Source organism: Polyangium sp. 6x1, from assembly GCF_029946515.1.
In the GTDB taxonomy this organism is placed as follows: Bacteria; Myxococcota_A; Polyangia; order Polyangiales; family Polyangiaceae; genus Polyangium.
The window spans coordinates 57,672-238,707 of sequence record NZ_JARZHH010000007.1; the positions used below are offsets into that span (position 1 = coordinate 57,672).

The 181,036-nt window shown below is 69.1% G+C and carries 154 protein-coding genes, 1 tRNA gene and 1 pseudogene (1 of these 156 running past the window's edge); 65 read left to right on the forward strand and 91 right to left on the reverse strand.

Annotated elements, in window-relative coordinates; genetic code table 11:
- Positions 1-786 carry the 5' portion of an alkaline phosphatase family protein gene (locus QHF85_RS09805; RefSeq protein WP_281326842.1) on the reverse strand. 624 nt of this gene lie to the left of the window's left edge, so the window shows 786 of its 1,410 coding nt (coding positions 1-786); it begins with the start codon at positions 784-786; the stop codon falls past the left edge of the window.
- Positions 787-934: 148 nt separating this feature from the next.
- Here QHF85_RS09805 and QHF85_RS09810 point away from each other — a divergent pair, with 148 nt between their 5' ends.
- The gene (locus tag QHF85_RS09810) at positions 935-1,936 is read left to right on the forward strand and encodes an alpha/beta hydrolase (protein WP_281326843.1); all 1,002 of its coding nucleotides are present in this window, start codon (positions 935-937) and stop codon (positions 1,934-1,936) included.
- A gap of 194 nt (positions 1,937-2,130) precedes the next feature.
- Positions 2,131-2,547 (forward strand): VOC family protein, encoded by a 417-nt coding sequence (locus QHF85_RS09815; RefSeq protein WP_281326844.1) that lies wholly within the window; start codon positions 2,131-2,133, stop codon positions 2,545-2,547.
- Positions 2,548-2,568: 21 nt separating this feature from the next.
- On the opposite strand, the gene QHF85_RS09820 is transcribed toward QHF85_RS09815, so the two are convergent.
- The 4 genes and pseudogenes from QHF85_RS09820 to QHF85_RS09835 all read right to left on the reverse strand — a co-directional run bounded on the left by QHF85_RS09820 (position 2,569) and on the right by QHF85_RS09835 (position 7,013).
- Positions 2,569-3,453 (reverse strand): hypothetical protein, encoded by an 885-nt coding sequence (locus tag QHF85_RS09820; protein WP_281326845.1) that lies wholly within the window; start codon positions 3,451-3,453, stop codon positions 2,569-2,571.
- Positions 3,454-3,659: 206 nt separating this feature from the next.
- Positions 3,660-5,702: a serine hydrolase gene (locus QHF85_RS09825; RefSeq protein WP_281326846.1), complete on the reverse strand. Its 2,043-nt coding sequence runs from the start codon at positions 5,700-5,702 to the stop codon at positions 3,660-3,662.
- Between the two features lie 81 nt (positions 5,703-5,783).
- Positions 5,784-5,906: pseudogene (locus QHF85_RS49765) on the reverse strand (zinc-binding dehydrogenase); the annotation flags it as partial.
- A 222-nt stretch (positions 5,907-6,128) separates the two neighbouring features.
- The gene (locus QHF85_RS09835) at positions 6,129-7,013 is read right to left on the reverse strand and encodes an NAD(P)-binding domain-containing protein (protein WP_281326848.1); all 885 of its coding nucleotides are present in this window, start codon (positions 7,011-7,013) and stop codon (positions 6,129-6,131) included.
- Positions 7,014-7,378: 365 nt separating this feature from the next.
- Between QHF85_RS09835 and QHF85_RS09840 the strand changes: the two genes are divergently transcribed.
- From QHF85_RS09840 to QHF85_RS09855, 4 genes are all read left to right on the forward strand, one after another.
- The gene (locus QHF85_RS09840) at positions 7,379-7,951 is read left to right on the forward strand and encodes a hypothetical protein (RefSeq protein WP_281326849.1); all 573 of its coding nucleotides are present in this window, start codon (positions 7,379-7,381) and stop codon (positions 7,949-7,951) included.
- Positions 7,952-8,250: 299 nt separating this feature from the next.
- Positions 8,251-8,988 carry an AraC family transcriptional regulator gene (locus QHF85_RS09845; protein ID WP_281326850.1) on the forward strand — a complete coding sequence of 246 codons (738 nt, stop codon included), beginning with the start codon at positions 8,251-8,253 and terminating at the stop codon, positions 8,986-8,988.
- A 129-nt stretch (positions 8,989-9,117) separates the two neighbouring features.
- On the forward strand, positions 9,118-10,233 hold the full coding sequence (locus QHF85_RS09850) for a serine hydrolase (protein WP_281326851.1): 1,116 nt from the start codon (positions 9,118-9,120) through the stop codon (positions 10,231-10,233).
- Between the two features lie 93 nt (positions 10,234-10,326).
- The gene (locus tag QHF85_RS09855; RefSeq protein ID WP_281326852.1) at positions 10,327-11,382 is read left to right on the forward strand and encodes a hypothetical protein; all 1,056 of its coding nucleotides are present in this window, start codon (positions 10,327-10,329) and stop codon (positions 11,380-11,382) included.
- 160 nt (positions 11,383-11,542) lie between these two features.
- Here QHF85_RS09855 and QHF85_RS09860 read toward each other — a convergent pair whose 3' ends face one another.
- The 3 genes from QHF85_RS09860 to QHF85_RS09870 all read right to left on the reverse strand — a co-directional run bounded on the left by QHF85_RS09860 (position 11,543) and on the right by QHF85_RS09870 (position 13,467).
- Positions 11,543-11,980 (reverse strand): hypothetical protein, encoded by a 438-nt coding sequence (locus QHF85_RS09860; protein WP_281326853.1) that lies wholly within the window; start codon positions 11,978-11,980, stop codon positions 11,543-11,545.
- A 206-nt stretch (positions 11,981-12,186) separates the two neighbouring features.
- On the reverse strand, positions 12,187-12,717 hold the full coding sequence (locus tag QHF85_RS09865; protein ID WP_281326854.1) for a tyrosine-protein phosphatase: 531 nt from the start codon (positions 12,715-12,717) through the stop codon (positions 12,187-12,189).
- A 12-nt stretch (positions 12,718-12,729) separates the two neighbouring features.
- Positions 12,730-13,467 (reverse strand): DUF4336 domain-containing protein, encoded by a 738-nt coding sequence (locus QHF85_RS09870; protein ID WP_281326855.1) that lies wholly within the window; start codon positions 13,465-13,467, stop codon positions 12,730-12,732.
- A gap of 17 nt (positions 13,468-13,484) precedes the next feature.
- Here QHF85_RS09870 and QHF85_RS09875 point away from each other — a divergent pair, with 17 nt between their 5' ends.
- The 3 genes from QHF85_RS09875 to QHF85_RS09885 are packed head-to-tail and all read left to right on the forward strand — an operon-like array spanning position 13,485 to position 16,350.
- Positions 13,485-14,231: a hypothetical protein gene (locus QHF85_RS09875; RefSeq protein ID WP_281326856.1), complete on the forward strand. Its 747-nt coding sequence runs from the start codon at positions 13,485-13,487 to the stop codon at positions 14,229-14,231.
- A 21-nt stretch (positions 14,232-14,252) separates the two neighbouring features.
- Positions 14,253-15,218: a hypothetical protein gene (locus QHF85_RS09880; RefSeq protein WP_281326857.1), complete on the forward strand. Its 966-nt coding sequence runs from the start codon at positions 14,253-14,255 to the stop codon at positions 15,216-15,218.
- Positions 15,219-15,222: 4 nt separating this feature from the next.
- Positions 15,223-16,350 (forward strand): radical SAM/SPASM domain-containing protein, encoded by a 1,128-nt coding sequence (locus QHF85_RS09885; protein WP_281326858.1) that lies wholly within the window; start codon positions 15,223-15,225, stop codon positions 16,348-16,350.
- A gap of 59 nt (positions 16,351-16,409) precedes the next feature.
- Here QHF85_RS09885 and QHF85_RS09890 read toward each other — a convergent pair whose 3' ends face one another.
- Complete coding sequence (locus QHF85_RS09890; protein ID WP_281326859.1) at positions 16,410-16,772, reverse strand: hypothetical protein; 363 nt, start codon at positions 16,770-16,772, stop codon at positions 16,410-16,412.
- Between the two features lie 766 nt (positions 16,773-17,538).
- Between QHF85_RS09890 and QHF85_RS09895 the strand changes: the two genes are divergently transcribed.
- Both QHF85_RS09895 and QHF85_RS09900 read left to right on the forward strand, forming a co-directional pair.
- On the forward strand, positions 17,539-18,087 hold the full coding sequence (locus tag QHF85_RS09895) for a hypothetical protein (protein WP_281326860.1): 549 nt from the start codon (positions 17,539-17,541) through the stop codon (positions 18,085-18,087).
- A gap of 14 nt (positions 18,088-18,101) precedes the next feature.
- Positions 18,102-18,248, forward strand: coding sequence for a hypothetical protein (locus tag QHF85_RS09900; protein ID WP_281326861.1), 147 nt, complete (start codon positions 18,102-18,104; stop codon positions 18,246-18,248).
- Positions 18,249-18,347: 99 nt separating this feature from the next.
- Here QHF85_RS09900 and QHF85_RS09905 read toward each other — a convergent pair whose 3' ends face one another.
- Entirely contained in the window at positions 18,348-19,427 is a 1,080-nt protein-coding gene (locus tag QHF85_RS09905; RefSeq protein WP_281326862.1) for a heparin lyase I family protein, read from the reverse strand.
- A 369-nt stretch (positions 19,428-19,796) separates the two neighbouring features.
- On the opposite strand from QHF85_RS09905, the gene QHF85_RS09910 reads away from it, so the two are divergent.
- Positions 19,797-21,137 (forward strand): hypothetical protein, encoded by a 1,341-nt coding sequence (locus QHF85_RS09910; protein ID WP_281326863.1) that lies wholly within the window; start codon positions 19,797-19,799, stop codon positions 21,135-21,137.
- Positions 21,138-21,251: 114 nt separating this feature from the next.
- Here the strand turns inward: QHF85_RS09910 and QHF85_RS09915 are convergent, their stop codons facing one another.
- Positions 21,252-21,974, reverse strand: coding sequence for a hypothetical protein (locus tag QHF85_RS09915; protein ID WP_281326864.1), 723 nt, complete (start codon positions 21,972-21,974; stop codon positions 21,252-21,254).
- Between the two features lie 299 nt (positions 21,975-22,273).
- Here QHF85_RS09915 and QHF85_RS09920 point away from each other — a divergent pair, with 299 nt between their 5' ends.
- Positions 22,274-22,582, forward strand: coding sequence for a hypothetical protein (locus tag QHF85_RS09920; protein ID WP_281326865.1), 309 nt, complete (start codon positions 22,274-22,276; stop codon positions 22,580-22,582).
- Between the two features lie 161 nt (positions 22,583-22,743).
- On the opposite strand, the gene QHF85_RS09925 is transcribed toward QHF85_RS09920, so the two are convergent.
- Entirely contained in the window at positions 22,744-23,202 is a 459-nt protein-coding gene (locus QHF85_RS09925) for a carboxymuconolactone decarboxylase family protein (protein WP_281326866.1), read from the reverse strand.
- Positions 23,203-23,282: 80 nt separating this feature from the next.
- On the opposite strand from QHF85_RS09925, the gene QHF85_RS09930 reads away from it, so the two are divergent.
- A complete protein-coding gene (locus QHF85_RS09930) occupies positions 23,283-24,143 on the forward strand; it encodes a sigma-70 family RNA polymerase sigma factor (protein ID WP_281326867.1) in 861 nt (286 codons plus the stop codon).
- A gap of 26 nt (positions 24,144-24,169) precedes the next feature.
- On the opposite strand, the gene QHF85_RS09935 is transcribed toward QHF85_RS09930, so the two are convergent.
- The 3 genes from QHF85_RS09935 to QHF85_RS09945 all read right to left on the reverse strand — a co-directional run bounded on the left by QHF85_RS09935 (position 24,170) and on the right by QHF85_RS09945 (position 26,018).
- On the reverse strand, positions 24,170-25,375 hold the full coding sequence (locus QHF85_RS09935; RefSeq protein WP_281326868.1) for a hypothetical protein: 1,206 nt from the start codon (positions 25,373-25,375) through the stop codon (positions 24,170-24,172).
- Positions 25,376-25,691: 316 nt separating this feature from the next.
- On the reverse strand, positions 25,692-25,889 hold the full coding sequence (locus tag QHF85_RS09940) for a hypothetical protein (protein WP_281326869.1): 198 nt from the start codon (positions 25,887-25,889) through the stop codon (positions 25,692-25,694).
- A 46-nt stretch (positions 25,890-25,935) separates the two neighbouring features.
- Positions 25,936-26,018 (reverse strand) — tRNA-Leu (locus QHF85_RS09945).
- Positions 26,019-26,119: 101 nt separating this feature from the next.
- Here QHF85_RS09945 and QHF85_RS09950 point away from each other — a divergent pair.
- The 3 genes from QHF85_RS09950 to QHF85_RS09960 all read left to right on the forward strand — a co-directional run bounded on the left by QHF85_RS09950 (position 26,120) and on the right by QHF85_RS09960 (position 29,046).
- Complete coding sequence (locus tag QHF85_RS09950; protein ID WP_281326870.1) at positions 26,120-27,535, forward strand: NFACT RNA binding domain-containing protein; 1,416 nt, start codon at positions 26,120-26,122, stop codon at positions 27,533-27,535.
- A 59-nt stretch (positions 27,536-27,594) separates the two neighbouring features.
- Positions 27,595-28,785 (forward strand): hypothetical protein, encoded by a 1,191-nt coding sequence (locus tag QHF85_RS09955; protein ID WP_281326871.1) that lies wholly within the window; start codon positions 27,595-27,597, stop codon positions 28,783-28,785.
- Positions 28,786-28,863: 78 nt separating this feature from the next.
- Positions 28,864-29,046, forward strand: coding sequence for a hypothetical protein (locus QHF85_RS09960; protein ID WP_281326872.1), 183 nt, complete (start codon positions 28,864-28,866; stop codon positions 29,044-29,046).
- Positions 29,047-29,083: 37 nt separating this feature from the next.
- On the opposite strand, the gene QHF85_RS09965 is transcribed toward QHF85_RS09960, so the two are convergent.
- Positions 29,084-31,195, reverse strand: a complete 2,112-nt coding sequence (locus QHF85_RS09965) for a hypothetical protein (RefSeq protein ID WP_281326873.1) — start codon at positions 31,193-31,195, stop codon at positions 29,084-29,086.
- A 76-nt stretch (positions 31,196-31,271) separates the two neighbouring features.
- Between QHF85_RS09965 and QHF85_RS09970 the strand changes: the two genes are divergently transcribed.
- Together QHF85_RS09970 and QHF85_RS09975 are read left to right on the forward strand one after the other, a co-directional pair.
- Positions 31,272-31,481 carry a hypothetical protein gene (locus tag QHF85_RS09970; RefSeq protein WP_281326874.1) on the forward strand — a complete coding sequence of 70 codons (210 nt, stop codon included), beginning with the start codon at positions 31,272-31,274 and terminating at the stop codon, positions 31,479-31,481.
- An 18-nt stretch (positions 31,482-31,499) separates the two neighbouring features.
- Positions 31,500-31,829: a hypothetical protein gene (locus QHF85_RS09975; protein ID WP_281326875.1), complete on the forward strand. Its 330-nt coding sequence runs from the start codon at positions 31,500-31,502 to the stop codon at positions 31,827-31,829.
- Here QHF85_RS09975 and QHF85_RS09980 read toward each other — a convergent pair.
- Positions 31,826-32,236 carry a nuclear transport factor 2 family protein gene (locus tag QHF85_RS09980; protein WP_281326876.1) on the reverse strand — a complete coding sequence of 137 codons (411 nt, stop codon included), beginning with the start codon at positions 32,234-32,236 and terminating at the stop codon, positions 31,826-31,828. The two genes, QHF85_RS09975 and QHF85_RS09980, sit on opposite strands and share 4 nt — an antisense overlap.
- Before the next feature lie 174 nt (positions 32,237-32,410).
- On the opposite strand from QHF85_RS09980, the gene QHF85_RS09985 reads away from it, so the two are divergent.
- Positions 32,411-33,607, forward strand: a complete 1,197-nt coding sequence (locus tag QHF85_RS09985; RefSeq protein WP_281326877.1) for a metallophosphoesterase — start codon at positions 32,411-32,413, stop codon at positions 33,605-33,607.
- 168 nt (positions 33,608-33,775) lie between these two features.
- Here QHF85_RS09985 and recO read toward each other — a convergent pair whose 3' ends face one another.
- From recO to tsaB, 5 genes are all read right to left on the reverse strand, one after another.
- Complete coding sequence (gene recO, locus QHF85_RS09990) at positions 33,776-34,525, reverse strand: DNA repair protein RecO (protein WP_281326878.1); 750 nt, start codon at positions 34,523-34,525, stop codon at positions 33,776-33,778.
- 72 nt (positions 34,526-34,597) lie between these two features.
- Complete coding sequence (locus tag QHF85_RS09995) at positions 34,598-35,035, reverse strand: helix-turn-helix domain-containing protein (RefSeq protein ID WP_281326879.1); 438 nt, start codon at positions 35,033-35,035, stop codon at positions 34,598-34,600.
- A gap of 77 nt (positions 35,036-35,112) precedes the next feature.
- Entirely contained in the window at positions 35,113-35,967 is an 855-nt protein-coding gene (locus QHF85_RS10000) for a tetratricopeptide repeat protein (RefSeq protein WP_281326880.1), read from the reverse strand.
- 284 nt (positions 35,968-36,251) lie between these two features.
- Complete coding sequence (locus QHF85_RS10005) at positions 36,252-36,935, reverse strand: Crp/Fnr family transcriptional regulator (protein WP_281326881.1); 684 nt, start codon at positions 36,933-36,935, stop codon at positions 36,252-36,254.
- 16 nt (positions 36,936-36,951) lie between these two features.
- On the reverse strand, positions 36,952-37,662 hold the full coding sequence (gene tsaB / locus QHF85_RS10010) for a tRNA (adenosine(37)-N6)-threonylcarbamoyltransferase complex dimerization subunit type 1 TsaB (RefSeq protein ID WP_281326882.1): 711 nt from the start codon (positions 37,660-37,662) through the stop codon (positions 36,952-36,954).
- 148 nt (positions 37,663-37,810) lie between these two features.
- On the opposite strand from tsaB, the gene QHF85_RS10015 reads away from it, so the two are divergent.
- A complete protein-coding gene (locus tag QHF85_RS10015) occupies positions 37,811-38,911 on the forward strand; it encodes a hypothetical protein (RefSeq protein WP_281326883.1) in 1,101 nt (366 codons plus the stop codon).
- Between the two features lie 367 nt (positions 38,912-39,278).
- The gene (locus QHF85_RS10020) at positions 39,279-40,661 is read left to right on the forward strand and encodes a trypsin-like peptidase domain-containing protein (RefSeq protein WP_281326884.1); all 1,383 of its coding nucleotides are present in this window, start codon (positions 39,279-39,281) and stop codon (positions 40,659-40,661) included.
- A gap of 3 nt (positions 40,662-40,664) precedes the next feature.
- Here the strand turns inward: QHF85_RS10020 and QHF85_RS10025 are convergent, their stop codons facing one another.
- Positions 40,665-42,452 (reverse strand): hypothetical protein, encoded by a 1,788-nt coding sequence (locus QHF85_RS10025; RefSeq protein WP_281326885.1) that lies wholly within the window; start codon positions 42,450-42,452, stop codon positions 40,665-40,667.
- Between the two features lie 52 nt (positions 42,453-42,504).
- On the opposite strand from QHF85_RS10025, the gene yacG reads away from it, so the two are divergent.
- From yacG to QHF85_RS10040, 3 genes are read left to right on the forward strand one after another with little or no spacing between them, the layout of a single operon-like run.
- Entirely contained in the window at positions 42,505-42,738 is a 234-nt protein-coding gene (yacG, locus tag QHF85_RS10030) for a DNA gyrase inhibitor YacG (RefSeq protein ID WP_281326886.1), read from the forward strand.
- Positions 42,735-43,556: a hypothetical protein gene (locus tag QHF85_RS10035; RefSeq protein ID WP_281326887.1), complete on the forward strand. Its 822-nt coding sequence runs from the start codon at positions 42,735-42,737 to the stop codon at positions 43,554-43,556. Before yacG ends, QHF85_RS10035 begins: the two co-directional genes overlap by 4 nt.
- Before the next feature lie 4 nt (positions 43,557-43,560).
- The gene (locus QHF85_RS10040; protein ID WP_281326888.1) at positions 43,561-44,745 is read left to right on the forward strand and encodes a protease PrsW; all 1,185 of its coding nucleotides are present in this window, start codon (positions 43,561-43,563) and stop codon (positions 44,743-44,745) included.
- A gap of 53 nt (positions 44,746-44,798) precedes the next feature.
- Here the strand turns inward: QHF85_RS10040 and dnaJ are convergent, their stop codons facing one another.
- The 17 genes from dnaJ to QHF85_RS10125 form a co-directional block, all read right to left on the reverse strand.
- Positions 44,799-45,893 (reverse strand): molecular chaperone DnaJ, encoded by a 1,095-nt coding sequence (gene dnaJ, locus QHF85_RS10045; protein WP_281326889.1) that lies wholly within the window; start codon positions 45,891-45,893, stop codon positions 44,799-44,801.
- A gap of 257 nt (positions 45,894-46,150) precedes the next feature.
- On the reverse strand, positions 46,151-47,476 hold the full coding sequence (ftsZ, locus tag QHF85_RS10050; RefSeq protein WP_281326890.1) for a cell division protein FtsZ: 1,326 nt from the start codon (positions 47,474-47,476) through the stop codon (positions 46,151-46,153).
- Between the two features lie 162 nt (positions 47,477-47,638).
- Positions 47,639-48,961: a cell division protein FtsA gene (gene ftsA, locus QHF85_RS10055; protein WP_281326891.1), complete on the reverse strand. Its 1,323-nt coding sequence runs from the start codon at positions 48,959-48,961 to the stop codon at positions 47,639-47,641.
- Positions 48,962-49,061: 100 nt separating this feature from the next.
- Positions 49,062-49,988, reverse strand: coding sequence for an FtsQ-type POTRA domain-containing protein (locus QHF85_RS10060; RefSeq protein ID WP_281326892.1), 927 nt, complete (start codon positions 49,986-49,988; stop codon positions 49,062-49,064).
- On the reverse strand, positions 49,985-51,406 hold the full coding sequence (gene murC / locus QHF85_RS10065; RefSeq protein ID WP_348652726.1) for a UDP-N-acetylmuramate--L-alanine ligase: 1,422 nt from the start codon (positions 51,404-51,406) through the stop codon (positions 49,985-49,987). The genes QHF85_RS10060 and murC overlap by 4 nt, the downstream gene beginning before the upstream one ends.
- Positions 51,406-52,530: an undecaprenyldiphospho-muramoylpentapeptide beta-N-acetylglucosaminyltransferase gene (gene murG, locus QHF85_RS10070; RefSeq protein WP_281326894.1), complete on the reverse strand. Its 1,125-nt coding sequence runs from the start codon at positions 52,528-52,530 to the stop codon at positions 51,406-51,408. The genes murC and murG overlap by 1 nt, the downstream gene beginning before the upstream one ends.
- Positions 52,527-53,921, reverse strand: coding sequence for a putative lipid II flippase FtsW (gene ftsW / locus QHF85_RS10075; RefSeq protein WP_281326895.1), 1,395 nt, complete (start codon positions 53,919-53,921; stop codon positions 52,527-52,529). Before ftsW ends, murG begins: the two co-directional genes overlap by 4 nt.
- A complete protein-coding gene (gene murD, locus QHF85_RS10080) occupies positions 53,918-55,279 on the reverse strand; it encodes a UDP-N-acetylmuramoyl-L-alanine--D-glutamate ligase (protein WP_281326896.1) in 1,362 nt (453 codons plus the stop codon). Before murD ends, ftsW begins: the two co-directional genes overlap by 4 nt.
- Before the next feature lie 5 nt (positions 55,280-55,284).
- Positions 55,285-56,415, reverse strand: a complete 1,131-nt coding sequence (gene mraY / locus QHF85_RS10085) for a phospho-N-acetylmuramoyl-pentapeptide-transferase (protein ID WP_281326897.1) — start codon at positions 56,413-56,415, stop codon at positions 55,285-55,287.
- Entirely contained in the window at positions 56,412-57,872 is a 1,461-nt protein-coding gene (murF, locus tag QHF85_RS10090) for a UDP-N-acetylmuramoyl-tripeptide--D-alanyl-D-alanine ligase (RefSeq protein ID WP_281326898.1), read from the reverse strand. The genes mraY and murF overlap by 4 nt, the downstream gene beginning before the upstream one ends.
- A 1-nt stretch (position 57,873) precedes the next feature.
- A complete protein-coding gene (locus QHF85_RS10095) occupies positions 57,874-59,481 on the reverse strand; it encodes a UDP-N-acetylmuramoyl-L-alanyl-D-glutamate--2,6-diaminopimelate ligase (protein ID WP_281326899.1) in 1,608 nt (535 codons plus the stop codon).
- Positions 59,478-61,568 carry a penicillin-binding protein gene (locus QHF85_RS10100; RefSeq protein ID WP_281326900.1) on the reverse strand — a complete coding sequence of 697 codons (2,091 nt, stop codon included), beginning with the start codon at positions 61,566-61,568 and terminating at the stop codon, positions 59,478-59,480. The genes QHF85_RS10095 and QHF85_RS10100 overlap by 4 nt, the downstream gene beginning before the upstream one ends.
- Entirely contained in the window at positions 61,565-61,954 is a 390-nt protein-coding gene (locus tag QHF85_RS10105; RefSeq protein ID WP_281326901.1) for a cell division protein FtsL, read from the reverse strand. Before QHF85_RS10105 ends, QHF85_RS10100 begins: the two co-directional genes overlap by 4 nt.
- Positions 61,951-62,910: a 16S rRNA (cytosine(1402)-N(4))-methyltransferase RsmH gene (gene rsmH, locus QHF85_RS10110; protein WP_281326902.1), complete on the reverse strand. Its 960-nt coding sequence runs from the start codon at positions 62,908-62,910 to the stop codon at positions 61,951-61,953. Before rsmH ends, QHF85_RS10105 begins: the two co-directional genes overlap by 4 nt.
- Entirely contained in the window at positions 62,907-63,410 is a 504-nt protein-coding gene (mraZ, locus tag QHF85_RS10115) for a division/cell wall cluster transcriptional repressor MraZ (protein WP_281326995.1), read from the reverse strand. The genes rsmH and mraZ overlap by 4 nt, the downstream gene beginning before the upstream one ends.
- 563 nt (positions 63,411-63,973) lie before the next feature.
- Complete coding sequence (locus tag QHF85_RS10120; RefSeq protein ID WP_281326903.1) at positions 63,974-64,372, reverse strand: cobalamin B12-binding domain-containing protein; 399 nt, start codon at positions 64,370-64,372, stop codon at positions 63,974-63,976.
- 109 nt (positions 64,373-64,481) lie between these two features.
- Positions 64,482-65,945 carry an AgmX/PglI C-terminal domain-containing protein gene (locus tag QHF85_RS10125; RefSeq protein WP_281326904.1) on the reverse strand — a complete coding sequence of 488 codons (1,464 nt, stop codon included), beginning with the start codon at positions 65,943-65,945 and terminating at the stop codon, positions 64,482-64,484.
- Between the two features lie 146 nt (positions 65,946-66,091).
- Here QHF85_RS10125 and QHF85_RS10130 point away from each other — a divergent pair, with 146 nt between their 5' ends.
- Positions 66,092-66,511, forward strand: a complete 420-nt coding sequence (locus QHF85_RS10130) for a hypothetical protein (protein WP_281326905.1) — start codon at positions 66,092-66,094, stop codon at positions 66,509-66,511.
- A gap of 9 nt (positions 66,512-66,520) precedes the next feature.
- Positions 66,521-66,943, forward strand: a complete 423-nt coding sequence (locus QHF85_RS10135; RefSeq protein WP_281326906.1) for a hypothetical protein — start codon at positions 66,521-66,523, stop codon at positions 66,941-66,943.
- On the opposite strand, the gene QHF85_RS10140 is transcribed toward QHF85_RS10135, so the two are convergent.
- Positions 66,940-68,550: a response regulator gene (locus QHF85_RS10140; RefSeq protein ID WP_281326907.1), complete on the reverse strand. Its 1,611-nt coding sequence runs from the start codon at positions 68,548-68,550 to the stop codon at positions 66,940-66,942. The two genes, QHF85_RS10135 and QHF85_RS10140, sit on opposite strands and share 4 nt — an antisense overlap.
- Positions 68,551-68,660: 110 nt before the next feature.
- Here QHF85_RS10140 and gspC point away from each other — a divergent pair, with 110 nt between their 5' ends.
- Entirely contained in the window at positions 68,661-69,644 is a 984-nt protein-coding gene (gene gspC / locus QHF85_RS10145; protein ID WP_281326908.1) for a type II secretion system protein GspC, read from the forward strand.
- Here the strand turns inward: gspC and tgt are convergent.
- The 6 genes from tgt to QHF85_RS10175 all read right to left on the reverse strand — a co-directional run bounded on the left by tgt (position 69,637) and on the right by QHF85_RS10175 (position 75,774).
- Positions 69,637-70,791 (reverse strand): tRNA guanosine(34) transglycosylase Tgt, encoded by a 1,155-nt coding sequence (gene tgt, locus QHF85_RS10150; protein WP_281326909.1) that lies wholly within the window; start codon positions 70,789-70,791, stop codon positions 69,637-69,639. The two genes, gspC and tgt, sit on opposite strands and share 8 nt — an antisense overlap.
- The gene (gene queA, locus QHF85_RS10155; RefSeq protein WP_281326910.1) at positions 70,788-71,879 is read right to left on the reverse strand and encodes a tRNA preQ1(34) S-adenosylmethionine ribosyltransferase-isomerase QueA; all 1,092 of its coding nucleotides are present in this window, start codon (positions 71,877-71,879) and stop codon (positions 70,788-70,790) included. The genes tgt and queA overlap by 4 nt, the downstream gene beginning before the upstream one ends.
- Before the next feature lie 9 nt (positions 71,880-71,888).
- On the reverse strand, positions 71,889-72,266 hold the full coding sequence (locus QHF85_RS10160) for a response regulator (RefSeq protein WP_281326911.1): 378 nt from the start codon (positions 72,264-72,266) through the stop codon (positions 71,889-71,891).
- Between the two features lie 242 nt (positions 72,267-72,508).
- Positions 72,509-73,867: a sigma-54 dependent transcriptional regulator gene (locus QHF85_RS10165; RefSeq protein WP_281326912.1), complete on the reverse strand. Its 1,359-nt coding sequence runs from the start codon at positions 73,865-73,867 to the stop codon at positions 72,509-72,511.
- A gap of 108 nt (positions 73,868-73,975) precedes the next feature.
- Positions 73,976-74,455 carry a bacterioferritin gene (bfr, locus tag QHF85_RS10170; protein ID WP_281326913.1) on the reverse strand — a complete coding sequence of 160 codons (480 nt, stop codon included), beginning with the start codon at positions 74,453-74,455 and terminating at the stop codon, positions 73,976-73,978.
- Positions 74,456-75,009: 554 nt separating this feature from the next.
- Positions 75,010-75,774, reverse strand: a complete 765-nt coding sequence (locus QHF85_RS10175; protein ID WP_281326914.1) for an SDR family NAD(P)-dependent oxidoreductase — start codon at positions 75,772-75,774, stop codon at positions 75,010-75,012.
- 116 nt (positions 75,775-75,890) lie between these two features.
- Between QHF85_RS10175 and QHF85_RS10180 the strand changes: the two genes are divergently transcribed.
- Positions 75,891-76,301, forward strand: coding sequence for a hypothetical protein (locus QHF85_RS10180; protein WP_281326915.1), 411 nt, complete (start codon positions 75,891-75,893; stop codon positions 76,299-76,301).
- A 1-nt stretch (position 76,302) separates the two neighbouring features.
- Here the strand turns inward: QHF85_RS10180 and QHF85_RS10185 are convergent, their stop codons facing one another.
- From QHF85_RS10185 to QHF85_RS10195, 3 genes are all read right to left on the reverse strand, one after another.
- Complete coding sequence (locus QHF85_RS10185; protein WP_281326916.1) at positions 76,303-76,968, reverse strand: sigma-70 family RNA polymerase sigma factor; 666 nt, start codon at positions 76,966-76,968, stop codon at positions 76,303-76,305.
- Positions 76,965-77,249: a hypothetical protein gene (locus QHF85_RS10190; RefSeq protein ID WP_281326917.1), complete on the reverse strand. Its 285-nt coding sequence runs from the start codon at positions 77,247-77,249 to the stop codon at positions 76,965-76,967. The genes QHF85_RS10185 and QHF85_RS10190 overlap by 4 nt, the downstream gene beginning before the upstream one ends.
- A 244-nt stretch (positions 77,250-77,493) precedes the next feature.
- Complete coding sequence (locus QHF85_RS10195) at positions 77,494-78,024, reverse strand: hypothetical protein (RefSeq protein ID WP_281326918.1); 531 nt, start codon at positions 78,022-78,024, stop codon at positions 77,494-77,496.
- Between the two features lie 135 nt (positions 78,025-78,159).
- Between QHF85_RS10195 and ftsH the strand changes: the two genes are divergently transcribed.
- Entirely contained in the window at positions 78,160-80,046 is a 1,887-nt protein-coding gene (gene ftsH / locus QHF85_RS10200; RefSeq protein ID WP_281326919.1) for an ATP-dependent zinc metalloprotease FtsH, read from the forward strand.
- A gap of 51 nt (positions 80,047-80,097) precedes the next feature.
- Here the strand turns inward: ftsH and lepB are convergent, their stop codons facing one another.
- Entirely contained in the window at positions 80,098-80,862 is a 765-nt protein-coding gene (lepB, locus tag QHF85_RS10205) for a signal peptidase I (RefSeq protein ID WP_281326920.1), read from the reverse strand.
- Here lepB and QHF85_RS10210 point away from each other — a divergent pair.
- The 6 genes from QHF85_RS10210 (at position 80,828) to QHF85_RS10235 (ending at position 89,891) form a co-directional block, all read left to right on the forward strand.
- Positions 80,828-81,661: a shikimate dehydrogenase gene (locus tag QHF85_RS10210; RefSeq protein WP_281326921.1), complete on the forward strand. Its 834-nt coding sequence runs from the start codon at positions 80,828-80,830 to the stop codon at positions 81,659-81,661. The two genes, lepB and QHF85_RS10210, sit on opposite strands and share 35 nt — an antisense overlap.
- Positions 81,662-81,720: 59 nt before the next feature.
- Positions 81,721-82,947: an SUMF1/EgtB/PvdO family nonheme iron enzyme gene (locus QHF85_RS10215; RefSeq protein WP_281326922.1), complete on the forward strand. Its 1,227-nt coding sequence runs from the start codon at positions 81,721-81,723 to the stop codon at positions 82,945-82,947.
- A gap of 155 nt (positions 82,948-83,102) precedes the next feature.
- On the forward strand, positions 83,103-84,131 hold the full coding sequence (locus QHF85_RS10220; protein WP_281326923.1) for an arginine N-succinyltransferase: 1,029 nt from the start codon (positions 83,103-83,105) through the stop codon (positions 84,129-84,131).
- 156 nt (positions 84,132-84,287) lie between these two features.
- A complete protein-coding gene (locus QHF85_RS10225) occupies positions 84,288-86,312 on the forward strand; it encodes a GMC family oxidoreductase (protein ID WP_281326924.1) in 2,025 nt (674 codons plus the stop codon).
- 295 nt (positions 86,313-86,607) lie between these two features.
- Positions 86,608-88,899: an MXAN_6577-like cysteine-rich protein gene (locus QHF85_RS10230; protein ID WP_281326925.1), complete on the forward strand. Its 2,292-nt coding sequence runs from the start codon at positions 86,608-86,610 to the stop codon at positions 88,897-88,899.
- 89 nt (positions 88,900-88,988) lie between these two features.
- A complete protein-coding gene (locus QHF85_RS10235; protein ID WP_281326926.1) occupies positions 88,989-89,891 on the forward strand; it encodes a hypothetical protein in 903 nt (300 codons plus the stop codon).
- A 366-nt stretch (positions 89,892-90,257) separates the two neighbouring features.
- Here the strand turns inward: QHF85_RS10235 and QHF85_RS10240 are convergent, their stop codons facing one another.
- The 5 genes from QHF85_RS10240 to QHF85_RS10260 form a co-directional block, all read right to left on the reverse strand.
- On the reverse strand, positions 90,258-91,007 hold the full coding sequence (locus QHF85_RS10240) for an ABC transporter ATP-binding protein (RefSeq protein WP_281326927.1): 750 nt from the start codon (positions 91,005-91,007) through the stop codon (positions 90,258-90,260).
- 4 nt (positions 91,008-91,011) lie between these two features.
- Positions 91,012-92,706, reverse strand: coding sequence for an ABC transporter permease (locus QHF85_RS10245; protein ID WP_281326928.1), 1,695 nt, complete (start codon positions 92,704-92,706; stop codon positions 91,012-91,014).
- Positions 92,703-94,370, reverse strand: coding sequence for a lysine--tRNA ligase (gene lysS / locus QHF85_RS10250; protein WP_281326929.1), 1,668 nt, complete (start codon positions 94,368-94,370; stop codon positions 92,703-92,705). Before lysS ends, QHF85_RS10245 begins: the two co-directional genes overlap by 4 nt.
- A protein-coding gene (gene prfB, locus QHF85_RS10255; protein WP_281326930.1) for a peptide chain release factor 2 occupies positions 94,367-95,513 on the reverse strand; the annotation gives its coding sequence in 2 pieces (ribosomal slippage) (positions 94,367-95,443 and positions 95,445-95,513; 1,146 coding nt in all). Before prfB ends, lysS begins: the two co-directional genes overlap by 4 nt.
- A 51-nt stretch (positions 95,514-95,564) precedes the next feature.
- The gene (locus tag QHF85_RS10260) at positions 95,565-96,692 is read right to left on the reverse strand and encodes a cytochrome-c peroxidase (protein WP_281326931.1); all 1,128 of its coding nucleotides are present in this window, start codon (positions 96,690-96,692) and stop codon (positions 95,565-95,567) included.
- A 245-nt stretch (positions 96,693-96,937) separates the two neighbouring features.
- On the opposite strand from QHF85_RS10260, the gene QHF85_RS10265 reads away from it, so the two are divergent.
- Positions 96,938-99,022 carry a M48 family metalloprotease gene (locus QHF85_RS10265; protein ID WP_281326932.1) on the forward strand — a complete coding sequence of 695 codons (2,085 nt, stop codon included), beginning with the start codon at positions 96,938-96,940 and terminating at the stop codon, positions 99,020-99,022.
- Between the two features lie 46 nt (positions 99,023-99,068).
- On the opposite strand, the gene QHF85_RS10270 is transcribed toward QHF85_RS10265, so the two are convergent.
- The 6 genes from QHF85_RS10270 to QHF85_RS10295 all read right to left on the reverse strand — a co-directional run bounded on the left by QHF85_RS10270 (position 99,069) and on the right by QHF85_RS10295 (position 105,845).
- Positions 99,069-100,529, reverse strand: coding sequence for a dihydrolipoamide acetyltransferase family protein (locus tag QHF85_RS10270; RefSeq protein WP_281326933.1), 1,461 nt, complete (start codon positions 100,527-100,529; stop codon positions 99,069-99,071).
- A gap of 1 nt (position 100,530) precedes the next feature.
- A complete protein-coding gene (locus tag QHF85_RS10275; RefSeq protein ID WP_281326934.1) occupies positions 100,531-101,505 on the reverse strand; it encodes an alpha-ketoacid dehydrogenase subunit beta in 975 nt (324 codons plus the stop codon).
- A 50-nt stretch (positions 101,506-101,555) separates the two neighbouring features.
- Positions 101,556-102,749, reverse strand: coding sequence for a thiamine pyrophosphate-dependent dehydrogenase E1 component subunit alpha (locus QHF85_RS10280; RefSeq protein ID WP_281326935.1), 1,194 nt, complete (start codon positions 102,747-102,749; stop codon positions 101,556-101,558).
- A gap of 216 nt (positions 102,750-102,965) precedes the next feature.
- Positions 102,966-103,535: a hypothetical protein gene (locus QHF85_RS10285; protein ID WP_281326936.1), complete on the reverse strand. Its 570-nt coding sequence runs from the start codon at positions 103,533-103,535 to the stop codon at positions 102,966-102,968.
- Between the two features lie 70 nt (positions 103,536-103,605).
- Complete coding sequence (lipA, locus tag QHF85_RS10290; RefSeq protein WP_281326937.1) at positions 103,606-104,682, reverse strand: lipoyl synthase; 1,077 nt, start codon at positions 104,680-104,682, stop codon at positions 103,606-103,608.
- Positions 104,683-104,747: 65 nt separating this feature from the next.
- Positions 104,748-105,845, reverse strand: coding sequence for an Rpn family recombination-promoting nuclease/putative transposase (locus tag QHF85_RS10295; protein WP_281326938.1), 1,098 nt, complete (start codon positions 105,843-105,845; stop codon positions 104,748-104,750).
- A 550-nt stretch (positions 105,846-106,395) separates the two neighbouring features.
- On the opposite strand from QHF85_RS10295, the gene QHF85_RS10300 reads away from it, so the two are divergent.
- The gene (locus QHF85_RS10300) at positions 106,396-107,169 is read left to right on the forward strand and encodes a hypothetical protein (RefSeq protein ID WP_281326939.1); all 774 of its coding nucleotides are present in this window, start codon (positions 106,396-106,398) and stop codon (positions 107,167-107,169) included.
- Positions 107,170-107,174: 5 nt separating this feature from the next.
- Here the strand turns inward: QHF85_RS10300 and mtnA are convergent, their stop codons facing one another.
- From mtnA to QHF85_RS10325, 5 genes are all read right to left on the reverse strand, one after another.
- On the reverse strand, positions 107,175-108,278 hold the full coding sequence (gene mtnA / locus QHF85_RS10305; protein ID WP_281326940.1) for an S-methyl-5-thioribose-1-phosphate isomerase: 1,104 nt from the start codon (positions 108,276-108,278) through the stop codon (positions 107,175-107,177).
- A complete protein-coding gene (locus QHF85_RS10310; protein ID WP_281326941.1) occupies positions 108,275-108,595 on the reverse strand; it encodes a hypothetical protein in 321 nt (106 codons plus the stop codon). Before QHF85_RS10310 ends, mtnA begins: the two co-directional genes overlap by 4 nt.
- Positions 108,596-108,599: 4 nt before the next feature.
- Positions 108,600-109,448 carry an SDR family oxidoreductase gene (locus QHF85_RS10315; protein ID WP_272424932.1) on the reverse strand — a complete coding sequence of 283 codons (849 nt, stop codon included), beginning with the start codon at positions 109,446-109,448 and terminating at the stop codon, positions 108,600-108,602.
- A 66-nt stretch (positions 109,449-109,514) separates the two neighbouring features.
- A complete protein-coding gene (locus tag QHF85_RS10320) occupies positions 109,515-110,351 on the reverse strand; it encodes a hypothetical protein (RefSeq protein ID WP_281326942.1) in 837 nt (278 codons plus the stop codon).
- Between the two features lie 3 nt (positions 110,352-110,354).
- Positions 110,355-112,010 carry a hypothetical protein gene (locus QHF85_RS10325; RefSeq protein ID WP_281326943.1) on the reverse strand — a complete coding sequence of 552 codons (1,656 nt, stop codon included), beginning with the start codon at positions 112,008-112,010 and terminating at the stop codon, positions 110,355-110,357.
- A gap of 175 nt (positions 112,011-112,185) precedes the next feature.
- Between QHF85_RS10325 and rlmN the strand changes: the two genes are divergently transcribed.
- A complete protein-coding gene (gene rlmN, locus QHF85_RS10330; RefSeq protein WP_281326944.1) occupies positions 112,186-113,337 on the forward strand; it encodes a 23S rRNA (adenine(2503)-C(2))-methyltransferase RlmN in 1,152 nt (383 codons plus the stop codon).
- A 134-nt stretch (positions 113,338-113,471) separates the two neighbouring features.
- A complete protein-coding gene (locus QHF85_RS10335; protein ID WP_281326945.1) occupies positions 113,472-114,890 on the forward strand; it encodes a protein kinase in 1,419 nt (472 codons plus the stop codon).
- Here the strand turns inward: QHF85_RS10335 and QHF85_RS10340 are convergent, their stop codons facing one another.
- The 4 genes from QHF85_RS10340 to QHF85_RS10355 all read right to left on the reverse strand — a co-directional run bounded on the left by QHF85_RS10340 (position 114,891) and on the right by QHF85_RS10355 (position 118,179).
- Positions 114,891-115,244 carry an Hpt domain-containing protein gene (locus QHF85_RS10340; protein WP_281326946.1) on the reverse strand — a complete coding sequence of 118 codons (354 nt, stop codon included), beginning with the start codon at positions 115,242-115,244 and terminating at the stop codon, positions 114,891-114,893.
- Positions 115,245-115,317: 73 nt separating this feature from the next.
- Positions 115,318-116,583, reverse strand: coding sequence for an ATP-binding protein (locus QHF85_RS10345; protein ID WP_281326947.1), 1,266 nt, complete (start codon positions 116,581-116,583; stop codon positions 115,318-115,320).
- A gap of 39 nt (positions 116,584-116,622) precedes the next feature.
- Positions 116,623-117,015, reverse strand: a complete 393-nt coding sequence (locus QHF85_RS10350; RefSeq protein WP_281326948.1) for a response regulator — start codon at positions 117,013-117,015, stop codon at positions 116,623-116,625.
- A gap of 84 nt (positions 117,016-117,099) precedes the next feature.
- Positions 117,100-118,179, reverse strand: coding sequence for a VWA domain-containing protein (locus QHF85_RS10355; protein WP_281326949.1), 1,080 nt, complete (start codon positions 118,177-118,179; stop codon positions 117,100-117,102).
- Between the two features lie 255 nt (positions 118,180-118,434).
- Here QHF85_RS10355 and QHF85_RS10360 point away from each other — a divergent pair, with 255 nt between their 5' ends.
- The 11 genes from QHF85_RS10360 to QHF85_RS10410 all read left to right on the forward strand — a co-directional run bounded on the left by QHF85_RS10360 (position 118,435) and on the right by QHF85_RS10410 (position 134,848).
- A complete protein-coding gene (locus tag QHF85_RS10360) occupies positions 118,435-118,878 on the forward strand; it encodes a response regulator (protein ID WP_281326950.1) in 444 nt (147 codons plus the stop codon).
- Entirely contained in the window at positions 118,875-121,259 is a 2,385-nt protein-coding gene (locus QHF85_RS10365) for a chemotaxis protein CheA (protein WP_281326951.1), read from the forward strand. The genes QHF85_RS10360 and QHF85_RS10365 overlap by 4 nt, the downstream gene beginning before the upstream one ends.
- On the forward strand, positions 121,249-121,827 hold the full coding sequence (locus tag QHF85_RS10370; RefSeq protein WP_281326952.1) for a chemotaxis protein CheW: 579 nt from the start codon (positions 121,249-121,251) through the stop codon (positions 121,825-121,827). The genes QHF85_RS10365 and QHF85_RS10370 overlap by 11 nt, the downstream gene beginning before the upstream one ends.
- A 33-nt stretch (positions 121,828-121,860) precedes the next feature.
- Positions 121,861-122,355, forward strand: coding sequence for a chemotaxis protein CheW (locus QHF85_RS10375; RefSeq protein ID WP_281326953.1), 495 nt, complete (start codon positions 121,861-121,863; stop codon positions 122,353-122,355).
- Between the two features lie 10 nt (positions 122,356-122,365).
- Positions 122,366-124,576, forward strand: a complete 2,211-nt coding sequence (locus QHF85_RS10380) for a HEAT repeat domain-containing protein (RefSeq protein ID WP_281326954.1) — start codon at positions 122,366-122,368, stop codon at positions 124,574-124,576.
- Positions 124,576-125,478 carry a protein-glutamate O-methyltransferase CheR gene (locus QHF85_RS10385; protein ID WP_281326955.1) on the forward strand — a complete coding sequence of 301 codons (903 nt, stop codon included), beginning with the start codon at positions 124,576-124,578 and terminating at the stop codon, positions 125,476-125,478. Before QHF85_RS10380 ends, QHF85_RS10385 begins: the two co-directional genes overlap by 1 nt.
- A gap of 37 nt (positions 125,479-125,515) precedes the next feature.
- Positions 125,516-126,625, forward strand: a complete 1,110-nt coding sequence (cheB, locus tag QHF85_RS10390; RefSeq protein ID WP_348652727.1) for a chemotaxis-specific protein-glutamate methyltransferase CheB — start codon at positions 125,516-125,518, stop codon at positions 126,623-126,625.
- A gap of 146 nt (positions 126,626-126,771) precedes the next feature.
- Positions 126,772-129,075: a transglycosylase SLT domain-containing protein gene (locus QHF85_RS10395; protein ID WP_281326957.1), complete on the forward strand. Its 2,304-nt coding sequence runs from the start codon at positions 126,772-126,774 to the stop codon at positions 129,073-129,075.
- A gap of 45 nt (positions 129,076-129,120) precedes the next feature.
- Complete coding sequence (locus QHF85_RS10400) at positions 129,121-130,554, forward strand: alkaline phosphatase family protein (RefSeq protein ID WP_281326958.1); 1,434 nt, start codon at positions 129,121-129,123, stop codon at positions 130,552-130,554.
- Complete coding sequence (locus tag QHF85_RS10405; protein ID WP_281326959.1) at positions 130,526-132,403, forward strand: cytochrome c peroxidase; 1,878 nt, start codon at positions 130,526-130,528, stop codon at positions 132,401-132,403. Before QHF85_RS10400 ends, QHF85_RS10405 begins: the two co-directional genes overlap by 29 nt.
- Before the next feature lie 339 nt (positions 132,404-132,742).
- Complete coding sequence (locus tag QHF85_RS10410) at positions 132,743-134,848, forward strand: HYR domain-containing protein (protein ID WP_281326960.1); 2,106 nt, start codon at positions 132,743-132,745, stop codon at positions 134,846-134,848.
- 28 nt (positions 134,849-134,876) lie between these two features.
- On the opposite strand, the gene QHF85_RS10415 is transcribed toward QHF85_RS10410, so the two are convergent.
- Complete coding sequence (locus tag QHF85_RS10415; RefSeq protein ID WP_281326961.1) at positions 134,877-136,259, reverse strand: PAS domain-containing sensor histidine kinase; 1,383 nt, start codon at positions 136,257-136,259, stop codon at positions 134,877-134,879.
- 192 nt (positions 136,260-136,451) lie between these two features.
- On the opposite strand from QHF85_RS10415, the gene QHF85_RS10420 reads away from it, so the two are divergent.
- Positions 136,452-136,946, forward strand: coding sequence for a hypothetical protein (locus QHF85_RS10420; protein ID WP_281326962.1), 495 nt, complete (start codon positions 136,452-136,454; stop codon positions 136,944-136,946).
- Positions 136,947-136,949: 3 nt separating this feature from the next.
- Here QHF85_RS10420 and QHF85_RS10425 read toward each other — a convergent pair whose 3' ends face one another.
- Positions 136,950-137,594, reverse strand: coding sequence for a hypothetical protein (locus QHF85_RS10425; RefSeq protein WP_281326963.1), 645 nt, complete (start codon positions 137,592-137,594; stop codon positions 136,950-136,952).
- A 162-nt stretch (positions 137,595-137,756) separates the two neighbouring features.
- Between QHF85_RS10425 and QHF85_RS10430 the strand changes: the two genes are divergently transcribed.
- Both QHF85_RS10430 and QHF85_RS10435 read left to right on the forward strand, forming a co-directional pair.
- Positions 137,757-139,127: a hypothetical protein gene (locus tag QHF85_RS10430; protein ID WP_281326964.1), complete on the forward strand. Its 1,371-nt coding sequence runs from the start codon at positions 137,757-137,759 to the stop codon at positions 139,125-139,127.
- Positions 139,128-139,172: 45 nt separating this feature from the next.
- Entirely contained in the window at positions 139,173-144,743 is a 5,571-nt protein-coding gene (locus tag QHF85_RS10435; protein WP_281326965.1) for an Ig-like domain-containing alpha-2-macroglobulin family protein, read from the forward strand.
- Positions 144,744-144,749: 6 nt separating this feature from the next.
- On the opposite strand, the gene QHF85_RS10440 is transcribed toward QHF85_RS10435, so the two are convergent.
- Positions 144,750-145,118, reverse strand: coding sequence for a DUF4180 domain-containing protein (locus tag QHF85_RS10440; RefSeq protein WP_281326966.1), 369 nt, complete (start codon positions 145,116-145,118; stop codon positions 144,750-144,752).
- 54 nt (positions 145,119-145,172) lie between these two features.
- Positions 145,173-145,688 (reverse strand): hypothetical protein, encoded by a 516-nt coding sequence (locus tag QHF85_RS10445; RefSeq protein WP_281326967.1) that lies wholly within the window; start codon positions 145,686-145,688, stop codon positions 145,173-145,175.
- A gap of 389 nt (positions 145,689-146,077) precedes the next feature.
- On the opposite strand from QHF85_RS10445, the gene QHF85_RS10450 reads away from it, so the two are divergent.
- Complete coding sequence (locus QHF85_RS10450) at positions 146,078-146,830, forward strand: alpha/beta fold hydrolase (protein ID WP_281326968.1); 753 nt, start codon at positions 146,078-146,080, stop codon at positions 146,828-146,830.
- A 4-nt stretch (positions 146,831-146,834) separates the two neighbouring features.
- Here the strand turns inward: QHF85_RS10450 and QHF85_RS10455 are convergent, their stop codons facing one another.
- Entirely contained in the window at positions 146,835-148,943 is a 2,109-nt protein-coding gene (locus QHF85_RS10455; RefSeq protein ID WP_281326969.1) for an ATP-binding protein, read from the reverse strand.
- A 205-nt stretch (positions 148,944-149,148) separates the two neighbouring features.
- Positions 149,149-149,829, reverse strand: coding sequence for a TetR/AcrR family transcriptional regulator (locus QHF85_RS10460; RefSeq protein ID WP_281326970.1), 681 nt, complete (start codon positions 149,827-149,829; stop codon positions 149,149-149,151).
- Positions 149,830-149,931: 102 nt separating this feature from the next.
- Here QHF85_RS10460 and QHF85_RS10465 point away from each other — a divergent pair, with 102 nt between their 5' ends.
- A complete protein-coding gene (locus tag QHF85_RS10465) occupies positions 149,932-150,276 on the forward strand; it encodes an FHA domain-containing protein (protein ID WP_281326971.1) in 345 nt (114 codons plus the stop codon).
- Between the two features lie 33 nt (positions 150,277-150,309).
- On the opposite strand, the gene QHF85_RS10470 is transcribed toward QHF85_RS10465, so the two are convergent.
- On the reverse strand, positions 150,310-150,891 hold the full coding sequence (locus QHF85_RS10470) for a hypothetical protein (RefSeq protein ID WP_281326972.1): 582 nt from the start codon (positions 150,889-150,891) through the stop codon (positions 150,310-150,312).
- Positions 150,892-151,067: 176 nt separating this feature from the next.
- Between QHF85_RS10470 and QHF85_RS10475 the strand changes: the two genes are divergently transcribed.
- Entirely contained in the window at positions 151,068-153,053 is a 1,986-nt protein-coding gene (locus QHF85_RS10475) for a hypothetical protein (RefSeq protein ID WP_281326973.1), read from the forward strand.
- A 10-nt stretch (positions 153,054-153,063) separates the two neighbouring features.
- On the opposite strand, the gene QHF85_RS10480 is transcribed toward QHF85_RS10475, so the two are convergent.
- Entirely contained in the window at positions 153,064-153,978 is a 915-nt protein-coding gene (locus QHF85_RS10480) for a dienelactone hydrolase family protein (RefSeq protein WP_281326974.1), read from the reverse strand.
- Between the two features lie 180 nt (positions 153,979-154,158).
- Here QHF85_RS10480 and QHF85_RS10485 point away from each other — a divergent pair, with 180 nt between their 5' ends.
- On the forward strand, positions 154,159-155,493 hold the full coding sequence (locus QHF85_RS10485) for an IS701 family transposase (RefSeq protein WP_281326975.1): 1,335 nt from the start codon (positions 154,159-154,161) through the stop codon (positions 155,491-155,493).
- 112 nt (positions 155,494-155,605) lie between these two features.
- Positions 155,606-157,072: a hypothetical protein gene (locus tag QHF85_RS10490; protein ID WP_281326976.1), complete on the forward strand. Its 1,467-nt coding sequence runs from the start codon at positions 155,606-155,608 to the stop codon at positions 157,070-157,072.
- On the opposite strand, the gene QHF85_RS10495 is transcribed toward QHF85_RS10490, so the two are convergent.
- Positions 157,069-158,436 carry a right-handed parallel beta-helix repeat-containing protein gene (locus QHF85_RS10495; RefSeq protein ID WP_281326977.1) on the reverse strand — a complete coding sequence of 456 codons (1,368 nt, stop codon included), beginning with the start codon at positions 158,434-158,436 and terminating at the stop codon, positions 157,069-157,071. The genes QHF85_RS10490 and QHF85_RS10495 overlap by 4 nt on opposite strands.
- Before the next feature lie 383 nt (positions 158,437-158,819).
- Between QHF85_RS10495 and QHF85_RS10500 the strand changes: the two genes are divergently transcribed.
- Together QHF85_RS10500 and QHF85_RS10505 are read left to right on the forward strand one after the other, a co-directional pair.
- On the forward strand, positions 158,820-159,848 hold the full coding sequence (locus QHF85_RS10500) for a hypothetical protein (RefSeq protein ID WP_281326978.1): 1,029 nt from the start codon (positions 158,820-158,822) through the stop codon (positions 159,846-159,848).
- Between the two features lie 209 nt (positions 159,849-160,057).
- On the forward strand, positions 160,058-160,441 hold the full coding sequence (locus QHF85_RS10505; RefSeq protein WP_281326979.1) for a hypothetical protein: 384 nt from the start codon (positions 160,058-160,060) through the stop codon (positions 160,439-160,441).
- Positions 160,442-160,454: 13 nt separating this feature from the next.
- Here QHF85_RS10505 and QHF85_RS10510 read toward each other — a convergent pair whose 3' ends face one another.
- From QHF85_RS10510 to QHF85_RS10525, 4 genes are all read right to left on the reverse strand, one after another.
- Positions 160,455-161,738: a hypothetical protein gene (locus QHF85_RS10510; protein WP_281326980.1), complete on the reverse strand. Its 1,284-nt coding sequence runs from the start codon at positions 161,736-161,738 to the stop codon at positions 160,455-160,457.
- 100 nt (positions 161,739-161,838) lie between these two features.
- Positions 161,839-162,912, reverse strand: a complete 1,074-nt coding sequence (locus QHF85_RS10515; protein ID WP_281326981.1) for a hypothetical protein — start codon at positions 162,910-162,912, stop codon at positions 161,839-161,841.
- A 210-nt stretch (positions 162,913-163,122) separates the two neighbouring features.
- Complete coding sequence (locus QHF85_RS10520) at positions 163,123-164,706, reverse strand: hypothetical protein (RefSeq protein ID WP_281326982.1); 1,584 nt, start codon at positions 164,704-164,706, stop codon at positions 163,123-163,125.
- Between the two features lie 74 nt (positions 164,707-164,780).
- A complete protein-coding gene (locus QHF85_RS10525) occupies positions 164,781-165,326 on the reverse strand; it encodes a GNAT family N-acetyltransferase (RefSeq protein ID WP_281326983.1) in 546 nt (181 codons plus the stop codon).
- A 108-nt stretch (positions 165,327-165,434) separates the two neighbouring features.
- Between QHF85_RS10525 and QHF85_RS10530 the strand changes: the two genes are divergently transcribed.
- On the forward strand, positions 165,435-169,196 hold the full coding sequence (locus QHF85_RS10530; RefSeq protein WP_281326984.1) for a serine/threonine-protein kinase: 3,762 nt from the start codon (positions 165,435-165,437) through the stop codon (positions 169,194-169,196).
- 154 nt (positions 169,197-169,350) lie between these two features.
- On the opposite strand, the gene QHF85_RS10535 is transcribed toward QHF85_RS10530, so the two are convergent.
- The 3 genes from QHF85_RS10535 to QHF85_RS10545 form a co-directional block, all read right to left on the reverse strand.
- Positions 169,351-169,566: a hypothetical protein gene (locus QHF85_RS10535; RefSeq protein WP_281326985.1), complete on the reverse strand. Its 216-nt coding sequence runs from the start codon at positions 169,564-169,566 to the stop codon at positions 169,351-169,353.
- A gap of 47 nt (positions 169,567-169,613) precedes the next feature.
- A complete protein-coding gene (locus QHF85_RS10540; protein ID WP_281326986.1) occupies positions 169,614-170,471 on the reverse strand; it encodes a DUF6748 domain-containing protein in 858 nt (285 codons plus the stop codon).
- Positions 170,472-170,539: 68 nt separating this feature from the next.
- Complete coding sequence (locus tag QHF85_RS10545; RefSeq protein WP_281326987.1) at positions 170,540-173,245, reverse strand: M1 family metallopeptidase; 2,706 nt, start codon at positions 173,243-173,245, stop codon at positions 170,540-170,542.
- A gap of 222 nt (positions 173,246-173,467) precedes the next feature.
- On the opposite strand from QHF85_RS10545, the gene QHF85_RS10550 reads away from it, so the two are divergent.
- Complete coding sequence (locus QHF85_RS10550; RefSeq protein ID WP_281326988.1) at positions 173,468-173,863, forward strand: RidA family protein; 396 nt, start codon at positions 173,468-173,470, stop codon at positions 173,861-173,863.
- Positions 173,864-173,885: 22 nt separating this feature from the next.
- Here QHF85_RS10550 and QHF85_RS10555 read toward each other — a convergent pair whose 3' ends face one another.
- Complete coding sequence (locus QHF85_RS10555) at positions 173,886-175,265, reverse strand: YncE family protein (RefSeq protein WP_281326989.1); 1,380 nt, start codon at positions 175,263-175,265, stop codon at positions 173,886-173,888.
- Positions 175,262-176,737 (reverse strand): hypothetical protein, encoded by a 1,476-nt coding sequence (locus QHF85_RS10560; protein ID WP_281326990.1) that lies wholly within the window; start codon positions 176,735-176,737, stop codon positions 175,262-175,264. The genes QHF85_RS10555 and QHF85_RS10560 overlap by 4 nt, the downstream gene beginning before the upstream one ends.
- Before the next feature lie 82 nt (positions 176,738-176,819).
- Here QHF85_RS10560 and QHF85_RS10565 point away from each other — a divergent pair, with 82 nt between their 5' ends.
- Positions 176,820-177,692 (forward strand): thioredoxin domain-containing protein, encoded by an 873-nt coding sequence (locus QHF85_RS10565; RefSeq protein WP_281326991.1) that lies wholly within the window; start codon positions 176,820-176,822, stop codon positions 177,690-177,692.
- On the opposite strand, the gene QHF85_RS10570 is transcribed toward QHF85_RS10565, so the two are convergent.
- Together QHF85_RS10570 and QHF85_RS10575 are read right to left on the reverse strand one after the other, a co-directional pair.
- Positions 177,689-178,777 (reverse strand): type VI secretion system protein, encoded by a 1,089-nt coding sequence (locus QHF85_RS10570; RefSeq protein WP_281326992.1) that lies wholly within the window; start codon positions 178,775-178,777, stop codon positions 177,689-177,691. The two genes, QHF85_RS10565 and QHF85_RS10570, sit on opposite strands and share 4 nt — an antisense overlap.
- Positions 178,777-179,412 (reverse strand): DotU family type IV/VI secretion system protein, encoded by a 636-nt coding sequence (locus QHF85_RS10575; protein ID WP_281326993.1) that lies wholly within the window; start codon positions 179,410-179,412, stop codon positions 178,777-178,779. The genes QHF85_RS10570 and QHF85_RS10575 overlap by 1 nt, the downstream gene beginning before the upstream one ends.
- 121 nt (positions 179,413-179,533) lie before the next feature.
- Here QHF85_RS10575 and eno point away from each other — a divergent pair, with 121 nt between their 5' ends.
- A complete protein-coding gene (gene eno / locus QHF85_RS10580) occupies positions 179,534-180,808 on the forward strand; it encodes a phosphopyruvate hydratase (protein WP_281326994.1) in 1,275 nt (424 codons plus the stop codon).
- Positions 180,809-181,036 lie beyond the last annotated feature (228 nt).

Consider the following 181,036-nt stretch of genomic DNA (forward strand, 5'->3'; position numbering starts at 1 on the left):
CATCGCAAAGGTGGGCGTGTTTTCGTAATAGAAGCGCCACGAGATCTGCCGCTTGTTCAGGTAATCGATCAGCGTCGCCTCCACGCCGTCCGGGAAGTCGTTCGACTTCAGCCCGAACGAGGTCGCGGCATGCATGAACATACGATTGGGCCAGGTCGCGGTGGGGGCCGACGCGAAGTACCGATCGCCGATCGCGAAGTTCTTCGCGAGCCAGTACACGAGGGGCAGACCGGCCTCGGTGTAATACCCCATCGCGCGTTTTCCGAGGAGCATGTTGAGATCGCCGTTCATGGGCAGCTCGTGCGCGCCCTCGTTCGAGGTGACGAAGCCGCTCATCGCGCCGCCGGCGATCTGCTGCTGGATGGCGCTCCAGCTGTGCGCGGTGTCGACGAAGCAGTGCTGCTCGATCGGGAACGGCGCGATGGGGTTGCCTTCCGGGTCGAGGTTGGTGAAGCCGTCGGGCGCGACGTCGGCGTCGATCCCCACGTCGCGGATCTTCTGGAGGTAGTGATCGAAGGAGCGGTTTTCCATCATCGCGACGACGATGTGATCGATCGGGATCTCCGCGCCGACAGGGTGGCTCTCCCCCTGCGTCTCGGCCGGCAGCGCGCCCGCGCGGTAAGCGCAGCTCTCGCGCGCGGTCGCGGCTTCCTGGTCCGCGGGCTCGATGACGTCGCGATTCCACTCCGCCGGGCCCGGCAGCTCCGGGGCAGCCGGCGTCGGGGGCGAAGACGGAGAGGTGCAAGATGCGAGCGCCAAGGCGAAGAGCGGGAGGGAGACGCGCATGAGAGGGAGTATCGCCGATTCGCGAGGATGGGTCCATCGTGCGGCAGCGGGATAGCCGATGGCGGATGCGCGCCGGAGGGGCCCCGGGTTCCGTCGATTCTGGCCACGGGCTCTCTTATCCGCTACAACTGGACGCAAAGGAGACGTCATGAAGCGCCCTCTCGCGAATCCCCCGTTCGACCCCCAGATCGCGCCGCTGCTCCCGGCCCTGGAGGGGTATGTGCCGGTCGGCATGACGCCCGACCGCCTCGGGCATTTCCGGGCATTGAAGATGCCCACCATCGAGGAGATCATCGGCGACCTGCCCGTCCAGTGTGTCGACCACACGATTGCCGGCCACGAAGGTGCCGAGATCGTCGTCTCGGTGATCTCCCGCAAGGACCACCAAAAGCCCGGCCCCGGGATCTACAACATCCACGGGGGCGGCATGGTCATGTGCAATCGCTTCGCAGCGGTCCATCCGCTCGTGGACTGGGCCATGAAGCACGACGCGGTGGGCGTCACGGTCGAATACCGGCTGGCGCCCGAGCACCCGGCCCCGATCCCCGTCGAGGATTGTTATGCCGGCCTCGTATGGATGGCGGAACATGCCGAGGAATTGCGGTTCGACCCCGAATGCCTGGTCATCTTCGGCGGCAGCGGCGGCGGCGGGCTCGCAGCGGGCACCACGCTCCTTTCGCGCGACCGGAAGGGACCGAAGCTCTGCGGACAATTGCTCCAGTGTCCGATGATCGACGACCGTAACGAGACGGTCTCCTCCCACCAGTACCAGGGCACCGGCATCTGGGATCGCACGAGCAACCTGACGGCCTGGACGGCCGTGCTCGGCGACAGGCGGGGCACCGAAAACGTGTCTCCCTACTCCGCGCCGGCGCGCGCCACCGATTTGAGTGGCCTGCCGCCGACGTTCATCGACGTCGGCGCCGCCGAGGTATTCCGTGACGAGGACGTGGCTTACGCCAGCGCCATCTGGGCTGCCGGCGGCCATTGCGAGCTGCACGTCTGGGGCGGCGCCTTCCACGGGTTTTACGACATCGCACCCGCGTCGGAGATCGCCCAGGCGTGCCTCGCCGCGCGCGAGGCCTGGCTCGCCAGGCTGCTGGCCCGCTGGCGGGCGAAGCGAGCGCACGAAAGCGACGATCGTCGCTGATCCCCTCCCCGATTCTGCGTCGATTCGAGCGCGCTTGCATCCGGGCGGCCCGCATGTTATGGCTCGTCCTGTCGAAAAACGGCGGACCGGTCCGGTGAGCCCCGGTCACTCCCAGGTCGGGAGCCCTTGTCCCTCCAGCACGGAGTGAGACCCACGGCACGATGACGCACGTGTGCGTCCACGTGGAGGCTCTCATGAAACTCAATCACCTCGACCTGCAGGTTCCCGACGTTCGCGCCGCTGTCGAGTTCTTCGAGCGATACTTCGACTTCGAGCTCTGCAGCAACCGGAACTCCCCCGCGATCGCGATTCTGTCGGACCGCCACGGGTTCACGCTGGTCCTCCAGCGAACGAAGGACGCGCAAGCGTCGTACCCGGAGGAGTTCCACATCGGCTTCCACATCGACGACGAAGACGAGGTGCGCCAGCATCACGCTCGCTTCGTCGCGGATGGGATCAACCCCATGACCGACGTGATCGAGAACAACCGCGGGGTGATGTTCTATTGCAGGGGGCCGGGATCGGTCGCGATCGAGGTCGGCTGCATGCGGCGCGGGCGAGTTGCTCCTGCTGATCCGGGGCGACCGGGGGATAGCATGCGCTCGGCGTGACGGAGACCGCTGGGTGTTCGCTCAGCAGGGCCCGCCCATCGCGAGACGCACGGGCTTCGCCGCCGAGCCCGCGTCGAAGTGGCGCGTTTCCACGGTGGGCTGGTCGCACTCGACCAGGATGACCTGGTGAACGAGTGCTCCGCCCGCGGGCCGCGTGACGACGGTATCGAGTCGCGTGGCACGCAATGCGACCCACGCCTCGCGCCCGTCGTCGCACCGCACGGGCGCGTAGTTCCTTTGGTACTTGAAGAGCTTCGATTGATCGGTGGCGAAGACCCGTCCTTGCGTGAGCGAGCAGCGGGGCTTGATGCCGGCGAGCGCGCGGTCGCGTCTCGCCTTCTGTTCAGGGAGCTTGACCCATTTCTTCGCGAGCTCTTCGTCGAGCGTGGCTTCGACGACGTCGATGTCCTCCGGCGCCCATGCAAGGGTGTCCTCCGCGATCTCGACAGACGCCGTGCGCTTCCCCGTGAAATCGACGTCCTCCCGTGACGCAAGCTCGACGATCTCCGTTCCGGGCGGGAGATGGCTCGCGTATGCTTCTGCCTGGCCTCTCTCCGCGAACAAGCCGGCCACCACCGCAATGCCCCGTTGCTTCGATTTTTTGGTCGGCATGTCGTCGAACGTCACCGCGAAGGGGTATCCCGCCGCGAGCCTGAGCGTCCGACCTTTGCGCAGCGCGATCTCGGCCGCCTCCGCGTCCCCGGAGCTCGGGAGCAGCAGCGCGTAATGCGCCGTCGGAGAGCCTTCGCACGGCTCGCTCAAGTACGGGTCGAATGCGCAGCGCCCCGCGGGGAGCAGCTCCGGCACGTCGGCGACGGCATGGGACAGCGGTTGGTCTGCGCTGATCGTCGCCGTGGGCGCGGGCGCAGGGACCTGAATGGAAGGGTCGACAGCCCTCGAGGCCATGGCCGGAGGCGGGCCCTCGGGCGAGCACGCGGCCCCGAATCCCATCATGAGCCACGCAATGACAACCGAGGGTGTGGGGCGAGCGGCCATGAGCGGCCATACCACGTGGTCGCCCCTACCGTCAACGTCGTCACCCTGCCCGGAAGCACGCCCCGCGCCCCGTACGATCCCACGGGTCACGGATCCGGGGGAGGCTCGAGCTCTCGTCAGTCGCTCTCAGTGAACACGTACTCGTGCTGCGCATCGCGAATTTTCAGGGTTCTACGCCCTGCCTGGGCGGAGGCGACGAACTCGGGCGACCAGCTCGCCGCCGTCGCGACGAACGTGATCGTCCCGTCGGGGTTCTTGCGCGATGCAATCGGCGCCTTCCACGTGCCGAAATCGAACGTCGCGCCTTCGCCCGTCTTGGTCACCCGGATCTCGCCGAGCACATCGCTCCGGTAACGCGACGCGAGCTTTTCGACCTCGCCCTGATCCGGCGGGATGCTCAGGAGCTTGCGCGAGGCTGCGATCCATTCCTGCGACGCCTTCGCGGAGACGGTGACCGTGTCGTCTGCCTGGGGCCTGCCATCAAACAGCACCTCGAGCAGCTTGCGCGGGAATGCGTCCATCAGCACATTGCCGGAATCTGCGTTGGTGAGGATCACCGCCCCGACCCCGTGCTCCGGTAGCCATACCATGTTGCTGCGGTAGCCGCGCATCCGGCCGCCATGGAACACCATCGGCGTTCCCGACGAGGTATCGACGTCGAGCCCCATTCCGTACCACGAGTCCTTGCCGGTCTTGACCTGCGGAGCCTGCCGCGCGGCCAGGATCGCCTCGGAGACGTAGCGCTTGCCGCCGGGCAGCGCGCCCTTGGCGAGCTCCATTTGCACGTATTTCAGGAGGTCCCGGACGGTGCTCCACGCACCACCGGCCGGACGCACCGCGCGGATCGGGGTGTTCAGCGCCATTGCGACGGGCGCGATCTTGCCGTCGACGTCGAACGCGTACGGCCGCGCGTAGTTGTCGCGCATCGCGCGCGCGAAGTCGAATGTCGTCCGCGTCATTCCGAGCGGCCCGAATACGCGCGTCGCCATCACCTGATCGTAGGCCGCGCCGAGCTCGAGCCCGGGAAAGGCCACGTGGCCACCGACCAGCCCCGCCGCCGCGGCAATGGGGTTCGAATACTGGTACATCTCGCCAAACTTGCTCGTCGGCTGCATCCTGCCGAGAATCGTGAGCGCGAGCGCCGGCGTCGCGCCCGCGGGCCCGAGCAACCACTCGAGATCGTGGCGCGGCAGCCCAGTACATGCGCACAAGAGGTGCTTGACCTGGACCTTGCTCGTGGTGTCGGGGTCGCCGAGCTTGAACTCCGGCAAGAGCGTGGTGACCGGGGTCTCCCAGCTCAGCTTGCCCTCGTCGACCAGCTTCCCCAGCATCAGCGTGGTGAGCGACTTGGTGTTCGACGCGATGAGGTACGTCGTGTCCGCGTCGACCAACGCCTGCTTGCCGAGCTCGCGGACGCCAAACCCGCCGGCGAACACGACCTCGCCATCTTGCACCACGCCGATCGAAATGCCGGGGACGGAGAGCGTCTGCTGGGCCCGGGTGATGAAGGCCTCGAGCTCGGCGACCCGCGCTGCATCGAGCTTATGCGCTTTGCGCCCCGCGAAGGTTTCGCGCACGTAGCCTTTCGGCAAGAGCTGGTCGAACACGAGCGCGAGCTGGGCCTCGCGTTTCCCGGCGACCGCATTCGCCATATCGGAGATCCGCACGGTCCACCGATCGCCATGCCGCATCGTCCGCGCGGTGACCGTACGAAGCTCGTTCGGCGAGGTCTGGTAGGTGTACGTGCGCTGGTCCTGCCAGCCGTCTTTGTTCGGCGTGGGCCAGGTCGACCGAAGCGGCCATTCCGCGTCCGGCCGATACGCTGCCCACGCCTCGGCGAGCGCGGCCTCCGCGTCCTTCGCCTGGGCGTCGACCAGCGCAATCCACGAACCGCCCTCGGGGGCTTCAAGGATCACCGCATTGCCATTTTCGCGCAGCGACCAGCCCGCTGGCGCGATGAAGGTATGGCCGGCGGCCGTCTTGCTCGGCGTATCCGCGGAGAGCGTTTGCGCGGAGGCCGGTTGCACCGCGGCCGGTTGCACCGCGGCCGGTTGTACCGCGACCGGCGCGGGTTGCTTCGCCACAGGAGCCTTCGGCGAAAGGTCCGGCGAGGTACAGCCGATGGCAGCGAGGAGGACTGTGACAAAGAGGGATCGCACGGGCGCCGAGCATAGCACCGACGTTCCGAGATTGCAGAGGGCGAAATGCTGCTGCTCGAGTCGAGGTCGCGTCTCCCTGACCTACGCCACGTGCCCCACCGTGATGACCACATTCCCCCGCTTGCGGCCTTTGTCCACATACCGGTGGGCCTCGACGATCTCCTCCAAGGGATGAGAGCAATCGATCACCGGCCTGATCTCCCCCCGGCGCGGAGGTTCGCTCTTCTCATGAGAACCTCCGGCGGACCATACTTGGTGCAGACAACGGCTCTCACCTTCAGCCCCTTTTTGCTCGGATTTCTGCCTCGGCGCGTAGCATGCTTCCCCTGCGGCGGCCCCAATTACGTATGGACCGCATCCGAGCACTGCCGCCGTGACATCTCCCGACGGAACCGGGGACCGCTGGCCAGGGGCTACCAGGTTGGCTCAGCCGCGAGGGCGATTCTGGATGGCATTGAACACGGCGGCCATTTCATCGGTACCGTGTCCGAGCTCCAGCGCCCGTTTGAAGTAGGACAGGATGAGCTCCGGGATGCGCCGGTCAACGTTGTTCTCCTGGCTGACGCGGACGATGTGCTGGAGGCACCCCGTGTGGACGTCCAGCGTGGCGTCGGTCCCCTTGAAGTCGCCGGTGGCCAGCATTTTCGTGCACATGTCGGCGGTGATCGCGATGACCGGCAAAATCGCCTGGAAGCCGGCGCGGTAGGCGTCGAGGGGGAACTTTTCCGACGCGCAGATCGCCGCCCCGTGCAAGAACGACAGGGTAGCGCCGTAGAAGCACTCCAGGACTGCGCAATCGAGCGTGGCCGCGGCCCCGATGGGCTCGCCGACGTGGGCACTGGCCCCGCCGAGCACGCGCAGCGTCGACGCGTGGCGCTCGTAGAGACCCTTGGAACCGGAGTACAACACCGCCGTCTCCTCGCGACCGATGTAGCTGGGGTAAACGAGGATGCACCCATCCAGGTAGTTGATCCCATGCTCCGACGCCCACGCCGCCCCGCTGCGGGCGTCATTGGGCGTACCGCTGGTGAGTTGCACCAACGTCCGGCCCTTCGCGGCCTGGGCCACGAGGGGTGTATGGAGGACCTGATCGCTGGCTTCGTAGTTCGACACCACGACGATCGTCAGATCGCTCTCGCTGCACGCCTGCGCGGGCGTCTCCGCCACCTTCGCCTGGCCTTGAAATGGCTCGGCCTTGCTTGGAGTCCGGTTCCAAACGGTCACCCGATGACCGGCGTTGATGTAGGCGCGCGCCAGCGCCGAGCCCATTTGACCCAAACCAACAATCGATACGGTCTCCTTGTGTGACATAGATTACCTCCAACAAAACCGGTAGATGCCTGAAACCTTGGAGCAGCCCTGGTCAAGCATACCAGACCCGGTTCCCGAAGGGATGGTTGGAAAGGTGCCGTAGGGTCGATCCCCTCACCGATGAGCTCGCAGCGTGCGCCGAGGCTCTCCGCGCGGATTCGATCTCGAAAGAGAAAAATTGAACCAGGCATTTCTGCTGCTGCTTGGTTTCTCAAGGAGATTCGCGAATGGTTACGAGTGCCTCGATGATTTCACAGCGTCTGCGTAGCTCTTGCCGCGGACGCCGCGGTAGCCCGCCGCGAGCGCGATCGTGGTCGGGCGCGCTTCCCCACGGGCGCGAGATGATTTACGTTCGAACCATCCGCATGAACTCGAACCAAAACACGCTTTCTTTGACCGCCCTCGCCCTCGCCGTCTCCTTCGCCGCCGCCTGTTCGTCCGAGGTCGGCGGCTCTTCCACGTCGTCGTCGTCTTCGTCGTCGTCTTCGTCCGGAGGCGGCGTGATGCACAACGACCTCTTCGCGTGCGGCGTGATGCCCGATTGCGAGCAGATCAGCATTCACATCTCCCCGGAACCTGAGTGGGCCCTCGTCTGCTCCGCGAAGCTCATCGTCTCCCAGCAGCCGGGTGTGCTGAGCGCGCTCGAAAACCCTGGTCCCGTCATCTCGCAGACCGAACGGATCATCATCGTGCAGGGCGACGGCAAGGCCCTCGTGCAATCGCGCCACCGGGAGTGCGGCACGGATAGCTGCTGGGAGCCCTCCTCGGCGCATCAAATCTGCGACCTCGTCCTCGGTAACAATGTCGCGGCCGGCTGCGCGGCCATGGACGACATGACGTGCCGGTGGTCGCCCTGGGGCCCCGGAGGGCTCGAGAACTGCATGGACGTCGACGACTGGAGCTGCGACGACGTCGCGGCGGTCCTCCAGCCGAAGTAGCGGGGCACGTCAGCTGTGCGACCTCTCCTTCTCAGGCACCCACATGCGTATCACGGCTCGCACCTCGTAGCGTGCGTTATGCAACCTGGCAACGTAGCGCCCGATCTCCAGCCCCGCCTTCGTGCTCTCAGGGAAATCAGAACCTTTTCGGGCCAGCCTGGTGTGGTACCACTGCGCTCCCGACGCCTATGGCCTCCCATCCAGGGTTCCCGCTCCGCTTTGCTCCAGGGCAGTTCTTCGGACGATTCGAAGGGCGCCGCGAGGCGGGCGAGTTCCGGCTGGCGCACTTGGCGCCCACCGTGCCCGAGCGCGAAGTGGAGACCCACACGCATGATGACGGGCATTTCGTCCTTCTGCTCGAGGGGCTCTACATATCCTCGGCGTCCGGCGCCCCTGCGGTGTGCGCTGCGCCAAGCCTGATTTACAACCCGCAGGGCACCACCCATCGCGACCGCTTCAAGGGTGACCACGGGCGCTTCTTCACCATCTCGCTGTCCGAAACCGCGCTGCGCCACGTCTCCGACCTGCTGGTCCTACCGCCTGCTGCGCGCTTCCTGGGCGCAGGAGCAACACGCATTGCACGGCGCCTCGCCATGGAGTGTGCGTTCTGGGACGGGGTCTCGCCGCTGTCCGCGGAGTGGCTTTGCCTGGAATTGCTTGGTCAGACGGCTTGCGCGCAGAAGCCCGAGAGTCGGGGCGTACCTGGATGGCTGGCTGCCGTGCGGGACCTCATCCACGATCGTTGCACCGACGATCTCGGCGTGGGAGCGCTCGCGGAGGCGGCCGGCGTTCATCCTGTCTATCTGGCGCGGCAGTTTCGCCGGCATTTTCATTGCTCCCCGGGAGAGTACCTGCGTGGTTGCAGGCTCGAGCGCGCCGCTTTGTTGCTCCGCTACAGCCGGCTTCCCCTTGCGGAGGTGGCGCTCCGCACCGGCTTCGCGGACCAGAGCCATTTCACCAAGGCGTTCGGCCGCGCCTACCGTCTGCCGCCGCGTGGCTACCGCGCCGCGCACGGTCGCTTCCCGCTGGCGCGCTAGCGGGAGGCGAACGCCCGCGGACCGTGGTTGCATTTTGACAAGAACGGCCCCGGCGAGGGCGCTACCGTCCCCCCCACGCCACCTCGGCCTGGAAGGAGTGAAGGGATGGTAAAACGTCTACGTCGGAGCATGCTGCTGGCCATGGGCATGGTGATGCCGTTCATGCTGGGTGCTGCCGCCACCGATTGCGCGGCGCCTCAGGTACGGGAGGATGGCTTTCGCGCCGGCACGACGGCGGACGCGGGCCTGGCCCCAGATCGCCTGCAGGCCATGGAGGCCGCCATTCGCAAGGGCGAGTTCCAGTCCATCACCAGCGTGCTGATCGCCCGCCACGACAAGCTGGTGTACGAGCAGTATTTCGATGAAGACGGCGTGGAGGGCATGCGCAACACGCGCTCCGCCACCAAGACCGTCGCCAGCATGCTCGCGGGCATCGCCATCGCGCAGGCCAAATTGCCCGATGTGCAGGCGCCCATTCTGCCGTTTCTCGCGGACAAGCAGCCCGTGGAGAACCCGGATCCGCGCAAGCAGAAAATCACCGTCGAAGACCTGCTCACCATGAGCTCGTTGCTGGAGTGCAACGACTGGTCCGAGTATTCGCGGGGCAACGAGGAGCGCATGTACCTCATCGAGGATTGGGTGAAGTTCTTCCTCGATTTACCCATCCGCGGATTTCCCGCCTGGGTGCCCAAACCGGAGAGCTCGCCCTACGGCCGGAGCTTCAGCTACTGCACGGCGGGCGTCACGACCTTGGGTGCCGTGCTCCAGAAGGCTGCGGGGAAACCGCTGCAGGATCTCGCCCGGGATGCGCTGTTCCAGCCGCTCGGCATCACCAAGGTCGAATGGCAATTCTCACCGCTCGGGCTGGCGCAGGCGGGCGGCGGCCTGTCCTTGCGTAGCCGCGATCTGCTGAAGCTCGGCCAGCTCTACTTGAATGGTGGCGTCTGGAACAAGCAGCGCATCGTGCCCGCCGAGTGGGTGAAGGCTTCCACCCAGCCACATGCGCAAATCGACGAGAGCACCCGCTACGGTTACCTGTGGTGGTTGCACGATTTGCCTACCAGCCGTGGGACTCACCATTCGTTCGCCATGAACGGCACGGGCGGCAATACGGTGCAGGTCTTCCCGGAGCAGGACATGGTGGTGGTCATCACGACTGTCAATTATGGCGTGCGCAATGCCCCCCGCATCACCATGCGCCTGCTGACGGACTACATCCTGCCGGCAACGGAGGCTGGCCGCTGAACCTGGCGCGAGAAGGCGGGCAGGTGTCGCCAGGCGCCCGGCGCTCGTACCGAAGGCAATTCAGGCTATACTGGCCGCTCGCAGGAGGTGGCGATGCAGGACGAACGCGTGGGCAAGGTGCAGACGGTTCTGGGGTTGATCGAGCCGGAGCAGATGGGGACGACCCTGATGCACGAGCACTTGCTCATCGACATGCAGTGCCGCTATTTGCCGCCCGAGGGCGATCCCTCGCTCGGCGAGCTGCCTTATGCCATCGAGCGGCGCATGGATGTCCTCTCGGATCCCGCTGGCAACCGCGACAACGTCATGCTTCTCGACGAGCAGGAGGCCATCGCGGAGATCCTCGAGTTCAAAAAGGCGGGCGGAGGAACGGTCGTCGACACAACCACCCTCGGGATCGGCCGCGATCCGCGGGCGCTCGCGCGCATCGCCGAGACCACGGGGCTGCATGTCACCATGGGCGCAGGTTACTACGCCGCGGTCTCCCACCCGGCCGACATGGATGCGTTGAGCGAGGACGAGATCTACGAGCAGATCATGCGCGAGGTGAACGAAGGGGTCGACGGCACGGGCATCAAGTGCGGTCACATCGGCGAGATCGGCGTCGACGCGATGACCCCCAATGAAATGAAGGTGGTGCGCGCCGCCGCCCGCGCCCAGGGCGCCACGGGCGCCATGTTGAACATCCACCAGATCTACATGGTCCTCAGGCGCCAGGGGCACGCCATTGCGGACGCCATCGAGGCCGCGGGAGGCGATCTGAGCCGTACGGTCTTCAGTCACATGGACGGGAGCGAGGAGGATCTCGAATATCAGACCAGCCTGATCCGGCGCGGCGTCACCATTGAATACGACGTGTTCGGCATGGAGTCCTACTGGGCGCGCTTCGACATGCAAATGCCGCAGGACGACACGCGGATCCGGGCGGTCAAGCACCTCTTCGACGCGGGCCACGGCGACCAAGTGCTCGTCGCCCAGGACATCTGCATGAAGATGATGCTCGAGGGCCGCGGCGGCTGGGGCTATGGTCACATCCTCAAGCGGGTCGTGCCGCGCTTCCGCAAGGTGGGCTTGAGTGACGCCGAGCTGCGCAAGCTGCTCATCGACAACCCCCGCCGCTTGCTGCCCTTCACGAAGCCAAAGGCGTGAAGACGGCCGTGATAGGGCCTTCTCTTGATGACGAGGTTTCTCGTTCCCGTTTCCAGAAACAAGCTGCGACGCGCACCGCAAAACCGGGCCGGCGTCGGGCGAAGTGGGTGGATGGGAAGCTACGCGGCGCCGGTCGGAAAGGGCGGGCCGTTTGCCCTGCTCACTGTCCCGCTTTCCATTCCCCTGCAGGCACACCCTCTTTGCACGCCTTGGCCGCCGCATCCGCCGCCATGGGGAGCGGGCCGTCGTTGTAGTAGATCTTCGTTCCCTCCGGGGTCGCGCAGGATCCGACGCGCTTGTCTGCCGGACACGCCTCCATCTTGAATTCGCCGGTGCACATGTTCTTGAGGAAGTCCGCGCCTGCCGCCGAGATGTTCGCATCGCCGAACTGCCGGCAGATGCTTTCGGCCTTGATGACGTTGCAGGAGGCGACCTTGGCGGGCTCTGCTTTCTTTTCGGCCTTCTGCTCGGCCTTGCCTTCCGGCTTCGCCTCTCCGGGCTTGGCGCCCTCCGCCGCGGGCTTGTTATCGCAGCCCGCACCAAACATTCCAAAAATCACAATGGCGACAAGGGTAAGGGACGTCCGCGTGCTGATCATGAGATACGCCTTTCTTTTCCTGCGTTCGGGGCGTGCGAATACTCCCGATGTCAGGCGTGGTCAAGGGGAATGATTGCATGGCGGTTCTCCTCGGCAAACCGAGGACGAAGCGACGAACCCCTCAACGTTATAAACCGCAGTGCCCTGCCATCCAATCGCGCACACGTCCTTGATTTCGTGCCGACGGGGCGCACCTTCAGAATGATTCAGGCTCCCCGTAGACTCGTCCGCAACCGCTGCACCTCGACACGCGCCAGGTAACGCCGAACATCTCCGATCCCATCGAGCGCCCGCTCGATCCATGCCTGCTCCACCTCACCATCGCTGAGCAGATACTCCTCGACGATGATCTCCCGCGGCACATCGAGAGCGGTGAGCAGCAAAGCGACCGCTACGCCCGTCCTGTCCTTCCCGGATGTGCAATGGAGCATCACTGGAAATGCAGGCGCGTCGCAGACGGCCTGAGCTACCGCGTTGAGCCATCGGCGTACGGTGGGATCCGTCGTATCGTACTTCTCATACGAGTTCGGAATGGAAACGTGGCGATACTCGGCCCCGAATGTCTGCCGATCCGGCCCCTGCCGAAGGTTCACGATCGTTCCAGGATTGGAGATCTCGGCAGCCTCTTGGACGGCGTCCAGCTTTCCGCCACGAAGCAGCCGGCCTGCGGGGAGCAGATCTCCCCTTCCAAGGAGAGTGATCCACTCGCCGACGTCGCGGAAATTCACGCACGACATACACGACACATCCTACACCTCCACGCCCTCCAGTCGCCAGGCTTGTGCGAGGCGGTCGCGGCAACCTTCTTCGATGACGTCGGCATGCGCTACCATGAGACGTTGGGCCGGTCGCTCCAGCATGGCGTGGATGGAGCGCGCGGCCGCGTTCTTATCCGGAATCTTCTTTTTGACGTCGGGAGGTACGCGCAGCCGCTCGTAGCAGCCGAGCATGCGCGCGGCATAACGCCAGGTCCAGTGGTCCTTGGCGCCAGCACAAAGGACGATGTCTGCGCCCAGCAGGGTTTGCGTTGGCCGATGGTAGAGCACGGTCTCGTCGAGAAACGGCACACCCAGAAGTGGCAAGACATCAAATTCGGCAACCTGCTCGCCGAATTGGGCGCCGTGGATATCCACGTGGATTCTCAAAGCCTTGTTCTTGTTTCGCGCGGACGCCGGTCCCACCACCTGCGCCTCAGGGAAATGGGCCGCCGCCTCGGGTGTACCAAGATGATGAAAGCAGTTGGGGACCAAAAGCCAGCGCACTGGGCCCAGGGCTCGTAGCTGCTCTGCCAACGCATCGGTGGGAGGGGCCGGACTGTGGAGGAGCAAACTGCCGTCGTCGAGGCGTACGACCGTGGTGCGAGCGCGCAGCCGTACCCCGCTGAACCACACGGGGCGGTCGAGGCTCCAGATCCTGTCATCGACAACGTTGGTGAGAGCGCTCATAGGCATGCGGACGGTCGACTCCTTGGCGGCGAAGGCTTTCAAACGGCCCGTTGGCACCGATGGCGAGAACCTATTGGTATCAGTCGCCCTCGCCGAGCGCCAGCTCCGTCGATCGGGCGCCCGCCATCAGGCGCATGGTGGCCCGGGCCGGCAATTTCGTCCCCGATGGGCTGTTCGCCTATGACTTCGACGCCGACAAGATCCTCGGGAGCATGCCCGTGACGGAGGCGCCCGACCACATCTCGACGAGCCCAAAGGGGAATTACTGCGTGCCCTCCTGGGGGCTTCCCCTGGGGACGCGCGCCGACAAGACCGACTGTTCGAGCTACACGCAGCTCCACGACAACACGCAGCACAGCGATCTCGCGATCACGAAGAACGGCGACGAGGTGCTCGTCTACACCGCCTATGGGGAGAATTCGGGTAACGTGGTCATGGTCGAGCTCGCAGGCGGTCGCCAACGCGGACCTGACGAAGGTATTGTTCGCCTCGACCTGGGAGAGCACGACGGAGAACGACGTCGCGAGTTACCTGATCCAGGTGCCCGCCTGCGCCCTTCCCTGACACGACTCTGCCATCTCCACCCACAGCTTCGCGATGCTCCTCTGCTTCCGGGCCGCTGGCCGCGCTGCCGGACGATCAGGCGACGACGTATCAGGTCTTTGCGACCCGGCGCGCGGCGCCCGGTTTCCGGATGGCTGTGGCGCCCGTGTCGTGGACTGTGCGCCGAGCACCACGCCTGTGCCGTGGCGACGACAGCGAAACAGCACCGTTCTCCGCTCCATAACGACGATTCGCTGGCATGACGCGTGCTCCTGCAGCTCGCCATGGCAAGGCGGCAGGGGCATTCCCTCCGGTGGGTCGCGCGCGGCCTCTTCGCGGCGCTCGCCTTGACGGCGATGGTCCTCCTCGTGCGTCGCGCCGGCGCGGGAAGCTTCCTCGACGCGTTCCACGCAGGGCTGCCGTGGTTGCCGTTGCTCCTCCTTCTCGAGGCGCTGCGTATCGCCGCCGATCTGGTCGCCTTGTGGTTGCTCTGCGGGCCCGACGCCAGAAGGCTCCCCCTCGCGGCGTGGATCCGCCTGCACCTCGTCACGAACACGGCGCTCGTCGTAATGCCCGGTGGGCGCATGATCTCGGAGGGAATGAAAATCGCGCGCCTCGGGCCCGTGCTCGGCGCGGGCCGGGCGACCGCCGTGGTGGCGGTTCATCATGCGCTCACGCTGGTGGGCGTCGCGCTGACCTGCGCCGTCGCGGGGCTCGTCGCGTGGCGCGTGACCGGCGCCTCGCTGCTGACGGCGGCGCTCGCGGCCCACGCGGCAAGCTGCCTGATCCTGGCCACGACCCTCCGGATCACGCTCCATCGCGCGTCGATTCCGCGGCCCTTCGCACGTCATTCGGCGGCTGCGGCGCCGCTCCTCGACGATCTCCGTGCAGCGTCGCGCGTGCTCCCACTGCTCCCGCCGGGGGCGCTCGCGGCCAAACTCGTCAATCGCGTCGCGCAGATTGCCCAGCTCGTGGTCCTGCTCCATGCGGTGGGCGGCGCCTCCGGCCTGGCGCGCGCATGGCTCGCTGGTGGTGTCAGTCTGCTCGGCGGCGCGATTGGGGAGGTATCAATCGCGCAGCTCGGCTGCACCGAAGGCGCCTTCGTCCTCAGCGCCTCCGCGCTCTCCCTGGGGGTGGGTGGCGCGGTCGCAATCACGTCTCTCGTGCGCGCCGTCCAGCTCTTCTGGAGCGCGGTCGGCGCTGTGGCGTCGGCTTTCGAGCCCCTTGACCGAAACCCTTCCGCGAGGTGATTCCATGTACTCCACGCATAACAACCAGAACCAGCTCTCCGGCATCGATCCCGTGCGCACCGCGCTGGGCATGCTTTCGAGCCGGATCCTCGGACGGCACAAGCCGCTCTTCGTCAATATCGAACCCACGCACGTGTGCAACCTGAGCTGCACCTTCTGCGACAAACACGAGGGGCCGCAGATGTCGACGGAGGACGGCGTACGCCTCCTCCACGAGCTTGCCGCCATGGGCACGGTCTCGGTCTGCTTCGACGGCGGCGAGCCGCTCGCGCACCCCGGTATCGGAGAGCTCGTGCAGACCGGTCGGCGGCTGGGGCTCGCCATTTCCATCAGCACCAACGGAATCCTGATCCCACGCCGCATCGATCGTATTGCCGAGGCCAACGTCGTCAAGATCAGCATCGACGGCCCGGAAGAGATCCACGATCGCGGCCGCGGCTCGGGCAATTTCCGCCGCGCGCTCGAGGGCGCGCGGGTGGCGCAGGCGCGCGGGATCTGGGTCGCGTTACGCATGACCCTCGCCGAGCACAACGTCCGCGCGCACCGCGCGGTCCTGCGAATCGCGGAGGAGCTCGGCGTGCAAGCGCTCTTCCAGCCGGCCATCGGCTCCCTCTTCGACGCGAGCAAGCACCAGGCATCCCACTCGCCGCACGTCACCGCATACCGCGAGACCATCGACGACCTCATCGAGCTGAAAAAACGCGGCGCGCCCGTCGCCAACGAGCTGGTCGCGCTCCGCCACCTGCGGAAATGGCCCGAGCCGAACCCCGTCCCCTTCTGCGGCGGCGGGCGCGTCATGGCAGCCATCGGCCCGGAGGGCGGCATTTACCCGTGCGGTCGGGTCGGCCGCGGGCAGCCCGCGCCCAATGCCATCGACGCAGGCGTCGCTCGCGCCTTCGAGGACGTCCTGCGCCCGACCGACTGCGCAAGCTGCTGGTGCACGCTCACGCTCTCGAATTGTTACGCATACCGACTCGACCCGCGCTTGCTGGAGGGCCGCCTCCTCAGCCCCTTCCTATCGACCGATTGGGACGCGACCCTCGCCGCAGAAGCGGACCCGAAAGCGGAGACGGACGCAGCCGGGCTCGTGCAGCTCCGCCGCAAGCGTCCCTCGGGCGAGACCGTGCCCTGAGCATTGGTTTTGCCTGGCGGCGTGGCCACCGCGGCGTCGTTCCTCGGTGAACGATAGCCTCAGAATCGTCCAACCAACGACAAACCATATCGATCGACGTCGACGACGGGCAAGAGCGCGAGCGATGCCGGGACAACGCCTCGCTCGACCTTCGCTTCGGCGCTCCCTGCGTTCACGTCCTCCGTCGAGAGGACCGTGGTATCGACGATGGTCGCGGCAACCGCGCCGGAAGCAGCGCCGATGATGAGGCCCCCGACCGCTCCCCACGCGAAATCGGACCCGTCATGCGAGCCGCGCTGGACGGCGCTACCGACACCCAAGCCGAGCAGGCCGCTCAAGAGCGGGCCCCCGATGTTCATGCCGAGGCTCGCAAACCCCTTGCCTGCATGTCCATGGGACCAGTGCACAATCGGCCCAGTCACGACATGCCCTATGACACCGATGACACGGGTCGCCGTTCGGAGATCGCGGTAGGTGCCGTCCATGCCAAGCCCGACGAGGAACAACACGTCCGACCCAATGACGCCGATGAGCGTCTGCCAGCCGTACCATCGCGTCGCCTTCCTCGGGCTGTAGCCCCAGTCCGCTCGTCCCGTGGAAAAGGGTTCGGGTTGTGGAGCGTGCGCCAAGAAAAGAGCCCCTTCGTTTCGAACCTGTGGCGCTTCGGCCTTCGCATGCGCCTCCTCGGCGCCGGCGTACGTGGAAAGGGCGAGCATACCGAGGACGAACGTGGGAGCCACGAATCGATGTGGGTTCATGACATCGATGGTGTAGCAACGCGCATGCCACTTGTCGTTCCAATCCACTCTACCACTGAATGGATATCTCGGCGCTCGACGTGCACCTCATCGAGGCAGACGGTGCGGGGAGCTCGCGTTGGACGTGGCAGCCACGCGGCGCCCTCCGAAATTCGGACAGGGCGATGGTCGCGGCGGCATCATCACGTCGGTCGAGCAGATAACTACGTCTCGGCGCGTTTCAACACGAAGAGAAGAATTCGCTGTGAACATGAGGCACCCACGGTCTCCTATCATCTGTGGATGAAACTTGTTGTGGATTGGACATTCCGATCGACGTGGGCTAAGGTGAGGCACTCTTATCGTCGGTGAAGGGACACCAATGGTGCTCGTCGCACCGACGACATCGCATACGATGCGAAAATTCAGCGCTGTTCGCGGTGGAGCAGACATGGCACGCGCAAACACCGAGCATTTCTCACGCGAGGAACTGGCGCCGCTCGACGAGGTCCTCGCCTACAGGAATCGTGACGTCGTCCAGCGCTTCCTCGATTCGTATCCCATCGATCCCGCGGACGCCGAAGAAATCTTCATCGAGGTGAAGCGTTGGCTCTGGCTGGCCGCGCATCAAACCATGCGCCGCAGCCGCAGGCAGCTCGTCGTGACCCTGCCGATGGCCGCGCTCGACGAGATGTGGCACTGCTTCGTCCTGTTCACGCAGGATTACGCGGAGTTCTGCTCTCGCTTCTTCGGGCAGTTCATCCACCATCACCCCGTGACCCTGGCCGAGAAGGCACGAACACGGAGGCGCAAGCAGAGGGATCCGGAGGGATTCGCCCGCGCCTTCGCTCGGCAAATGGAGTGGCAGTACAAGCTCATCGCGGAGCACCTCGGGGAGGAGACGCTCCGCAAGTGGTACGTCGAGCTTCCCTCGAAATATCCTATGGAAACGTTACAGCGGCTGAATGCGCAGTCCGCTGTGGCGGGTCGGCACGGTTGAAAGGAGAGACGATCATGAAGACCAAGAGCAAGGTGGCCACGAAAAAGGCCGGCAAGAAGGCGAAGGTGAACAAGGCGCTCATCGAGTCGCTCGTGAAGAGAGACCTCGAGAGCCTCGCATCCGGCAGCCCTGCCCTGTGCGGCCTCGCCTGCTGTTGGTGAACCAGGCATGAGAATCGAGGGGGCCCCCGGTCATCCGGGGGCCCCTCCCCCGATGGGCCGAAAGCGCATTCGGGCTCGGTTTCGGCCCAAGAGCGCGGCTCAGGGCGTGGGGCCCGTCGGGCGTGGCCCCCGAGGCGCGACGCAATCGTACCCGATCGCTCCGACGTGCGAGCCCTCCGGGTTGCGGAGGAAGCGGACGGCGCCGATGTACATCTCGAGCTCCGTGACGCCCGCTGCTTCCGAAGCGTCGACCGCAGGCGCGTCGTGCCACGGCCACTTGTACCAGCCGAGCTTCGGCGTGCCGCCGTAGGGCAGCATGTCGTCGCCGTCGTCGGTGCCCGCCGAATACGTGTTCCCGCCCGTCGCGGAGTAGAGCTGCACGCCGTCGATCCAGATCTCGGTCTTCCCGCGGGTGCCGCCCTCGACGTCCCAGACGACGTGCACGACGAAGTCGTACCAACGGCCCGCCTCGAACGAGACCGGCATCGTCTGTCGATCGAAGGTGTCGGTGTCCCAGCCGCCCCAACGACGAATGACGTGCAATTGCGTGCCGTATGCGCCGCTGAAGTCCGCCGGGACCCAATGCGCGATCTCGATCGGCGGATGGTGACGGCCCGCGTGCAATTGGAAAACGGTCGCGCGGCTCGATGGGTCCTGCACGTAGGTAGGCGGCAGGTAATACGAGAACCCGAACCAGAGCTCGGTGCCGAGCGGCACCACTTCGTGCCACGGGCGGCGCGCGACCTCTGCGCGGAAGTTCGCGTCGTAGTCGGAGCCCGGTGGGATCGGTATGCGCGGCGCAATGTGCGCGCGAAGGCTCGCCGTGCCGGGCTCGCGCGCGTGCGCGGCGTCGGAGCGAACCGAGGCGCCCGGGCTGTAGTGCAGGTCCGCCGCCCACTCCGCAGGCACGATCGTCGTCGACGCGCCCGACGCGGACGAGTCGTAGCTCAGCCCCCCCCAGGTGAATTCGCGGAGCCCCGGACAGTCGAGAGGCGGCCCCGCATCCACCGGCGTGCTCGCGTCGTCGGAGCTGCCGCCGTCCGCGGCACCACCGTCGTCGCCGACTTCGGCGTCTCGGCCGGCGTCAGGCTCAGTGGATTCGGTCGAGGTCGGCGCCGTGTCGCATGCCACCACCAGCAACGCGGCGAAAATGACGAAGGACGCTCGCTGTCGCGACATGCATAGGCAATCTCACAAGTCCCTATCCAGAGTCAACCGGCGACCTGCCGAGCGTTTCCAAATGACGCCCCCCACGTGGGTCTCGCTCGGAACGTCGCGCTCGTCATAGAATTTTCTTGGATTGCGAGCACACGTGAGCATCGGCGCCAGCAAACAGCGACGCGTGCGAGATGGCCAGGCCTCGAGCTCCTCGCTATCGTGGGAGGCATGATGCCGAAGCGTCGACCCCTCGCACTCTGGACCGCACTCACCATCGGTCTCGTCGTCAACGCCTGCAGCTCGAACAACGGCGCAGGCAGCGCAAGCGAAGGGCCGGGGAACGGTGGCCCGGGTGGAGGAGGGGGGAATGGCGGCTCGGGTGGCGGTGGGATGAACGACGATGCCGGTGTACCCTTCGACGAAGGCCAAAACCCTTGTTCATCGCAGGACAACCCGGCCGGCCAGGTAAAGGAGCTCGCCTGGCCGGCAGCGTCGAACACCGGGCACACGATCGAGCCGGGTCAGACGCTGCGCTTCAAATGGAGCGGCACGCACAGCGTCGTCCAGGTCGCCGACTGGGACGGCACGCCGATCGATGCGAGCCTCGGTCGCGGGATCGACAGCGGCGCGCCGACGAACAACGGGACCTTCGATTGGAACGTGGGAGGATTCGCTTGTGGCTATCGCCCTGGCCTCTACTATTTCAAGGACGGTGCGGGGAGCGGTGGCGTCACGGCGGTGTCCCTCACCGACCCCGAGTTCGGACAGAACCACTTCGATCCAAAGCCTTGCAGCACGCTTTCCGACGTCACTGCCTACGGTGGGCGGTACGCCTCGTACGCGGGCCGCGAGGACTGCACCGTTTACGAGGTCAACAACTTCCAGACCGAGACGCACTACGACTGGGTCGATCCGACCTTCGCGGCGCGACAAGGCGATCTCGTCCTCTTCCGCTGGACCGGATACCACAGCGTCGTCCAGGTTCACGACGTCACGCAGGACACCCTTTTCGGTCCGGGCGGTATCACGAGCGGAGCGAAGCGCAATTGCACCGGAGGTCCGAACTATCTGTGCTCGAACGGCTCGTCCTCGCTCGGCGAGCACATGATCGACACGGCCTCCTTTCGCCCCGGCATGATCCACATCTCGGACGAGTGCGCGTACAACCATTCCGACTGCCCGAGCAAGACCGGAAACCCGAGCCCCACCGGGGTCAACATGCAGTTCTTGCTCCGCGCGCAAAGCTCGCCGGTCGTCGGCGAGAAGGGGAGTTGCTGCGCGATCGACAAGAGCAAAGGCCAGGCATGCCGCGTCGTCGACTTCTACAATGACCGCGACGGTTTCCAGTACGAATACAACGTCGGGGTCAACCGAGGTGACATCGTTCGCCTTCGCTGGTCCGGCAAGGTGCGCATGGTCCAGGTTCAGGCCGCGCCCGGGAGCGACGATCCCAGCACGACGCCGCTTTCGGGCGGACTGTCGGCGCCCGAATACGACTGCGTACCGGGGCCGCAGGGCTCGTGCATCGGCGGCGACGCCAGCAAGGCGGAGCTCATCCTCGACGTCGACGCGGCCATCAAGAGCGGGAACGTGCACAACGGAGGCGGCGAGACGTTTTTTCTTTTCCACGCCTTCGGCGAGAACATGGACGGGTATTCGTCGGCCGACGCAAACGTCCGCCTCTATCTCGCGGAGGAGACGCCCTACGCGGACAACGACGCGTGTCCTTGAGCGCGTCGGGCGTTGCGCCTGGTAGGCAGCTCGCACGGCAAGCTCGAGCTGCTCCGCACGGAATGGGCCGTCGCGCTGCCCCGACCTCCGATGACGACGACCTTGATAGCCCAATCACCATCCGCGCCGCGAGATCCAGTCGTAGGCGATGTGGTACTGGTCGCCGGTGGCGTTCTTCACCTCGATCTTGATCTTGCGCCGGATCAAATCTCCCCAGTGCTTGTCAAAGGTGTAGGGCAACGCGGCGTCCGGCAGGATCTGGCGCTCGAGGACTTGATACCAACCATTCTCTCTCCGGCGGATGCTGAGGAGGACCGAGCCGCGGACGGCGTAGATGTACCCCTTGATCCCCTTGGCGAACTCCTCGTCGCGCAGGTCGGTCGAGCGGCTGACCCAGCAGAACGACAGGCTGCCGCAGAATCGGCGCTGAAAGTCCGCAGCGCCGATCGGCACCGCGACGAGCGTCGCGTCCGCCTCGCCCACCGGCTCGAGCTCGCCCGTCTCTCCTGTCCCTTCTGACAATGCAACACGCGCCTCCGCGGCCACGAGCGCCTCCGGCGCCGGCTCGCCAGCGATTGCCTCGTACATCCCGGTCGCGCGGAGATCGGCGAGGTCGGGGCGGGCGAGGGGATCCTCGCCGCCGGCGGCAGGCGTGCTTTCGATGTTGATCTCACCGGGGGCCGATTCGAAGAAACGGACCTCCGCCCCGTCGGCGGTCCTGACGAGCGCGAGCTCGGTGTCCGTGGTCGCGGCGACCTCCTCGGGCGTGGCAGTCCCGCACGCGCTCGAGGCGACTGCGCAACCAAACAACGACGCGACTGTCAGCTTATTTTTCATGATCCGTGACCTCCTCGATTCCCTGGTGCGTCCCCGAGTGCACACGGAATCTCTGGGGCGGAGGCGCTGGTCATGACATCGGGGAAACGCTCGATGGGGTGACGTTTCATTCGACGCACGATCCAGCCTCGCCATTTCCGCAGAACGGCGCCAGGTATCCACCAAGAAGGAGGGACGAAGCCATGAATCACGCCGCGTGGACACGAAACCTCGGGCCTCTCGTTCTCGCCGTCGCCGGCTGCGCCGCTGCTCCACCGGACGAGGATGTCGGGCCATCGATAGCCCCGGAGGAGGCGTCGGTGGATGACGAGCTTCTCTCGTCCGAGGCGCTCGCGCTGGAAACTCTCGATAGCCAGATCTTGGGTACGAAGTGCACCATCAAGCCATCGAGGCTGCGCACGACCGAGGGGCGCTCCCCCTGCATGACCAACAGGACGGAGCTCAGCTGCCTCATCCCCTGGCTGACCGGGGTGGACTGTAAAAAAGCCGCCATCGCCGATTGCAGGACCGCGAACGCACTCGAGTATGGGCACCGGGCTTCGCCGCCCGGCTCGTGTTACGACGAGTGCGAGCGTCGCGTCCTGTGTATCCCCTTCGCCCCGCTTTGACGGGTGAGGTGATGCGACGGCCGATGGTAACACCTCGCGCTGTCGGCCTCGCTGACGACCTGACCGAGGAGTCCCCAGCCGTGAGGTTGATCAGGCAGGCACAGGAGGAGGAGGTGAGGGTGGCAAAGGGCGAAGGGCGACCGTAAAGAAAGTCCCTACCTTCACCAGCTCTGAGCGCCCGCGACCTGCCGTGTCGTGACATTCACGCGGTTGAACATGTTGATGAGCCCGATGTAGAGGACGAGCTGGGCCAACGCTTGTTCGTCGAAGTGGCGTGCGGCCTCGTTCCAGACGTCGTCGGGGACGGCGTCGGCGCGGTCGGCGAGGCGTGTCTCGGCTTCGGCAAGCGCGAGTGCCGCGCGCTCGGCTTCCGTGAAAGAGGGGACATCCCGCCAGCCGGCGAGCACGAGCAGGCGTTCGTCCAGCTCGCCCGCCTTCTTCTCCTGACGAACATGCAGGTCGAGGCACACGCCGCAGCCGTTGATCTGGCTGATGCGCGCGTGGAGCAGCCCGAGCGTTCGCGGCGGGATCTTGCCGTTCTGCAGGCTCTTCACGAGCGTCAGGATGGGCTGCATCGCCTCCGGAACGAGCGTCGCCGGGTTCTTCAGTCGTGCTTGCATGATAGATCTCTCCTCACTGGTCACATCCGGGCACGCTCGCCCGTCACGGATGTGACGAATCGCAGAACGAGGACGTGACGGTGACGAACGAAAAAAATCTCATCGGCCTTTTCGAGGAGAGCCGGCCGCATCTCTGCGCGGTGGCGTATCGCATGCTGGGATCGCGCAGTGAGGCCGATGACGCGGTTCAGGAGACATGGCTTCGGCTGTCGCGAGCAGAGACGGGCGAGGTCGAAAACCTTCGCGGTTGGCTCACGACGGTCGTCGCGCGGGTGTGTCTCGACATGTTGCGTTCGCGGAAGGCCCGGGCGGAAGATGGCGACGTCGTGCCGGAGGAGGCGACCTCGAATGCGGAGGATGAGGCCGTGCTGGCCGATTCGGTCAGCATCGCCTTGCTCGTGGTCCTCGAGACGCTCGAGCCCGTGGAGCGGCTCGCGTTCGTGCTTCACGATTTGTTCGGCGTGTCGTTCGATGAGATCGCGCCGATCGTCGGACGTTCGGAGGTCGCCGCGAGGCAGCTCGCGAGCCGGGCGCGGCGGCGCGTGCGTGGCGCGCCCGAACGCGATGAGGCCGAGCTTGCGCGACAGCACGATATCGTCAAGGCGCTTCTTGGCGCGCTTCGAGCGGGCGACGTCGAGGCCGTCGTCGCCGTTCTCGATCCGAACATCGTCGTCCACGGGGGCGGTGCGGGCGGTCGGGCGCGCGAGATCCGAAGCGTGCGAAACCTGGCCAAGTCGGCTATCGGGTTCGCGAGGACGGCGCATGGATTCGACACCGCCGAACCCGCGCTCGTCGACGGCACCGTCGGCGTCATCTACGCGCCCGGCGGCCGGCTCTCACGCGCCCTTCGGTTGACGTTCGGCGAGGGGGTCATCACGCGCATCGACGTCGTCGACGACGACGCCGGGCTGAAAACGCTCGAGGTCGCGGCACTCGGCTAATCCACGAGAGCGACCCGGGTCAAGCTTCAGCGCCCGCAAGAAGCCTCGACGTCCTCGAAGGTGGTGCGAGCGACGTTGTCCTGCTCGCTCAGGTTGAGGAGGATCCGCAAGACCTCGCATTGCCACTCGTCGTTGGCGATACGTCGAACCGTGACGGGGCATGGAAGGAGGTCGTAGACAGGGTCGATGATCTCCATGAGAACGTACATGCCTTGATCCCCGATAAAACCCATTTTCGTGAAGTCCATCGAGACCGACACCAAGGGTTGTTGGAGGAGGACACGCGGAAATCGCTCGATGAACCTGTGGAGATAGCTACGCGGGTGAAGGGCCACAAGTTTGCCCTCGAACGTCAGCACGAGGCGATCCTCGCCATCCAGGCTCGCGATGACGTTGAACACGCTCTGCCCGCCGTCCCAAACTTCGCCGCACGCAAGGAACCTCATCGCGCGGTTTCCGGGGGCACGCGGGGGTGCAGCAACGGGCGGCGCGGTCGGCGGCGCATGCGGTGTCTCCGCGGGCGCTGCTGTCCGCGCTCGGGCAACAGCGAGCGGGAGAAGGGGGATGGCCCCGCGCCTCTTCCTTTCGCGCGTCTGTCGCTCCCCCTCCTGCCATTGCAGAAGTGCTGCCTCGACGAGCCTTCCGGGCTCCTGGTGCGCGCGCGCGAGGTCTTCGATCACCGTGACCAGCTCGCGGTGTATCTCCGGGCCGAGCTTGCCGCTCACGTAGTAGCCGATCAAGTAGTCACACACGAGCACGCAATCCCCATCGAGCAACGGGTGCTCCACCAGGAAAGGCGCAGCAGGCTTACGCTCGAGGCTCGGACTGCGTACGATTTCACCGTGTACGGCGCCGTCACGCACGAGGATTGGAACGTAGCGTCCGAACCCGCCCGCACGGAGGCGGCCCGGCGAGAGCTCGACAACCGTCAGCTCCGCGTGAGGACCACCGATCAAACTGTAGTCATCGTCGTCAGGATAAGGCTCGGCAGCGATCAAGAATGCCGACCGTGCTGTGTCGAACAGCGATTCCAGCGAGGTGGTCGGATCCAGCAAGAGCGCGCGCTCGATGCTGTCGAGCACAGGGCAGCTGATCTGCCGGTCTTCCGTGCCGCCGTAGTGGCCATTGGCCATTGCGACGATCAGACGCTCCGGCAGCCGGACGAGACGCGCAAACGGGTCGACCTCATCTCGGTTCACGCCATAGGCAACATCTCCGCGGTCGACGATCATGTGAGGAGCAAAGCATACTCCCGTAGGCCCCTGCAAGGCGGCGCCGGAGGGCCTGCTGGGTACGCGCTGACCGACAGAGCGCCGAGGGGCTCGGCGTGTCGAGGAGCGGCCTCCACGGGAGACGAAAGGGCGTGTGCGGGGTGCTGCGCGGGGGGCGATCTCCGCCGGGTCGGAATGTGGTTATGGGGAGAGGACGTCGACCAGCACGTCCCGCCGCTTCAATCGCGGAACCTCGGGCCACGCAAAAAGGCGGCCGTACCCGCCGAGAAACTCGACGGGCAGGCCGCCCCCGCCTGAAACCCAGGCTCGGACGCCTTTACTTGGCAGGCGGATTGTTCCCCCGGCCGGACCCCGACGGCCTGCCCGTCTTGCTGGGCCAGTTGCCGCCCGGGCTGCTGCCGCCTGCCTTGCCTCCCCCGCCTCCGCCTTTGGGCGCGCTCCCCCCGCCGCCCCCTCGGCTGCCCGCTCCGCCGCTACTCTTGCCGCCTCCGCTACCGCCGCTCTTGGCCGCCATGACGACCTCCTTCGACGACAACGTACGCCACGGATTCCTCTCTCAGTAGCCCCGCCCGGACTCGAACCGGGACGCCCTTTCGGGCTGAAGATTTTAAATCTCCTGCGTCTGCCATTTCGCCACGAGGCCCAATCTACCGCACCTTCGCTGCCTTCTCGTCCTTCCTCCCTTCGCTCCCGCCTCGGCTCCCGTTTGCCTCGACCTGCCTGTATACACCTTCTCCCCCGGTCATGACCACCCCCACCTCGGACCCGCCTCCCTCTCCTCCCCTCGCCCCCCTCCTCCACGCCCGCCTCGAGACGGCCCACCTCTGCCCCGAAACCGGCCTCCTCGTCCTCACCTTCTACATCGGCCGCAAGCTCCTCCTCGGCGCGGGCCTCGGCCCTCACGTCACTGGCCTCGGCTTCCTCCCGCGCCTCCCGCGGGCGCGCGCCTCCTCCGCCCATCCCCTCGTCGCGGCCATGCGCGCGCACCTCGTCGATCACCGCGTTCGCTCGATCCTCCTCCAGGACGGCGCCCTGCACCTCACCTTCGACCCCCCCGACGACGCCCTCCCCGGCGCTCGCCTCTCCCTCCGCGTCGGACGACGGGGCCAGGCTGCCGTTGCGTCTCCCTCCGGCGCCACCGTCGTCTGGCCGCTCGACCTCGAGGGCGCGGTTCCGCGGGACGGCGTCGATCCCTCCCGCTGGACCGGCTCCGCCGAGGACCTCGAACGCCACGGCCTCGCCATGGTCGAGGCCTCCGATGCGCGCGCCCTCGACCTCCTTCGCACAGGCCTCCTCCGCGCGGCCAAGGCTCAGCTCAAAGCCCTCGAACGGCGCGCCGAGGCCGTACGCCAGGATCTCGCGCGCCTTCAGGATGCGCCGCGCCTCCAGAAGATCGGGCGCCTCCTCGTCGCCCAGGGAAACAAGATCCCCAAGGGCGCGACCAAGGCCACGCTCGACGACTGGGAAGAAGGCGGCACGATCGAGGTCACGCTCGCGCCGGACAAACCCGCGAAGATCCAGGCAGAGACCTTCTTTCAAAAGGCAAGGCGCCTTCAGCGCGGCGCCGCCGTCATGGAGAAGCGCCTCGCGGAGACCGAACGCGCGTGGGAGACCGTCTTTCCGCTCGTCGATGCGATCGCCGCGGCCCCGGCCGATTCCGCGGCCCTCGACGCGCTCGCCGAGCAGGCCAAGCGCGCCGGGGTCTCGGCCTCCGAGGTCGACGCCGCCTCGCGCGGGAAGGCCCTCCGCCAGCAGGACAGGGAGCGCAGGCCGTATCACGCGTTCCGCGATGCGCTCGGACGAACCATCCTCGTCGGCCGCGGCGGCAAGGACAACGACGAGCTCATCACGCGGCACGCACGTCCCCACGATCTCTGGCTGCACGCCAAGAACATCCACGGCGCCCACGTCATCGTGCCCCTCGACAAGGGGCAGAGCTGCCCCGCGGAGCTGCTCGTCGACGCCGCGACGCTCGCCGCTCATTTCAGCGACGCCCGCGGCGAGAACGCCTGCGAGGTGAGCTACGTCGAGCGCCGGCATGTCCGAAAGCCCAGGAAAAGCGCGCCGGGCGCCGTCACGTTCGATCGCGAGAAGATCCTCGCCGTGCGCGTCGAGCCGGAGCGGCTCGCGCGCCTCCTCGCCACGAAGCAGGAGGGGTGAGCGACACGATCTTGCTAGCGGACGACGCAGAGCGGTAAAGATCGCCTAGCATGCTCGCAATGCGCACGGTCGCCTCGCTCTTCGTCCCGTTCGGCCTCGGCCTCTCCCTCGCCCTCGCCGGCTGCGGCGGCGGAGAGACGCCGGATCCGAAAGACCCTACGTCCGAGGGATCCTCGGACAAACCTCAGACCCCCCAGGCCGATCCTGGACCCGACGCCGCGTTGCTCGGCGAAGTCGGACAGCTCAACCAGCTCCTCTCGACGATCGACAAGTCCGATCCGGGGCGGCCCAAGGCGCTCGCTCGGCTGGGCGAGCTGCTCGCGGATCTGTCGAAGAACAACCGCGACCGCGCCCTCGCCGCCGATCCGAACGTCGCCTCCCTGCCCCCGCCGGCCGAGCCGAAGGCAGCCGAAGGAGAGATCGACGCCACCGCGAAGGCCGGCCCCGTCCTCCCCCCGCGCAACGCCGCCGCCGTCAAGCGCCTCAAGCCCGAGGCGCAGAAGCTCGTCCAGAAGGCGGACATGTACGCCGCCGAGGCGATCAAGGCGCACAGGAAGCTCATCGCCGATCACCCGGACTACAAGGACATGGACAAGGTCCTCTTCCGGCTCGGCGGGCTCTACGTGGCCTACGGCCAGGGCGCCGCGGCGCGGCCCATCTACTTCACGCTCATCGAGAAGCACCCGAAGAGCCCCCTCGTGCCCGAGGCGTACTGGAACTTCGCCGAGTTCTTCTTCACCGCCGAGGACTACGAGAACGCCTACAAGCTCTACGCCCGCATCGTCGAGTACACGCCGAGCGAACGCACGAGCGTCGCGGGCTACCGGCTCGCGCTCTCGCTGCACAAGCTGAGCCGCCTCGACGAGTCGTGGAAGGCGCTCGAAGGCGCCGCGAGCGCCGCCCGCATCCACGGGCCCGCGGGCACGGTCGACGAGATCTACCGCGACGCGCCCAAGCTCGCCGCGACGCGCAAGCCGCTCAGCGCGAAGGACGCCGCCGCCTTCTTCGTGCGGCTCGCCGAGAGCAACGAGGACGTCATCAAGCAGGAGCTCAACCGGCTCTCGCAGATCCTCGAAGACGAGGGTCGGCCGCTCGAGGCGACCGAGGTCCTTCACGTGATGATCGACCGCTACAAGGCCGAGAAATGCGCGATCCAGGCGCGCGCCATCGAGATCGCCACCCGCAGCGGCAACAACGCGATCCGCGCCGATGAGGTCAACCGGAGCCTCCGGCTCGGTTGCAAGCCGTAACGCAAATCCACCCTTGCGCCTCCTGCCGCGGCGCGGCGATGATGCGTTTCGGACGAACCGCGCGGGAGACGTGTTTCCATGGATGGCAAGCGTGACATGGTGGTCGGAGGGCTCTGGTGTGTGGGCGGCATCGTGATAACGGCCGCCACGTACTCGGCCGCCTCGGAGGGCGGTGGGAAGTACGTGATGGCGTGGGGCGCGATCATCTTCGGCGGGATCCAGTTCATCCGCGGGCTCATCCGGTCCATGAGCCGGGGCTAGATCGGGCGCGGGGGGCGGCTGCCCCCCGCCCGCCACGTCACTTCGGCTGCGATTGCGCGCAGAACCCGCCGATGCACTGGTTCTGGGGCGTGCCGCAGCAATCGGCGCCGGTCGTGCATTTCTCGCCGATCTCGGAGCATTTGCCCGCGGGGGGCGGGACGCAGGCGTAGTTGCCGCCGCCGTCGGGCTGGCAGAAGCCCGTGCAGCACTCGAAGCCCTGCGCGCAGGAGTTGCCCTCGCCTTTGCACGCTTCGAGCGACCAGTAGCCGCTCATGTTGATGGTCGAGAGGTCCTGGCCGCGGAGCAGGAACGCCGGGTGGCTCGGGTCCTTGCCGGGCGTCGGGTTCACGTCGATCGCCGCGACCCAGAGCTGCTTGCGATTCTCGTAGGTCGGGTTCGACGCCGAGACCATACGATTGCCGTAATCGCGCGGGCTGACGAAGACGACCCACATGTAGCCGCCGACCGCGATGGGGTTCACCGTCGGCTGGTAATTGATGCGGCGGTTCTTCTCGTCGAGGTAACCGACGCCGTTCGCCGCGTCGAGCGGGAGCTCGCCGAGCGCCTTGGCCACGTCGGCCATGTAGAGATCGTTCAGGCCGACCTGGTTCGCGCCGTACTTCGCGCGGCTGTAATCGCCCTTCTGGTAGAGGATCCATTGCGAGTCGGGCGAGAAGCTCGGGAACGCGATGGCGAGGTTGCCGGCGGCGACGATCTGGCGGCGGTTCGCGAGCGCGTTCGTCCCCGCGTCGAAATCGAAGACGTCGAGGTCCGCGCGCGAGAACTCGACGGGATAGCTGCCGGTGACGTTGCTGGAGAAGGCGAGGAGCTTCCCGTCCGGGGAGAACGCCGGGTCCGCGGTCTTGTCGCCGATCGCGTCGAGCTCGCTCGCGATGGGCGCGCCCGTGGTGGCGTCCTTCATGCGCATGCGGAGGTCGACGTCGTTTTGCACGGCGATCTTGCCGTCCGGCGTGAGCGCGACGAAGAGCGTCTGCGAATTGTACGACGAGACCTGGATGACCTGCGGCTCCGTCTGCGTGAGGTCGATCGTGCCCCAGGGGCTCGGCGCCTGGCCTTTGCGCTCGAAGACGGCGGCGAGGCGGCTGCCGTCCTTGCTGACCACGTGGCAGGCGACGCAGCGCTTGTTGTTCACGCCCTGCGACCAGGGAGGCTGGTACTGATCGTAATCGGGCGGCGGCGGCGTGCCGAGCTGATCGTACGAGCCCGAATCGAAGACGACCGACGGGTTCGCCGATCCAGGCGAGATCTTCATGAGCTGGCCGGTGTTGACGGCCCAGTAATAAATGGATCCGCGCAGGCTGCCCTGGGCGATCGACCAGGTCTGGCTCGCGGGCGCGTACGCCTTGCCGCCCGAGAGGCGCGAGACGGAGACCTGCACGGGCTCGCCCGCATTCGAGGCCGCGAGCTTGCCCCAGAAATCCTCCGCCATGAGGAAGCCCGACGGCGGATCGGCCTTCACGTAAAACTTCGCATCGACGTACGATTGCTGGAGATGGACGAGCCACGCGTCGCCCGCCGCGCCGCCATTCCACATGATCTCGGGCGCGAGGATGCCCCGCGCGAAGACGGTCTTGTCGTAGGGATACACGATCGCGCCCGAGGGGCCCGGATCCGGCGCGTCGAAGGCCGCCTGTTCCTCGGGCGTGAGCCCGCCCGCGTTGTCCACGAACGCCAGCTTGACCGTGACGTCCGCCGACGCCGTGAGCCCATTCGAGCTCGCCGTCACCTTGCCCATGCCGCCCACCGTGCCCGTCGGCGAGAGCTTGCCCGTGTCGAGGCCGACGAGCGCGACGTCCGGCCGATCGAAGGTCCAATCGGCCGACACGATGGCGGTCGTCTGGTCCTGGAACGTGGCAATGGCCTTGAAGTCGACGGGCGTCGCGACACCATTCTGCACGACGATCACGCTCGAAGGCGGATCCACCGTGAGCGAGACGACCGGGCCATGATCGACGAACAGGCCGTCTTCCCCGGCGTCGGGCGCGCCTCCGCCCGCGCCGCCGGGCCCCGCGGCGCCCGTGCCGCCGCCGCCCGCGCCCGTCGGGGTTTCCCCGCCTCCTCCGCACGCGTACGCGGTGATCGCCGCGAACATCACGAGCCAACCCAATCCAAGCGAGCGACGCCTCATCTCCAAAGACCTCCGTTCTCGACGCTATCATGCGCCGAGGACGGCCGGGCGGCTCGTCTCGCGCTACAGTGGCGGAATGCGCCGTCGAAACGTCCTCGTCCTCGCGCTCGTCACGCCCGCGCTCGCCGCGATCGGCTGCGATAAGAAAAACACCTCCGGCGAAGCTGCGGCCGCCCTCGCCGACTTTCCCGACAAAAAGCCGTCCGCGTGGATCCACGGCGCGCCCGCGCCGCTCGAAGAGGCCCGCGGCAAGGTGGTGCTCGTCGAGGCCTGGCACCCGACCTGAAGCGCGTGCCGAGCGTCCGTGCCCGCGGTCCTCGCGCTGCACGGACGTTTCGGGGCCCGCGGTCTGCGGGTCATCGGCGTGGCGAGCTTCGATCCGGACGACGCGGAGGCCGAGCGCAAGGCCGCCGAGGAGGCCGCGCGCGAAGAAAAAATGGACGCCCCCACCTACCTCGACGCGCGCGGCGAATGGTCGAAGACGGCCGGGGTCGTCGATATCCCGGCCTTCCTCGTCCTCGGCCCTGACGGCCGCGTCCTCCACCGCCGCCGCGGCAAGCTCACGCAGGGCACCGAGGAATTCGCCGAAATGGAACGCGCGATCGAGCGAGCGCTCTCGGCCGGCTCCCCCTAATCCGAGTCGCGCGCCACGACCAGCCGATCGTGCTGGATACGACCGTTCCGTTTGTGCGCCAGGTGCTGCGTGACCACCTTGTCGCCGGCCGCGTAGGTGCGCACCTCCGTGAAGGCGACGGCTTCGTCCGTCTCCATCTCGTCGATGATGTCCGTGCTCTTCACCTCGCGATGCCACCCGCCGACCGGGTCCCGCAGGAACTCGTCGCGGAGCTGCTTCAAGATGGCCTCGCGGCCGTGCACGACGATGGGGTGCGCGGGCGGGTTCAGGCTCGAGACCTCCTCGAGGATCGCGTCCTCGGCATAAAGGTTCGCGAGCGCCTCCACGTCCCGCATCTCCAGGGCGTGGCGAATCTGCTCCATGAGGGGCTGCTCATTGACCTCTCGGCGACGGATCGAGCTCTCCATGAATGGCTCCCTGGTGCGTGCCTTCTGGTTTGTCGATGGGGCTCTGGGGGGTATGGGGGCGGCAGCTCGGCTTGTCGAGCGAGAGCCCCCATCCCTTGCACTTGACCGCCGGGTGTTCAGTGACCAAAAACATCACTTTGCTCGCCCAGGCTGGACGCGTCATAAGAAGTGACCATGGTGCAATCGCCCTCCACGGTCGTGCTCGGTGACGTTCACCTGACCCGCTCGGTGCCGCGGGCCGTGTCCGAGGACCTCGCCCGCCTGGTCGACGCACACCCGGGCGCGCGAATCGTGTGCGCGGGCGACCTCTTCGATCTCTCGGCCGATCTGCCCCGCCTGCCTTTGCCGCGCGCCGTGGAGGCGGTGTTCGAGGCGCATCCGGCCGCCAAAGCCGCGTTCGGCCGTCACCTCGCGCGAGGGGGCGAGCTCTGGCTCGTGAGCGGCAACCATGACGCGGCCCTCGGGCTGGACGATTTCCGCAGCGCCCTCGTGACGGCGCTCGATCCGCCCGCCGAGGCGCTTGCGCGGCTGCGCACGACCCCCTGGTTCTTTCGCGAGGGCGACCTCCACATCGAACACGGCCACCTCTACGACCCCGACAACGCCCCGGCTCACCCGCTCGTCGTGGGCGAGGCGAGCCTCGGCGTCCATTTCGTGGAGCAATTCATCGCGCCGACCGGGGCCTTTCGCTACCTCAACATGAACGACGAGACGCCCCTGAGGCTCTTCCTCTCGGCGTTCTCGTTCTACGGCCCGCGCGCGCCGTACGTGATCTATCGTTATTTCCACGCCGCGATTCACGCGATCCTGCGCAGCGGGCGGACGTATCAGCGGCGCGCGGAGGACGAGGCGCCGCTCGGCGAGGAGGAGGCCGCTCGTTTCATCGCGGAGCTCGGCATTCCGCCCGAGCTCGTGGGCGCGATGCTGCCGCTCGGCGCGCGGCCGACGATGGCCAGCTTGAGCCGGACGTTCTCGCGTCTCTATTTCGATCGGGTGCTGTCCACGCTGGCGATGAGCGCGGGGCTCTCGGCGGCCGCGCTCGGCAAGAAGCGGGCGGGTGGAGCGGCGTTCTCGATCGGCGCGCTGGCGATGACGCTGAGCTGGGCGCGCGGGCACAACCGTTATGCCGGATCGGTGGCCGAGCAGCTCGCCGAGGGCGCGACGCGGATCGCGGATGCGACGGGCGCGCGGCTCGTGGTCTTTGGCCACACGCACCGCGAGGCGCTCACGGAGCGATATGCGAATACCGCGAGCTTCGCGTTCCCGCGGAATGCGCCCGGGAGGCCGTACCTGGAGATCGAGCAGACGTACGGGGTGCCGCGCGCGGTGCGGCGGTATTTGCCGACGCAGCCGAACGAGGCCCGCGCCTAGAACATCGATCGGTTCAAGAACCGCTCGATGTTCTAGGCTTCTTTCGTCCCGAGGGGGACGCCTCGCGTCCCCCTCTCGGCCAGGCAAAGCCCGGCCGATTCACCCCCCGAGGCGAGCTCGCTTCGCGATCTCGCAGAGCATCGAACTGTTCGATGCTCTAGCTCGCGCCTACTTCGCCGGACCGGCGTGCGCCTGGATCACGGCCTCGACGAGATCCACGACGATCCGCGTGTCCTCCTCGCGGAGCGCCTCGTCATCGCCCGCGCACGCGGCCTCGACGCGCGCCCGGAGGTCCGCCCGCAGCACGAGCCGCGCCCCGCCGCAAGCGCGGCAGACGAGCCCGCCGGCGAGCGCATCCAGGCATGCGGGCGCCTCCGCCGGGCAGACGCGGTCGCAACGCACGCATCGATCGAGCACCAGGCCAAAGCCCACATCCGCGAGCAAACGCAGCCCCGACGTCGCGAGCTCTGCCTCGGGCGAGCGCGCGGCCGCGGGCGTGTCGAGCGCGTCGAGCAGCTCGTTCACCGTGGCGAAGAGCCCTGGCTCGCGCGTGCCGGGCGGCGCCACCGAGCGAACCCAGCGAAGCGCCCTTCCTGCGGCTTCCAGACGATCGAGCGCGGCGACGATGTGCATGCGCGGATGCGCGATCGCGGCCTCGCCGAGCACGGCCAGATCTTTTTGCTCGCGCTCTTCGAGGGTCACGCGGAGCAGGTGCATCGGCTCCAGCGCGACGAGCCGCTTGTTCGTTCGGCGCGCCGATCGCGCGACGGCCGAAACGATCCCCCGCGCCTCGGTGAAAAGCGTGACGATGAGATCGGCCTCGCCCACGGGGACCCGCCGGACGAGCAGCGCTTCGGTGCGCAGGATCTTTTTGAGGAGGGCGCTTCGGCCCCGGGGGCGCCTGCTTGGCTCGGTCACGCTCCCAGCATAACGCGTTCCACGAGCGCACCCAGGGGGGTTTGGGGGGCGTCTCGGCGCCCCCCATCGTGACTAAACCAGGGGGGTTTGGGGGGCGTCTCGGCGCCCCCCATCGTGAGAAAGCTCCGGGGGCATATCATGCCCGCGCGGCCGCATCACGATGCTGAGCGCAAGCGTGAACAGGATCAGCAGAAGCACGAAGGCCATCGCCACGCCAAAGCGTTTGCCCTGCGAACCTCCGGCCGGGGAGGCAATGGGCATTGGAGTGACCACGGCGACGCGGCGGCTCGCGGTATAACGGGCGAGCACCTCTTCCACGGGGAGGTAAACGGCCCGCGCGTAGGCGCGGAGGAATCCCCGGACGAACACTTCACCTGGCAAATCGTCGAAGTGATCCGCCTCGATTCGCTCGATCGAGGGAACGGGAATGCGGGTGGCGCGGGAGACTTCCTCCACGCTCATTGCCCTCGTCTCACGGGCATGTCTCAGGTAGCGGCCTATCGACTCCATCCCTACTTCACCCGTTCATTCAATCAATCGATTGGATTGACTCCCTTTTGCACGTTTCAAACAAGCCGCGCAAAGACTCATTGCATCGATCCGAGTTCCGCCGCGCAACGTTTGCCGGCCACTGTCGCCGGGGCCACGTCGCGGCATCGTTCGAGATCTTCCCGGGCGAGATCTTGCTCCCCGAGCTTCTCCGCCACGCGAGCGCGGGCGGCGAACCCCTCCTGGAGGTTCCGACACTGAGGTTTATCCGTCTCGAGCGCTTTCGTAAAGGCCTCTCGCGCAAGCGCAAGCTCGCCTTTTTTCTCGTACGCCAGCCCGAGCCGGTAGTTCCCTACACAAAACATGGGCTGCGCCGCGAGAGAACGCCGAAGCGCATCGATCGCCTCGTCGACGCTCCCACGCGAAAGATATGCCCAACCAAGATTTCCCCAGGCTTGTTCCGGGGAAGCATAAAGAATGTCCTCGGCCAGCGGCTTGAGGACGGCGACGGCTTCGTCGTACTTTTTCCGATGTACGAGAATCACGCCGAGCGCGTTCTTCGCGTCACGCAGCTCGGGCGCGGACTCGAGCGCGGCGCGCGCGTGGCGCTCCGCCTCCTCGAAACGACAGTCGGTCGACGTCTCGTCCGCCGCGCAGAATGCCAAGAGAATGACGGTGGCGAGGTAGTGCGCGTCGGGGTTCGTTTCGTCGATCCGGATCGAGGCCTGCGCATGGCCGAGCGCCTCGCGCAGCCGCCCGCCCTCGAACGCTTCCCGCCCGAGGTCGTACTCGGCCCGCGCCTTCGCGTCGACGCCGTCCACGCGCTCCTGCGCGCCGCTGCACGCGGGCCCGAACGTGAGCAGGACCGGGAGCAAGATCGAGCAAGCGAGCGCGGCGGGGCCGCGCATACGCGACCAGACGCCTCTCTTCTTGCCCGTTTGCCCCTGGATCATGCGTCCTCACTGATCGAGATGCCCTTGTTTCGTAGGAGAAGGGCTCTCCCGATCCGCCCCCGGGCTCTGCCCGAGGCCCAAATCCGGGCTTGGCGCCCGGGAAAACTTGGGTAACCCAGGCTGGAAGAAGCGTCAACCCGCAAAAGACGCCCGGGAGGGGGGATCGGGACAAAGAAACACGCCCGCACAAGGAAGAAGTGGGCAAAAGGCCCACCGCGTGTTATGCGCGACGTTTTTTTTCGTTCTTTTGAGGAGAAACGTTCGGCTTGGAGCGCCGTTTCGGCTCACGCCTCGCTCGAGACTTCGTCCTTTTGTCCGAGCAGCCCGTAGAGCTTGCGCAGGCCCTCGATGTCCGGGACCTCGAGCCGCTCGTCGGCGACGCGGATGTACTGGCCCTCCCGGAGCTTCTGCACGCTGCGCTTGACCGTGTCGACGTCGAGGCCCACGCGCGTCGCGAGCTCCATCGGCGAGACCGAGAAGACCGCGTTGTTGCCCCCGTGCTCGCGCGTCTGCTGCGCGAGCTTGAGGAGCGCGCTCACGATCTTCGACTGCACGTCCGTGAGCATGATGAGCTCGATCTGATCCTCGGCGTCCCGCAGCCGGCGCACGAGCTGCTTGACCATGCGCGAGGCGATGCCGGCGTTGTGCTCGAGCAAGTTCTGCAGCGTCGCCTGGTCGATCGCGAGCGCGAGGCCCGCCGAGAGCGCGACGGCCGTCGAGGAGCGCTCGGCGCCGGGCAAGAGGGCCGACTCGCCGAAGAGGTCGCCAGGCTTGAGCACCATCAAGCTGCGCTCGGCGCCGCGCACCTTCTTGATGAGGCGCACGCGGCCCTCCTCGAGCAGGTACGCCTCCGTGCCGGGCTCGCCCTCCCGGTAGATCACCTCGCCGGGCTGGAAGCTCTTGCCAAAGCGCGCGATGAGCACACGCGCCGCCTCGGTGGCCTCGGGATCTTCGTCGGGTAGGTCCATCCGGACGCGAGTCTACCTAGCCGGGCCCGCCCGATGCCATCGGCTTCGCGTCGGGTGGACGGACGTAAAGCGGCTCGACGATCTCCGGGTCGAAATCGCCGCCCGCGAGGACCCGGCCGAGCGCGACCCGCCCCACGGCCGCCGCGTCAGGCAAGTCGGTCCCGGGGGATCGGAGCACGAAGGCGGCGAGCGCGGGATCCTCGGCCGCGACCTCGCCGACGACACGGAGGAGCCCGCCGGATGGGAGGGACGCGCCCGGACCCGCGAGCACGAGCGCGGCCACGTCGGCGCGAGGGACGTGCCGCGGCGCCCAGCAGACGGCGCCGCTCGCGTCGAAGGCGGCAAGGAAGAGCTCCTGCTTCTTCGCGTCGAGGGCCGCGACGACGACGTCGTGGGGTCCTGCCCTGCCGCTCGCGAAGGCGTCCGCGGCCATCGCTTCGAGCGATCCGATGCCGACGAGCGGCGCGCCGAGGCCGATCGCCATGCCCTTCATCGCGGCGACCCCGACCCGCACGCCCGTGAACGAGCCGGGACCGATGTCGCAAGCGAAGGCCTCGATCGACGCTGCCGAGACGGAGGCCGCGGCGAGGGCGTCCGCGGCGGCGAGGAAGATGCGCTCGGCGTGGCCTTCGAGGTCCGTGTAGACGGACGCGCCGATGAGCTTGCCACCGTCGAAGACGGCCGCGCTGCCGCGAGGCGTGGAGGTGGAGATGGCGAGGAGCCTCATGGTAAGCTGGATCCGCGGGGGTTTGGGGGCGTAGCTCGGCTTGTCCGAGCGCAGCCCCCAAGCGAGAACTGGGAACCGGGAACGTGGGCGCGCGGGCGTTGTCCTGCAAGGCGGACACTACGAGCGCAAAGGCGCGAGGACAACCGGGATGGCACGCGACGGATCCAGCACGACGTGGGTGATGCAAGGAGCGGTCATCGTGTCGATCCTGGCGCACGCGTCGCTGATCGCCGCCGCCGGGCTGCGAAAAGAGCGCGCGCCGGAAGACTTCGCCCCGCCCGTGGATACGTGGGCCGGCACGACGTCCGCGCCGATCGGAGGCGAGCTTCACGAGGTGGACGTGACCGGCAGCGAGGTCGGCGGCACGCCGAGCCCGCCCGAAGCCCCCGCGCCCGCCCCCGCCGCCCCGAGCGAGCCACCCGCAGCCGCCCCGAGCGAGCCCGCCGAGCCGCCTCCGCCGCCCGCGCCGCCCAAGGTCGATCCGCCGAAGCCGAAGGCCGATCCGCCCAAGCCCAAGGTCGACCCGCCGAAGCCGAAGGAGCCGAAGGAGCCCAAGGAGCCGAAAACGGATCCGGAGGAGCAGATCCCCCCCTCCGACGAGTCGATCCCCCCCTCCGGCGAGTCGATCCCCCCCTCCGACAAGTCGATCCCCCCCTCCGACAAGCGATCCCCCGTATCCAAAAACACATTCCCCCGCACCAAAACGACGCCCCCCGTGTCGAAAAACACATCCCCCAGCTCCGGCGACACCTCCCCCCCGGGGGAATCGTCTCCGGGAGGCGGGGGCTCGTTCGGCGCGGAGGGGGTGCCCTCGGTCCGTGACCTGGGGCGCGCCTTCACCCGCGCGCTACCCCCAGCCTGCGACGCGGACAAGACGTGGGCGAAGCTCCCGGTCGGCAGCGGCGGGTCGATCGAGGTCGCCGTGGTCATCAGCGAGGAAGGCAAGATCACAGGCGTCGAGCCGCTCGCGCCGAACCCGCCCGCGCACCTGCTCAAGGCCGCGAAGAACACCGTGACCCTGCTCCGCGGCGGGACCTTCGCGCTGCAAGGAAGCTCGGTGACCGCCGGCAAGCAGATCCTGCGTCTCTCGGTCGAGCTCAGCGACACGACCCCGCCCGAAGATTCGAGCGGCGCCGGCGCGTTCGGCCTGGCCTCACGCTGGGAGGGCAAGCGCGGCGTCGCCTCGTTCACCCAGACAAGCGGGCGTCACGTCGAGATCACCGTCGAGTTCCTGCGCGTCGTGCTGTGATGACGCCTCGCTGGGGCTTTGCCCCAGGCCCCACCAGGAGCTGTCCGCTCCTGGACCTGGACCAGCGCAAGCGCTGGACTCGGGGTCGATGAACTGCGCTCCGCGCAGTTCATCGAACAGGCCAGGTCAAGACCGCAACCGACCCTGCTTACCAAGACAGCAGCGCTGACGGCTCAACGGGCAACGCTCTACCAACGGCCTGTTGGAAGAACTGCGCGCAGCGCAGTTCTTCCACGAAAGGTCCAGGGCTGGCCCTGGTTCGGGTCGAGGGGCGAACAGCCCCCGCGGGGCTCGGGGCAGAGCCCCGGCGCGGCGGCTTCGGCGGAGACTCGCTTGCGACCCAAGGGGACGGCTTTACGTGCCGTCCATGACGTCCTCCGCGCTGGCCCTCGCGCTCGGCTTGGCCCTCGTCCAAGGGGTCCCGGCTTGCAGCAACCGCGCCGATGCGACCACGCATGACGGTGCTTTCGCGCCGGTGGCTGTGGCGGCGTTGCCGCCGGCTCCGCCGGGGGAGGCGGGCGTTGCGCTCGACATCTCGGCGCTCGTCGAGCAGGTGCGACCGACCGTGGTGAGCATCGCGGCCACGCGCGGGGCTGAGGAGCGCGGCGACCCGCAGCGCGTGCGCGCGGGCGGGACTTCGCGCTCGATCGAGCGGTCGCTTGGCTCGGGCTTCATCGTGAGCCCTGATGGGCTCGTCGTGACGAACTCCCACGTGGTGCACGGCGCCGAGCGGGTGCGCGTTCAGCTCTCGGATGGGCGCGAGCTCGAAGCCTCGCTCCTCGGTGAGGACGAGAAGCTCGACGTGGCGCTGCTTGCGCTGCGTGGTGCGACGGGCCTTGCCGTGGCGCAGTTCGGGACGAGCGAGGCGCTCCGCGTGGGCGACTACCTCGTGGCCATTGGCAGCCCGTTCGGGCTCCGACACACGGTGACGCTCGGGATCGTGAGCGCGAAGGAGCGCGTGCTTGGGGTCGGGCCCTTCGACCACCTCATCCAGACGGACGCGAGCATCAATCCTGGCTCGAGCGGCGGCCCGATCTTCGATGGGCGCGGGCGTGTCGTCGGCGTGAGCACGGTCATCCATGCGCGCGGACAAGGCATCGGCTTTGCGATCCCGATCGACGACGTGCGCGCGGTGATCCCGGAGCTGCGCGACGTGGGGCACGTCTCGCGCGGCGTGCTTGGCGTCGCGTTCCAGGGGATCACGTATGAGCTCGCGCGCGCGCTCTCGTTGCCCGGGCCGACGGGCGCGCTCGTGACGGATGTGGAGGCGGACGGGCCGGCGTCGAAGGTGGGGATCGAGCCGGGCGACGTGATCCTGTCGGCGGACGACCAGCCGATCGCGCAGGCGGCGGAGCTCGCGCGGATGCTCGGGCATCGCAAGCCTGGCGAGTCGATGCGACTGTTGATCCGGCACGGCACGGACGAGCGGGTCAAGCGTGTGGTGCTGGCGAAGCCCGACGCCGAGGAGACGCAGGCGCCGAAGCCGGAGGACGTCGGCCCGCGCAAGACGATCGGCGTGTCGGTGAGTGACGCGCTCGGCGGCGGGGCGCGCATCGACGGGCTCGATCCGCGTGGCGCGGCGGCGGGCGAGCTCGAGGTGGGTGACGTCGTCGTGGAGGTGAACGGCAAGCCGATCGAGCACGGCGCGGACTTCTTGCACGTGGTCGACAAGGCGAAGCGGCCGGGGACCTTGCTCGTGCGGCTGCGCCGCGACGGCGAGGCGCTCTACGCGGCGGTGCGGGTGGAGTGAGGCTCAGCCGCCGGGCGCTTCGAGCCTCCGGCGGATCGAGCGGAGCAGCGCGTCGACGGCCGGCTTGTAGCCGAAGGTCGGCTGCACCGGTGAGCTCACTTTGTCGGCGCAGATCGAGGCGACGACGGCCTGCGTGCCGAGCTCCTTCATGACGGCGAGCGGGCGCGTGGCGGGCGCGGCGCGGCCGAAGCGCTGCGTCGCGCCGTAGCTGCCGTCGGGCGCCTGGCAGATGGGGTTCGTCGCGGCGTCCACGCCCGCGCACTCGCAGTCGGGCTGGCCCGTGCACTCCTTGGGCACGCGCAGCGGGAAGATGCACGCGTACTGGAGGTCGTCGCGGGACTCGATCGTGCGCTCGTGACCGTTCATCGGGTTCTCGAGCACGCCCGCCGAGGGCGGCGCGAGCGGGACGCCCGTGAGCGGGTGGAGGCCTTGCCGCGGCTCGATCGAGGGGATCATCAGCGGATCGGCGGGCGGCTCGCCGGCCTCGGGATCGCCGAGGACGAGCGACCAATCGATCTCCGTCGCGGGCAAGACGCCCGTCGCGAGCGCCTTGGGATCGACCGCGACGTCCTGCCACGGCACGCCGAGGATGCCTGCGAAGAAGACGAACTCACGCGGGCGGCCGCTTTCGAAGAGCGGGTTCTTCACGACCTCGCCGGCGTCGTTCGAGACGACGTCGCTCTGGAAGCCGTCGACGTACCGCGAGGTCGGGTAGAGGAAGTCGATGCCGAAGCGACGCTTCTGATCGAAGCAGCGGAGGTTCAGAGGATCCTCGATCGCCGTGAACTGTGTGGTGCACGCGGGATCGAGCTCCGTGTCGAGGCAACCGACCGGAATGGGCTGCGCGCACGAGAGGCAGCAGGGATCGTTCGGGTTCGACGCGCATGCGCTGCGGGCGCGCGGCATGCGGAAGGGTTTGCCATCGGTGCCCGTGCCCTGGTTGACGGCGAAGTACTGGCCGCCGTCGCGCGTCGAGCAGTCGTCCTCGTCCGTGAGGAGCAGGACGGCGACGACCGAGTCGGGGCGGAGAAAGTCTTTGCGTTGCTGGAGCAGGACGTCGTCGACGCCGCTCGGAACGGCCTTGTTTCCTTCGAGCGTGATGTCGAGGTACGGGTCGGGGTCGACGAGGAAGCGGTAGATGCTCTCGAGCTGCGCCTCGAAGCCGCAGCCCTTCGTGCTGACGCCGCCCACGATCTCGGCGAGCTTCGCGCCGAGCGCGCCGAGATCCGCGTCGCCCGGCGGACTCTGCGCCTGGCCGGGATCCCACGCGAGGAAGCCCTTGTTCTCCCACGTGGGCACGGCGCCGCCGCTCGCCGCGCGGGTGAGCAGCCGCGCGCGATCGTTGGCCGACGGGTCGAAACTCGTGCTCGCCGGGCTGCAGATGTCCGCGCCGTGGCCGCCGATGCTCGTGGAGATCACGCCGATGTGGATGTCCGTGACAGGCGCGAAGTCCCGCACGCCGATGGGACACGGGTCCTCGGGGCTCGCCGTCTCGGCGACGATGGTGCCGAAGCCGTTCACGCACGCGGGGCGCGTGAGCCTGTCGAGCAGGTAAGGCAACGTCTCGACGAGCAAGCCCTGCGCGGCGTCGAGGTTGCGCGAGTTGTCCACGACGAGCAGGAGATCGAGCTTCTTCGCGCGCGCGGCCGCGGGGGGCGGACCCGTGTCGATCGGCGGGACGGAAACCTCGCCTTCGTCTTCGAGGGTGAGGTCGAGGGCCGCGCGACCCGCACATCCGAGAGGGAGGGCCGCGGCGAGCACGAACGCCGCGGCTCGGTTCCACGAGCGCATGATGCCCCTGAGGCTACATGCTCGCCCGGGAGGCTGCTACGTTAGCGCCATCATGGGAGCATCCTCCCGACCCACTTGCCCTCAGTGCGGCCGCGAGGCCGTACTCGGGCCCGAGAACCCGGCGCGGCCCTTCTGCTCGGCCCGGTGCAAGGTGCTCGACCTGGAGCGCTGGCTCACGGGTGCCTACCGTGTACCAGGCCCACCCGTCGACACGAGCATGCTGGAGGGCGAGGGGACGCGCAGGGAAGACGACACCGACGAACCGAAGGGAGACGAAGAAACGTGACGACGAAACGCACGACCCGGCTCGCCGGGCTCACGGTCGCCTCCGCGGTCTTGCTCGTATCCTTGGCTTACGGAAGGACCGCAGACGCACAGGACATGTCGGCCGGAGGCCTCGCGCCCCCGCCGCCGATGGCGCCCGCAGCCAGCCAGGCGCCGGCGTCGGAGACCTCGCAAGACCTCGACGACGCGAAGAAGGGTGACTCGGGCCGCGGCCTCGAGTGGTTTTACCTGGAGGCCGAAGGCGGCTTCCAGCACCTCGGCCTCCGGACGTTCAACGTCGACGAGGAGAGCTTCAGCGCAGGGTTCATCGAGACGCAGGCGAGCGGCCCGGTGATCGGCGCGGGGCTCGGCTTGCGGCTCGTGTTCATCACGATCGGCGCGCGCGGCCGCGTCGGGTTCTTCAACACGTACGACGTCTTCAGCGTCGGCGGCGAGGTCGGCCTGCACCTGCCGCTCGGCAACCTGGAGCCGCACTTCGAGCTCGGCGGCGGCTACACGGCGCTCGGCAGCTTCAAGAGCGCGCTTCAGAACGGCGCGGCGGCGACGGCCCTGGAGAACACGCAGATCCACGGGTTTTACGTGCGCGGCCAGGCCGGGCTCGACTACTACGTGACGCCCATCTTCTCCATCGGCGTGAGCGCGAGCGCCGAGGTCCTCGGCCTCACGCGCCCGGGCCTCGATCCCTCGAAGGTCACGGAGATCCAGAGCGACCCGAACCTCACGTCCCTCCAGCAAGCCCGCGCGGAGGTGCTCAAGGCCGAGGGGTCGAGCTACGGTGCCGCGGTCACCGGCACCGCCGTGCTGGGGCTCCACTTCTAGAACGTTGCTCGCCCTCCAGATCCTCATCGGCCTGCTCGCGCTCGCGGCGCCCGTGGCGCTCTACGTGGGGTTCGCCTCCCGCGGCGAGCGCCGCCCGTCGAGCCCGCGCTCGGTCGTCGCGACGTTCGCGCTCGGCATGCTCGCGTGCGTCCCGGCAGAGCTCTGCGAGCGCGCGCTCACGGGCCTGCTCGGGCCGCGCAAGCTCGGCGTGGGGATCGATCTCGCGGCGCTCGTGTACGCCTACCTCGTGGCCGCGCCGCTCGAAGAGGGGCTCAAGGTCGCCGCGGCGACGCCGGCGTTTCGGCTGCGCGTGGGGCAACATCGGCCGTTCGACGCGATCGCGTACGCGACGGCCGCGGCGCTCGGGTTCATGACGCTGAAGAGCGCGGTGTTCCTGATCGGCCACCCGTTCTCGCTGCTCGCGCCGGCGCGCACGACGCTGACGACGATCACGGCGACGTGCCTCGCGACGTGGTGGGGCTTCGCGCTCGGCCGCGACGGGCAAGGCCGCATGGGCGGCGGCTGGTTCAACGGGGCCTGGGTCCTCGCCGCGGCAGGCAACGCGATCGCGCATCACGTCGCGTTTGCCCGAGGGCCGGCGTCGGTGCTCGCGACGATCCCGATCCTCGTGGTCGCCAGCGTCATCGCGTGGCTCGCCCTGCGCGACGTGCTGCAGCGAAGCACGGAGAAGCCGAAGGTCGAGCCCCGCGAGCGCGAGCAAGAGCCGAAGAAATCGCGCCGCCTGGCGCTCGCGCCGCCCTCGCTCCGCGCGATGCGCGAGGCGCTCCGTCGCTCGGATCGGGGCATCTCGTTCTTCTGGATCGGCCTCGGCATGCTCGTCACGACGGGCGTGATCACGGCGATGCTCGTGGGCGCGGTGGTGCTCGGGCGAAGGTTCGGCTTCGAGTTCGCGGCCATCGATCGCGACGCGTCGAACGCCATCGCGCCGCTGCTCCTCCTGGCGAGCGCGGCGCTGCTCTCGTTCCTGTTCGCAGGGTGGATCGTGGCGCGCGCGTCGGCGGCGCGGAGCGTGCTCGAGCCGGCGATCAGCGCGCTTTTGGCGATCATCGGGACGATCGTGCTGCTCGGGCTCGCGGCGCCGGTGGCCGTGGTGATCGCCCTGGCGTGCGCGCCGCTCGCGTTCGGGCTCGCTTGCCTCGGGGCTTGGCTCGGGCTGTCGGACGCTTAGACCGAGCAGAGCGCCGAAGGGTTCGGCGCTCTAGAACATCGTCGCCCCCGCGGTCACGCGGTGGCGGTCTCGTTTTCGTGGCCGAGCTCGGTTTGAAGCTCCTTCAAGAGCTCCTGCGCGCGGGCCGAGATCTGCTTCGGCACCTTCACCTGCACGACGATCTGGAGCGAGCCGCGGCCGCGTCCATCGACGCGCGGCATGCCCTTGCCGCGCACGGTGATCACCTCGCCGGGCTGCGTGCCGGCGGGGATCTCGACGCTGACCTTGCTCTCGTCGGGCAGCTCGATCTCCGACGTGCCGCCGAGCGTCGCGCTGGCGAAGGACACGACCGCGCGCGTCACGAGGTCGGCGCCGTCGCGCTCGAAGCGCTCGTCGGGCTGGAGGTCGACGTCGACGTAGAGGTCGCCGGAAGGGCCGCCGAGCGCGCCGGGCATGCCTTGTCCAGGCACGCGGAGGCGCTGGCCGGCGTCGATGCCGGCCGGGAAGTTCACCACGACCTTGCGCGACTTCTCGACCGCGCCGGCGCCGTTGCACGAGGGACACGGCGTCTTCACGACGGTGCCTTCGCCGCGGCACTCGGGGCAGGTCTGCGTGAACATGACGAACCCGCGCGCGGTGGACACCTGGCCGGCGCCCTCGCACGTGCCGCACGTCTTGCGCTTCGTGCCGGGTTTGGCGCCGCTGCCCTGGCACTCCTCGCAGGCGACGGGCGTCCGCAGCACGACCTCGCGCTTCGTGCCCGTCATCGCCTCGCGCAGCGTGAGGCGTTGCTCGACGCGGAGGTCTTGCCCGCGCGCCGGGCCGCGCTGACGACGTTGCCCGCCGCCGGCGAACCCGCCGCCGCCGAAGCCGCCGAACAGCTCGGAGAAGATGTCCTGGAAGTGCGTGAAGATGTCCTGGCCGCCCATGTCGGGCATGCCCTCGACGCCGGCGTGACCGAAGCGGTCGTACCGAGCGCGCTTCTGGTCGTCGGACAGGACTTGATAGGCCTCGGTGGCTTCCTTGAAGCGCGCCTCGGCCTCCTTGTCGCCCGGGTTCCGGTCCGGGTGGTTCTTGAGGGCAGCCGCCCTGTACGCTTTGCGGATCTCGTCGGCCGAAGCTTCCTTCGACAGTCCGAGGACCTCGTAATAATCCCGTTTTTGACTCATGATCGCGGGCGACAGGGACGCCCCGCACAGGTCGCAGGGCCGTGAGACGATAAGTCGCCCCTAGGGGCTGTCAACCAAGCGAGCGCGGTCGCTTGCCCAACGTGAGGGGCTCCGGTCGGCCCTGAGCCGATTCTCCGCTGCGCGGAAAATCGTCGGGCCTTCCTCTGCCCCCCACACCCCCCGCCCGCTCGCCTCCACTTCGCGGAGCTCCGTTGCGGCTCGCGCTCGAACTGGGAGGGCAGTCACCGTTCCTGGGATTACTGGCCCCGACGCTGGAAGGCGGGCGTGTCCCAGTCCGCGTCGAGCGGCGGGACGAACGTCGCGCGCTCGCGCGAGGGCGTGCCCGAGGCGCCCGACGAGAGCGACGCCGGAGCCTGCTGCGGGGCCGGCGCGCCGCGACCGCCGCGCACCGTGTAGGCCGGCTCCTCGCGCTGCGGCTGCGGCGCGCTGCGCTGCGGCATCGAGAGCGGCGGCGGGGTCGAGCGCGAGGGCCCGCCCGTGAGAGCGCCCGAGAGCGCGCTCGAGAGCGACGGCGCCGTCGAGATCGGCATCGCCTGCGGCGTCCGCGCGCCCGTCATCATCGCGCCCGAGGCATGCTGCGCGGCGTCGGCGCCGATGAGGTCGAAGCCCGTCGCGATGACGGTCACCTTGATCATGTCGCCCATCGTCTCGTCGATGGTCGCGCCGAAGATGATGTTCGCGTCCTCGTGCGCCTGCTCCTGCACGAGCGTCGCGGCCTCTTCGATCTCGCGCATGCGCATGTCGGGGCCGCCGACCACGTTGATGAGCACGCCCATCGCGCCCTCGACGGAGATGTCGTCGAGCAGCGGCGAGGTGATGGCCATCTCGGCGGCGAGGCGCGCACGGCCTTGGCCCTTCGCGCAGCCCGTGCCCATGAGCGCGCGGCCCATGTTGCTCATGACCGTCTTCACGTCGGCGAAGTCCACGTTGACGATGCCGTTCTGCGTGATGAGATCGCTGATGCCCTTGATCGCCTGGTAGAGCACCTCGTCGGCCTTGCGGAAGGCGTCCACGAACGAGAGCTCCTCGTCGCCGAGCGTCAGGAGCTTCTGGTTCGGGATCGTGATCAGCGTGTCGACGTGCTCGGAGAGCATGGCGAGGCCCTGCTCGGCACGACGCGCGCGCTGCTTGCCCTCGAAGAAGAAGGGCTTCGTCACGACGCCGACGGTGAGGCAACCTTCCTCGCGGGCGAGCTGCGCGATCACCGGCGCTGCGCCCGTGCCCGTGCCGCCGCCCATGCCCGCGGTCACGAAGACCATGTCGGCGCCCTGGATCAGCTCCTTCAGGCGCTGCACGTCCTCGAGCGCCGCCTTGCGGCCCTTCTCGGGATCGGCGCCCGCGCCGAGGCCACGGGTGACGTTCGAGCCGATGTGCACCTTGATCGGCGCGATGCTCGCCGACAGCGCCTGGGCGTCGGTGTTCACGACCTGGAACTCGACCCCTTCGAGGCCGAAGTTGATCATCGTGTTGACGGCATTGCCGCCCGACCCGCCACAGCCGATCACCTTGATCCGGGCGTCGTAACCCGCGTGCTCGTCGGCAAACTCGATGGAGAAACTCATGAAACGCCTCCCGGGATTTCTTTCCGGCCGCTCGGGGCCAAGGGAGCCTCGCCTGCTCCCAGGGCGACTCCATGGGGTGCCTCTCCCCCATGAAACCGCCTATCAATCACTCACGCTTCGTATCGCGACTTCGTTTTACGAAATTTACCCTCGTGCGTCAGCTCAGAAAGCTGCGCGCAACCAATTCCAGAACCGACCACCTTGACGTTTTTCGATGGACGGCTCCTCCACAAGCTCTCTTCGATCCGGCCGCGAAGGCGCCGTCACGCGCGGCGCAGTCTGTCGCGGCGGCGGGGGCGACGACTCCACGACGACGCGCGGTTCGCGCGCCTCACGGAGCTGGTTCGCCCCGTAGTGGAGAAGCCCCACGCCCGTAGCATATTGCGGGCCCGCGACGAGCTGCGTGATTCCACGCATCCCGACCGGTACGCCGAGACGAACCGGCATACCCAGGATCTCCTCGGCGAATTCGCTCATGCCTTCCATCAGCACCGCGCCGCCCGTGAGAACCGCGCCCGCCGCGAGCTGATCGAGCAGCCCCGCGTCCTCGATGCGCTTGCGGATCACCGCGAAGATCTCCTCGATCCGCGGCTCGATGATGTCCGAAAGCACCCGGCGGGGCACCTTGCGCGGCGGATGCCCGCCGACGCCCGGCACCTCGACCTCTTCGTCGTCCGCCACCATCCGCCCGAGCGCGCAGCCGAAATTGCGCTTCAGCCGCTCCGCCTCGGCCATCGGCGTGCGCAGGCCCGCCGCGAGATCCGCCGTCACGTTGTTTCCGCCGGCCGGAATGACGCTCGCGTGCGCGATTCCGCCGTCCACGTAAATCAGCAAATCCGTCGTACCGCCGCCGATATCGATCACGGCGACGCCGATCTCTTTCTCGTCCTCGGAAAGAACGGCCTCCGCGCTCGCGAGCGGCTCGAGGACCACGTCCGCCACCGTCAATCCGCAGCGCTCCGCGCAACGGACCACGTTTTGCACGCAGGACGTCGCGGCCGTGATGAGGTTCACCTTCACGCCGAGACGAACGCCGCTCATTCCGACGGGATCACGAATACCGTCCTGGTTGTCGACCGTGAACTCGCGCGGCAAGGCATGCAGGATCTGCCGATCGGCGTCGATCGGAATGGCGCGCGCGCCTTCGAGGACACGCCCCACGTCGACGTCCGTCACCTCGCCGCCGCCCACCGCGACCACGCCGTCCGAAGACTGGCCGCGGATGTGGTTGCCGGCGACGCCCGCATACACCGTGCGAATCTCGACGCCGGCCATCGTCTGCGCGGCCTCGATGGCCTCCGCGATCGACCGGACCGTCCAGTCGATGTTCGCCACGATGCCTTTGCGCAGCCCGCGGCACGGGACGTTGCCCACGCCGAGGATGGTGATCCCATCGGCGTCGACCTCGCCGACGACGGCAGACACCTTCGTCGTCCCGATGTCGAGACCAACGACAATCTCGCTCTGCTCCATCCTGCTCTTCATTCGCATCCACCCGATACGGAGGCCGTGCGCCTCGCGAAGCAGGGCGACGCTGACATGGCGAGCGGAAGCTGGCCAAATTTCGAGAACGAGACGCGTCGGTTCATCGCATCCTCACGACGACGCGCTCGGGGTGCGCCTCGTTGTCCAGGAAGATCACCGACGGGTTCGCCTTGCGCTTTCCGAGCTCCATCAGAACGCGCGCGGCCTGCTCGATCTTCTCGCGAAACCGCGTCTGGCCGAGGTAAAGCGAGATCGCGTCCTTGCCGATCGTCATGACGATCGTGCCATCGCGCTCGAGGTGGACCTCCTGGATCGGGTATCGCTTGCTGATCCCGGCGCGATCCATGTCCTCGACCACGTCGAGCGCGCGACGCAGCGCAGAAACCACGCCGGGCCGGTCCGCGGCGACCTTCTCGGGCGTGATACCGGTCACGACGGGCAGATCGAAGGGATCACCGTCGGCGACGCGCTTGAACGGGTCGCCGTCGCGCGTGACGAGGTAAAGCTCGCCGCCGATCGTGGCCACGGCCCAGGCCTCGCGCTCGACGACCGTGATGCGCACGGTCGACGGGAGCGTGCGGGTCACCTGGGCTTTTTCGACCCAGGGCTCGTTGGTGATGGTGGCGCTCGCCGTCTCCAGGTCGAGCTCGAAGATGTTGCGGCCGACCGTGACGCCGCCCGCGCCGGCGACCTGCTCGGCCGGCAAGCGGCGGTTTCCGTCGACGAGCACCGTGCGGATCGCGAAGCGCGGGCTCGTCATGATGTACCTGCGCGCGCCCCAGGCGACCGCGATGGACGCCGAGAGGACGATCATCACGCCGAGGAAAAGCGACAGCGCGCGCGGGAGCTTCGGCCGCGGCAACGTGAGGCGCGGCTTCGCCTTGGGCTTCGGCGGGCGGATCGTGCTCGTCGTGGCCCCGGGCGGCGGCGGCGAGTCGTGCTCGGGCTCGGGATCCTTTGGAGCAGCAACGACCGGCGGCGTCGAAGGCTTCTTCAGCCGGCGGTTCGTGGGCAGGGCGTCGCTCATGGACCACCCTCCCGGCTCGCCGGCGGCGGCTCGGTCACGCCTTCGAGCCGCGCACGCAGACCCTTCAGCATGTTGTTGATGTCGCCCGCGCCGAGGGCGATGACGACGTCACCGGGGCGCACGACCTTCGCGAGGACCTCGGGCAAATCGGCCTTGTTCGGCACGTACGTGGCGTCGTGATGGCCGTGCTCGCGGATCGACTGGACGAGCCGCTCGGCGTTCACGCCGGGCAGCGGCGCCTCGCCCGCGGGGTAGATGTCCGTGACGAAGAGGACGTCCGCGAGGTTGAACGCGCGGGTAAAGTCTTCGAAGAGATCCTTCGTGCGCGTGTAGCGGTGCGGCTGGAAGGCGACGACGATGCGGTGCGCGTCGTCGGGGTAGGCGCGGCGCGCGGCCTCGATCGTCGCGCGGATCTCGGCCGGGTGATGGCCGTAGTCGTCGACGAGCGTGACGCCTTGATGCACGCCGACGACCGTGAAGCGACGCGCGACGCCGCCGAACGTGGCGAGGGCTTGCTTCGTGACGTCGAGCGGGACTTCGAGCTCGTCGGCGACGGCGATCGTCGCGAGGCAGTTCAGCACGTTGTGCGCGCCGGGCATCTTCACGGTGAAGCCGCCGAGGGGCTGACCGCGGCGATACGCGTTGAAGCTCGTCTCGAGGCCGCGGAACTGGATGCCGCGCGCGCAGTAGTCCGCGTGCGGCGACACGCCGTAGGTGACGTGGCGGCGCGGGATGCGCGGCAGGATGTCCTGCACGTGGGGGTGATCGAGGCAGAGCACGGCGAGGCCGTAGAAGGGCACGCGCGCGGCGAACTCGATGAACGCGTCCTTGATCTTCTCGTGGGTGCCGTAGTGATCGAGGTGCTCGGGGTCGATGTTCGTGACCACGGCGATCGTCGGCGTCAGGCGCAAGAACGAGCCGTCGCTCTCGTCGGCCTCGGCGACGAGCAGATCGCCGGCGCCGAGCCGCGCGTTCGAGCCGAGCGCGGCCATCTTGCCACCGACGACGACCGTCGGATCGAGGCCTGCGTGCCGGAGGACCGTGGCGACGAGCGAGGTCGTCGTGGTTTTTCCGTGCGAGCCCGCGATGGCGACGCCGTACTTCACGCGCATCAGCTCGGCGAGCATCTCGGCGCGGCCGATGACGGGGATGCCGAGCGCGCGGGCCTCGACGAGCTCGGGGTTGTCCGCGCGGATCGCGCTCGAATACACGACGACGTCGACGCCGCGCACGTTCTCGGCGCGGTGGCCGATGTCGATGCGCACGCCGAGCGAGGCGAGACGCTGCGTCGTGGAGCCGCTCTTCACGTCGGAGCCGGAGACGTCGAACTCGAGCGAGCGGAGGATCTCCGCGAGGCCGCTCATGCCGACGCCGCCAATGCCCACGAAGTGGATGTGCCGGACGCGCCCGCGGAACATCATGCCGTCCTTCCCCGGGACTTCTCCCGGTGTTTCGATTCCCGCACACGCGCGAGCTCGAGCAGATCCGCCGCCACGGCCTTCGCCGCGTCGGGCGCTCCGATCTCGGCCGCGGCGCGCGCCATGGAAGCGCGTCGCTCGGGCGAACCCGCGAGCCTCTGGATCTCGTCCGCGACCCGATCGGCCGTGGCCTCGGCCTGCGGCAGCGCCACGGCCGCGCCGCGCTTCTCCAGCGAACGCGCGTTCTTGAGCTGATGATCGTCGGCCGCGAAGGGATACGGGACGAGGATCGCGGGGCGACCGACCGCGCAGAGCTCGGCGAGCGTGGAGGCGCCGGCGCGCGCGATGACGAGGTCGGCCGAGGCGAGCGCGCGGGCCATGTCGTCGATGAACGGGACGACCTCGGCGGTCCCGGACAAACCGAGCGAATCGTAGAGCGCGCGCGCCTCGGCCTCGCGCTCGCGGCCCGTCTGGTGGACGACGCGCAGGCCCGGGATCCGGCTCCCGACCTGGGAAATCGCGCGCGGCACGGTCTCGTTCAGCGCCTTCGCGCCCTGGCTGCCGCCGAGGACGAGGATCGAGAGTTTGTCCTTCTGGACCTCGTACGGCGCGGGGGCGAAGGCCTTGCGGAGGGGCACGCCGAGGCGGCGCACGATGCTCGGGCGGAAGAAGCGATCGACCTCGGGGAACGTGGTGTAGGCGCGGACGGCGAACGGCGCGAGCAGGCGGTTCGACAGGCCCATCACGCTGTTCGGCTCGAGCACCGTGACGGCGACGCCGAGCGTGCGCGCTGCGAAGCAGACCGGCCCGCCCGCGTACCCGCCGACGGAGAGGACGGCCGAAGGCCCGAGGCGGCGGACGAGATCCCGCGCCGCGGGGATCGAGGCCGCGGCGTGCTGCGCGCCCTTCAGGAACCCGGACAAACCACCGCCGCGCAGGGGCAAGATGTCGAGCAGCTCGAGCTCGCCGCCTTGCTCGGGCACGACGCGCGCTTCGAGGCCGCGGGCGGTGCCGACGTAGACGACGCGCGCGGAAGGATCGGCGGCGCGGACCGCTTCGCCCACCGCGAGCATCGGGAAGACGTGGCCGCCCGTGCCGCCGCCTGCGAGAAGAAGGGTCGTCACGCGCTCGCTCCCTCCGCGGCCGCGGCGCCTTCCTGGGCCTCCGTCGCGATGAGGACCGACGCGCTCGGCGCGCCTTCGCTCGTGCGCACGGGCGCGGGTTTGTCTTGCGGAACCTCGTTCGTCCGCGGACGGCTGACGCTGAGCAGGATGCCCGCGCCGGCCGCGTTCACGAGCAGCGACGAGCCGCCGTAGCTCATGAACGGCAGCGTGAGGCCCTTCGTCGGCAGGATGGCCATGGCGACGGCGAGGTTCACGAGCGCCTGCACGCCGAAGAGCGTGGCGATGCCGAACGCGAGGAAGCTGCCGTAGTCGTCGTGCGCTTCGAGCGCGATCTTCACGCCGCGCGAGACGATGACGAGGTACGCCGTGACGAGCCCGAGGATCCCGAGGAAGCCGAGCTCCTCGCCGATGATCGCGCTGATGAAGTCCGTGTGCGCCTCGGGCAGGTAGAGCACCTGCAGGCCCTTGCCGAGGCCGAGCCCGGTCCAGCCGCCCGAGCCGAAGCTCATGACGGACTGGAAGGGCTGATAGGCGAGGTCCTGGCGGTGGTTGTCCATGTCGATGAACGCCAGGTAACGCCGGTAGCGGTAGTCGCTGAACGCCACGAGCGCCGCGGCGCCCATGCCGAGCAGCGCCGTGAACGCCGCGATGTACGGGAGGCGCGCGCCTGCCACGAAGAGCAGCGTGAACGTGAGGAACAAGAGCACGACGGCGCTGCCGAAGTCGGGCTGCTTCAAGAGCAGCATGATGAGCGCGCCGACGACGATGAGGTGCGGCAAGAAGCCGACCGAGAAGCTCTTGATCTTCTCGGCCTTCTTCGAGAGCGAGTACGCCAGCCAGAGCACGATGCCGAGCTTCGCCGTCTCCGCCGGCTGGATGTGCACGGGGCCGATCGCGATCCAGCGGTAGGCGTTGCCCGCCCTGTGGCCGAGGCCGAGGATCGTCAGGCCCAGCATGAGCGTGACCCCGACGAGGATCGGGTACGTGAAGGGCTTGAGCTTGCGGTAGTCGAAGCGGCTCACGAGCCACATCGTGAAGAGCGCGACGAGCGCGTAGACGCCCTGGCGCTTCAGGAAGAACTGCGCGTCGTGGTACTTCACGGTCGCTTCGATCGCGCTCGCGCTGTAGACCATGACGACGCCGAAGCCGACGAGCGCGATGACCACGGCCGCGAGCACCGAGTCCACGGGGCCGGCCTTGCTCGACCGCAGGAGCGCGGTGACGCCGTTGCCGGCGCCGTTGCTCTCCTTGCGCGGCGCGCGGGCCTCGTTCTTCGGCGGCGCAGGCGGCGGATCGCTCGGCGGAAGGAGCCGGTTCTTCGGCGGCGGCGCGCTCGAATGGCGGCGCTCGCCGATCGCATGGTTGCCCGGGAGGACGACGCTGCTGCTCACGAGCGTACCTCCAGCATGGACTGGACCGCCTGGGCAAATTGGTCGCCGCGATCCTTGTAATCGCGGAACATGTCGAAGCTCGAACAGGCGGGGCTGAGCAGGACGGCGTCGCCGGGCTTGGCGAACCGGCGCGCGAGGTGGACCGCCTCGACCATCGATGAGGCACGCGCGATCGCGATCGCGCCCCGGGCGGCAGCCTCGATGCGATCGGCCGCCTCGCCGATGAGCACGAGGGCGCGGCCCTTCTGGCGGAGCGCGTCGACGAGCGGCTCGTACGCGCCGAGCTTGTCCTTGCCGCCCGCGATGAGGACGGCCTTGTCCTCGGCGAGGCCTCGCAGCGCGGCGACCGAGGCCCCGACGTTCGTGCCCTTCGAGTCGTCGTAGTAACGGACGCCATCGATCTCGCCGACGAGCACGGTCCGATGGCCGAGGCCGCGGAAGTCGCGGACGGCGCGCGCGAGCCAGGAATCGGGACCGTCGTCGAAAGGGACGCCGAAGGCAGCCACGACGCCGAGCGCCGCGCAGGCGTTCTCGATGTTGTGTTTGCCCGCGATCTGCAGCGCATCGAGCGGGAAGGCGTGCCACGCGTCACGATGCACGATGTTGCCGCCCACGGGGCGGACCGTGGCGGCCTCGTCGGTCGCGCTGAACGTGACGACGCGCGCGCCGCCGCGCGCGGCCTGCTTCGCGCAGAGCGCATCGCCGTGCGGAATCACGGCCGTGTCCTCGGGGCCCATCGTGACGAAGGGATTTCCCTTGGCGTCGGCGTAGGCCTCGAAGCTCGGGTACCGATCGAGGTGATCGTCGGTGATGTTCAGGAGCGCATGGGCGCGCGCGTGCAGCGTCGGCACGCGCTCGGCCTGGAAGCTCGAGATCTCCAGGACGATCGCGTCGAACGATTGCCCCACGACCTCGGCGAGCGGCGTGCCGAAGTTGCCGCCGATGAACGCCTTCTTCCCCGCCGCTTCGAGCATCGCGTGCACGAGCGCGGTCGTCGTGCTCTTGCCGTTCGTCCCGCCGATCAGCGCGATGGGCGTGCCCACGAAGAACCGCGCCGCGAGCTCGAGCTCGCCGATCACCTCGCCGCCCGCCTTCTCGAACGCTTCGAGCGCGGGGAACGAGGGCACGCCGGGCGAGATCACGACGAGGTCGATCCCGTCGAAGATCGAGGCCGGGTGCCCACCCGCGGCGAGCGTCGCGCCCGCGGCTTCGAGGGCGAGCGCCTCCTTGGACAAACGCTCGCGCGGGGCCGCGTCGGTCGCCGTGACCCGCGCGCCCTTGTCGAGGCAGAGCCGCACCGCGGCCACGCCGCTGCGGCCGAGCCCGATCACGAGGACGTTGCGACCCGCGAGTTCCATCGGCCTCACCGGAGCTTCATGGACGCCAGCGAGACCAGCGCCAGGAGGATGGAGATGATCCAGAAGCGGACGATGATCTTCGGCTCCGCCCACCCCTTCTTCTCGTAGTGGTGGTGGATCGGCGCCATCAGGAAGACGCGCTTGCCCGTGAGCTTGAACGAGGTCACCTGCGCGATGACGCTGATCGTCTCGACGAAAAAGACGCCGCCGAGCAGGACGCTCAAGAGCTCGTTTTTCGTGAAGATCGCCAGCATGCCGAGGCCCCCGCCGAGGGCCAGCGATCCCACGTCACCCATGAAGACCTGGGCTGGGTAGGTGTTGTACCAAAGGAACCCGATGCCCGCGCCGATGACCGAGCCGCAGTAGACGGCGAGCTCGCCGGCGGAGGCGATCTTCGGGATGTCGAGGTAGTTCGCGAGCGAGAAGTTCGCGATCGTCGCGCCCGCGACGTACGCCCAGATGAGGTACGTGCCGGCGTTGATCATCACGGGGCCGATCGCGAGGCCGTCGAGGCCGTCCGTGAGGTTGACGGCGTTCGACCAGGCGACGACGACGAAGAGCGCAAAGGGGATGTAGAACCAGATCGGCAGGTCGATCGAGTGCTTGGAGAACGCCGCGAAGGGCAGCGCGAGCTTCGTCTTGATCTCGATCCAGTCGGCCGGAAGCTTGGAGGTGAAAAGAAACGTGTAGGTGAGCGCCGACCCGCCGATGAGCACCTGGCCGATCAGCTTGTAACGGCCCGGGAGCCCGCCCGTGTTCTTGCGCTTGATCTTGAGGTAGTCGTCCAGGTAACCGATGACGCCGTAACCCGCCGTGACCGCGGTCGTCGCGAGGACGAAGGGGTTGCGCAGGTCGGCCCAGAGCGCCGTCGGCAAGAGGAGCGAGAGCAGGATCAGCGCCCCGCCCATGGTCGGCGTGCCCGCCTTGACCTTGTGCGTCTCGGGGCCCTCGCTGCGAACGACCTGCCCGATCTGCTTGCGCCGCAGCTCGCGGATGAACCACGGCGCGAGCACGAAGCTCAGCAGCATGGCGGTGATCGTCGCCATGATGGTCCGGAACGGGATGTACCGGAGGACGTTGAGCCAGGAGAGGGAGCTGTAGTGGAACTTGAGCGGGTAGAAGAGCTCGTAGATCACGAGGCCACCTCCGCGAGGGCACGCACGATTCGCTCGGTTCCGACGCCGCGCGAACCCTTCACGAGGACCAGATCCCCAGGCTGAACGGCGCGCGCGACGGCCGGGGCCGCGTCCACGCTCGTCTCGAAGAACTGCGCAGGAATGCCAGCTTCCGACGCACGATCGGCGATCCGACGCGCGTCGCCGTTGACGGCGATCACGAGCGCCGCGCCGCTCGCCGCCGCGACGCGGCCGACGTCGTCGTGCCCGCGCGGCGACTCGTGGCCGAGCTCGTACATCGCGCCGAGCACGAGCACGAGCCTGCGGCCCGCGTCACGCGCGAGCTCGGCCGCCGTGCGGATCGACGCGGAGGACGAAGCGGGGTTCGCGTTGTAGCTGTCGTCGATCACGATGACGTCGCGAGCGAGGAGGCGCGGGACGAGGCGACCACCGCCGCCGCCCACGTCCGCGAGGGAGAACGCTTCCTCGGCGATCGCCGACGTCACGTGCTCCCCCGTGAGGGCCTCCGCAGCCGCCACGGCCGCGGCGCACGCGTACGCGCCGGCTTCGCCGATGAGCGGGGTGCGGAACCAGAACGACGAGCCGTCCGGGCGCGCGAGGGTGACGCGCGACGAGGAAAAACCGTCCGGGCGACGCTCGACGATCCGCAACTCGGCCCCGTCCCCCGTGCCGTAACGGACGCGGCGCGCCGCGGGCGAACCTGCCATCTCCGCCACGACGCGCGCGTCATCGCCGTTGCCGACCGCGACGCCGCCCTCCGAGAGCGCGCGAAAGAGCGCACCTTTCTCGTGTGCGACGCCCTCGATCGAGCCGCACCCCTCGACGTGCGCCGCCGCGACGAGCGTCACGATGGCGACGTCCGGCTGGGCCATCGCCGCGAGGGACGCGATCTCGCCGGGCTTGTTCATGCCCATCTCGACGACCGCGTACTTGTGCTGCCGGTCGAGCCCGAAGAGCACCATCGGCACGCCGACCTGGTTGTTCAAGTTGCCCCGCGTCGCGTGCACGGCCTCCGGGAAGAGGCGTTCGAGGAGCGCGGCCGTCGCCGAGCGCGTCGTGGTTTTGCCCGCCGAACCCGTGATCGCGACGATCTTGCGGTCGCCCTTCCCGCGCGCGCGCCACGTGTCGACGTGGGCCCGCGCGAGCGCGCCGAGCGCGTCGACCGTCGAGCGAACCCGCATCATCGTGAGCCCCGGGACGTCGTCGACGGGCCGCTCCACGAGCGCCGCGCGTGCGCCTTTTTCCTCGGCCTGCGCGAGGTAGTCGTGCCCATCGAAGCTCTCGCCCTTGAGGGCCACGAAGAGCCCGCCGGGCGTGATCGTACGCGTGTCGGTCGAGACGCCTTCCACCGCGCCGAGCATGAAGAGGCTGCGGCCGTAGAGGACCTCGGCTTGGGCGATCTGGATCAGATCGATGGCCTGGAAACGGGCGTGATTCGTGGGGATCGGCGTGCCCATCTCAGGCCCCTCCCCTGCGCAGGCGGAGCGCGCGCTCGGCCTCGACGCGATCGTCGAACGGCAGCGTGACCGCGCCGATGATCTGGTACGGCTCGTGGCCCTTGCCCGCGACGAGCACGACGTCGCCCGGCGCCGCGTCGAGCACCGCGCGCTCGATGGCCTTCGCGCGATCGAGCTCGACGTGCACCGTCGCCCGGCCGCCCGCGAGACCCGGCAGGATCGCCTCCGCGATGGCGCGCGGATCCTCGCTGCGCGGATTGTCGTTCGTGACGAACGCGACGTCCGCGCCGCGCGCCACGGCTTCGCCCATGAGCGGGCGCTTCTTCGGATCGCGATCGCCGCCGCAGCCGAAGACGCAGTGCACGCGGCCTTGCCCGAACGCGCGCACGCTCTGCAAGACCCGCTCGAGCGCGTCCGGCGTGTGCGCGTAGTCGACGAGCACGATGACGTCGTCCCGCGCCGGATCATCACAACGCTCGAGCCGCCCCGGCACCCGGATCGACCCCGAGAGAGCGCGCGCCGCCGCGTGGAGATCGATCTCCAGGAGCCAGCAGATGGCCACAGTCGCGAGCAGGTTCTGCACGTTGTGCGCGCCCACGAGCGGCGAGCGGATCGAGAGCTGCCCCGCGGGCGTCCGCGCCACGAGCGAGATGCCGGACGCCGTGTGCTCGACCGACACGGGCGCGATGTCGGCCTCGTCGGTCGAGACGCCGATCCGCGTCGAGAACCGCGCGATCGTCGCGGATGACGGACCTCCGAGGCCACGCGGCGCGAGCCTCTGGACGAGCGCGGGGCCAAACGGATCGTCGACGTTGATCGCCGCCGACCCAGGGCCGAGGTCGACGAAGAGGCGCGCCTTCGCCTCGGCGTACGCCTCCATCGTGCCGTGGTAGTCGAGGTGATCCTGCGTGAGGTTGAGGAACGCCGCGACGCGGAAGCGCACGGCTTCGACGCGGCGCGCCGCGAGCGCGATGCTCGACACTTCCATCACGAGGTGCGTCGCGCCGCGCAGGTGCATCGCCGCGGCGATCCGCGCGAGCTCGTCGGCCTCGGGGCTCGTGTGCGTCGAGGGCAGGTCGAGATCGCCAAACCGATACCCGAGCGTGCCCACGATCCCCGGCCGCTGCCCCGCCGCTGCGAGGCACGCCTGCACGAGGTGCGTCGTCGTCGTCTTGCCGTTCGTCCCGGTGACGCCGACGACGTCGAGCGCGAACGTCGGATGCCCGTAGACGGCCGCCGACGCGTACGCGAGCGCGCTCGGCACGTCCGCGACCTCGATCCGCGACAGGCCGTTCGTCTCGACGCTCGCGCCCTCTGCCGTGAGCACCGCGCTCGCGCCTTGCCCGATCGCATCCGCCACGAAGCGCTCGCCGCTCGTGCGCGCCCCCGGCCGCGCGACGAAGAGGTCGCCCGGGGAGACGCGCCGCGAGTCGTGGTGCACACCCGTGACGAAGACGGTCGGATCCCCCGAGGCGAGCTTCGCGCCCGGGATCTCGTTCACGAGATCGCCGAGCCTCCGGCCGAGCTTCGCGTGCTTGCACGACGGCGGCGCGCCTTCGCTCGTCTCCCGCGGGCGGAGGAGCTCTTCGTTCGTCCGTTCGTTCGTCATGACGAGGGCTCGAAGAAAAGCTTCACCGCCGCACCTTTGGGCAGCACCGTCCCCGCCGGCGGCTCGACCCGCGCGAGGCGTCCCGTGCCGAACGCCGTGGGCATGAGGCCCGCCGCCGTCGCCGCGCGGATCGCCTCGCGCACGGGTTGTCCGGTCAGATCCGGGACGCGCGTCTCGCCGCTCTTCATCGGCGCCGACGGCGTCACGACGCCCGCCGTGATCGGAGCCACGGCAGCGCGCGCCTCCGTGAGGACCTGGTACGTACTCGTCGCCGGATCCCCGACCTTCGCTCGATCCGAAACCTCGCTGAGCTTCATGGGCACACTGCCGCGAGGTGTGACACCGAGGTAACGCAGCGCCATCTCGCCGATGCGACGGAACACCGGCGCGGCGACCGAGCCGCCGCCGTAGGTGCCGCCGAGCGGCTCGTCGAGCACGACCGCGATGACGAGCCGCGGCTTCTCCGCCGGGACAAACCCGACGAACGAGGCGACGTAGTGCGTGTCCGTATATCTCCCCGTCGCCGGGTCGATCTTCTGCGCGGTCCCGGTCTTCCCGGCGACGCGAAAGCCTGGAATCGCAGCCTCGACGCCCGTGCCTTCGCCCTCGGTGACGGCGACGAGCATCTCCGACATGAGCTTCGCGACCGACGCCGACACGGCCTCGCGCCGCACGCGCGGCTGCGTCTCCGTGAGCATCGTGCCCCCGCCGTCCGTCACGCGCTTGATCAGCACGGGCTCGAGCAGCTTGCCGCCGTTCGCGATCGCGGCCATCGCCATCGTGAGCTGCAGCGTCGTCACGCTGATGCCCTGACCGAACGAGGCCGCCGCCGTCTCGACCGAGACCCAGGGCCTCCCGCGCGGGCGCAAGACGCCCATGCTCTCGCCGGGGAACGGGATGCCCGTCGTGTCGCCGAAGCCGAACCGACGGACGCCCTCGTAGAGCCGCTGCTCGCCGAGACCGAGCGCGATCTTGGCGGTCCCGATGTTGGAGCTCAAACTGAGGATCTGCGTGACCGTCAGATACTTCGCGGGGTGCGTGTCGTGGATGACGACGTTGTCGATCGCCATGTTCCCCTCCTCGCAGTAGATCGAGGCGGTGGGGTTCACGCTGCGCGCGGCGAGCGCCGTGCCGATCGAGAAGACCTTCATCGTCGAGCCGGGCTCGAAGCGATCGACGACGCAACGGTTCCTGCGGGCGTCGGGGTCGGCGGCCGAGTAGTCGTTCGGGTTGTAGCCAGGCGCGCTCGCCATCGCGAGGATCTCGCCGCTCGACGGATCCGCCACGACGACCGCGCCGCCCGTGGCCTCGTACGTCTTCATCGCGGCCTCGAGCTCGCGCTCGGCCGTGAACTGGATCCCCTTGTCGATCGTGAGGAAGACGTTGTGGCCCGCGAGCGCGGCCTCGTCCTCGATCCCCTCGGAGAAGATCAGGCGGCCCGAGCGATCACGCAGGCCGCGCACCTCGGAGCTCTTGCCTCGCAGCTCGTGATCGAGCGCGAGCTCGAGGCCCTCGCGCCCCTCGCCGTCCGGCGAGACGAACCCGATGAGCGGGCCGCCGAGCTCGCGGTTCGGGTAAAACCGGTGGCCCTCGCCCTCGATCTGGAGCCCGCGCAGCGGGTAACGCTGGTTCTTCTCGCCGAGCCCGCGCACGGCCGCGACCTCGGCCTCCGAGACGCGGCGCTTCAGCCACACGAAGCGGCGGCGACGGCTGATCTTCTCGACGACCTCCTCCTGCGGGAGGTTCAAGGCCTGCGCGATGCGCTCGCCGTACTGCTGGATCCGCATCGGCAGGTAGCGATCCTCGATGCCGCGCAGGAGCTCGACCGCGTCGAGCGAGACGCTCGGCACCTCGACGCTCTCCGCGAGCGGCGCGCCGTTGCGGTCGTAGATCGTGCCGCGCTTCGGCGTCACGTGCAGGCGCCGCTGCCTTTGCCGCTCGGCGAGGTCGTACCAGTCCGACCCGTCCTCGACCTGGATGCGGTGCGCGCCCGACACGATCACGCCGAGCCCGAGGCCCATCATCCCGCAGAGGATCCCCATGCGGATGCGGATCCAGCGCGCGCGCTTGGGATCGAGGTTTTTCAAGGAGAACCTCCGGGCGCGGGCGCCGCCGATGCGGCGGAATCCGCGGCGGGCGCCGCCGGATCGGCCGCAGGAGCCTCCTGCTCGTCCTGGATCTTCACGACCCAGCGCACCGGGACCACGCGCTCGGGCGGCGGCGGCGTCATCCCGAGCAGCGTCCGCGCGACCATCTCGACGCGCTGCGGGGTCTCGTAGCTCGCCGCTTCGAGCGAGAGCACGCGCTTCACCTCGCGCAGGCGCCCTTGCTCGGCGCGCGCGCGTCCGAGCTTGTAGCCGAGGTCCACGATCCTCCCGCGAAGGCCGAGGTGCACGACGAACGCCGCCACGCTCGCGACGACCGCGAGCGACCAGAGCGCGAGGAACGGCCGCTGCTTCATGCGCTCGTTCATGCGAACACCTCGTCCCCCGCCAGCGCGACGCGCCGCGCCGCCCGGAGCTTCGCGCTCCTCGCGCGCGGGTTCTCCGCGACCTCCTCGTCCGACGCGACGAGCGGCTTCTTCCAGAGCTGCTCCCACACGGCCGCCTCGCGCAGCGCGTGCTTGACGATCCGATCCTCCAGCGAGTGGAACGAGATCACCGCCACGATGCCGCCGACCTTCAAGACACGCGTGGCCGCGCGGATCAGCGATTCGAGCTCGTCGAGCTCGCCGTTCACCGCGACGCGCAAGGCCTGGAACGTCCGCGTCGCCGGATCGACCCCGCCCACGCGCGACGGACCCACGGCACGCACCACGGCCCGACGCAGATCGAGCGTCGTCTTGAGCTCCCCGTTCGCGAGCGCTTGCTTGATGCAGCGCGCCACCCGGCGGGACCTTCGCTCCTCGCCGTAGTGGTAGATCACGTTCGCCAGCTCGTCGTCGTCGAGCCGCTCGATCAGCTCGAGCGCCGTCTCGCCCGTCGACGGATCCATCCGCATGTCGAGCGGCCCTTCGGCGCGGAAGCTCATGCCACGCGTCGCGTCATCGATCTGCATCGACGACACGCCCACGTCGGCGACGAGCCCGTCCACCGGCCCCACGCCGAGCTTCGCGAGGTGCTCCTCGACGTCCGAGAACCGCCCATGCACGAGCGTCACCCGATCGCCGAACGGCGCGAGGCGCGCCTTCGCGAGCGCGAGGGCCGTCTCGTCGCGATCGAGCCCGATCAGCCGGCAGCCCGGGGCTTCTTCGAGGATCGCCTCGGCGTGACCGCCTGCGCCGAGGGTCGCGTCCACGTAGACGCCGCCGGCTTGGGGCGCGAGCGCTTGCACCACCTCGCGGCGGAGGACCGTCACGTGGGGCGCCTTTTGCGGTTCGGGGGGCGGGGGAGCCTTGTCTCGCATGGGCACGACGTTCACCACGTTCATAGGCGGAACTGCTCCGCGATCGCGGCCTTGAAGCTCGCGAGCTCGGCTTCGCTCATCGTCTGGGCGGCCTTCCACCGCTCCTTCGACCAGAGCTCGGCCGTCGCGCCCATCCCGGCCCACAGGACTTCCTTGTGCAGATCGGCGTGCTCGCGAAGCGAGGGCGGCACGAGGATCCGGCCTTGTTTGTCGAGCTCGCACTCGACGGCGGCCGACAGGTACTTCCGGCGGAAGGCGACGACGTTCGGCTCGAACTGGGGGAGCGCCGCGATCTTGGCTTCGAGCTCCTCCCAGGCGCGCAGGGGGTAGCAGTGCAGGCAGGGGTCGAAGAGAGCGGGCGTCAGGATCAGACAGATGTTCGACGCTTGGGGCTCCGGGTCGCCTGACGGCGCCCTGCGCCCCAAACCCCCGTCCGCGGCCGCATCGAGCACGTCGCGAAAGCGCGCGGGCAGGCTGGTCCGCCCTTTCGCGTCGATCGCGTGCTCGAAATGACCGCGAAACATGGTTGCCACCGAGTCGGCTCCGCTCGTGCCTGCCAGCCAGGCGCTTTCCCCGCGCCGGAGGGACCCGGCAGGTCATGGGCATCTTTGCCACTTTTCCCCACGGGGCACCGCCACGCTACGGAGAGGGCCCTTGGGTGTCAACAGTTTGCATTTTTTGTGGAGTTTGGCGGATCCCAAGGAAGGTGGGAATCCTCCCCTCTCCCACCTTTCCAGACCAACCCCGACGGGACGAACGGGGCTGCCGGAGGCGCGATCCAGGCTGTGGTGGGAAGAGGTGGCGGGCTCTGGATCGACCACGGGGTGGTGGTTGGGCGATCCGGAACCGATGCACCTCTGCACGAGTGCGCAGGTAGACCGATAAAGATGGAAATGGCCAAAAAAGCGGCGCCGTTTGGCACGGTCGACCGCCGGACCTCACTCCCGGAGGAGGAAGAGGCCCTCTTCTCCCTCCCTCTTCGCAGAGCGGAGAGGGAGGGGCGGGGTGGGTGAGGTCTGGTGGGGAGGAGTGGGGGAGCGGGTAAGGAGTGGGGGACCGGGGGCCCGTCAGGCCGCGTCAGCCCGCGTCAGGCCGCCACGTTGTCGTGCACCCAGTCGATGATGCTCTTCAGCGGGGTCCCAGGGGTGAACACCCCCTTCACGCCCGCCTCCTTGAGCCGCGTGATGTCGTCATCCGGGATGATCCCGCCCCCGAACACCACGATGTCGTCCGCGCCGCGCGCCCGGAGCGCCTGGATCACCGCGGGGAACAGGGTGTTGTGGGCGCCGGACATGATCGACAGGCCCACCGCGTCCACGTCCTCCTGGACGGCCGCGCTGGCGATCATGTCGGGCGTCTGGTGCAGGCCCGTGTAGATGACCTCGAACCCCGCGTCTCGCAGCGCGCGCGCGACGACCTTGGCGCCGCGGTCGTGCCCATCGAGGCCGGGCTTGGCGACGAGGATGCGGATCTTTCGTTCGGTCATGGCGATTCGATACCGTCCTCTCCTCAGGAAATCAAAGGGGTTTCGGGGGTTCGGGGGCGTAGCTCGGTGTTTCCGAGCGTAGCCCCCGAGCGTTACCAGGTGCCTGGCGCTACTGCGCGGCAAAAACGAACGGGATGTTCACCGGGGTCGAGCCCCCGGACGCCGGGAATTTCCACCCCTTGATGCGGCTCGCGATGCAGCTCGACAAGCCCGGATAGTCCTTCTCCGCCCCGCCCGCGCTCACCGTTTGCACGGCCCCCGACGGCGCGATCACGATCGACGCCGAGACGCGCGCCGACGAGCCGCCCATGCCCTTCGTCGCGTCGAGCGCAGGCTGCCAGCAGCGCCGCTTCACGAGAGGCCGGTTCGCCTCGACGACGGCGCTGATCTCGCCCGCGGAGAGCTGTCCCGCGCCGGCGGTCTGGGCGCCTGTCGAAGGGCCGGCCGTCGGACCGGCGACGCCCGGGCCCTGGAAGCCCGACATGTCGATGGAGGCGGCCGGCGTCCCCGTCTTGGCGGTGCTCGGCCAGGGGCCGCCGAGGGGCCGGTTCGAGGCGCCGGCCTTGGGGGCCTCGGCGGGGCCGTCGGCGGCGACGGAGGCCTCGGTCGTGGGCCCGGCCGAGGGTGGAGGCGCAGCCGCGGCGCTGGCAGAGGCGGTGACGTAGACGATCTGCGGCGCGGGCGGGGCCGGGCGCAGCAAGAGGAAGGCCGCGACCCCCCCGAAGACCGCGCCCGCGGCGATGAGCGCGAGGGCGGCGGGGTGGAGGGAGCCTTTTTTGCGACGACCGAGGAGGGCATCCTCGTCGATGTCGTCGATGTCGGGGGCGACGGTGCCGAGCGAGGTGGCCGGGGCGCGCGGGGCCGGGGCGGGCTCCGGGACGGGCGCGGGGGCCGGGCGGACGAGGGTCGCGGCCGCGTCGCTCGTCGTCGCCGGGCCAGGTGAGGCCTGCGGCGTGGGCGCGAAGGGGTCGCGCAGGGCGAAGGGGTCTTCGAGGACGTCGAGCGCGTCGGGGGCGGGCGCGGAAGCAGCGGCGGGCGCGGCCGCGGGAGCGTCATTTCCCGTGGGAAACGTCTTCGCGGGCGCCGCGGACCCGATTTTCTGGTGGAGAACGTCTTCGGGCGCGGCGAGAGCAGATTCCGCCGTGGGAAACGCGTCCGCGGGCGCCGCGAAGGCGTTTTCTACCTGCACGGGCGCCTCGTCGGCCGCCGCGAACGCGTTTTCTGTCGGCAAAACGGGTTCGGGCGCGCCGGGAACCGTTTCCTTCTGAAAAATCGGCTCTGCGGGCGCCGCGAAGGCGTTCCCCACCGGCAAAGGCGCCTTCGCGGTCGCCGCGGACGCGATTCCCACGCGCGGCGGCGCGATCGGGCGCGGCGCGACAGCGGGCTTCGGCGCGGAGGGACCGACAGCCGAGGCGCCGATCCCGGTGGGCCGGGGCGGGAGGCCCGCGGCGGGGCGCGGCGGGAGGCCCGCGGCCGGGCGCACGTCGTTCACGTGCCCGCAGGACGCGCACGTCACCCGGCCGGTCGCGCCGGTGCCGAGGGGGAATTTGCACTTGAGGCAGGTGGGGATCATCGCGACGCCGGACGCGGGAGTTTCGGAGTTTACTCGACTCGGTCGCGGGACGAAACTTCCGGGCGCTGCGTAGTCTCGCAAGTCGCGACGAAGCCAGGGCCCGCGCCCGGATCGACGAGTTGCGGCGCAAAGGCTAGAAATTCACGATGACCCCGCAGAGCAATGGCTGGGAGCACATCGGTCCCCATCCGATCCGGTTCGAGGCCCCGGACATCGTCTTTTGCCGGCCCATCGGACGGCTCTCGGCCGCCGACGTGCGCGGCGTGCTGGACTTCAACACGACGATCGCCAAGCGGCTCGGGCGCGGCACGTTCTATCTGGGGGATTCCTCGCGGATCACGGGGTACTCGATCGCCTCGTCGCTCCAGCTCTTTCAGGCGACCCCGGCGGAGTCCCTGCGGGGCACGGCCATCTTCGGCGAGAGCTTCCACCAGCGCGTGCAGAACAGCGCGGTCCTGCGAGGCATCCGGCTGCTCGCGCACCCGCTCAGCCGCCTCCCGATCGAGACGTTCCCCAGCGAAGCCGAAGCGCGCGCCTGGATCGACGAGCAGCGACGAAAAGGCTAGAAATTCACGATGGATATCCCTCGCGATGGTTGGGAGCACATCGGCCCGCATCCCATCCGGTTCGAGCCCCCGGACATCGTCCTCTGCCAGCCCACCGGCGTCGTCACGGTCGAGGACCTGCGCGAGGGGGCGGCGTATCTCGAGAAGATCTCGAAGCAGCTCGGGCACGGCGTGTTCTACATGGCCGACCTGTCGAAGCTCACGCGGTATGCGCCCCAGATGGTGGTGCACAGCTTCAAGACGTTCCCCGTGAGCGTCCTGCGCGGCTCGGTGATGTTCGGCGCGAACCTCTACCATCGCGCGGTCGTCGACATGATCCTGCGCGCCGTGCGGCTGCTCCGGCTCGAGATCGGCCGCATCCCGATCGCGTCGCTCGCCGACGAAGCCGAAGCGCGCGCCTGGGTCGAGGAGCTGCGAAGCCGCGAGGGCTAGAGCAGGCCGACGAGGATCTCCTTGATGGACTGGCGCGTCGGTTCGTCCGGCGCGACCCGCAGCGCGCGCTCCCAGATCTCGACCGCTTTGTTGCGGAAGCCCGCCTTCTGGTAGAGGACCGCGAGGTTCTTCAAGGCCGGGAAATGCCGGTCGTTGATGCGCAGCGCCGTCTCGAGCTCGCTGATCGCGTCGTAGATCTGGCCCCGCTTGCCGAGCAAGAGCCCAAGGTGGAAGTGCAGGCGATACGCGAGCGGATCGATCTTCGTCCCCTCGCGGAGAAACTCGATCGCCTCGTCGAACTTGCCCGCCTGGTAGGCCGCGATCCCCGCCGAGAGCTTCTTCTCCGCCTCCGCCGAGATGCGCTCCGGATCCGCAGGCGTCGCCTTGCCCTGCCCCGCCTCGATCGCGCGCTCGAGCGCCTCGATCACGTCCGACACGCGGAACGGTTTTTCGACGTACGCGTCGACCTTGTAGCTCGCCTTGAGGTCCTCCGCGAAACGCCAGCCCCGGTACACCGCCGAGACGATCACGATCGGGATGTGCCCGTATCGCTCGGAGCCCTTGAGCTGACGCGCGATGTCGAACCCGTGCAGCTCCCCCGGGAGCATCGCGTCGAGGACGATCGCGTCCGGCACGTCCTCCTTGAGGATGCGAAGCGCCGCCTCACCGCGATCGGCTTCGAGGACGCGGTAGCTGCGCTGCTCGAGGACCATGCGCAGGATGTTGCGGATCTCGATCTCGTCGTCGACGACGAGCACCGTGCGTTTGCCCGGCTGGCGCGGCGGCCTGAGCGCGCCCGGGCCCGCGATGACCGAGAGATCCCGAGGCGCCTTGCCGAAGTCGGCGTCAGAGACGTCGGCGCCCGCGGCCGCGCGTTGCATGGCGTCGTCGACGATCGCGCCGATCTGGTTGCGCGTCGTGACGCGCTTCGGCGGCGGGATCGCGGCCTGCGAGCCATCCACCGCCGTCGGCGCAGGCCCGACGATGCTGCCCTCGAACGGAGCTTGGGCGTCGCTCGGACCCGACGATCGCGTGGGCAGCGGGACGCCCGCCTTGCGGCGGACCTCCGGCGGGCAGTTCGGGCCGACGTAGTGCGACTCGCCCCGCTCCCTCGCGTCGTACGCGGCCGGAATGACCTTCACGAGCTGGCCTTCGAGCGCGACGTACGGGAAGACGCGTTTGCCGGTGGTGAACTCGATCTCGTCGATGACCTTGCGGTTTGTCGGCGCCGCCATCGCGAGGTGGAGCTTGTCGTCCCTCACGACGACGGGGAGCAGCTTGTGCTGCATCGCCACGTAACGCGGCACGATCGCGAGGTCCGTGAGCTTCAAGCAGATCTGCTTGAGGTCGACGCCCGGCACGCCGTTCTGCTCGCTGAGCCCCTTCAACGCGGCGAGCTCGCTGATCGTGCCGGCTTCAGCCAAACGCGACGCGAGAGGGACGGCCGAGCCCTTGCCCGCTTCGAGCGCCCGTTCGAGCTGCTCTTCGGAGAGCGCGCGTTGCTGGACCAAGATCTTGCCGATCGGCTTTTTCGTAGGAATTTCCACGCCGTCCCGCGCCTCGGCCTCCACGGTATCCGAGGGGGAAATTCCGGGCAAGATGCGCACGGGCGCCTCGGGAACGAGCAAGAGGGTGCCGCGGAGAGGCCCACGATTTCCGCGTTTCCAGGCCGAGGGGGGCCACGAGCGCTGGTACGGCGCTCGCTCGGATGCGAGGGGTGCGACTCGATGCGCTGCTCAAGCGGTACTTTGCGGTCGTCGTAGGCCTGCTCCTCCTGGGATCGGCCTATTTCCAGGCAAAGGGGCTCTCCCACCTCGTGGGGGCGACGATGATCGCCGATGCCCCGGTGACGAAGCGGCCCGGGCCGAAGGTCGCCAAGCACCACGAAGAAGAGCCGGCCCGGCCGAGCGGAGACGTGATCCTCCAGCGGAACCCGTTCGACTCGTTCACGGGCCCGCTCGTCCCGGATCCGTCGCAGCCCCCGCCGCCGACGGATCCGCTCGACGATCCGCCGTGCGAGATGGGCATGGTGACGATGATCGTGTGGTCGGAGGAGGATCCCGACTGGTCGTTCGCGGCCGTCGCGGGGCCGGAGGGCGTCGTGCTGCGCCGCCGGGGCGACGAGCTCGGCGGCTTCCAGGTGGCGCAGATCGGGCCCGACCGGATCTGGCTCTCGCGCGAGGGGCGGTTCTGCCAGATCGAGGTGCACGACATCCTGCGGCGCAAGGTGATGCAGGGCATGCAGCAGCCGCCGATGAACGGGCCGCCGATGAACGGGCCGATGAACGGAGGGCCGCAAGGCGCGCCGCCCGCGCAGCAGGGGAAGCGGCCGAAAGGACAGCTGCCGCCGCACATCGCCGAGCGGATCCGGCAGACGGGGCCGAACCAGTACGACATCGATCGCACGGTGGTGGACGAGATCCTGACGAACCAGGCGGAGTACCTGCAGAAGGTGCGCGTGGTGCCGGCGAAGCAGGGCGATCAGACGACGGGCATGAAGCTCATGGGCGTGCGCAAAGGCACGGCGCTCGACGCGATCGGGCTGAAGCACGGCGACCAGCTCCAGCGCATCAACGGGTTCGAGATGACGAACCCGCAGAGCGCGCTCGAGGCCTACGCGCGGCTGATGTCGGCAAACCAGATCCGCGTGGAGGTGATCCGAAACGGTCAGCCGACGATGCTGGAGCTGAACATCAAGTAGCGGGCGTGGGCGCGTCCTCGGCCGCGCCCGCTTCGAGCCCCGCGAGCCACTCCCGCTCGAACGCGTCGTAGCGGCCCGCCAGGATCGCCTCCCGCGCCTCGCGCACGAGCGTGCCGTAGAGGTGCAGGTTGTGCGCGGTGATCAGCCTCAGCACGAGGATCTCGCCCGCGATGAAGAGGTGCCGGAGGTAGGCGCGCGAGTAGCCCGCGGCGCAGGTCGGGCAGGTGCAGGTGGGATCGAGCGGCGTGGAGTCGGTCTTGTAGCGCGCCTGCTTGATGACGACCTTGCCCGTGCGCGTGAGGGCCTGGCCGTTGCGCGCGTTGCGGGTCGGCAGGACGCAGTCGAACATGTCGACGCCCGCGCCGATGGCTCGTACGAGATCGTAAGGCGTGCCGACGCCCATGAGGTAGCGCGGTCGCTCGGGATCGAGCGTGTGCGCGACTTCGAGGAGGACCTCGTGCATGCGGGCGATGGGCTCGCCGACGGAGAAGCCGCCGAGCGCGAGGCCGTCGAAGGGCATCGCCGCGAGGTCCTCGGCGTGCGCGCGGCGCAGCGCCGGATCGGTGCCGCCCTGCACGATGCCGAAGACGGCTTGATCGGGGCGCTTGGCCGCGAGGCAGCGCTTCGCCCAGCGCGTGGTGCGCGCGCACGCGGCCTCGAAGTCGGCGCGCGAGGCGTCGCCGGGCGGGCAGATGTCGAGCTGCATCGCGATGTCAGCGCCGATCTTGCCCTGCACCTGCATCGCGACCTCGGGCGTGAGGACCTTCTTCGCGCCGTCGAGGTGCGAGCGGAAGACGAACCCGTCCTCGCTCGTCTGCCGCCGGTCGGCAAGCGAGAAGGCCTGAAAGCCGCCCGAGTCCGTGAGCATCGCGTGCGGCCACTTCGTGAAGCCGTGCAGGCCCCCGAGCTCGGCGACGATCTCGGGGCCGGGCCGCAGCCAGAGGTGGTAGGTGTTGCCGAGGACGATGCGCGCGCCCGTGGCCGCGACCTCGTCCGGGCTCATCGTCTTCACGCTGCCCTGCGTGCCGACGGGCATGAACGTCGGCGTGGGGACGTCGCCGTGCGGCGTCGTCAGGACGCCTGCGCGCGCCATGCCGCTCGTGGCGAGGGTGCGGAAGGCATATCCGGGCGTGCTCGGCCCGCTCATCGTTGTCTCCTCAAAAGCATCGCGTCGCCGTACGAATAAAACCGGTACCTCTCCTCGATCGCGACGCGATAACTCTCGAGGACGCGCGGCAGCCCCGCGAAGGCAGAGACGAGCGCGAGCAACGTCGACTCCGGCAGGTGAAAATTCGTCAGCAGCCGATCGACCACGCGGAAGCGATAGCCCGGCTGGATCAAGAGGCGCGTCTCCCCTTCCCGCGCGACGACGTGCCCCTCGCGCTCGGGGTCCGCGGCGCTCTCCAGGGCGCGCACGCTCGTGGTCCCGATCGCCACGATCTCCCGTCCTTTCAGGCGCGCGCGCGCCACGGCCTCGGCCGTCTCGGGCGGCACGCGGTAGGCCTCGGCGTGCATCGGATGATCATCGAGATCGGACACTGTCACCGGCTGAAACGTGCCGAGACCGACGTGCAACGTGACCCGCGCAAGCTCCATCCCCCGCGCGGAAAGCCGCTCGATCAGAGGCTCGGTCAGGTGCAGTCCCGCGGTCGGCGCGGCGACGGCGCCGGGCTCGCGGGCGTAGACGGTCTGGTAGCGCGCGCGGTCGGCGGCGTCGTCGTCGCGGCGGATGTACGGCGGAAGCGGGACGTGGCCCGCGGCCTCGACCGCGTCGGGGACGGAGCGGCCCTCGGGCGAAAAGAGGACGACGTCGACGAGGCCTTCGGGGTCGCGGCCTTCGATCCGAACGACGAGCGAGGCGGGACCGTCGACGATGATCTCGGCGCCTTCGCGGAGAGGCTTCGACGAACGGCCGAGGGCGCGCCATCGCTCCGCGGGGAGGCGCTCGCCGCCGCGATCGACGTGGGTCTCGGCGACCTTGCGGACGAGGAAGATCTCGACCTTGCCGCCGCTCGACGCCTTGTGGCCGAGGAGGCGCGCGGGCAGGACGCGGGTGTCGTTGACGACGACGAGCGCGCCTTCGGGCAAACGATCGGGCAGGTCGCGGATGAAGGCGTGTTCGAGGCGGCCGGGCTCGTCGTCGACGACGAGCAGGCGCGCGCTCTCACGATCCGGGGACGGATGCGCGGCGACGAGCTCGGGCGGTAGATCGTAGGCGAGGAGATCGCGGCGCACGCGCGCCTGTTAGCACGCGACTTGCGCAGGCGCCGGGGTCTTGGCTTGCAGGATGCCGCTGAGCTCGGAGAGGGCGTAGGGCTTGGGGATGAAGCCCGCGGCGCCGCAGTCGGCGCGCTCCATCTGGCGCGCGGAGAGGTGGTAGGCGCTCGCGAGGTAGACGCGCACGTTCGGGAACATGCGGCGGATCTGACGCACGAGGTCCAGACCACTCATGCCTGGAAGCATCAGGTCGACCATCGCGACGTCGACGGGCTTCTCGGCGAGCAAGCGCAGCGCCTCTTCCCCGGAGGCCGCGCCCACGACCTCGAACCCCTCGAGCCGGAGCCCGATGGAGAGCGTCTTGCGTTGATTTTCCTCGTCGTCGACGATCAACACGCGCGGCATGGGAAGGACCCCTTCGGAGACGACGCCGACACGAAAGCGCTCGGGTTCGTCTTTGCCGTTTTTCGAAGCAACGCGCGTTCCATCAGCGGATCCCGGGGAAAACCCTCGGTGTTCGACGCCGCAACGCATCATCCAGGGCAGACGCCTTACGCCGCGGGCATTGCAGGTCGGAAAGGTGCTCCGCGGAACACATTGCAAATGTGCAATGTCCCCGGGGCGGACCCCGGGGGCGCGGACGGGGTTCAGGCGGGGGGATACGTGATCGCGAGCCGTGTCATCTTGCGCCAGAGCGTGGTGGCGCTGATGCCGAGCACGTCGGCGGCGCGCTCGCGGCTGCCGTCGCACTCGCGCAGGGCGGCCTCGATGGCCTGGCGCTCGGCGGAGTCGACGACGTCGGAGAGGGCGCGGCCGCCGCTCGTCGGGGCCGTCTTCTGCGAGGGGCCGGGCGCGAGGCCGAGCTCGTCGATCGTGATGAGGCCGCCGCCCGAGAGCGCGACGGCCTGCTCGACGAGGTTCTCGAGCTCGCGGATGTTGCCCGGGAACTCGTAGCTCGACACCGCCTCGAGCACGCCGTCGGCGACGCGCGCCTTCGCGCCCATCTTGCGGTTGTACTTGTCGAGGAAGAACTCGAAGAGGACCGGGATGTCCTCGCGGCGCTCGCGCAAGGGCGGCAGGATGAAGCGCGCCACGTTGAGGCGGTAGTAGAGGTCCTGCCGGAAGCGACGCTCGGCGACGGAGGTCAGGAGGTCCTGGTTCGTCGCGGCGATGATGCGCACGTCGACGCGGATCGGCTTGTTCTCGCCGACGCGGCGGATCTCGTTCTCCTGGATCGCGCGGAGCAACTTCGCCTGGAAGGTCAGCGGCGTCTCGGCGATCTCGTCGAAGAAAAACGTGCCGCCGTCGGCCTCCTCGAAGAGGCCCTTGCGCGCCGAGACCGCGCCCGTGAACGAGCCGCGCGCGTGTCCGAAGAGCTCGCTCTCGAGCAGCGTCTCGCTGATCGCGGCGCAGTTGACGGGGACGAACGGGCGATCGGCGCGCTTCGAGTTCGCGTGGATGGCCTTGGCCACGAGCTCCTTGCCCGTGCCGCTCTCGCCCGTGATGAGCACCGTCGCGTCCGTCGGCGCGACGCGCACGATGCGCGCGAGCACCTCGCGGACGGCGTGCGAGCGTCCGATGATGTTCTCGAACTTGTAGCGCTCGCGGAACTCGGTCGCGAAGAGCGAGACCTGGCCCGTGAGCCTGCGGTTCGCGATCGCGCGCTCGACCTTCACGAGGAGCTCCTGCTCGGTGAAGGGCTTCTGGATGTAGTCGAAGGCGCCGAGGCGCATGGCCTCGACGGCGCTCTCGATCGTGCCGTACGCGGTCATCACGATGACCTCGGTCATCGCGTGCGTCTCCTTGACCGAGCGCAGGACACCGATGCCGTCGTTGCCGCCCATGCGCAGGTCGGTCAGCACGAGGTCGTAAGCGCCCTTCGAGCCGCGATCCGCGCCTTCTTTTCCGTCGCTCGCCTCGTCGACTTCGTAGCCCGCGCTTCGCAGCATCATCGCGAGCGTCGTGCGCATGTTGCGCTGATCATCGACGACGAGAATCTTCGCCATGGGTTCCCCCGGCCTCCGTCTGGGGGCCTTTGCACGTGCAGCGTGTCGCGCGGCTCGGCAGAAGCCTGATGCCGCGCGACCTTATCATCGCCGCGATTGCCTCGCGCGTCAGCTCTTGTGGTGCGAGAGCTTCTGCGAAAGGTAGAGCGGTTCGCCGAGCTTCTGAAGCAGATCGAGCTGGGTTTCCAGCCAATCGATGTGCTCCTCCTCGCCGTCAAGGATCTCACGCAGCAAGTGTTCGCTCTGGTGGTCACCCTTCTCACGGCAGAGAGCGATCGAGCTGTTCAAGCGCGCCACGGCCGCGTACTCGAGCTCGAGATCGCTCTTGAACTGCTCCGGCACGTTCTGGCCGACGTTCAGCTTGTCGAGGCGCTGCAGGTTCGGCAGGCCTTCGAGGAAGAGGATCCGCTTCATGATCGCCTCGGCGTGCCGCATCTCGTCGATCGACTCGTCGCGGCTGTGCTCGGCGAGCGCGAGGTACCCCCAGTTCTCGCACATCTTGGCGTGCATGAAATACTGGTTGATGGCCACGAGCTCGGCGGCGAGAACCTCGTTCAGCGCGTGGATGACGTCTCTGTCGCCCTTCATGGAAGACCTCTAGCCTGCAAGGGTTACGGCTCCGGCGATACGGTCGCCGCGATGTCCGCCTAGCACGCTATCGGAAAAATGGGCAGGCTCGTGAGGGCTCTCGACACAAAACAACTCCGTCACGCGACAAACGCTGCCGCATGCACGTAACGTTGGAGTTGTCGAAAACCGTTATCGAAAACAGAGCGAGCCGAGCCGAACCGTCAGGCCGCCGATGAGGCGGTTCGAAGCATGCGGAGCCGACGAACCCCGCAACTCGGGGCGGAATCGGCGCCTTCCGTGGAGACCGGCGCGTCGCCCTCGACGAGGGCCTTCACGGTCGCCCGACACGAGCCGCAACGAGTGCCAGCCCGCGTCTTTTCCATGACTTCATGGGCCGTCGAGGCACCAGCGCCCACGAGGTCCAGGATGTCCTTCTCCGAAACCGCCTCACAGATGCAGACGTACATAGTGCTTCCGACCGTCCGGCGTCCTGTTGATGTTGAGAATAGCTTTCAACATCAACGCGGTCAATACCGTTGGCGTGGATCGGCCGTCTGTTCGAGGCGGAGCGGTCACATGGCGAGGCCGCCGTCGACGTCGATGGTGCGGCCGTTGAAATACTCGCACTCGATGACGAAACGGACGGCGAGCCAGAGGTCCTCGGGCACGCCGATGCGGCCGACGGGGATCGCGGCGACGAGCGCGTCCTTGGCCTTCTGGTTCATGCCCTGGGTCATGGGCGTCTCGACCATGCCCGGCGCCACGCAGCCGACGCGGATGCCGAACGGCGCGAACTCGAGGGCCCAGGTCTTCGTGTTCGTTGCGAGCGCGGCCTTCGCGGCGCTGTAGTTCGACTGGCCGCGGTTTCCATGGCGCGCGATCGAGCTGATGTTGACGATGACGCCCTTCTCGCCGCTCGACGCCATCTTCGCGACGACGTCGCGGACCATGTACGTCGCGCCCGTGAGGTTCACGTCGATGACCGCCTGCCACTGCTGCGCCGAGAGCTTCGTGATGGCGCCGGTCGTGCGGTCCTTCTTCACGAGCAGGCCGTCGCGCAGGATGCCGGCGTTGTTGATGAGGCCGTTCAGGCCGCCCATGGCCTCGTGCGCGAAGTCGACGTACGCGGAGACCTCGGCCTCGCTGCCGACGTCGAGGCGCTTCGGGTGGATCTTGCCGCGGAGGCCCTTGGCCTCCTCCGCGAGCGAGGCGAGCAGGGCCTCGTTCACGTCGCCCGCGACCACCTGTCCGCCGGCCTCTGCGAGGCGAAGGGCGTAATGACGGCCGAGGCCCGAGGCAGCGCCGGTGACGATGAACTTGGTGTCTTCGAGTCGCATGGTCTCCTCCAGGAAGCGAGGGCCGAAGAGCCCTCGGCAGCGGGGTGATACACGCGCGGATGGAGATCGGGAAGGCCACGCTTGCGCCGGGTAGCCCCGGTGATATTTCCCGAGCCATGATCCGCCGCGCGCTGCTCGTTCTGTGCATGGCCCTCGGCTCCGTGGCCGCATGCAAACGTGACGTGCCCGTCCCGGCCGCGTCCGATCCCAACGGGAAGGATCTGGTGGACGGCGCGGTCGTCGCGGCCGTCGAGTCGAGCGGAGGCGTCCGGCTCTACAAGATCGTCCACGTCGACGACTACCCGGAGCCCGCAGGCCCCGAGTACCACATGATCGCCTACAACCCGAAGGTGCCGACGTTCCAGGACGCGGCGAACCTGTGGAAACACAAGCGGGGCGAGGTGACGGTCGCGATCGACCACATGTTCGTGCGGCTCGTGAGCTTCGGCAAACGCGACCATCGCGTGCTGTTCGTCGAGCCAGTGACCGACGAGGAGAAGGCGCCGTACCTGAAGGCGCGGCGCTGACTCAGCGGGTCCGCGCGGCGATCGCGGTGGCGAGCAACTGAATCGCCTGCGTGTGCAGGCGGCTCGCCCAGCTCTTGCTGATGCCGAGATCCGCGGCGATCTCGTCGAAGTCCTCGCCCTGGAAGTAGTGCCGCTCGACGAGCTTGCGCTCACGCTCGGGGAGCGCGTCGACGGCGTGACGAAGGGCGTGGGCCATCTCGGCGCGTGAGGTGTGCTCCTCGGGCGAGCTCGCGCCGGAGACGAGGCCGAGCGCGAGGGCCGCCGCATGCGCTTCGAGGAGGCGATCGAGCTTGGAGACGTGGTCGTCCTCGGAGAAACCCGGGTCATCCGGGGCGGAGGCGAGGTCGAGGGAGAGGCGCTCGGCGCAGAGAAGGCCCCTGGCGCGGGCGAGGGCCCGGCGGGCTCGACGCTCGTGCTTGATGCCGTCGAGGATGGCCCAGCGGACCTTGCGAGCGACGTACGTGGGGAGCGACGCGCGGGTCGGATCGAACGTGCGCGCGGCGTCGAGCAGGCCCGCCTGCGCAAAGGCGCGCATGTCCTCGAACGGGACCACGTTCCCGAGCCTGCGCCCCATCCACCGGAGGACGTGCTCCAGCACGGGCTTGCCCTCGTCGTAGTAGCGCTCGATCGCGGGGTCTTCGCCGAACGAAGCGACGCGCAGGCTCACTCGCCGGCCCCGGAACGCCGCGAACGAATGCCGCTGGCCCGGCGAACCTCGGGCGCCTCGTCCGCTTCCAGGTTCGCCCCGACGAACGCCTCACCACTCTCCTCGACATGCCTCGGCGCGGCCCGGCGGAGGACGCGCGCGGCGTGCTCGTCGGTCGCGAGCCCCTCGGCGAGCTCATCCCGCAGGAAATCGAGGTCCTCGCTGGGGAGGAGGCCGCGGTACGGCGCGACGGCTGCGTCGATGCGCGCCGCGACCCAAGGGTTGGCAAGGAGAGGGTGCATCGGTAGGGACAAACCTAGCACCCGGAGAAGCGGCGAAACAAGGGGAAAAAGAGGCCGTCCGGTTCGGTGGGACGAACTTGGTTTTTCCGCGGGGTTTTTCCGGGGGCCCGAGGCGAACGGCGCGTCGTCCTGAGGGGGACGCCTCGCGTCCCCCTCTCATCCGGGCAGAGCCCGGACGATTCACCCCCCGAGGCGAGCTCGCTTCGCGATCTCGCAGAGCGCCGAACCGTTCGGCGCTCGAAGCTCACTTCGGCGGGTTCTCCCCGTTGAGACACTCGTCGAACGCCTTCACGCTCTTCGCGGCCATCGCGCACTCGAGCCGCTTCCTCTCGGCCACCTTGCCGACGAGGCTCTCGATGCAGCCGTTCGCCCACGGCTCGCCCATCTTCCCGACCACCGCGTCGATGCTCTGCGTGGCCTGCTCGCGCTGCTTCTCCGTGAGCCGCTTGTCGAGCGCGGCGATCTGGTCTCCGCGTTGCACCGCGACGTACTGCCGGCCGAGCTCGATGCAGTCCTTCTCCGTCAGGATGTAGTCGTTCGCGGCGCCGTCGTCGGTCGTCTTCTTCGCGCCGTGCGAGAGCGGCCTCGGCTCGGGCTCCGTCGTGTCGGCCGTGGCCTCGCGCGGCTCGCTCGCTCCGTCGTCCGGGGCAGAGCCGCTCTGGCTCGTGGCGTCGTCGGGCGGCGGGGTGGATGCACCGCAGCCGAAGGCCCCGAGCGAGAGCAGCGTGGCGAGGACGGTCGCGGCGAGCGTGGAGAGCAGGGAACGGCCGTTCATGGACGGACAAGCGTACGCCCGCTCCTTTTGCCCTGTCCATCCTCGCCGGTACGTCGGTGCACGGACCGAGGCCGCTCCCCGGGTCGATCGTGGTTGGCAGAGCGCGTGCAGGCAGATCGCACGGGGCGGAGACCAATGCGATCGTTCTGGGTTTACATCCTACTCGTCGTGGGCGCGGTGCTCCTGCTCGGCTCGCTCGAAGGGAGCGAAGAGCGAATTCCTTACGCTCGGTTCCGGGACATGGCCGAGCAAGGTGTGCTCACCGAGGTCCAGATCAAGGGAGACACGTACATCGGGCGCACGGCGCCGAACGCGCCCGTCGGCACGTCGCAGACGTTCCGGACCGGGCGCATCGAGGGAGCCGAGACCGCTCTGCTCGCGACGCTCGACAAGAAGGACGTCCCGTACACGCGGGTCTCCGACGGCGGGCCGTCGCTCTCGATGATGCTGCTCTGGGCGCTGCCGCTCGTGGGCGTGCTCCTGCTCGTGGGCTCGATGTCGCGCAAGGCGCCGACGCCGAACATCACGAATCCCGCGCTGAACTTCGGCAAACACAAGGCGCGGCTCTACGTGGACAAGGGCGCGCCGATCACGTTCCGCGACGTGGCCGGCAGCCACGAGGCGAAGGCCGAGCTCACCGAGATCGTCGAGTTCCTGAAGGCGCCGGAGCGCTATCGCAGGCTCGGCGGGCGCATCCCGAAGGGGTGTTTGCTCGTGGGGCCGCCCGGAACGGGCAAGACGCTGCTCGCGCGGGCCGTGGCCGGCGAGGCGAACGTGCCGTTCTTCAGCATCTGCGGCTCGGAGTTCGTGGAGATGTTCGTCGGCGTGGGCGCGGCGCGCGTGCGCGATCTGTTCGCCCAGGCGCGCGAGAAGCCGGCCGCGATCCTGTTCGTCGACGAGCTCGACGCGGTCGGAAAGGCCCGCGGCGCAGCCGGTCCGATCGGCGGCAACGACGAGCGCGAGCAGACGCTGAACCAGCTCCTCACGGAGATGGACGGCTTCGACGGCGCGACGGGGCTCGTGGTGATCGCCGCGACGAACCGGCCCGAGATCCTCGATCCAGCGCTCACGCGCGCGGGGCGCTTCGATCGGCGCGTGTACGTCGACCGGCCGGACCTCCGCGAGCGGCGCGAGATCCTGGAGGTGCACGCGCGCCGGGTGCTGCTCGGCCCGGACGTGAACCTCGACGACATGGCCGCGCAGACGACGGGGCTCGTGGGCGCGGATCTCGCGAACCTGCTGAACGAGGCGGCCCTGCTCGCGGCGCGCAGGCACGCGACCGCGGTGAGCAAGATGGATCTCGAAGAGGCGATCGAGCGCGTCATCGCGGGGCTCGAGCGCAAGAGCCGGCGGCTCGGGGCGCACGAGCGCACGGTCGTGGCGTACCACGAGGCAGGACACGCGATCGCGGCGGAGCTCTTGCCGACGCAGGATCCGGTGCGGAAGGTGTCGATCGTTCCGCGCGGGATCGGCGCGCTCGGCTACACGCTGCAGAAGCCGCGCGAGGACCGGTACCTGATGAGCCGGCAGGAGATCCTCGATCGGCTCGTGGTGCTGCTCGGCGGGCGGGTGGCCGAACAGCGGACGTTCGGCGACGCGTCGACGGGCGCGCAGGACGATCTCGTGAACGCGACGGACATCGCGCGGCGCATGGTGCGCGAGCTCGGGATGGGCGGCGCGTCGATGGGGCTCGCGTCGTTCGATCCGCGGCGAAGCGTGACGTTCGAGCGCGGCGGTTACGACTACAGCGAGGAGACGGCGCGGGCCGTGGACGCCGAGGTGGGGCGTCTGCTCGCGGAGGCCGAGTCGCGGACGAAGGCGCTCATCAACGAGCATCACGAGGCGCTCGAGCGGATCGCGCGGCGGCTGCTCGAGGTGGAGACGCTGTCCGGCGAGGAGGTGCGCTCGCTCTTGCAGGCGCCGTCGGCGGAGAAGCCGAAGGGCGCGGAGACGGAGAACGTCGACGTGGCGGTCGACGACGTGCCGACGAGCGAGGCGCGGCCGCGGGCGGCTTGTCGGTAGAAGCGTCGATCAGGGCGCGGGCGCGGAAGATCGGCCCCCGCGCCCCGCCCCTCACCAGATCCGCCGGAACAACCGCTCGAAATCGAGCCCTTCTCCCCGGAACATCACCCCGAGCACCTGCCCTCGCACGAGCGCGTTCGGCACCGTGCCCATCACCCGGCTGTCGAGCGACGCGGGCCGGTTGTCGCCCATCACGAAGAGGTGATCGGGCGGCACCACCGCGGGGCCGAAGTCCTCGAAGTCTCGACCTCCCGACTCGTGCGCGAGGCCGCCGAGGTGCTCCAGGAACCGCCCGTCCGGCAGCCTCTCGATGCGCTGCGGACGACCGTCGATGTAGAGGATCCCCCGCTTCACGGCGACCGTTTGTCCCTCCGTGGCGACCACGCGCTTGACCAGCGGGATCGCGCCTCCGCGCGGATCCGCGAAGACCACGATTTCCCCGGGGCGCGGGCTCTTGTGGTGGAAGAGCCACGCGTCGGTGAACGGCACGCGCAGGCCGTACGCGGCTTTCGCCACGAAGATGCGATCGCCGGGCTCGATCGTCGGCCACATCGAGCCCGTGGGCACGTGGTACTGGTCGGCGAGCGAGGCGCGCGCCGCCGTCAGCACGAGGACGAGCGCGACGAACTTGAGCGCCCTCTTGAAGAGGGCCAGGAGGAGGCGCTTGCGTCGCGATGCGACGGGCGGCGTTGCCTCTTCGGAGAGCGTGAGGGAAGGCTCGAACGAGGCCATCGCGTGGTGGTCGGTAGCATCACGGCCGAGGCCGATCCAGCCTGCGGGCATGACGAACGCCCACGCCTCCGCGGCGAAGCTCACGTTGTGTGGATCGATCTCGCTTTATCCCGTTTCGCTCGGCGCGGCGATGCACCTCGCGGGCTACCACGCGCTCGGCTTGCCGTTCACGTACGTACCGTTCCGCGTGACCGATCTCGGCGGCGCGATCACGGGCATGCGCGCGCTCGGGATCCGCGGGCTCGGCGTGTCGATGCCGTACAAGCAAGAGATCCTGCCGCTGCTCGACGCGATCGATCCGCTCGCGGCGAAGATCGGCGCGGTGAACACGGTCGTGCAGGAGGACGGGCGGCTCCTCGGGCACAACACCGACTGCGTGGGCGCGGTGCGCGCGCTCGAGGAGATCGCGCCCGTGAAAGGCGCGCGCGCGCTCGTGCTCGGCGCGGGCGGGGCCGGGCGCGCCGTGGCGCACGGGCTCGCGGACGCAGGCGCGAAGGTTGTCGTGACGAACCGCAGCCTCGACAAGGCCGAGGCGCTCGCGGCCGAGATCGGCGGGCGCGCGGCGGGGGTGGAGGAGGCGCGAAACGCGGGGGATTATGACGTCGTCGTGAACGCGACGTCCGTGGGCATGGGCGAGATCGCGTCGGAAAGCCCCGTGCCGGAGGAGGCGATCGCCGCGGGGCAACTCGTGATGGACATCGTGTACAAGCCGATCGAGACGGCGCTCGTCCGCGCGGCGAGGCGGCGAGGCGCGCGCGTCATCCACGGCGGGCGCATGCTCTTGCACCAGGCGGCGCGACAGTTCGAGCTCTACACGGGCGAGCGGGCTCCGCTCGACGCCATGGATGCCGCGCTGCGGGAGCAGATCGCCATGCTCGGTTGAGCTGGGACACGCCCCCTTTTGTTTGCAGCGCGTCGTCGTCTGCCGGCATGCTCCGCGCCGTGGATCGCCGGGCCCTGCTCCTTCCGCTGCTCTCCGCCGTGGCCCTCGGATGCAGCGTCGAGGCTTCGCCCGCGCCCGCGCCGACGAACGTCGCCGCAGCCGCTCCCGCTCCCGCTTCCGCTTCCGCTTCCGCTCCCGCTCCCGCTTCCGCTTCCGCCGCCGCTCCCGCTCCCGCCCCCGAGCCTCCGCCCGAGGGCATGATCGCGCTCCCGCCGGCCATCTACCTCATGGGCTCGCGCGCACTCGAAGGGCTGCCCGAGGAGAAGCCGATGCACGAGGTCGTCCTCGCCGGCTTCTACCTCGACCGCACCGAGGTCACCGTCCGCGCCTACCGCGCCTGCGTCGCCGCCGGCGCTTGCACCCCCTCGCACACCGGCGAGGCCTTCTGCCCCGGAGACGCCGAAGGCAAAGCCGATCACCCGATCAGCTGCATCGACTTCCCCCAGGCCGAGGCCTACTGCGCCTTCGCCAAGAAGCGCCTGCCCACCGAGCGCGAGTGGGAGTACGCCGCCCGCGCGGGCAACGAGCACCGCAAGTTCTCCTGGGGCGACGACCCGCCCGACGAGAAACACGCCTGCTACGACCACCCCGGCACCTGCCCCGTCGCCTCCTTCCCCGCAGGCGCCTTCGGCCTCTACGACATGTCGGGCAATGTGTGGGAATGGACGTCCACCGTCTACGGCCCCTACCCGGACGAGGCCCGCGCCGGCACGCATCGCGTCTACCGCGGCGGGAGCTGGAGCCGCCGTTTTCCCAAGTGGCTCCGCACGGCCCTGCGCAATCGCTACGAGCCGCACAAGTGGAGCGCTTCGCTCGGCGTGCGTTGCGCAAAGTCGCAGACCCCCCTCACCTGCCCTCCCGACACCGAGGCCCGCGGCGAGACCTGCGTCCGTGTGAAGGGCGATCCCTCGTGTGAGCCCGGCCTCTCCTGGAACGGCAAAGCCTGCTCCCTCGGCGGCGTCGCCCTGCCCGTCAGCGCCGAGGCCGCCGCGAACCCGACCGCCACCGCCGCCGCCTCCTCGTCTCCCGCGGCCGAGCCCGCCCCCGTGCGTCGCACCCGCACGCCGCGATTCGATGACGATTGCAAGGCGCATTACGCGGGACGCCCTGCGGCTTATCGTTACGAGGGAGGCACGTTTTACAGCCGGAACCCGGTCATCGCGGGCGACGGCTGCACGAAGCGGGACATGGGCGAGACCTGGACGAGCGCCTGCTGTTCGGGCTAACGCATACCTCGATGGAGCGGTCTCCGCGGGGTCTCGGGCGTTCGTTGCCTTCCCAGGTGGCCCAAGGCCGCTCGCCCATCTAGGCTGTCGCGCCTCGGGGGATCTCGCTGCGCTCGGACGAGCCGAGCCACCGCGCCCCCCGACCTCTGTTTCCCATGCTGCCCTTCGAGATTCGCGCCGCCATCCTCGGTGATGAAGAGCAAATGCTCACCGTCGCGCGACACCTCAACTCGGTCAACCTGCCGCACGATCGGGACGCGATTCACGAGATCGTGAGCCTCTCCCACAAGAGCTTCACCGGCGAGATCAAGGATCCGCGGCTCCGGCAGTACGTCTTCGTGCTCATCGACCGCGTGAAGCAGCACATCATCGGCACCTCGATGATCATCGCGCAGCTCGGCCGGCGCGGCGCGCCCTACATCTACTTCGACGTGCTCGACGAGGAGCGGTACTCGGCCACGATCGACCGGCACTTCCACCACACGCTCCTGCGCATCGGCTACTCGTACGACGGCCCGACCGAGATCGGCGGCCTCGTGATCATGCCCGAGTACCGCCGCACCGACCGGCTCGGCACGTTCATCTCGTACGTCCGGTTCCTCTACCTCGCCGCCCACCGCGAGCTCTTCCAGCAGGAGGTGCTCGCCGAGCTCATGCCCCCGCTCGAGCCCGACGGCACGAGCCACCTCTGGGAGGCCCTCGGCCGGCGCTTCACGGACATGACGTACGCCGAGGCCGACCGGCTCTCGAAGAAGAACAAGGAGTTCATCAAGGGCCTCTTCCCCGAGGGCCCGATCCACGCGTCGCTCCTGCCCGAGGACGCGCAGAAGGTCATCGGCAAGACGGGCCTGCAGACCCGCGGCGTCGAAAAACTCCTCCGCCGCATCGGCTTCCGGTACGCCCACCGCGTCGACCCCTTCGACGGCGGCCCGCACTACACGGCGCGGATGGACGAGATCAGCCTCATCGCCGACGGCAAGCGCACCCGCGCCGATCGCCCCTACTCGCCCGTCGCGGGCGAGCGCAAAGGCATCCTGGCCGTCGAGATGAACGAGCCTCCCTTCTTCCGCGCGGTCCTCGGCAACCTGCGCGAGGGCCCCCGCGGCGTCGCCATCGATGACGAGGCCTGGGAGACGCTCAACCTGCACCACTCGAGCCCGCTGATGGTGCTCCCGATCGAATGACGCTCGGGGGCTCCGCTCGGCAAGCCGAGCTCTGCCCCCAAACCCCCGGACAGTTTGAAGCCACGCTCTGGCTGCGCCGCGGCACCGTCGTGCTCGCCCCCTTGTATTCTGTGCGTTCTTTCGCTACAGAATTTTTAGTACACAAGGGAGCCACGCATGGTTGCTCACCCGGACCCTCTGCTCTCCGTCCCCACCGAACCCGAGCGCCTCGCGCGTGGCCAGGAGAACAAGGCACCGGCGCCTGCGCGCCCCGACCCGGAGACGTGGCTCTCCGCGCGTGAGCTCGACATCCTGACGGCGGTCGCCGAGGTCGCTCTGCCCCCGGGCAGCTTCCTCGAAGGCGCAGGCCGAACGACCGCCGAGGCCACGGTCCGCTACCTGTCCGACATCCCCCGCGAGGCGATCCGCGTCTTTCAGGCCGCCCTCTGGGCCGTCGAGCTCTCCACGCTGCCCACGAAGCGCCGCCCCTTCTCCGAGCTGCCGCGCGAGGCGCGCCTCGCGGCCCTCGAGCGCTTCGAGCAGTCCCGATGGCTTCCGATCCGCGAGGTCGTTCGGGTCCTGCTCACGCCGCTCAAGGCGATGCATTTCGACCGGCCCGAGATGTTCCGCCACGTCGGCTGCCGCTACGAGCTCGAGACAGTGCGCGACGAAACCCCCCGCTGGCTCGCGCGGGTGACCGACGGGCGCGAGGTATCCGAGGATCTCGACCTCGAATGCGAGGTCGTCGTGGTCGGCACGGGCGCGGGCGGCGCGGCCGCGGCCTACGAGCTCGCCTCGCGCGGGCGGGCCGTGCTCATGCTGGAGGAGGGCCATTACCACCGGCGATCGAGCTTCAACGGCCGTCCCTCCCGCGCCTATCGCGAGCTGTATCGCGACAAGGGAATGACCGTCGCGCTCGGCAACGTGAACATCCCCATCTGGGCCGGCCGCGCCGTCGGCGGCAGCACCGTCATCAACTCGGGCACCTGCTATCGCGCCCCCGCGCGTACCTTCGCCTACTGGCGCGATCACCACAGGCTGCCGAACGATTTCTCACCCGAGGGCCTCGGCCCCTATTACGAGCGCGTCGAGGCCATGCTCGGCGTCGCGCCCGCGAGCCCGCTCCACCTCGGCAAGATCGCCGGCATCATCGCGCGCGGCGCCGAGCACCTCGGCCTCCGCCACAAGACGCTCACACGCAACGCCCCCGATTGCGACGGCCAGGGAATCTGCTGCTTCGGCTGCCCCACGGGCGCAAAACGATCGACCGACGTGAGCTACGTGCCCGCCGCGCTCGCCCGCGGCGCCGAGCTCGTGACGGCCGCGCGCGTCGATTTCGTCGACATCGTGGCCGGGCGCGCCCGCGGCGTGACGGCGACGCTCGGCGCCGAGCGGACGAACGGCCGCGCCCCGCGCCTCCGGGTCCGCGCCGACGCCGTGATCGTGGCCGGCGGCACGCTCATGACGCCGCTGCTCCTCCGCAGGAGCGGCGCGTGCCTCTCCTCGGGGATGCTCGGGAAAAACCTCTCGATCCACCCTGCCTCGAAGGTGATGGCGCTCTTCGACGACCGCGTCGATCAATGGAACGGGATCCCGCAAGGGTATTCGATCGACCATTTCGCCGACGAAGGCCTCCTCTTCGAGGGCGGCTCGCTCCCGTTCGACGTCGCCGCGCTCGGCGTGCCCTGGTCGGGGCCGCGTTTCGTCGAGCTGATGGAAAAATACCCATACCTCGCGACGTTCGGCTTCATGATCCAGGACCATAGCCGCGGCGAAGTCCGCGCGGGCCCTGGCGGAAGGCCGCTCTTGCTCTACCGCCTGAACGAGCGCGATGCGCGCCTCCTCCAGCGCGGCGTCGAGATCCTCTGCGAGGTCTTTCAAGCGGCCGGCGCGCGCCGCGTCTTGCCTTTCGTCGCGGGCCACGACGAGGTGAACACGAAGGACGCCCTCGCCCGCCTCCGCTCGAGCCGCATCCAGCCCGGCGACATCGAGGTCACGGCATATCACCCCCTCGGGACGTGCCGTATCGGAACGAATCCGGCCCGCTCCTGCCTCGGCCCCGACCACGAGGCCCACGACGTCGCCGGCCTCTATGTATGCGATGGCAGCGCCATCCCCTCCTCGCTCGGCGTGAACCCTCAGATGACCATCATGGCCATGGCTTTGCGCGCCGCTGAAATTATCCATCAACGGCTCGGCTAGACGAATTGCCGCTTTAGCAGACGTCTCCCCGTGGTCTTCGGACATTCCACGTCCGCCCGGGAATCGACCAACGCTTCCACGTCCGTCCAAGCGGTGGTAAGGTCGTTCGCCCGAGGGACGGTCCCCGGGGCGATTCCAGCGGATCACTTCCTTCCCAGAACTGCGGTACGGCCGCCTCGGAAAAAAAACGTACGTGCGGCTGAAGCGCAGACGATCGCGCGAGACCGTGTGGCGGGGGACGAACGTGGAGCGCTCGAATCGTGGATGTTCGTGCTGACAGGAAGGTTTCACAACGATGAGCAACAAAGCTCAGTCCCCCCGTGGGGGGTGGCGATGGGCGCTCACGGCGGCTTTCATGAGCCTCGCCGTGGCTTCGTGGACGGGGTGTAGCGACGGCGGATCGAACACCACCGGCGGCGACGGCGGCTCCGGCGCGACGGGCGGCTCCGGCGGCCCCGGCGGCGCGGGCGGCGCGGGCGGCGGCGACGCGTGTCCGTCCGGACAAACCGACTGCAACGGCACCTGCACGCTCACCAATATCGATCCGGCGAACTGCGGCGCGTGCGGCAAGGCCTGCGCCGAGGGCGAGGTCTGCGCCGCGGGCGAGTGCGGCCTGACGTGCTCCGGTGGCACGACGAACTGCGCAGGCAAGTGCGTCGACACGACCATCGACCCGGAAAACTGCGGCATGTGCGGCACGGCCTGCGCCGAGGGCGAGGTGTGCTCGGGCGGCAAGTGCGGCACGCAATGCGTGGGCGGCACGACGAACTGCGATGGCCAGTGCGTCGATACGACCCTCGATCCGGCGAACTGCGGCATGTGCGGCACGGCCTGCGCGGCCGGTGAGGTCTGCGCGAACGGGCAATGCGGCCTCGCCTGCGTCGGCGGCACGACGAACTGCAATGGCAAGTGCGTCGACATCACGATCGACGCGCTGAACTGCGGCATGTGCGGCACGGCGTGCCCCGCCGGCCAGGCGTGCTCGAACGGGCAATGCGCCACGCAATGCGTGGGCGGCACGACGAACTGCAATGGCAAGTGCGTCGACACGACCATCGACCCGCTGAACTGCGGCATGTGCGGCACGACCTGCGCGGCCGGCCAGGTCTGCGCGAACGGCTCGTGCGGCCTCGCCTGCGTCGGCGGCACGACGAACTGCAATGGCAAGTGCGTCGACACGACGCTCGACCCGCTGAACTGCGGCATGTGCGGCACGGCGTGCGCGAACGGCCAGGTCTGCTCGAACGGGATGTGCCAGCTCGCCTGCGTCGGCGGCACGGCGAACTGCAATGGCAAGTGCATCGACCTGTCGCTCGACCCGCTGAACTGCGGCGCGTGCGGCGCGGCGTGCGCCTTCGGCGAGGTCTGCACGGCCGGCAAGTGCCAGCTCAACTGCGTCGGTCAAACGACGAAGTGCGGCGCGCTCTGCGTCGACGTCAAGACGGACACGGCGAACTGCGGCATGTGCGGCAAGGCCTGCGCCGCCGGTCAGGTCTGCTCGAACGGCACCTGCCAGCTCACCTGCGTCGGCGGCTCGACGAAGTGCGGCAATGAATGCGTCGACACGGAGACCGACCCGACGAACTGCGGCATGTGCGGCAAGAACTGCGCGGCCGGCCAGGTCTGCGCGGCCGGTCAATGCAACCTGAACTGCGTCGGCGGCACGGTGAAGTGCGCGAATACCTGCGTCGACACGAAGAGCGATCCGGGCAACTGCGGCGCCTGCGGCAACGTCTGCGGCGCCGGCCAGGTCTGCACGAACGGCCAGTGCGCCGCGCAATGCGGCCCCGGCACGACGAAGTGCGGCAACGTCTGCGTCGACACGAAGCTCGACCCGAGCAACTGCGGCGCCTGCGGCAATGCCTGCGCCGCCGGCCAGGTCTGCTCGAACGGCACGTGCGGCAATACCTGCGCGGCCGGGACGACGAAGTGCGGCACCGAGTGCGTCGATCTGCAGACGGACGAGGCGAACTGCGGCATGTGCGACACCGCCTGCCTGGCCAGCATCGCCTGTTATGCCGGCGTCTGCCAGCCGCCCGGTGGCTGCGACACGCTCGGCGATTGCGGCACCTGCCAGCAATGCTCGTTCGACGGTATCTGCTCCGACGAGCTCGCGACGTGCGCGAACGACCCGACCTGCGTCACGCTCTTCAACTGCCTGAACCCGGCGAGCGGCGTGTGCGACGCGAACTGCCAGAACATGTGCGTGCAGCAAACGACGCAGATGGCCATCGACGAGTACAACAACATCATCGAGTGCCTCTTCTGCCAGGAGTGCGGGACGAGCTGCGGCGTGGACCCGGTGGCGAATGGCTGCCCGGCGAGCTGCGATAACAACGCCCAGGGCTGCAGCGGCTGCTACGCCTGCGCCGCGGGCATGGGCGGCAACTGCGAGGACGACCTCGCAATCTGCCTCGCCAACCCCGAATGCATCGCGCTCGACGACTGCCTCGTCGCGTGCCCGCCCGGCGATCAGCAGTGCCAGATCAACTGCGAGCAGGCGCACGTGTTCGGCATCGCCGACTACAACGCGATCGTTCTCTGCGGCTTCTACCAGGAATGCCCGAACGACTGCCTCGGGCCGTGAAGCCCTGAGCGTTCGTCCGGATCCCGGGAAAACCGGGATCCGGACAAACGCGGTACCCGGCCCAACGGCGGTGGAGTAAACTCCCCCGCATGCAGGCGCCCCCTCCCGCCAAGCGCGGCCCCGGCCCGAAGAAGCCGTCCGGCGTCGAGCTACCGCCCTCCTCGCGATTCGCTCCCCTCGCGATCGGCCTCGGCATCGGCATGATGCTGCTGATCACCGTGACAGCGCTGCGAAGGCGGCCCACGCCGACGACCGCCCCCTCCGCAGACCCCGCGACCGAATCCCCCGAACAACGAACCGAGCGGCTCGCCCGCGCCTGCGAAGCCGCGCGCGCGATGCTCTGGACCGGCGCCCCCTGGGGCGCGATGCCACTCGAAGGATTCACGGTGCGCCTGTGGCTCGGCCCGAGCAACGGGAAGATGGTCACGCACCCGGTGATCGAATCCGCGAGCCAGAAGAGCAAGCTCGGCGAGGACGCAGACGCCGTCCTCGCGAAGGTGAACGACGGATCCGTGTCCGTCGTGCGATACGAGCCGCGGGGCGAGGTGGAAATCGCATTCTCGGGGGGATACGCGCGGGCCTTCTTCGAGCTCGAAGGCCGCAATCGATTCCTCGGTCTCAGCGAGCGCATCGCCCGCGAGACAGGCGCCGACGAGGCCGCGCTGTACGCCGGCTGCAGTCACCTCGACACGCGCGACGTCGGCGCGTGGTTCCACGGCAAGGACACGAAAAAAGCCGCCGCCGCCCTGGTCTACGTGATGGGCCTGCCCGGCGGCGTGAGGACCCCGAAGCACGTGCCCGCCGCAAAGGACCTGGCCACGATCAACGCCGCCACGGCCCCACTCGACGACGCAGCCATCCTCGAAATCGTGCGCGACGACGGCGCGCGCGTGGTGACGACCGACGGCGTATCGATCTCGTTCCCCTACGCAAACCCCGTGCGCGCAGCGCAATCGAGCGCAAAGCTCGCGGAGAAGCTCGCGCTCCACTGAGGAACGCAGAATGGAGCGGGGGGACAAACGCTCCTGTTGAAGCGTTTCGCTGGGGCTTTGCCCCAGGCCCCACCCGGGGCTGTCCGCCCCGGGACCCGGACCAGCGCAAGCGCTGGACTCGGGGTCGATGAACTGCGCGATGCGCAGTTCATCGAACAGACCGGGTCAAGACCACGAGCGACCCTGCCAACCAAGACAGCAGCGCGGACGGTTCAACCGGCGACGTGGTAGCAACGGCCTGTGGGAAGAACTGCGCATCGCGCAGTTCTTCCCCCTGAGGTCCAGGGCTGGCCCTGGTCCGGGTCGAGGGGCGGATAGCCCCCGCGGGGACCGGGGCAGCGCCCCGGCGCGGCGGCACCCTGGACGCTAGGCCTCGGCCATCGCCGCCTGCGCCGCCTTCGCTTTTTCGTTCTCGAAGGGGGAATTGCCGCGACGAATGTCGCTCTCGATTCGCCCGTCGGTCACGGTCACCATCCGCGGCATCGACTCGGCGAAGCTCGGGTTGTGCGTGACGACCACGATTGTCGTGCCGTGCTTGCGGTTGATCTCGAAGAAGAGCTCGTGCATTGCCTTCGAGGTGCTCGAGTCGAGGTTGCCTGTCGGCTCGTCGGCGAGAAGCAGCTTTGGCGAGAGCACGAGCGCGCGGGCCAGCGCCACGCGTTGCTGCTCGCCGCCTGACAGCTCGCCGGGCCGGTGCGTCACGCGGTGCGCGAGACCCACCTCTGTGAGGAGCGCCGTTGCGGGCGCCTCCATGTCCCTGCGTGATTTACCCTGGATGAGCCCGGGCATCATCACGTTCTCCAGCGCATTGAATTCGGGCAGCAGGTGGTGGAACTGGAACACGAAGCCAATCGTGCGGTTCCGGATTGCTGCCAGGCGCGCGCTCGGCAGGCCCACGAGGTGCTCGCCTGCGAGCTTGATCTTTCCGCTCGTCGGCAGATCCAGCGTGCCGATGCAATGCAGGAGCGTGCTCTTGCCTGCGCCCGAGGGGCCGACGATGGCCACGACCTCGCCTTGATCGATGACGAGGTCGATCCCGCGGAGCACGTCGAGCTTTCGCCCCATGTGGACGAAGGACTTTTGCAGATTCTCGATGACGATGAGCGGCTCGCTCATGGGCTCACTCGTAACGGAGCCCGTCGACGGGCGAAAGCCTCGACGCCGCGCGGGCTGGATAAAGGGTGGCGATCGTGCAGATGATGAGCGCGGCGACCGCGACCATCGCGTAGTCGCTCCCGTTCACGTTCACCGGCAATCGGTCGATGTAATACACCTCGGGATCCAGCCGGACGCCGAAGCGCGCGAGGCCCGAGCACGCGGCGAACGCGGTGCCCACGCCGAACACGGTGCCGATGCCGCCGATGATGACGCCTTCGAGCATGAAGATGCGCATGATCGCGCCGTCCGAGGCGCCGAGCGCCTTCAGGATGGCGATCTCCTTGCCCTTCTCCGTCACCATGAGGAGCAGCGTGCAGACGATGCAGAAGCTCGCGACTGCGATGGCGATCGAGAGGATGATGAACGTCGCGATCTTCTCCAGCTTGAGGGCGCTGAAGAGGTTCTTGTTCATCTCCACCCAGTCGCGCACGCGGAGCGGCTCCTTGCCCTCTCCCATGTCGAACTTTGCGGCGGCGGCCTCCACGAGCGGCGTCACCTCCGCGACCCGCTCGGGATCCGGCACGCGCACGTCGATCTGGCTGATGTTGTCGCCCATGCTGAAGAAGCTCTGGGCCACGTCGAGTTTCACGTACGCGTGCGTCGCGTCGTACTCGTACATCCCGCTGTAGAAGATCGCCGCGACGCGGAACCTGCGGGTCCGCGGCATCACGCCCATCGGGCCGAGCTCGCCCATCGGCGAGAGCAACGTGATCTCGTCGCCCACGAGCACGTGCAGGCTCTTCGCGAGCTCCTTGCCGATGATCACGCCTGGCAGGACCTTCACGTCCTTCCGCAGCGCTGCCTTCACCGCAGGATCGAGGTCCGCCGAGGCGCGCAGGTCCGGCCCCTTGAAGTACGGCTCGCCTCCGGCGCCTCGGCCGATGATCGTGTCCGGCGGCAGATCTGCGAGTTTGTCTGGGTCGTCGAGCCAGTCGAAGTTGCCGACCTCGATGTTCTGCTTGAGGTCGATCACCTGCGCGATCGTGTTCGTGTCGATGCCGCGCACGAGCGCGCCCGCGGTGTTCGACGCCGATGAGCCCATCGCGTCGCCCGCCACGACCGGCGTCGCCGCTCCGCCCTTCGGCGCGACCGCGAGCCGGATGCCGTCGAGCTTGTCCTCCCAGTCGGGGAAGCCGCCGGGCTGCGTCACGTCGACGACGATGTGCGCGTTGTTGCCCAGGATCTTGCGCTTCAGGTCGGCGCCGAAGCCGCCCATGATGCTCGTCACGGAGCAGAGCGCGCACGAGCTCACGGCGACGCCCGCCATGCTGAGCACGCTGATCACCGTGAGGAATCCGCTCTTCGTGGCGCGCACGTGCCGCGCGCCCACGTACGAGCTGAAGCCGCGGCGCTCGAGGACGTCGAGGATCACCGGCAAGAGCGCCGCGAGCACCGCGAGCAGGAAGATCACGCCCGTGAAGAGCGCCGAGAAGCCGACGATCTCGTCTCGCAGCTTGAACGGCGCGAACCGCTCGCGCGGCGTCTTCTCCGCGAAGTACGAGAGCACGGTGAAGGCGAAGCCGAAGAGCGATCCGAAGAGCCAGCCGACGCCCCGCGCCGAGCCTGCTCGCAGGCGCTGGAAGCCGAGCACCGCGAGCCAAACCGCCGCGAGGACGGAGAGGATGCGCAGGACGAGGAAGGGAAGCGCTGCGATCAACTGCCGCTCGCCTCGGGCCGGAGGAGGGGGAACAGGATGACGTCGCGGATCGACGCGGCGCCCGTGAGCAGCATCGTGAGCCTGTCGACGCCCATGCCGAAGCCCGCGGTCGGGGGCATCCCGTATTCGAGCGCGCGCACGTAATCGGCGTCGTAGTCCATCGTCTCCTCGGCGCCCTTGGCCTTCTTCTCGACCTGCGCCCGGAAGCGCGCGTCCTGATCCTCGGGATCGTTCAGCTCGCTGAAGGCGTTGCAGAGCTCGCGACCATCGACGAAGAGCTCGAACCTGTCGACGAGCGATCCATTCCCGTCCTTCTTCCGCGCGAGCGGCGAGACCTCGAACGGGTAGTCGATGATGAACACGGGCAGGCTCTTCGCGCCGTCATCCGTGCGGTAATCCGCGGTGAGAAAGGGCTCGGCGAGGTACTCGTACGCGCAGAAGACGCGCTCGCCGTCCGAGTCGCACTTCTTCATGCCCGAGCGGAAGTTCGCCCAGTCGATCTCGCGCTTCTTCTCCTTGGCGGCCTTCGCCCAGGCCTTGATCGGCGCGTCATCGTCGGCGACCCGCGTCGCGACCTCCGGGGGCAGACCCGAGCGGGCGAGGGCGTTCTCGATGGCCTGCGCCATCGGGACCCGGACGAACCGCTCGAAGGACCAGGTGCGCGTCTTCGCCCAGGCCGCGTGATCCTCCGGCAGCGCCGCGGCGAGCGCCTCGTCGACGGCGCGCAGCATGGCCTCGGTCTGGTCCATGAGCGTCTCGTACGTGGCGTAGGCCTGGTAGTACTCGAGCATCGTGAACTCGGGGTTGTGCCGCGTGGAGAGCCCCTCGTTCCGGTAACAGCGCGCGATCTCGTAGACGCGCTCGAAGCCGCCCACGACGAGCCGCTTCAGATAGAGCTCCGGCGCGATGCGCATGAAGAGCTCCATGTCGAGCGTGTTGTGGTGCGTCTTGAAGGGCCGGGCCGCGGCGCCGCCGATGATCGTGTGCATCGTGGGCGTCTCGACCTCGAGGAACCCCTTGCCGTCGAAGAAGCGGCGCAGCGCCGAGATGAGGAACGTACGCGCCCGGAAGACCGTGGCGACCTCGCGGTTCGCCACGAGGTCGACGTAGCGCATGCGGTAACGCGCCTCGACGTCCTTGAAGCTCGTCTTCGTGGGCAGCGGGCGATAGGCCTTCGTGAGCAGGCGGAAGCTCGTCGCCTTGACGCTGAGCTCCCCCTTCTGCGTGGCCATCGCCGTGCCGGTCGCCTCGATGATGTCGCCGAGGTCGACCTCCTCGTGCAGGCGCGCGTAGGCCTCGCCGAGTACGGCCTCGTCGCAGTAGAGCTGCAGCTCGCCCGTGCGATCGCGGAGCCGCACGAACGAGACGCCGCCCATCTGGCGCAGGAAGAGGACCCGGCCCGCGATCCGCAACGGCTCGGGCGCGACCATCGAAGCGTCGTACCGGCCCGCGGCGTTCTTCGCGCCGTCGAACTGCGCCCGCGCAGACGCGAGATCCACGAGCGGCTCGCCCGACGTGACGTCGTTGGCGAAGGGGTTGTCCCCGCGCCCGCGGATCTTCGTCGCCTTCTCCTTGCGAACGGCGATGAGGGTCTCCTCGGCGTGCTGCGTCGCCGCTGCCGAGGAGGCTCCTTTTGCGGTCTTTTCCTGCTTGTCGTCGCTCACGCGTCGTCCTCTGCGACCACTTGGCCGCCCTTCTTCAGCGTGCCGCCCGCCGCGGCCATGAGGTACGCCTCGATGAACGAGTCGAGATCCCCGTCGAGCACCGCGTCCACGTTGCCCGTCTCGCTCGCGGTCCGCACGTCCTTCACGAGACGGTAGGGCGCGAGCACGTAGTTGCGGATCTGGCTGCCGAAGTTGATCGCGGTCTTCGAGGCCTGGTACGCGGCGTTCTCGGCGTCGCGCCGCGCGAGCTCGCGCTCGTAGAGCTTCGCCTTCAGCATCTTGAGCGCCATCGCCCGGTTCTGATGCTGGCTGCGCTCGGCGCGGCAGACGATGTTGATCGTCGGATCGGGAAGGTACCGGAGCCGGACGGCCGTCTCGACCTTGTTCACGTTCTGCCCGCCCTTGCCGCCGGCGCGCATCGTCGTGATCTCGATGTCCTTCTCGTTGACCTCGATCTGGATGTCGTCACCGACATCCGGCGTGATCTCGACCGCGGCGAACGCGGTTTGTCGCGTATGATCCGCGTTGAACGGGCTCATGCGCACGAGCCGATGCACGCCCGTCTCCGAGCGCAGATAGCCGTACGCGCCCGGGCCCGTGACGGTGAACGAGACGGCGTCGATGCCGGCCTCGTCGCCGTCCTGGTAGTCGATGATCTCCGTCTTGTAGCCGCGCCTCTCGCAGAAGCGCAGGTACATGCGGAGCAGCATCGAGGCCCAGTCCTTGGCGTCGGTGCCGCCGGCGCCCGGGTGAATGCTGACGATCGCGTTCGACTGATCCGCGGGCCCGCTCAGCATCCGTTCGAGCTCGACCTTGCGCAGGCGCGCGTCGAGATCGGCGACCTGCTTCTCGCAGTCGGCCATCGCGGCGTCGTCGTTCTCCGCGGCCGCGAGTTCCAGGTACTCAGCGGTGTCGTCGATCGAGCGGCCGAGCGTCTGCGCGACCTCGAGCTTCTGCTCGACGTCCGCGCGCTTGCGCAGCGTGGCCTGCGCCTTCGTTTGATCGTTCCAGAAACCAGGCTCGAGCGACTTTTGCGTCAGCTCGGCGAGCATGCGGGACAGCTTGGGGACGTCAAAGATGCCCCCTTAGCGCCGCATAGCGCCTTTTAAGGTCTTCGATTTTCTCGCGGGTCTCGGACAGCATGGGCGGCGGTTTATTCGATTTCCGCCGCCCACGCTAGGGGGGACGAGCTGATCACGTGGGATCGGGGCCGGGCGTCTTCTCGCCGTTCGCGGGCAGCTCCGGCTTCTTGATGTACTCCTGCGGAATCTCGCCCGTCAGCGATTTCAGGAAGGCCACGATGTCCGCGACGTCCGCCTCGGGCAGCTCCTTGCCGAGCTGGTGGTAGGCCATCGCCTGCACCGTCGTCTCCAGCCGATCGAAGGCGCCGTCGTGGAACCACGGGCCCGTCTGCGCCACGTTGCGCAGCGTCGGCACGCGGAAGACCATCTTGTCCTCTTCCTTCTTCGTGACCTCGTAGCGGCCGAGATCCTTCTGGTTCGGGTACGCCTTGATCAGGCCGAGCTTCTGGAAGGTCGAGCCGCCGAGCGCGCTGCCGCTGTGGCACGAGGTGCAGCCGCTCTGGATGAACTTCGTCAGGCCCGCGCGCTCCTGATCCGTGAGCGCCGTCTTGTCGCCGGCCATGTACTTGTCGAAGCGCGAGGGCGTCACGAGCTGCCGCTCGAACGCGCCGATCGCCTTCGCGAGGTTGTCGTACGAGATCGGCTCCTTGTCGTCCGGGAAGGCCTTCTTGAAGCCTTCCTCGTAGCCCGGGATCGACTCGAGCACCGCGACGACGCTCGCCTCGTCCTTCATGGCCATCTCGATCGGGTTCAGGATCGGGCCCTTGGCCTGGTCTTCGAGCGTGCCCGCGCGGCCGTCCCAGAACTGCGCGACGAACCCGCCGGCGTTGTACACGGTGGGCGCGTTGCGGCCGCCGAGCTGGCCTTTGTGGCCCTTCGAGACCTTCGTGCCGTCGACGCCGAACTTGTCGAGCATGTGGCACGAGTTGCACGAGAGGTCCTGGTTCTTCGAGAGCCGCGTGTCGTAGTAGAGCTGGCGGCCGAGAGAGACCTTCTCGGGCGTGATCGGGTTCGTGTCGGTCTCGCCGCTCTTCGCCTCGTACTTGGCGGGCAGCGTGCCGAAGTTGTTCTTCATGTCCGCGAGGTCGAGCTCCGCGACCTTCGCGGCCTCGGCCGAGGCGTTCGCCCCCTTCTTCTTCTGCTGGAACGGGAGCGGCGTGGCCTCACGCTCGCCGCAGCCGGCGCCTGCGAACGCCGCGGCGGAGATCAGGAGCAGTGGCAGGAACAGGCGGAAGCGCATCGGTGACGTGTCTCCTCGCAACACCGAGCCCGAGGTGCGTAAGTGGGGCTCTAGGCGCTTCTCTTAGGTGACAACGCCGGGCGGCGTCAACGATCGGCTGCCCAAAGGACGCGACGGAACCAAAGGTTCCCCAACGGCACGGTAGCCCCGATGCGCCGTCGGGCTCGTCTGCCGCAGCGCCCCCATCCCGATCGCAACGCGGCGGTTCGGTCGGGTAGGATGCGGGAGAACGGGGAGGAGGCGCCGTGGAAGGGTTTCGGAACACGTGGAGGGGCCGTGCATCGCGGTTCGGCGGGGCGTTGCTCCTCGCGTTCGCCGGCGTGCTCGCGTCCGCGGAGGGCAAGGCCGCTGACGATGCGGCCTACGAGAGGGAGCTCGCCGAGCAGATCCAGAAGCTCGATCCCGAAGCGGCAAAGCTGTTCGCAGAGGCAAACGCGGCCCGCGAGCGGAACGATCTCGCAGGCGCCGCGGAGCTCTACGAGAAGGTGCGCGCGCGCGTGCCGACGTTCTCGGCGGCGACGCGAAGGCTCTGCACGGTCAAGCTCCACCAAGGGGCGCGAGACGAGGCCGTCGCGCTCTGCCGCAAGGCGCTCGTGACCGAGGACGCGGCCGAGAACAAGGCCGCCCTGGCGCAGGCGCTCCTGCTCCGGCCGAAGGGCGCGCCCCCGAACACGTCGGAGCAGCGGGAAGCGTTCGAGCTCGCGAGCTCCGCCGCCGCGCGAAAACCCGACGACAAGTTCGCCCAGCTCCTGCTCTGCGAGTCCGCGCTCCAGTACGGCCGCTTCGATCAGCTCCGCACGTGCTCGCGCGCGCTCCAGCGCGTCGCGCCGGACTTCGCCCCGACGTACCTCTATGCGTCGATGGTCAGCGCGTCCGAGGGCCACCTGGACCAGGCGCTCGAAACCCTCGAACGCGCGAAGACGCTGGGGATCGACGAGCCCACGTACACATCGCTCAAGGCTCAGTACGAGGAGGCGATGCCACTCCACGAGCGGTACGGCATGACGATGCTCTACGGCGTCCTCGGGTGGCTCGCGGGCCTCGCCGTGCTGCTCGGGATCGGGGGGCTCTTGAGCAAGCTCACGCTGCGCGCGGCGACGGCCGTCCCGAAGGCGGCGGACGAGAACGCGACGGGCACGGACAAGTGGCTGCGGCGCGTCTACGGCGTCGTTCTCTGGGCCTGCTGCGCCTACTATTACGTCAGCCTGCCGATCGTGATGGCGATCGTGCTGATCGCCGGCGGCGGCATCATTTACGGCTTCCTCGCGCTCGGGCAGATCCCGATCAAGCTCGTGGCGATCGTCGCGATCTTCACGCTCGTGTCGCTGTGGGCGATGCTGAAGAGCATCTTCCTCCGGCGGAAGGACGGCGATCCGGGCGACAAGCTCGATCTCGCCGAACACCCGAAGCTCCGCGCCGTGCTGGAAGAGGTGGCCGGGCGCATCGGCACGAGGCCCGTCGACAACGTGTACATGACGCCGTCGACGGAGGTCGGCGTCTTCGAGCGTGGCGGCCTCTTGCGGCAGCTCACAGGCCGCACGGAGCGCTGTCTCGTGCTCGGCGCGGGCGTGATCGACGGCTTCCCGATCGGCGCGTTCAAGGCCGTCCTGGCGCACGAGTACGGGCATTTCCACAACGAGGACACAGCCGGCGGCGGCTTCGCGCTGGCCGTGCGGCGCAGCGTGCTCACGATGGCGCTCTCGCTCGCGCGGGGCGGAGCCGCGGCCTGGTACAACCCGGCGTGGCTCTTCGTGAGCGGCTTCTACAAGGTTTTCCTGCGGATCTCGCAGGGCGCCTCGCGCTTGCAGGAGGTGCTCGCGGACCGATGGGCCGCCTTCGCGTACGGCGCGGAGGCGTTCGCGCAAGGCCTCACGCACGTGATCGAGCGGTCGATCCGCTTCGACATGCACGCGCAGGCGGCGCTCTCCGAGGTGATCCAGGAGAAGCGCGCGCTCGCGAACCTCTACCGCTACCGCGTCCGTGGAGAGCCCCCGAAGGAGGCCGAGATCGAGAAGGCGCTCGACGAGGCGATCCACGCCGAGCCGTCGCCTTACGACAGCCACCCCTCGCCGAAGGACCGGTTCGCCTGGGTAAACGCGCTGCCGAAACGCGCCATCGAGGCCGCGCCGGACGACGCGCTGGAGGTCTGGGCGCTGTTCGGAGACCGCGCGAAGCTGGAAAAGCAGATGACGCGGAAGATCCGCGAGGCCGTGGCGATGGACCACGGCGTCGTGATCCCCGCGGGCAAACCCAAGGCGAAGGCGAAGAAGGACGCAGCGGAAGAGGAGACGGACGAGGCGGAGGAGCAGGCTCCGGAGGCGGCCGTTTGACCTCACCCCCCCCCTCTCCACGCGTGGAGAGGGAGGGAGGAGAACCTCACGCCATCTCGAGGAAGAGCCGATCCGGGTTCTCGAGGAACCCGATGATCTCGTAGGCGAACGCCGCCCCGATGTGGCCGTCGATGATGCGGTGGTCGAAGGACAAACTCACCAGCATCACGTCGCCGATCACGATCTGGCCGTCGCGCACCACCGGCTTCTGCTTCATCTGGTGGATGCCGAGGATCGCGACCTCGGGGAAGTTCAGGATCGGCGTCGCGAAGAGGCCGCCCTGCGCTCCGAGCGAGGTGATCGTGAACGTCGAGCCGCCGAGATCCTCCGCTCGGACCTTGCCGGCCTTCGTGTCGTCGCCGAGGCGCTGGATGTCCTTGGCGATGTCGAGGATGCTCTTCCGATCGGCGCGACGCACGACGGGCACCATGAGGCCCGCCTCGGTGGCGGACGCGATGCCGATGTCGTAGTAGCGGCGCTGCACGATCTCCTGCGTGGTCTCGTCGAAGGCGCTGTTCAGCGAGGGGTGCTTCTTCAGCGCGGCGACGACGGCCTTCACGAAGAACGGCAAGAACGTGAGTTTTACGTTTGCCTTGTCCGCCGCAGGCTTCAGGCGCGCGCGGAGCTCCTTCAGCGCCGTGACGTCGCACTCCTCGACGAACGTGAAGTGCGCCGCGGTGTGCTTCGAGCGAGCCATCTGGTCGAAGATCCGCTTGCGCACGCCGCGCAGCGGGGTCCGCTCCTCCAGCGATTCCTCGCCGGCCGGAGGCGGCGGGACACGCACGGGCGCGGGGGCCTTCGCCGTGATCGGCGCAGCCGCGGGATGCGGCTCGCCGGCCGCGATGGGCTTCGGCACGGGCGTCGTCGGGAGCGACTCCGGCACGTGCGAGGCCGCCGCCGTGTGCATCGCGAGAGGCGCCGTCGTGGGCGCCGCGCTCGCGCCGCGGACGTCGTCCTTCGTGACACGACCGCTCGCACCCGTCGGCGTGACGCGCCGAAGATCCACGCCGAGATCCCGCGCGAGCTTGCGCGTGGCCGGCGTGGCGAGAGGTTTGTCGTTGTAGTACGCCGCCACGGGCGCCGCCGTGATGCCGTTCGTCGTGTGCGAGGCGCCGAGCGGCATGAGATTCATGCCGGGCAGGTCCTCCTTGATGTCACCAACCGCGGTCGCGGCCGGTCCTTCGCTCTTCACGGCAGCCTTCGGCGTGCTCGCCGCCGTCGGCTCGGCCGCCACGGCGGGCGCGAGCGCGACCTGGGGCTTGTCGCCGTCGAGATCGAAGACGACGAGCACCGAGTGCACGGCGACGATCTGGCCCTCCTTGGCGCGCGTCTCCACGATCTTGCCGGACTTCGGCGCGGTGATCGTGACGGTCGCCTTGTCCGTCATCACCTCGACCATCGGCTGGTCTTCCTTGACGACGTCCCCGGGCGCGACGAGCCACTTGACGATCTCGCCTTCGGTGACGCCCTCGCCGATGTCGGGCAGCTTGAACTCGAAGCTTGCCATCTCAGTACCTCGCGGTCTCGATGATCGCCGGCAGGATGCGGTGGGAGAGCGGCAGGTACTCCATCTCGAGCGTGTACGGGAACGGCGTGTCGAACCCGGTCACGCGCTTCGGCGGCGCCTCGAGGTGGAGGAAGGCCTTCTCGTTGATGAGCGCGACGATCTCGCCGCCGAGCCCGCAGCTCTTCGGCGCCTCGTGCACCACGACCACGCGGCCCGTCTTCTTCACGGACGTGATGATCGTCTCGATGTCGAGCGGCCAGAGCGTGCGCAGGTCGATGATCTCGCAGTCGATGCCCTGCGCCGCAGCCTGGTTCGCCGCGTCGAGCGCCTCGTAGAGCATCGCGCCCCAGACGACGATCGTGACGTGCTGCCCCTTGCGCACGACGCTGGCCTTGCCGATCGGGACCGTGTGATCGCCCTCGGGGACCTCGCCCTTCGCCGCGCGGTAGATGCGCTTCGGCTCGAAGAAGAGGACCGGATCCGGGTCGCGGATCGACGCGAGGAGCAGGCCCTTCGCGTCCGCCGGGTTCGACGGACAAACCACCTTGAGGCCCGCGACGTGGATGAACTGCGCCTCGGGCGACTGCGAGTGGTAGTGGCCGCCGCGGATGCCGCCGCCGGTCGGCGTGCGGATCACGAGCTTGGCCGGATACTCGCCGCCCGAGCGATACCGGTACTTCGCCAGCTCGGAGACGATCTGGTCGTACGCGGGGAAGATGAAGTCGGAGAACTGGATCTCGGGGACGGGGACCAGGCCGTAGAGGGCCATGCCGATCGCCGTGCCGATGATGCCACCCTCGGACAGCGGGGTGTCGATCACGCGGTCGTCGCCGAACTCGTCGAAGAGCCCCTGCGTGACGCGGAAGACGCCGCCGACCTTCCCGACGTCCTCGCCGAGGACGACGACGCGGCTGTCGCGCCGCATCTCGTGGCGGAGGGCGTCGTTGATGGCCTGGACCATGTTCATCTGAGGCATCGTGCTATCTCTCCGTGACCTTCTCGAAAGGAGGCGGGTTTCCCCGAGGATCAGTGGCCATGCCCCTTGGCGCGGGGTCCACGCAGAAGCTCGTCCCGCTGCTCCTGGAGGTGCCAGGGCAGCTCGCCGAAGACGTCCTCGAACATCGACTCGAGCGCGGGCGGCGCCGTCTTCTCGGCGACCGCGATCGCAGCCTGGAGCTCGGCGTCGAGCTCGGTCTCGAGCTCCTTGTCCTGCGCGTCGGTCCAGCCCGTCGTGCGCTCGATGTACCGGCGCAGGCGCGGGATCGGATCGAGGCGACGCCAGGAATCGAGGCCGGCCTCGGGCCGGTACGCCTTGGGATCGTCGCTCGTCGAGTGGCCTTCGAGCCGGTAGGTCAGCGCCTCGATGATCGTCGGGCCTTCGCCCCGCGCGGCGCGTGCGACGGCGTCGCGTGTCACCTTGACGACGGCGAAGAGGTCGTTGCCGTCGCAACGAACGCCGGGGACGCCGTACGCGACGCCCTTCTGCGCGAACGTCTCGCTCGCGGTCTGGCGCTCGGTGGGCACGCTGATCGCCCAGCCGTTGTTGCGGCAGAAGAAGACCGTCGGCGCCTTGAAGACGCCCGCGAAGTTCATGCCGTTGTGGAACTCGTTCGAGCTCGTGGCGCCGTCGCCGAAGTACACGAGGACCGCCGCGTCCTCCTTGCGGATCTTCGCGGCCCAGGCGAACCCGACGGCCTGCGTGATCTGGGTGCCGATGGGCGAGCTGACCGAGCCGAACTTGCCGCTCTTCCACGTGTAGTGGTCCGGCATCTGGCGGCCCTTCACGGGGTCGTTCGTGTTGCCGAACATGTTGTCGACGTACCGCTGGAGCGGCATCCCGCGCCAGAGCGCCGCGGCGAACTCGCGGTAGCACGGGAAGATCCAGTCGTTCTGCCGCATGGCGAAGGCGCTGCCGAGGATGCTCGCCTCTTCGCCCTTGCAGCCGATGTGGAAGCCGATGCGCCCTTGCCGCTGGAGGCGAACGAGGCGCTCGTCGAGCAAGCGCGCGCGGACCATCGCGCGGTACAGGGTGAGCACCTCGTCGCTTCGAAGACCAGGATCGTTCGTTGGATCGAGGGTGCCGTCGTCGCGGAGAACACGCACGACGTCGGGCGCATGCGTGTCGAGCGGATGCCGCGCGACCGGGTGGGCGGAGCCTTCCATGCTGCCCCCCGAGGCAGTGGAGGCGAGGCTCGATGCGGGTTGGGTGGCAGTGCTCATGATGGCGCCCGGACCCTAGTCAAAGGGCGACAGAATGGCCAGGGGCCAAGCGCAGATCACGCCATTTTACAACACGCCGCGTCGTGAGCGTTGCATCTGCGAAAAGCCCGCAGAACGGCCGGCAATCATTGCGCGATTTCGTGCTGCACATGCAGCATGACGAGCACGCATGGGAAGAGGCGTGCGCGTCCACGCACAGTCCCCATGCGCCAAGCGTCAGACGGTCCCGAGGGACTCGCTGGCCTCGGCGATCGCAGCGTCGACCGCCGCCGAGCCGAGCGTGAAGCGCTGCGCAAGCCGCTCGAGCAAAGCGCGCTCACCGGCCCGCACGCCGCCCGACGCGCGCGCCATGATCGCCGCGATGCGCAGCACCTCGTGCTGGTGATCACGATGCGTGATCATCTGGGCGATGTGCGCGACGCGCTCCTCTTCACTCTCGCGCTGCTGCGTGGAGACGAGCTCGCCGAAGAGGGCCTCGATCTGCTCGGGCGAGACCTTGCCATCACAGCCGATGCCCACGATGACGCGCAGCACGGCGTCCTCGGTCGAGGTGAGCGGGCCGTCCGAGGCGGCCACGAGGTACGCGCTCTCGACCGTGCCCTCGAAGAGCGCAGCCGCCGCAGGATCGAAACCGGAAGGGGCCGTGGCCTCGTCCCCGAGGGGACGGCTCTGCGCGAGACGCGCGGCTTGCGCCAGGATCGAGTGCTGCACGCCGCGCGGGGCGTTCGGCCCGGGCCGTGCGATGCACTGCGTGACGCGATCGATGAACTTCTCGTCGGGGCTCATGCCGGGATCCCTTCTTCCCTCGACGCCCCTTTTCACACACTCCGGGCGAAACGCCAAGTGCGCTCGAAGGTCACCGCCGCACGAGCGACGCGGCAGGGACGAGGCCCGCAGACTCGGCCCGTGTCCCCAGCGGCACCTCGACACTCGAAGGAGCGCCGAGCTCGAGAGCGACGCGCCGAGCTTCCCGACGCGCGACGTCGAGCCGCGCATCGAGCTCGGCCTGCACGTCGCCGCCCTCGCCGCCCTTGCCCCGCAGGAGGCTGCGCAGGAAGACCTCGGCAGCGCGGTAGCTCGACCGGACGAGCGGGCCGGACGCGGCGTAGAGGAAGCCCATCGCGAGGGCTTCTTCCTCGTAGCGCGCGAACGTCTCCGGCGGGACGAACCGCAGGACCTCGTGATGCTTGGGCGTGGGCCGGAGGTACTGGCCGATCGTGACGACGTCGACGCCCACGCCGCGCAGATCCCGCAGGGTCTCGATGACCTCGTCGTCCGTCTCGCCGACGCCGACCATGATCGAGCTCTTCGTGAGTTGACCCTCGATCCCCTGCGCCCGCGCGCGCGCCTTGGCGCGCTCGAGCACGGCGAGGGACTGGTCGTAGCTCGAACGGACATCGCGCACGGTGCGCGTGAGGCGACGGATGGTCTCGACGTTGTGCGCGAAGACGTCGGGCCGGGCGTCGACGACGGTGTCGACGGCGGAGAGATGTCCGCTGAAATCGCCGACGAGCGTCTCGACGAGGATGTCGGGGCGGAGCGACTTCAAGCGCTGAACGGTGCGGCCGACGTGTTCGGCGCCGCCGTCGAGGAGGTCGTCGCGGTTGACCATGGTCATGACGACGTACTGGAGATCGAGCCGGGCGATCGCGCGCGCGACGTGCTCGGGCTCGCGGGTGTCGACGGCGCCGCGCGGGTTGCCGGTGGTGACGGCGCAGAAGCGGCAGCCGCGGGTGCAGACGTCGCCGAGGAGCATCACCGTCGCCGTGCCCTCACGCCAGCACTCACCGACGTTCGGGCAACGCGCCTCCTCGCAGACGGTGTGGAGGTCGAGCTCGCGGAAGGTCTGCTTGAGGTGATGGTACGTGTCGCCGCCAGGCGCGCGGACTTTCAACCAGGGAGGCTTGGGGGCGAAGCGGGAAGCGGCGGTCATGGTTTCCGTTCTGGAGCCGGCGGGAGGTGGGGGCAAGGGACGCGCGCGAGAGCGCGAGCGTGCAGTCATGCGGGGCTGCGTCGAACGCGGACGCGGCTCTTCGCAGCGCGCGGGGAGAGCGGAGCACGGGGAGCCTCGCCGAACACGTCGTCCAGGGTCTCTGCCGTGAGCAGCCGGACGCCCCAGCGGCTGAGCGTGGCCTCGTCGGCCTTGGCGATCCGCGCGCGAGCAGAAGCCGGCAGGGCGCCGAACCGCACGGTGAGCAGCCTCCGAAGCAGCCGCGCCTGCCCCTCCATGCGGCCCTCGACGCGGCCTTCGAGGCGCCCTTCCACACGGCCTTCCACGCGCCCCCGCTCTTCGATCTCGTCCAGCCAGGTCATGATCACCTCTCGCGCCTTCGACCCCGTCGCACTCTCCAGGATCTCTCCGACCTTCTCCGCGCTGATACGCTCGTGTGTGGCTGCAAGATACCGCAGCAACACGCCGAGTGCAGCAAAGCCGTCCCTTGCCAGAAGCACCTCGTCGAGCGCCTCGCCGATCCGCTCGATCTCCCGCTCGAACCGAGCATCGTCACCCGCCACGGACAGACACCAGAGGACGACCTGTCCGAGCGCCGTGAGCGCCTGCTCCACGAGATCCCCCGCGCGTCCACCGCCGAGGTCGATCAGCCGAAGCTCGAACCGCGGGACGAACGGCATGAGGACGGGACGAACCGCCTCGTCCATCACCACGAGATCCTGGAACGCGGTGGCCGCCGTCCAGCCCGCCTCGCTGTGATGGACGACGATGGGGATGATGGGCGGGAGCTCCTTCAGAGCCGGGTCGTCGCGGACGAGCTGCTCCCAGAGCCGAAACATGTAGACGCCCATGCGAAACACCATGAGCGGCTCGACGGCGCGCTGCTGCTCGACGAGGGCGTGGAAGTAGACGGTTTTCCCGCGGATGCGCGCGGAGAACACGAGATCGCCGTGGCGATGGCGGAGCGCGCGGTCGACGAAGCTGCCCTGTTCGAGGCGCAGGCTGCTCCAGTCGATCGCGGCCGAGAGCGCCTTCGGCAGCGCAGCGCGCAGCAAGCCGACGGCGTGCTCGCGCTGGGAAAACGCCCACTTGAAGAGCGCGTCGTGCGGCTGAGGAAGAGGAACCCGACGGCGCGGCTTGGGCATGGCCGGGACGTTTGTCCAGGGAGCCCGGGAAGAACAAGTTTTACGCGAGGGCTGTCATGGGGAAGGGGCCCGCGCTTTTCGGGAGACCGCGCGGCGCATTCATTGATCAAATGAACGCTGTTGCACTACAGGCGATTGAACTCATTGGGGACCTCCCAGCTGGCACGCGCGAATCCATCGTCATGCCCTACCTGCGAGTCCAATATGCCTGTTGGATCCTGGGGTGGGGATGGCTTGTGTGCGGAACTCCGTAGATCGCGAGTCGCTCGAGGGACCGGCATCCACGCACGCCGACGCTACCCACCCAACCGAAGCCTACTCCACTCCACACGTTCAGGTTATCGACGTACGTACCCCCTCCGTACCCGTCCCTCCCCGCCACGCCCCCGCCACGCTCCCCCACCGTCGCGCCTCCTCCCCCCAACGCCCCCGCCACGCTCCCCCACCGTCCCCCCTCCCCCGTCAGAACGCTGCTCCCACGGACAGCCACCGTGAATCTTTCCTCCCCCGCGGCGTTCTTCTCGCACCCCTGCACCAAGGAGGCACGTCGATGGGAAACCTCAAGGACATCTCCACCGCCCGGATGGTTCGTATCACCGAGGCATGGCTCGACCCCGCGCGTGATCGCCCCGCGATCGAAGCGCTCCCCTCGGGCACCACCCTCATCGGCAAGATCGAAGCCGCCCACGCGGGCCTGCTCTCCACCCAGAAGAAGGACCTCTCCACCTCGAAAGAGCTCTCCGCGCTCTCCGACAAACAAGCCGCCGCCGACAAGCGACACGACCGCAAGATCCGCGCGTCGTGGTTCGTGCTCACCGGCTTCGCCGAGGCCGCCGACGATCCCAAGGACGCCGAGGCCATCCTCGCGGCGCGCGACGAGCTCCTCCCGAGCGGCCTCAGCGCGACGAAGGAGAGTTATCACGACGAAGCCGGCGCCGTGGAGCTCACCGAGGCGCGTATCTCCGAAAAGACGCGTGCCCTCCTGAAGAGTTTGCCCGTGCCCGGCGGCAAGTTGTGGAACGTCGCCGAAGCCTGGTTCGAAGCAGGTCGCGAGCTCGGGCTCATGGAGGATCAGAAGGAAAAACTCACCGTCGCTGCCGGCGCCGCCGGCCCATCGAAGATGGACGCGCTCAAGGCGCGCAACTTCTGGATCAAGGTCGCGCGCCACGTCGAGACGACGCTCGAACTCGAGGGCGCGGACGAGGAGAGCGTGAGCACCATCCTGGGCCCCCTCCACGCAGCAGAGAAGGAGACCACGCGACGCGCGCCGTCAAGTGAGCTCTCTGGAAACGATGCGCCGGCGCAGCCAGCTGCGCCGGCGTAAAACCCCTACCCGCTCACCCCGCCCGCCTCCCCCGCCCGCGCAATCTCCCCCGCGGCAAACTCGCCCCGCTCCGTGAAGATCGCCGTGATCAGCTCGGCCGGCGTCACGTCGAACGCCGGATGCCGCGCGGGCACGCCTTCCGGCACGAGCACCGCGCCGCCCACCCGCACCACCTCGTCCCGGCTGCGCTCTTCCAGCGGGATGTGGTCGCCGTCCGGCGTCGCGAGGTCGACCGTGCTCCACGGCGCGGCCACGTAAAACGGGACGCCGTGATGCTTCGCCATGCAGGCGAGCCCGTACGTGCCGATCTTGTTCGCGATGTCCCCGTTCCGCGCGATGCGGTCCGCGCCCACCACGATCGCCGTGACCTCGCCGCGCCGCAGGAAATAACCCGCCATCGAGTCCGTGATCACCTCGACCGGGATGCCGTCCTGCGACAGCTCCCACGCCGTCAGCCGCGCGCCTTGCAGGTACGGCCGCGTCTCGTCCGCCAGCACCCGCACGCGCTTGCCCGACTCCGCCACCGCGCGGACCACGCCGAGCGCCGTGCCATACCCGCCCGTCGCCAGCGCGCCCGCGTTGCAGTGCGTGAGGATCGTCGCGCCGTCCGGGATCCGCGCCGCGCCGACCCGGCCCATCCGCCGGCACGCTTCGAGGTCCTCCACGTGGATGCGCCGCGCGAGCGCCGCGAGCTCCGCGACGCGCGTTTCGGCCGGGTCGTTCGCGTGCGCCTCCGCCGACACGAGCATGCGCGAGACCGCCCACGAGAGGTTCACCGCCGTCGGCCGCGCCGCCACCAGCATGCTCGCCGAGGCGCGCAGGCCGGCCACGTAGCGCTCGGCGACCGCCGGACGCAGCGCGCGCGCGGCGAGGACCATGCCGTACGCCGCCGCGATCCCGATCGCCGGCGCGCCGCGCACGACCATCGCGCGGATCGCCTCCGCGACCTCCTCGGCCGAGCGCAACGTCACGTAGACCTCGCGCGCCGGCAGATCCCGCTGGTCGAGCAGGAACACGCGATCGCAGCTCTCCGCGAGCTCGGCCGCCGAGTAGCCCGCGCCCGAGAGCGCCGGGGCTGGATACCAGGGCGGTGGCGCCACCGTGGTCATGAGTGCCCCCCCTGCCCGTTCTTGGGGCCCTCCGCGGCGCGGGCGAGCTCGAGCCGGCCTCGGATCTCTTCCGCCACCATGGCGAAATCCTCGGCGGCCTCGGCCTTCTTCCCCTCCAGGTAGGCCCGGAGGCCCTCGATGGCCGTGAGCGCGATGCTCGCGTTCACGCCCTTCTGCGAGAGGGCCTCGATCACGTCGCCGTTCTTCAGGAGATCCTCGAGATCGTCGAACACGCTCGCGATCTCCCGGCTCGGATCCACCCTGAAGGAGGAGCCCGCTCCGATCGTTCGGTCGTCGTCGTCGTCGCTCGAAGCCATGGCTTCACTTCTTCTTGTCGACGGTCTCGGTCGTCGTCGGGAGCGCCGAGAACGGGAAATGCGGCGGCTCATGGCCAGGCGCGCACTGGTACTTGGAGAAATCCGTGACGCCTTCGCTGCGCAAGAGCTCCTCGTCGATCCAGGCCTTGCCCGGGCGCGCCGAGGGCTCCTTCGTGATCAGCGCGAGCGTCGCGTCCGCGAGGATGTCGGACTTGCGCCAGAACTCCGGGCCGCCGAGGCCGAAGTTGATGGTCGCGTAGCTCTCGATCGCCGTCGCCGGCCAGAGCGCGTTCGCCGTGACGTTGTGCGCCTTCGCCTCCTCCGCGATCCCGAGCGCGATCATCGTCATGCCGAACTTCGAAACCGCGTAGGCCCCATGGTGCGCGATGCCGTTCACGTCCACCGGCGGCGACATCATCACGATGTGCCCCCACTTGCGCTCGATCATGTGCGGCAAGGCCGCGCGCGCGAGCGTGAACGAGGCGCGCACGTTGATGCCCATCACGAGGTCGAACTTCTTCACCGGCGTCCCGAGCACGTCCGCCCACCAGAGCGCGCCCGCGTTGTTCACGAGCACGTCGAGCCGGCCGAAATGCGCCGCGGCCTGCGCGACCGCCGCCTCGCACGCGTCCGCGTCACGCACGTCGAGCTTGATCGGCAGGGCACGGCGGCCGAGCGCCTCGACCTCCTTGGCCACGCTGTGGATCGTCCCCGGGAGCCGGGGATTCGCCTCGACCTCCGACTTCGCCGCGATGACGACGTCCGCGCCCTCCCGCGCACAAGCGAGCGCGACCGCCCGACCAATGCCCCGTGAGGCGCCCGTGATGAAGACAACCCTGTTCTCGAGCCGCATGGCGGGTTCCATACTGCACGCAGCCACCCTCCGCGACGGATTTCGTCGCCCGAAGGGAGCGCGCCGTCAGCGCCGCCCTTTGCTCCGCTTTCGCGTCCCTTGAACGATTCGAGCCGCGTCGCGGGCCGGTTTCTTGCTCGCCTCCAAGAGCCCCGCGATCCGCGCGGCCTCCGCGTTTTTCAGCCCTCCCCGGCGCAGCGCCGTGATGGCCTGCGATACGACCTCGCGCGTCTCCGGGCGCTTCGAGGCAGTCTTCGCTTCGACCCACGCGACGACCTCGGGGAAGCGCGCCGCGAACACCGCGACCTCGGTCGGCATCGCCTCGCGCAACGTGCGCAGGCCCTGCGATCGCTCCGCCGCGCGGGGCGATACGTCGGCGAGCGCGAACGCCTCGTCGAGCCGCGCGATCACCTCCTCCGGCCCGCGCAGCCGATCGAGGACCTCACGATCCGCGAGCGCTTCGAGCACCACGTGCGCGTGAAAGTAGCCGTCGGTCCACGTCGCGAGCTCGGGCAGCGTCTCCTCGCCCTTCGCGAGCAGCACCTCGCGCAGCGCGGAGACGATGCCCATGCGGACGAGGTGCCGCGGCTCGTCGGCGAGGTCGTGCAGCGTGCTCATGGCCCCGCGCGGATCGAGCCCGACGATGGCTCGCTGGGCGAGCGCGTGCGCCCCGACGATCACCGGATACTCGCCGGGAGATCCGAGCAGCGCGCGGACGAGCGCGTCCGCCTTGCCGCGACGCGACGCGATCGCGATGCCCACGGTGCGGGCGAAATCGAGGTTCGGGCGCGTGCCGGGCAGGTTCGAGTGTCGATCGAGCACGTCGATCAGGCCGCGCAGGGGTCCCCCCGCGAGGACCTGATCGAGGGCCGCGTCGAGCTTGCTGGGTTGTACTTCGGCCATTCTTCAGAATCCGATCGTGGCGCCCACCTCGGGCGTCAGCACGAACGTGACCACGGGCAACGTCACGTTCGCGCGCAGGCCGACGCTGATCGCGACCCGCTCGAGCGGCGCATACTGCAACCCGCCGCCGAGCGCGAGGAATCCCTGCCCCGCTTGCTTGTAGGCCTTGAGCGTCTGGACCCGCTGCTCGACGCGCGTGCCCTCGTACACCGGGTTGCCCGGCTTCGTGCAAGCGCTGTTCTGGTCGGCCGGGTTCTGCGCGCCGCAGGCCACGCCGTCCTCGAGCACCTGCACGCTGACAGGCGTGTCGATCTGCGCAAGCCCCGCCGCTGCGAAGACGAACGGGCGCGCGCCGAGGCCGGCGAACGGGGTCTTGCCGATGAAGTAGCTGCCGCGCAGCTCCGCGTGCACCGGCAAGAAGCTCGCGTCCTCGGCGCTCGACGTGCGGAACGCGAAGCCGATGCGGACGCCCGCCAGGATGTTGTCGAGGAACAACCGATCGTAGCCGGCCATGACGCGGATCGTGGAGAGCGCGAGGCCCGCGGACACGTCGTTCGCGACGCCCGGCGTGGGCGCGCCGAGGTAGCGGCTGCCGTCCTCGCGCACGCACACGAAGTGATCCCGCTCCTGCACGTCGACCGCGCAGACGTCCTTGCCCGAGAAAATCGAGATGTCCGGCCCGATCGTGAGCGAGACCCAGTTCTTCCGCGGGCCCGTGTCCTTCGGCTCCTCCTCGAAGGCGTCCGGCTTCTTCGCGCACTCGCCGGAGACGCACGAATACCCCGCGTTGCACTGGTTGTCGTCGAGGCACTGCTTCGGCCCCGACTCGACCTTCACGCAGAGCTCGGGCGGCGCGAAGCCGGGCCAGCTCGGCGGATCGCCCTCGATGCGCGCCTTGATCGCCGTGCTCAAAGGCTGCGCGCGCGAGCCCGCGCCCGTCACGATCGCGCCCTCCGCGTCGGTGACCGTGATGTAATAGTCGAGCTTGCCTTGCTTCGTGACGTCGGTGCACGGCACGTTGATGCCGAAGCCGAACTCGCCGACCTTCTTCATCACGAGCGTCTTCCAGTCGCTCGCGCCCGGGGCGAGGTAGGTGACCGTGACCTTCTTCGCGTCCTTTTGCAGCTCCGGCGCGAGCCGCACATAGAGCGGGAGCGGCGTGTCGACGCGCTGCTCGGTCGGCGCCGCGTGCGTCATGCCCTGCCCCGAAGGCGCGGGCTGTCCCCCCGCCGAAGGCCCGGGCGCGCCGTCGAGCTTGAGCTGCTTGCGCGCCTGCTCGTAGGCGTACTTCACCTCGCCCGAGCTCATGTCCTCGTCGGGCTTCGCCGCCTTGTCGAGGGTCAGCGCCTCGACGAACACCTCACGCGCGTCCTCGAGCTGCTTCTTGCCGCCCGCGAGCACGACGCCGAGCGCCACGAGGGCCCGCGCCTTCACGCTCGGCGTGCATTTGTCCGCGCCGCACGCATCGATCGCGGTCCGGAGTCGCTTTTCAGCCTGGTCGAACTTCGTCTCCAGGTAGTCGACATCCATCGCCTGCGTGATGGCCTTCTCGGCCTGCGCGTCCTTCGGCGCCGCCGCATGCGCGGGCAAGGCGCAAAAGAGCGGAGAGCCGAACGCGAGCGCAAGCAAAGCGCGGTGTACGAGACCCAAAGGACGCATCGGGCGAACTCTACCTTAACGGCGCGGGGAGCCGGAAGAACTCGGACCCCACTGCACCACAGGTTGTCCACAGGGCTGTGGAAAAGGTGAGGATGAAGGCTCGGACAGCCGGGTCGCTCGGGCGGATCTCCCGCGCGACTGCCGCGCCGGCCGTCGCCGTAGTAACAGGAGGGGCGTGGACGTTCTCGACAAGCGCGGGGGGATCCCGCTGGTCTCGCGCGCCGCCCGCGGCGATACGCTCCTCGGCTCGCACGACGCAGGCTCGCTCGCCGAGCGCCTCGTCGCCGCCGGCGGAGCGCCCTCGGCCGCGCGCTCGGCCGCCGCCCGGATCGTCCGGCACGCGTTCTTCCGCGACGTCGCGGAGGTGCCCTGGGGCCCCGCGGTCTTCGCAGGCCTCGGCATCGGCGCCTGGGCCCACGAGGCGCTCGCCGCGCTCGATCCCGCGCCCGCGCTCGCGCTGCACGAGCGCGCGCCGGCCGAGGACGGCACGATCCGGCTTCTCTTTCGCGCCCGGGACGGCGCCCTCGTCGAGTCCGTTCTCATCCCCGGCCCCGGTCGCACCACGCTCTGCATCTCGAGCCAGGTCGGCTGCGCGCGCGCCTGCGCCTTCTGCGAGACGGGGCGGCTCGGGCTCGAACGGCAGCTCGCCGCGGGCGAGATCATCGATCAGGTCCGGCTCGCCCGCGCGCTCTGGAACGAGGCCGGCGGCGCGCCACCGCTCTCGAACCTCGTGTTCATGGGCATGGGCGAGCCCTTCGACAACCTGCCCGAGGTGCTGCGCGCCCTGCGCCTGCTCACCGACGATCGCGCGTTCGCCTTCGCGCCCTCGCGCGTCACGGTGAGCACCGTCGGCGTCGCCGACAAACTACCCGCGTTCTTCGCGGGCAGCCGCGCCGAGCTCGCCGTGAGCCTCAACGCGCCGGACGACGAGCGCCGCCGCGCGATCATGCCCATCAACGCGCGCTTCCCGCTCGCGGCGCTGCGCGACGCGATCCTCGCCGCGCTCCCGCACGGCCGCCGCGTGCTCTTCGAGTACGTGCTCTTCGACCGATGGAACGACGCGCCCGAGGACGCCGATCTGCTCGCGGCCTACGTCCGCGGGATCCGCTGCCGCGTGAACGTGATCCCGTGCAACCCGGGCCCCGATCCGGCGCTCCGACCGCCCGCGCCCGAGCGGCTCGACGCCTTCGTCGCGCGGCTGTCGTCGCACGGCGTGACGACGCTCGTCCGCAGGCCCCGCGGTCGCGACGTGGGCGGCGCGTGTGGCCAGCTCGCGGGCGCGCGTCGCGCCGAGCGCGAACGAAGCGGCGTGACCGAAGGCGCCTGACGCGCGAAGCACCGGCACGGAGGAATCCTCATCACACGCCCCTGCGAGCGCGTTTTTTTCACTCGCGACGCCCGAGCAGCCGGCCTACAAGGGAAAGGGGCCGGCATATGTTCATGCCGGGCGGGCAGCGCTTCATGAGCACACCTTCGTCGCCTGACAGATCCGGCGAAGCCCTCAGCGACACGTCATCGATCGACGAGCTCGGCCACGTCGTCGACGTGACCCTCACGCGCGTCGTGAGCACGCCCGAGCCAGGCTTCTTGGTGGGCGACACCTACCGCGTCGAGCGAGAGCTCGGCCGCGGTGGCATGGGCGTCGTCTATCGCGCGCGCGATATCTGGCTCGATCGCACGGTCGCCCTGAAGCTCATCGCGCCGACGTGGGGCGACGCGCTCGCGGAGCAGAAGCTCCAGCAGGAAGCGAAGGCGCTCGCGACGCTGCGCGATCAGCACGTCGTGCAGGTGTACGCGTTCGGCCGCCACGGCAGCTCGTACTTCTTCGCGATGGAGTACGTCGAGGGCCGCTCGCTCCAAGCGATCCTCGACGACTACCGGGAGCGCCAGAGCCTCCTGCCGCAGCACCGCGCGCTCACCATCCTGAGCCGCATCGCCGACGGGCTCGACGCCGCGCACGCCCGGGGCATCGTCCATCGCGACGTCAAGCCCGGCAACATCGTCATCGAGGAGGACACCGGCAGGCCCGTGCTCATCGATTTCGGGATCGCGCAGCAGTCGTCGGATCCCGATCCCGAGACGATCGAGGGCACGCCGATCTACATGGCGCCCGAGCAAGCAGGGCTCGGCGCGGACGGGATCCCGGGAGGCCCGTGGAGCGACATTTACGCGCTCGGCTGCGTGGCGTTCGAGCTGCTCACGGGGCGCGCGCCGTACCTCGAGCGCGACGTCGTGCGGCTGCTCTACGCCCACCGCAGCGCGCCCGTGCCCCTCGCCTCGTCGGTGCGCCCCGAGCTCGCTCCCTTCGACGCCGTGCTCTCGCGCGTGCTCGCCAAGAACCCCGCCGATCGGTACCCGAGCTGCGTGACGTTCGCGCGCGACCTCGTCCGCGCCGGCTCGCCCAAGGCCGCCCCGACGCCGTCGAGCGAGCTTCCGCCGCCGAGCACCCGGATGCCCGGCGAGAACCCCGTGAGGCCGCTCCGCGTGCTCGCGGTCGACGACGATCCGGCCTTCGCCAAGTTCGCCGCCAAGGCCGCCGAGCTCGCCTTGAAGGGCCGCTCGGTGCGCATCCACGTCGCGCGCTCGGGCCAGGCCGCGCTCGACGCCGCGCGCGACGAGCCGCCCGATCTCGTGCTGCTCGACCTCGACATGCCCGACCTCGACGGCGTGGACACGCTCTCGCACCTGCGCGCCTTGCCCCGCGGCGACCACGCGCGCGTCGTCGTCCTCAGCGGCCGCGTCGGCCCGCAGGAGCGCTGGAAGTTCGCGGTCCTCGGCGTGCGCGAGTTCGTGGCGAAGCCGATCGATCTGCGCCGCCTCGTCGACACGATCGACGGCATCGTCGAGCGCGCCGGCTGGGGCGCCGCGCCTCCCCCGTGACTACGCCCCGAGCTCGGCGACCGCGCGATCACACGCCGCGCGGGCGCCCGCGAGCGCGCGCTCGATCTCGGGCCATGCTTGCTCCGCGGGGAGCCACTCGCCCTGGATGCCGAGCAACGCATCCTCGATGAGGCCGGCGGCGTCGCTGATCTCCTGAAACCGGTACGAACCCGCGGTCCCGCGCAGCGCGTGCGCCCTCGACACCGCGGCGCGCATCGCGTCTTTCCGGCTCTCCTGCTTCGCCGCGGACACGACGTCGGCGAGCTGCTGCAAGAGGTCCGGCAGCTCCGTCAGGTACTCCCTGCGTAACTCCAGGAGCGCCGCTCGGATCTCGTCGTCCTTCGTATGCGCCATCGGGTGCGTCGATGATAGGCGGAGCGCGCGGGGCAAGCCCCGAGATTTCGACGCGCTCGCGCTCGTTCCTCCGTCACGCGCCTTCGTGCAGCAGCTCGAACCAGAACGTGCTGCCTTGCCCGAGCTTCGACGCGACGCCGATCGTGCCGCCGTGCTGCTCGACGATCGCCTTCGAGATCGCGAGCCCGAGGCCCGTGCCGCCCATCTTGCGCCGGCGATCGCCGTCGAGCTGCTCGAACCGGTTGAAGAGCCGCGCGAGGTCCGCCTCCGCGATCCCGGGTCCACGGTCGCGCACCTCGAAGCGCACGCGTCCGGCCGACGTCGCCTCCACGCAGAGCTCGATCCGCTCCTCGGGCGGCGAGAATTTGAGGGCATTCGACATCAGGTTCGTGAGCACCTGAGCGATCCGGTCCTCATCCACCACGAGGCCCACCTCGCCTCGCACGTCCGCCCAGAGCTCGACCTTCGCCTCGGCTGCCACGGGCGCGAGGCTGTCGACGAGGCTCGACACCAGCCGCCGCACGTCGACGTGCTTCGGAGAGAGATCGAGCTTGCCCGCTTCGATCTTCTCCAGGTCGAGGATGTCGTTGATGATCCGCATGAGCCGATCGGTGTTGGTGCGGGCGATGGTCACGACCTCCATCGCCTCGGCGGGCAGCTCGCCGAGCACGCCGCCTTCGAGGAGCCCGAGCGCCCCGCGGATCGAGGTGAGCGGCGTCCGCAGCTCGTGCGAGACCGTCGAGACGAACTCGTCCTTGAGGCGCTCGATGGCCTTGCGTTGCTCGATGACCGCGTGGGCCTCGCGCGCCCGCGCCACGAGCTCGCCGTTGAGATTCGCCAGCCGCCCGTTCGCGCGGCGGAGATCGATCTGCGCGGCCACCTGGCGCGCGAGCGCCGAGAGCGCGCTTCGTTGCGCCTCGTCGAGCTGACGTGGGCCGTGATCGATGACGCAGAGCGTCCCGAGGTTGTGTCCGTCCGCGGTCGCGAGCGGCGCGCCCGCGTAAAACCGCACGTGCGGCCCGCCGGTCACGAGCGGGTTGTCGACGAACCTCTCGTCTTCGAATGCGTCCGGAACGAGGAAGAGCTCCTGGCCGAGGATCGCGTGCGCGCAGAAGGCCACCTCGCGCGGCGTCTCGCTCGCGTCGAGCCCGACCTTCGCCTTGAACCACTGGCGCTCGCGATCGACGAGCGAGACGAGCGCGATCGGCGTACGGCAGATCGAGGCCGCGAGGCGCGTGAGATCGTCAAACGCGGGTTCGGGGGGCGTGTCGAGGATCGCCGCGTCGCTGAGCGCCGCGAGCCGCTCGATCTCGTTGCTCGGGAGAGGTGCTGCTTTCATGAAGATGCTCCCCACCCCCTTGCACGCAGCGGGCCACGATCAAGGTCGCAGCGCCGCGTACGAAGCGAGGATATCGAGGATCTGTCCGGGGAGGGCCATCGGATCGAAGGGCTTCGGGATGACGCCCGCGGCCCCGAGCGCCCGGTACCGATCGACCTCGTGCTTCTGCACCTTCGCGGTCATGAAGATGATCGGGATCGCGGCCGTGGCTTCGCGCGCGCGGAGCTCGAGGAGCGTCTCCTGGCCGTCCATACCGGGCATCATGACGTCGAGCAGGATGACGTCGGGCGACTCACGCGCCGCGATGTCGAGCGCTTCGAGTCCCGAGGACGCGAGCACGACCTTCCATTTGCCGACGCCCTTCAAGCTCAGCTCACCAATTCGTCGGATGTGCGGCTCGTCGTCGACCAGCAGCACCTTCGAAACGGGCATGCGCGGATCCCCTCGAAAGAAACGAGGCCCGCACGCATACCGCGATGCGCGCGGGCCTTGTCGTGTCGATGCTTCGGCGGCGAACTACTTGGCGGCGGGTTCGGCCGCCTTCGGCGCCGGCTCCTTCAGATCGAAGGCCGGAGGCGTCTTCGGATCGCAGTCGGGCGGAGGCCCGAAGCCGTCGGCGTTGAACTTGTACTCGACGTCGCCGGAGCCCTCGGGATCCTGCTTGCTGATCGCCTCGATCTTGACCTCGTGGTCGCCCTTGCGCGCGGGCGTGCAGTACGAGAGCAGGTAGAAGCGCTTCATGTGCGACTCGATGCGCGCGGCCATCTTGTCGAAGGCTTCCTTGACCTTCGCCTGATCCGTCGCGAGCTCGGTCCCGTCGCGCCCGATCTCGTCGAGCTTCGCCTTGCCGATCTCGGCGCCGACGCCGATCGCGTAGATCTGGTAGTTCTCGTACTCGTCCTTGTCCATCTCGTCCTTCATCTGGTCGCGGGTCACGCGCGCGGCGCGATCCGTGCCGTCCGAGAAGACGACGAGCGAGCCGAACTTGAGCGGGCGCTTGTCCTTGTCGAGCTCCTTCTTGAGCGTCGCGAGACCATCGACGACGGCGCCGTGCAGGTTCGTCGACGGGTCCTTCGGCTTGTAGCTGCGCAGCCCTTCGAGGCCGCCCTCGACCGAGCCTTGCGCCTCGGTGAAGGGCACGACCGAGTGGATCTTCTCCGAGCCGTCGAACGCGTACACGCCGACCTTCTGCGTCTTGCCGACGCGCTCGGCGAAAGCCTTGGCGGCGTCGACGAGCGCGTCCGCCTGCCCGGACTCGGTCACGCTGCCGCTCATGTCCACGAGCAGCATCGTGTACATGACGGCCGCGACCTCCGGGTTCTGGATCATCTGCTTGCTCTCGAACGTCGAGACGAGCTCGCCGTCCTCGTAGATCTTGAAGTCTTCGGCCTTGAGGCCACCGACGGGCTTGTCCTTGCCCGCGTCGACCGTGAAGAAGACCCAGACGTTGTTGGGCTTCTTCTGCGCCGAGTTGATGAGCCGGACGTTCAAGCCACCCCCGCACGCGGCGACCAAGAGCGCCAGCAGCGAGAAGAGCGTCACCCAGGCGTAGGAAGTGGTACCCGCGCCGCGCGCGGCCTTGTTTCTGTCGTTCACGGATCGCATTAGGGCAGCACCTCCGCGGCCCTGTCAATTCGCGGTCGTCTGGACAGCTACGTGACCACGAACCCCACCCCGGCCCCCACGGGACGCAAGATCTGCACGTTCGCGCAGAAGGTGCCCCGGCGAGGGCGCCTCTCCGGGCAAGAAATCCGCGGGCTCCGCGGGGCAGGTCACGGGAGCGGGGGCCGCAGCCGGCGACGCTCCCCCAAAAACCTCCTGATCGTGAGGCGTTTCCGCTAACCTCACGACATGGCTCGTATCCTGGTCGTCGAGGACTCCTCTGCGTTCCGGGCGTTCATCCGCGCGGCGCTCGAGGATGCGCCGGGGCTCTTCGCCGCGAGCCCGGACGACGCGCTCGGCGAGGTGGAGATCGTCGAGGCTGCCAGCGGATTCGACGCGCTGCGCCTCCTGCCGCGCGGGCACTACGACCTCGTGATCACCGACATCAACATGCCGGACATCAACGGGCTCGAGCTCCTCCGGTTCATGCGCGACAGCGAGCGACACCGCAAGGTCGCCACGATCGTCATCTCGACGCAGTCCTCCGAGAAGGACCGGGCGCGCGGCCTCGCGCTCGGCGCCGACGCGTTCCTCGCGAAGCCCTTCACGGTGGAGGCGCTGCAGCGCGCCATCACGACGATCCTGCAAGCGCGCAGTTCCCTTCCGGCCGAGAGCAGCGAGGGATCGCGTTGACGAGCGAGAGCGAACGCGCGCGCGAGGAGTTCTTCTCCGAGGCGCAGGAGATCGTCGAAGGGCTCGGGCGGGATCTGCTCGCGCTCGACGAGGCGCAGAAGTCCGGCCACGTCGACCCGGATCTGATCAACGACGTCTTCCGCGCGGTGCACACGCTGAAGGGCCTGGCGGGCCTGTTCGGCGCGACGCGGATGTCGAGCCTCTCGCACAAGCTCGAGGAGCTGCTCGACGATCTGCGCCTCGGCAAGGTCGACGTCACGGCCCCCGTGCTCGACCTGCTCTTCGCCTCCGTGCAGCTCTACGGCAAGCTGCTCCAGGCCGAGAAAGAGGGCCGCGACCAGCCGATGCCGGAGCTCGAGAAGCTCCTCGCGCAGCTCGATCGTGGGGCGGGCGCGGGCGGCGCGACGGGCGGCGGCGGGCCGATCATCGACCCGAACCTGCTCGCGGTGCTCACCGAGTTCGAGGAGCACAAGCTCAAGACGAACATCGCGCAGGGCAACACGCTCTACCGGCTGCGCGTGCGCTTCCAGCTCGCGACGATCGATCAAGGGCTCGACGAGCTCAAGGCGACCGCGAAGCCGCACGGCGACATCATCACGTACCTGCCCGCCAGCGACGGCGACGACATCGACTCGATCACGCTGGAGATCCTGATGGGCTCGCGCGCCTCGGCGGCCACGCTGCACAGCGCGCTGAACCACCTCGGCGTGGAGGTCGAGCCGCTTCCGCGGCAGGGCGACGGGCCCGGGCCTGCGCCTGCGCCCCCGCCGGCCGTCTCCGCCGCCCAGGCGCATCACATCCCCACGCCCACGCCTTCGCCGCCGCCGGTCGCGCCGAGCCACGCGCCGAGCGCGATGCCGCCGATGGGCCACGTGCCGCTCGACATGACGGCGCCGCACCCCTTCCCGGCGCCGCGCCTCGACGCGGGCGCGAGCATCCCGCCGAAGGCGCAGGAGCTCGGCACGATCAAGAGCGTCGCGCAGACGGTGCGCGTCGACATCCAGAAGCTCGACGTCTTGATGAACATCGTCGGCGAGCTGTCGATCGTGCGCACGGAGCTCGAGCGCCTGCTCGAGAAGATGCGCGACGCGCACACGAACCGCGAGCTCCGGATCAACCTGCACCGGCTGCAGCGCGACTTCGAGCGCAACGTCATCAGCCTGCGCCGCGGGATCCTCGAGGTCCGCATGGTCCCGCTCGGCCAGGTCTTCGACAAGCTCGCGCGCGTGGCCCGGCAGATCAGCCGCGAGGCTGGCAAGCAGGTGAACCTCGTCATCACGGGCGCCGAGACCGAGGTCGACAAGCTCATCGTCGAGGAGCTCAGCGATCCGCTCATGCACATGATGCGGAACGCGATCGATCACGGCATCGAGGAGCGCGAGATGCGCGAGGCCGTGAACAAGCCCGCCGTCGGCACGATCGCGCTGAACGCGTTCCAGAAGGGCAACCACGTCGTCATCGAGATCGAGGACGACGGCAAGGGCATCGACACGGAGCGCCTCCTGGAGAAGGCGATCCGGATGGGCGTCGTGCAGGCGGACGAGGCGCGCACGATGAGCCGCCGCGAGGTCCTGAACCTCATCTTCGTGCCCGGCCTCTCGACGAAGAGCTCCGTCAGCGAGATCAGCGGCCGCGGCGTCGGCATGGACGTCGTCAAGACGAACATCTCGAAGCTCGGCGGCGTGATCGACGTGCAGAGCGAGCCTGGCATCGGCACGAAGTTCACGGTGACCCTGCCGATCACGCTGGCGATCATCAGCGCCCTCATCGTGAAGGTGAGCGACCAGCAGTTCGCCATCCCGCTGGCGAACGTGCAGGAGGCCGTCTGGCTCGACACCGAGGCGGTGCGCGTGATCGACGGCCGCGAGGCCGTGACCCTGCGCGGCAGCACGCTGCAGCTCTGCTACCTGGGTCGCCTCTTCGGCCTCGCCGACACGCCGGACTCGAGCGGCACCGGCCCCTTCGGCTCGGGGTTCGACGTGCCTCCGATGGGCCATGCCGGCGGCGTGCCGCCGCGCGGCTCGTTGCGCAGCGAGAGCATCCGCCAGGACTACGCGGCCGCGGCCTTCCCGTATCGCCCGGCGGGAAGCTCTTCGCCTTCCGCGCGGACCGCGCTCGCGCCGCGGCAGAAGCGCAGGTTCATCGTCGTCACCGCGGTCGGCACGCGCCGCCTCGGCCTCGTCGTCGACTCGCTCGTGGGCGAGCAGGACGTCGTCATCAAGGGCCTCGGCCCGAGCCTCAAGAACGTCGCGGGCTTCGCGGGCGCGACGCAGCTCGCGGACCAGCGGATCGCGCTCGTGCTCGACGCGCCCGCGCTCGTCGAGGAGATGTTCGCGCACGCGGATCGTGGCCGCATGCACGGAGGGACCCATGGCTTCTAACCTGGCCCGCCGCACGTCCTCCGCGGTGGTCCCCGCCGCGGGCGTCAAGCGCAAGAAGGCGCAGCGCGATCGCGGCCCGATCACCGAGTACCTCGCGTTCCGCCTCGCGGGCGACGTCTACGCCGCGCCCGTCTCGATCATCCGCGAGATCCTGAAGCTCCACCCGCTCACGCCCGTGCCGCGCGCGCCCTCGTCGATCATGGGCATCATCAGCGTGCGCGGGCAGCTCGTCACGGTGATCGACCTGCGCCGCCGCCTGCGCCTCGCCGAGGGGCCCGTCACGAGCAAGGCGCGCATCCTGCTCGTCGATCCGATGGGCCTGGAGCTGCTCGGCCTCTACGTCGACGAGGTCCTCCAGGTCTATCGCCTCGCCGACAGCGAGATCGAGCATACGGCCACGGCGCTCGGCGGCGAGGTCGCGAGCTACATCGCGGGCATCGCGCGGCCCGCACAGGCGCAGGCGCCCGCGCAGGAGGGGAAGGGGGTCGCGCTGAAGAGCGTCGGCGTCGTTCGCCAGAACGCGTCCGTGATCATCCTGCTCGATTTGAAGGTGGTGCTTTCGTCCTGACGGACCGCCGTTCGGGAGAGACGGACCCAGCAGATGCCCGACTATGGCCAGAGACACCGCGCCGATCCCCAGAAGAGCCTCGTCGGCTTCGTCGTGGGCGACGTGCACTACGCGATCGGGATCGGCCAGGTGCGCGAGATCGTGAACCCCTTGCCGGTCACGCCGCTCCCGCACACCCCGCCCGAGGTCTCGGGCGTGGCCGATCACCGCGGCGACGTCGTGCCCGTCCTCGATCTGCGCATCCGCTTCGGCTTGCCGCCCACCGAGCCGACCCGCTCGACGAAGTGGATCCTCGTCGACGCCGGTGTGCGCATGGTCGGCCTCGTCGTCGACGCCGTCTCCGAGGTCTTCGGCACCGGCGCCGACGAGATCCGCCCGACGCCTCCCGTCGGCGGAGGCCGTGATTTGCGAGGCATCTCGGGCGTCACGAACCACAACGGCTTGCTCGTCTTCGTGCTCGATACGAAGCGGTTCACGGAGATCGTCGACGACATCGCCGATGTCCTGCCGCCGCTGGACGACTTTTGAGGAGCGCGCCGTGACCCCCCCTTCGATCCCTTTCGTCTCGCCTGCGCTGATCGAAGCCGCCCTCGACGCCGCGGACGCCGAGGAGCGCCGCCAGGCCACCTCCCTCGCCGCGGAGCTGCCGCTCTACGACGCGCTCCCGCTCCTCGTCCGCGCGCTCGGCGACACCGACTGGCGCGTCCGCAAGGAGGCCACGTACGCCGCGCGCGCCTTCATCCCCGCGCCGAGCCTCATCGCGGCCATGGTCAAGACCTTCGAGCCCTGCGACAACGTGGGCCTGCGCAACGCCGCGATCGAGGTCCTCGCGAACTGCGGCAGCGCCGCGACCGCGCCCCTCGAAGCCTCGCTCGCGCGCCTCGACGCTGACGGCCGCAAGCTCGCCGTCCAGGCCCTCGGCTACACGCGCGACCCGCACGCCCTCGTCGTCCTCGAGCGCTCGCTGCGCGACCCCGACGAGAACGTCCGCCAGGGCGCCGTCGAGGCCATCGCGCAGCTCGGTCCGATCGCGCCCGTCGAGGTCCAGCGCCTCCTCTTCCGTTGCCTCGACAGCGCCGATCCTTTCGCCAGGCTCGCCGCGCTCGAAGGCCTCAACGCCCTCGGCGCCGTGATCCCCTGGGAGCGCCTCGCGCCGCTCCTCGAGCACCCTTCCCTGCGCTCCGCGGCCCTCTCGGCCGCCGCCGCTTCCGACAGCCCCGCGGCCGCGAAGGCGCTCGCCCGCATGCTCCACAAGGCGCGCGGCGGCACCTTCCTGCAGGCCATCACCGCGCTCGCGCGCCTCGCCGAAGGCCCGCTCCTGCCCGCCGTCACCGAGGCCCTCGCCGCCGAAGGCCCCGAGCTCGGCGAGCGCCTCGTGCGCGTCGCCACGGCCGAGGGCGCCGATTCGCCGCACCAGCGCGCCATGGCGCTCCTCCTCGCTGCGGTCGCGCGCGCGCCCGGCGTCGTCGACGCGGCGGCCGCCGCGCTCGCCGAGGAGACCTTCACGGAACAGGCCGAACGCGCCCTCTTCCTCCTCGGCCCCGCCGCGTTGCCCGGCCTCGTCGCGCGCATCGCGCCCGAACAAGGCGCGACGCCGCTCGTCGCCGACGTCCGCGCCGCCCTCATCGAGGTCGCCGCCGGCATCGCCCTCGCGCCCGGCGCGCCCGAGCGACCGACGGCGCTGCTCGAAGCCCTGCGCAAGGCCGCGTTCGACGACGAGCGCCGCGTCGCGACGAGCGCCCTCTTCGCCCTCTCGAAGCTCGGCGCCGAGGAAGACCTCACGCTCGCCGCGCGCCTCGTCGCCTCGCCGATCCGCCCGGTCGCTCATGCGGCCGAAGGCGCGCTCGCCTCGCTCGCGACCCGCCACGAGAAGGCCGCGCGTGCGCTCGGCGACAGCCTCGTCCACGGCCCCGGCGACGACGCCTTCGCCGCCGCGATCCTCCTCGGCGCCCTCGCGGCCACGCGCAGCAAATCGAGCCCGCCTCCGTCGCCCGGCGACCTCGGCTTCCTCGCGCGCGCCGCCGCGGCCGAGGACGTACGCACGCGCCGCGCCGCCATCGGCGCTGTCGCCGAGATCGGCGGCGACTCTGCGCTCGACGTCCTCTCGCTCGCGCTCGCCGACGAAGAACGCGAGGTCCAGCTCGCTGCGGCGCGCGCGCTCGGCTACCTCGGCGCGGCGGCGCGGCGACGCGAGACCTCGCCGGACGCGCACGAGACCCCGAGCCTCCGCACCATCCTCGACATCGCGGGCCGCTCCATGGATGCCGAGCTCGTCGCCACCGCGATCCGCGCGCTCGGCGAGGCCCTCTCCACGATCCCGCCCGAGGCCGCGGGGCGCGCTGCGGCCACGCTCATCGACGCCCTCGGGCCGCTCGCCCGCGAGGCCGAGGCCGTCGTCGCGATCGCCGCGGCCGAGGCCATCGGGCGCCTGCGCTGGGGCACGCTGGGTAGGCAGGCGGCCCTCGTCGCGGCGCTCGATCACCCTGATCCGGCTGTCGTCAAGGCGGCGCTGCTCAAGGTCGAGACGAGCGGCCCCGATGGCGAAGCGCTCCTCCGTTGCCTCGACCATCCCTCGCCCGACGTCCGGCTCCTCGCGGCCGAGACGATCGCGGCGAGCGACAACTCGACCTTGCGCGAGCGCCTGGCGCAGCGCGCGTCGCACGAGCTCGATCGGGACGTCCGCGACACCCTCGAGGGCGCGCTCTCGTCGATCCGTTGGCGGGGAGAAAGGGGTTTCTTCGGGTCGTGATGCGCTTCCCGGATGAGATCCGCCTCGCGCCGGACGAGTTCCGCCTCTTGCGGGATCTCATCAACCAGCATTGCGGCATCTCGCTGAGCCCCGAGCAGCGCCCGGTCATCGAGCGGCGCTTGCGCGAGCGCCTCAGCGTGCATGGCTTGCACTCGTTCGGCGAGTACTACCAGCTCCTCCGCTCGCCGGATCGGGGCCGTGCGGAGCTCGACGAAGCGCTGGATCTCGTCACGATCAACGAGACCTATTTCTACCGCGAAGACTACCAGCTCACGGCGCTGCGCACCGAGCTCTTCCCGATGCTCCGCCGCCCGCCGCTGAGCCGCGAGAGCCTCTCCATCTGGAGCGCGGGCTGCTCCACGGGCGAGGAGGTCTACTCCATCGCCATCACGGCCAGGGAGGCCGGTTTGTCCGGCCGCCGCGACGTCCGCATCTTCGGCAGCGACATCTCGCGCCGCTGCGTGGCCCACGCGCGCCGCGGCGTCTACGGATCCTCGTCGTTTCGCGCGATTCCCGTCGATCTCAAGCGGAAGTACTTCGTCGAGAAGCCCGACGGCATGCACGTGCAGGACGACCTCCGGGCGTGGTGCCATTTCGGACACCTGAACCTGCTCGATCCGGTCCGCGCCTCGGTCGTCGGCCGCGTCGACATCATTTTCTGCCGCAACGTTCTCATCTACTTCGACGACGTGTCGCGCCGCCGCGTGATCGACATGTTTTACGAGCGACTCCTGCCGGGCGGCTTCTTGCTCCTCGGCCACTCGGAGTCGCTCCTCAACGTCTCGACCGCGTTCGAGCTCGTGCATTTGCGCGACGACCTCGTCTATCGAAAGCCCATCACGGCCTCGCGGTTCGTCCCGGGGGGTTTGGACGGCGGAACGCTCGGATCGGGGAAGCCATGAGCACTTCGGCAAGGGATGCAGCAGAGGTGAAACGGTGGTGAAGGCCGGTCCGCTGCGGGTACTCGTCGTCGACGACTCCGCCTACAACCGAAGGAACATCGCCGACATCCTCACCGGCAGCGACGAGGTCGAGGTCGTCGGCAAGGCGGGCGACGGCGAGGAGGCGCTGCGCCTCGCGTTGAGCCTCAAGCCGGACGTCATCACGCTCGACCTCGAGATGCCGAAGATGGACGGTTTTACCTTCCTTCGCATCTTGATGGTCCGGCAGCCGACGCCCGTGATCGTGGTGTCGAGCTACAGCCACAAGGAGAACGTCTTCAAGGCCCTCGAGCTCGGCGCCGTCGACTTCGTCGCAAAGCCGACCCAGAGGCTCGCGCCCGACGCCTCTTTGCGCCGCGAGATCCTCCAGAAGGTCCTGCTCGTCCGCTACCTGCGCCCGCTCGCGGCCGTGAGCCAGCGGAACAGCGCCATCCCTCCGCTCCCGCGCTCCACGGCCACGCCGCCGGTCCTCTCCACGGCGCAGCCCGAGCAGCCGAGCACGCGCTCGACCACGAACATCGCGGCGCGCTTCATCGTCGGCATCGGCTCCTCGACGGGGGGTCCGACGGCGCTGCTCGAGATCCTGAGCCGCGTCCCCGAGAAGTTTGCCGGGGCGATCCTCATCGCCCAGCACATGCCGGAGAAGTTCACGCGCACCTTCGCCGAGCGCCTCGACAGGAAGAGCGCGATCCGCGTGACGGAGGCCGTCGACGGCGACATCGTCACCGCGCGCCGCGCCTTCATTTGCCCTGGCAAGAACTGCATGGAGGCGGTCGTCTCACAGGGCCCGAGTGGCCTCGGCTGGAACGAGATCCGCCTGCGCGTCGGCCCTCCATCGCAGCACGACCGCTACATCCCGAGCGCCGACCGCCTCCTTCGCAGCCTCGCGCCTGTCGGCTCGCGCGCGTACGGCGTCATCCTCACGGGCATGGGCGACGACGGCGTGGCCGGGGCCCGCGCGATCCGCGCCGGCGGCGGCACGATCATCGCGGAAAGCGAGGAGACCGCAGTCGTCTACGGCATGCCGCGCGCGGCGGTGAAGGCCGGCGTGGTGAACGAGGTCATGGGGCTGCCGCAGATCGTCGACTGGGTGGCGCAGTTGTCCTAGGTGGGGGGCTCCGGTCGTCCCTTCGGTCCTTCCTCTGCCCCCCACACCCCCGCGGGTCTCGCTCGTTGACGCGGCTTCCGCGCAGGCTTCCGCGCCGCGCGAAAGTTGACCCCGCGTCCCCACCGTGAGACACCGGCCCTCGGGTCATGCGCTTTCGAAAGGCCGCACGCGTGTTCGTCACGGCCGGCTGGCTCCTCGCCGGCGCGATCGTCTCTCCGCCGAGCCTCGCTCAGCCCAAGCCCGCGCCTGCCGGCGTGAAGCCCGCGGCCGCCAAGCCTGCCGCGGCCAAGCCTGCCGCCGCCAAGCCCAAGCCCCAGGCCCCCGGAAAGCCCGCGCAGAAGCCCGCGGCCAAGAAGCCCACCGGCAAAAAGCCCGCGACGCGCAAGCCCGGTGAGCCCGGCGAGCCCGACGAGAATGCCCGCCGCGCCATCGCTGGGCTGCCCCCGAGCCAGCATCGCTCCGTGGACGAATCCTCCGAGCTTCGCGCCCTCCGTGAGCTCGACCTCGCCCTCTTCTCCACGGCCCCGAATGCCGGCGCGCCTTGGCCCTCGGACGACCTGCCCACCCTCGATCGCGGCGGCCCTGTCCTCCTCGCCACCGGCGTTCCTCCTTCGGCGCCGCTCCCCGCGCTGCTCCAGCCTCCGCCGCCGGCCGACCTCTCCTTCATCAAAAAGCTCGACCTCCCCGACATCCCCGTTCGCTGGGATGCGCGCGTCCTCCGTTACCTCGAGTTTTACAAGAACAACCCTCGCGGCCGCTCCATGGTCGCCTCGTGGATCAAGCGGAGCGGACGTTATGGCGCGGCCATTCGCCGCGTCCTTCGTGAGCAGGGTTTGCCCGAGGACGTCGTCTGGCTCGCGCTCGTCGAGAGCGGATTCGACCCGACCATTCATTCGCCCGTCGGCGCCGCCGGCCTCTGGCAGTTCATGCCCGAGGGCGCCCGCATTTATGGCCTCACCGTCGACCGCTGGATTGACGAACGCCTCGACCCCGAGCGCTCCACCCTCGCCGCCGCGCGTTACCTCTCCGACCTCCACCGCCGCTTCGGCACCTGGGAGCTCGCCTTCGCCGCGTACAACATGGGGTACGGCGGCCTCCTCGCCTCCATTCGCAAATACAACACGAACGATTTCTGGGAGCTCAGCCGCCTCGAAGCGGGCCTCCCGCTCGAAACGGCGCTCTACGTCCCGAAGATCGTCTCCATGGCGATCGTCGCCAAGAATTGCGCCGTCTTCGGCTGCGACGGCGTCGAGCTCGACCCTGCGGTCACCTTCGACAAACTTTCGGTCGGCCCCGGCGTCGCGCTCCGCACCGTCGCTGCAGCGGCCGGCGTCGAGCTCGACGCCGTCGAGGACTTGAATCCCCAGCTCCCCGCCGCTCGCACGCCGCCGCTCGGCCCTGACGGCAAAGAGGGCGCCTCCTTCGTCGTCCGTGTCCCGCCTGGCACCGGCGCCCGCGCATCCAAGACCGTCGCCAAGCTCCTCGAGCGCGAGGACAAAACCGAGCGTCACGTCGTCCGCTGGGGCGAATCGATCGAGGACATCGCCGCCCTTCGCGGCACCACGAAGAGCACCTTGCTCTCCTTGAACGGCCTCCGCTCCGGCGAGCAGGTCCGCCCCGGCACCGTCCTCCTCGTCCCCCAGGACGGCCCTGACAAACCCACCGTCGCCAGCGTCTTCTCCGGCGCGCGCGGCGAAAAGCCCGTCATCGTCGTCCCCGCCGAGGCCTTCACCTACGCCGATCGCCGCCGCGTCTTTTATCGCGTCGTCTCGGGCGACACCGCCCGCGAGGTCGCCTCCGCGCTCTCCGTCTCCGCCGCCGAGCTCGCCCGCTGGAACACGCTCGAGCCCACGGCCTCCCTCCACGACGGCATGACGTTGCAGGTCTACGTCCCGCGCGATCGCGCCCTCACGAATGCGCTCGTCCTCGAGGAGCCCGAGGCCCGCGTCCTGCCTGTCGGCTCGACCGAGTTCTTCACCCATTTCGAGGCTCTGAAGGGCCGCAAGCGCCTCGAGGTCGCCGCCGCCGACGGCGACACCTGGCGCAGTTTGTCGAAGCGATACAATCTCAGTCTCGGCATGCTCGAGCGCATCAACCACCGCTCGCGCACGACCTCCCTTTCTCCGGGCGACAAGGTCGTCGTGTACGTCGCGCAGGCGAGCCCCCCGAAGGCCGCGCCGGCGCCTGCCAAGGAAGCCCCGGACGACAAGGCCGAGGCCGTCGCCGTCGCGCGCCCCGTCGAGGACAAACCCGCGCCGAGCGAGGACCTCGACGAGCCGAAGACGGACGGCAAGCCTGCGCCCGACGAGGGGCCGACGAAGCCTGCGACGTTCCGCAACGAGACATCTCCGCCCGCACCGGACAAGCCTGCATCCGACAAGCCTGCGCCCGACAAAACGGTGACGCCCAAGGCGCCTCGGGCCGCGGAGCTCCCCCCGCCTGCGCCCTGATTTTCTCGTAGCCAGCCGCCGGGCTCGCGCGCGATGATGGGGCCGATGCGCCGCGATTGCTCTCTGCTCCTCGCTTTGCTCCCGACCCTCGCCCTCGTCGGCTGCACGACGCCCGACGAGAACCCGCAGACCACGCCCCCGCTCCCGGGCCCGGCTGAATGGAACCGCGACGTCGATCCGCCGAGCGACGACGAGGCGGCCACGAAGCGCAGCTCGTGCGGGTACACGGCGGGCATGCTCCCGGCGGAGACGCAAGGGGCGTCGCGCCCCTACGGCGCCGAGATTCCCGTCGACCACATCGTGGTCGTCATGATGGAGAATCGCTCCTTCGACCATTACTTCCAGAAGCTGCCCGAGTACGGCCAGACCGACGTCGAGGTCGCGCCCGAGAACTTCACGAACCCCGACGAGACCGGCACCGCCGTCGCCCCGTTCCGCGACACCCAGCTCTGCTTCGTGGACACGAACCACGAATGGACGGGCACGCACGAGCAGATCAACGGCGGCAAGATGGACGGGTTTTTCAAGACGAACGACGGCTGGCACGAGCTGCCGAGCCCCGGCGCCCCCGAGGAGCTTTTGAGCGGCCGCCGCGGCCTCGGCTACTACACCCAGGACGACCTGCCGTTTTATTACTGGCTCGCGAACGAGTTCGCCATCGCGGACCACTACCATGCCTCGGTCCCTGGCCCCACGTGGCCGAACCGCATGTACCTCTACGCGGCGAGCTCCTTCGGGGCCGTCCACAACACGTTCGTCGCGCCGGACGAGGTGCTCTTCGATTACCTCGAAAAGCGGGAGGTCACCTGGCGCGTCTACGTCTCCACCACCCCTGGCTCCGCGATCTTCGTCGACAAGTACCTCCAGTACAGCAAGGACGAGCACGGCCATTACGTCCCGATCGAGACCTACTTCGAGGACCTCAAGAATGGCACCCTGCCCCAGGTCGCCTTCGTCGATCCGGGCATCGCGCGGGAAGGATATGCCCAGAACGACGAGCATCCGCCCGCGATCGCGATGCTCGGCGAGCAATTCACGGCCAACGTCATCGACGCCCTCGCGAAGAGCTCGGCCTGGGAGCGCTCCGCCCTCTTCCTCACGTACGACGAGCACGGCGGCCTCTACGACCACGTCCCGCCTCCGCCCGCCTGTCCGCCCGACGACATCGCGCCGGACCTCGAGGAGGGTGACACGGACGCGAAATTCGACCAGCTCGGTGTCCGCGTCCCGCTCATCGTCGTCTCGCCCTACGCGAAGAAGCATTTCGTCGGTCACCGGACCTACGACCACACCTCGATCGTCCGGTTCATCGAGGCCCGCTTCCAGATGCCGGCGCTCACGAATCGGGATGCGAACGCCGAGGCGCCGTGGGAAATGTTCGACTTCGAAAACCCCCCGCATGCCACGCCCCCGACGTTCGCGATGCCCACGGTCGACCAGGCCAAGATCGATGCCTGCCAGGTGCTCTACGAGCCCTGAACGCCTCTCCGCGCTCGTCCTCGCGGCCCTCGTCCTCGCGGGCTGCCCGGACGAGCCGGAGGCCCCCGCCCCCACGGAGGCGAGCGCGAAGCCCAGCGCGACCGCGGCCCCGCCCGAATCTCCGCCCTCCCCGCTCACGCGAATCGTCGACGAGCCCGCGCGCCGCGGCCTCGACGCCCTCGAAGCGCTCACGGCCGCGATGCCCGCGGGGCGGGGCGACGCCGATTCTCATTACCTCGACCTTCGCCGCGCCCTCGCCGCGGGCGCGCCGCTCTGGCGCAGGCCGGACACCCTCGGCGGCGAGGTCGTCTTCGGCCCCCTGCGCTCCCTCGACGAAGCCGGCGGCGCGCTCCTCCGCCTCGACGCCGCGCTCGTTCGCGGGGACGCCGCGGCCGCGCGTGTCGAAATGGCCGCCCTCGACCGCGCCTTGCGCCTCTTCCAGAATGAAGCGCGCCGCCTTCCGCCGGCGCCCGCTCCCGTTGCGCAAGCTCTCTCGCTCGCCGCGTACGACCTCGGCGCCCTCGCGCTCGAATCGATCCAGGGCGTCCCCGAGGGCTCCGCCGCCGTCCTCGCCGATCTCCGCGGCACCCTCGATTTCATCGAATCCGCCGCCGCGGCCCTCGCGACCCCTGCGGCCGCCCAGACCCCGGCCGCCCTCGCATCCGTGCAAGAGGCCACGCGGCCCCTCCGCGCGCGCCTCGACGCCGCCAGAACCGCAAACGACCTCGACGACCGCGCGAGCTTCGTCCTCGCCACGGGCCGCCTCGGCGTCGCCCTCCGCCGCCTCGCCGCTGCCGCCGGCCTCCCGGTGCGATTGCCCTACCGCGCCCGTTTCCCGGTCGCGAAGGGCGACGCGGACGAACCCATCTCGGCCTTCACCCTCCCCGCCGCGCGCAGCAGCCTGCGCGGCCCGAGCAGCGACGAAACCCCCTGGGCCGCGCTCGGCCGCAAGCTCTTCTTCGACAAACGTTTGTCCAAGAACAGCGCTCGCTCCTGCGCCACTTGCCACGTCCCCGAAAAAGCATTTTCCGACGGCCTCCCGCGCCCGCCCTCCCTCGATCCGGCCGTCACGCTGCGCCACACGCCGAGCTTACTTTATGGGCCGCTGCACGCCGCCCAGCTCTGGGACGGCCGCGCGCTCTCGCCCGAGCGCCAGGCCCTCGGCGTCATCCGCGCCCGCGCCGAAATGGGCCTCGAAACCGACGAGCTCGTCGCCGCGATCGAATCCGCCGCGGACCTCCGCGCCCTCTTCCAGGCGCTCCCCACGCCCGGCGTCACGCCCGAAAACGTCGGCCGCGCCCTCGCTGCCTTCGAATCCAACGTCTTCGTTCCCGGCGACGCCCCGATCGACGCGTTCGCCCGCGGCGACGAGGCTGCGCTCTCGCCCTTGCACCGCCGCGGCCTCGACGTCTTCGCCGGCAAAGGCCGCTGCGCCCGCTGCCACATTCCTCCTTTCTTCGGTGGCTCCCGCCCGGCCGATTTCGCCGTCCCCGTCTTCGCCGTCCTCGGCGTCCCCGACAAACCCAACGGCACAAACCTCGATCCGGACCGGGGCCGCGGCGCCGTCACCTCACGCCCCGCCGACGAGGGCGCATTCAAGACCCCGACCACCCGCGACGTCGCGCGCACCGCGCCTTATTTCCACAATGGCGCCTTCCGCACGCTCGAAGAGGTCGTCGACTTCTACGACAAGGGCGGCGGCAAGGGCCTCGGCCTCCCCGTCCCGAACCAGGACCCCGACGTGCGCCCACTCGGTTTGTCCGCCGACGACAAACGCGTACTGCTCGCCTTCCTGCGCGAGGCGCTCCTCGACAAGACGCCGCCCGAAAAACTCGTTCCCTCGCGCTGAACGCCACCGACGTCGGGCGCACCGCCCCGGCCGAAGATGGCCCGCGAGAGCCCTCGCTTCGCCCCTGACGGGACAAAGAGGCACCGTCCCGCGAGGCCATCCATTGTGCCCGCGCGTGGTCACGACGATGACCGGGGCTCCCGTGGAAATACGAAAAATTAATCATTGCTGGCGACGAGCCGCATGGTACTCAATCGGGACTTCCTTTCGACGTACGACCGCTGCGCGGCCACCGGCCGCCGGAGTCGCGTCATCGTCGGGCTCGCACCGTTCATGGGAACGGCTGCGGTGCGTTGATTGACCTTACGTCGTGGTGGGACATCGGGGGAATCCATCCTTATGACGACGCAATCCAATGGTATTTCCAGAGGGCGGAGACGCTCTCTTCGGCTTTTTCAGGGCACGCTGCTTTCGTCCGCGCTGCTCGGCCTCCTCTCCGGTTGCCTCGCAGAGTCGCCGCTGGAAGAAGAGGACGAGTTCGGCGTGGCTGCGCAAAAGTTGAGCGTCGGCGGATTCGTCGTCGTCTCGGGGGACGACGCGGACGACGGCGGGCATTGCCAGGGCAAGGCGTGCGGGGGCATTTACGTCGCGTTTCTGAAGCAAGCCGTCGAGCAGTCGAAATCGGCCGGCACGGGCATCCTGGCCATCGGCGTGAACGGAGGCTTCGCGCAGTCCGCTCTGATCAGCTGGAACAAGCCGGGCTTCGGCGGACCAGGCGCCGTCATCACGATCGTGACCGACCCTGCGCAGATCAAGACGGTCGATTTTTCGAATTATGCCGCGCTCTACATCCCTTCCGCCTCCGTGAATACGAGCGGCGGTATCAACAACCTCCAGATCGCCGCGCTCAACACGCGAAAGCCCGACATCGCGACGTTCGTGAACGCCCAGGGAGGGTCCCTCGTCGCGCTGACGCAGGCCGGCGTTTCGGGCGGCTGGGGCTTTTTGCCGGTGCCGCTCACCACGGCGAGTGCCTTCTTCGCCGACGCGGCCCCCACGCCGGCTCTCGTCGCGCTCGTCCCGGGCGTCACGAAAACGAACCTCAGCCACTGCTGCTTTCACAACGTCTTCATCGGGCCGGAGGGGTACTCCGGCCTCAGCGTCCTCGCCACGCACGACAGTGGTGGCATCCATCAGGGCAAACCCGTCATCCTCGGCGGACCCGGCACGCTCTTGACCGCCGAGGTATGCAATGACGACGACGACAACGACGGCGACGGGAACATCGACGGCGCGGACCAGGACTGCTGGGTCTGCGGGGACGGCGACGTGGATCCCTTCGAGGCGTGCGACGACGGCAACAAGATCGACGGCGACGGCTGCAGCGCCGCGTGCGCTCGAGAAAACGCGCCGCCCCTCGCGGCCTGCGAGAACGTCACGACCTGCAACGACGCAGGGCAATGCTCGGCCCAGGTCTCTGGCCTCGGCGCGAATTCATCTGATCCGGACGGCGATCCGCTCACCGTCACGCAATCCCCTGCCGGTCCCTATGCCGTGGGTACGAACAGCGTGCTCGTGGAAGTCTCCGACGGCCAGGAGATCGGTACCTGCCAGGCGACCGTGACCGTGAACGATTGCGAGCCTCCCAGCATCTCCTGTCCGGCTTCCGTCGCTGTCGAGTGCACGGGCAACCAGCAGGCGCTCGTCTCACCGCCCGCCATGATCGCTACGGACAACTGCGGCGCCAGCGTGGCCGCGCCCGCACCCGCGAGCTTATCGCTCGGCGTCCATGCGCTCTCGTATACGGCGACGGACGTGGCAGGCAATACGGCGACGTGTACCACGGCGGTGACGGTGGTCGACACGACGACGCCGCTCCTCACGTGCCCTGACGCGATCGTCACCGAATGCACGGGCAATGGCGCCGCCGACGTCGTCCCCGGGGCCGCACAAGCGAGCGATGTCTGCTCCGACATGACGATCAACGGTCCGTCCGCGGGCTCGTATCCGCTCGGCACGACCGTCGCCACCTACACGGCCACGGATACCTCCGGCAACGCCTCGAGTTGCACCTCGACGATCCAGGTGGTCGACAGCACGCCGCCGCTCGTCACCACGAACGGGCTTTCGATCTCCGGGCCGCTGAATCACAAGTTCACCACCGTGCACCTGAGCGATTGCGGAATCACGGTGACCGACACGTGCGGAGGCGTGCTCGCCCCGTCCGTCGCATCGGCCACGATCACGTGTGTCACCTCGGACGAAGCTCCGAATGTGCTGGGGAACGGCAACGCGACGCCGGACATCGTCATCGTCGATGAAGACACCGTCTCGCTGCGCGTGGAGCGAAAGGGCCTGAGTGATGGTCGGGTGTACGAAATCCACTTCCGGGTGACCGATGCGTCGGGCAACGTCTCGTACGGCGTCTGCCCGGTCGGCATACCGCCCAACATGGGCGGGCCCGCCGTGGACAGCGGCGACGCGTACCAGGTCTGTCGCCCTTGAATCGCCCCGTCCTTGCGCCGATCCAGGGTCACCCCCTCGCCGGCAACTCGAAAAAGAACAGCGCCCCGCCCGCCTCCCCGTTCTCGTATCCGAGGCGGCCGCCGTGCATCACCACGATCGTCTTGGCGATGTAGAGCCCGAGCCCCGTCCCGCCGACGCTGCGCGTGCTCGACGCGTCCGCCTGCGAAAAACGCCGAAAAATCTTGTCCCGGAACGCCTCCGGCACCCCGGGCCCCCGATCCGCGACCTCCACGCGGAACCCCTCCGCGCTCGATCGCGCATGCACCCGCACGACCTCTCCAGCCGGCGAATGCTTGATCGCATTCGACAGGAAATTCAGGACCACCTGCTGAATCCGTTGCGGATCGACGAACACCGGCATCCCCTCCGGCACGTCCGCCTCCACCCCGACCTCCTTCGCCTGGGCCACCGGCGCATGCAGCTCGATCGCGCCCCGCACCACGTCCGCGAGATCCACGTCCGCGAGCTTCAGCGAAATGCCCCCCGCCGCGAGCTTTCGCACGTCGAGCAGATCGTCCACGAGCCGCCCGAGCCGCTGCACGTTCTCCGACGCCATTTGCAAGAGCTCCGCCTGGAGCTCGGGATCCTTTCCCGCCACGCCGCCCACGACGAGCCCGATCGCACCCCGGATCGCCGTCAGCGGCGTACGCAATTCGTGGCTCACCACGCTCACGAGCTCGTCCTTCGCGCGCTCCGCCTCGATACGCGCCGTCATGTCGTGCGCGCTCACGAGAATGCCGGGTTTGCCCGTCACCGGATCGGGAATCGGCCGCGCGGCGACCGAGAACCACCGCGGCCCCTCCGTCGTCACGACCTCCACGTCCTCGAAGAACGGCGCGCCGCCCGCGACCTGCGCGAGCACGCGCGCCCCCTCCTCTTTCTCGGCGAAGATCCCCTCGAACGAGAATGCATGGCCGAACCGCTCGCGCGCCAGCGTATTCGCTTGCAGGAGCGAACCGTCGAGCGCGTGCGTCGTCACCACGAGCGGCGCGTATCGGACCGCCTCCGCGGCGCGCACCACCTCGGGATCGGCCCCGTCTCGAATCGGCGCCGCCTCGACGAGCAGGCCCCCGCGCCCGTCGGGCAGCGGGAATGCCTTGAAGCTCATGTGCACGCGGACCGCCTCTCCCTTCGGATAGATCGTCCGCTCCGACCCGACGCGCTCGCCGGCCGCCACGCGATCGCGGAGCTGCTGCAGCGTCGCGCGAATCGTCGGTGACGGCGCGAGGTCGCGGTTGACGAGCTCGCGCACGTCCTCGGCGCGCCAGAGCGACACGGCCGCGCGGTTCGCCCACACGATGCGCACCGCGTCCGGGTCCGTGATCCAGACCGGCTGGTCGAGCAGATTCAGGATTTCGAGGCGGCTATCCGCGAGGGGCGAGAAACGCATGGGCGGCTCCCGCGGGCGATCCCCTCCGCGAAAAAGCGAGGGGCCAGCGCGAGGCAAAGCTCCATCTTAGTCGCGGACGCGGCCGGGGTGGGGTAAAAACGACGGCGCGTGGGTGTCGATGGACACGTTCATCGGGGACACCCACACAGGCGGTGACCGAAGCGACGTGGGGCGAGGACCCCGGAGAGCACGATGGACAAACGACGAGATCCGAAGGCACAAGAACGCGCGCCCGAGCAAGCGGAGCCTTCGCCGATCGACGAAGAGGAGCTCGACGAGGGCGAGGAAGGCGAGGAGGACGAAGAGCTCGCGCCCACGGTCGTCCTCGGTCGATTCGGGGATCTGCGCGGCTTCGCCGACGCCGCGCTCGTCAAGAAGTACGCCGAGCGGCCCATCTGGTTTTTGATCGAGGACGACGCGGACCTCATGGAGCTCTTCGTCCGGCACCCCGAGAAGCCCGCCCCGCGAGCCGCGGCGGAGGCGCTCCTCGGCGTCCTGCGCTCGTTCGCCGCGGCCGAAAGCGAGGCGCTCCAGGGCGTGCTCGGCCCGACGGATCAGATCGGGTTCGGGTATCACGAGAACGCCTCGTTCGACGACGTCGTCTCGTCGTTCGAGGACGACGGCTTCGAGGTCGCGTTTGCCCTGTACGAAGGGAAGGTCGTGCCGGAGGACGAGGACGACGAATGAGGGTCACGCTGTCCAGGTGATCCGGACCGTGAGGGCCTTTTGCGGCGTCCCGTCGCGCTCGCCGTCCGGCAGGGGCGAAGACCACACATACCGCACGTCCCGCGCGCCCGCGGCGCCGAGCGCGCCCTCGATGAAACCCTCGTTGCACCACAGGTAAAACCCGAGCATGGGCGCGGCCATGCCGGAGAACCGCCCCTCCGCGAGCCCCTCGGTCGCGATGGTCATCTCCGCGCGACAATTCTCGAAATAACGCTCGAAGATCCGCGGCAGCCGGAGGGCCATGTCCGCGGCCGACGAGCTCCGCATCTGCGCGCGGTACAGCCCCATCACGTTGTTCTCGCCCGCGTGGCGCGCGCGCCCCCGGACGAATTTGTCGAAGGGTGTCCCCTCGACCTTCGCCAGCGCGCGAAGGAAATGGATGGCCGGCACGAGGTCGTAGCTCGACGTCGCGAGGAAAATCGTATTGTCGAGGAACGCCTCGACCTCGGGGTGTGCCATCGCGGCGTACACGGCCGGCAGCCCTCCCGGCGTGCGTTTGGTCGCGTACTCGAAATTCCCCATGTACAAGACGCCGCGGACGCGAAATGGCCCTTCCCCGATTCGATGCCGAAGCGACGACGGATCGCAGGCCCACGTCTCCTTGTACATGGCGGCGGAGTCTATCGACCCGGGCATGACCCCGCAAGCGCGCCCCCTCACCGTGCGACGCGCTCGACGAAAGGATCCGTGGTGACGGACGTGAGCGGGCCCGCGCGCTGAAATCGATCGACCCCCAAGCCCGCCGCCGCCCGCGCGTCCAACGATGCCGCGATGCCCCGTTTCGCCCGCCTCGCGAGCGCTCCCGCGGCGCTCTCCCTGCTTTTTGTCCTCGGGTGCGGCGCCCGGGCGGCCTTCCCGCGCGCAGGCGAGGCCGCCGCGCGTGGCCCCGCAATCGCCCCGCCAGACGCGCCCGCGCCCGAGCCCGCGAATCGCGGCGGCGAGACGTCCCTCGTCCTCCTCGAGCCCCACCAGGGCGATACCCCCTTTTCCGCGTTCCGCCTCGTCAACAAGAACCCCGATCCCATCCGCGGCGCGCGCCATTGGCCCGGCCTCTTCGGCACGATCGAGCGCCTCGGCCTCGACGACGTCTATCGCGCTTTTCCGCCTCCCCAGGGGTATTGCCTCACCGTCTCCGCTCAGCCCGAGCTCGCTCCCTCCGCGGCGACGATCGTCTCCGAGCTCCCCCTGATGGGCGGCGAACGCATCCTCCCGCCCGGTCGCTATCGGTTCGTCGTGCCACACCTGCGCGACACGCACCCGGACCAGCTCTTCGCGGCCACCCTCGCCTTCGAGGTGCGCGGCCTCGATCCCACCGAGAGCGACGAGCTCGTGCACCTGCTCGACCGGGACGACGTCCGCGCCTGCCCTCTCGTCGCCTCGTATTTGCTCGACACCATCGAGCGCTCGGCCGCGCCCGAGGCCCTCCCGCGCCTCGAATCGGTCCACGCCGAGACCCTCGACGAGCGCGCGCGCATTTATGCCGTCCTCGCCCATTTCCCCGAGCACGTCCCGCGCCTCGCGCGAATTGCCGCGGGCACGTCGCTCGGCTCCCTCGCCGCGGCCGTCATCCTCCTCGAAGAGGGGGCCCGCGGCGCCGCGCTCGCCGCCGCCGTCACGCGCATTGCGCTCGCCCTCGCCGCCCCCGACGAGCCCCCGAGCCGCGCCGTCCAGGCCCTCGCGCGCGAGGCCGACGAATGGCCTCCCGAAATCGCCCCGCGCCTCGTCGCGCGCCTGCTCGCCACGCGCTCGCCCGAGCTTCGCCTCTCGCTCGCGACGGCCCTCTCCACCGCCGGCAAGGACGTCCTCGGAAAGGAAGCGCGCCCGGCCGTCAAAGCCATGCGCGCGGCGGCCCGTTCGAGCGCGGACGCGCGCATTCGCGACGCCTTGCTCGACATGGCTGCCGCCCTCGCCGAGGAGCTCGGCGACGAGCCCCCGCGCGATCGCCCCGGCCTCGCGCTCGAAGCTAGCCCTGAGCTCGGCGGCGCGGCGGACGACCCTTGCCGCGTCCTCTTCGAATCGCTCCGCCCTCATCCCCTCCTGCGCCATACCCCTGCGGCGTGGCCTCACGGCGAACGCGAGCCATTGCGCACGACGTTCGGTGCGTCGGGCGTGGAGCTTTACCGCCCTGCCAAAGACGAATAACCTCGGGAACCTCGGGCCTCGTCGCCTGTCGATCCCGGCCTCCTCATGCGTTTGCGCCGCCCCTCGCCCGCCGCCGCCGTGCTCGCCGCCCTCGCCGCCGCCTCGGCGGCCTGTTTTCCCGGCGCGCGCCCGCCGAGACCTCCCGCGGCGCCCGTCCGGGGCGAGCTCGCCCCGCGCGTGGCGCTCGCCCCGCGCGCTCCGGAGACCGGCCCACTCCGCGTCGTCTTCGCGGGCCCGAGCGGCGAGACCAGCGCGAGCCCCGAGGTCACGCTCGTCTTCAGCAAACCCATGCGCGCGCTCGGCGCGGATCCCCGCTCGCCCGAGGCCCCAGTCCGGATCACCCCCGCCGTGGCCGGCGCGTTCTCATGGGTCGGGACGAGCGCGCTCCAGTTCATCCCGGAAAAACCATTTCCTTCCGCGACGCCTTTCCGCGTCGAGATCCCGGCGGGCACCCGCGCAGTCGACGGCAGCGCGCTCGAAGCGCCGTTCGTCCTCTCCTTTTCGACCCCGCGGCCTGCCGTCTCGGGCAGCGAGCCCGCGCAGGGCACGACCGGCATTCGCCCGGACGCGTCGATCACGCTCTTCTTCACGCAGCGCGTGAAGGCCGCGGAGATCTCGCGCGCCGTCACGATCGACGCAGGCCGTGGCCCCGTCCCTTATTCGATCGTCGAAATCACCGAGGATCGCGCCGTCCTCGCCCCGCGCGCCCCGCTCCCGCGCGACGCGAACGTCCTCGTGCGCATCGACGCCTCGCTCCGCGGCGCGGAGGGCGAGCTCCCGGCGGGCAAGACCGAGGAAATCCGATTTCGCACCCTCGGCCCCGCGGGGCTCGCGTCCGCGGAATGCCATCCGCACCCCGTCGAAAAAGACCGCTGCGACCCGACGGAGAGAACGATCACGCTCCGGTTCGCGACGCCCGTCTCGGACGAGGTCCTCGAGCGCGCCATCGTGATCGACCCCCGCCCGCAATCGCTGAACGTGTACGGCGCCTACGAGGACGGCGAATCGAGCCACGAGGTGAGCATCAACGGGGACTTCGAGCCCGGAAAAACCTATCGCGTGGAGGTTCGCGCCCGCGCCGCCGGCCGCGCCTTCCAGGACATCCACGGCCAGCGCCTCCCGGCGGACGTGAAACGCGAGTTTCGTTTCGGCGACCTGCCCGCCGACGTCGTCATCGGCGCGCGAGGCACGTACTGGGCCCCGGAGAAGCGCATCCTGCCGATTGGCGTGACGAACACCGAAGACGCGACGGTCTCGCTGATTCCGCTCGACCAGAACCAGATCCTCGCGCGGCTCGCGGGCCCCCCGATCCCCCTCACTTCGACATCGTTGAGCTTCACGCCACCCACGGGCAAACGCAATGAGGATCGTTGGTCGAGCTTCGTCGTCCAGGACCACCTGCCCCCCGGCGTCACGAGCGGCCCCGTGCTCGCCCGCGCCACGTATCGCGGCGCGCCCGGACAACCGCTGCAGACCGTCGAACACGACATGCAATTGACCGACCTCGGCCCGCTGACGAAGATCGCCCAGGACGAGGCGCTCGTCTGGCTCACGCGCCTCTCGAAGACGGCGCCCGTCAAAGGCGCGCGGGTCGAGGTCCACCACATTCCCCCCGGCGGCCGCCCCTCGCTCCTCGGCGCGGCCGAGGCGGACGACAAGGGACTCGCGTCCATCCCCTTGCGAATCCCCCCGCGAAAGCCGGGCGAGCCCAAAGCCAAGCTCGCCGTCGTGGCGCGGAGCGGCGACGATTGGATGTACCAGTCGCTCTCCACACCCGACACGCCCGAGCCCGTCGGCCGCCTCTTCTCCGCCCGCGGAATCTATCGGCCCGGCGAACGTGTGGAATTCAAAGGAGTCCTCCGCGTGCCTGTCCCGGCGGGGCTCGACACGCCGCGCGGCCGCGAGGTCACGTTCCGGATCCTCGACCCCGAGCGCCGCCCGATCAGCACCACGCGCCACGTGCTCTCGCGCTTCGGCACCTTCTCCACCGTCTGGCCCCTCGCCGAGGACGCCCCGCTCGGGTATTACCGCGCCGAGGCCGAGCTCGACGGGGAGCGTATTCGCTGGATGTTCACCGTCGACCATTACCGTCCCGTCGAGAGCAAGGCCGAGGTGCGCCTCGACAAACACGTCTACGAGCCCGGCGAGCGGATGACCTGCACCGCGCGGGGCGAGATGCTCTACGGCGCCCCGATGGCGGGCGGCCGCGCCTCGATCGTCGTGACCCGTGGGGCGCGCGATCCGTTCGTCCAGGACCTCACCGATTACGTGCTCACCGAGCACGACGTGCGGGCGCCCTCGGCGCAGATCGCCCAGGGCGCGGGCAAGCTCGACGGACAAGGCTCCTTCTCGCTCGGTGTCCCGATCGTATTACCCGGCCAAACCGCGGTCGAGTCGGTCACCTGCAAGGTCGAGATCATGGATCTCAACCGGCAGACGCGCTCCACGGAGGAGAGCGCCGTCGTGTATCCGGCCAGCGTGCTCGTCGCGCTCTCCGAGGCGGAGAATTACTGGGTCAATCCCGGCGACAAACTCAAACCGAACGTCCTCGTCGTGACGCCGGCCGGAGAGCGGCGGTCGTCCCCGGTGCACATCGAATTCTCGCGCCGCGTCCGCCGCGGGAACAACACCGTCGAGGACCACGCGCTCGGCGCCTGTGACGTCACGAGCGGCCCCGCGCCCGTCGGCTGTGAATTCACGATTCCCCCGCAAAGCGCCGCGACCGACGACGACGAGATCGAGGTCATCGTCCGCGCGACGACGAAGGACGAGAAGGGCCGCCGCGCCGCGGCCTCGTATGCCGTCCGCGTCGAGGTCCCGGCCAAACCCGCGAGCCCACCCGCCGCCGCGCCGCCGCCGCCTCCGCCGCCTCCGCCGCCTCCGCCGCCCCCTCCGGAGCTCGCCCTGCGCCTCCAGCACACCACGTATCAGGTCGGACAAACCGCACGTGTCCTCCTCGATTCTCCGCATTCGAAGCCGACCGAGGCCCTCGTCACGGTCGAGCGCGAGGGCTTGCTCTTCCGGCGCGTCGTGCCGCTCGCGCCCGCGGGCACGCAGACGACCGTCGACATCCCCATCACGTTCTCCATGATGCCCAATGCGCAGATCACGGTCACCACGCTCACGGGCACCCGAACGGACTCACAATCCGCCATGATCGAGGTCAGCCCCAAGGCCCGCAAGCTCGACGTCGACGTGCGCCCGAGCAAGCTCCAGGCAGCGCCCGGCGAGACGCTCGACGTCGAGGTCGTCGCCAAGGACGCCGAGGGCAAACCCGTGCGGGCCGAGGTCACCTTGTGGGCCGCGGACGAAGGCTCGCTGATGCTCACGTATTACATCACGCCGGAGCCATTCGAGGCGATCTATTCGCCACGGTATCCGACCACCGTGACGAGGGACGTCCGCGAGGACCTCCTCCGCACGTTCTCGGGAGGCCACCGCGCCAAACCGCCCATGGTCCGCATGGGCGCGACCAGCATCAGCCCCCGCCGCGGCGATTTCCGACAAACCGTGGCCTTCCTGCCCGACCTCGTCACGGACGCGACGGGCCGCGTGAAGCGCCGCATCACCTTGCCCGACGGCCTCACGGCCTATCGATTCATGGCCGTGGCCGTCGCGGAGGACGATCGTACGGGCTCGGACGATGCCACGGTCACCACGTCGAAACCGCTCATGGTCCGCCCGAGCATTCCGCTCGCCTTGCGCGCGGGGGACCAATTCGAGGCGTCCGTGATTGTCTCCGCGCTCGACATCCCCGGCGGAAACGCAGTCGTGACCGCGAGCGAGGAGGGCCTCACGGTCGCGGGCCCGATGCGCCGCGAGGTCACGGTCGATCCCGAGCACCCCGCGCTCGTGCGTTTTCCTTTCCGCGCCGACCGCACCGGCAAAGCCCGCCTCTCGTTCGAGGCCGAATTGCCGGACGCGTCCGACGGCGTCGACCTCGATGCCCGGATTGCGGTGCCCACGACGCTCGAAACCGCGACCCTCACGGGCGAGACGTCCTCGGCCATCGCCGAGCGCCTCGGGAGCCTCGCGGGCCTGAGGCCCGACACCGGCGGCCTCACGATATCGCTCGCCTCGACCCCGCTCTCGGGCCTCGCCGCAGGCATCGAGCAGCTCGTCGAATACCCGTACGGATGCACGGAGCAAACGGTGAGCCGCATGGTCCCGCTCCTCGCGCTCCGCGACCTCGCCGACTCCCTCGGCGTGCCGCTCGTACCCGGAAAAACCGGTCCTCAAAAAGGAAGCGACGTCGACGCCGCGCTGAAAGAATCGGTGGATCGGCTGCTCACGCACCAGCAAAAGGATGGGAGCTTCGGCCTCTGGCCCAGCTCGTCCTCGGGAGATCCCTACATCACGGCGTATGCGCTCTGGGGCCTCGACGAGGCCCGCCGTCGCGGCCTTTCCGTTCCCGAAGCCGCCCTCGATCGCGCGGCCCGCTCCCTCGCGTCGAGCCTCGCGGCCCCCTTCCCCGCGGCGGACCCTTCCGCGCTCGAACGAGCCGCCTTCGCGCTCGACGTGCTCGCCATGGCCCGCCGCCCCGACGAAGGCCGGATGCGCGCGCTCTTCGGCGAACGCGCGCGAATGCCTCTGTTCGCGCGCGCCGTCCTGCTCCACGCCTTCGTCGTCTCCGGCCGCGCCGATGCGGACGAGCCCCGCGAGCTCTTGCGCGACCTCGAAACGAACATTCGTCTCGACGGCCCCGCGGCGCACCTGGCGAGCGCGCCCGAACCCAATGCCTTCGCGCACGACTTCGACTCCGGCGTGCGCACCGACGCCGCGGCGCTGCGCGCGATCGTCGCGACGAACCCCACGCACCCCCTCGCGACCCGCCTTTCGCGTGGCCTCATCGACGCGCGCGCCGGCGGCGCCTACCGCACGACCCACGAGGCCGCCTGGGCGTTGCTCGCGCTCGACGCGTACCGCAAGGCGAACCCGGCGCCCCTCGATCCCGTGGAGGCGCGGGTTTTCCTCGGCGATACATTGCTCGCGGACGCCCCCCTCGGCGGCGCGTCCGGAAAGCTCCGCCGCACGACGAACGTGTCCATGCCCGAGCTCTTCCGCGGCCGCGGCGCGCCGCTCACGTTCGAGGCCGTGGGCGGGGGCCGCCTCCATTACGAGGCCATCCTCCGCTATGCCCGCGAGGAAATGCCACGCGAGCCGCTCGACGCCGGGTTCTACGTGACGAAGATTTTCCGCCCCGTCGCGGACCTCGGCGGCCCCGTCCTCGCCGCCAGCGCCGAGGCCGAGCCCCGCTTCGATCCCGGGCAGGTCGTGCTTTGCGAGATCGAGGTCGTCACCCGCGAGGAGCGCCGGTTCGTCGTCCTCGAAGACCCGATCCCCGGCGGCCTCGAACCCTTGCGGTTTGCCCACGACGTCGGCGGCCGCTGGCTCGCGAACATGGAGGCGACGCCAGCCGAGCGGCGTGAAATGCGCGACGACCGCGTCATTTATTTCATCGACACCGTGCCCGCCGGCATCCGGAAATTCCGATATCTCGCCCGCGCGGCCCACGTCGGCCGGTTCGCGGCGCCGCCGACGCACATCGAGCAGATGTACGCGCCGGAGACGTATGGTCGCACGGGTGGTACGTACGTGCGGGTGGGAGCGAAATGAGCGTCCTCAGCTGAACGCGTGGATCCATTGCACGGCGTCGGCGCGGGTCTCGAACATTGCGAAATGCTCGCCGCGGTTCTCCTCGGTGACCATCTCGCCGAAGCGGCTGCTGTACTCGACGCTCCCCGGCGGGCATACCACGGCGAGCCGGATCCGATAGTTCCTCAGCTTTTGCAGAATGTCCCCGGCCACGCGCGAGCTCAGGTCGAAGAAGGCCGCCGGCAGGTTCGCTGCGTACAGGAGGGCGCATCCTGCCTGGCTCCCGAAGCAGGCCTCGATCACGAGATCGACGTCCCGCGCGCTCGTCAGGAACGCCTGCTCCGGCTGGCCTTCCACGACCGTCACGCCACCCTCGTCCACGATGCTCGGCTCCATGGCCGCGCATCTAAGCCGAGGGGCTCGTGGCTTGTCAATCGCGCCGCGATGACGCTACCGGCAAACGGCCTCCGCCGAGAACGACCTGTCCCATCTCCTCGGCACGTCGCACGACCTGGCATACACGCAGCACTCGCCCGTCTCCGGGTTTTTCGCATACGTGAGCGCCTCCACGCAATTCCCGACGACCTCTCGCACCCGCTCCATCGGGCAAGCGCTGTTCACCACGCGAACGCTCTCCGAGGAGAGATGGCCTTTCGACGGGAGATCGCCTTTCGTCGGCAGCGGATGCTCGATCCCCTTGCCCTCGATATTGCTGCCCTCGGACAATGCGTCGCCCGTCACGTGGCCCGCGTCGCCCTCGACCGGCACAAACTCCTCATCGCCGGCCAGCGAGACGCCCTTGCCCTCACCTTTCGAGGGCGCCTGGAAATTCCCTCCCTTCTCGACGCCCGACACGTCCTCCCGCCCGAGCGCGAGGTCCTCGTCTCCGCCCCCGAGCGAGCAAGCGGCGAGCAGGAGGCCGAAAAGAGGCAGCACCGCGGCGCGCGCGATCGTGAATGAACGCATGGGCATTCCCTCCATCCTGGACGTTCTCCGGCTGCCCATGACGGCAGCCTCCGCCTGGGACTGCAAAGGGAGGACCACGCTGATGTGCTGAGAAACCCGTGCGCGGCCGCCTGCCTGGACAAACCGTCCGCGTGCATTTCCCGAAAGCCCGCGCTCCACCGCCCGGACGCGCGCACCTGTCGCGCCGCTCAGACGAGCTCGTGCAACGCGAACGTCACCGCGCCATTCTCTAGTTTGTCCCCACGGAATCCGTGGCCCCGACTACAAAATCGGGACCATCGCTTGCGGTTTTCCGTCCGACCGACCACGCTTTTATATGAAAAATCGATAGCTAGCAAGCGTTTTCGGCATGCTCTATCCCTGTTCGCCGGAAAGAGAGGCCTTCGAGCATGAGCGTACACGAGAGCAAAATGCACCTCCGCGGCGACATGGAGATGCACGTCGACATCCACGGCGAGGGCGAACCGCTCGTCCTCCTGCACGGCTTTCTCGGCTGCGGCCGCGATTTTCGTCATCTCGGCGAAACCCTCCACGAAGGGTTCCGCGCCATCGTCCCCGATCTACCCGGTCACGGCCTTTCGGGAAACCCCCGCGGCGCCTTCGTGTTCCGGGAGGTCGCCCGCGACATGTTCACGCTCCTCGACGAGCTCGGCATCGATCGATTCCGCGCCATCGGCTTCAGCGGCGGCGGCAACGTTCTCTTGCACATGGCGACCCAGCAGCCGGGCCGCGTCGAGGCCATGGTGATCGCCGCGGCGACGCCGTACTTTCCGGAGCAGGCGCGCGCCGTCATGCGGCAGCTCACCGCGGAAAGCAGGTCCGAGGAAGAATGGCGCGAGATGCGCGAGCGGCACGTGCGCGGCGACGAACAAATCGGAGCGCTCTGGGCGCAGGGCCGCGCGTTCGCCGATCGTTACGATGACATGAATTTCACGCCACCGTACCTCGCGACGATCAGGGCGCGCACGCTGATCGTCTACGGCGACCGCGATCATCTTTATCCCGTCGAGCTCGCCCTCGAAATGTACCGAGCGATCCCCGATGCAAGGCTCTGGGTCGTTCCGGGCGGCGGTCACGGCGCTGCCTTCGAGGAGCGAGAGCAGTTCGTCCGCGTGGCGAGGAGCTTTCTGAAGGCGCAATAGCCGCTCAGGAACGACCCGTGTCCTGCCGGGAGCGCAGTTGCTTCGGGGCCATCGCCACGACCGCCTCCGCGACCTCGTGGACCCCGGTCACGTCGGGTCGAACGCTCTTGAAAATGCCCGTGACGAGATCGCGAGAATCGAGCGCGTCGTCGACGACCAGGACGTGCACGTCGTCGCGCCGCGGCGCAGAGGATTCTCGTACGGCGCGGACCTCGGAGGCTTTTTCGACACGCAAGGGGAGCTCGACCGTGAACGTCGCGCCGAGCCCCTTTCCCAGGCTCTCCGCGACCACGGCGCCGCCGTGGGCCTCCACGAGATAACGCACGATCGAGAGGCCGAGGCCGAGCCCGCCGTGGCTGCGGGTCGACGAGCTGTCGCCTTGTCGGAATCGCTCGAAGACGTGCGGCAGGGTCGCAGGCGAAATGCCCACGCCGTCGTCCTTCACCCAGAGGATCGCCTTGTCGCCGCGCCGGCAGCCGATCTCCACGGTGCCCCCCGGCGGCGTGAATTTGAGCGCATTGCCGAGCAGGTTCTCGATGACCTGCCGCAGCCGGACGTCGTCGCCGAAGACAGGGAGCGGGCCGCTCGTCTCGAATGCGGCTTCGAGCCGGATCCCCTTCGCCTCCGCGATCGGGCGCATCGCCCGGACGGCCTGCGTGAGCGGATGCACGAGGTCGAGGTCCACGGAGTCGAGCTTCAGCGTGCCCGCGATCATGCTCGTCATGTCCATCAGATCCTCGATCAGGCGCGCCTGCGCCTGCGCATTGCGCTCGATGGTCTCGAGCGCCTTGCCGCGGCTCGCCTCCGGCACCGAGTCCCGCCGCAGAATGCCGGTCCAGCCGAGGATCGCCGTGAGGGGCGTGCGGAGCTCGTGCGAGATCACGGCCAAAAACTCGTCCTTCAGCCGGCTCGCCTCCTGCACCGCCCGATAAAGCCGCGCACGGTCGATCGCCATTCCCGCGCGCCGCGCGAGCTCCTCCGCGAGGGCGCGCTCCGGCTCCGCCACGAATCGCCCGGGCGCGGCGCCGAGCAGCGTCATGTGGCCGAGCGCGTGCCCCTGGATCACGAGGGGCACGACGAGCAGCGAATGAATGCCGCGCCCCTCGAGCTCACGGCGCGAGCCGAGGTCGAGGTCGCCAAAGCCGAGCGCGCGCCCCGGCGGCGCGAAGCCGAGCAAGGCCTCGGCGAACGCGGCCCCTCGCCCGAGCGCCGCGAGGCAATACCGCTCGCCGGCCTCCTCCACGTGAATGGTGCACCCCTCGGCGAACGACGGCACGAGCAAGCGCGCCATGGCCGCGAGCGTGCTCTCGTACTCCATCGACGAGCCGAGAATGCCGCTCACCTCGGCGAGGAGCCGCTGCGCCTCCTCGGCCTTCCTCCGCGCCGTGACGTCGCGCGAAATGCCCACGAGGCCGACGAGCCGCCCCTCCTCGTCGTACCAGGGCCCCTTCGTCGATTGCCAGAACCGCGTCGTGCCATGGCTCGTGGTCGAGCGGCACTCGTATGTCGTCGTGCGCCGGCTCGAGAGGACCTCCCGATCGCGCCGGGCGATCTCGTCGGCGTCGTCCTGCGCGAAGAGCGTCTCGTCGTCCTTGCCCACGACGTCCTCGGGCACGAGGCCGAAGACCCCCGCGCCCGCGGAGTTGATCATCACGTACCGGAGGTTCAGATCCTTGACATAGACGCAATCGTGCGTCCCCTCCGTGACGGCGCGGAGCAGCTCACGGCTCAGCCGCAGCGCCGAGAGCTCCGCCTCCTCGGCGAGGACCCGCGCGAGCGCCGGGGCGCAATGCTTTGCGAGCCTGGACAAACGTGATTTCGCGGCGGCCTCGCGGCGCAGCCCCTCGAAAGCGACGACGCCGAGCACTCTGTCTCCGACGGCGAGCCGCGCGGCCCACGCCTCGCGCCCCGCAATCCGCACCCGCGTCGGCCCCGGCACGGAGAGCGCCGCGGCGAGCCCCCGCGGGGCTGGATCATTCGTGCCGGGGACGGAAAGCTCGTCGGCCACGAGCACGGCGAGCAAACCCTGGGTGGCGCCGAGGGCCCGCGCCCCGTCGCCCGCGACCGCGGCCGCGACCTCCTTCGATCGCCGGCACGCGTGCAGCGCAAACACGAAGGGCGCGAGGACTGCGTCAGCCCCCGGATTCCAGCGTTTGTCGCGACCGCGTGAATTCCTGGGTGAAGGCAACGACAGATGTTGTCAGAAGACGGAATTCCCTTCGAGCGGTTCGAACCCTGATTGTCGAATCCGGCGTCGCCTGATGAATGCGTCCTTCAAGGAGGACGGCCGACGCCCGATGTGTCCCCGCCGTTCGCGCTCACGACACGCGAGACATGCCGGCGAGGAGCGCTCCGAACGACGCTTCGAGCTCGCCGTAGAAATCGACGCGCAGCGGGGCCATCTTCGGCGCCGCGAGCACCTTTTTCATGGAGCCGACCGGATGCCCCATGGGCCATAGCCCCGACACGAGCGCGCCGAGCCGCAGGATCGCCCGCGTCCCGCCCCCCTCGGGCAAACCCGGGAGCGCAGCCTCGAACGCCGCCCCCGCGACGACGATATGCTCGAGCATCCACCGCTTCGACGCGCGCGCCGCCTCGAAGGAGAGGTTTTGCTCGATGTCGCACGAATTGCTCGCCAAAAGCCGCAGCATGGGCTCCCGCGGCGCGAGCGTGCGCACGACGAGCGCGGACACGTCGTACGGCGAGGTATCGCGCGCGATGCCCCGGAGCAATGGCATGATCTCTTCGAACCAGGCGCCGAGCGCCTGGAGGAAGAGCGCCAGGAAGACCTCCTCCTTCGTCGCGAAATACCGATACACGCTGCCCTTGGCGAGCCCGGCGTGCTCGGCGACCTCGCCGATGGAGATGTCGTCGATCGACCGCTCCCGAAAGAGCTCCGCGGCGGCTCCGAGGATCGCCTCCCGCCGCTGCTCCTTTTGCTCGGCGCTGTGCGCCCTCTGCCATCCCTCGCTCGCCTGGGGCTTGCTCGTGCTGCGCATGTCGACCACCCGGTAATGGACCCGCGGTCCTAAGCGACCGTAGATCCTCCGTCAAGCGTGGAGGAGACCGAGGGGCCTTCCTCCACGTGCTAGCCTCGACGCATGTCCTCGTCGTTCGTGCTCGTCGTGCTCGAAGAGGCTCCGCGGGACCTCGGGCCCGTCGTGCCGCTCCGCGAGGGCGCCCAGGTCTTCGGGCGCACGGAAGGCGCCGATATCCGCCTCGCTTGGGACACCGTCTCGCGAAGGCACGCGCGGATCACCGTCGAGGAAGGGCGCGTGACGATCGAGGACGTCGCGAGCACCTCGGGCACGTTCGTGAACGACGAGCTCGTGCGCGGGGTCGTCGAGATTTCGCCGGGCACGCGGATCCGGATCGGTCGGATCGTCTTCGAGCTCGCGCGCGCCGAGGAGGCCGCCGCGCGAGGCCTCGTGCCCTCGGATCCGTGATTCACGAATGGTTCGATTTGGACAAACCCCGCGTCAGGCCTTCTTCGGGCCGGTCACCGGGACGAACGAGCCGTGCTGCACGCGATCGGCCCCGGGCTTCGGGAGCGCGCCGGGAAGCACGGTGATCTTGGCCTCGCCCACGATTTGACCGCGCGACGCGACCCACTCGTTGCGCTCCTCGATCCACGCCATGCACGCCGCGCGCACCTCGTCCGAGATGCCGCGCGGGTCGTCCGGATCGGCGAGCTGAAGGCCCGTGTCGTAGCGAAAGCGGACCTCCATCGTGCGGTTCGGATCGAGCGACTTTTGCGCCTCGCGATGCGCCGCGCGCGCCGCCTCGTTCTCCTTCTCGCGCGCGAGCGCCTGCGTCTCGGCGACCTTCTCGCGCGCTTCTTCGAGGGCCTTCTCGGCCGCTTTCTCCTCGGCGTCGAGCGGACGCATCGCGGCCTTCAGGCGGTCGTTTTGCTCGCGCGAGAGGCCCTCGAAGACCACGCCGAGCACGTCGGTGAAGCGGGGGCGCTCGCGGAGCCACGCCGCCGTCGCCTCCTCGTCCGGAAACTCCTGGAAAGACGTTTCGCCGGTCTTCAGGTTTTCGAGCTTGAGCATGATCTTCATGGCCGGCATCATCGCCGGGCTCGAAGCGCAAGGCAAGGGCATGCACCTTGCTGTCCGCGGGCCGAGGAGACCCTCGGATGCTTGCAGGAAAATGCGCGTTTATCGGGATCGCCCTTTCGATGGTCTCGCTCCCGTCCTGCCGCTCGGCTCCCCGGGAATACGAGGAACGGCTGTCGATGAGGCCGGCACGAGCGCTCTGCGGCCCGGGGCTCGTGCGGCGGGGCGACACGTGCGAGGAGCCTCTGTGGGCGGAGATCGCGCCTCTGCCCGGCAGCGCGTTTCGCATGCGTGATGTCACGGACGTGGACGGCGACGAGGCGTGGATCGTCGGCCGAGGCGGGCTCGTATTGCACAGCGGCGACGGCGGTGAGAGCTTCGAGCGCGTCGACATCGGCACGAGCGAGGACCTCGCCTACGTGTGGGCGGACGAGCACGCGATCGTCGCGACGGGGGCGCGGCGCGCCTGGGTTTCCCTCGACGAAGGCAGGAGTTTCGATGCTTCGCCCGAGGCGCCCGAAGAGCTCACGCGGTGCGTCCTTTTTTTCGGTCGCGTGGTCTGCGGCTCCGCGCAAGGCGGCCTCTACCATTGGACGAGCGGCGAGGCGTCCTTCGTTTCCGTGCCCTTCGGCGGACGCACGGTGGTCGAGGTGGGCCCGGGGTATCTCGTGGCCGCGACCGAGATCGGATCGACGACGCGGATCCGGGCCACGCAGGAGCCGGACCTGCACGCGTTTTACGGGGACACGCAGATCCCGCTCGCCTACCCCGGCTCGGTCGACTCGTTATGGGTATCGCGGCACGAGCTCCTCGCGTGCGTGATGGCCGATCAAGCTCCGAGCCCGGTCGATCTGACGCTGCATTGCTCGACGAACCGGGGTCATACGTTCCAGGCGCGGGGATCGTACGCGCCCGAATGCGCGCGGGGCCAGCGGATCGCCGGCACGCCCGACGCGCTCCACGTGATGACGTATTGCAACACCGTCGACATGCCCACCACGTTCGAGGTCTGGTCCTCGGACGACTTCGGGCAGACGTTCCTGCGCGGCACGTGGGGCGCCGAATTCGAGAGCTCGTGGCGCGGCGCGAACCGCATCAGCTTCGGGACCTCGAACCACGGGCTCTTGCTCACGCACCGGCTGCGCCGCTCGACCGACGGCGGGCGGAGCTCGGCGCCGCTCGAAGAAAACGCGATGTCCGCGGACTGGCCCTGCGGCCTCGACGAAAACAAGGCGATCTTCTTCCCGACGAAGACGCGTGGATACGTGATCGCGATGCAGAACACGACCGCGGTCTTCAAGTTCCGGCTGTATCGCACGGACGACGCGTTCCATTTCGACGAGGGGACGGACCTGCCGGCGTTCACGGACGACTCGTCCCGCCCGCCTTCCCTTTCGGCGCACGAGGATCTGCTCTGGCTCGCGTTCCCGAGCGAATACGTGCAGCAAACCTTCCTGCGCAGCGAGGACGGCGGGAGGACCTTCCTCCACGACGGTTTTCCCGCGCAGGGGCAGCCGCTCGCGGCCGCCCTGCTCGGGCCGGGCGGCGTCGGGTTCGTCGCGACCGCGCGCGGCGCCGTGAATGCGCGCCCGCTCTACCGGTCGAAGGACGGCGGCGCGACGTTCAGCGAGATCTCGATCCCGGACGGGGTCTACATCCGCGACATGCGCGTCCTCGATACGGGGCGGCTCGTCGCCGTCGGCGAGAATGGGCTCATTTTCACGAGCGACGACGCGGGGAAGACCATCGTCGTACGTCGCGGGGGTTTGCCCGGGGCTGGAGCATTGCCCGAGGAGGAAAAACTCGTGTCGGTCGATTTCGCGCCCGGCACCCGCGTGGGGTGGGCCGGCGGCGTGACGAGCACGGGAGAGCCGCTCCTGCTCCGCACCGAGGACGGGGGCGAGACCTGGGTCCCGCAATCCCTCGGCCATACGTCGGCCCTGGGCATCGTGCAGGTCGCGGCCGCGACGCCGTCCCACGCGAGCGTCGTCGTCGACGTGCAAGGCGGCGCGCGTTCGCTCTTCATGACGCAGGACGGTGGGCAATCGTGGCCCTTGCGGGAGACGCCCGGCGGCGACCCGCTGCGCATGGTCGCGCGGCTCCCCGACGGGGAGACGACATTCGCGCTCGGGGCGTACGGCGTCTATCGCAGCCGCACGCCCTGAGCCGCGCGTTTCATTCCGACGCGAGCCTCTTCCGCAAGAACGCGCGGACCTTGTCCCACGCGTCCGCCGCGCTCTTCTCGTCGTACCGCGGCTGCGAGGGGTTCGCGAAGGCGTGCTGCGCGTCGTAGCGGTAAATCGTGTGCGGGACGCCGGCCTGCGTGAGGGCCGCGTCGAACGCGTTCACGGTCTCGGGCGGGATCGCCTGGTCCTTGTTGCCGAAAAGGCCGAGGATCTCGGCCTTGATCGGCTTCAATTCGGCCGGTTCCGTGACGAGGTGGCCATAATAGATCACGGACGCGTCGAGGTCGGGCTCGTGCATGGCGAGCTGGAGCGACCAGGCGCCGCCAAAACACCAGCCGATCACGCCCGTGCGTTTCGCCTGGATGCGCGGGTCCTTCTCCAGGAAATCGTGTGCCGCGACGAGCGTGGCCATCGCCTTCTTGTTGTCGACGGCCTTCATCATGGCCATCGCCTCGTCGGGGGTCTTCGCGGTCTTGCCGCCATAAAGATCGACGGCGAGCGCGGCATATCCGTCCTCGGCGAGCCGGTCGGTCCAGTGCTGGATGTGCTCGTTCAGGCCCCACCATTCATGGATGACGATGAGCCCCGGCAAGGGCGCGGTTTTTCCTTTGGGCAGGCTGAGGTAAGCGCTCGTGCCGTCGATCGTGACGCGCTCGCCGCGCGGCGCCGGGGCCTTGTCGCCCGTGAGCTGGTGCAGCGCCTTGAAGCTCTCCTCGGAGAGCGTGCCCATCATGCCTTCGGCGGGCGAGGTCGTTTGCCCCGTAGCGGGCGTCGTGTTCGCCGGCGTCGGGCTACCGGCGTCGGGCGAAGGCGCGCCGCCGCAGCCGACGGCGACGAACACGGAGAGGCCCGCGGCGAGGGCGCGAGCCGAGCGGAGGAGACCTTCGAGCTTTCCGAACCTCATGGCGCGCACTTTACACCGAGGCGCCGCTTTGGGAACGCCCTTCGGCAGTCCGCGCAAGGCCGCCGTCCGGGGCGAAGACAAGGCGGGGCGAGCTCGCCTAGCACTACTCTGCCATCCTCACCGACCGTGCCCGCGCTCTGACGCGCGACGAGCTTGATCTACGGGCCTTCGCGGACCGCCGTGACCAAGAATTTGGCCCAGCGGTTCCGTGTGCGCTGGTTTGTCCGCGTGACCGCCGTCAAACCTCCGTTCAAGAGTGACGAACTGGCCGAGGAGCACTGGGAGCGCGAGTTCGAGCGCTGGGTTGCGCCGTTCTTGCACGAGTTTGGCTACCCGTCTCAGCAGAAGTGGGCGCCGATCTACATGCGTGGGCTCCTCGGGCCTGGGGACCGCAAGAGCATCGAACCGATGGCCACGCGCGTTTGCCCGGGTGAAACGCAGCAGCTTCACCACTTCGTCTCGACCTCTCGCTGGGACACGGCCGGGCACGAGCGTGTGCTCCTCGAAAAGGCGGGAGCGCTCGTAGGCGGCAAGGATGCCCACCTCGTCATCGACGACACGGCGATCCCGAAGAAGGGAACGCACTCGGTTGGCGTCGCGCATCAATACTGCGGGCAGCTCGGCAAGAACGCCAATTGCCAGGCTCTCGTCTCCATCACGCTCGCGCGAGACGAGGTGCCCGTCCCCGTGGCGCTCCGGCTTTACCTCCCGAAAGAGTGGGCGCACGATCCAGCGCGTCGGCGACGCGCGAAGGTGCCCGAAGACGTGGTATTCCGGCCGAAATGGCAGATCGCCCTGGACGAGGTCGAGCGTATCATGCGCAGCGGCGTCGAGTTCGGCGATGTCCTGGCGGACGCGGGGTACGGCGCGTGTGCCGCGTTTCGGCGCAGGCTTTCAGAAATGAAGCTCAAGTGGGCGGTTGGCGTGAACTCGAACCAGCTCGTCTATCCGAGGTCCGTACGTGTAGCCGCGCCTGAAAGAACACAGCCAGGCGGGCGACCGCCGAAGCGCGGGAAGGTGTCGGCTGCCCCGAGGAAGGCGCATGAGGTGTTCTCTACGCGCGGAAAGAACAGCTTCGAGGAAGTGAGCTGGCGTGACGGAACGAAAGGCCCGCTTGCCGCGTCCTTCGCGGCAATCCGGGTGCGCATGGCTGACGGACCGAAGGTCATCGGACACAATCACGGGCCTGGCGAAGAGGCTTGGCTCATCTGCGAAAAGCGCGCGAGCGGCGAGCGAAAGTATTACCTCTCGAACTACCCGCCCGACACCGACCTCGGAACGCTCGCCTCGGTGGTCAAGGCGCGATGGGTTTGCGAGCAAGCGCATCAGCAGATGAAAGAGGAGCTCGGGCTCGACCACGTCGAGTGCCGCTCCTGGCACGCGCTGCACCATCACGCGCTCCTGACGATGATGGCCTTCGCCTTCCTCCAGCACCTGCGTAACGCCGAAAAAAAACGACCGGGCGCAGCGGCCCGCCGCCTGAACCGTCACTACCGGAGATCCGGCGGCGATTGATTCAAAGGCTCGCTGCGCCCCAAAGATGCGCGCGGTGCGGTGCGACGGTGCGGGCGCTCGTGCCGATATGAACGTGTGAGTGGAGATGGCAGAGTAGTGCTAGAATGCCTTGATGCGATACCGATCTCTTGTGCTTCTCGTCCCCGTCGCCCTCGCCGCCTGCGGTTCGGACGGCGATCCCTCGAAACCCACGGCGGGCGCGCCCGCGTCGATCGTCGTCGAGCTCGCGCGGCAGGACGGGCCCGCGCCGTATCCCGTCGAGGTCACCGCGCGCGTGACGTCGAGCGACGGAAAACCCGTGCCCGGTCTCTCGGTGGAAATCACGGCCGAGGGCGGGACGCCCGGCGCCGTCTCCGAGGTCGCGGCGGGCGCATATCGGGCCACCGTAAAACCCACGCTCGCCGCGGGCGACGCCGGCGAAGTGGTGGTGCGGGCGAAGGTCGCGGATCTGTCGGCCGAGGCGACGGCCGTGGTGCTGCCCGTCGTGGGCGCGGCGTGGGGGCAGCCGGAGCGCGTGCCCGGGCTCGTCAATACCGCGGGCACGGAGGACTCGGCCGAGGTGAGCCCGGACGGCGAATGGCTCATCGTGAGCTCGTATTCACCGGCCGACCTGCTCTGTTGCATTGCGGGCAAGGATCTGCCCGGCTGCACGGGCGAGGCCGCGAGCCCCATGTCACCCGAATGCAATGCGACGCACGGCCCGTACGCCGCCCCCGAGCGGCCCGACATGCCCGGCGCAGGACGGATCGTCTCGCCGACCGAGATCGACCACACGATTCCCCAGCTCGGCGTGACGCAGGAGCTCTTCGCATTGCCGCCCGTGGCCGCGTACGGGTTCCGCAGGCAGCCGGACGGCTCGTTCGCCGAGCCGTTCGTCCTCGCGATCGACATGAACGGCTACACGTATTCGCCGTTCGGCTTCACGTACCTCGGCGCGCCGAAGGACGGCGCGGCGTCCGTGCTCTTCGCGTTTGATCCGCTGCACGGCGCGGACACGGCGCCCGATCTGTATCACGCCGACATCACGCTCGGCGCGCCCGTGAGCCTCGGAAAATATTCATTCATGAACAACTTTCTCATCGCCGACCCCTTCCCCGCGACGCAGCTCCCGCTCGTGCCGCTCGAGCAATTCCAATCGAATCCCTCGTTTGGCCACGGCTACGTCTGGTTCGACACCGAGGGGCCGGTCGCGAAGGACCTCTTCGTCGCCAAACCCTCGGACGCGCTGCCCGGCGCGACGTTCTCAGAGACGGTCGTCGCCGCGATCAGCAAGCCCGACGTCGACGAGTTCCAGCCGTTCGTCGACGAGGCCGCGTCGAAGCTCTATTTCTCGCGCGGCTTTCGCGACATCTCGACGAGCGCGTATTCGGGCGGGGATCCCGCGCTGCCCGCGTCGTTCGGGGATCCGGTGGTCGAGATCGGCCTCGACACGCCGCCCGAGGGGCCGGGCGACATCGTGGGGCTCGGCGAGCCGAGCGTGGCGCGGACGGAAGGTGGCGAGGAGTGGCTTTACTTCGTGTACTACGTCCGGAGGGAAGGCCACTACGACGGATCGGTCGGGCGGGTGAAGAAGCGTTAGTCGCAACCGGGAGGCGCGGACAGTGGGAGCAGCGAGAAGAACGTGTTGAACGTGTTGTCTTCGAAGCAGTTGCCATTCGTGTCCGGCAGGCTGAGCAGCGTCAGGTCGCTCGCGACGAAAAAGAGGGGGTTCTCGGCTGGCGATCCGGGATCCAGGCCGTTGCCTGTCGCCGTGTTGCCTGCCACCTCGTTGTCGCGGGCGCGCTGGTCCTGCTGGAATGGCAGGGGCAGCGCCTGGCAGTCGAAGCCGGGAATGACGCTGGCCACCACACAGTAGTCCGTGATGGCGATACCCGAGAGCCTGTTGCCCGAGACGTGGTTGCCGGAGATCTCCGACTCGTCCACGCCGACATAGAGAACGCCCACCCCGGGCGGGAAGACCGCGAGGGGATTTCCCGGCCCCGCCGTGTTCGCCCTGTTGTTGTCGTACACGTGGTTGTCCTGAACGTTGATTCGCTTGGCGCCTGCCCGGATGTCGAAGATCTCCGGCAGCAGCAGGGCGGCGATGCCGACGGTGTTGTTCCTGGCCACGTTGAATGTCAGATCGATATCGTCGCTGTTCGACACTTCGATGCCGTTCGTGTTGTTTTCGACCAGGTTGTGCGTGACCCGGACGTCGTCGGAGGTCTCGACCCAGATGCCGCTATCGTTCGCGCCCGTGGCCTTGCTCAGCGCAATGAGCCCGTTGCGCGAGAGCGTCGGGAAGATCCCGTAGTTCTTGTTGTTGTCCGAGTGGACGTTCACGATCCGGAAGCCGTCGACGCGCTCCGTGAACAGGCCGTTGTTGATGAAATTGCGGATGGTGATGCCGCGGATCTCGATGTCGTACAGGACGGGATCGATGCTGTCCATGCCGCTATCGACGCCGGGCAGCCGCTCGAACGGCGGTGCCATGCTCTCGTGGCAACTCATGCAATCGCTGCGGTCGCTGGGCACGACGACGATTCCATTGCGCTGGTTGCCGGCGTTCTCGAGGACGACACGCCTCGTCGGCGTGTTCAGTGCGATGAGCGAGATGCCGCTCTTGTTGATGATCAGGCCGTTGGTCGGGTGGGCGGTCTCCCGGTACACGCCCGGCAGGATGAAGATCGTGGCCCCTTCGGCCGCCTGGTCGATGGCTTGCTGGATCGATTGGCCTGGCCAGACGATGAGGCTCTGATGGTTCGGCTGGCCGAGGGGCAGTCGTCCCTGCTCCGTCGGCAGTCGCCCCATGCCGCTCGGGTCGTCGACATTCGCATGGCAGAGCTTAGAGCCGGCGTTTTCGGCCGACACGGAGGCGTGAGCCGGCGCAGGCACGAGGCCGGCGGCCGTTCCCCCCAATGCGGTACACAACACGCCGACGAGCAAGTCGCGATTGCAGTTCATGGTACTCTCCCCCTTTACGATCCTGCGGCACGTGTTGGCCCGTGCTGCGTCCACGACAAATGAGCGCGGATTTTTCTTTCTTCTCGCGCCATCTACCATCTTTTCCGCTCGCCAGCCAATCGGGGTGCTACCCTCGACCTCCGATTGCGGACGATACGTCGTCCCCCAGGGGAGAGGACCGCATGAAGAAAGGTGTGCTTCATCTCGCGCTGTCACTTGCGCTGATCGGGAGCAGCGCGCTCACCGCATCGACCGCCCGGGCAGCCGTACCAGGTGAATGCTTCGATGGCCCGGTACTTTCGGGCGCCCGTACGTTGTATTGCATCCCGGCCGAGGGGTGGAACGGCGAGGTCGTAGCGTATGCTCATGGGTACGTCCCGCCGATGGCACCCCTCGATTATCATGGTCTGGTGATGCCGGACGGCACGCTTCTGCCCGATCTCGTGCAATCGCTGGGTTATGCGTTCGCCACGACGAGCTACCGCCGCAACGGCCTCGCGGTCCTCGAGGGCGTGGAGGATATCCGGAACCTCATCGACGCGTTCCCGGCGGCGTTCGACCACGCCTATGTGACCGGTCCGTCGGAAGGGGGACTCATCACCGCGATCCTGGCGGAAGACGAACTCGGGACGCAGCGGTTCGACGGCGCCCTGTCACTTTGCGGGCCGATTGGCAGCTTCCGGCAGCAGCTCAACCACTGGGGCGACTTCCGGGTGCTCTTCGATTTTTTCTTCCCGGGCGTCCTGCCCCCGAGCCCGATCTCGATCCCGCCGACGGTCATCGCTCAATGGGAGACCACGTACGAACCGGGTATCGCCGCCCTGCTGTCCGCGCGGCCCCTCGCCACCGCCCAGCTCTTCAGCACCTCCAAGGCCCCGATCGACATCGCCAATCCCGCGACGGCCGCGAACACGACCCTGGGCCTCCTGTGGTACAACGTGTTCGCCACGAACGACGGCATCGCGCAGCTCGGCGGCAACCCGTTCGACAACAAATCGCGCTTCTATCACGGATCCTTCAACGATCTTGCGCTCAACGCGAAGGTCCAGCGTTTCTCGGCCAGCCCGATCGCGCTCGCGAACGTCACGCACTACGAGACCTCCGGCATCCCGACGATTCCCCTCGTCACCATGCACACCCTCGGGGACGAGATCATCCCTTCCTGGCACCAGAGCCTTTACCAGGTCAAGCAGCTCTCGAACGGCGAGTTCGGCACGATCCAGATCCCCATCCCCCGGTACGGGCATTGCAACTTCACCACGGCCGAGGTGCTCGTGGCATTCAACTTGATGGTGTTGCAGGCCACGGGCGAGACACTCTCCCAGGTGCCTGCCGCGTACGACGTGGCCTCGACGCGCTCGGAGATCGAGCGGGCGGCGGCGGAGTTCGCCGCGCGCGACGTCGAGCAATGACGGTCATCCGGGTCCTGGAGCCGCCTCTCCCGAAGGGGTCGACACGTGGCGGGCCACGGCCGCGACCGCTCGTGCTCTGGAACAGGGGGGAGGGATTTTTTTGATCCCGGGAACATCCACACGCAACCAGGGTCCGACTGCTCCGCCCCGCTGGATCCGCGGCGGGGCGCGTACGACCCACGAACGACCCTGACAAACGGAGGTTTCCCATGGGAGAGGCATTCAGGCTCGGCGGCTTCGGCATGTATCCGACGCTCGTCTTCGGCATCGTTTTCTTCGGCGCGGCCATCGGTTATGCCCGAAACCCCGGCCAAGGGCGGCTCCTCCTCCCCGCCGTGCTCGCCTTCCTCACCATGACAGCGGGTTTCCTCGGCTTCTTCACGGGAATCATCACGACGCTGACGTACGCCGCCGAGCAGCCGAACCTGGCCCCGCTCGTGGCGATGGGGACGGCGGAGTCGCTGTACAACGTCTGTCTCGCGCTGGCGATCAACGTGATCGGCGGGATCGTGGTCGCGGTGGGCGCCTACCGGCGCGGCCGCAAGCAGCCCGAGCTCGCGGAGGCGGGCGCTCCGGTCGCGTCGAACGGCTGACGCCCCTTCCCCTTCAAGGAGACTTCGCGTCCCGCGCGGCCTGCTCCTCCGGGGCGCAGGCCGCCGCGAGGCAAGCCACGCAATCGGCGGCATTTTCCCCCTCGCACCGAGACGCGCAATCCCCGGCGCGCTTCACCTGATGGCAACGCACGACCGCCGAGACCTCGGTCGCGACGCTCGCGCAGGCGCTGTTCACGCAATCGTAATACCCGTAGCCCACGCGCTTTTCGCGCCTCATCGCGTCCGCGAGGCAATCGACCGTCTCCGCGCCGGTGGCCTTGCCGCTGCCGACCCACGTCGCCGCGGACGCGCCGCTCGCGTCCTCGCAGCGCTCGAAGCGCTCGTCCTTGGGGAAATAGGGGCCAATGAGCTGACACATCTCGTCGGACGACGAGAGGCCATACGCGACGGGCCGCGCCTCGCCGCTCCGATAATTGCAGCGGACCTCGACGGTGCTCCCCCGAGGGAAGAGGAGAGGCGGGTCGAGCTCGCGTACGGGCGGCTCCTGCCAGGACGTGGTCGAATAGATGGATGTGGGCGCGCCGCTCGGCCCGAAGAGCGAGGCCTCGAAGGAGACGCCGCGCGCGTGCATGTGCGATTGCAAGCTCACCACGTGGAAGTCGGCGGGCACCGGGCAACGCATACGCGCCGCGGCCTCGCCGAAGGGCGGCACGCGCAGGACATGGTTGTCCATGTACAGGAGGCCGGCCTCGATCCGAAGGTCCTCACGGGGCATGGTGTAGACGTTGATGCGGGCGTCGACCTCGAGCGGGCTCGTGGTGGTGTTGAGGTAATGGGTGCTCATGACGAGCACGACGGACGGCTCCACGACGACGCCGATGCCCTCGGGCAATCGATGGAGCATCCCCACGCTGCCGAAGCTCTCGGATCCGCCGAGCACGGCGTCGACGTTCCAGCGCGCGGTGGCGCCCTGCGAGCAATCGTGCTCCGTGAGGGCGTCGACGGCGATCCCCTGCTCGTCGTGGGACGGAATCTCCCGATACGGGGTCCGGTACAGCAGGACGTGATGTCCGCCCCGACCGAACGCGACGTCCTGCCCCTGGATCACGAGCCCCTCGGGAGGCACCTGGAAGAGGCGACAACCATACGATTCGGAACCCGGGGCGACGGTGGACGTCATGCGGTATTGGAGGCCCAAGCCGTCCGCAGGCGGGTCGAGAAGGGATTTTTCCGCAGACTGGGTGGGAGGCTCGTCGGGCGCGCATGCCGCCGCGACGAGCGCCGTGATGAGGACGATGAACTTGTTGGATTTCAATCTATTTCCCCCGTGGATCATGGGCCGTCCCTTCGCAGAAATGCCCGTTCCAGCAGGGGATTTGCACGTGACGTGCCCGGCGTTCGGCCCGGTCGTCCGCCACGAACGATAACGATGATGGCTATTTCGTGACCGGCGCGGGCGCAGGCGCGGGCGCGGATTTCGCGGGCGCGGGCTTCGCGGGCGGCGCCGGGGGTTTCCTGGAGTATCCGAGGCCGAGCGTGAGCATCATGCCGTTACGTATCTGCCACTGGTCGGTGAGCTGGGGCTGGCGCACGAGCTTGAGCTCGTAATCGAGCGTCGCCCACTCGACGACCTTGAAGGAAATGGCCGCGCCGATGTCCAGGTTCGTGAGCTGTATCGGGTTCTTCTTCGCTTCTCCGGCCGCGGGCATGTCGTTGTTCCACGCCGGGATGAGCGCACCGACACCGACCTTGTAAGAAATCTTTTTGTCCTGAAAAGATCCCCACATCTCGAGCGAGCCCTCGACGCCGAGCTGAAGGACGTCACGGAGCTCCTGCACCTCGACGCGATCGGCCGTCGCCGCGTCGTCCTTCAAGATGAGCTGTCCTTCGGCGAAGGTCTGCAATCCGCCGAGACCGACGCGGGTCTCCAGGTTGAATCGATCCCCGGAGAAAGGACGCGCGAACGGGCCGATGGTCTCTTTCAGCGTGAGGGGGCGAAACGGGTCGGTGAGCGTGAGGCGGCGCGAGGTGACGGTCTCGGTCGCGCCGGCGACGCGAGCGATGGTGTACGTGGTGTCGGCGGGGCGAACGTCGAAACCACGAAAGAGCGGCGTGCCGAGCGTGAACCGCGCGAAGGGGCCGAACCAGGGGCGCACGAAATACAGGTAGGTGCTCTCGATCGTGAATGCGTCGGCGCTCTTGACGGGCTCTTCGAGGGCCGGGGTCTTCGTGAGCGCCTCGTTGATGCCGAGGACCGTGCGCCATTCGTGGCCCCCCCGCCGGTACGTCGCGACGCCGTCGAACTTGAGGCCCACCGTGAGCGTGGAGCCATTCGGCGTGACGCCGACGACGTCGCGGGTATCCACGAGCGAGAACGTGGCGCCATTTTTCATGGTGATCTCGAGCCCGCCCTGCTTGGGCGGCTCGGCGATCGTGACGTCGACGTATTGCTTGGCGGCGGCGTCTTGCGCGCGGGATGCCGCAGGCGCGGAGAGGAGGGCGGCCAACATCGAAGCCGAAAGGAGCGTTCGTCGAGACATGATTCCCCGGAGTATGGAAGATGGACGTTCGTCCGCGAATTCGTGGCGCGTGTGCAAGCCACGTGCCATACCACGGATACGGCAAATTGCCCGAGGAATTTGCGCGTACGTGTCGTGCGGCCCCCTAGAGCGATGTCTCGACGCCGCGCAGGGTGATGCCTTCGGTCCTCACCCCGCGGGTCAGAGCCCGATGTTCATCACGGGGAAGAAGGGGAGGCCGCCCTGCTTGGAGAGATTGACGAGGCCGATCTGGACGCCGCGGAGGCGCTCGGTGTGGTTGACGAGGCCGATCTGGACCCCACGGACATGCTTGGAGCGATTGTAAAGGCCCACTGTCGCGCCGGTCAGGCGCTCGGAATAATTGGCGACGCCGATCTGCATGCCCGTGACCTCCTCGGCGCTGTCGAAGAACCCGGCCTGCAATCCGTGAATGTGGTCCTTCACGAGGTTGACCATGCCGAGCTGCGCGCCGATCTGATCGTCGCCGGTCATGTTGACGACGCCGATCTGCGAGACGCCGTAAAACTCCTCCCGGACGCCATTGAAGGTGCCAATCTGGAAGACGCCCCGGAAGTCGTCGTCGACGAAGTTGAAGAGGCCGCCGAGCTGGAGAACACCGGAGAATTCATCGTCGACGTAATTGAAAAGCGCGCTCGTCTGGAAGACGCCCTGAAACGTCTCATCGACGTACGCCCCGAGGCCGAACTGGCCAAGGCCGTGGAAGCCGTCGTCGAGGAGGATGTTTGCGACGCCGGCCTGGAACACACCGTAAAACTCGTCGGCGACGATGTTGACGGCGCCGATCTGGCCGATGCCGTAAAACTCCTCATCGACGCCGTTGAGGAGGCCGATCTGGAGGGCGCCATAAAAACGCTCCTCGGCGAGGTTCACGAGGCCGAGCTGGGTGACGCCTCGAAAATCGCCGTCCTCGACCGCATTGAATGCGGCGATCTGGGCGACGCCCGAGAAATTGCCGTGGTCGATCTTGTTGTACGCGCCGAGCTGGAGCGCGCCGACGAACCCGCCGCCGCCGCGCGGGCCGCCCCCGTAGTCGTCGTTCCAGTCGAGGCCCGCGCCGATGATGTTGTACGCGCCGAGCTGCAAGCCGCCGATGAACGCGTCGGTGCCGTTGCGCCCGCCGATCTGCGCGAGGCCGAGGAAGCGGTGCGTGTCGTTGCGGACGAAGGCATACTGCGCGACGCCCACGAAAAGATCGGTGACGACGTTGCGGTAAAGCGCGATCTGCGCGCCGCCGTAGAGCTCCTTCACGAGGTTTCTGCCGAGCGTGAGCTCGACGCCGCCGCGGAAGGTGCGCTCGACGTTGGTGTGCAAAAGGCCAACCTGCGCGAGGCCCGTGAAGTGCTGGGCCTCGGCGCCGAAGAGGCCCACCTGCGCGCCGCCGTAAAACTCCTTCGCCGACGGCGTGACGATGCCGAGCTGCGCGATGCCCGCGAAGAGGTCGGCCTCGGGGAAGACGCCCGGTTGCAGGAAATACCAGCGGCTCGGCTTCGGCGGCAGAGGCGGCGGGACGTACGGCGGCGGGACGTACGGAGGCGGCGGAGGCGGCGGCGGCGGGAGGTCCGTGGGGACCTCGAGGGGCGGCGGCTGCTCCAAGGGGGCATCGATCGGAGGCGGCGGCGGGGCCTCCTCGGGCGCATCGACGGCAGCTTCCTGCGCCCGCGCGAGGGGCGCGCTCGCGAAGCAGGAGCCCAGCCCGACGAGGAGAGCCACGAGCCCCCTGCGCCTCGGATTGCAGATTCTCATGTCGTCCAGCATGAACGCGGTGCCCCGAGGGAGCTTACAGGAAGGTTCCCCAGGAAAACCAGCGCGGCGCGCGGCTACCTGCGGAACGCGCTCGGCTCGACCTCGTACTTGAGCATTTCGCCGAGCAGGTCGTCCTCCGTCGCGACGACGCGGAAGCCGAGCTTCTCGAGGATGCGGCGCGAGGCGAGGTGCCACGTGAACGTCGAGGCCCGCACGGCGCGCACGCGCGGCTCGGCGAGCGCCCACGCGACGGACGCGCTCACGGCCTCGAAGCCGAAGCCCTGCCGCTGCGATTCCTCCTCGATGCCGTACGCGACCTCGACGAGGCCCTCCGTGTCAGGTCCCCCATGAAAAACCACGCTGCCGATGACCCGCGGGGACGGCTCGCGCGAGAGGGCCACACGATCCCCCCAGAGCCGGTGGTACGGATCGGCGCGCACGGCGTCGAGCCGCGCGAGGAACGCACGCTCGACGAGCGCGCGGCCCGGCCACGCCGTGGGCATCTTCGCGCCGAGGAGCGCCTCGGTATCGGCGCGGCGCCCATCGAGCACGGCCTCGACGACCTCCACCGTCATGGGGATCATCTCGAGGCGCTCGGTGATGATCTTGGGGCACGACACCCCTCGAATTTCTCAAAGCTTCGGCGCTCTCGCAAGCGTCAACGGCCGACGCGCTGCGGCGAGGCGCTTGACAGCGGGCGCGCCCGGGTATGAAACCAATGGGCGCGCATGGTCCAGAGGATCAAGCCCCTGCCCGCCGGAACGCTGGTCGCACGGCGGTTCGTGATCGGCTCGCTCGCCGGGCGCGGCGGCATGGGCGAAGTCTACCGCGCCCGCGATCAGGAGACCGGCGAAGAGGTCGCGCTGAAGCTCTTGCATACGGACGCGACGTCGCTCGATACGGAGCGCTTCGCCCGGGAAGCACGAATTCTGTCCGAGATCCGCCATGCGCGTGTCGTGTCGTACGTGGCACACGGTCAGAGCGAGGACGGCGCGCATTTCCTGGCGATGCAATGGCTGGAAGGCGAGGACCTCGCAAAACGGCTGGCGCGCGGTCCGCTGTCGACGCGCGAGGCGCTGCTCTTGCTCCGGCGCATCACGGAAGGGCTCGCCGCGCTGCACGCGCGCCGCGTCGTGCACCGGGACCTCAAACCCTCGAACGTGCTCCTGCGCGGAGGAGACATCGACCAGGCGACGATCGTGGACCTCGGGATCGCACGATCGATGGGGCCGTCGACGGGCATCACCGCGACGGGTCGCTCGATCGGGACACCCGAATACATGTCGCCCGAGCAGGTGGGCAGCGAGGGGCCGATTGGCCCCGCCTCGGACATGTTCTCGCTCGGCTGCATCCTGTTCGAGTGCCTGGCCGGTCGGCCGCCGTTCGTCGCGACAGACCCCGTGCTCGTGATGTCGAAGATCCTGAGCGAGGAGCCGCCCGACCTCCGGCCGCTGCGGCCAGGCGTGCCGCCGGCCGTCGCGGCGCTCGTGCGAAACCTGCTGCAGAAGGATCCGGACAAACGCCCGGCGAGCGTGTCGGACCTGCTCGACGAGCTGCCGGCGCTGTTCGAGCTCGGCGCGCGCAAGGGCGCGTTCTCGCCGGCGGTCGCGCGGGATCTGCAGGAGCTCTTCAGCGTGCTCGTGCTCGCTCCGCCCGCGGAGGCGCCGCGCGAGGAGCTCGCGCGGATCCTGCTGCGAAACGGGGCGTTCTCGCAGGGGCCGTCTGCGGAGGGGTGGCTCGTGGCAGCGTTCGCGCGGTTCGGCGGGGACGCGACGGATCAGGCGGCGGCGGCGGCGCGCGCGGCGCTCGCGCTGAAGGCGGCCTCTCCGGAGGCGACGATCGCGCTCGCGACGGGGCCCGGGTTCGTGTCGGGCGAGCAGCCGATCGGGGAAGCCGTGGATCGCGCGGTGGAGGCGCTCCGCGAGGAGGACGCGCCGCGCGGCGTGGTGATGGTCGACGCGGTCACGGCGGGGCTCGTCGGAGCTCGCTTCGAGACGACACGCGAGGGCGGGCGGATCCTGCTCACGGGCGGCGGGACGCGGCGGGACGAGGCGCGGCCGCTGCTCGGAAAAACCTTGCCGTTCATGGGGCGCAAGCGCGAGCTCGACCTGCTCTTGCGGGCGTTCGAGGCGACGCGGGAGGAGCCGCTGTCACGGGCGGTCGTGGTGGTCGCGCCGGCCGGCATGGGCAAGTCGCGGCTCCTGCGGGAGCTACGCGCGCGGATCGAGGCGCGCGCGGAGGACGTGCTTTTCCTCGTCGGTCGGAGCGAGCCGCTCGAGACGACGGCGTACGCGTTGCTTGCGGACGCGCTGCGCGGGCGCGGGCCGCGGGAGCTCACGACGACGAGCCAGCGGCAAGCGGCGGCGGGCTTCGTGGACGGGCGGGTCGCACGGGCGCAGATCGAGCAGACGTTCCTCGCGTACCTGCGCGCCGCGTGCGCCGCGCGGCCGCTGGTGCTGGCGCTCGAGGACGTGCACCACGCGGACGCGCGGAGCGTGCGTCTCGTGGAGCGCGCGCTCGTGGAGCTGTCGGATCTGCCGCTCTTCGTGCTGGCGCTGGCGCGGCCGGACGTGGAGGACGTCTACCCGCGGCTCTGGGGCGATCGGGCGGAGCGGATGGTGCTGTCGCCGCTGGTTCGTCGCGACGCGGAGGAGCTCGCGCGCGCCGCGCTCGGGCCGGAGGAGAGCGACGCGGTGGTGGAGCGGATCGCCACACGCTCCGCGGGCAATCCGTTCTTCGTGGAGGAGCTCGCGCGCGCGGCGCGGGACGAGGGCGAGGGGGAGCGGCCGGCGACGCTCGTGGCGATGCTGCAAGCGCGGCTCGGGCGGCTCGGTCCGGAGGCGCGGCGGACGCTGGTCGCGGCGAGCATCTTCGGGACGCGGTTCTGGCGCGGAGGCGTGCTCGCGCTGATGGATCGGGAGGGACAAGGGGCCGTCGTGGATCAGGCGCTCGCGGCGCTTTTGCGCGCGGAGCTTCTGGAGAAGCAACGAACGAGCAGGCTCACGGGAGACGTGGAGTACGCGTTCCGGCACGTGCTCGTGCGCGAGGCGGCGTACGGGCTGCTGCGGGAGGAGGAGCTCGCGCTCGGGCATGCGCGGGCGGCGGCGTTCCTGGAGGCCGCGGGCGAACACGAGGCGCAGGTGCTCGCCGAGCACTGGCAACGCGGCGGCGACGCGGCGCGCGCGCGGGTGCTGCATGTGCGCGCGGCGCGCGAAGCGTTCGAACGGAACGACCTCGCAGGGACCCGGGCGCACGCCGCGAAGGCCGAGGAGCTCGGCGCCGAGGGGGCCGAGCTCGGTCTCGTGCGCGGCATGGCGTGCTGCATTCTGTACTGGAACACGGCCTGGGCCGAGGCGTGCCTGATGGGCATCGAGGCGCTGCCGCTCTTGCCGAAGGGCTCGACGTGGCACTGCCGGGTGCTCGGGCTCGTCTGCACGCTGACGGGGCTCGGGATGAACGCCGAGGCGTTCCCGGGCTACCTCGACGAGCTGCTCGCGCTGACGCCGGAGCTGGAAGCGCAAGGGGCCTACGCGGAGTGCCTCGGGCGGCTGCTCTGCCTGCTCGCGATGCGGCTCGATCGGGGCGAGTCGCACAAGGCGCTCGATCGGATGCGCGAGACGCTGGAACGGGCAGGCGCGGTGGATCCGAGCGCGCACGGGTGGGCGAGGCTCGCGGCCTACGAGTACGGTCGGACCACGACGAACGAGCCGCTCGCGCTGCTCGAGATCATCGAAGACGCGACGCTCGCGTTCGAGGAAGCGGGCGACGCGCGGATGCGAGCGCTCTGCGTGGCGCGTGTCGGCGAGGCGCTCGCGTCGCTCGGGGCCGCAGGCGAGGCCGAGGCGCGCTTCGCGGAGGCGGAGGCGCAGGCGACGGCGGTGGATGACGCGCTCACGAAGTGCGGGGTGCGGCTCCTCCACGCGGCGTTCCTGGCCGAGCAACCCTCGGCGGAGGCGCGCGAGGAGGCGCGCGCGCTCGCCGGGACGCTCGCCGCGGAGCCGGGGATCGGGCCGTTCGACGCGGGGATCGCGTGGGGGATCGCGGCGCGGGTGTCGCTCGCGGAGGGGGACGCGGCAGGGGCGCTCGGCGAGGTGGATCGGGGGCTCGGGCTCGTCGATCGCATGGGCCTGCGTCGGCTCTCGCTCACGGCGACGCGGATCCGCGCGCTGTCGCGGCTCGGACGGGTGGCGGAGGCGGCTTCGCTCTCGCGCGCGGCCCTCGGGGAGATGCGGGCCGCCGGGGGCCTCGGCGCGGGCGAGGTGGATTTGCGGATGGCGGCGGCCGAGGCGCTGCGCGCGGCGGGCGACATCGACGCTTTCGAGGGGGAGCTGCGCGCAGCGCTGCGGCTGCTCGGGCGCGAGCTCGCGGACGTGCGGGATCCGGAGGGACAAACCCGGCTCCTGCGCGACGTGCCAGCGAACGCGGAGGCTGCCCGTCTGGCGCAGGAGCACTTCGGCGAGAGCGCCGTGCTCACGCTCGTGGCGAGCTAGCGGGCGAGATCGCGCAGGCGGCGTATCCAAGGACGACGGGCCCGTCGCGCGTGGCCGTGGGCGTGGGCGTCCAGCCCCGCGCGAGGCGCGCTTCGAGCATCTCCGCCGCGGTCGGCTTGTGATCCCAGACGGCGACCGCCGTCAAACCGCCCAGTCAGGTCGTGTCGTAGACGAGAACCACGCCGGCCGGATGTTCGAGGACGACGTCGTGGTTGTATTCGTCCTGCACGACCACGTCCGCGACGAGCCGCGGCGGCGTGAGCGCGAGGCCCCAGCGGACCACGTCTTCGAGGGTGCGTTGCGAAGAGACGAGCGCCTCGATCACGCGCCGCGCGCCCGATTCCACGTCCGTCCGCCATTCGATGTCCATGGCCACGGGATCGTGACGTGTCCGGGCGCGCGCCGCAAGGATCGCCCCTACTGCGTGTTGGTGTTCCGGATGCCGCCGCTGCCACCCTCCCCGCCGCCGCCGCTGCCGCCGCCGCCCGCCAATCGACGGCCGATGACCGGGCCGTCGTCGGCGGGCGCGCCGGACCTGCGGAGCGTCGGCCGGATGATCGGGAGGAAGCCCTGCGTCGCCTGGAGGACGATGGCGTCTCCCGCCGGCCCATAGTTCTCGATGCGGACGTCCTGGCCGTTCAGGATCATGCCGAGCGTCGAGAAGAGGGCGGGCCCGGAGTCGAAATCGTCCCGACCATTGCCGGGGACTTCCTTGAGATCGAGCTCGTGGATCGTCCGCGTGGCGCCCGTGTTCAGGTGCTCCTGATTGAAGCTCGGGCAGGGCGCTGCGACGCAGACGACGCCGTTGTGCATGACACGATGGAACTCGCCCCGGAGCTCGGCCGGTTCGAGGGCGACCCAGGCAAACCGGAGCGAGAGCGAGCCGAGGCCGCTCTGACCCGAGAAGAGATCCCCGAAGAGAATGGCGCGCGTCGATTCTCGCTGCACCCCGATGGCCTCGCGGATCGTGCCCTCGACGCCCGCGAGCTGGAGGATGCTGGAGAACTGGATATCGGCGACGTAACACTCTTCGGCGGTGGTGCCGTCGACGCAGACCGTCTTTTCCTGGTTGACGGCGGAGATGAAGAACCCCCCGCACTGGGGAGATGCGCAGCGGCGAAGATCGCGCCGGGCGACGTAATACGTCGCGAAGGAGATATCGGCTTCGTGCGTCGCCGTGGTTTCCGGCGCCGCGGCGTCGTCGGAGCCGAGACAACCTGCAAAGATCGGCATCATGACGAGCGACGCAGCAGCAAGGGTGCGGTGGGGTGACACGGATACCTCCTCCATCCGCTCCCCAGCAAGCCGGGTGCCGCCGTAGGGTCGCCAGAAAACCGGTCGGGCTAGTATTTCTGGAGAAATGCCCGGAGGCTCGGTTCGAGCTTCTGTCTTTGGGCCACGCAAAGGGAGATCGACTCGAGCGACTGCGCGAGGGATCGCGGCGCGCCGACGATCTCGGGGGCGCGGGCCTCGAAGACGCGCGCGACGGCGGCGCGGCTCGCCTCGTCGCAGGCGCCCTGGAAGAAGAGGGGGAGGAAACCTTGCGCCTCGCTCGGCATACGCGAAGCGAGGGCGCTCCAGTTCTTTTCGACGTAGCCGAGGGATCGATCGAGCATTCGCTCGTCCTGGCCGAGGAGCGACACGGCCTCGCGCGGATCGAAGCCGCCGTCGAGCGCGAGCGCGAGAGATTCGTCGACGAGGGCGCGATCCCGGAAGCTCGTGAGCGCCTCGAGGAAGGCGCTGCGGCGGCGCTCGTCGCGCTCGTTCCTGGCCGCCTCGCGCAATCGATCGAAGAGCGCCCGATCGCCGCCGTGCCGCGCCGCGAGGGCGAGCGCGGGGGCGGCGATGTCGAGCGGCGCGGCGCTCGGGTCGGCGAGGAAACGCGAGGCGAGGGCGCGGAGCTCGGCGAGCAGGGCCGGATCCTCGCCGCGATCGGCGACGAGCGCGACGAGGACGGGGCGGAGGAACGTGGTGTCGTCGTCCTCGCCGGGCTTCGGGAGGACGCCGAGCGCCCGGGCGCGCTTGCCGAAGGTGCGGGTGACGAAATTCGCGAAGCGCGGGCGGAGGTCGGCAGGGACGTGCACGTCGCGGACGCGGGCGACGAGCGCGGCCGCGCCACGTTCGAGGAGAGGCTCGGGCTCGGCGACGACGCTCGGGACGAGGGAGAGGACATCGGCAGAGCCGAGGGCGCCGCTCTCGACGAGGGCCGAGGCGTCGTCGAGGAGCGCGAGGCGCTCGGGCAAACCGAGGAATTTGCCCGGCTTGCCGAGGAGCCGCGCGAGGGCCTCCTTTCCGAGGTCGACGCGGTAATAACCGACGCCGGCGTCCTTCAAAGCGAACGCCGTGGGGCACGATTTCGCCTTTTCGAGCGGGAGCTCGGCCGTCTTCGTGGTGAGGAGCGTGCAAGCGCGCGCCTCGGGGCCGGCTCCGTACCGGAGACAAACCGGGATTTGCCAGGTCGATTCGGCGGCGCCCGCCGATCCGGCCGGGAGCCAGCGCGATTGCGAGAGTTTTACGTGAGGGGGTTTGCCCTTCTCACAGGAGAGCTCGGCCTTGACGAGCGGGACGCCGGGCTGGTCGAGGAACGTGGCGAACGCGGGGCCGATCTCGGGGCCGGTCTCGGCGGAAAGCGCGCGCAGGAAATCGGCCGCTTTTGCATTGCCGTGGGCGTGCTCGTCGAGGTAACGGCGGACGCCGCGCTGGAACTTCTCGGGGCCGACGTAGGCCTCGAACATGCGGAGGACGGCCGCGCCTTTCTGGTAGGTGATGCCGTCGAAGGCATTGGCGATGTCGTCCTGGGTGCGAATCTCCTGGCGGATTTTGCGCGCGCTGAGCAGGCCGTCCTCGCCCATGGCATAGGAGGCCGAGGCGACGCGGCGCGTGTCTTCGCGGAAGGACGGGGAGAAGCGCTCGACGATCTTGCTGCCCATCCAGGTGGCGAAGGACTCGTTGAGCCAGAGGTCCTCCCAGTAGTCCAGCGTGACGAGGTTGCCGAACCATTGATGGGCGAGCTCGTGGGCCATGGTCGCGGTGAAGCCGCGCCGGAACATCGGCGTCTCGTCGGCCGGCGCCGCGAGCGAGCCGCGGGCGCCGTACGTGATGAGCCCGGGGTTTTCCATGGCGCCGAACGAGGCGAGGCGCGGGATGGCGACGACGTCGAGTTTTTCGTATGGATAAGCCGACCCGAGGTATTCTTCGAGCATGCCGAGCAGGGGCGGCGTGGTCTTCGCCGCGAACGAGGCTTTGCCGGCGGCGCCGCGAGGGACGGCCATGCGGACCGGAATCTTGTTTTTCCCGGCCAAACCCGCGTCGACGAGGTCGAAGGGCCCGACCGCGAACGCGACGAGATAACTCGGCAAGGGCTGTGTGGGCGCGAAGCGGACGAGCTTCATGCCGCCCGGCTCCTTGGTCTCGCCGAGGGCGGGCGTATTCGAGAGGGCGACGTCGGCCTCGCGCACGCGGAGCGAGATTTGCCAGGGCACCTTCACGCCGGGGTCGTCGATGCAAGGAAAGACCTGGCGCGCGGCGGTAGCCTCGAAATCGGAGAAGATGTACGAGGCGCCGTCGGCCTCCTCGCGGAAGGCGCCGTGATCGTCGACGGTCGATATCGCGCCGCGGTATTTCACGATGAGGCGCGCCGAGCCGGCCGGCGCAGGGGTGTCGAGCGCGAATCCGACGAGGTCGCCTTCCGTGGGCACGACGCGGAGCGGGAGGTGCTTCGCCGCGGCCTCGATGCGAGCCTCCTCGACGGTGAGGTGCTCGGCGTGGAGCCAGAGGACACGCGTGGGCTCGGCGAGGCGGAGGTCGATGGTGATTTCGCCGCGGAGGACGTCGTCGCCGGGGACGAGGGTGAGCGTCGCGGCATAACGAAGCGGATGCACGGCGCGCGGGAGGCGCAGGCCCGAAGGAGGCGCGGGGAGGTCGGGCGCGGGCGCAGCGGCCTGGGGTTTGGCGGAGGCCGCGGGTGCAGGCGGGGGCGCAGGCGGCGCGGCGGCGCAAGCGGCGGTGGTGGCGAGGAGCGCGAGGAGCGAGCGAGGGGTTTTCATCATTCGGCTCGGAGGGCGGGAGGAAGGCGCGCGCATCGTGGCACGAGGCGCGACGCGGATCACGGTGGTTCGTCGCCGGCGGCGGCCGCCATCCCCTCGCCCTGGCGCCGTCAGGTCGGACAGGGCATTTTCATGCACGAACGCGGGGCTTTTTCCTGGCACGTCGTTCGCCCTGGGGTAGGGCATGCAGCCCGTCGAACAGAGCATTCGTGGTATACCCGGCCCATGCAAAAACGACGGGTGTTCTCGGGCGCAGAGTGGGAAGCGCGCGTGGGGTATTGCCGCGCCGTGGCGGTCGGGCCGCACGTGTACGTCGGCGGGACGGCGCCCGTCGCGGTGGACGGAGGGACGCACGCAAAGGATGACGCGTATGCCCAGGCGATCCGCTGCTTCGAAATCATCGAGGCGGCCCTGCGAGAGCTCGGCGGTTCCCTCGCGGACGTGGTGCGCACGCGGATGTACGTGACCGACATCGAGCGCTGGTCCGAGATCGGGCGCGCGCACAAGGAGAAGGTCGGGCCGCACGCGCCCGCCGCGACGATGGTGGAGGTGCGGCGGCTCATCGCGCCGGACATGCTCGTGGAGATCGAGGTCGACGCTTACGTCGAGGGCGCAGGCTGAGCCGGGCGCGCGCGCCCGCGGCTCATTGCTCGAGCACGAGGACCGATTTGTCGTAATAGGACGCGACGACCGCGCGGGAGCTGTCGCGCGTGACGTCCACCGCGCAGACGCCCGCGCCCGTGGGAATCGTGGCGACGATGCGGAGCGGATCGCCGGCAATGACGGCCACGCCGCTGCCCTTCGGCGGCCGCTCCATGCCGCCGAGCGCGACGAAGAGCGTGCGGCCGTCCGGCGAGGCCGCGCCCGCGCAAGGCGAGCCGTCGAGCATGAGCGTGCTCGTGACCTTCATCGTGGCGAGGTCGACGACCGTCACCGTGCGCGCCTTGCTGTCGAGCGTGACGCCGAGGCGATCGTCGTTCAGGAGGAACCCCTGCTCCGGGCCCAGGCCCACGGCCGTCGACTTGACCTGCGTGGTCGCGGCGATGTCGAGGAGCACGGCCCTGTTCGAGACGCGGTCCGGGAAGAAGAGCGAGCCGCCGTCCCGAGAGATCGCGCCAGCGCGCGGCTCGCGGCCGACGAAGACGCTGCGACGCGTGGCGCCGAAGGGCTCCTCGCTCGGATCGAAGAGGTCGATCCACGCGCCCGCGGCGCGGCCGCCGTGCGAGAGCGCGCCCATCGCCGCGAGGTACGGGCGGTTCTCGGCGCGGACGAGGAAGAGCTGGCCCGTCGCGTGCGGCAAGGTGATGTCCGCGAGGCGCACGCCCGTCGGCAAGTCGAAGCGCGCGACGCGCTTGCCGTCGATGGTCGAGGCCACGACGCTGCGGCCGTCCGGCATCGGCACGATCTCACCGGGGCTCCGGCCGACGTCGAGCAGCACCGGATCACGATCCCAGGCCGACGTGTCCATCACCGGGATCCGCGCCGCGTCCTCGTGCCGGAGGACCGCGACGTACCGGTCGAACAGCATCCGGATCTCGTCGCCCTGCGCCGGCATCGACGCCTTGTGCACGAGCTCGCCCGTCTTCAGCTTGTACTCGCGCAGCGTGGCGTCGTCGGCGCTGACGTAGACGCTCGTGCCCTTCGGATGGAAGACGACGTCGAGCGGGTGGGCGTCGCCGAGGCGGATCTCGCGGGTCTTCCAGCGCTTCTGCGGGTCGGCCGGCGTGGGCTCGGGCTCGGCCTCGATCTCGGGGCCGATCGAGCCAGGACGCGGCGCGCCCGCGGCGCTGCTCGATCCCGCAGGGTCGAGGTTCGTCAGCGGAGGCGCCTCGCCGACGGGGGACTCGCGTCCGCCGACGACGACGGCGAAGAGCGTCCCGGCGAGCGCGATGCCGCCGAGGATCACGCGCGGCACGCGCGGCTGCGCTTCCGGGACGAGCCACGCCTTGCACGCGCGGCACTTGCGCGCGCCGAAGACGATCGGCGCTTTGCACGCAGGGCACGGGACGCGCTGCTGGCTCATCGCACCACCCACGCGACCTTGGCCCAATCCGAGAAGACGAGCGCCATGCGGCCGTCCGGCGTCAGCCGCACGCGCTTGGGCTCGCCCGAGAGCGGAAGGAGCTTCACCGCGTAGGACTCGAGATCCACGAGCGCGAGCGAGCCCGCGCCATCACCCGTGAGCGTCACGAGCGCCTGCTCGCCGTCGGGCGTGACCACGAGGTCGGTCGCCCGCCCGTTGAACGGGATGTGCCGCGCGAGCTCGCCCTTCGCGAGGTCGAAGACCTCGAGCGCGCGCCCCTCGTGGCAACGCACGAGCGCGCGACGGCCGCGGCGCACGAGCTCGATTTGCTCGGGCTCGTCGCAGGTCTGGATTCGCTCGCGGCGCCGCACCGCGCCCGACGGCAGCCATTCGAGCGGCACGAGCGCGTCCTCGGCGCGGAGGACGACGTAACTCGCGCTGCCGTCCGGGGTCATGAGCACGCTGACGGGGTTGCCGAGCAACGACGTGCGCACGCGGTCCTGCTGCGACGCGAGCCGGCTCGGATCGAACGCGTACACGGCGCCGCCCGCAGGATCTCGCAGGCCCGGCAGCGGGACCTGGCCCGTCGTGCCGAGCGCGCGCGTGCCCGTGTCGTCGACGCCCATCGGCCCGACCGGATCGTCGCCGAAATGGATGCGGTCGATCTCCGCGTGGTACTCCGTCGCCACGATCGCGACCGCGTGCGCCGAGGGGAGCGACACGAGCGCGCGCCGGCCGTTCGCCCCGACCGACACCTGCCCGACCATCGCGCCGAGATCGATCGTCTTCTGCAGGCCCGTCGTGGCCGCGTCGACGACGTAGAGCCGCTGCGGCGAGGTCGCGTAGAGGTGCTCGCCGACGCGGTAGAGGCCCTTGATCTGCGGCGCGTCGCTGACCAGCGTGACGAGCGCGCCGGTGCGCGCGTCGTGGACCTCGATGCCGTTGAGCAGCGCGAGCGCGAAGCGATCCGCGTCGAGCGGCAAGGCGTCGGAGACGTCCTTCGGCAGCGCGAACGGGCCGGTCACGAGGGGCTGTTCGCCGAGGTGTCCGACATCGTTCGGCTTTTGCCAGACGCACTGGCCGACCTGGCAAGCCTCGCCGTGCCAGCAGGGCGAGGTGCAGGTCGGCGTGACGGCGCTCGGCGAGCGCGAGGCGGCGCGCGGCGGGAGGAACCGGCCCGGGGCGAGGCTGCGGAGGGCGATGCCGGTCGCGAGCACGGAGACCATCGCGAGGCCCGTGACGAGCGGACGCCAGTGGAGCGACAGCCAGCTCGGCGCCTTGACCGTCGCCGCGCCCGTGCGAAGGCTCTTGCTGCCCGCGAGGGGCTCGTCGCACTCGGGGCAGAGATCGACCCCGGGCGGCACGGACTCCAGGCACGTCGGGCACCGCAGCCGCTTCTTGCCGGCGTCGCGGACGGAGACCGGCGCGCTGGTCTTGGCGGGTGTCAGGGGAGGCGGTACGGCGTCGTGCACGTTCGGCCGGTGAATACCCCGAGCGCGTCCCGGCGTCGAGTGGTGCAAAGCCGATCCGCCCCTGGCGGTGTAGTATCCGCGCGTGACTCTCCAAACGATCTCTCCGCTCCTGGTCTTGACGATGCTCTTCGTGAGCGCGTGTGGCGGGAGCCAGCACGTGGACGGCGGCGGCGCCCTCGAGATCCAGAGGCCGAAAGAAATGGGCGATCTCGTGCCGCGGGAACGCGAGACCGTCGAACGTCTGCTCGACGAGCTCATCGCGCCGTGCCCCGACCAGGCCGTGCCGCTCTCCACCTGCCTCGACGAGAAGCGATCGTGCAAGGCCTGCGAGCCCGCCGCGCGTTTCGTCACGGAGCGCGTGAAGGCAGGCCTCGGCCGCGCCGAGGCCACACGCGCCTACGAGATCCGTTTCGGGAGCAAGGTGACCACGGTCGACGTCGCCGGCTCGCCGACGAAGGGCTCGGCGACCGCGCCCGTCACCCTCATGGTCTGGTCGGACTTCGAGTGCCCCGCGTGCCGGAGGATCGTGCCGATGGTCGAGCATGTCGCCGCGGAGCACGCGGACGACGTGCGCCTCGTGCACAAGTTCTACCCGCTGCCGAGGCACGCCCACGCGGAGGTCGCGGCCCGCGCCGCGTACGCCGCGCAAAAGCAGGGGCGCTACTGGGAGATGGAGCACGCGCTCTTCGAGAACCAGGACAAACTCGGCGACGCTGCGATCGGCGCGATCGCCGAGGAGCTCGGGCTCGACATGGGCAAGCTGCGCGCGGACATGCAGTCCGAGGCGGCGACGAAGACGATCGAGCGCGACAAGGCCGACGCGGATCGAGCGGGCCTGATGGGCACGCCGTTCATCATGATCAACGGGCGCGAGTTCGACCTCGGCCTCTTCAAGCCCGAGCCCGACCTCGACGCGTGGGTGACGATGGAGATCGAGCTCGCCCGCGGGCGCTAGCGGTTCATGCCCGCGACGATGATCGCGGCGATCCACACGAGCAGCGCGGAGCCGGCGAGGATCAAGGTCGCGAGGTCGTCGCGCCAGCGCACGCGCAGCGGCACGAGATCCTTCTCGGGCAGCGTGACCGTCTTGACGAGCGCGTGGATCGGCAGCCCGCCCGGCCGCATGCCCTGAGGCATCGACGCCGGGTAGAGGCCCATGCTCTGAAAGCGCGCGACGCCCGCGCGTTGCCGATCGCCGACGCCGGGCACCGCGCTGCCGATGGCCATCGCGCGGAACCACGGCACGCGCTCGTAGGCGTTCGGCATCGCGAGCACGCCGAAGACGATGCGCAACCGGTCGAGCAGCTCGCGCACCTCCACGAGGTGCTGGTAGGCGCGGATGCGCGTCTCGACGTGCTCCTCGCCCGAGAGCTTGGCGAAGCAGAACATCTCGAAGCGCGCGGCGAGCCCGTCGATCTCCTCGCGGATCTTCGGCAGCGCGTCCTGCGGCGCGACCTCCTGGTGCAGCGTGAAGCCCCACGGGTCCTCGCGCTTGCGCTCGGCCGTCCACTGGAACACGTCGGCGAAGCCCCAGACCGTGTCGAAGCGCGTGAGGATCACGTACGTGGGCACGTCGCCGCCGATGTGCCTACCGATCTCCACGAGCACGTCGCGGTAGTTCTTCGCGTACGCCTGCACGCCGGCCTCGTCGAGATCGGCGAAGGCCGCGACGTTGAGGACGAGGATCAGCGCGTCGAGCGGCTCGCGCGGCCGCTTGCGCAGGAGCTCCTCGCAGAGCGCCTGGAGCAACGCCGGATCGCGCCGCGGTCCCATCACGTGGCCTTCGGGCTCGATGAACGCGCACTCCTCGGCCATCCAGTACGTGCAAAACGGCGTCGAGGACGCGGGCGGCAGCGGTCCATCACCGCCGGACCACGTGAGGAACTGCGAGCGGATCGCGGTCGTTCGCCCCATCCCCGGATCCCCGACGACGAGGTAGATCGGCACCTGGTAGGGCGGCTTCTTGCCCGGGTGCTTCTGCGCGATCGTCGCGAGCAGCGCGTCGATCTCCTGGGTGAACGGGCCGATCACGTTCGCCATCACTTGCCCCCGACGGCGTTGACGATGATCAGGGCGAGGCCCACGACCACGAAGAAGATCCCGATCCCGCGGCCCATCCACAGCGATTTCCACCACGGCGTCTGGTGGTCGATCGGGCGCACCGTCTCCTCGCGCACGGGCCGCAGCGCGCCCGCGTGCCAGTCGCGATCCGCGTCCACGCCGAGGATCCGCGCGACGTCGATGCGCGTCTGCGTCGCGCCGTACTGCACCTGGCCGGGCAAACCGAACCTGCCGAGGAAGCCGAGGCCGAGCACCACGTAGTACGTCGCGAGCACGCTCTTCGGGCCTTCCTTCACGCGCTCGAGGCGCTGGTAGAACTCGACGCCCGCGTTCGTCGTGTACCAGCGTGTGGACTGCAGCGAGTATTGCGACCAGAGCGGACGCAGGTCCGGCAGGCTCATCGCGATCTCGTCGATGATCGCGGCGATGGCGAACTGGCCATCGTCGGCCGAGACGACGGGCAGCTCGTCGGTCGCCTTCGAGCTCTTCAGCTCGTTCATCAAGGAGTTCGCCTGCTGGAGCAGGTGCTCTGCGGGCGGGCGCCTCGGGGACTGGCGCACCGCGCAGATCCAGAGGAGCAGCTCCTCGCCATACACGCCGATCGAACGTTCCACGCAGCCGGGGAGCATAACGCGAGTCGCGCCTCGGGGAGGAAGACTTCTGTGGCGATCGGCCCCTGTTCGCCAGCGCGCTTACCACGCTATGCTGCCGGCCCTCTGCCGAAGGAGCGTTCGCATGTCCGAGATTCAGAGCGTGATGGCCCGTGAGATCCTCGATTCCCGTGGCAACCCCACCGTGGAGGTCGAGGTCAGGACGACCAGCGGCCTGGGGCGCGCCGCGGTCCCGAGTGGGGCCTCCACGGGGGCGTACGAGGCCGTCGAGCTACGCGACGGCGACAAGAAGCGGTACGTGGGCAAGGGCGTCTCGAAGGCGGTTCGCAACGTCGAGACCGTCCTCGGCCCCGCAGTCGTGGGCATGGATGCCCTCGATCAGTCCGCGGTCGACAAGGTCCTCATCGAGGCCGACGGCTCGCCGAACAAGGGCAAGCTCGGCGCGAACGCCATCCTCGGCGTCTCGATGGCCGTGGCGCGCGCCGCCGCCGACACCGTGGATCTGCCGCTCTGGCGGTACCTCGGCGGCGCCTCCGCGCGTGTCCTGCCGACGCCGCTCATGAACATCCTGAACGGCGGCGTGCACGCCGACAACGGGCTCGAAGTGCAGGAGTTCATGGTCGTGCCGTTCGGCGCGCCGTCGTTCGACGAGGCGCTGCGCATGGGCGTCGAGATCTTCCACACGCTGAAGGGGATCCTGAAGAAGGGCGGGCACGTGACGGCCGTCGGCGACGAGGGCGGATTCGCGCCGCGCCTCGCGACGAACGAGTCGGCGCTGCAGGAGGTCATGCGCGCGATCGAGGCCGCCGGCTACAAGCCCGGCGAGGACATCGGCCTCGCGCTCGACGCGGCGATGAGCGAGTTCTTCGACGCCGACAAGGGCGTCTACACGTTCGACAAGGGGCCGAAGACGCCCGAGGAGCTCGTCGCGATCTACGAGGATCTCTCGAAGCGCTACCCGATCGTCTCGATCGAGGACGGCTGCGCGGAGAACGACGACAAGGGCTGGAAGCTCATCTCCGAGCGGCTCGGCAAGAAGGTGCAGCTCGTCGGCGACGACCTCTTCGTCACGAACCCCGAGCGCCTCGCGCGCGGCATGTCCGAGGGGATCGCGAACGCCATCCTGATCAAGCTGAACCAGATCGGCACGGTCACCGAGACGCTCGACTGCATCCGCACGGCCGGCGAGGGCGGCTATCGGTCGATCATCTCGCACCGCTCCGGCGAGACGGAGGACACGTTCATCGCCGATCTCGCGGTCGCCACGAACGCGGGGCAGATCAAGACGGGCTCGGCTTCTCGCTCGGATCGCGTGGCGAAGTACAACCAGCTGCTCCGCATCGGCTTCGAGCTCGGCGAAGGGCAGCTCTTCGCCGGTCGCAAGCCGTTCAAGCGCTGAAGCTCGCTCCGAAGCGCACAAAACAGAAGCGCCCCGAAGCCTTCGCTCCGGGGCGCTTTCTTTTGGGCCGGCTCGCGCCGGGCCCTCACGTCTTACCAGCGATCGCCGCGATCCCGACCGCCGCGATCCCGGCCGCCGCCGCCGCCACGACCGCCGCGCCGGTCGCCGCCACGACCGCCGCCGCCACCGCCGCGACCGCCGCCGCCACCACCGCCGCCGCCGTAGCCG

Coding starts and splice junctions, on each gene's coding strand:
- QHF85_RS09810 (WP_281326843.1), top strand. CDS start 935: ATGAAGCGCCCTCTCGCGAATCCCCCGTTCGACCCCCAGATCGCGCCG.
- QHF85_RS09815 (WP_281326844.1), top strand. CDS start 2,131: ATGAAACTCAATCACCTCGACCTGCAGGTTCCCGACGTTCGCGCCGCT.
- QHF85_RS09820 (WP_281326845.1), bottom strand. CDS start 3,453: ATGGCCTCGAGGGCTGTCGACCCTTCCATTCAGGTCCCTGCGCCCGCG.
- QHF85_RS09835 (WP_281326848.1), bottom strand. CDS start 7,013: ATGTCACACAAGGAGACCGTATCGATTGTTGGTTTGGGTCAAATGGGC.
- QHF85_RS09840 (WP_281326849.1), top strand. CDS start 7,379: ATGAACTCGAACCAAAACACGCTTTCTTTGACCGCCCTCGCCCTCGCC.
- QHF85_RS09850 (WP_281326851.1), top strand. CDS start 9,118: ATGCTGCTGGCCATGGGCATGGTGATGCCGTTCATGCTGGGTGCTGCC.
- QHF85_RS09855 (WP_281326852.1), top strand. CDS start 10,327: ATGCAGGACGAACGCGTGGGCAAGGTGCAGACGGTTCTGGGGTTGATC.
- QHF85_RS09860 (WP_281326853.1), bottom strand. CDS start 11,980: ATGATCAGCACGCGGACGTCCCTTACCCTTGTCGCCATTGTGATTTTT.
- QHF85_RS09865 (WP_281326854.1), bottom strand. CDS start 12,717: ATGTCGTGCGTGAATTTCCGCGACGTCGGCGAGTGGATCACTCTCCTT.
- QHF85_RS09875 (WP_281326856.1), top strand. CDS start 13,485: ATGGCGAGAACCTATTGGTATCAGTCGCCCTCGCCGAGCGCCAGCTCC.
- QHF85_RS09880 (WP_281326857.1), top strand. CDS start 14,253: ATGGCAAGGCGGCAGGGGCATTCCCTCCGGTGGGTCGCGCGCGGCCTC.
- QHF85_RS09885 (WP_281326858.1), top strand. CDS start 15,223: ATGTACTCCACGCATAACAACCAGAACCAGCTCTCCGGCATCGATCCC.
- QHF85_RS09895 (WP_281326860.1), top strand. CDS start 17,539: ATGGCACGCGCAAACACCGAGCATTTCTCACGCGAGGAACTGGCGCCG.
- QHF85_RS09900 (WP_281326861.1), top strand. CDS start 18,102: ATGAAGACCAAGAGCAAGGTGGCCACGAAAAAGGCCGGCAAGAAGGCG.
- QHF85_RS09905 (WP_281326862.1), bottom strand. CDS start 19,427: ATGTCGCGACAGCGAGCGTCCTTCGTCATTTTCGCCGCGTTGCTGGTG.
- QHF85_RS09910 (WP_281326863.1), top strand. CDS start 19,797: ATGAACGACGATGCCGGTGTACCCTTCGACGAAGGCCAAAACCCTTGT.
- QHF85_RS09915 (WP_281326864.1), bottom strand. CDS start 21,974: ATGAAAAATAAGCTGACAGTCGCGTCGTTGTTTGGTTGCGCAGTCGCC.
- QHF85_RS09925 (WP_281326866.1), bottom strand. CDS start 23,202: ATGCAAGCACGACTGAAGAACCCGGCGACGCTCGTTCCGGAGGCGATG.
- QHF85_RS09935 (WP_281326868.1), bottom strand. CDS start 25,375: ATGATCGTCGACCGCGGAGATGTTGCCTATGGCGTGAACCGAGATGAG.
- QHF85_RS09940 (WP_281326869.1), bottom strand. CDS start 25,889: ATGGCGGCCAAGAGCGGCGGTAGCGGAGGCGGCAAGAGTAGCGGCGGA.
- QHF85_RS09950 (WP_281326870.1), top strand. CDS start 26,120: ATGACCACCCCCACCTCGGACCCGCCTCCCTCTCCTCCCCTCGCCCCC.
- QHF85_RS09955 (WP_281326871.1), top strand. CDS start 27,595: ATGCGCACGGTCGCCTCGCTCTTCGTCCCGTTCGGCCTCGGCCTCTCC.
- QHF85_RS09960 (WP_281326872.1), top strand. CDS start 28,864: ATGGATGGCAAGCGTGACATGGTGGTCGGAGGGCTCTGGTGTGTGGGC.
- QHF85_RS09965 (WP_281326873.1), bottom strand. CDS start 31,195: ATGAGGCGTCGCTCGCTTGGATTGGGTTGGCTCGTGATGTTCGCGGCG.
- QHF85_RS09970 (WP_281326874.1), top strand. CDS start 31,272: ATGCGCCGTCGAAACGTCCTCGTCCTCGCGCTCGTCACGCCCGCGCTC.
- QHF85_RS09980 (WP_281326876.1), bottom strand. CDS start 32,236: ATGGAGAGCTCGATCCGTCGCCGAGAGGTCAATGAGCAGCCCCTCATG.
- QHF85_RS09985 (WP_281326877.1), top strand. CDS start 32,411: ATGGTGCAATCGCCCTCCACGGTCGTGCTCGGTGACGTTCACCTGACC.
- QHF85_RS09995 (WP_281326879.1), bottom strand. CDS start 35,035: ATGGAGTCGATAGGCCGCTACCTGAGACATGCCCGTGAGACGAGGGCA.
- QHF85_RS10000 (WP_281326880.1), bottom strand. CDS start 35,967: ATGATCCAGGGGCAAACGGGCAAGAAGAGAGGCGTCTGGTCGCGTATG.
- QHF85_RS10005 (WP_281326881.1), bottom strand. CDS start 36,935: ATGGACCTACCCGACGAAGATCCCGAGGCCACCGAGGCGGCGCGTGTG.
- tsaB (WP_281326882.1), bottom strand. CDS start 37,662: ATGAGGCTCCTCGCCATCTCCACCTCCACGCCTCGCGGCAGCGCGGCC.
- QHF85_RS10015 (WP_281326883.1), top strand. CDS start 37,811: ATGGCACGCGACGGATCCAGCACGACGTGGGTGATGCAAGGAGCGGTC.
- QHF85_RS10020 (WP_281326884.1), top strand. CDS start 39,279: ATGACGTCCTCCGCGCTGGCCCTCGCGCTCGGCTTGGCCCTCGTCCAA.
- QHF85_RS10025 (WP_281326885.1), bottom strand. CDS start 42,452: ATGCGCTCGTGGAACCGAGCCGCGGCGTTCGTGCTCGCCGCGGCCCTC.
- yacG (WP_281326886.1), top strand. CDS start 42,505: ATGGGAGCATCCTCCCGACCCACTTGCCCTCAGTGCGGCCGCGAGGCC.
- dnaJ (WP_281326889.1), bottom strand. CDS start 45,893: ATGAGTCAAAAACGGGATTATTACGAGGTCCTCGGACTGTCGAAGGAA.
- ftsZ (WP_281326890.1), bottom strand. CDS start 47,476: ATGAGTTTCTCCATCGAGTTTGCCGACGAGCACGCGGGTTACGACGCC.
- ftsA (WP_281326891.1), bottom strand. CDS start 48,961: ATGAAGAGCAGGATGGAGCAGAGCGAGATTGTCGTTGGTCTCGACATC.
- QHF85_RS10060 (WP_281326892.1), bottom strand. CDS start 49,988: ATGAGCGACGCCCTGCCCACGAACCGCCGGCTGAAGAAGCCTTCGACG.
- murC (WP_348652726.1), bottom strand. CDS start 51,406: ATGTTCCGCGGGCGCGTCCGGCACATCCACTTCGTGGGCATTGGCGGC.
- murD (WP_281326896.1), bottom strand. CDS start 55,279: ATGGAACTCGCGGGTCGCAACGTCCTCGTGATCGGGCTCGGCCGCAGC.
- murF (WP_281326898.1), bottom strand. CDS start 57,872: ATGGGCACGCCGATCCCCACGAATCACGCCCGTTTCCAGGCCATCGAT.
- QHF85_RS10095 (WP_281326899.1), bottom strand. CDS start 59,481: ATGACGAACGAACGGACGAACGAAGAGCTCCTCCGCCCGCGGGAGACG.
- QHF85_RS10105 (WP_281326901.1), bottom strand. CDS start 61,954: ATGAACGAGCGCATGAAGCAGCGGCCGTTCCTCGCGCTCTGGTCGCTC.
- rsmH (WP_281326902.1), bottom strand. CDS start 62,910: ATGAACGTGGTGAACGTCGTGCCCATGCGAGACAAGGCTCCCCCGCCC.
- mraZ (WP_281326995.1), bottom strand. CDS start 63,410: ATGTTTCGCGGTCATTTCGAGCACGCGATCGACGCGAAAGGGCGGACC.
- QHF85_RS10120 (WP_281326903.1), bottom strand. CDS start 64,372: ATGACCGAACGAAAGATCCGCATCCTCGTCGCCAAGCCCGGCCTCGAT.
- QHF85_RS10125 (WP_281326904.1), bottom strand. CDS start 65,945: ATGATCCCCACCTGCCTCAAGTGCAAATTCCCCCTCGGCACCGGCGCG.
- QHF85_RS10130 (WP_281326905.1), top strand. CDS start 66,092: ATGACCCCGCAGAGCAATGGCTGGGAGCACATCGGTCCCCATCCGATC.
- QHF85_RS10135 (WP_281326906.1), top strand. CDS start 66,521: ATGGATATCCCTCGCGATGGTTGGGAGCACATCGGCCCGCATCCCATC.
- tgt (WP_281326909.1), bottom strand. CDS start 70,791: ATGAGCGGGCCGAGCACGCCCGGATATGCCTTCCGCACCCTCGCCACG.
- QHF85_RS10160 (WP_281326911.1), bottom strand. CDS start 72,266: ATGCCGCGCGTGTTGATCGTCGACGACGAGGAAAATCAACGCAAGACG.
- QHF85_RS10165 (WP_281326912.1), bottom strand. CDS start 73,867: ATGGCGAAGATTCTCGTCGTCGATGATCAGCGCAACATGCGCACGACG.
- bfr (WP_281326913.1), bottom strand. CDS start 74,455: ATGAAGGGCGACAGAGACGTCATCCACGCGCTGAACGAGGTTCTCGCC.
- QHF85_RS10175 (WP_281326914.1), bottom strand. CDS start 75,774: ATGCGACTCGAAGACACCAAGTTCATCGTCACCGGCGCTGCCTCGGGC.
- QHF85_RS10180 (WP_281326915.1), top strand. CDS start 75,891: ATGATCCGCCGCGCGCTGCTCGTTCTGTGCATGGCCCTCGGCTCCGTG.
- QHF85_RS10190 (WP_281326917.1), bottom strand. CDS start 77,249: ATGCACCCTCTCCTTGCCAACCCTTGGGTCGCGGCGCGCATCGACGCA.
- QHF85_RS10195 (WP_281326918.1), bottom strand. CDS start 78,024: ATGAACGGCCGTTCCCTGCTCTCCACGCTCGCCGCGACCGTCCTCGCC.
- ftsH (WP_281326919.1), top strand. CDS start 78,160: ATGCGATCGTTCTGGGTTTACATCCTACTCGTCGTGGGCGCGGTGCTC.
- QHF85_RS10210 (WP_281326921.1), top strand. CDS start 80,828: ATGACGAACGCCCACGCCTCCGCGGCGAAGCTCACGTTGTGTGGATCG.
- QHF85_RS10220 (WP_281326923.1), top strand. CDS start 83,103: ATGCTGCCCTTCGAGATTCGCGCCGCCATCCTCGGTGATGAAGAGCAA.
- QHF85_RS10225 (WP_281326924.1), top strand. CDS start 84,288: ATGGTTGCTCACCCGGACCCTCTGCTCTCCGTCCCCACCGAACCCGAG.
- QHF85_RS10230 (WP_281326925.1), top strand. CDS start 86,608: ATGAGCAACAAAGCTCAGTCCCCCCGTGGGGGGTGGCGATGGGCGCTC.
- QHF85_RS10235 (WP_281326926.1), top strand. CDS start 88,989: ATGCAGGCGCCCCCTCCCGCCAAGCGCGGCCCCGGCCCGAAGAAGCCG.
- QHF85_RS10240 (WP_281326927.1), bottom strand. CDS start 91,007: ATGAGCGAGCCGCTCATCGTCATCGAGAATCTGCAAAAGTCCTTCGTC.
- QHF85_RS10260 (WP_281326931.1), bottom strand. CDS start 96,692: ATGCGCTTCCGCCTGTTCCTGCCACTGCTCCTGATCTCCGCCGCGGCG.
- QHF85_RS10270 (WP_281326933.1), bottom strand. CDS start 100,529: ATGGCAAGCTTCGAGTTCAAGCTGCCCGACATCGGCGAGGGCGTCACC.
- QHF85_RS10275 (WP_281326934.1), bottom strand. CDS start 101,505: ATGCCTCAGATGAACATGGTCCAGGCCATCAACGACGCCCTCCGCCAC.
- QHF85_RS10280 (WP_281326935.1), bottom strand. CDS start 102,749: ATGAGCACTGCCACCCAACCCGCATCGAGCCTCGCCTCCACTGCCTCG.
- QHF85_RS10285 (WP_281326936.1), bottom strand. CDS start 103,535: ATGAGCCCCGACGAGAAGTTCATCGATCGCGTCACGCAGTGCATCGCA.
- lipA (WP_281326937.1), bottom strand. CDS start 104,682: ATGACCGCCGCTTCCCGCTTCGCCCCCAAGCCTCCCTGGTTGAAAGTC.
- QHF85_RS10295 (WP_281326938.1), bottom strand. CDS start 105,845: ATGCCCAAGCCGCGCCGTCGGGTTCCTCTTCCTCAGCCGCACGACGCG.
- QHF85_RS10300 (WP_281326939.1), top strand. CDS start 106,396: ATGGGAAACCTCAAGGACATCTCCACCGCCCGGATGGTTCGTATCACC.
- mtnA (WP_281326940.1), bottom strand. CDS start 108,278: ATGACCACGGTGGCGCCACCGCCCTGGTATCCAGCCCCGGCGCTCTCG.
- QHF85_RS10310 (WP_281326941.1), bottom strand. CDS start 108,595: ATGGCTTCGAGCGACGACGACGACGACCGAACGATCGGAGCGGGCTCC.
- QHF85_RS10315 (WP_272424932.1), bottom strand. CDS start 109,448: ATGCGGCTCGAGAACAGGGTTGTCTTCATCACGGGCGCCTCACGGGGC.
- QHF85_RS10320 (WP_281326942.1), bottom strand. CDS start 110,351: ATGGCCGAAGTACAACCCAGCAAGCTCGACGCGGCCCTCGATCAGGTC.
- QHF85_RS10325 (WP_281326943.1), bottom strand. CDS start 112,010: ATGCGTCCTTTGGGTCTCGTACACCGCGCTTTGCTTGCGCTCGCGTTC.
- QHF85_RS10335 (WP_281326945.1), top strand. CDS start 113,472: ATGAGCACACCTTCGTCGCCTGACAGATCCGGCGAAGCCCTCAGCGAC.
- QHF85_RS10340 (WP_281326946.1), bottom strand. CDS start 115,244: ATGGCGCATACGAAGGACGACGAGATCCGAGCGGCGCTCCTGGAGTTA.
- QHF85_RS10345 (WP_281326947.1), bottom strand. CDS start 116,583: ATGAAAGCAGCACCTCTCCCGAGCAACGAGATCGAGCGGCTCGCGGCG.
- QHF85_RS10350 (WP_281326948.1), bottom strand. CDS start 117,015: ATGCCCGTTTCGAAGGTGCTGCTGGTCGACGACGAGCCGCACATCCGA.
- QHF85_RS10360 (WP_281326950.1), top strand. CDS start 118,435: ATGGCTCGTATCCTGGTCGTCGAGGACTCCTCTGCGTTCCGGGCGTTC.
- QHF85_RS10370 (WP_281326952.1), top strand. CDS start 121,249: ATGGCTTCTAACCTGGCCCGCCGCACGTCCTCCGCGGTGGTCCCCGCC.
- QHF85_RS10375 (WP_281326953.1), top strand. CDS start 121,861: ATGCCCGACTATGGCCAGAGACACCGCGCCGATCCCCAGAAGAGCCTC.
- QHF85_RS10385 (WP_281326955.1), top strand. CDS start 124,576: ATGCGCTTCCCGGATGAGATCCGCCTCGCGCCGGACGAGTTCCGCCTC.
- QHF85_RS10395 (WP_281326957.1), top strand. CDS start 126,772: ATGCGCTTTCGAAAGGCCGCACGCGTGTTCGTCACGGCCGGCTGGCTC.
- QHF85_RS10400 (WP_281326958.1), top strand. CDS start 129,121: ATGCGCCGCGATTGCTCTCTGCTCCTCGCTTTGCTCCCGACCCTCGCC.
- QHF85_RS10405 (WP_281326959.1), top strand. CDS start 130,526: ATGCCTGCCAGGTGCTCTACGAGCCCTGAACGCCTCTCCGCGCTCGTC.
- QHF85_RS10410 (WP_281326960.1), top strand. CDS start 132,743: ATGACGACGCAATCCAATGGTATTTCCAGAGGGCGGAGACGCTCTCTT.
- QHF85_RS10415 (WP_281326961.1), bottom strand. CDS start 136,259: ATGCGTTTCTCGCCCCTCGCGGATAGCCGCCTCGAAATCCTGAATCTG.
- QHF85_RS10420 (WP_281326962.1), top strand. CDS start 136,452: ATGGACAAACGACGAGATCCGAAGGCACAAGAACGCGCGCCCGAGCAA.
- QHF85_RS10425 (WP_281326963.1), bottom strand. CDS start 137,594: ATGTACAAGGAGACGTGGGCCTGCGATCCGTCGTCGCTTCGGCATCGA.
- QHF85_RS10430 (WP_281326964.1), top strand. CDS start 137,757: ATGCCCCGTTTCGCCCGCCTCGCGAGCGCTCCCGCGGCGCTCTCCCTG.
- QHF85_RS10435 (WP_281326965.1), top strand. CDS start 139,173: ATGCGTTTGCGCCGCCCCTCGCCCGCCGCCGCCGTGCTCGCCGCCCTC.
- QHF85_RS10440 (WP_281326966.1), bottom strand. CDS start 145,118: ATGGAGCCGAGCATCGTGGACGAGGGTGGCGTGACGGTCGTGGAAGGC.
- QHF85_RS10445 (WP_281326967.1), bottom strand. CDS start 145,688: ATGCGTTCATTCACGATCGCGCGCGCCGCGGTGCTGCCTCTTTTCGGC.
- QHF85_RS10450 (WP_281326968.1), top strand. CDS start 146,078: ATGAGCGTACACGAGAGCAAAATGCACCTCCGCGGCGACATGGAGATG.
- QHF85_RS10460 (WP_281326970.1), bottom strand. CDS start 149,829: ATGCGCAGCACGAGCAAGCCCCAGGCGAGCGAGGGATGGCAGAGGGCG.
- QHF85_RS10465 (WP_281326971.1), top strand. CDS start 149,932: ATGTCCTCGTCGTTCGTGCTCGTCGTGCTCGAAGAGGCTCCGCGGGAC.
- QHF85_RS10470 (WP_281326972.1), bottom strand. CDS start 150,891: ATGAAGATCATGCTCAAGCTCGAAAACCTGAAGACCGGCGAAACGTCT.
- QHF85_RS10475 (WP_281326973.1), top strand. CDS start 151,068: ATGAGGCCGGCACGAGCGCTCTGCGGCCCGGGGCTCGTGCGGCGGGGC.
- QHF85_RS10480 (WP_281326974.1), bottom strand. CDS start 153,978: ATGAGGTTCGGAAAGCTCGAAGGTCTCCTCCGCTCGGCTCGCGCCCTC.
- QHF85_RS10490 (WP_281326976.1), top strand. CDS start 155,606: ATGCGATACCGATCTCTTGTGCTTCTCGTCCCCGTCGCCCTCGCCGCC.
- QHF85_RS10495 (WP_281326977.1), bottom strand. CDS start 158,436: ATGAACTGCAATCGCGACTTGCTCGTCGGCGTGTTGTGTACCGCATTG.
- QHF85_RS10500 (WP_281326978.1), top strand. CDS start 158,820: ATGGCACCCCTCGATTATCATGGTCTGGTGATGCCGGACGGCACGCTT.
- QHF85_RS10505 (WP_281326979.1), top strand. CDS start 160,058: ATGGGAGAGGCATTCAGGCTCGGCGGCTTCGGCATGTATCCGACGCTC.
- QHF85_RS10510 (WP_281326980.1), bottom strand. CDS start 161,738: ATGATCCACGGGGGAAATAGATTGAAATCCAACAAGTTCATCGTCCTC.
- QHF85_RS10515 (WP_281326981.1), bottom strand. CDS start 162,912: ATGTTGGCCGCCCTCCTCTCCGCGCCTGCGGCATCCCGCGCGCAAGAC.
- QHF85_RS10520 (WP_281326982.1), bottom strand. CDS start 164,706: ATGAGAATCTGCAATCCGAGGCGCAGGGGGCTCGTGGCTCTCCTCGTC.
- QHF85_RS10530 (WP_281326984.1), top strand. CDS start 165,435: ATGGTCCAGAGGATCAAGCCCCTGCCCGCCGGAACGCTGGTCGCACGG.
- QHF85_RS10535 (WP_281326985.1), bottom strand. CDS start 169,566: ATGGACATCGAATGGCGGACGGACGTGGAATCGGGCGCGCGGCGCGTG.
- QHF85_RS10545 (WP_281326987.1), bottom strand. CDS start 173,245: ATGATGAAAACCCCTCGCTCGCTCCTCGCGCTCCTCGCCACCACCGCC.
- QHF85_RS10550 (WP_281326988.1), top strand. CDS start 173,468: ATGCAAAAACGACGGGTGTTCTCGGGCGCAGAGTGGGAAGCGCGCGTG.
- QHF85_RS10555 (WP_281326989.1), bottom strand. CDS start 175,265: ATGAGCCAGCAGCGCGTCCCGTGCCCTGCGTGCAAAGCGCCGATCGTC.
- QHF85_RS10570 (WP_281326992.1), bottom strand. CDS start 178,777: ATGGCGAACGTGATCGGCCCGTTCACCCAGGAGATCGACGCGCTGCTC.
- eno (WP_281326994.1), top strand. CDS start 179,534: ATGTCCGAGATTCAGAGCGTGATGGCCCGTGAGATCCTCGATTCCCGT.